Origin of the sequence: Streptomyces beigongshangae (assembly GCF_019710745.1) — a bacterium.
Taxonomy (GTDB): Bacteria; Actinomycetota; Actinomycetes; order Streptomycetales; family Streptomycetaceae; genus Streptomyces; species Streptomyces beigongshangae.
Genome location: NZ_JAHKJW010000014.1, coordinates 1 through 186,770, shown reverse-complemented (window position 1 = coordinate 186,770; position 186,770 = coordinate 1). Strand labels below are relative to the sequence as shown.

Genomic DNA, 186,770 nt, shown 5'->3' with positions numbered 1-186,770 from the left:
GGCCGACCCCGATCGCGCAGAGCACCAGCCCCGCGACGGCCGCGAGGGCGGGGACGCAGGCGAGCACGAGGCGCAGGGGACGGGGTGTGCGGGCCGGGAGCGGCGGACGCGCCGCGTGCCGCCGACGGCGCAGCGGTGCCCGCGCCCCGCGCGGTACGCCCCGGGCGGGACGGGGCGGCGGGGACCGGTGGGCACACATGGGACCCACTGTCCGGGAGACCGCGGGCGCCCGCGACGTGTGCTGTGCCACCCGGTGGAACCAACGCCCCGGTCCGGGACGTTTCTACAGGTCCAGGCAGGTGGGCGGAACAGCCGGTTCCCGCACGCGTGCCTGATCACTGGGCCCGTCCGGCACGTGGGGAGGGGCCCGAGAGAAAGGGAGCTCCGTGGACCTGCTCGACATCCTGCTGCTGCTGGTGATCCTCGCGTACGCGGCGTCCGGCTACCGGCGCGGACTGGTCGCGGGCTGTGTCTCGCTGGCCGGCTTCGTCGGCGGTGCCGTCGTCGGCGTATGGGTGCTGCCCTGGGTGATGGACCTGGTGGAGCCGGGGACCACGGCCGCGACGGTCACGGCGGTGCTCACGGTGCTGCTGCCCGCCGCGGTGGGCCACGAGCTGGCCGGGCGGCTGGCGCTGAAGCTGCGCCGCGAGCTGGACCAGGGCTCCCTGCGCGTGGTCGACGGTGTGGGCGGCGCCGCGGCGAACGCGGTGGCCGTGCTGCTCGTGGCATGGGTGGCCGCGAGCGTCCTGGGCGCCTCCGCCTCACCCGTCGTCACCTCGTCGATCCGCGACTCCGCGCTGCTCGGCGCGGTCCAGGACGCGATGCCGGAGACGACCCCGGCCTGGTTCTCGCGGGCCACCTCGGCGCTCACGCAGGCCGGCTTCCCGCAGGTCTTCAACCCGTTCGAGAACGAGCCGGCGGCCGAGGTCGCCGAGCCCTCCGGGGACAGCGTGACCCCGGCCGCCACGCGGGCCGCGCAGCGCTCCACGGTGAAGGTCGAGGGCGCCGTCGGCACGCAGGGCCGCGAGGGAAGCGGGTTCGTGTACGCGCCGGAGCACGTGATGACCAACGCCCACGTGGTCGCGGGCATCGACGACCCGACCGTGCGCGTCGGCGGCACGGGACGGGCGTACGAGGCGAAGGTCGTCCTCTTCGACCCGCGGAAGGACGTGGCCGTGCTCGACGTGCCGGGGCTGGAGGCCCCCGTGCTGCCCTTCGACACCGGTGCGGCCCGCGGCGACGCGGCCGTGGTCGCGGGCTACCCGCAGGACGGCGGCCTCGACCTCCAGGCGGCCACGGTCGCGAACAGGATGAACGCCCAGGGCCAGAACATCTACGGCTCCGACCCGGTCACCCGCGAGATCTACGCGATCCGCTCCACGGTCCGGCCCGGCAACTCGGGCGGTCCCCTGCTGACCACCGACGGCAAGGTCTTCGGTGTCGTCTTCGCGCGCTCCACCAGCGACGCCGAGACGGGGTACGTGCTCACCGCCGACGAGGTCGCGGACGACGCCGCGCGTGCGGCGAGGTCCTCGTCCCCGGTGGACACGGGCGACCTCGTGAAGTCCTGAACGCCCCGCCCGGCCGGCGGGGGCACCGGCCTCCCGGAGGTCCGCCCCGCCGTCAGATCCTGCGTCCCATGAGCACGTCGTCCACGTACGCGCCGTCCAGCAGGAACTCCTCCGGCTGGACCCCCTCGACCACGAAGCCCTCCGACTCGTACAGCGCGCGGGCGGGTGCGTTGTGGCCGAGGACGCGCAGGGTGATCCGGCGCGCGCCCTGGCGGCGGGCCTCCTCGACGGCGGCGCGGACCAGCGCCCGGCCCACACCGCTGCCGCGGGCCCCGTCCGCGACGGCGAGGCCCTGGATCTGCCGTACGTGCGCGTTGGAGGCGAGCGGGGTGGGGAACCCGAGCCGTACGTAGCCGACGACACGCCCGTCCAGCTCGGCGACCAGGTGGTCGCGCGGCCTGAAGCGGTCGTTGAAGAACGGGTCGTAGGGCGGCTGGTCCGGGGGCGTGACGGCGTGCCGGTGGGACCAGACCTCGCGGTCGAGACGGCCCAGCGCCTCGTCGTCGTCGGGCACTGCGGTGCGTATGTACGGCTCGGGCATGGGAGCACTGTAGATCCGGGGGTCCGGGTCCACTCCGGGCCGGGCGGGCCCGCTCCGGGCCGGACGCGCCCGCTCCCGCCCCGCGCGGTGCTCCTGGCGGGGCGGGCGCAGGATGGGGGCATGGAAGCTTCGCGAATCGCCGTGGCCGGCGCGTCCGGTCTCATCGGCACGGCTCTGGTGCGCTCACTGACCGCGGACGGGCACGAGGTGGTGCGGCTGGTGCGCCGTACGCCGCGGGCGGACGACGAGGTCGAGTGGGATCCCGGGCGGCAGTACGTGGACGCGGTGGGACTCGCCGGCTGTGACGCCGTGGTGAACCTGGCGGGCGCCGGGATCGGCGACCGCCGCTGGAGCGACGCGTACAAGCGGACGATCCGGGAGAGCCGGGTGCTGGGCACCACCGCGCTCGCGGAGGCCGTCGCGGCCATGGACCGGCCGCCGCGGGTCTTCCTGAACGGCAGTGCCCTGGGCTTCTACGGGGACACCGGCGAACGGGCCGTGGACGAGGACTCGCCCCCCGGGGACGGGTTCCTGCCCTCGCTGTGCGTGGAGTGGGAGGCGGCGACGGCACCCGCGCGGGAGGCGGGCGTACGGACCGTCCTCGCCCGCACCGGACTGGTGGTGGCCGCGGAGGGCGGCGCCTGGGGACGGCTCTTCCCGCTGTTCAGGGCGGGGCTCGGCGGGAGGATGGGCGACGGGCGGCAGTACTGGAGCTACATCGCGCTGCACGACCACGTGGCCGCGCTGCGGCACCTGCTCGACTCCGGGTCGCTGTCCGGGCCCTTCAACCTGACGGCCCCCGAGCCGCTCACCAACCGCGAGATCACCGCCGCCATGGGGCGCATCCTGCACCGGCCCACGCTCCTCGCGGTGCCCGCGCCCGTGCTGAGGGCCGTGCTCGGCGAGATGGCCCAGGAGGTGCTGGGCAGCCAGCGCGTACTCCCGGCCCGGCTGCTGGAGTCCGGCTTCACGTTCGCCTTCCCGGGCATCGAGGAGGCGATCCGGGCGACGAGGACGTAGCCGTCCGCCCCGGCGGATCCGCGCCGGGGTGACCCGGTCCGTCGTCGGCCGCGGACCCGTCGTGGCCGGTCGCGCAGTTCCCCGCGCCCCTGGGTGCCCAGGGGCGCGGGGAACTGCGCGGCCGTCCGGGGGCGCGGTCCTCCGCCGGCGGCCCCGTCCCCATGCGACCGCCGTGCGACCGTGCCCTGCCGATGCGCGACTTCCTCCGGCCGCCCGCGGCCCTACTGTCGGCTCCGACCCGGTTGTTCCGGCCCGCCGCCGGGGGCATGGCGCCCCCCGTGGCCGCGCGACCCCAGGAGGGGCATGTGCATGAGCCCGCTTGTCAGGCGGACGTCGTCGTCGTGGGGGCCGGAGCCGCGGGGCTCGCGGCCGCCCACCGGCTGAACAGCGCAGGTGTGACGGCCGTCGTCCTGGAAGCCGCCCCCCATGTCGGCGGGCGCATGACGACCGAGAAGGTCGACGGCTTCCGGCTCGACCGCGTCGGCCGGCTCCTCTCCACGTCGTACCCCGAACTGCGGCTGACCCCCGGTCTGGACGCCCTCGCCCTGTGCCCGTTCGACCCCGGTGTCCTCGTCCACGCCGAGGGGCGGCTGCACCGTGCGGGTGAGCCCGCGAGCGCCGGGGGCGCAAGGGGCGCACTCGATGCGGCACGCGCCTTCGTGGGCCCTCCGCGCAGGGTCCGGCAGGTGCGCACGGCCGCCGTCCCGCCCGTGGCGCGGGCGTTCCCCCCGCTGGGGGGCGCGCTCGACCAGGCCCGGCTGGCCGCGGCCCTCGGCCGGATCGCGACGGTCCCCGTGGAGCGGCTCCTGGCCCGGTCCGAGCGGTCCGCCGGGCGGGCGCTCGCGGCCCGCGGCATGCCCGCCCGTACGGTCGAGGGGTTCCTGCGCCCGCTCCTCGCGGCGCTGCTCTGCGATCCGGAGCTGGCGACGTCCAGCCGGTGCGCCGACCTCGCGCTGCGGGCCTTCGCCTCGGGGCGGCTGTGCGTCCCCGAGGGCGGCGCCGAGGCCCTGCCCGGGCTGCTCGCGGCCACCCTGCCGGCGGGGACGGTCCGCACCGGGGTACGGGTCACCTCCGTCTCGACCACCTCGGTGACGACGGCCGACCACGGCGGGCTGCGGTGCCGGGCCGTCCTGGTGGCGACCGGCGCCCGCGCCGCGGCCGAGCTGCTGCCGGGCCTGCGGGTGCCGTCGTTCCACCCGGTGACGGTGGTGCACCACACGGCGGACGAGCCGCCCGCGACCGGCGCGGCACTGCTCCTGGACGCCGACCGGCGGGGCCCGGTGGCCCACACCGCGGTCCTCAGCCGGGTCGACCCGTCCCGCGCCCCCGCGGGCCGCGCGCTGATCTCGTCGACGATCCTGGGCGCCCCGCCCGCGGACGCGGACCGGACGGTCCGCGCGCAGCTGGCCGCTCTCTACGGCACGGCCACGCACCGCTGGGAGCTGCTCGCGGTCCACCACACACCCGACGCCGTCCCGGCGATGCCGCCGCCGCACGACCTGCGGCGCCCGGTCCGCCTGCTGGCGGGCCTGTACGTCTGCGGCGACCACCGNGCACGACCTGCGGCGCCCGGTCCGCCTGCTGGCGGGCCTGTACGTCTGCGGCGACCACCGCGACACCGGTACGGTCCAGGGCGCCCTGCACTCGGGCCACCGGGCGGCCACGGCCCTCCTGAAGGACCTGGGCCCCGTCGCACCGCCCGGGGCGACCCCCCTGCCGACCCCCACGGCCGCGTAGCCGGCGGAGCCGGGCTGGAGGCCCCGACGCGGGGCGGGACCTCCAGCCCCCGCCCCGGAGGGGCGCGGGGAACGGCGCGCCAGGCCACGACGGCGCCGCACTCCGGACACGGCGTCCCCGTGGTTCCCGGCCACGGCCCTTCCCCGGCCCTCGGCCACAGCCCCTGCGTGCTCCTCAGCCGAGAGCCGCGACCCGGTCGCGGTACCCCCGCACCGGCGCCGCGTCCCGGTACGGCTCCAGCCGCCGCTCGAAGTCGCGTACGTACTCCAGCGCCCGGACCGACCGCATCTCCGCCGCCTGCGCCGCCGCCTCCGCCCCCAGCTGGCACGCCTGGTCGAGCTCCCCGAGCCCGAGCCGGGCCGAGGCCAGGACCACCCGGCAGAAGAGCCGGCTGCGCGCGTACCCGGGGGCGCGCAGCTGCAGCGAGCGCTCGGCGTGCTGCGCGGCCGCCCGGTACTGCTGCAGGTCGCGGTGGCAGTGCCCGAACTCGTCCGCGAGCTGCGCCTCGTCGAAGAACCGCGCCCAGTAGGGGACCTCGTCACCGGGCCGGGCGGTCTCCAGCGCCCGCTCGGCCCGCACCAGCGAGGACGTGGCCGCGCGCACCTCGCCGAGCACCCCGTGGCCCCGGGCCTCGACGGCGTACAGCAGCGCCTGGACGACGGGCGGCGCGGAGGACCCCACGCCCTGCTGGGCGACGCGCGCGAGCTGCACCGCCTCGCGGCCGTGGCCGAGGTAGACGGCCTGCCGGCTCATCGTCACGAGCACGTAGGAGCCGTACGCCCGGTCCGCCGCCGCCTGCGACAGCCGCAGGGCCTGCACGAAGTACCGCTGCGCCAGTCCGTGCGCGGCGATGTCGTACGAGGTCCAGCCCGCGAGCCGGGTCAGGTCGGAGGCCGCGGCGAACAGCCGGCGCCCCGTCTGCTCGCCGTACGTGCCGCGCAGCATCGGTTCCAGCTCGTGCTCCAGGTACCGCACGAGGGCCTGCCGGGCGTGCCCTCCGCCGTACGTGTTGTCGAGCGTGCGGAAGAGTTCGCCGACCGAGCGCAGGGCCGCGATGTCGCCCGCGCTCACCCGCTGGCCGGGGCCGCGTTCGGCGCCCGGGCGCTGTCTGGCCGGGTGCCGCCCCTGTTCGGGCACGGCCGGCAGCCGTACGGACGGCGGGCGGGGCTGTACGGGGATGCGCGCGGCACCGGGGTCGGCCCGGCCCACCCGGTCGTCGGCCCGGCCGATCAGCCAGTCCCGGCTGGGCACGACGAGGCCCGCCGGGGTGAACGCGATCTTGCGCAGTTCGGCGTGGCTCCCCGAGTCCTTGCGCCACAGCCCGCCGACGATGTCGACGGCCTCCTCGGGGGTGGCGGCGAACTCCAGGCCCGCGTAGACGGGCGCGCAGGCGTCGAGTCCGAGGTCCTGGGCGCTGAGCCGGCGACCGAGGCGGCGGGTGAACACCTCGGCGATCAGTGCCGGTGTGGTGCCCCGGGGCTGCTGTCCCCGCAGCCAGCGGGTCACCGATGTCTTGTCGTATCTCAGGTCCAGGCCGTGTTCGAGGCCGAGCTGGTCCACTCGACGGGCGAGCCCCGCGTTGGAGAACCCCGCTTCTGCGATGAGCGCGGCGAGCTGACGGTTGGGGGTGCGCTGAGCGGGTCGTTCCGTCATCTGCGGTGCGGACTCCTGCCTTCCGGGCTGGGGGCCTGTACGGGCAGGCCCGGACGAGGTGACCGCCGTGCGGTGGGCGGCCTTGTTTTAGCCTCGTGAACGGCGCGAATGTAGCCGTCCGCAAGGAGCCGATCGCACACTTCCGCACGCATTCATCCGATCGTGTGAGGATTGCCCCGAGGGCTGACGCGCACCGGTCGGACGTACAGTTGCTTGGGGCTGCCATGAGCCTTACCGGGCCGTCGGAGGCCCGGCAACTCTTGCAAGGAGGCGCTTGCCGTGAGTGAGCTGCGGTTCGTCCGCATGGGTTTCGGCGCGGACGCGGTCGAGTACCAGGAGGCCTGGGACGAGCAGCGCCGCGTCCACGCGGCCCGCTTCCAGGACGAGATCCCCGACACCTGCCTGCTCCTGGAGCACCCGCCGGTCTACACGGCGGGCCGGCGCACGGCGGACAGCGAGCGGCCCCTCGACGGCACGCCCGTCGTCGACGTGGACCGGGGCGGGAAGATCACCTGGCACGGTCCGGGGCAGCTGGTCGGCTACCCGATCCAGAAGCTGCCGCGCCCGGTGGACGTCGTCGCCCATCTGCGGCGGCTGGAGGACGCGATGATCCGCGTCTGCGCGGACTTCGGCGTCCGCACCAGCCGGGTGGAGGGGCGGGCCGGCGTCTGGGTCCTGGGCGACCCGGTGGAGCAGCGGCCGGCGCTCGGCGGGCTCTCCCTCGACTTCGACCCCCGGCTGGCCGACGAGGAGTTCGACCCCCGGCTGAACGGGCCCGAGTACGCGCCCTCCAACGCGGGGCAGCGACGGGAGGACCGGAAGATCTGCGCCATGGGGATCCGGGTGGCCAAGGGGGTCACGATGCACGGGTTCGCACTGAACGTGAACCCCGACACCTCCAGCTTCGACAAGATCATCCCGTGCGGGATCCGGGACGCGGGGGTCACCTCGCTCGCGCACGAGCTGGGACGCGACCTGACGATCGCGGAGGTCCTGCCGGTCGCCGAGCGGCACCTGGCGGACGTGCTGGGCAACGCGGAGCCGAAGCCGCGCGAGGTGGAGCGGGCCGGGGTGTAGGGGCTTTTCGCCGGGCCCGGGAATGCACCCCCGTTCCCGAAGGTTGCCCACCTCGGGGGCCGAGAACCGTACGGGCGTACCCTGGTGGACGCCGAAGAATCGAAGCTACAGGGAGCCGATGTGTCCGCAGTCGCACCCGACGGACGCAAGATGCTGCGCCTGGAGGTCCGGAACGCCCAGACCCCCATCGAGCGCAAGCCCGAGTGGATCAAGACTCGGGCGAAAATGGGCCCCGAGTACACGAAGATGCAGAACCTCGTGAAGAGCGAGGGCCTGCACACGGTCTGCCAGGAGGCGGGCTGTCCCAACATCTACGAGTGCTGGGAGGACCGCGAGGCCACGTTCCTCATCGGCGGCGACCAGTGCACGAGGCGCTGCGACTTCTGCCAGATCGACACCGGCAGGCCCGAGGCGCTGGACCGCGACGAGCCCCGCCGCGTGGGCGAGTCCGTGGTCACCATGGACCTCAACTACGCGACGATCACCGGTGTCGCCCGCGACGACCTGGCGGACGGCGGTGCCTGGCTCTACGCGGAGACGGTCCGCCAGATCCACCGGCAGACCGCGGACCGCGCCGAGGGCCCGACCAAGGTCGAGCTGCTCGCCCCGGACTTCAACGCCGAGCCGGCCCAGCTCGCCGAGGTCTTCTCCTCCCGCCCGGAGGTCTTCGCGCACAACGTGGAGACGGTTCCCCGCATCTTCAAGCGCATCCGCCCCGGCTTCCGCTACGAGCGCTCGCTGAAGGTCATCACCGAGGCCCGCGACTACGGCCTGGTGACGAAGTCAAACCTGATCCTCGGCATGGGCGAGACCCGCGAGGAGGTCGGCGAGGCCCTGCGCCAGCTGCACGAGGCGGGCTGCGAGCTGGTCACCATCACGCAGTACCTGCGCCCGTCCGTGCGCCACCACCCCGTGGAGCGCTGGGTGAAGCCGCACGAGTTCGTGGAACTGAAGGAGGAGGCCGAGCAGATCGGCTTCTCCGGGGTCATGTCGGGCCCGCTGGTCCGTTCCTCGTACCGGGCCGGCCGCCTGTACCGGATGGCCGTCGAGAAGCGGGGCGCGTACACCGCCTCGCAGGCCGTCTGAGGCACACCGGGCCCGCTGCGGCCGGCACGCGGTGCCGGGTTCGCGTGTGAATCCGGGCACAAGAAGCTACTCGCACGTAATGACCAGGGCGACGCGGCCCCGGGCGCCCTCGCAGATGAGGACCGTTCCGGGGCCGCGCCGGGGTCCGGAGCCTCCGATTACGGGCTTCACCCGCGTTTGACCGGCCGGTCACGTCCTGGTAACACCATTCAGAGACCCTGGTTCCAGATTCCGCTCCCGGACCTCGGTCCCATCGCACCCAGAGCCCCGGCCAGAGCCGCCGTCCCGAGGGGAAACCTCCATCATGCAGGCCGCGCCCGTCCGCGCCACAGCGATCCCGTCGCTCACCGACGCACTCCGTGCCGTCGAGTCCGTGCTCCTGAGCGGCGGCCAGCGCACCGCCCGCCGCAACGCCTGGACCTCCGTCCTGGAGGACCGCCGCCGCGCCAAGGACCGGGTCGAGGCGCAGCTCGTCCTGGAGCAGTCCTTCGAGCAGTCCTTCCTCGCGCAGCGCTGAGCCGGGCACCGCCGTCGTCGGCGCTTCCCCCGGCACGTAGACTTCTGAGCATGGCGAGGAAGGAACCCGCAGCGGACGCTGCGAACCCCGGGCGGCTCAAGCAGATCGCCCTGACTTACAAGATGACCCGCAAGGCCGACAAAAAGATCGGTCTTGTACTCGCGGCTGTCGGAATCGTCACCCTTGGTGTCTTCCTCGCGATCGGCTTCTGGATCGGTCACCCGATCTACCTCGGCATCCTCGGACTCCTGCTCGCCTTCCTCGCGACGGCGATCGTCTTCGGGCGCCGGGCCGAGCGTGCGGCCTTCGGGCAGATGGAGGGCCAGCCGGGCGCGGCGGCGGCGGTGCTCGACAACGTCGGGCGCGGCTGGTCGACCACCCCGGCCGTGGCGATGAACCGCAACCAGGACGTGGTCCACCGGGCCGTCGGCAAGGCCGGGATCGTGCTGGTGGCCGAGGGCAACCCGAACCGGGTGAAGAGCCTGCTGGCAGCCGAGAAGCGGAAGATGGCCCGCATCGTCGCGGACGTGCCGGTGCACGACATCCTCGTCGGCACGGGTGAGGGCCAGGTCGAGCTGAAGAAGCTCCGCACGACGATGGTCAAGCTCCCGCGGGTGCTGACCGGCCCGCAGGTCACCGCGACCAACGACCGGCTGCGCGCCCTCGGCGACCTGATGAGCAACATGCCGCTCCCCAAGGGCCCGATGCCCAAGGGCATGCGGATGCCGCGCGGCGGGAAGATGCGCTAGCGCCGCTCCCGGGATCCACTGGTACGGGGCGTTCCGGAATCACCGACGGTTCCGGGGCGCCCCGTCCTCGTGCCCGTGTGCCGTACCCGCGGGTACGTGGTGGCCGCGGGCCGTGCCGTCAGATCCTGACCTCGACCGTGCGGGCCAGGCGGTCGTGCAGCCCGCGTCCGTCGCGGTCCCAGATCAGGGCCGGCAGGGCCAGGCACAGCAGGGCCGTGCGCAGGAGGCCGCGCAGCGGGCTGACCGTACCGGTGTCCAGGGCGAGGACCCGCAGGCCGAACAGGCGCTTGCCCGGGGTGAAGCCGACCGTGCCGACGGTCAGGACACCCACGACGAAGAAGACGAGCAGCGTCCAGTTGCCGGTCGCCTGGCCGTAGCCGTCGGTGATCAGGCCGTATGCGATCAGCGTGCACAGACCCCAGTCGACGGCGAGGGCGCCCAGGCGCCTGCCGGGGCGGGCGATCGAGCCGGGGCCCGTCTCGGGCAGGCCCAGTTGCTCCCCGCGGTACCCGAAGTCGGCGCCGGCGTCCTCCGCGGCCGCGCGGGGTCCGGAGAGCCAGGATCCGATTGCTTGCCTGTTGTCCACCTCACCACGGTACTGCGGCCGTTTTGGCATGCGGGCAGGCGGGGTACACCGGATCGGGTCCGGTTAACTTGGGCGAAACAAATGGGTCACGCTGGAGAAATCACCCGTCCTTAGAGTCGGGCCAGCGTGTGCCACCGCACTGGCTGCACGAACGAACTACCACCCCGGTCCGAAGTGGGCGGGAGTAGGAGGAGCTGGATGTTCCAGAACGCCGACGAGGCCAAGCAGTTCATCGCGGACGAGGACGTCAAGTTCGTCGACGTCCGCTTCTGCGACCTTCCGGGGGTGATGCAGCACTTCACGATCCCGGCGGAGGCCTTCGACCCGGCCGAGGAGCTGGCGTTCGACGGGTCCTCGATCCGCGGCTTCCAGGCCATCCACGAGTCCGACATGGCGCTGCGCGCCGACCTGACCACCGCGCGGGTCGACCCCTTCCGCCGCGACAAGACGGTCAACATCAACTTCTTCATCCACGACCCGATCACGGGCGAGCAGTACTCCCGTGACCCGCGGAACGTGGCCAAGAAGGCCGAGGCGTACCTCGCGTCGACCGGTATCGCCGACACCGCGTTCTTCGGCCCCGAGGCCGAGTTCTACGTGTTCGACAGCGTGCGCTTCGACACCAAGTCGAACGAGTCGTTCTACCACATCGACTCCGAGGCGGGCGCCTGGAACACCGGCTCCTCCGACGACAACCGCGGTTACAAGGTCCGCTACAAGGGCGGCTACTTCCCGACCCCGCCGGTCGACCACTTCGCCGACCTGCGGGCCGAGATCTCCCTGGAGCTGGCCGCGTCCGGCCTCCAGGTCGAGCGCCAGCACCACGAGGTGGGCACCGCCGGCCAGGCCGAGATCAACTACAAGTTCAACACGCTGCTCGCCGCGGCCGACGACCTCCAGCTCTTCAAGTACATCGTGAAGAACGTCGCCTGGCGCAACGGCAAGACCGCGACCTTCATGCCGAAGCCGATCTTCGGCGACAACGGCTCGGGCATGCACATCCACTCGTCGCTGTGGTCCAACGGTGACCCGCTGTTCTACGACGAGGCCGGTTACGCGGGCCTGTCGGACATGGCCCGCTTCTACATCGGCGGCATCCTCAAGCACGCCCCGTCGCTGCTGGCCTTCACCAACCCGACGGTGAACTCGTACCACCGCCTGGTGCCCGGCTTCGAGGCCCCGGTCAACCTGGTGTACTCGCAGCGCAACCGCTCCGCGGCCATGCGCATCCCGATCACCGGCTCGAACCCGAAGGCCAAGCGCGTCGAGTTCCGCGCGCCCGACTCCTCCGGCAACCCGTACCTGGCCTTCTCGGCGCTGCTCCTCGCGGGCCTCGACGGCATCAAGAACAAGATCGAGCCGGCCGAGCCGATCGACAAGGACCTCTACGAGCTGGCCCCCGAGGAGCACGCGGGCGTCGCGCAGGTCCCGACCTCGCTCCCGGCCGTCCTCGACCGCCTGGAGGCCGACCACGAGTTCCTGCTCGCGGGCGACGTGTTCACGTCCGACCTGATCGAGACGTGGATCGACTACAAGCGCACGAACGAGATCGCGCCGCTCCAGCTGCGCCCGCACCCGCACGAGTTCGAGCTGTACTACGACGTGTGATCGGCGCGTAGCGCCCCGCGGATTCTCCGGAGCCCCGCCACCGCCCCCGGGCGGGGCGGGGCTCCGGCGCGTTCACTTGCGGGTGTTCCAGGGGCGTTCGCGGCGGTAGCGGCGCTCCCACCGGGCCATCTGGTCACGGCGCCGGCGGTACGCCTGGTAGTTGCTGTCGCGCATCGAGGAGCTCGAACCACCGCCGCCACCGGGCCCTCCCGCGCCGCCGCCGGACGGCGACGAGCCGGGGGACCCCTGACCGGGCCGGACGTAGCGGACGTGGAGGTAGAGCAGGGCGGCCGTCGCGAGCCACCAGACGGGGCGGTCGAACCCCAGGACGACCGAGACGAGGGTCGCCGAAATGATCAAGGTACCCATGACGGGTCTCCTTGTGCGTGAGTGGTGGGGCGTCCAGGTGCTGCCCGACGCGGCGGCGGGTGCGCCGGTCCGTCGGTGACGTCGAGGGTAGCCCTCAGAATGCCGTCGGATCCCCGTCCGACGGAAACGAATAACGGCCGGGTCCGCTTACAGGCAGTCACATTCGACCGCGAGGTCAAAAGAAATCGTCACAGAGGAGAGCAATAGGGGTGCTCCGTACTGAGCGAATCTGCGTCCGGCGCGCTGTCCGGAAATGGGCGGCGCGCCGGACACGGGCTCAGCGGGCGTACCTCATCAGGGCCCGGACCATGCGGCAGGTCGTGTCCGACGGCGGATGCACGCCGATGAGTTCGGCCATGCCGCGGATCCTCTCGTCGTGCGCCTGCCGGGGCGTGTAGACACCGGAGTCGAGGAGGGCGATGGCGAGCCGCATCGCCTTCAGGCGGCGGTTGTGCGTGATGTACCACTCGCGGGGGCGCCCCGCCGGCAGCGGTCGCTTCTCGACGGGCCGGTACGGCAGGTCGAGCACGACCGCCCTCTTGGACGTGGACTGGGTGGGCAGCGGAAACAGGGCGGCAGCGGGCACAGGCATCCTCCTGTCGCGGTCGGGGCACCGGTACGGCGTATCCGGCGGCACCCTCGAACACTGCTTCTATTCTACTGCCGCCCACTGACAATCGCCCCTGGCCAGAGGGGTTTTGAGGGTGCTGTGACGACTGAGCGGCACGGGTTCCCAGGTCCCTTGTTCCGCGCGTCCGCGCGTCATCCGGCGGCCCCTCGTCCACCCCGTGCACCGGCCCCCGTGTGATCCACGTTACTCAGGTGACTTGAGCCGATGGATGAGCAAGTCCGTTCGACATCTCGTACCTAGCGGCGGACGGTCGCCGCCAGGGGCGGCCGGGGAACAGGAGCCGTTCATGTCGCGCAGGAGAACTCCCGGCCCGAAGAAGAAGATCGCCCTGCTGGTGAGCGCCGCCGCGGTGGCCGGCGGCGGGGCCTTCGCCCTGGCCGCCACGTCGAACGCGGCGCCCGGCGCGCCCGCGGTCCAGAACGCGCAGTCCTCGGTGGTCTGCTCCGGGCTGGCCACGGCGCTCGGCAACAACGAGAGGTTCATCGAGGGACAGCGCAGCAACCCGGACGCGCAGTCGCAGGCGCGGATCGCCAACCGGGAGGCGGTCATCGCCCAGATCAAGGTGCAGCAGAAGGCGTCCGGTTGCGAGGTCGGCGAGTCCGACGCGACCGTGGGAGAGGGCGCCGGGGCAGGAGCGGGAGCAGGCGCCGGAGCGGGGGCGGGAGCGGGAGCAGGGGCGGAGGCGCCCGCCGGGTCCGCACCCGCCCAGCAGCCGTCGCAGGAGGCGTCCGCGCCCGCCGCCGGGGGCGGTGGCGCCGCGGCCGGCCGGCAGGTCTGCAACGGGTCCACGATCACGCTCTCCGGCGAGGCGGGCGCCCCGGCGGCGTCCAGCAACCAGTTCCCCGCCGGTACGAAGCTCAAGGTCACCAACCTGGACAACGACAAGTCCACCACCGTGGAGGTCACCTCGGTCTCCGGCAGCTGCGCGCTCCTGAACAACGCGGCGTTCGAGCAGGTCCGCGAGCCCGGGAAGTTCCTGATCCGCCGGGCCCTCATCGAGAAGGTCGGCTGACCGGCCCCGGGACGACGGTCCCGCGGAGAGGACGGCGAACGGGGCCGCCCGTCCTCTCCGCGGACGCCCACCGTCCCCCTCGCGGGCGCCCGCCGTCCTCTCCGCGGGCGCCCGCGGCACGGGGGCGCCGGGTAACACCGGGTTCATCTCCGGGCAACGGCCGGGAAACCGCCCGTTGACAGGCTTCGGGCATCCTCCGCGGCGCCCCGGTGCCGCAGCGCCGCGGCACCCGCACCGCGCTCAGAGACCCACCCCGAAGGATGTGGCCCGTGACCTTCAAGGCTGAGTACATCTGGATCGACGGCACCGAGCCGACGGCCAAGCTCCGTTCGAAGACCAAGATCCTCGCCGATGACGCGAAGGGCGCGGAGCTGCCGGTATGGGGCTTCGACGGGTCCTCCACGAACCAGGCCGAGGGCCACGCCTCGGACCGCGTGCTCAAGCCGGTCGCCACCTTCCCCGACCCGATCCGCGGCGGTGACGACGTCCTCGTCCTGTGCGAGGTCCTGAACATCGACATGACACCGCACGAGTCCAACACCCGTGCCGCGCTCAGGGAGGTCGCCGAGAGGTTCGGCGCGCAGGAGCCGGTCTTCGGCATCGAGCAGGAGTACACCTTCTTCGACGGCGAGCGCCCGCTCGGCTTCCCGGTGGGCGGCTTCCCGGCCCCGCAGGGCGGCTACTACTGCGGCGTCGGCGCCGACGAGATCTTCGGCCGCAGGGTCGTCGAGGCCCACCTGGACAACTGCCTCAGGGCCGGTCTCGCCATCTCCGGCATCAACGCCGAGGTCATGCCCGGCCAGTGGGAGTTCCAGGTCGGCCCCGTCCCCCCGCTGGAGGTCTCCGACCACCTGTGGGTGGCCCGCTGGCTGCTCTACCGCACCGCCGAGGACTTCGACGTCTCCGCGACGCTGGACCCCAAGCCCGTGAAGGGCGACTGGAACGGCGCCGGCGCGCACACCAACTTCTCCACGAGGGCGATGCGCGAGGGGTACGACGCGATCATCACCGCGTGCGAGTCGCTGGGCGAGGGCTCGAAGCCGCTCGACCACGTCAAGAACTACGGCGCGGGCATCGACGACCGGCTGACGGGACTGCACGAGACCGCGCCGTGGAACGAGTACTCGTACGGGGTGTCCGACCGCGGTGCCTCGGTCCGCATCCCGTGGCAGGTCGAGAAGGACGGCAAGGGGTACATCGAGGACCGGCGGCCCAACGCCAACGTCGACCCCTACGTGGTGACGCGGCTGATCGTGGACACGTGCTGTTCCGCCCTGGAGAAGGCCGGGCAGGTCTGAGAGCGCTGTTGCCGGAAGGGCGTCGGGGACGTGCGCGGCCCGGTGGGGTCCGATCGCGCGGTTCCCCGCGCCCCCGGAGGGGCCGCGGTGTCCGCAGCGTGAGAGGAGGCTGCTCTCAGCGGCCCCGGTCTGCTTCAATGGGGGCATGGCCAGCCTCCGGAAGCGCGTCGTCACGGGTCGTCACGACCTGGAGCCCTTCTGGCCTTCCCGTCAGCACCACGACTTCGACCGGGTGTGTTGTCGCGCGACGAACGCGCCGGCCCTCTAAAGCCGTACCACGGCCTTCGGCCCGCGCGCACGTGTACGTCCTCCGACGGCCTCTCGCGCGAAAAGAGCTGACCCCCATGGCGAACACCCGCCCCTTCTCCTCCGTGGCCACCGCCTCCTCCCCCGCCCCGTCCACCGGTCCGGCCCGCCACCGGCTGCGCGCCGTCGACCGGGACGAGGTGGTCGACGTCGCCGGCCTCCTCCCGCCGGGCGCCACCTGGCTGCCCGCTCCCCCGCACACCCTGCCCGCGCTGCCGGGCCGGCCGCCGATGATCGGGTACCTGGTCCTCGTGCCGGCCGACCAGCCGTCCCTGCTGCCGCTCCTCCCCGTACCGGAGACGGACCCGGCGGAGTCCGGACCGGCCGGCGCGGAAGACGAGTCCGGCGCGTCCGGCGAATCCGGCGATCACCCCGTGCGGATCGACCCGGTCCGGCGGACCGCCTCGGTCGACGGGCGGCCGCTCGACCTCACGTACCTGGAGTTCGAGCTGCTCTCGCACCTGGTGGCGCACCCCCACCGGGTGCACACCCGCGACCAGTTGGTCACCACCGTGTGGGGCTACGGGCACGTGGGCGACGGGCGGACCGTGGACGTCCACGTCGCCCGGCTGCGCCGCAAGCTCGGCGCCGAGCACCGGAACACCATCCGCACGGTGCGCCGCGTCGGCTACACGTACGCGCCGCCGACGGGAGGCTGACCCGCGGCGGCCCGCCCGTGACTCGCCGGCGACTCGCCTGTGGGCAGAACTCCGTTCCGCCGCACGGCCGGCCGGGGCAGAGTCTCCGCCATGAGGCTTCTGACGCTGGGCGGTACGGAGTTCGTGGGGCGCGCGGTCGTGGAGGCGGCGCTCGGCCGCGGCTGGGAGGTGACCGTCTTCCACCGCGGCCGGCACGCCCCGCCCCCGGGAGTGCGCGTCCTGCACGGCGACCGCACCGCGCCCGGCGGGCTCGCGGCCCTCGCGCGGGGCGGGTGGGACGTGGTGGTCGACACCTGGTCGGCCGCCCCCGGCGCGGTGCGGGACACCGCGCGGCTGCTTCGGGACCGCGTCGGGCGGTACGTGTACGTGTCGAGCTGCTCCGTGTACGCGTGGCCCCAGCCGGCCGGCTACGACGAGAGCAGCCCGCTGGTGGCGGACGCCTCCCCCGGCGCCGCGCAGAGCGACTACGCGCGCGACAAGCGCGGCGGCGAGCTGGCCGTGCTGGACGCCTTCGGCGGGAACCGGTCACTGCTGGCGCGGGCCGGACTGATCCTCGGCCCGTACGAGAACATCGGACGCCTGCCGTGGTGGCTGGGCCGTACGGCCCGCGGCGGCCCCGTGCTCGCGCCGGGCCCGCGGGAACTGCCGCTCCAGTACATCGACGTGCGCGACCTCGCCGAGTGGGTCCTCGGGGCCGCGCGGGACGGGGCGAGCGGGGCGTACAACCTGATCGGTCCCCCGGGGCACGCCACCATGGGGACGCTGCTCGACGCGTGCGCACGGGTCACGGGCGGCCGGGCCGAACTGCGGTGGACCGCTCCCGGGGCGATCCTGGCGGCCGGCATCGAGCCCTGGCTCCAGCTCCCCGTGTGGGTGCCGCCGGACTCCGAGCTGCACCACACGCTGCACGGGGCCGACGTGTCGAAGGCGCTGCGGGACGGCCTGCGGTGCCGTCCCGTCTCCGAGACGGTGGCCGACACCTGGAACTGGCTCCAGGACATCGGCGGCAGCGCGCCGCAGCGCCCCGACCGCCCCGTCCCCGGACTCGACCCCGCCCTGGAGGAGAAGGTCCTGCGCGGCTGAGCGAAGGGCCCGCGCGGCCGGACCCACCCGGTGGGGGGTGGTGCCGGCACCACCCCCCACCGGGTGGGTCGGCCCCCTGACTACGGCGGCCGACTGGGCGAGACTGGGACCATGAACAGCAACGGGGACAGCGGGCACGGCAGGACGGGCGGCAGACTGCGCAACGCGGTACGCGTCGGGGCGCAGGCCCTCTTCCTGACCGTCGTGTCGCTGGCCGGGTCGGTCCTCCTCTTCGTGCTGTCCGTCGTGTCCCTCGTCCTCGTGCCCCTGGGCATAGGCATCGTCACGACACCGTGGGTGCTGGCTGCCGTACGCGGCTTCGCGGACCGGCGGCGTCTGTGGGCCGCGCAGTGGGGCGGGGTGCGGATCCCGTCCTCGTACCGGCCGGTCCCGGAGGGCGCCAACCCGTGGAAGCGGTGCCTCCACCTGCTCGGCGACCCGGCGGTCCGGCGCGATCTGCTGTGGCTCCCCGTCGACATGACGGCCGGCTTCTTCATCGCGCTGCTGTCGGCCGCGCTGCTCGTCTACCCCCTCGAAGGGCTCGCCCTCGCCGCCGGTCTGTGGCGGGCCTTCACCGACGGTACGAGCATCGGGTGGTGGTACGGCTTCGTGCCGATCGAAGGGCAGCTCAGCGCCCTCGGCGCGGGCGCCCTGGGCACGGTCCTGCTCATCGGCGGCGTCTACGCCTCCCCCGTTCTCCTGCGCGCCCACTTCCTGCTGGTCCGGTCCGTCCTCTCGTCCGGCCAGGGCGAACTCGCCGAGCGGGTCCGCGTCCTGACCGCGACACGGCGTGACGCGGTCGACACCTCGGCGGCCGAACTGCGCCGGATCGAGCGGGACCTGCACGACGGCGCCCAGGCCCGGCTGGTCGCGATGGGCATGGACCTCGGCACCATCGAGGCCCTGGTGGAGAAGGACCCGGCGAAGGCCAGGGAGCTGATCGCGCAGGCCCGCAGGTCCTCCGCCGAGGCGCTGACCGAGCTGCGCGACCTGGTGCGCGGCATCCATCCCCCGGTGCTGGCGGAGCGCGGACTCGCGGACGCCGTACGGGCGCTGGCCCTGCGGATGCCGCTCCCCGTCGAGTTCGACGTGACGCTGACCGGCCGGCTCGGGGCGCCGCTGGAGTCCGCGGCCTACTTCGCCGTCAGCGAGGTCCTCACCAACGCGGTGAAGCACTCGGGTGCCGGGCGCGTCTGGATCGACCTGCACCACACCGCGGAGCCCGGCGGCGTGCTGCGGATCGCCGTCATCGACGACGGCTGCGGAGGCGCCGTCGTCGGCGCGGGGACGGGACTCTCAGGCGTCGCACGGAGACTCGGTACATTCGACGGCGTCCTGGCCGTCGACAGCCCCGTGGGCGGCCCCACCATGGTGACCATGGAGATTCCTTGCGAGTTGTTCTAGCCGAAGACCTGTTCCTGCTGCGTGACGGCCTGGTCCGGATGCTGGAGGCGTTCGGCTTCGAGATAGCCGCCGCCGTCGAGACCGGTCCCGAACTGACCCGGGCGCTGGCCGAGGAGGCGCCGGACGTCGCCGTGGTGGACGTACGCCTGCCGCCCTCGCACACCGACGAGGGGCTGCAGTGCGCGCTGGAGGCCCGCCGGGCCAGGCCCGGGCTGCCGGTGCTCGTGCTGTCGCAGCACGTCGAGCAGTTGTACGCGCGGGAGCTGCTCGCCGACGGGGTCGGCGGAATCGGATATCTGCTCAAGGACCGGGTGTTCGACGCCGAGCAGTTCATCGACGCGGTGCGCCGGGTGGCGGCGGGCGGCACGGTGATGGATCCGCAGGTCATCCAGCAGTTGCTGTCGCGACGGCAGGCCGACGACCGGCCACTGGGCCGGCTGACCCCCCGCGAACTGGAGGTTTTGGAACTGATGGCGCAGGGCAGATCGAATGCGGCGATCGCGGGCCAGCTCGTGGTCACGGAGCGGGCGATCGCCAAGCACACGTCCAACATCTTCGCGAAGCTCACCCTGGACGTCTCGGACGACGACAACCGTCGCGTCCTGGCCGTTCTCGCCTATTTGGACCACGGCCGCTGAAAGGCCCCGAAAGCACTCCGCCCCCGCCGACCGCAATTCGACAACCACATCTCTACTGCCGTTGTTCTAGGGGCTTCTGATCCCCTTGCGCCGGGATTGCGCCATGGAACTCCTGTTAATTTCCGGGGCTTCTGAACGCCCCGGGAACCTCCTCCGTACTGAACGGAGCCGCTTCACCTCCTGTCGGGCGCCTCGATGCCCCCGCAAGGAAGCCAGAGGAGTTCCATGGGACGCACGAACCGAAAACGCCGCTCCACGCTCGCCAACCGGGCGATAGCCGCATCGGCGGCTCTCGCGCTGGGTGGCGGCGGTCTGCTGGCGGCCAACATCTACGCTTCTGCGGGCGAGGGCAAGACCTCGACGCGGAACGCGCAGACGACGGCCGCCTCGGTGGCCACGATCAAATGCCCGGACGTCGGCCAGAAGCTGACCTCCGTGCCCAGGCGCGCACGCGCCGGTGTCGACAGGGAGCTGGCCACGCTGGACCAGCAGGTCACGGAGGCGTACAAGCGCCTCGCGGAGACCCGCCGGGCCCAGGCGGGAGACCCTTCTTACGTCAACAACGCCATCCTCGGTCCGCTGAAGTCCAAGCGCGTGGCCACGATCGAGCGCATCAGCATCAACATCAAGCGGGCGGGCGGCAAGGGTCCGAAGCGTCCCGGCAATCTCGCCGGATGCCAGGGCGTGCCGGCCAACCCGCCCGCCGGAGGGGGCCAGGGCAACAACGGCGGCCAAGGCGGGAACAACGGCGGCCAGGGCAACAACGGCGGGAACAACGGCGGCCAGGGCGGCAACGGCGGCCAGGGCGGCGACGGAGGCAACGGCGGCCAGGCCCAGAACGGGCCCGTGGCAGCCGACTTCCAGGACATCACCACCGTCCAGCCGAACGGCGGCGCCAAGGGCGTGGGGGCCAACGGGCTCCCGGCGAACGGCGACACCGGTTCCACCGGCACCTTCACCACGAGCTGCGGCACCAACGAGAACGAGAACCGCAACTCGGACAACGTGATCGTCGCCCCGGGCGTCAGCAACGGCGCGCAGCACCAGCACGACTACGTCGGCAACCAGGACAACGACGCGTTCGCGAGCGACGAGGCCCTGGCGGCGGCGGACACCACCTGCGAGAACCAGGGTGACAAGTCGTCGTACTTCTGGCCGGTGCTGCGCGTGCAGGACGGCTCGGACGACATCGACGCGAACGCCGCCGGTGGCGGCCAGGACGGCAACGTCGGCAAGATCCTCCAGGTCAGCGAGGCCCAGCTGAAGTTCGTCGGCAACAAGACGAGCGATGTCGTCGCGATGCCGACCGCCCTGCGCATCATCACCGGTGACGCCAAGTCCTTCGTGAACGGCCTCAACAACGCCAACACGAACTGGAGCTGCACCGGCTTCGAGGACCGCCAGCTGACGGACAAGTACCCGATCTGCCCCGAGGGCAGCTCCGTGGTGCGGACGGCCAACTTCCAGAGCTGCTGGGACGGCCAGAACATCGACAGCGCCAACCACCGCACGCACGTGGCGTTCGTCCAGGCGGACGGCACCTGCGCCAACGGCTTCCAGGCCATCCCGCAGCTCCAGGTCCGCCTGGTCTACGACGTCGACGCCCCGCAGATCCAGAACGGGCAGGTCCGGAACGCCTTCGCGGTGGACTCCTTCCCGGACCAGCTGCACAAGCCGATCACCGACCACAACGACTTCATCAACTTCTTCGACGAGAACACGATGAACGAGATGGTGGACTGCATCAACAGCGGTCAGGACTGCCAGTAGTAGCCAGTAGTACCGGTAAGGCACAAGAAGCCGGCGGTGGGAATTCCCACCGCCGGTTTCCGTTTCCCCGGTTCCGTTCTCTCTGTTCCGTCCCCCGGTCCCGCCCTCTCGGTTCCGTTCTCCCGGGTCAGCCGTCGTGGCCGCCGCCCCCGCCGTGCGTGCCGTTGTTGTGGCTGCCGCCGGGGTTCATGTGCTCGGAGCCCTCCTCCATGGTCCCGCCGAGCCGGCCGCGCAGCGCCGTGACCGTCTTCTTCTCACCGACGGCCACCCACTTGCGGCCGACGAGGTAGTAGCCGCCGTAGTCCTTCGCCCCGGTCAGCCACTCGGCCTGGCCCCGGTCGGTGGCGAACGTCGCGAGGACGTACCTGCCGCCGGAGCTCTTGCAGATGGCCTGGCGGATCGTGTCCGCGTCCGTCTGCATGTCCGGGTCGCAGCCCGCCTCGCTCGCGATGTGCTCCAGGCTCCCGGTCGCGGTCTCGGGGACCTTCTCCCCCTCGTCCCCGGAGCCGCAGCCGGTCACCGCCAGGAGTGCCACGGCAGCCCCGGCCGTGGCGGCCGCGAGCCTCTTGCGCGTCCAACTCATTACGTTCGTACCTCCGGGTCCGTTCCGGCGACGTGCCTCGCCGGCTCCGTGCGTACCGACCGGCACCGAAGGCCGCCCTCCCGGGACGGCCGGGTCCCGGCCCGCGCCGCTGGAAGCCCCCGCGGGGGCCCCGGTGTTCGATACGGCTCCCGCGCGCTCCGCGCTCAACGGAAGACGGCACGGGTGACAGCACGGGTGTCAGCACGGATGACGGGTTCCGTCATACAGGCACCACCGGACGCACCACAGTGACCCGCGCCACATCCGGGCCGCCGGTGCGGGCGGACCGCCGACGGGCGCCCCTGTGCGAGGGTGTGCCCGTGACGACAGACGGCGGGGCGACGGACAGCAGGACGACGGACGAGGGCACAGCCGACTGGGAGGAGCGCGTGGCGGCCGCGTGGGCCGGCTTCGAGGCCCACCCGCAGGCGGACCCGACGGACGCGACGGATCCAACCAACCCGACGGAAGCGGCGCGGTTTCGCGCGCGGATCGACGCGCTGGTGGCGGAGTTGCCGGACGGCAGCCCGGTCGGCCCCTTCGAACGGGCCTGCGCCTGGGACTCGACGGGCCACCCCGACCGGGCCGTGCCGCAGTACCAGGAGGCCCTGGCGCTCGGCCTCGACGGCTACCGGGGCAGGCGCGCGAAGATCCAGCTGTCCAGCTCGCTGCGCAACCTCGGGCAGCCCGCCGAGGGCGTCAGGCTCCTGTCGCCCGAACTCGTGAGCGCTTCCGACGAGTTGGACGACGCCGTACGGGCGACCCTCGCGCTGTGCCTGGCGGACCTGGGCCGCGAGCGGGAGGGGCTCTCGCTCGCCCTGGGCGCCCTCGCCCCCCATCTGCCGCGCTACCGGCGCTCCATGGCGAACTACGCGCGTCTGCTGGTGGAACCGGAGGCACAGCCCCCGGCGTGATCGCGGCAGGCCAGGTGACCATCGGCCGATTCGCTCGTTCTGCTGAACGTGCAGTCACAGGATGTCGCCCCGCGCCCCCGTCCCGCATCAGCCGCCGTCCCCGGACCGGCGGTCGGCGTCGCGCAGGCCGAGGCCGCGCTCGTCGAGCACTACCCGCGGCTCGTCCGGCTCGCCTACCTGGTGCTGCCGTCACGCCTCGGCCGCAGCCGCCGGGTCCTCACCGCCCACGCGCTCGTCCAGCGCGGCCTGCCCCGCGGCCGGACCTCCGGCGGCGCCCCCGTCCTCCCGGCCCGGCAGCGGGCCGGCGGGGACCGCGACGGTGATCCCGGCTACGCGTACCTGCGGGTACGCGTCCTGCGGCTGGCGCTGACGGCCGCCCGCCCGCTGACCTTCCGGTCCTGGCCCACCCGGACGCAGCTGCCGCCGCTCCTCCCCCGGGTGTGGGGCCTGCGGCTCTTCCCTCGCTCGGGAGGCGCCGACGAGCTCGCCCTGGACCAGCGGCTCTCGGCCCTGTCCGCCCCGGCCCGCGCCGTCCACGTCCTGCGCGCCCTGGAAGGGCTGGCCGACGCGGACGTACGCGAGGTGCTGGCCGCGGCCGGCGCCGAGGACCCGGACGACGCCCTCGCCGAGGCGGCCGACGAACCCGGCGGGGAGTACGCGCTGCTGGCCTCCCCCGAGTTCGACCCGTGCTCCCTCCAGGCCCGGCCCACCGATCTGATGCGCCGCCGCCAGCACACCAGGGCGGCGCTCGCGGCGGTCGCCGCGGTGGCGGTGTGCGGGGCGCTCCTCGGGACGCCCGGTGACGGCTGGGGCCCCGACGGCGCGGCCGCGCCCCCGTACGCGCGCAACCCCGCGGCGCAGGCCGCCCTGGAGCCCGGCCGGCTGACGCTGGTCCCGGCGGGGGCGTGGGAGTCGTCGGCGCGCACCGACTTCTCCGTGTGGCCCGCGCGGGGCGGACTCACCGGCGACAAGGCCCTGCTGCGCCGCGCGCTCGCCGTCTGGGCGCGGCCCGGCGAGACCGTGCAGGTCTCGGCCACCCCGGGCACCGCGGCGGGCGCCCCGCCGGGACCGCCCCAGCTGCTGTACGCGGGCGAGGTCGACCGGAGCCGGGTCGTGCTGCTCTTCGACGGACTGCGCATCGCGCGCTACGCCGAGCCGGAGGACGGCACCCGGGGCGCGGCCCTCGACTTCGCGCGGGTCGACGGTGCCACGGGGGCCGAGGCGAGCGCGGTGGTCCTGGGCCGCGCCGACGGCAACGTCCGCTATCTGACGGCCCCCTGGGTGCGTACCGCCGCCGTGCGCGACCTGCTGAAGCCCGCCGCCGGGTCGGCCGCCCCGGACGGGAGCGCCGGCAGGACCCGGCTGGCGCGCTCGGCGGAGGGGGTGACCGCGCCGTTCGCGAGCCCCGCCCTGCAGACGGCCGGGTGCCGTTCCTGGAACGTGCTGGAGCTGACGGACCGCACGGGCACCCGGCTGCTGACCGACCTCGGGGAGCTGACGCCCGCCAGGCTCACCTCGGGGCGTCCCGGACGGGCGCGCGACGCCTCGGCGGCGGCCTGGTCGCCGCTCGCCTGCTCCCTCGCGGCCGTCCGCGGCCAGGGGGTGCGCTCGGTGAACTCCTGGCCGTACGCCCGCCAGCCGCTCCCCGGCGCGAGCGGCACCGCGCAGTGGCTGTGCACCCGGGCGGACACCTGGCGCGGCGGCGGCCCGCTGGTGCTCGCCCAGTTCCACGCGCCGGGACAGCCGTACGGCGCGGTCGCGGCGAAGGCGGAGAACGCGTCCGCCTGCGGCGCGAAGGACCCCCACGTCCTGGCGGGCGTGCTGTGGAAGTCCGCCGGGGGCCACTGGTACCTCCTCGCGGCCGGCGGCGAGGACACGGCGTCGATCCGGGCGACCGGCGCCGTCATCGGGTCGGCCCGCGGGAACCTCCTCGCCGTGCGGACCGAGCAGGGCGCGCGGGCCGGCCTGGAGGGGACCCTGGCCGGCGGACGGGAGATCACCGGCCTCGGCTGAACGGCCCGGCGGTCCGCCCGCGTTCGGGGCCTGTTCCGATCGGGCCGCTCGGTAGGGTGTTCGTATGACTACCGGCGTACGGCGCAGGATGGCTGTCGAGGAACGGCGGCAGCAGCTGATCGGTGTCGCCCTCGACCTGTTCAGCCGGCGCTCGCCGGACGACGTGTCGATCGACGAGATAGCCTCCGCCGCGGGCATCTCGCGCCCGCTGGTCTACCACTACTTCCCCGGCAAACTCAGCCTGTACGAGGCCGCGTTGAAGCGTGCCTCCGACGACCTGGCGGAACGTTTCGTGGAGCCGCGGGAAGGCCCGCTCGGCGCGCGGCTGCTGCGCGTGATGCGCCGCTTCTTCGACTTCGTCGACGAGCACGGGCCCGGTTTCTCGGCCCTGATGCGCGGGGGCCCGGCGGTCGGCTCCACCACCACGAACGCCCTGGTCGACGGGGTGCGCCAGGCCGCGTACGCGCAGATCGTGTCCCATCTGCGCGTCGAACGGCCGCCCGCCCGGCTCGAACTGGTCGTCCGCTCGTGGATCGCCCTGGCCGAGGCGACCGCCCTGCTCTGGCTGGACGGCCGCCGCATCCCGCGCGGCGAGCTGGAGGTCCAGCTGGTCCACGACTTCGCGGCCCTCGCCGCGGTGAGCGCGGCGTCCGACCCGGAGGTGGCCGCGCTCCTGCGCCGGGCCCTGTCGGACGAGCCCCCGGCGGACAGCCCGTTCATCACTTTGGTCAACCGCCTGGTCGACCTGGCGTCCGAGCCCCTTTAGGGGCGCGGGGAACCGCGCGCCGACGGACTTCAGTCCACGAACTTCTGGTACGACGCCTCCAGGTCGCGCACCTCCGCGGACGCGTGCAGCACGAGTCCGTCCACCGGCTTCACATGCGCCCGCACCAGCTCCAGCGCCCGCGAGGTCAGCGCGGACTTCACCTCGTCGGTCCGTCCCGGCAGCAGCGCCAGCGCGACGTGCACCAGCGCGTGCCCCGTCCCCCGCGCCCCGACGACCACGTCGTCGACGGCCCGGAACCGCGACTTGCACGCCTCGCTCTTCGCCGCGGCCGTCTCCACCACCACGGCGTGCAGCGCGACGGCGAACCCCTGCCGGTCGAAGGCTTCGGCGAGCGGTGCGGAGTAGTCGACGGTGATCTGCGGCATGGGGACTCCCGTTCTAGGCGACGGAACTCACCCTAGCCCCGGCGATCGCCCGACCTCGGCGGCCGGCCGGTCTCAGTCCTCGCCCAGTCGCAGCGCGAGCAGCGCGATGTCGTCCTCCCGGTCGTGCCCGAAGCAGTCCAGCAGGGTGTCGCAGAGGGCGTCGAGCCCGGGCAGCGCGCCCGCGGAGGCCGCGCGCAGGTGCTCCATCGAGACCGCGAGGTCCGTGCCCCGCGTCTCGATCAGACCGTCGGTGACCATGAGGAGCCGGTCGCCCGCTTCGAGGAGCAGTTCGGTCGGCGGCGGGTGCGGCAGCCCCACGCCGAGCAGCGGTCCGGCCGCCTTGACGTAGTCGGCGCCGCCGTCCTCGCGGATGACGAGCGGCGGGATGTGGCCCGCGTTCGCGATGCGCGTACGCCCGGTGGCGGGGTCGATCAGGGCCAGGCAGACGGTCGCGGTGAGCGCGGGGTGGTAGTGCTGGAGCATCCGGTCGAGGCGCTCGGCGAGCACGGCGGGGTCGCTCTCGTCGACGCAGTAGGCGCGCAGCGCGTGCCGGATCTCGACCATGAGGGTGGCCGCGTCCAGCGAGTGCCCGACGACGTCGCCCACCGCGGCCAGCACGCCGTCGCGGGTGCGCAGCGCGGCGTAGAAGTCGCCCCCGATCTCGGTCTGCTGCGAGGCCGGCACGTAGCGGACCGCGACGTCCAGGCCCGGCAGTTCGGGCAGTTTGTGCGGCTGGGGCAGGAAGCTGTGCTGGAGGGTGAGGGCGACGTGCCGTTCGACCTGGTACATGAGCAGCGGTTCGGCGGCGAGCGCGGTGGCCTGGGCGAGCCGGGCGACCAGGGTCTCCTCCTCCGGGTTCGGCCTGCGCGTCCCGCGGGTGGGCGTGGCCAGGCACACGGATGCCTTGCCGTCCTGGGTGAGGATCAGTACCAGCCGGGCGTCGTGCTGCACGCCGGGCCGGAAGAACCCGGCGGGCCACAGCGGCGCGGGCACCGTGGTGATCTGCACGCCCGACTGCCCGCGGGTGAGCCGGCGCAGCAGGCCGGCCACGGTCCGGTGGGCGCCCTCGTCGGGCAGGGCCAGCGAGGTGCGGTGCCGGGAGGTGCCGCGGTACAGCTCGTCGTCCGGGCCGAGGAAGAAGACGGCGGCGGGTCCGCCGGTGAGCCGCGCGGTGCCGTTGGCGGCGGCGTCGGCGAGCTCGGGCAGGGAGCGCGCCGCCTGGATGGTGACGATCGTCTCCGACAGCAGCGTCAGCCGCCGGGCCAGCGCCTGGTCCTCGGCCCGCAGCCGCGCGGCGCGCACCGCGGCCCGGACCACCGCCTCGATCTCCTCGGGCTCGGCGGGGATCGTCAGGTACGCCTCCCCGCCCGCGTCCAGCCCCCGGCAGCGGTCGCCCGGGGCCACGGCGGAGGCGGAGAAGTGCACGACGGGCAGGTTGGCCATGTGCGGCCGGGCCTTGATCCGGCGGCAGAGCTCGAAGCCGCTCATGTCCGGCAGGTCCACGTCGACCAGGGCCATGTCGGGCATGGTCCCCCTGCGCAGCCGTGCGTCGAGTTCGACGAGCGCCTCCTGGCCGGTGGCGGCCGGGACGACCTGGTGACCGGCGCGGCGCAGCAGGGCGCCCATGGCGTACCGGCCGGCCGCCGCGTCGTCCACGAGCAGCACGGTGGCGTCTGTCCGCTTGCCGTTGACGTCCATCTGCCGCCCTGGAAGACGCTGGTGGGGCGGTCCGGGATCCCGGACCGCCCCACCAAGGTAGTGCCCTGTCAGGGGGTACGGGAGAATACGGCCACGGTCCGCCCGGGAACGGCGAAGGTACCCGATTCCGTCTCGTACGCGGCGGACCTGACGGTGGTGTCCGCGCCGTTCGCCTGCACGGGGTGCAGTGCGTAGGACGTCCCCGCCAGCTCCGGCACCCGCTGCTCCCGCGTCCCGGGCGTGGCGTTGAGGACGACGACGAGGTCGCCGAGCTCCATCGTGATCACCCCGGGTGTCTCGTCCTCGCCGGACAGCGGGAACGACAGCTCCGTCTGCACTTCCTCCGCGGTGCCGAGCCCGAAGACGCTCTCGGTGCCGCGGATCCGCAGCAGGTCCCGGTACGCGGCGGAGGCGCCCTCGATCTGCGCGCAGCCCACGGCGACGGACGTCAGCAGGGGTTTGGCGTACGGCCACTTGGGTTCGTTGTCCGCGGCCGGCGGCAGCCCGCGTCCGAAGCCGTTGCCGTCCCGGCAGTCCCAGTGGACGGCGTTGAACCAGTCGCCGCTGTCGTAGGAGTTGCGGTCCAGGGACTTCGAGCGCAGCAGGTCGGTGCCCGCCTGGGAGAGCGCCGGGCCCTGCGACAGGGTGGCCGTGGCCATGGCGAGGACCTGCATCCGGGCCCGGTCGGCCGCCGGGGTGTCCTCGGGCAGCTTGAACGCCAGCGCGTCGAACAGTGATTCGTTGTCGTGCGCGTCCACGTACGCGAGGGCGTCACCGGGGGCGTCCGCGTATCCGGCGGGCGCCCCGTTGTAGTCGACCTCGGAGCCCTTGACCTCCTTGCCCGCGGTGTCGGTGAACGTGTATCCGGCGAGGTTGCCGGACAGCCCCACCTTGATCAGGTCCTGGTAGTGCAGCAGGCGGGCCTTCTGCTCGGCCGGGGTGCCGTTCCCGGCGGCGGGGTTGGGGTCGGTGTAGAGGCCGGAGGCGAAGCCCTGGACGCCCGGGTCCTCGTCGAACGGCCCGCCGCCGCGCACCGCGTCCCGGGCCCGGTCGGAGAAGGTGGCGATGCCGGTGCCGGCCATGTTCTCCTGGGTGGCCTGGACGAAGCGGGCGTCGTCCGCGACCTCGCCGAAGTTCCAGCCCTCGCCGTACAGGACGATCTTCCTGCCGTCGACGCCGTCCTCGGCGGGGGTGAGCGCGTCGAGGGCCTTCCTGACGGCCAGGATGTTGGCCTTCGGGTGGTGGCCCATCAGGTCGAAGCGGAACCCGTCGACCTTGTACTCCCTGGCCCAGGTGACGACCGAGTCGACGACCAGCTTGCCCATCATGGCGTTCTCGGGCGCCGTGTTCGCGCAGCAGGTGGAGGTGGCGACCGTGCCGTCGGCGAGGAGGCGCTGGTAGTAGCCGGGAACCAGCTTGTCGAGGACGCTCGTGGCGGCCTGGCCGCTCGCCGGGGTGTGGTTGTAGACCACGTCCATGACGACCCGCAGGCCGTCCTCGTTCAGCGACTTCACCATCTGCCGGAACTCGACCGTGCGGCGCGTCCCGTCGGGGTCACTGGCGTACGAGCCCTCGGGCACCGTGTAGTGGTACGGGTCGTAGCCCCAGTTGTACGCGTCCTTCGCGGCGCTCCTCGCCACGCACGCCTGCTGCTCGCCGGAGTCGGCGGCGTGGGAGGCGAGGTCGCAGTCGGGCGCCGTCTGCTCGGACCTGCGCTCCGGGATGGTGGCGATGTCGAAGGCGGGCAGCAGGTGGACGTACGAGGTCCCGGCCTCCGCCAGCCTCCCGAGGTGCCGGGAGCCGGCGCTGTCCTCGTCGGAGAAGGCGCGGTAGGTGCCCTTGTCCTCCGCCGGTACGGTCCGGTCGCCGACGGAGAAGTCGCGGATGTGCAGTTCCTGGATCTGCGCGTCCTTCAGGGGCACGGCCTCCGGCTTCTCGAACTTCGCCCAGCCGGCCGGGGCCAGGGACCGGTCGGCCAGGTCGACGACGAGGCTGCGTTCGGAGTTCGCGGTGAGGGCGACCGAGTAGGGGTCGGTGACCTTGTTGGTGACGACCTGGCGGACGCTGGGCGCCCACACCTTCACCACGTACCGGTAGGGCTTGTTCTTCCAGGACGCGGGTCCGGTGACCGACCAGACCCCGGTGGCGGAGTCCCGCTCCATGGGAACGGCCTTGCCGCCGATCTCCAGGGAGACCTCCTGCGCGGTCGGCGCCCAGACGGCCAGGGTGGGCCGGCCGCCGCGGAACGTCGGGCCGAGGCCGGCCTTCGTCGCGGCCTTGCCGTGGACGTCGTCGAGCACGCCCGCGAGCTGCACGCCCGTCGCCGCCAGCACGGCACCGCTGGCGGCCCGCTGCGAGGCGACCAGCTGGCCGCGCAGCGCCTCGCGCACCCGGTCGCGGTCGCGCGGGTCGACGGACCAGGCGGTGTACCGCGCGAGGTGCGGGAACGCGGCCTTCTGGGCGTCGGTGAGCGTGGCCTTCCGCAGGCGCAGCCACCGCTCGTCCTCGCTGGTGAGCGTTCCGCCCCCGGCCTTGATCGTCCCCTTGCGGGAGTACAGCAGCTGGGTGGACGCGGCGGTCTCGGCGCCGTTCCAGGCCACGGTGTCCCGGTCGATCCACACCGCCCTGGAGGTGGTCAGGTCGAGCGCGGCGGCGCTGCCCGCGGGCTGCGGCAGGAGGTGTTTCTCCTGGCCGCTCAGGAGCCACACCTCGTGGCCGTCCGCGACGAGGTCGAGCGACCGGTCGGTGGGGAGGTCCTTCTCGTCGCCCCTGTGGAGGATGTAGCTCAGGCTCGTCGCGCCTTCGGCGAGCGGCACCTCGTAGACGGCCCCGTACGCGTCGGTGCGCACCGGCTCCAGGGGCCTGGACCAGTCCGTCGGGTTCGCGGCGCCGGTCCAGGTGTGCAGGCCCCAGCCGTCGTACTTCCCGTCGGCGCGGTGGTGGTGCAGGACGGCCTTGGACTTGTCCGGGGCCGGGTAGTCGGCGGCCGGCTTCTCGGTGCGTACGGCCTCCTTGCCCTGCTCGACCCAGACTTCACCCGTTCTGGTGACGTCGATCGTGCGGTCGACGGAGACGTCCTTGGTGCCGTCCTCGTCGACGACGAGGAAGTTCACGTTCGAGGCGCCCGGCTTGAGCTTGACGTACGCGAAGGCGCCGTAGGCGTCGCGGCCCGTGAAGTCGTGGCCCGCCGGCCAGGGGGTCTCCTCGCCCTCGGCGAGGTCGCCCCAGGCGTGGAGCCGCCAGTCGGTGTAGTCCCCGTCCGCGCGCTTGTAGTGGACGATCGCGTGGTCGCGCGAGCCGGCGACCGGGACCTCCTCGGCGGGCGGGGTGCCGGTGGTGGAGGCGGCCGTCGCGCTCGCGGTGCGGCCGGCCGCGTCGACGACGACGGCCTTGTAGCGCAGGGCGGTCCCGGCGGGCACGTCCTCGCCGATGACCTGTGTGACCTTGTAGGGGGCGTGGTCGGCGGAGCCGAGCGTCCTCCACCCGCCGTTGCCGACCTGGGCGGCGAAGACGACCCGGTCGAGCTGTCCGCCGCCGGTACCGGCGGAGATCTCGACGGTGCCGGTGGCGCCCGCGGCGGGGGCCCTCAGGGTGACGGCCGGCTCGGCGGCGGGGGCGGGAAGCCTCCCCGCGGCCCTGAACACGACCGAGGAACCGGCCGGGACGGTCACGGTGACCTTCTTGTCGGAGCCGCTCCTCAGTGTGGTGTCGGTGCCGTACAGGCCGCGGAACGTCATGCCCGCCGAACCGGTGGCGAAGGTCGCGCTCCTCGCCCCGTCCGCGTTGTTCACGGCGACCACGTACTCGATCCCGGACTTCGGGTCGGTGCGGGAGAAGGCGTAGACGCCCGCGCCGTCGGCCGCGTACCGCTGCGTCTGCACGCCGTCCGCGAGAGCGGGGTGGGCCTTGCGGAGCTTCGCGAGGGCGCTGATCCGCCGGTGGAGCGGCGCGCCCGTGTCGTAGGCGTCCTCGGCGTGCGTGCGGTCGGTGCCCAGTTGGTCGTCGTCCAGGTAGTCGGCCGTCTTCGACGCGAACATGGTCTGGCGGGCGTCCTTGTCGCCGCCCGCGCCGGTGAAGCCCTGCTCGTCGCCGTAGTAGACGACCGGGTTGCCGCGGCTGAGGAACATCAGCTCGTTCGCCAGCCCGTCCTTCTTCACCAGCTCGGCGTCGGAGGCGTCCGGGTCGTCCTGCCGGAGGAAGGTCCCGAAGCGGCCCATGTCGTGGTTGCCGAGGAAGGTGACCTGCTCGTACGCGTTGGCCTTGTCCGTCGTGTACTTGTGGTCGTCGCCGAAGACCGCGGCCAGGCGCTGCGCGCTGCCGCCCTGGGAGACGTACGCCCGTGCCGCGTCCTGGAAGGGGAAGTCCAGCGTGGAGTCGAGGCGGCCCTCGGTGACGTACGGGGAGGTGACCGACGTGTCCGCCGAGTAGACCTCGCCGAACATGAAGAAGTCGTCACGGCCCCGCCGCGCCGCGTAGGCGTCGAGGGCGGTGGCCCACTGCGTCCAGAACTCCATGTCGACGTGCTTCACCGTGTCGATGCGGAACCCGTCGATGTCGAAGTCCCGCACCCAGCGCCGGTAGATCTCCGCCATGCCGGTGACGACCTCGGGACGCTCGGTCCACAGGTCGTCGAGGCCGGAGAAGTCCCCGTGGGTGGAGCTCTCACCGGCGAAGGTCGAGTCGCCGCGGTTGTGGTACATGGTCGGGTCGTTGAGCCAGGACGGCACCTTGGCGTTCTTCTTCGCGGCGGGCACGACGGGCGTGCGCGGGAAGGAGTCGCGGTCGACGGAGGGGAACGCGCGGTCGGCGTCGGCGTGGTCGGCGTCGGCAGTGTCGTCGAAGGGGGCGCCGTCCTTCGTCAGGTACGGGAAGGCGCCTTTGGAGAGGTACGAGTAGGACTTCTCCTCGTGGTCGACGACGTCGGCCGTGTGGTTGGTGATGACGTCGAAGAAGACCTTCATTCCCTTGCCGTGGGCCTTGTCGATCAGCCGCTCCAGGTCGGCGTTCGTCCCGAAGTGCGGGTCGACCTGGGTGAAGTCGGTGATCCAGTAGCCGTGGTAACCGGCGGAGGCGTCCTTGCCGGTGCCCTGCACGGGCTGGTTCTTGAAGATCGGCGCCAGCCAGATGGCGGTGGTGCCGAGGTCCTTGATGTAGTCGAGCCTCTTCGTCAGGCCCTTGAGGTCGCCGCCCTGGTAGAAGCCCTTGTCGGTGGGGTCGTGGCCCGTCTCCAGCCGGGAGCCGGTGAGTCCTCCCCTGTCGTTCGCCGTGTCGCCGTTGGCGAACCGGTCCGGCAGGACGAAGTAGAACTGCTCGCGCGTCAGGTCGTTGCGGGCGGGCGTCCCGGCCAGCGCCGCGTCCGACGGGGGCGCGGGCGGGGCCGCCGCCCGGGCGGCCAGGGGCTGCACGAGCGCTGCGGCGAGGGCGGCCACGGTCATGGCCGCGACCCGTCTGTGGGTCGGCCGTTTCGGTTTCAGGGCCACGGTGATGCCTTTCAGCAAGAACTGCGCAAGGAGGAGAAAGAAATTTCAGCGGATGTCAGGGACCGCGCGGTTCCCCGCGCCCCCGTCGGGGGCGCGGGACCGTGACATGTGCGGCTCCGCCGCGGGGCGCGATCAGCCCCCACCGACCCGCGGCCGGATCAGCAGCCGGACTTGCCCGCGTACACCGCGAGCGCGGTGTTCGCGCCGAGCGTCGCCGTGAGCTGCCCCGAGCCGTTCACCGTCACGGTCGTGCCCGCCTGCACGTTGCAGTACGTGCCCGCCGCCAGCGAGGTCTGGTAGGTGCGGGTCAGCGGGGACGACTCGTGGTTGATGGCCACGAAGCCCTTGCCGCCCCGGCCGAAGGCGATCGCGTCGCCCCCGTTGTCCCACCAGTTGGTGAGGGACTGCCCCCGCACGGCGTTGCGGAAGGCGACCATCGACTGGATCTCCGGCCAGGCGTGCTGGCACTTCCAGCCGTTCTGCCAGCAGGCGCCGACGGCGCCGCCGCTGGGCGGACCGGCGTCGGTGGAGGAGAACTCGTAGCCGGAGTTGACGTCGGGCGCACCGTACGGGTACGCCAGCATGAAGACGTTGGCCAGGGTGTAGGTGGCGCCGTCCTTGTAGCTGAGCGTGGAGCCGTTGCGCTCGGTGTCGTGGTTGTCGACGAAGACGCCCGAGACGCCGCTGCCCATGTAGCCCCAGCCCTCGCCGAAGTTCTTCAGGTAGGCGAGGTTCTCGTTGTTGAAGACCCGCTTGAGGTCGAAGGCGTACCGGAACTCCTGGACGTCGCCGGTGCCCGTGTACTCGCTCGGCTGGACGGCCTCGCCGGCGCCGTGGATGGCCTCCTGCTTCCAGTAGACCGACGGGTTGCTCAGCCGGCCCTTGATGTTGGCGAGGTCGGCGGCCGGCATGTGCTTGGCCGCGTCGATCCGGAAGCCGTCGACGCCGAGGGAGAGCAGGTCGTTCAGGTACCTGGCGACGGCCGAGCGGACGTACTCCTCGCCGGTGTCCAGGTCGGCGAGTCCGACGAGTTCGCAGTTCTGGACGTTGCCGCGGTCCTGGTAGTTGCTGATCTGGGAGGTGCAGTTGTCGAAGTCGGGCGCGGAGTACAGGCCGGGGTAGGTGTACTTGGTGTAGGACGAGCCGCCCGTACCGGTACCGTTGCCTGCCGACATGTGGTTGACCACGGCGTCGGCGACGACCTTCACACCGGCCGCGTGACACGTGTTCACCATGTTCCGGAAGGCCGCGCGGTCGCCGAGGCGGCCCGCGATCTTGTAGCTGACGGGCTGGTACGAGGTCCACCACTGCGAGCCCTGTATGTGCTCGGCGGGCGGTGAGACCTGGACGTACCCGTACCCGGCCGGGCCCAGCCGGCTGGTGCACTCCTTGGCCACGGAGGCGAAGTTCCATTCGAAGAGGACGGCGGTGACGTCCTTGGTGCCGGGTGGGGCGGCGTGGGCGGGGCCGGCGGCACCCGCGGGGACGACGAGGGCGGCGGCCGCCAGGGCGAGCGCACAGGAGAGAGCTCTCTTGGCCATGTGGGGGTCCCTTCTCCGTTGAAGGTTCTTGCTGTTGAAGTTTCTTGCTGCAAAATTCAACAGCCGTGCGTGCCGCAGATCGTAGAAGCCCGCCTCCCAAAGGGGAAGACGGGCTTCTGAAAATTCCTGAAAGTTCTTACAGGGACGGTCAGTCCGTGGTCCACCACACGGTGGCGTCGGCGGGCAGCAGCACCTCGCCGCCGTCCGTCACGGCCACCTCGGCGCTCGCGAGCAGCACCCTCCCGTGCGCGGGGACGGTCACCGTCTCGCCGCGGGTGTTGGTGGTGCACGTGAACGCCCCGCGGCGGAAGGCGAGGACGCCCTCGGGCGCCCTCAGCCACTCGACGCGGTCGCCCGCGCCGAGGTCGGCCCGTTCACCGCGCACGGCGAGCGCGGACCGGTACAGCTCCAGCGTGGAGCCGGCCACTCCGGTCTGCGCCTCGACGCTCAGCCCGCCCCACCCGGGCGGCTGCGGGAGCCAGCTGCCCCCGCTGCCGAAGCCGTACGACGAGCCCGTACGGCTCCACGGGATCGGCACGCGGCAGCCGTCGCGGAACCCGTCCTGCCCGGCGCCGCGGAAGTACGCGGGGTCCTGGCGCACCTCGTCCGGCAGGTCGACGACGTCCGGCAGACCCAGCTCCTCGCCCTGGTACAGGTAGGCGGACCCGGGCAGCGCGAGCATCAGCAGGGTCGCCGCGCGCGCCCGGCGCAGGCCCAGTTCGCGGTCCCCGGCCACGCGGAGCTGGGTGCCCAGGCCCGCCGGGTTGGCGAACCGGGTGGCGTGCCGGGTCACGTCGTGGTTGGAGAGCACCCAGGTGGCGGGGGCACCCACGGGACGCATCGCGTCGAGGGTGCGGTCGATGCAGGCGTGCAGGTCCTCGGCGTCCCAGTGGGTGCTCAGGTACTGGAAGTTGAACGCCTGGTGCAGCTCGTCGGGGCGCACGTAGTCGGCGGTGCGCTCGACGGTCGGCGTCCACGCCTCCGCCACGAAGATGCGGTCGCCGGAGTACTCGTCCAGCACGGTCCGCCACTCGCGGTAGATCTCGTGCACACCGTCCTGGTCGAAGAACGGCGTGGCATCGTTGCCCAGGAGCTTCAGCTGCTCGTGGGATCCCAGGTCCGGCAGTCCTTCCGCCTTCACCAGGCCGTGTGCCACGTCGATCCGGAAGCCGTCCACGCCCATGTCGAGCCAGAACCGCAGGACCGAGCGGAACTCGTCGCCGACGGCCGGGTGGTTCCAGTCGAAGTCGGGCTGTTCGGGCGCGAAGAGGTGGAGGTACCACTCCCCCGGGGTGCCGTCCGGCTCGGTGACCCGGGTCCAGGCGGGACCGCCGAAGACGGACTCCCAGTCGTTGGGCGGCAGTTCGCCGTCCGCCCCCTTGCCGGGGCGGAAGTGGTAGCGCTCCCGCAGCGGGGAGCCCGGCCCCTCGGCGAGGGCCCGCTTGAACCACTCGTGCTGGTCGGAGGAGTGGTTGGGGACGAGGTCGACGATGATCCTGAGGCCGAGTCCGTGGGCCTCGCGGATCAGCGCGTCCGCGTCGAGCAGGTTCCCGAACATGGGGTCCACGGCCCGGTAGTCCGCCACGTCGTAGCCGGCGTCGGCCTGCGGCGAGGCGTAGAAGGGGCTGAGCCACACGGCGTCCACGCCGAGGTCGCGCAGGTACGGGAGTCGGGAACGTACGCCCGCCAGGTCGCCCATCCCGTCGCCGTTGCTGTCGGCGAAGCTTCGCGGATAGACCTGGTAGATCACCGCGTCACGCCACCAGTCGCGGCGGTCGGCGACGGTGGCGACGGCGGAGTTCGGTGCCGGGTCGGCGGAGTGCTGCTGGCTCATGGCTTCCTTGATACGTGACGGAGGTAGCGCCCCGAGGGGGCGCGGGGCTGTTTCGATGTGCGGCTGCCGCCGCGTGGGCGCGACCGGCCACGACGCGGCCGCGGACGGCCATCGCTCCCGCAGCCCGCCGCGTACGGCTAGCCCTTGGTGCCACCCGCGGTCAGCCCGGTGACCAGGTTCTTCTGCACGAGGTAGAAGAACGCCGACACCGGAATGGCCACCAGTACGGCCGTGGCGGCCATCAGGTTGCGCTGCGCGTCGTGCTCGCTCACGAAGCTCTGCAGACCGACCGCGAACGTGTACTTCGTGTCGGACAGCATGAACGTCGAGGCGAACGCGACCTCGCCGAACGCGGTGATGAAGCTGTAGAAGGCGGCGACGGCCAGCCCCGGCTTGGCGAGCGGCAGGATCAGCCGGAAGAACGTGCCGAAGGGCGAGAGCCCGTCGACGCGTCCCGCCTCGTCGATCTCGAAGGGGATGGTGTCGAAGTACCCCTTGAGCAGCCACGCGCAGTACGGCACGGCGGTCGAGCAGTAGACGAGGATCAGGCCGAAGTAGTTGTCGATGAGCTGGAGTTCGCCGAGGATCTCGTACATCGGGACCATAAGGACGGCGACCGGGAACATCTGGGTCACCAGCAGCACCCACATGAACTTACGGTAGCCGGGGAAGCGCATGCGCGAGACCGCGTAGCCGGTGGTGGCGGCGACCAGGACGCCGATGGCGGTCGTCCCGAGCGACACGACGAGCGTGCTCTTCAGCCAGTCGAAGAACGGCGTGTGCTGGAGCACGAACGTGTAGTTGTCGAGCGTCATCTTCCCGAGGATGTCCTCGGGGTGCAGGTAGTCGTCCTTGTCCGGGCCGAGCGACAGGTAGACCAGCCAGGCGATCGGGAAGAGCGCGATCAGGCTCGCGACGGTGAGGACGCCGTGCGAGGTCAGGGTCACGGCGAGGCTGTTCTCGCCGCGCCGCCGGGGCCTGCGCGTCCGGGTGGTGCCCGCGGGGGCCCCGTCGGCCGGGGCGGGGTTCGTGACGGTCGTGGTGCTCATGGGGACTCCTGCCTCAGCTCGCGAGCTGCTGCTCGTCGCGGGCCAGCCAGCGGCGGTAGACGGAGGTGAAGACGATCAGGATGGACAGCAGCAGGACTCCGTACGCGGCGGACTGCGCGTAGTCGCGCGGCTGCTGGCCGAAGCCCAGCTGGTAGGCCCAGGTGACGAGGATCTGCGCGTCCGGCGCGGTGTTGCCGAACAGCAGGAAGATGATCGCGAACTGGTTGAACGTCCAGATGATGCCGAGCAGCACGACGGTGGAGCTGACGGACCTGAGGCCCGGCAGGGCCACGTGCCGGAAGCGCTGCCAGGCACTGGCGCCGTCCATCTCGGCCGCCTCGTACAGGACGCCGTCGATGGACTGGAGTCCGCCGAGCAGCGAGACCATCATGAACGGCACACCGCACCAGGTGTTGACCATGATCGCGGCGAACCGCTGCCAGAAGGTGTCCTCCAGCCACAGCGGCGACGGCAGGTGCACCGCGTCCAGCACGGAGTTGATGACGCCGGCGTCGGCGAGCATGAAGCGCCAGCCGAAGACGGTGACGAAGGTCGGCACGGCCCAGGGCAGGACGAGTATCAGCCGGTAGAGGGTGCGGCCCCGCAGCTTCTGGTTGAGCAGCAGCGCGAGCCCGAGCCCGATGGCGTAGTGGAGCAGGACGCACAGCGCCGTCCACACGATCGTCCAGATGAAGTGCGACCAGAAGCGGTCGTACGCGGTGGGACCCCAGAGGATGTCGGCGTAGTTGTCCAGGCCGATGAACTCGTAGGTGGCGTCGATGTGGTTGGCGCCGATCGTGCGCGCCGAGTTGAGGCTGGTGGCGTCGGTGAACGTCAGGTAGACGCCGCGCACCAGCGGATAGAGCACCAGCACGCCGAGCACGACGACCACCGGGGCGGTCATCGCGTACGCGTACCAGTACTTCTGGTACGCGTGCTTCAGGCGCTGGAGCGGACCGGGGCGCGGCGCCCGGTCACCGCGGCGCTTGCCGGTCGCGCGGTCGATGACGACTGTCATGGTTCGACACCTTCTGGAAAATCAGGGGTGGGGCGCACGTTCTGGACGGTCGCGGGGCCGGTCGGAGGCGGACCGGTCGGGAGGCGGACCGGTCGGGAGCGGGGCCGGTGGCCGCCGGGCCCGTCCGCGGCGGGACGGGTCCGGCGGCCGCCGCGCTCACTTGCCGAAGTCCGGGACCAGCTTGGCGATCGCGGTCTCCGCGTTGCCCAGGCCCTTGTCGAGCGACACCTTGCCGCCGGCGATCTTCGGCAGTTCGTCGTCGAGCGGACCCCACAGGGAGCTGTACTCGGGCAGCGCCGGGCGCGGCTGGGCGGCGGCGAGCACGCCCTGGTAGCCGGCGATGCCCGGGTCCGACTTGACCTCGGTGGTGTAGGCGTCGTCGCGGGTCGGCAGCGTGGAGTTCTTGAGGGCGACCGTCTCCTGGGACTTCGCCGAGGTCATGAATTTCAGGAACTTCAGCGAGGCCTCCTGGCGGGCCTTGTCCGAACCCGCGTACACGGAGAGGTTGTGGCCGCCGGTCGGGGCGCCCGCCTTGCCGCCGCCGCCGGCCGGGACGGTGGCGATGCCGAGGTTGTTCCTGTCCTTGAAGGCCGAACCCTTGTAGAAGTTGGTGATCTCCCACGGGCCCTGGATGATCGAGGCGACCTTGCCGTTGACGAACGCGTCCTGGATGTGGGCGTAGGCGTCGGCGGTGGTGTCGGCCTTGTGCAGGCCCTTGCCGTCGAACAGGCCCTGCCAGGTCCGGTAGCCCTTGACCGCCGCGGGCGACCTGACCGTGATCTTCTTGCCCTCGGCGTCGACGGTGTCGGTGCCCTCGCCGTACAGGAACGGCTGCGCGTAGTAGGCCTGGGTGGAGCCCCAGTAGCCGTCGACGCCCGTCTTGTCCTTGATGGTGGCGGCGTCCGTCTTGAGGTCGGCCCAGGTGGTGGGCGCCCCGTCGATGCCGGCCTTCTCGAAGAGCTGCTTGTTGTAGACCAGCGCGAGGGTGTCGGTGACCAGCGGCACCCCGTACGTCTTGCCCTCGTACGTGGCCTGCTCGATCAGGCTGGGCTGGAACTCGTCCTGCTCCGCGAGGGCCTCCGTGCCGTCGAGCGGCAGGAAGAAGCCCTTCTTGGCGAAGGCGGGGGTCCAGCCGACCTCGGAACGCAGGACGTCCGGGGCGCCCTTGGCACCGGCGGCGGTGTCGAACTTGTTCTGCGCCTGGTCGAAGGGCACGTTGACGTACTTGACCCTGATGTCCGGGTTGGCCTTCTCGAATTCCTTCACGAGGGCCTTGTAGGTCGGCGCCTCGTTGGTGGCGTTGGACGTGTCCCACCAGGTGAGGGTGGTCGGGCCGTCCGCCTCGCCACTGTCGTCGCCGTCTCCGCCGCAGGCCGTCGCCGCGAGGGCGAGGGACGCCACCAGTGCGGTGGCCGCTATGCCACGCCGCATGAGTTCTCCTTGAGGGTGAAAGCCCGTGTGCCGGAGGGAACGGCCCCGTCCGCCGTCCCCGCCTGTGCGCCGACCGCACCGTTGCCGCCGTCGGGCGACGTGAACGTAACAGCGATGCAAGCGGCGCGAAAGACCTTGCAGCAAAAAAGTGCAAGAGAGATGGGCGGTTACCCCGCCGCAATCTCTTCCGGAGCGCTCCGATCCCTTGCCACAGGGGCGTTCACCGGGTGCGGGGCCGCCGTGCAAGACTCTGCAAGCTCTTGCCATACCCGTCCGTGCCGGGGATCATCGGCCCGTCGGCGTCTTGCAGGGCACACCGTCCGCACGGGCGCACACGGCGGACGGCCACCGCCGTGCCGGCCACCACGACGACCAGAATCACGAGGGAACGCGATGACGCAGCAGCCCGGAACGGGCCGTCCGAGTGCCCGCGCACGGCGGTCGTTCGGTGGGCAACGCGATTCCCGGCCGGTACAGTCCAATCCCGTGACCACACGGCTTGCCGACATCGCAGCGCAGGCGGGGGTGAGCGAGGCGACCGTCAGCCGCGTCCTGAACGGGAAGCCGGGCGTCGCCGCCACCACGCGCCAGTCCGTTCTGGCCGCCCTCGACGTGCTCGGCTACGAGCGGCCGGTCCGTCTGCGCCAGCGCAGCGAAGGGCTCGTCGGACTGATAACCCCGGAGCTGGAGAACCCGATATTCCCGGCCCTGGCCCAGGTCATAGGCCAGGCGCTGACGCGGCAGGGCTACACACCGGTCCTCGCCACCCAGACCCCGGGCGGCTCCACCGAGGACGAGCTGACCGAGATGCTGGTCGACCGGGGGGTCGCCGGCATCATCTTCGTCTCCGGACTGCACGCGGACACCTCCGCGGACATGCAGCGGTACGAGCAGCTGCGCGGCCAGGGCGTGCCGTTCGTCCTCATCGACGGTTTCTCGCCAAAAGTGCAGGCTCCCTTCATCTCGCCGGACGACCGGGCGGCGATGGCGCTCGCGGTCACCCACCTCGTCTCGCTCGGCCACACCCGGATCGGTCTCGCCCTCGGCCCCAAGCGGTTCGTTCCGGTGCAGCGCAAGATCGAGGGCTTCGTCCGCACCATGCAGGACCTGCTGGGGCTGGCCACGGACGACATCGAACAGCGCCTGGTCCAGCATTCGCTGTACACGCTGGAGGGTGGCCAGGCGGCCACGGCCGCACTCATCGACCGGGACTGCACGGCGATCGTCTGCGCGAGCGACATGATGGCGCTGGGCGCCATACGGACGGCCCGCCAGCGCGGTCTGGAGGTCCCGGACGACATCTCCGTCGTCGGGTTCGACGACTCCCCGCTCATCGCCTTCACGGACCCGCCCCTCACCACGGTCCGCAAGCCGGTCCCCGCCATGGGCCAGGCCGCGGTGCGCACGCTGCTGGAGGAGATCGGCGGGACCCCGGCGCCCCACAGCGAGTTCGTGTTCATGCCGGAACTGGTGGTGCGGGGCTCGACGGCGTCGGCCCCCGGGGACAGGACTCGCGCGTAGCTCATACGCAGGAAGTAGTGGACCCCCTACCCCAGGTGGAGAACGTGCGGCCGGGACCCACCCGAGGGATGATCGGTGGGAAAGACTCGTCTGGCAGACTCTGTCCTTATGGGTGAAAGCACCGTGACGACACTGGAAGGCCGGGAGCAGGCCCCTCCACAGCCCGTCGCGGACGAGGCGGCGCACGACCGCAGGGGACACCGTCTCCTGCGGCGCATGCGCGCGCCCCGGCGCCCCCGGCTCTGGTTCGAGATCCTGCTCATCGCGGTGAGTTACTGGACGTACTCGCTGATCCGCAACGCCGTTCCCGAGCAGCGGGCCCAGGCGCTGGAGAACGCCGACTGGATCTGGGAGGTGGAGCGGAGCCTCGGCGTCGCCGTGGAGGAATCCGTCAACCACGCCGTGAACTCGGTGACGTGGCTGATCGTCGGCATGAACTACTACTACGCGACCCTGCACTTCGTGGTGACCATCGGCGTCCTCGTGTGGCTCTACCGCAGCCATCCGGGACGGTACGCGGCGACGCGCACGGTCGTCTTCGCCACCACGGGCGTGGCCCTGGTCGGTTACTACCTGTATCCGCTGGCCCCGCCGCGCCTGATGAACGGCAACGACTTCATCGACACGGTCCTGGTCCACCAGACGTGGGGGTCCATGGCCTCCGGCGACCTGAAGAACATGTCGAACCAGTACGCGGCGATGCCGTCCATGCACATCGGCTGGTCGCTGTGGTGCGGCGTCACGGTCTTCGCGCTGGCCTCGGTCCCGTGGGTGCGGGTCCTGGGCCTGCTCTACCCCACCGCGACACTGGTGGTCATCGTCGCCACGGCCAACCACTTCTGGCTGGACGCGGTGGGCGGGATGGCCTGCCTGGCCTTCGGCTACGGGGTGGCCCGGCTCTGGTACGGCAGACTCCCGCACCACCTCCCCCGCCTGGTCCCGCCCGAGCCACCTCCGGCCAGGACCTGACCGGGCCCAGCCCTTTCCGGGGCGCGGGGCCCTGTCCGTGTGCGGCTCCGCCGCGTGGGCGCGACCGGCCCCCACCGGACCCGCGGCCGAGTCTCTTCCGAGAGGTGATCCCCCCGGGGCGGAAGCCCTGGGGGCGTCACCCGGCGTAGAACAGCTCGTCCACCACCGCCCGGGCCCGCCGTGTGGTCCGCCGGTAGTCGTCCAGCATGTCCCCCACGTGCCCGGGCCCGTACCCCAGGTAGCGGCCCACCGCCGCCAGCTCACGCCCGTCGGACGGGAACGTGTCGCCCGCCCGCCCCCGCACCAGCATCACCGCGTTGCGCACCCGGCTCGCCAGCACCCACGCCTCGTCCAGCGTCGAGGCGTCCTCCTGCGACATCAGCCCCGCCTCGCACGCCGCCGCCAGCGCCTCCCGGGTACGGGTGGTCCGCAGCCCCGGCTCCCGCGCCCCGTGCCGCAGCTGGAGCAGCTGCACGGTCCACTCCACGTCGGACAGTCCGCCCCGGCCCAGCTTGGCGTGCAGCGTGGGGTCGGCCCCGCGGGGCATCCGCTCGGCCTCCATCCGCGCCTTCAGGCGCCGGATCTCCCGTACGGCGTCCTCCCCGAGCCCGTCCTCGGGGTACCGCATCGGATCGGCTATCCCGAGGAACAGCCGGCCCAGCTCCGGGTCCCCGGCGACGAACTCGGCCCGCAGCAGCGCCTGCGACTCCCAGCCGAGCGACCAGCGCCGGTAGTAGGCCTCGTACGACTTCAGCGTCCGTACGAGCGGTCCGGACTTGCCCTCGGGCCGCAGGTCGGCGTCGATCAGCAGCGGCGGGTCGGCGCTGGGGATCTGCAGCAGCCTGCGCATCTCGGAGACGACGGCGCCCGCGGTGCGGGCCGCCTCCTCCTCGGCCACCCCGGCCCGGGGCTGGTGCACGAAGAGCACGTCCGCGTCGGACCCGTAGCCCAGCTCGTGGCCGCCGAAGCGCCCCATGCCGATGATCGCGAAGCGTGTGGGCAGCGTCTCGCCCCAGCCGTCCCGGACGACGGCCCGCAGGGTGCCGGAGAGGGTCGCCGCGGTCAGGTCCGAGATGGCGCCGCCGACGAGGTCCACCAGCGCGCCCTGGTCGGCGTTGGCCGGCGTCTCCTCGGTGCCGTACGAGCCGACGATGTCGATGGCGGCCGTACGGAACAGTTCCCGGCGCCGTACGCCGCGGGCGGCGGTCACCGCGGCCTCGCCCGTGCCGGCCCGTCCCACCGCGGAGAGGATCTCCTGCTCCAGGTGGGCCCGGGCGCGGGGGCGCAGCCCTCCGCTGTGCCCGTTCCCGAGCAGGGCCACGGCCTCCGGCGCCCGCATCAGCAGGTCGGGGGCGAGCCGTCCGGCGGACAGGACCCGGGCGAGGTTCTCGGCGGCGGCCCCCTCGTCCCGCAGCAGCCGCAGGTACCAGGGCGTCTTGCCGAGCGCGTCCGAGACCTTGCGGAAGTTGAGCAGTCCGGCGTCGGGGTCGGCGGAGTCGGCGAACCAGCCCAGCAGGACGGGCAGCAGGGTCCGCTGGATGGCGGCCTTGCGGGAGACGCCGGAGGCCAGCGCCTCCAGGTGGCGCAGCGCGGCGGCGGGGTCCGCGTAGCCGAGGGCCACCAGCCGCTCCCGCGCCGCGACCGGGCTCAGCCGGACCTCTCCGGGCGCCAGTTGGGCGACCGCGTCGAGCAGCGGCCGGTAGAAGAGCTTCTCGTGCAGCCGCCGCACCACCCCGGCGTGCCGCTTCCACTCGCGGTTCAGCGTGCTGACGGGGTCGGTGCGCAGCCCGAGCGAGCGCCCCAGGCGGCGCAGATCGGTGTCGTCCTCGGGCACCAGGTGCGTGCGCCGCAGCCGGAAGAGCTGTATGCGGTGCTCCATGGACCGCAGGAACCGGTAGGCCGCGTCGAACTGCGCGGCGTCGGCGCGTCCCACGTACCCGCCCGCGGCCAGTGCCTCCAGGGCGTCCAGCGTCGTCCCGCTGCGCAGCGACGTGTCGACGCGGCCGTGCACCAACTGGAGCATCTGGACGGCGAACTCGACGTCCCGCAGCCCGCCGGGCCCGAGCTTCAGCTCCCGCTCGATCTCGGCGGGCGGGATGTTCTCGACGACGCGGCGCCGCATCTTCTGCACGTCGGTGACGAAGTTCTCCCGCTCGACGACCTGCCAGACGAGCGGGGACAGCGTGGCGACGTACTCCTGTCCCAGCGCGACGTCCCCCGCGACCGGCCGCGCCTTCAGCAGGGCCTGGAACTCCCAGGTCTTGGCCCAGCGCCGGTAGTAGGCGAGGTGGCTGCTGAGCGTCCGCACGAGCGGCCCGTTGCGTCCCTCGGGCCGCAGGTTCGCGTCGACGGGCCAGATGGACCCCTCGACGGTGCTCTCCGAGCAGATCCGCATCAGGTGGGCGGCGAGCCGGGTGGCGGCCCGCAGCGCCTTGTCCTCGTCGGCCCCGTTCGCCCCCTCCACCGCCTCCCCGACGAAGATGACGTCGACGTCGGACACGTAGTTCAGCTCGTGGCCGCCGCACTTGCCCATCGCGATCACCGCGAGCCGGCACATCGCGGCGTCCTCGGGCGCGGCGGCCCGGGCGAGGGCGAGCGCGGCCCGCAGCGTGGCGGTCGCCAGGTCGGCGAGCTCCGCGGCGACCTGGGTGACGTCGGTGGTCCCGCACACGTCACGGGCCGCGATGGACAGCAGGCAGCGCCGGTAGGCGACCCGCAGCGACACGGGGTCGGACGCCTCGGCGAGCCCGCGCTCGAACTCGGCCACGCCCGGGTGCAGGTCCTGCGGCTCGTACGTCACGAGGGCCCGCCAGTCGTGCGGGTGGCGGGCCAGGTGGTCGCCGAGCGCGGCGGACGCGCCGAGCACCCCGAGCAGCCGGTCGCGCAGCGGCTTCGCCGCGATGAGCGTGTCGAGCAGCTCGCGCCGCCCCGCGTCGTCCTCCTGCGCCTCCACGATCCGGACGAGCCCGAGGAGCGCCAGGTCCGGGTCGGCGGTGGCGGCGAGCGCGTCCAGCAGCACCGGGTCGTTCGTCACGGCCGCCAGCTCCGGCCCGTCCAGCAGCCGCTCGGCGGCCGACGGATCGGTGAAACCGTGCCGCAGCAGCCGCGAGAAGGTACTGCTCCTGCGCCCCGGCACCGTCATCCCAGGCCTCCGTCATCCCATGCGGTCGATCAAGGTCGTACGGCTCCGAGCCTAACCGGAGAGGACGGCGGAAGCGTCTGGACGCGGAGGCGGGGTTTCGCCGTCATGGTGGCGCCGGGCCCCGTTTTCGGCTTCGGTGGGGGAAGCCACCGGATCGCGCATCTCATCGCACGGATCGCACGCATCGCACACGACGAAGGAGTCGTTCCATGGACATGGCCCTTGAAGTGATCACGCTGCCGGTCGCGGACATCGACCGGGCGAAGGTCTTCTACCGGGACAAGGTGGGCTTCCACGTCGACCTCGACACGGAGGTGATGCCGGGCGCGCGGGTGGTCCAGCTCACGCCGCCGGGCTCCGGCTGCTCGATCGCGCTCGCCCAGGGCATACCCAGCCCGACGGGGACACCGCGGCCGGGCACGTACCACGGCATGCAACTGGTCGTCGCGGACGCCAAGGCGGCGTACGAGGAGCTGACCGCGCGGGGCCTGGAGATCAGCGGGCCCGTCCAGTACGCCCCGCAGGACGGCGGCACGTTCATGCACTTCACCGACCCGGACGGCAACGGCTGGGCCGTCCAGGAGTACCGCGAGCGGGCCGCGAAGCCGCTGCACCGGCTGCTGGCGGAGCAGGCGGAGCAGCCGTAGCCGCGGTCACCGGGCCGCGTGGTGGCCGGGGGGCGGGCCGCTCAGGACGGTGGGGGCGGTGACCCGGCGGGCCGGCCGGGCCACCGGGTGAAGCGCCGCAGTCCCCGCCGCGTGGGCTTGAGGGGCTTGTCCTCGGGGGCGAGCGACCCGTGACCGGAGGCCGGGCCGGCAGCCGCGGCGGGGGCCGCGGTCAGGGCCCGTGCCGAGGTCCGCGCCGGGGCCGGTACGGACCGCCGGCCCTGGGCGAGCCGGCTGCGGACGGTCTGCGCCATGGTCTGGTGGGACGGTTCGAGGAGCAGGCCCTGCGCGGACAGCCGTTCCCACATGTGCAGCAGCTCCTGCCCCCGGGTGAGCACCTGCTCCTCGTCCGCCAGCCGCTGCCACGCCGCGGTGGCGCGGGCCACGTCGGGGGCCGCCCGGTTCAGGTCGGTGCGGCAGCGGATGCGCGCCACGGTGAGCGCGAGGGTGATGGAGAGCGTGTGGTCGCCGCGCAGATAGGCGAGGTACGCCTCGATCGCCCGTGCCTCCAGGGAGAGTTCGTCCTCCGCCCCCCTGCGCAGCGTGAGGTGTTCCCGCAACGCGCCGGCCAGGACGAACGCGGCGTGCAGCTCCTCGCGCCTGGCGTGCTGGATGATGCGCTCCACGCGGGCGAGCGGAGGGAACGCCTCCTCCTCCGCGGCGGTGCGCTCGGGCCCGGGCGGCAGGTCGTCCTCGTCGGCGATGGTCCGGCTGGAGCCGTCGGGGTACACCCGCAGGCGTGCCACCTGCATCACGGTGCGGTCGATGACGGTGGCCGCCACCGGGGCCCCCAGGGTGCGGGCGAACATGGCGACGGCGTCGAGGATCGCCTCGTTGGGCGGCCGTCCGCCGCCCATCTCCAGCACATGGCCGTTGACCACCGTCGACCCGTCCTCGGCCACGTAGGCGTCGAGGCGGATCAGCGGCTGGGCGTTGAGCGCGGGGAGGTTGCGGTGCTCGTCACGGGGTGTCAGCGAGTGGGACATCGGCTCAGGCTCCGGGCCGGACGACGCCGAGGATGTACATGGAGGCGGCCGGCGCGGTCGTGACCGTGCGTCCGGGGCGCGGGGCGTGGACCATCTGCCCGCCGCCGATGTACATGCCCACGTGCGTGGCGTCCCTGTGGTAGATGATCAGGTCCCCGGGCCTCGCGGACGACAGGCTGACACGGGTCAGTCCCTGCCACTGCGCCTGCGAGGTACGGGGTATGGGGCGCCCGGCCGCCGCCCAGGCCGTGGAGGTGAGTCCCGAGCAGTCGTACGAGGAGGGGCCGACGGCGCCCCACACGTACGGCTTGCCGATCTGGGCCATCGCGAAGCCGACCGCCTTCGCGGCCGCTCCACTGACCGGCGTCCCGCCGCCGGAACCGCCCCCGGACGGGCCGGATCCCGCCGAACCGGAGCCGGCCGGGTTGGAGCCGCCACCCGTACTGCCGCTGCCCGCACCGCTGTTCGTACCGCCGCCCGCGCCACCGCCCGTACCGCCACCGCCCGTACCGCCGGCGTCCGCGCCGATGTCCGCCCACCGGGCCTCGGCCTCCTCCGCCTTCTCCCGCTCCAACCGGGCGAGCCTGCGGGCCTCTTCCTTCTTCAGCCCCTCCTCGATCTCCTCCGCCTCGGAGATCCTCCCCTCGATCTTCTTCTTCGCCCCGGCCTTGTCCGCGCGGCTGCTCTCCAGCTTCCGCAGTTCCTTCTCGGCGTCCTCGGTCCGCCGGCCCAGGTCCGCGCGGGCGGTCTTCTGGCGCTCGGCCACGTTGGTGAGGCTGCGCAGGGCCTGGCGGGCCTGGGACGCCTCGTTCAGCGCCTGGTCGGGGTGGTCGCCGAGCAGCAACTGGATGCCCGTGGCGGCGAGATCGCCCCCGCGGTACTGGGTCCGGGCGGCCGCGCCCGACAGGTCCTGCAGCTCGTCCACCCGCTTCTCGGCGCGGGCGAGGCCCTTGCGGAGGGTGGTGAGCCGCTTCTCCTGCTCCTTCGCCTTCTCGTTCGCGGCGTTGTACGCCTCGGTGGCCACCTCCGCCTTGCGGTAGAGGCCCTCCAGCTCGGCGTGGACCTCCTCGATCGACCGCCCGCCCCGCGGGTCGGGGTCGCCCGGGGCCGCGTGACTGGGAGCGGCGGTGAAGGCGATCGCAAGGACAAGGGTCACTGTGGTGGCCCGGCCCCACAGCCGCCCGCCGCCGGTGGACACGTTCATCGGCTTCACTTTCAGAGGTCGTGTGCAGGCGGCCCGGACGAGCGGTCCGCCTGTTCCGGCCGCCACCGCGGTTCCCGCGACGGGCCGTTCAAGCCTCAACCACACTACCTTCCCCCGTACCACCGCCCCCGGCGTACCCGCGTGTGTCAACATGCCCGCGCACAACGTTCCCACACCCGTATCACGCCTGTAGGACGCCCGACATCGACGACCGGTTGCGTACGCCGGGAAGCCGGCCCATGCGCGCGGGGACACGGCGGGCCGGGGCCCGCGCCGCGCCTCGGAGTCACGGACGCGGACGGCACCGGGGCGGCCGGCGACCTGCCCCACCGCTCCCACCTGGTGATCGAAGTGGTGTCCCGGTCGAATCCGGACAATGACTACGAGGGCAAACTGCGGGACTATCCGGCCATGGGCGTCCCGCACTATCTGATCGTCGATCCACGCGACGGAACGGCCGTGCACCACTGGTCACCGACAACACGCACCGGCACGCCCGCCTACGACAACCGGCAGCATTACCGGTCCGGGGAGACCGTCACAGTGGGCGACTGGAAGATCGACACGGACCACCTCCCCCTGTACGGCACCAGGACCGGCCAGTGACGGACACGGCCGACCTGGTGCGCTCCTGGCGCCTGCGGCGCGGCCTGTCACAGGCTTGTCTGGCCGAACTGGCGGGCACGGGACAGGCGGCGATCTCGCGCATCGAGTCCGGCCGCGACCTGCCCACCCTGGCCGTACTGGAACGGATCGCCCTGGCACTGGACTGCCGTGTGGCCATTTCATTCACCCAGAATCAAAAGGGTGCCACATCAAGAGAATGAGACAGTAGGTCAAAAGTAGTTACTTGACCCTTCAACATCTGCTTGGTAAATTCCCGTCCCGCTTCACTCGCCTGCGCCAAGATGGGAAAAACCATGCGTTTACGCCCCCTCGCCCTTGGACTCGCCTCCGTCGCCTTCGTAGGTGCGACGATCTCCGCACCCGGTGCCGCAGCCGCCGGCGGCGCGGCGTCCGACGAGGCATGGCCCCCCGGCAACTGCCCCCAGGACAAGGTCTGCGTCTGGGCCCACTGGGCCCACCCCGAGCCGGCTCCCGTGGAGACCCCCTCGGTGGCCACCGACCAGGAGTGGTCCGGCGACACCCCGGCGCTCACCTACTACAACCGCACGTCCCGCGACGCGGACCTGACGTACTACTACGTCTGGCCGGACGGGTCGAAGTCGACGTACACCCTGTGCGCCCCCAAGAAGTCAGGGAGCATCTTCTACCTGCCCGTGAACGTCACCGCGGTGACGTGGCACGACGGCTCCTGCTGACCTCAAGAAGCCCGGAAGGCGGGCCCAGGAGGTAAGGAGATACGACAGGGCCGACGGCCGATGGCCGTCGGCCCCACGTGTCGTCCGGCGGAGACCCCGCCGCGCCCCTACAGCACCGGCAGGTTCTTCCGCAGCTCGAAGGCGGTCACCTCGGAGCGGTACTCCTCCCACTCCGACTTCTTGTTGCGCAGGAAGAATTCGAAGACGTGCTCGCCGAGCGTCTCGGCGACCAGTTCGCTGCGCTCCATCAGGGTCAGGGACTCGCCCAGGTTCTGGGGCAGCGGCTCGATGCCCAGCGCGCGGCGCTCCGCGTCGCGCAGGGCCCAGACGTCGTCGTCCGCGCCCGGCGGCAGCTCGTAGCCCTCCTCGATGCCCTTGAGGCCGGCCGCCAGCAGGACCGCGTACGACAGGTAGGGGTTCGTGCCCGAGTCGAGCGAGCGGACCTCCACCCGCGCCGAGCCCGTCTTGCCGGGCTTGTACATCGGGACGCGGACCAGCGCCGAGCGGTTGTTGTGGCCCCAGCAGATGTACGAGGGGGCCTCGCCGCCGGCTCCCGCGGTGCGCTCGGAGCCGCCCCAGATGCGCTTGTAGGAGTTGACCCACTGGTTGGTGATCGCGGCGATCTCCGCCGAGTGCTTCAGCAGGCCCGCGATGAAGGAACGGCCGACCTTGGAGAGCTGGTACTCGGCGCCCGACTCGTAGAACGCGTTGCGGTCGCCCTCGAAGAGGGACAGGTGCGTGTGCATGCCCGAGCCCGGGTGCTCGCTGAACGGCTTCGGCATGAACGTCGCCTGGACGCCCTGCTCCAGCGCGACCTGCTTCATGATCAGACGGAACGTCATGATGTTGTCGGCCGTGGAGAGCGCGTCCGCGTACCGCAGGTCGATCTCCTGCTGGCCGGGCGCGCCCTCGTGGTGCGAGAACTCGACCGAGATGCCCATCGACTCCAGCATGGTGATCGCCTGGCGGCGGAAGTCCATGCCGACGTTCTGCGGGGTGTGGTCGAAGTAGCCGGAGTAGTCCGCCGGGGTCGGACGCGAGCCGTCCGTCGGCTTGTCCTTCAGCAGGAAGAACTCGATCTCCGGGTGCGTGTAGAAGGTGAAGCCCTGGTCGGACGCCTTGGCCAGCGCCCGCTTCAGCACGTACCGCGGGTCCGCGAAGGACGGCGAGCCGTCCGGCATCAGGATGTCGCAGAACATCCGGGCGGTACCGGGGGCCTCCGCGCGCCACGGCAGGACCTGGAAGGTCGAGGGGTCCGGCTTGGCGATCATGTCGGACTCGTAGACCCGGGCGAAGCCCTCGATGGCCGAGCCGTCGAAGCCGATGCCCTCGTCGAATGCCTGTTCCAGCTCGGCCGGGGCCACGGCCACGGACTTGAGGAAGCCCAGCACGTCCGTGAACCACAGGCGTACGAACCGGATGTCGCGCTCCTCCAACGTACGGAGCACGAACTCCTGCTGCTTGTCCATCTTCCGCTTCCACCCAATCCTTGCCGGTCAGGCCGCCTGCTCCCGTCCCAGGAACGCGGTCGGGCACCTGAGCATCCCACCACAACAGCATTTCATGCGCGTTGCGCGTCCGGATCGGCCGGCCGACCTGCGCCCGAACGCCTCACGTACGGCAGGTGGCCTGCCCGTACCTCCGTCCTGCCCGCCGGGCTCCATCCTGCCCGCCGGGCGCCGCACACGCGACGACCGGCCGACGACATCCCGCCGTCCTCGTTTCCCGCACGCCCTATAACTTGCATTTCAGATGCAAGTTTTCATACGGTGCGGGCAGTCGAGCCTGAGGAGCCGCGATGCTGTCCGAGCAGTCCGCCGCCGTCGTCCGCGCCACCCTTCCCGCCGTCGGCGGGGCCCTGGGGGAGATCAGCGACCGCTTCTACGCGGGCCTGTTCGCGGCCCGCCCCGAGCTGCTGCGCGATCTCTTCAACCGCGGCAACCAGTCCTCCGGCACCCAGCGCCAGGCCCTGGCGGGCGCCTTCGCCGCCTTCGCCGCCCAGCTCGTCGAGCGGCCCGACGTACGGCCCGACGCGATGCTGGACCGCATCGCCCACAAGCACGCCTCCCTGGGCATAGCCCCCGAGCAGTACCCGGTCGTCCACCGGTACCTCTTCGCCGCCGTCGCCGACGTGCTCGGGGAGGCGATCACCCCGCGGGTGGCCGCCGCCTGGACGGAGGTGTACTGGCTGATGGCGAACGCGCTGATCGCCATCGAGAAGCGGCTGTACGCGGCGAGCGAGGCGGAGGGCTCCGGCGGCCGGCGCACCTGGGAGGTCGTCGAGCGCGTCGAGGAGACGGCGGACGTGGCGACCTTCCTCCTCCGCCCGGCCGACGGCGCCCCCGCGCCCGGGTTCAGGCCCGGCCAGTACGTCTCCGTACGCGTCGAACTGCCGGACGGCGCCCGCCAGTCGCGCCAGTACAGCCTCGTCGGCGCACCCGGCTCCGCCCTGCGCCGGATCGGCGTGAAGCGCGTGCACGGTGACGGAGCACCCGACGGGGAGGTCTCGAACCACCTCCACGCGCACGCGAGGGTGGGCAGCACGCTCGAACTGTCCGCCCCGTACGGCGATCTCGTGCTCGACACCGACGCCGGGACCCCGGTGCTCCTCGCCTCCGCCGGCATCGGCGTGACGCCGATGATCGCCATGCTGGAGCAGCTCGTGGCGGGCGGGCACCGCGCCCCGGTGACCGTGGTGCACGCGGACCGCTCCCCCGCCGAGCACGCCCTGCGCGAGGAGCACGCGGCGTACGCGGCCAGACTCGGGGACGCGACGGCGCACTTCTGGTACGAGCGGCCGGAGCCGGGCCACCCGGCCGACCGCACGGGGCTGGTCGACCTCGCGTCGGTGGCGGTGGCGCCGGGCACACGCGCGTACCTGTGCGGCCCGCCGCCCTTCATGCGGGCGGTGCGCGGCCAGCTGATCGGGAAGGGCGTCGCGCCCGCCGACATCCACTACGAGGTGTTCGGCCCCGACCTCTGGCTGGCCGATCCCCGGGACTGACACGGGCCCGGTGGCGCCACGTCGGGGGCGCGGGGCCGGTTCACGCGTCACGCCCACGCCGACCGGCAGCGCCCCGTCGGGGGCGCGGGGAGCTGCGTGCCCGGCCCCCACCGGCCGGCAGCCGAAAGCCGGGCCTCAGCCCTTCGGCAAAGCCCCGCGGAGCGTCACCTCATCGTGATGCCCAGCAGCAGCGGCCCCGTGGGCGCGGCGACCATGTCCGTGACGGTCAGCGGGTCCAGGGAGACGTAGAAGGCCTCCTGGGCCCGGCGCAGGGCGGCCCGCAGCCGGCACCCCGGACTCAGCGGGCAGGGCGCGGCCCCCTCGCAGTCGACGACGTCCCCCTCGCCCTCGAAGGCCCGCACGACCGCGCCGACCGACGCCGTACGCCCCTTCTCGGTGAGCGCGAGACCGCCGCCCCGGCCGCGGCGGGCGTCGAGGAGCCCCAGGTGCCGGAGCTCGGCGACCACCTTCGCGGCGTGCGTGTACGGCACCTCCATGGCGGCCGCGACGTCGCGGGTCGTCGGCTTCGTCCCCTCGGCCACCGCGAGGCGCATCAGGACACGCAGGGCCAGGTCGGTCGATCGCAACAGCCGCATGCGGGCAGCGTAGATAATTCGTATACGTCGTTCAAATTATCTGCCCGGACTCGGGCCATTCGGCCAATCCTGCGGGCTCCCCGCCTGCGGCCCCTTCTCTCCCACTACGATCAGCTGACCACTCGACTGCCCCTTTCCCCCAGAAGGACCACCCCATGGGTTCCGCGAAGAAGACAGACAGCACGTCGCGCAAGGCGCGGATAGAGGAGATGCGGCGCGCCGAGCAGTCCCGCGAGCGCCGCAACCGGATTCTCACGATCACCGCCAGCGTGCTCGTCGTCGCCGGTCTCGTCGCCGGCGGCGCGTTCCTGATCAACTCGCAGTCCGACTCCGACGGGGACAGCGCCGCGAGCGACTCCAAGGCGGCTTCGGGGAAGTTCGTCACGGGCAAGGACGGCGTGAAGAAGTGGAGCACGAAGCTCACGCAGAACCACGTCGCCAAGGACGTGAAGTACCCGATGGTGCCCCCGGTGGGCGGTGACCACAACCAGGTCTGGATGAACTGCAACGGCGACGTCTACGACAAGGCGATCAAGAACGAGAACGCCGTGCACTCGCTGGAGCACGGCGCGGTCTGGGTGACGTACACCGGCAAGGCGTCGGACGCCGACGTGAAGGCGCTCGCCGAGAAGGTCAGGAAGACCCCGTACTCGCTGATGAGTCCCGTCGAGGAGCAGACGGACCCGATCATGCTCTCCGCGTGGGGCCACCAGCGGACCGTGACGGCCGCGGACGACCCGGCCGTGGCGGCGTTCTTCGAGACGTACGTCCAGGGCAAGCAGACCCCCGAGCCGGGCGCCGCCTGCACCAACGGCCTGTCCCAGTGAGGAACACCCATGAGGAACGCTCGTGAGGAACACCCGGTGAGGAACGCCACGTGAGGAAGACGAAGTCCGCCGGCTGGATCGCCGGGGCCGCCGCGGCCGTCCTCGTGGCGGCCGGGGCGATCACGTACGCGGTCGCCGACGGCGACGACTCCGGGATGAGGCCGCCCGCGGCGGACTCGGCGGACGCGGGCTTCGCCCGGGACATGGCCGTGCACCACCAGCAGGCCGTCGAGATGTCGTACATCGTGCGCGACCGCACCGACGACGACGAGGTGCGCCGCCTCGCGTACGACATCGCGCAGACCCAGGCCAACCAGCGCGGCATGATGCTGGGCTGGCTGGACCTGTGGGAGCTGCCCAAGGTGTCCGCCGACGCGCCCATGGAGTGGATGGGCATGACCGGTACGGCGGCCGGCGAGGACGGCGCGCTGATGCCGGGCATGGCGACCGACACGGAGATGGAGTCGCTGCGCAAGCTGGACGGCAAGGCGGCCGAGGTCCGCTATCTGCAGCTCATGTACGCGCACCACGTGGGCGGTGTGCACATGGCCGAGGGGTGCGCGGAGCGCTGCCGGGTCGGCGTGGAGCGGCGGCTCGCACAGGGCATGGTCCAGGCCCAGGAGTCCGAGATGAAGCTGATGTCGGACCTGCTGGAGAAGCGCGGCGCGAAGCCGTCGCACTGACGGGCCGCCCCCGCCGGGGCGGCCCTGGCGGGGCGTCCCCCCAGTCCATCGTGTCGCTCTGACGATTACACTGGCCGTGTGCCTCAACTACGCCTCGCTCTGAATCAGATCGACTCGACCGTCGGCGATCTCTCCGGGAACGCCGAGGCGATCGTCCGCTGGACCCGGCACTCCGCCGAGCAGGGGGCGCACCTCGTGACGTTCCCCGAGATGGTGCTGACCGGATACCCCGTCGAGGACCTGGCCCTGCGGTCGTCCTTCGTGGAAGCGTCCCGCTCGGCGCTGTACGCGCTCGCCGCCCGGCTCGCCGACGAGGGGTTCGGCGAGCTGCCGGTCGTCGTCGGCTTCCTGGACCGCGCCGAGAAGGCCCAGCCGAAGTACGGTCAGCCGGCCGGTGCCCCGCGCAACGCGGCGGCGGTGCTGCACCGCGGTGGGGTGGTCCTCACCTTCGCCAAGCACCATCTGCCGAACTACGGCGTCTTCGACGAGTTCCGCTACTTCATGCCCGGCGACACCCTGCCGGTCGTCCGTGTGCACGGCATCGACGTCGCGCTCGCCATCTGCGAGGACCTCTGGCAGGACGGCGGCCGCGTCCCGGCCGCCCGTTCCGCCGGGGCCGGGCTGCTGCTCTCGATCAACGCCTCGCCGTACGAGCGCGACAAGGACGACACCCGGCTCGACCTGGTGCGCAAGCGCGCGCAGGAGGCCGGCTGCACGACCGCGTACCTGGCCATGATCGGCGGCCAGGACGAGCTGGTCTTCGACGGCGACTCGATCGTCGTCGACCGGCACGGCGAGGTCGTCGCACGGGCGCCCCAGTTCGCCGAGGGGTGCGTCGTCCTCGACCTCGACCTGCCGGCCGCCGCCGCCGAGGCGCCCTCCGGCGTCGTGGACGACGGTCTGCGCATCGAGCACGTCGTCATCTCCGAGGAACCGCTGCCCGCGTACGAGGCGGAGCTCTCCGGCGGGTACGCCGAGCGGCTCGACGACGACGAGGAGGTGTACTCCGCGCTCGTGGTGGGGCTGCGCGCGTACGTGGCGAAGAACGGTTTCCGCTCCGTGCTGATCGGGCTCTCGGGCGGTATCGACTCCGCCCTCGTCGCCGCGATCGCCTGCGACGCGCTCGGCGCGCAGAACGTGTACGGCGTGTCGATGCCGTCCAAGTACTCCTCGGACCACTCCAAGGGCGACGCGGCCGAGCTGGCCCGGCGGACCGGACTCAACTACCGGACCGTGGCCATCGAGCCGATGTTCGACGCGTACATGGGGTCGCTGCACCTCGACGGTCTGGCCGAGGAGAACCTCCAGTCGCGGCTGCGCGGCACCATGCTGATGGCCCTCTCCAACCAGGAGGGGCACATCGTGCTGGCGCCGGGCAACAAGTCCGAGCTGGCGGTGGGGTACTCGACGCTGTACGGCGACTCGGTGGGCGCGTACGGGCCGATCAAGGACGTGTACAAGACGTCGGTCTTCCGGCTCGCGAAGTGGCGCAACCGGGCCGCGGCCGAGCGGGGGCAGACGCCGCCGATCCCGGAGAACTCCATCTCCAAGCCGCCGAGTGCCGAGCTGGCGCCCGGGCAGGTCGACACGGACTCGCTGCCGGACTATCCCGTGCTGGACGCGATCCTGGAGCTGTACGTCGACCGGGACACCGGGGCCGAGGAGATCGTGGCCGCGGGGTACGACCGGGAGCTCGTCACCAAGACGCTCCGCATGGTCGACACGGCGGAGTACAAGCGGCGGCAGTACCCGCCGGGGACGAAGATCTCTGCGAAGGGGTTCGGGAAGGACCGGCGGCTGCCCACGACCAATCAGTGGCGCGAGCGGTTGTGAGGGTCTGCGGGTGAAGGGGCGTCCGGTGTTTGCCGGGCGCCCCTTCTTGTTGCCTGTTGCCTGGCGGCGGCTTGTTGCCTGGCGGCGGCTTGTTGCCTGGCGGCGGCTTGTTGGCTGGCAGCGGCTTGTTCTTCGGGTGCGGGGCGGTGAGGGCTGGGCGCGCGGTTCCCCGCGTCCCTGAGAGGCGCCTCCGGCTGCCCCTTCCTGCGCCGCGGGGCGGTGGGGGCTTGTCGCGCGGTTCCCCGCGTCCCTGAGGGGCGCCCCTGGCGGGCGCGTGCCTAGCGGGTACTTCCGTCGGCCGGGGTCATGTCCTTGGACGGGTGGGGGGTGTGGGTGGCCACTATGCGGCCGGGGACGGGGGTGGAGCGGCGGTCCACCGTGTAGGCCAGGGTCGCCACCGCCAGGCCCAGGACCGCCAGGGCCGCGCCCGCCAGGGCCGGGGAGGTGACGCCGAAGCCCGCCGCCAGGGCCAGGCCGCCGATCCAGGCGCCGCCCGCGTTCGCGAGGTTGAAGGCGGCCTGGTTGGCGGAGGAGGCCAGGGACGGGGCCGAGGACGCCTTCTCCATGACCATCAGCAGCAGCGGGGAGCTGGTGACGAACGCCGCCGCGCCGAGCAGTACGACGGCGAGGGGCGCGCTCCAGGCCGTACCCATCATGAGCGGGAAGAGGGCCAGGACCGCCACGAGCGAGAGCAGACCGCCGAAGAGCGTGCCGCGCATCGAACGGTCGGCCAGGCGCCCGCCGAGCAGGTTGCCCGCCGTCGCGCCGACGCCGAACAGCGCGAGCAGCAGGGTCACGCTGGAGTCGGCGTACCCGGCGGAGTCCGTCAGCATCGGCGTGATGTAGCTGTACGCGGAGAAGAGCGCGCCGAAGCCGGCGACGGTCGTGCCGAGGGCCAGCCAGACGGGGAGCGACCCCAGCGCGGCCAGTTCGCCGCGCAGCCCGGTGGCGGTGGAGTCGTGCTCGGTGGTGCGGGGCAGGAGCAGCACCAGGGAGACGATGGCCGCGAGGCCGATCACGCTGACGCCGAGGAAGGTGGCGCGCCAGCCGAGCTGCTGGCCCATGAGGGTCGCGGCGGGGACGCCGGCGATGTTCGCGACGGTCAGTCCGAGGAACATCAGCGAGACCGCGCGGGCCTTGCGCTCGGCGGCGACCATGCCGGTGGCGACGACGGCGCCCACGCCGAAGAAGGCACCGTGGGGCAGACCGCTCAGGAAGCGGGCGGCGAGCAGCGAGTGGTGGCCGGGGGCGAGCGCCGAGAGCGCGTTGCCCGCGACGAACAGCACCATCAGCCCGATCAGGACCTTGCGGCGGGACATCCGCGCGGTCACCGCGGCGAGCAGCGGGGCGCCGACGACGACACCGATCGCGTACGCGGAGACGAGATGGCCCGCGGTGGGGATCGAGACGCCCAGGTCGTCCGCGACGTCGGGCAGCAGTCCCATCATCACGAACTCGGTGGTGCCGATGCCGAAGGCGCCCACGGCGAGGGCGAGCAGGGCCAGGGGCATGAGGGGCCTTTCACAGGGGTGGGCGGTGTTCCGTACCGGTTAAGTTCAAGTACGGAACAAAGTGTCGCAGCCCCAGTATTCCCCCGGGTTACGAGCCGGTTGCCGACAGCTTCACACGGGCGGCGACCGGGAGGTGGTCACTGCCCGTCTCCGGAAGGGTCCAGGAGGTGACCGGCTCGACGCCCTTGACCATGATCTGGTCGATCCGGGCCATCGGGAACGACGCCGGCCAGCTGAACCCGAAGCCGCTGCCCGCCGCGCCCTGCGTGGAGCGCATCTGGGAGGTGACGGCGTTCAGCGCGCGGTCGTTCATCGTGCCGTTCAGGTCGCCGAGGAGCGCGACGTCCGGCAGTCGCTCCCCGGAGATGGCCTCGCCGAGCGCGTCGGCGCTCTTGTCGCGCTGCCGCGCGGTGAACCCGGCCTTCATCTTCACCCGTACGGAGGGCAGGTGGGCCACGTACACCGCGAGCTTCCCCCCGGGCGCGGTGACCGTCGCCCGCATCGCGCGGGTCCAGCCGAGCTTGATGTCGACGGGGGCGGCCCCGCTCAGCGGGTACTTGCTCCACAGGCCGACCGTGCCCTGCACGGAGTGGTACCTGTACGTCGAGGCGAGGGCCTTCTCGTAGACCGGGACCGCCGAGGCCGTCAGCTCCTCCAGGGCCACCACGTCCGCGCCGGAGGCCGCCACGTCGCGGGCCGTGCCGGACGGGTCCGGGTTGTCCGCGTTGACGTTGTGCGTGGCGACGGTCAGGTCCCCGCCGGCGCCCGTCCGGTCGACGAGCAGCCCGCCGAAGAGGCTCGTCCAGACGATCGCGGGCAGCAGGACGGCGATCAGCGCCGTCGCGGACCTGCGGAACAGGGCCAGCGCGAGCAGCACCGGGACGAGCAGGCCCAGCCAGGGCAGGAACGTCTCCAGGAGGCTGCCGAGGTTGCCGAACCTGTTCGGGATCTGCGCGTGCCCCGCCATCACCAGGGCGAGCACGAGGGCGAACGCCGCGAGGACGATCCCACGGCGCCACAGACCCCGGTCGGCACGGAGCCGGGTGAACAGGCGGCGAATCCGGGTTCCTCTGCGGTCGGGCCCCTGGCCGCCGCTGCCCGTCTCCGTCATGTACGCCTGCGCCATACCGTCGCCTCACCAACTGCCGTTCACATCGTCCCCGCACCCAAGACCCTAGGGGATGATCGCGATCTGTCCCGCCGTCACATGACAGCCGTACGGCGACGAGGACGGCCGGGAGGGCGTGCGGAGTTCCGGCGGCGGACCAGGTGGGGTGGTCTGTGACAGAACGCGCACATTGTTCCCGGAGGTGACGGAGTGGCGGCCGTGTCAGCCGGAGCGGCCGCCGTCCCGGTCCCGGGGGGCGGCGGGCCCCAGACCGGCCAGGACGGTGTCGACGATCCGTTCCGGGAGTCCCTCCTCCAGTCCCGCGTCCGGACGGACGACGGCGCGCACGAGCATGGGGCCCACGAAGAGGTCGTTGGCCAGCTCGACGTCGACGTCCGCGCGGATCTCGCCGTTCGCCTGGCCGCGCCGCAGTACGCCGAGCGTCTTCAGCCGGCGCGGTTCGATGACGGCCGTGTGGTACACCTTCCACAGCTTGGGGCTGCTCTTCATCTGCGCGTACACGTTGTGCATGATCACCGACGAGCGGTTGGCCAGACCGCGCTGCCGCAGCGACTCCAGCAGTACGACCAGGTCGTCGCGCATGGACGTGCCCGGCAGCTCCGGGTCGGGCGGCTCGGCGGTGCGCAGCACGTCGCAGAAGAGCTCCTCGCGGCCGCTCCAGCGCCGGTAGATGGTGGCCTTGCCCACACCGGCGATGCGCGCGACCCGCTCTATGGAGATCTCCGCGAGCGGAACGCCCTCCTCCAGCAGTTTCATGACGCCCTCGACGATCGAGCGCTCCACCGCCTCGCTGCGCGGGCGGCCCCGGGCGGGCCCGCCCCGCCCGGCCGCGCCTGCCGTCTGCTCCGCCCCGCCCACGTGTTCGCTCCGCTCTCTCGTGTGCCGCCGCGCGTCCCGCCGGGGTTCCGTCGCTCCGCCGGCCCCTCGCCCGTCCCCGCCGGGTCGATTGTGCCCGGCGGGAGGCCGGTGGGTCGTCCACGGGTGCCTCGTGGCCGATCGCGCGGTTCCCCGCGCCCTTTCAGGCGCGCCCTCGGGGGGAGCCTCAGTGGTCGGCGCCTGCCAGTTCGGGCTCCTTCTCGGCCGGGGCCCGGGTGCGGCCCGGCAGGAACAGGCCCACCACCAGCGCGCCCACCAGGGCCACGCCCGCGCCGCACAGGGCCGTGACGTGCATCGCGTGCAGGAAGGCGTCGTTGGCCGGGCCGACCAGCGCGTCGCCCTCCGGGCCGAGCTTCGCGGCGAAGCCGAGGGTCGCCTCGATGGACTCGCCCGCGGTGTGCCGGGCGGCCGGGGGCAGCTCGTCCTCGATGCCCGAGCGGTAGGCGGCGGACAGGACCGAGCCGAGCACGGCGATGCCCAGGGCGCCGCCGACCTGGCGGAACGTGTTGCTCAGCGCGGAGGCGGAGCCCGCCTTCTCCCGGGGCAGGGCCTGCATGATCACGACGCTGGTCGGCGTCATGATGTGCGCCATCCCGGTGCCCATCAGGAAGAAGACGACCTCCAGGATCCAGATGGGCGTGTCGGCCTCCAGCGTGGCGAACGCGGCCAGCGTGGCGGCGATGACGAGCATGCCGCCGGTCGTGGTGGCCCTGTTGCCGAAGCGGTTCACGGCCAGCCGGGCGCGCGGCGCGAAGACGAGCTGCGCGACGGCCAGCGGCAGCATCAGCAGACCGGTCTCCAGGGGCGAGTAACCGCGCACGCTCTGGGTGTAGAAGACGGCGAAGAAGGTCACGCCCATCAGCGCGAAGAACACGAGCGCGATGGCGGAGATCGCCGCGGAGAAGACCTTGTTCCTGAAATGACCGATGTCGATGGAGGGGTGGTCGCTGCGCTTCTCGTGCACGACGAAGCCGACGAGTACGGCCAGTCCGGCGCCGATGGTCGCGAGGACCTCGGCGTCCGTGAAGTCGGCGAGCTGCCCTCCCTCGATGATGCCGTACACCAGCAGGACGAGCCCGACGACGGACAGCACCACGCCCACCGGGTCGATCCGGCCGGGCTTCGGGTCGCGGGAGTCGGGGACGAGCCAGACCATCAGGCCCAGGGCCACGAGCACGATGGGCACGTTGACCAGGAAGACGGACCCCCACCAGAAGTGGTCGAGCAGGACCCCTCCGGTGATCGGGCCGACGGCGATGGCCAGACCGACCCCGCCCGCCCAGATGCCGATGGCCTTGGGCTGCTCGTCGCGCTCGAAGACGTTCATGAGGACGGCGAGGGTGGCCGGCATCACGAAGGCGGCGCCGAGTCCCATCACCGCGCGGAACGCGACGAGTTCGGCCGGGGAGCCGGAGGAGGCGGCCAGCGCCGAACCGATGCCGAAGACGAGGAGGCCGCCGAGCAGGACCTTCTTGCGCCCGAGCCGGTCGCCCAGGAGACCGGCGGAGAAGAGCAGGCCCGCGAAGACCAGGGTGTAGGAGTTGATGGCCCATTCCAGCTGGCTCTGGGTGGCTCCCAGGCCGGTCGGGGCGGGCGTCGAGATGGTCTTGACGGCGACGTTCAGGATCGAGTTGTCGAGGACGACGATCAGCAGGCTCAGCATCAGGACGCCGAGGATCGCCCAGCGTCGCCGGTGCACGGCTTCCGGTATGCGGGGGGCGGGGGCGGCGGAAGGTGTCATGCCCACGAGGCTAGAGCGTTCCGATACGAGACCGTCTCGTATTGGAATTCCTTTGCCGAGCTCTTACGGCCCTCTTACGGACGCCCGGGGCCCGGTGTCCGGTACGAGGGGCGGCCCCCTAGCCGTCCGGTGGCACGAGGTGCCACCATGGAGGTGATCCGGGGACACCGTCAGGGTGCCTCGAGATGACAGAAGGAGCCGCTGGCCATGACGCAGATCCCGGCTGCCCGCAAGACCGCCGACAGCGGCGACAGGGCGCTGTACGGAGGCAAGGGCACACGCCGCATCACCGTCCGCGACATCACCGCCGCCAAGGAGCGCGGCGAGAAGTGGCCGATGCTCACCGCGTACGACGCGATGACCGCCTCCGTCTTCGACGGGGCCGGCATCCCGGTCATGCTCGTCGGTGACTCGGCGGGCAACTGCCACCTCGGTTACGAGACGACCGTGCCCGTCACGCTCGACGAGATGACCATGCTGTCCGCCGCCGTCGTACGGGGCACCTCGCGCGCCCTCATCGTCGGCGACCTGCCCTTCGGGTCGTACCAGGAGGGCCCGGTGCAGGCTCTGCGGTCGGCGACCCGGCTGGTGAAGGAGGCCGGGGTCGGGGCGGTCAAGCTGGAGGGCGGCGAGCGGTCGCACGGCCAGATCCGGCTGCTCGTGGAGTCGGGCATCCCGGTGATGGCGCACATCGGCCTCACCCCGCAGTCCGTGAACTCCATGGGCTACCGGGTCCAGGGACGCGGCGAGGAGGCCGCCCAGCAGCTGCTGCGCGACGCGAAGGCCGTGCAGGACGCGGGGGCGTTCGCGGTCGTGCTGGAGCTCGTGCCGGCCGAGCTGGCCGCCGAGGTGACGCGGGTGCTGCACATACCCACGGTCGGGATCGGGGCGGGGGCCGAGACGGACGCGCAGGTCCTGGTGTGGACCGACATGCTGGGGCTCACCGGCGGGAAGATGCCGCGGTTCGTGAAGCAGTACGCGGATCTGCGGCAGGTCATGGGGGACGCGGCGAAGGCGTTCGCCGACGATGTCGTGGGCGGAACGTTCCCTCAGGAGGAGCACTCCGTTCACTGAGCCCCTCCGGCCCACCGTGGCACCACCGCGGCCCGGTCACCGACTCGGGGGCCCCGCCCCCGGGCCCCCGTCGCGCGGTTCCCCGCGCCCCTGAAGGGGCGCGGGGAACCGCGCGGTCCTTTGGGTCCGCCCCCACCGGACCCGGGGACGGACACGAACGCGACCGGCGGAGCGTGTCGGCGGACTGTCGGTGGTTTGTCGGTGGAGGGTGGGAGCTTGGGGGCATGACGCGAATCGACGACAAGCCCCGGCGGAAGGGGGACGGCACCGGCCGTCCCGACGCCGTCACCGTGCGGGGACTGGTCAAGCACTACGGCGAGACCAAGGCACTGGACGGCGTGGACCTGGACGTGCGCGAAGGTACGGTCCGCGGCGTGCTCGGCCCGAACGGCGCGGGCAAGACGACCCTCGTCCGCATCCTCTCCACCCTGCTCGTCCCGGACGCCGGGCGGGCGACGGTCGCCGGCTTCGACGTCGTGCGCCAGCCCCGCCGGCTCCGCCGGGTGATAGGCCTCACCGGTCAGTACGCCTCCGTGGACGAGAAGCTCTCCGGACGCGAGAACCTCTACCTGATCGGCCGGCTCCTCGACCTGTCCCGCAGGGACGCCCGCACCCGCGCGGACGAGCTCCTGGAGCGCTTCTCGCTCACCGACGCCGCCAAGCGGCCCGCGAGCACGTACTCCGGAGGCATGCGCCGCCGCCTCGACCTGGCGGCCTCCATGATCGGCAGCCCGACCGTCCTCTTCCTGGACGAGCCGACGACCGGCCTGGACCCCCGTACGCGGAACGAGGTGTGGAACGAGGTCGAGCGCATGGTCGGGGACGGCGTGACCGTCCTGCTCACCACCCAGTACATGGAGGAGGCCGAGCAGCTCGCGAACGAACTCACGGTCATCGACCGCGGCAAGGTCATCGCCAACGGCGGCATCGAGGAGCTGAAGGCGAAGGTCGGCGGCCGCACCCTGCGCATCCGCCCGGCCGACCCGCTGGAGCTGCGCCCGACGGCCGCCGCGCTCGACGAGTTCGGCCTCACGGGTCCGGGCGGCTCGACGGTGGACGCCGCCACCGGCACGGTCCTCGTGCCGATCCTCAGCGACGAGCAGCTGACCGCGGTGGTCGGCGGGCTCACCGCCCGCGGCATCACCCTCGCCGGCCTCTCCACCGAACTGCCCAGCCTGGACGAGGTGTTCCTCTCCCTCACCGGCCACCGGGCCACCGGTTCGGCCGGTCCCGGCGATCCGGACGACCCGGACGGCCCGCGGGACACCCCGGCCGGCCGCTCCTACGAGGAGGCCGCCGTATGAGCGCCGCCGTCATCGAGTCCCCCGCCGCGTCCGGCACCGACGACGCCCCCCGCATCGGCCTGCGCGCCCACCTGCGGCACATCAGCGCCCTGGCCCGCCGCAACGTGCTGTGGATCCGCCAGGACCCGGAGTCGATGTTCGACGTCGTCCTGATGCCGATCGTGTTCACGCTGCTCTTCGTGTTCGTCTTCGGCGGCGCGATAGCCGGCCAGGGCAACCAGGACGAGTACGTCAACTACGTCGTGCCGGGTCTCATGGCGATGATGGGCATGAACATCGCCATGGGTGTGGGCACCGGGTTCAACCAGGACTTCCAGACGGGGGTGATGGACCGCTTCCGGTCCCTGCCGATCTCCCGTGCCTCGGTCCTGATCGCCAAGATCGCGGTCGAGATCGGCCGGCTCCTCCTCGCCACGGCGATCCTGCTCTCGGTCGGTTTCCTGCTCGGCCTGTCCGTGTCGAACGTCCCCGGTCTGCTCGCCGCCATCGGCCTGGCCCTGGTCTTCGGCTCCTCCATCATGTGGATCTTCCTGACCATGGGCGTGGTGATGAAGAATGCCCAGGCCATCCAGGGAATGGGATTCCTCGTGCTGATGCCCCTGCAGTTCGGGTCGTCGATCTTCTCGCCGCCGTCCACCATGCCGGGCTGGCTGCGGACGTTCACCGACTACAACCCGCTGTCGTCCCTCGCGGACGCGGCCCGGGGCCTGATGAACGGCGGGCAGCCGGTCGCCCACGACATCATGATCACCCTGGTGTGGTCGGTCGTCATCACCGTGGCGATGGCCCCGGTCGCGATCCACAAGTACCGCACCAAGACCTGACCGCGGCGGAGCGGGGCGGGGCGGGACGGACCACCGTGCCTGCCCCACCGCGTCAGACCAGGGCGGCGGCCTCCTCGAAGGAGAGGCCGCCGCCCTCCGCGTACGCGGCCTCGTACGCCGTGCCGCCGAGGGCCTCCCGTGCCCGTGCCTCCGCCTGCTCCCGCATCTCGCGCTCGGCGACGGACCGGATGTGCCCGGGCGGGAGCAGTCCGTCGGCGGCGCCGAGGCACCGGGCGGCGTCCCCGGCACGCGAGCCGCCCCCGGCCAGCGCGAGGGCGGCGGTGCCCAGGTTGATGGAGAACAGGTGCGGCGCGATCATCCGGGTCAGCGGGTCCTTCGCCTGCTCCAGCGCTTCCCGCACCTTCCGCAGCGCCTCGTCGTGCCGGCCCTCCAGCGAGTCCAGCCATGCCTCCACGCCCAGGACGAACCCGTCGAAGACCACGAACTGGACGGCGTTGAAGTCGTCGCGCAACCGGTCCATCTGGGCGCGCGCCTCGGTGACCCGGCCGCTGCGGGCGAGCCACATCGCGAGGAAGAGCCGGGCCCCGGGCACCGCCTCGTTGAGGGTGCCGTCGCCCTGCTCCAGCACCTCGCGCAGCAGCCGCTCGCCCCGCTCGGTGTCGCCCGAGTCGACGAGCACGCTGCCGAGGCGGGTGCCGAGGACGGCCGTCTGGGTGCGGGCGCCCAGACGTTCGGCGTGGGCGATGGCCGACTCGTAGTCGGCGGCGGCGAGCTCGTACGCGCCCCGGCGCTCATGGGCCTCGCCGCGCGCGGAGAGGGCCTCGGCGGCGCCCCAGGCGTCCTCCAGGCGGCTGAAGAGCTCCAGGGACTCGTTGGCGTCACGGGTCGCGTCGCCCGCCCAGTCGGCGCGGTTGGCGAGGATGTTGGCGCGCATCTGCAGGGCGACGGCCAGCTCCCAGTCGTAGCCGAGCTCCCGGCAGGTCTCGACGCTCGCGTCGATGACCCGGCGCAGCCGGTCCATGTCGCCGGTCAGCAGCACGGCGAAGAACCAGAGGTAGCCGGGGTTGCGGCAGACCTGGGGGAAACCCGGCTCGTACGCCTCCGTGATGGCGCGCAGCTTGGCCTCGGCCTCCGGGGTCTGCCAGGTCTCCAGCTCCAGGTCCATGCAGGCGAGATGGAGGAGGTGGACGCCGCGCCGGGCCTCGGCGAGGACCTCCGGGCGCAGGGGCGGCGGGGTCGCGGTGCAGGACTCGTACAGCGGGACGGCCCGTTCGGCCGACGGCGCGAACGGGTCGGGGCCCAGGGCGATGGCCTCCCGCGTCCAGTTGCGGGTGGCGGTGCGCAGGTCGCGGATCTGCCAGTACCAGGCCAGGGAGAGGACGAGGCAGAGCGCCTCCTGCTCGTCGCGCTCGGCGACGGCGTACTGGAGTGCGGCGCGGGTGTTCTCGCCTTCGAGCTGGAGCAGTTCGATGGCCGCGCGCTGGCCGGGGCCGCGCAGCAGCGGGTCGGTGGTGCGGGCGAGTTCGCGGTAGTGGGTGAGGTGGGCGCGCTCGGCCGCGGCGCGCTCGCCGCTCGCGTCGAGCCGTTGCCCGGCGTACTCGGCGACGGTCTCCAGGAGCCGGTAGCGCATCTCGCCCTCGGTGCCCGAAGGCGCGGCCACGACCAGGGACTTGTCGACGAGCGAGCCGAGGGCCTCCAGCGCCGCGGGCCCGCAGACGGCCTCGGCGGCGGCCAGGTCGCAGCCGCCGGCGAAGACGGACAGCCGCCGCAGCACCTCGCGTTCGTCCTCGTCCAGCAGGTCCCAGGACCAGTCGACGACGGCCCGCAGGGTCTGCTGGCGCGGCAGAACCGTACGACTGCCCGAGGTGAGGAGGCGGAAACGGTTGTCCAGGCGGTCGGCGATCTGGCGCGGGGTGAGCATCCGCAGCCGGGCGGCGGCGAGTTCGATGGCGAGCGGCAGCCCGTCGAGGCGCCGGCAGATCTCGGCGGCGGCCTCCGGATCGTCCTCGATCCGGAACCCCGGCCGGGCGGCGGCGCCCCGGTCGGCGAGCAGTCTCAGCGCGTACGGCTCGGGCAGCGGCTCGACCGGCCGCAGCAACTCCCCGGGTACGCCGAGGGGTTCGCGGCTGGTGGCCAGTACGGTCAGCCCGGGGCAGCGTTCGAGCAGTTGCCCGACGAGCCGGGCCGCGGCGTCCACGACGTGCTCGCAGTTGTCGAGGACGATCATCATGCGGCGTTTGGCGCAGTGCTCGGTGAGGCGCACGAGCGGGTCGCTGTGCCGTTCGGTGACGACCCGCAGCTCCTCGGCCCCTGCGCTGCGCAGCACGGTCTCCCGCGCCCCGACCGCGGTGAGGACGGCCTCGGGGACGGCCTCCGGATCGTCCACGGGCGCGAGTTCGGCCAGCCACACCCCGTCGGGCAGGGTCCCGGCGACGCTCTCCGCCGCCTCCTGCGACAGCCGTGTCTTGCCGGCGCCGCCCGGCCCGAGAAGGGTGACGAGCCGGGCCGACGCGAGGTCCCCGCGGATGGTCACCAGGTCGGTGTCGCGGCCGACGAAGGAGGTGAGCCGGGCCCGGAGGTTGCCGAGCGGCGCGGGGCGCCCGCGCGACGCGGGACCGGCACCGGAATCGGCACCGGGACCCTGTTCGGCGGGGGCACCCCGCAGCAGTTCCCCGTGCAGTGCCCGCAGTTCCGGTCCAGGGTCCGCGCCCAGGCGGTCGGCCAGGAGCCGGCGTACGGCCTCGTAGGCGGCCAGGGCCTCCGCCGCGCGGCCCGCGTCGCGCAGGGCGCGCAGCCGCAGCAGCTGGAGCGGTTCGTCGAGGGGGTGGGCGTCGCAGAGCGCGGTGAGGTCGGGCAGGGACTGCTCGGCGTGACCGAGGGCGAGGGCGGCGGTGAGGCGGGCGCGCCGGGCGTCGAGGCGGCGGGTCTCCCAGCGGGCCGACTCGGCCGTACGGTCCGGGAGGTCGGCGAGCGCGGGGCCCTGCCAGAGGGCGAGCGCGTCGTCGAGGAGGACGGCCGCCTTGCCGGGGTCGCCGTCGGCCAGCGCTCGGGAGCCCTCGCCCGCGAGCCGCTCGAAACGGTGCAGGTCGACGTCGTCGGCCGCCGCGCGCAGCCGGTAGCCGCCCTCGGCCGAACCGATCGCGTCCGCGCCGAGGGCCCGGCGCAGCCGGCCCACCAGGGCCTGCAGCGCTCCCGTGGCGTCGGCCGGGGGGTCGGCGCCCCACACCTCGTCGACCAGCGCGGCCGTGGGCACGGTCCGGCCGGGACGCAGGGCGAGCACGGTCAGCAGGGCGCGCAGCCGCGCTCCGCCGACCGGTACGGGGGTGCCGTCGGTACGGAGTGCCTGGGTGGTGCCGAGGATGCGATAGCGCACGTGGACCATTGTCCCTGCTGACTCCCCGGACCCACCCCGCATTTCGGACCGGCCTGTTCCGAGGCGGCCTGGGACGGAGCGGGGCGGCCGAGCGCGGGGCCGACGAAGCGGGGGCGGCCGCAGGAATCCGCGACCCCGCGCGGGACGTCCACCCCGCACCACCGGTACGGTCGACCCGCCACGACCGGACCGTCCGAGCACGCCAGGGAGCCCCACCCCATGACCACCGCCACCAACCGGCACAGCGACCGCGGGATCAGTCCCGTGTTCCTAGGGATCGTGGCCGTCGCCGCGGTGACCGGCTGGGCCACCTGGACGGGCTTCGCCGAGCAGCCGGGCGTCGCCGTCTTCCTCTTCGTGACGGCGGCGTGGATCGTCTCGCTCTGCCTGCACGAGTACGCGCACGCGCGCACGGCCCTGCACAGCGGCGACATCTCGATCGGCGCGAAGGGCTATCTGACCCTGAACCCGCTGAAGTACACGCACGCGCTGCTCAGCATCGTGCTGCCGGTGCTCTTCGTGATCATGGGCGGCATCGGCCTGCCCGGCGGCGCGGTGTTCATCGAGCGCGACCGCATCCGGGGCCGCTGGAAGCACAGCCTGATCTCGGCGGCGGGCCCGCTGACGAACGTCCTGTTCGCGGTGGTCTGCACGGCCCCGTTCTGGCTGGACGCGCTGGACGGCGTGCCGGCGGACTTCCAGTTCGCCCTGGCGTTCCTGGCGCTGCTCCAGGTCACGGCCGCGCTGCTGAACTTCCTGCCGGTCCCGGGCCTGGACGGCTACGGCGTGATCGAGCCCTGGCTGTCGTACAGGATCCGGCGCCAGGTGGAGCCGTTCGCCCCGTTCGGACTGCTCCTCGTCTTCGCGATCCTGTGGATCCCCGAGGTGAACGGCCAGTTCTTCGACGCGATCGACGCGCTGCTGCGGACCCTGGACATCGACGAGGTCCGTACGTACTGCGGGCAGAACCTCTACCGGTTCTGGACGGAGAGCGACCAGTTCTGCTCGGTCGGCCGGTGACGGCCGGGCCGTCCGGTCAGCCGGTGGCGGAGGGCGTCCCGCGCCGCGCCCGGTCCCGGCGCAGGTAGTACCAGGTCATGTTGGACGACAGGCCCGCGAGCAGTACCCACACGATCCCCAGCCAGCTGCCCTGGACGAAGGAGACGACGGCTGCCGCGGTGGCGAGGACGCAGACCACGAGGGCGTAGAGGGCGAGGCGGGACATGGGGTCGGCTCCTGTCGGGGAACTCCGCGGCCCGGCGCGACCGGGACCCGGAGGGGGACACTGCTCCGTTCCAGTGTCCCCCATGCCCCGGGTACGCCCGCACGCCCCTTCCCGGACGCACTGCGGCGGGTACTCCCGTAGGCGGCGCTCCTTACACGTCGGTCAGGCGCAGGCCCGCGTGGGCCTTGTAGCGCCGGTTCACCGAGATCAGGTTCGCCACCAGCGACTCGACCTGGTGGGCGTTGCGCAGCCGCCCGGAGAAGATGCCGCGCATGCCGGGGATGCGGCCGGCCAGCGCCTGGACGAGCTCGACGTCCGCCCGCTCCTCGCCGAGCACCATCACGTCGGTGTCGATCTCCTCGATCTGCGGATCCTGGAGCAGCACGGCCGACAGGTGGTGGAAGGCGGCGGTGACGCGGGAGTCCGGCAGCAGGGCGGCGGCCTGCTCGGCCGCGCTGCCCTCCTCGGGCTTCAGCGCGTACGCGCCCTTCTTGTCGAAGCCGAGCGGGTTGACGCAGTCGACGACGAGCTTGCCGGCCAGGTCCTCGCGCAGCGACCGCAGGGTCTCGCCGTGCCCGTCCCACGGCACGGCGACGATCACGATGTCGCTGCGGCGGGCGGTCTCGGCGTTGTCGGCGCCCTCGACCCCGTGCCCGAGTTCGTCGGCGGCCGCCCGCGCCCGCTCCGCGGCCCGCGATCCGATGATCACTTTCTGTCCGGCCCGGGCCAGCCGGTAGGCGAGACCCTTGCCCTGCGGCCCGGTGCCGCCGAGCACGCCGACCACGAGCCCGGAGACGTCGGGCAGGTCCCAGGGGTCCTTGGCGGGGGCCTTCTGTGCACTGTCAGTAGAGGTCATGGGCCGACCTTACGTGCGGGGACCCCGCCCCCGCCGCTCAGGTGAGGGCGGCCACGGGGACGCGGCGGAAGGTGATCGTCTCGTACGCGCCGAAGTCGCCCGTCTCGTAGAGGAGCCCGAGCGTGTCGTCGTCGGCGCGCACGAGGTCGGAGTACNCCTTCTGTGCACTGTCAGTAGAGGTCATGGGCCGACCTTACGTGCGGGGACCCCGCCCTCACCTGAGCGGCGGGCAGCCCGTCCACGGTGTGCGCCGTCCGCCAGGTGACGCCGTCGTCGGTGCTGGCGCGGACCGTCATCAGGGCGCGGAAGCCGGGGTCGGCGGGCCCCGAGTAGAGGAGCACGTCGGGGTCGCGGAGCTGGAGCACGCTGCCCTCGACGACGGGGCCGGTGAGGCCTGCCTGCGGGCGGAAGGGCTTGTCCAGGGTCCGGCCGCCGTCGGACGAGCAGGCGTCGGCGCGGGTGCCGGGGGCCGCGGAGTCGGTGCGGGTGTTGAAGTAGACGCGTCCGTCGGGGAGTTCGGCGGCGGTGGTCTCGTTCACGTTGACGTAGTTGTCGGGTCTGTCGTCGACGTACCCGATCCTCCAGGTCTCGCCGCGGTCGTCGCTGAGCAGGCAGTGCCCGCCGTTGTACGTGCCCTCGGTGCCGGTGTCGGTGCCGGCCGGGGGCAGGGAGTGGTTGGCGGGGACGAGGACCCGTCCGGTGCCGAGCTGGAGGGCGTGTCCCGGGGTGGTCGCGTACCAGCGCCAGGCCGTCTTCTTCGTCTGCTTGGTGATCTCCCTGGGACTCGACCAGGTGAGCCCGTCGTCGTCGCTGTGGCAGACCCACACGCGGCGCCCGTCGGCGGCGCTCACCTTGCCGCGGCGGATGGCGTCCTCGGTCGCGAGGGCGGCGTTGCGGATGTGGACGAGCAGGATCCTGCCGGTGTCGAGGACGACGGGGGCGGGGTTGCCCGCGAGTGCCTCGCCGTTCCTGGCGGCCACCTGAAGCGGTCCCCAGGTCAGTCCGCCGTCCGTGGACCGCTTCAGCACGATGTCGATGTTGCCGAAGTCGTCGCGGGAGCCGACCCTGCCCTCGCAGAACGCGAGCAGGGTGCCCGCCGCGGTGGCGACGACGGCCGGAATGCGGAAACTGGCGTAACCCTCCTGTCCGGCCCGGAACGGCACGGACACCTCAACTCTGGTCATGGAACCCTCTCCTCGTCGGTCGGGTGAGGGGACACTTTGCCGAGTCCGGGCGAATTCACGGTGAACTTCGTCTGACGAGTCCGGATCCGGTGGCCGGCCGCCGCCCCCTGGTCGAAAAAGCGTTTGTCCGTGGCGGGCCGGCCACGGACCATGTCCCGTCGTGACGAAACCGACCGGACCCGAATCCGATACCGATACCGATACCTCCGACGCCTATGCCTCGGACGCCGACGCCGACGCCTCCGATGCCGATACCGGGACCGGTGGCGGGACCGGCACCGGGACCGGTGGCGGTGGCTCGTGGCTGCGCGCGCTGCTGCCCGATCTCGCGCCGTGGCGGACCTCGCCCGACTTCCGGCGGCTGTGGGTGGCCGGACTCGTCACCACTTTCGGCAGCTTCCTGACGTTCGTCGCGCTGCCGGTGCAGATGAAGGAGCTGACCGGCAGCGCGGTGGCCGTCGGGGCGATCGGTGCCGTGCAACTCCTGCCGCTGATCGTGTTCGGGCTGTACGGCGGGGCGCTCGCCGACGCCCTGGACAAGCGGAAGCTGATCCTGTGGACGGAGGCGGGACAGGGACTCCTCTCGGCCGTGCTGCTGGCCAACGCGCTGCTGCCGGAGCCCTTGGTGTGGCCGCTGTACGCCGTCGCCGCGTTCTCCTCCGCGCTCGTCGCGGTCCAGCGGCCGGCGCTCGACGCGCTGACCCCGCGCATCGTCCGGCACGAGCACCTGCCGGCGGCCGCCGCGCTGAACTCGTTGCGCTGGACGGTCGGCGGGGTCGCCGGACCGGCCGTCGCGGGACTGGTCGTGGCGTACGCGGGGCTCGGCTGGGCCTATGCCGCGGACCTCGCCACCTTCGTGGTCTCCCTCGCCCTGGCCGTGGGGCTCGCCTCGTCGCCCGCCGCGCACGAGGCGGCCAAGCCGTCGCTGCGGGCGATCGCGGAGGGGGCCCGGTACGCGTGGAGCCGCAAGGAGCTGCTGGGTACGTACGCGATCGACCTGGCGGCCATGTTCTTCGCCTTCCCGCTCGCCGTGCTGCCGTTCCTGGCGGACGAGCTGGACGCCGAGTGGTCGCTGGGGCTGATGTACGCGGCCCTGCCGGCCGGGTCGCTGCTGGTGAGCCTCACCAGCGGGTGGACCTCGCGGGTCCACCGGCACGGGCGGGCGGTGGTGCTGGCGGCGGCCTGCTGGGGGGTGGCGATGGTGGCCGCGGGCGCGGTGCGCGACGTGTGGCTGGTGCTGCTGTTCCTGACGCTCGCCGGCTGCTGCGACATGGTCAGCGGGATCTTCCGGGCGGCCATGTGGAACCAGACGATCCCGGACGAGCTGCGGGGGCGGCTGGCGGGGATAGAGCTGCTGTCGTACTCGGTGGGGCCGCAGCTGGGGCAGGTCCGCGCGGGCGGGATGGCCGCGCTCCTCTCGGTGCGGGCGTCCGTGTGGACCGGGGGTGTGATGTGTGTGGCCGCGGTGGGGGCGCTGGCGTTGTGCCTGCCGAAGCTCATGGCGTACGACGTGCGGACGAACGAGCACGCGGTGCGGATGAAGTCCTTGCGGGGAGGGGTGGCCGGGGAGCGTTGAGGGCCGCCGGCCGGTGAGGGCCGGGCGCGCGGTTCCCCGGGCGCCCGGGAGCGCGGGGAACCGTGCGGCCGACCCCCGCCGGTGCGCAGACGGCGGTCGGGCTCTAGTTGTCCTCCGCGGAGCGGGTTGCGGGATCGTGCCACCTGGGGTCCGTCTCCCAGTCGAGGTTGCGTTCGCGGGCGGTGTCCATCGCCCGCTGGGCCTCCGTGCGGGACGCGTAGGGACCGAAGCGGTCCTTCGCGGGGCACTCGGGGCCCTCCTCGACCTTCTTGTGCTCCAGGCAGTAGTACCACTCGCCCGGTTTACCGACCGTACGCTTCTTGAACAGGGCCATGACCAGCTCCTCTCGCCACCGACATGTTCCCCCGTCCGCGCTGGTTAGACTCCCTGGCATGTCTGGCCAGTCGCTGCTCGTTCCAGGGGAGCTCTCCCCCACCCGTTCCGTGCCCGGGAACATCCGCCGCCCCGAGTACGTCGGCAAGCCCGCGCCGACCCCGTACACCGGTCCCGAGGTGCAGACGCCCGAGACGGTCGAGGCGATGCGTGTCGCCGGCCGGATCGCCGCGCGGGCGATGGCGGAGGCCGCGAAGCTCATCGCGCCCGGTGTCACCACGGACGAGCTGGACCGCGTCGCGCACGAGTACATGTGCGACCACGGCGCCTACCCCTCGACGCTCGGTTACCGCGGCTTCCCGAAGTCCCTGTGCACCTCCGTGAACGAGGTCATCTGCCACGGCATCCCGGACTCCACGGTCCTGCGGGACGGCGACATCATCAACCTCGACGTGACGGCGTACATCGGGGGCGTGCACGGCGACAACAACGCCACGTACCTCGTCGGCGACGTGGACGAGGAGTCGCGGCTGCTGGTCGAGCGGACCCGTGAGTCGCTGGAGCGGGCCGTCAAGGCGGTCAAGCCCGGCCGGCAGCTCAACATCATCGGCCGGGTCATCGAGTCGTACGCGAAGCGCTTCGGGTACGGGGTCGTGCGGGACTTCACCGGGCACGGCATCAACTCCTCGTTCCACTCCGGGCTGATCGTCCCGCACTACGACAGTCCGCACGCCACGACCGTGATCCGGCCGGGGATGACGTTCACGATCGAGCCGATGCTGACGCTGGGGACGTACGAGTACGAGATGTGGGACGACGGGTGGACGGTCGTCACGAAGGACCGGCGGCGGACCGCGCAGTTCGAGCACACGCTGGTCGTCACGGACAGCGGGGCCGAGATCCTCACGCTGCCGTAGCCGTTCCCCGGGTTCGTCACACCGCCGTCCGCTCGTCCCGAGCGGACGGCTCCTTCATGTGGAGGCGGGGGAGATTCCGGGTACGGTCTTACCGACAGCGCGTCGGAAACCCATTGACTTAGGTAAGCCTAACCATGGAGGATCGGTTCGGCTCTCGTCTCCCCGTTCGCCCCCGGAGGTCCCATGAACGCGTCGGGCACACCCTTCTCCACGCTCATCCGCACCGCGTCCCACGAACAGCACGTGGAGGCGGAGACCTCGACGTTCATGAGCGACCTGCTCGGCGGCAGGCTCGGGGTGGACGCGTACGCGCGCTACACCGAGCAGCTGTGGTTCGTCTACGCCGCGCTGGAGTCGGCGGCCCCCGAACTGTCCGGCGATCCGGTGGCGGGCCCGTTCGTCCGGCCCGAGCTGATGCGGCTCGCCTCGCTGGAGCGGGACCTCGCGCACCTGCGGGGTGCGGGGTGGCGCGAGGGGCTCGCCGCACTGCCCGCGACGCGGGAGTACGCCGACCGGATCGCCGAGTGCGCCCTGACGTGGCCCGGCGGGTACGTCGCGCACCACTACACGCGCTATCTCGGCGATCTCTCCGGCGGGCAGATCATCCGCGGCAGGGCGGAGAAGACGTGGGGGTTCGCGCGCAAGGGCGACGGGGTGCGGTTCTACGTCTTCGAGGAGATCGGGAACCCGGCGGCGTTCAAGCGGGAGTACCGGGAGCTGCTCGACGGGGTGGCCGCGGACGATCTGGAGAAGCAGCGGATCGTCGCCGAGTGCCGGCGGGCGTTCGCGTTGAACACGGGGGTGTTCCGGGCGTTGGGGGAAGAGTTCCGCATCAGCGCGTGAGCGTTACACCGGGTCGTGCGGGGAGGTTGTGCGGGGAGGGGGGAGGCGGGGGTGGGTGCGGATTCGTTCTCGGGTGCGGACGACTTCCGTTGTGCTCAACCGGCCTGTTCCGGGACGATCGTCCACGCCGGATGGAGGGCCTGCCGGAGTGCCCGGAGTGCCTGGAGTGCCGGCGCGAGGTGCAGCTGGTGCCGATCGGGAAGTCGAGCACCCAGGAGCGCCCGGGTGCGCCTCCAGGGCGTCGGCCGGGCGCACGGCCTCTTCGTCCACGGCGGACAGCGGGCTCTCGGCACGGTCGGTGGGCGGGTGAGCCGAAGCACGGCAGTTGTCACCGACGAGGCACAGGGCTTGTCACAACTGCTCATTCAGCAGCCTTGCTGTCACCAGTCCCGCGACCAGCTGCTGGAGGGGTGTGCGGCCGTAGACGTTCTCCCTGAGGCCCGAACATGATCAGGTACTCGGCCGGTCCGTCGGATCCGGCGTTCGCGACTCCGTGGGGGATGCCGGTGTCGAACTCGACGACGTCCCCGGCAGTCAGGACGAGGTCCTGGCTGCCGAGTGCGAGCCACAACCGCCCGTACAGGACGCACAGCCACTCGTAGCCCTCGTGGGACACCTGTCGGGGCCGCCCAGGCGGCTTCTCGAGGGCAGGCAGGACATGCTTGTGGGCGTGCAGGCCGCCGACGTACCGGGTCAGCGGCACTACCGCCTTGTCGTCGCCGAAGCTGTGCGGCGCCGTGCTGCGGGGCTTGGCCGCAGGGGCGGGGGCGGTGCCGGCCAGCTCGTCGAGGGAGACTTCGTATTCCTTTGCCAGCTGCAGCACCACCTCCAGGGTGGGCTTGCGCCGGCCGGTCTCGGTCCGCGACAGCGTGCTGGGCGAGATGCCGGTCGCGCGGCTGACATCGGTGAGCGTGATGCCACGGCGCTCGCGCACGGCCCGCAGCCGGGGCCCCATCGCCGCCAGCGTCTGGGCCACGTCGTCCTCTGCCACCGTCGCTGTTCCTTTCCGCCGTGCCGTTTCATCATCCTGCCTGCAAGTTTGCCAGGATGGCAACGCTGATCGCGTCGAGTGGCCACCGCGCCGCATGATCGAGGGGTAGCCGCCGACCGTCCGCGAGCCGAGGAGAAGTTCCCATGCAATCCGAGCCGACCGCCATACTTCGCCACCGCACCGTCGAGGCCCCTGCCGGACGCCTGCACCTGGTCGAGCAGGGCACCGGTCCGCTGGTCCTGCTCGTGCACGGCTTTCCCGAGTCCTGGTACTCCTGGCGTCACCAGCTTCCGGCCCTCGCCGCGGCCGGTTACCGGGCAGTGGCGATCGACGTACGCGGCTACGGCCGCTCCTCCGAGCCCGCCGTGACCGATGCCTACCGGATGCTCGACCTGGTGGAGGACAACGTCGCCGTCGTGCGTGCCCTCGGCGAGGAGAACGCGGTGGTCGTCGGCCACGACTGGGGCTCCAATATCGCCGCCGCCTCCGCCCTGCTCCGTCCCGAGGTCTTCCGGGCCGTCGGCCTGCTGAGCGTTCCGTACGCGCCACCCGGCGGCCCCCGTCCCACCGACGTCTTCGGCCAGATCGGCGGCCCCGAGCAGGAGTTCTACGTCTCCTACTTCCAGGAGCCCGGCCGCGCCGAGAGGGAGATCGAGCCCGACGTGCGGGGCTGGCTCGCGGGCTTCTACGCAGCCCTGTCCGCCGACACCATGCCGGCCGAGGGCGAGCCCGACCCGCACTTCGTCGCCCACGGCGGCCAGCTGCGCGACCGTTTCCCCGTCGGCTCCCTCCCGGCCTGGTTGAGCGAGAAGGACCTCGACGTCTATGCCGGCGAGTTCGAGCGCACCGGCCTGACCGGCGCCCTGAACCGCTACCGCAACATGGACCGCGACTGGGAAGACCTCGCCCCCTACCGCGGAGCCCCCGTCGAACAACCCGCCTTGTTCGTCGGCGGTGCACTGGACGCCTCCACCACCTGGATGGCCGACGCCATCGACGCCCACCCCACCACCCTCCCCGCCCTGTCCGCCTCCCACCTCCTGGACGGCTGCGGCCACTGGATCCAGCAGGAACGTCCCGACGAGGTCAACAAGCTGCTGACCGGCTGGCTCGCCTCCATCCAGGGCTGACCCGGGCGGGCTAGCAGGGCAGCCCGGCGGGGCGTTTCGGGCAGACCACCTTCGTCAGGCGGACCATCCGTTTCCCTCGCCCCTCGGGGGCGGGGGTCAGTGTTCCAGGAACACTCTTCCGGCCAGTTCCACCCAGCCCTCCGGTTGGGGGGCCGTGAGGAGTTGGGAGCCCTTGCCCTGGGTGACGTTCAGGGCGCGGCCCAGCAGGGCCGTCAGGTGCAGGGCCGCGGCGCCCGTCGCCTCGTCCTCCTCCGCGCCCTCCCCCCGGCCGGGGAAGCTCCGGGCGCGGACGCGGCCCGCCGCCTCGTCCTCCCACGCCCAGGCGTACCACTCCTCCCCCGGAGGGGGTACGGGCAGTGCGTCGACCTCCGCGGCCGTGGCGTACCGGTGCAGGGTGCGCGGCGCGGCCCACTCCGGGCGGGCCTCGATCCAGGTGAACTCGCCGTCGAGCCGGGTGCCCACCACGCCCGCGGGCGTGACGAGTTCGGGCACGTCCAGCAGCCAGGCCACGCCCACGCAGGGGTAACCGGCGAAGGGCAGCCGCGCGTCGGGGGCGTAGAGGTCGACGACACCGCGCTCGGGGTCGTCCACGAACACGGTGGCGCCGAAGCCGAGTTTGGCGGCGAACGCCTGCCGCTCGTCCCGCCCGGGCAGTACGGAGCCCTCCCGCACGACCCCGAGTTCGTTGCCGTACTCGCCGCGGGGCCCGCAGAAGACCCGCAGCACGTCGTAATCAGTCACGCGGGCATTCAAGCACCATGGCGCCGGTGCTTCCGCACACGTACCCGGCCGCCGGCCCCACCAAGGGCCGGCGGCCGGGTGCGCGCGGCCCGCGGGTCAGATCTGCGGGTCACATCTGGGCGGCGTCCGTGTCCCGGCGGCGGCGTACGGCGAACACCACGCCCGCGCCCGCCGCGACGGCGACCGCGGCGGCCGCTCCGAGCGCGCCGACGGGCACGTCGGAACCGGTGGAGGCGAGACCACCGGTCAGCTCGCCCGTGGTCCCGCCGGTCGTGCCCACGCCGCCGGTCGTACCCGCGCCACCGGTGGTCCCGCCGGTCGTGCCGCCCGTGGTGCCCCCGGTGGTGCCGGTTCCGCCGTCGCCCGGGGTCGGGTCGGCGTCCGGGAGTTCGGCGTCCTCGGTCAGGGCCACCGCGAGGTCGACCGGGTCGAGTTCGGCGCCGGCCTGGTAGAAGCCGCCGAATGCCTCCGCCCCTGCCGTGGTGAGCGTCGCGGTGACGTCGGCGAGGGTGATGACGTCGCCCTCGGCCGTCAGGTCGGCCGACCCCGGCTCCAGCTCGGCGAGGGTCACGTCGCCGGACTTCTCACCGAGGCTGTCCACGTCGGCCGTCAGCGTGCCGGAACCGCCGTCGATCTCCGCCTTCAGGTCGCTGAGGGTGAGGTCGAGACCGCGACTGCCGCCGTCCTCGTGGCCCTTGAAGTTGACCGAGCCCTTGAAACCCGCGCACCGGTGGGGTCGTGGTGGCCCCGGTCAGGGACTCCTGACCGGCCGGTACGTGATCCCGCCGTCCGCGCGCCCGCCGGTCCCGATAGGGTTCGGCTCCGGGAAGGGAAAGGGAAAGGGGAAGGTGAAGGCACCTGATGAGCAGGGATCGTGGCCCTCGTAGGACTCGCAGGACCCGCAGGCTCGGCCGGGGTGCGCTGGCGGCGGTCTCGGTGACCGCGCTGTCGGTGACGGCGAGCGGGTGCGTGGTGGTGCACGGGGAACGGGAGATCCTCCCCGGAGCCACCAGGACCGAGGCCGCGCGCGCCCTGGCGGATTTCACCGACGCCTACAACGAGGCCAACGCCGCCAACGACCCCTCCCTGGACGCGGACCGGGTGACCGGCGCCCTCGGGGACATCGACGGGGCGAAGCTGAAGGCCGGCGGCAGGAACCAGCCGGGCGGCAACCCGGACTACGTACCCCTGAAGCTGACCGACACCCGGTTCACCATTCCCGAGAAGGCGGGCTGGCCGCGCTGGTTCGTCACCGACTCGAAGGCCAACAAGGGCCGTGGCGAGGACCGCTGGCTGCTGGTGTTCACCCGCGGCGACGCGAACGAGGTGTGGCAGGTCTCGTACCTGACGATCGCCTCCGCCGAGGAGATCCCGGAGTTCGAGAAGGACGAGGACGGCTGGGCCCGGCCGGTCGCGGCGGACGCGGCGGACCTGGCGGTGGCGCCGGGGAAGCTCCCCCAGCGCTACGCGGCGTACCTCAAGGACGGCGGCGGCACCTTCGCCGACGGCGCCCACACCAGCAAGTGGCGCTCGGACCGGGCGAAGAACGCGGCCCGCCCCGGTCTGGCCCAGCAGTACATCGACGAACCGCTCACCTCCGGCGACTACGCCCCGGTGGGTCTGCGCACCGCGGACGGCGGCGCGCTCGTCTTCTTCACCACCCGCCATTACCAGAAGCAGACGGCGGCGCGGGGTTACCCGATCGACGTCACCGACGCCGACGTCGAGGCCCTGATGACCGGCGATCCCGAACGGTCCCTCACCCTGGAGTCGATCTCCAACCAGGCGGCCCTGACCCCTCCGCGGTCCGCAACGGACCAGAAGGTCACCTTCCTGAGCAGAATCCAGGGCCTGACCGCCGCGAAAGGCGAGTAGCACACCCGCCCGCGCCCTCCCGGGGAACGGGGAACGGGGAACGGGGAACGGGGCAGTCTTTCGCTTTCCAGCGGCGCGGGGAACGGCGCAATCTTTTAGGGGCGCGGGGAACGGCGCGACCAGCCCTCGGCCACCCGCACCCGCACCCGAGGAGCCCACCCGCGGACCGGGAACCGCCCCCGCCGGAGTCACCCCCGCAACGGCCAGGCCGCAGCCTGCTCCCGCTCTCCCCCCGCGTACCGCGCGCATTCGTCCGTGAGCACTTCGAGCAGCGACAACGGATCCGGCAGGGCGAACTCGGGCCCCCGCACCCACTCCACCACCAGGTCCCCCGGCAACCGTGCCGGCGGCACCAGCACGTAGGACCCCCGGCAGTGCCACCGCAGCCCCGGGTGCTCGTCCATCGTCTCGGGATGGCAGTCCAGCTCGCACGGCCACCACTCGTCCTCGTCCTCGGGCGTACCCCGCGTGGCGGTGAAGAAGAGCATCCGGTCGTTCCCGGACAGGGCGACGGGTCCGACCTCGATCCCGGAGGCCAGCAGCCGGTCCAGCGCCTCCTGGCCCGCCTCCACCGGCACGTCCAGCACGTCGTGCACCATGCCGGTCGCGGTGATGAAGTTGGCCAGCGGCTGGTGCCGGGCCCACCGCTCGATCTGCGACCGGTCGGTCGTGGACTGCGTCTGCCAGGCGAAGGAGACGGGGTGGCGCGCGGGGGTGGGACACCCGACGCGGTCGCAGGAGCACCGGTAGGCGGAGGGATGGGCGGCGGGCGCGAGCGGCAGCCCGGCTCCCGCGGCGGCCAGCAGCAGCTCCTCACGGCTCGCGGAGTCGTCCGCGGCGTCCGGCCGCGGGCGTCTGCCGCGCAGCCACTGGGAGATCCTGCCCTGCCCACCGGAGCGGCGACCCGTCTCTGCGCTCATCGATCCCCTTGTCTGACTCGTGCGGACAGCTCGTGCGGACAGCATGGCCCATGGTCCCGACGACTCATGGTCCCACCATCCTGCGCCCCGTGGGACCGGAGCCCACATCCGGGGTACGCGGGGCGATGCCCGTCCGGAACACCGATCGGCTGCCATCATCCGCTTTGCCGTGATGTGTCCGTCCACGGTGTCACCTTGGTCACACGCCGGGTGGTCGCACGCCGGTCGGTCACGTGCCGGCCGGTCACGTGCCGGTCGGGTCAGCGGGGGGCGATGCCGTGGAGGGCGTACTCGACGAGCCTGTCCGCGTAGGTGTGGTCGAGCGGTCCGGTGCGTTGCAGCCAGCGCTGGGCGAGGGGCGAGACGAACAGGTCGCGTGCGATGTACGGGTCCACCTCCGCGCGCACCTGGCCCGCGTCCTGGGCGGCGCGCAGGCGCTTCACGTACAGCTCCAGGGACGGCATGAGCAGCGTGGCGACGAACTCCTCGGCGAAGGCGGGGTTGCCCACGCCCTCGGCGGCGAGCGCGCGGGCCGGGGCCTCGTAGCGGGGGTCGTTGAGCTCGTCGACGGTGGCCCGCAGCACCGCCTTGAGATCGGCCTCCAGGTCACCGGTGTCGGGGATGCCGTCCCCGCCGGCCCCGTCTCCGTGGGCCGCGTCCCCGTCGGCCGCGCCCCCGGCCGCCTCCGCCGCCTGGGCGCTCAGGTCGACGAATGCCTCCATGAGGACCTCGGCCTTCGACGACCACCAGCGGTAGATCGTCTGCTTGCCGACGCCGGCGCGGGCCGCGATGCCCTCGATGGTCGTCTTCGGGTAGCCGACCTCGCCCACGAGGGCGAGGGCGGCGTCGTAGATCGCGCGGCGGGACTTCGCGCTGCGGCGGGTGGAGTCGGGAGCCATGCGCCGACGCTATCAGGCCGACAAGACGATACGTCTCGCCGGACGGAGGGCGGCGCCTGCTCCGGGGGCGGGGGCGGCGCCTACTCCGAGGGCGGGGGCGGAGGCCACGCGTCACCCCAGGACGCGTCCCGGGCCGCCCGGTACAGGGCCCCGTGCCGCTTGGTCACCGTCGAGCGGTCCAGCCGCTCCCCCGTCCCGCACAGGTCGAGGAGCACCTGCCCCTTGCGGATCTGCGGCCGCCGTACGACCCGCGACGCCACCGGCGCGACCGGGAACCGCGTCGCCGCGACGTAGCTGAACTTCTCGTCCTCGTACGCCAGTGAACCCCCCTTGACCTGCCGGTGCAGGGAGGAGCGGCTCACCCTCGCCGAGAAGTGGCACCAGTCCTCGCCGGGGACGAGGGGGCAGGCGGCGCTGTGCGGACAGGGCGCGGCGACGTGGAAGCCGGCGCCGATGAGCCGGTCGCGGGCGCCGATGACGCGGGCGTACCCGTCGGGCGTACCGGGTTCGACGATCACGACCGTCCGTGCGGCGGCAGCGGCGGCGTCCACGACCGCGGCACGGTCCGCCCCGGTCAGCTCGCCGAGCACGTACGACACGGTGACGAGATCGGTGCTGCCGAGGGTGAGTTCCGCCCCGAAACGGGAGCGCCGCCACTCGGTGGACTCCAGCAGCGGGTTGGCCGCGGCCAGTTCGCGGCCGAGGGCGAGCGCGGGGTCGGCCCAGTCGAGGACGGTCACCGGCCGCTTCCCGGGCCAGGTGGCGTTCACGGCCCAGGTCGCCGCGCCCGTGCCGCCGCCCACGTCGACGTGGCTGTCCGGCACCCACTGCGGCACGACGTCCGCGAAGGCGTCCAGCGCGGCCCGTACGGCCTCGAAGGTGGCGGGCATCCGGTAGGCGGCGTACGCGGCCACGTCCGCGCGGTCGCGCAGGATCGGCGCGTCGGTCGGGGTGGTCCCCCGGTAGGTGGCGATCAGCCGGTCGACGGCCTGCGCGGCCGCCTTCGGCGGCAGTCCGTCGAGCAGCCCCGCGAGGGCCGCGCGCAGGGTCTCGGCTGGGGAAACGGGGGAGGTCACGCGGGAAGTCTACGAGGGCGGCGGACCCGCGGTGCCGCGCGGCGGCCTCCGGGGGAAGCCTCTGCGACGGCCTCCGGGGGGAGGTCCCGCGGCGCGGCGCCCCCGTCCACCACCGCGCTCCGCCTCCTCACGCCCTCCGGACCGCGCGGACCGCCCGGGCCAGCCGGGTGGCCGCCGCCGCCCGCGGGACGCTGTCCGGGGGGCGGCGGCGCGGGTGGACCGTGTTCGCCAGCAGCACCAGGAACGTGTCCGTCGACGGGTCCAGCACCAGCGACGTACCCGTGAAGCCCGTGTGGCCCGCGGCCCCGCCGCCGGCGAGGGCGCCCATGAACCACGGCCGGTCCAGGGCGAAGCCGAGGCCGGGCGGGGAGAGGAGGAGCGCGACGTGGTCGGGGCCGAGGATGCGGGCGGTGCCGTACGAACCGCCCGCCAGCAGGGTGCGGCAGAAGACCGCCAGGTCGCCGGCCGTGGAGAAGAGGCCCGCGTGGCCGGCGACCCCGCCGAGCGCCCACGCGTTCTCGTCGTGGACCGTGCCCCGCAGCATCCCCCGGTCCGCCTTGGCCCAGGGCCGTCGCTGGTCCTCCGTGGCGGCCGCGTCCGGGCAGGGCCCGAAGCCGGTGGCGGTCATGCCGAGCGGCCGGGTGATGCCGTCCCGGACCAGGACGTCCAGCGGGCGCCGGGTGATCCGTTCGAGGACCTGCTGGAGGAGGAGCATGTTGAGGTCCGAGTAGCCGTACGCCCGGCCCGGCGCCGTCACCGGTTTCCCGGCCCGCAGGAGCGCGAACCGCGCCCGGTCGTCGGGGCAGTCGTACAGCGGGAGCTCGGGCGGCAGCCCGGAGGTGTGGGTGAGCAGGTGCCGCACGGTGATGCCGTGCTCGGCGGCGGTGAAGCCCGGCAGGTACGCCCCCACCCGCGCGTCGATGCCCAGCGTGCCGCGCTCCAGCTGCTGGACGGCCGCGACGCTCGTGAAGAGCTTCGTGAGGGACGCCAGGTCGAAGGGCGTGCGCGTCGTCGCCGGCACCCGTTCGCCGCGCGGCAGTTCCACCCCCGTGTCCGTCTCCTCGTCGTAGGCGCGGTAGCGCACCGCCCAGCCCGCCGCCTCCTCGACGGCGATCACGGGTCCGCGCCCGGCGACCAGGACGGCGCCCGCGGCCCAGGGCTGGTCCCCGTCGGTGAGCCGGCGGAACTCCCGTACGAGGCAGTCGAGTTCCCCGGGATCGAGTCCGGCACGCTCCGGCGTGCCGGGGCGCAGTCTCGGTGCGCTCAGCTCCCCGCTCCCTTCGCCTCCGTCAACGCGTCCGTCAACACGTCCGCCTGATTCCGCCAGGGACGGCACAGTGCCGTGAAGCAGCCGGCGGCCACCAGTGAACACACGAGCTGGACGACGGCCATCGGGACGGCGGTGTGCTCCCCCGCGACACCCACCAGGGGGGTGGCGATCGCGCCGACGAGGAAGGAGGAGGTGCCGAGCAGGGCGGAGGCGGACCCCGCGGAGTGCCGGGTGCGCATGAGGGCGAGCGCGTTGGTGTTGGGCATGCACAGGCTCATCGCCGACATGAGGACGAACAGCCCGACGGCGATCGGCACCAGGCCCACCTCGCCGAACGCCCCCGCGGACATCAGGAGCAGCGCGGCCGACGCGAGGGTGATGACCGCGAGGCCGACCGCGAGCACCTTGTCCAGGCTGACCCGGCCGACGAGGACCTTGCCGTTGATCTGGCCGACGATCACCAGGCCGACGGAGTTGACGCCGAAGAGGATGCTGTACGTCTGCGGGGAGGCGCCGTAGATCTCCTGGATCACGAACGGCGAGGCGGAGATGTACGCGAAGAGCGCCGCGAACGCGAAGCCGCCCGCCAGCATGTAGCCGGTGAAGACGCGGTCGGCGAGCAGTCCGCGCATGGTGCGCAGGGCTTCGAGGGTGCCGCCGTCGTGCCGCCGCGCGGGCGGGAGCGTCTCGGGCAGGAACCGCCAGACGACGGCGGTCAGCACGATCCCGATGACGGTCAGGACGTGGAAGACGCCCCGCCAGTCGGTGATCCGCAGCACCTGCCCGCCGATGAGCGGAGCGACGATCGGCGCGACCCCGGAGATCAGCATGAGCGTGGAGAAGAACCGCGCCATGGCCACGCCGTCGTACAGGTCGCGGACGACGGCCCGTGCGATGACGATCCCGGCGGCGCCCGCGAGCCCCTGGAGCAGCCGGAAGGCGACGAGGAGCTCGATCGTGGGCGCGACGGCGCAGACCGCGGTGGCGAGGATGTAGACGAGCAGCCCGGCGATCAGCGGCCGGCGGCGGCCCCACCTGTCGCTCATCGGCCCGACGACCAGCTGCCCGAGCGCCATGCCGGCGAGGCACGCGGTCAGCGTCAGCTGCACGGTGGCCGCGGACGCGTGCAGCGCGTCGGTGACCTCCGGGAGCGCCGGGAGGTACATGTCCATGGACAGCGGCGGTACGGCGGTCAGCCCGCCCAGGATGAGCGTGACCAGGAGGCCGACGGAGCGGCGGGTCCCCGCGGGTGGCACCGGTGGTACCTGAGACAGCGGTACCTGCGATACCGGTGACACCGGTGGTATCGGCGCCGCCGCGGCGGCGATCGCGCCGTCCTGTTGCCGCACGGTGCGGCCACGCTCGGGCATGTGCCCCTCCCTGTTCCTGGAATCCGCCACCTATGCTCTCAGCTCGTACAGGTGATCCCGTACAGGCGGTCGAAGGCACGGAACACGGAACGAGGGATTCGGGATGGCTGAGGAACGTGTGCGGTGGGGCGTGCTGGCGACCGGTGGGATCGCTGCGGCGTTCACCGCGGATCTGATCGATCTGCCGGACGCCGAGGTGGTGGCGGTGGCGTCGCGCACCGCGGAGTCGGCGAAGGGGTTCGCGGAGCGGTTCGGGATTCCGCGGGCGTACGGCGACTGGGAGTCCCTCGCGGCGGACGAGGACGTGGACGTCGTGTACGTGGCGACTCCGCACTCGGCGCACCGGGCGGCGGCCGGGCTCTGCCTGGAGGCGGGGCGCAACGTGCTGTGCGAGAAGGCGTTCACGCTGAACGCGCGCGAGGCCGGGGAACTGGTCGGCCTCGCGAGGGAGCGCGGGAGCTTCCTGATGGAGGCCATGTGGATGTACTGCAACCCGCTGACCCGGCAGCTCAAGGAACTGGTCGAGGACGGGGCGATCGGCGAGGTCCGCACGGTCCAGGCCGACTTCGGCCTCTCCGGGCCGTTCCCTCCCACCCACCGGCTGCGCGATCCGGCGCAGGGCGGCGGGGCGCTCCTCGACCTGGGCGTCTACCCGGTGTCGTTCGCCCAGCTGCTGCTCGGTGAGCCCGCCGGCGTGACGGCGACGGCGGTGCTCTCCGAGGAGGGCGTCGACCTCCAGACGGGCATGCTGCTCTCCTACGGGGGCGGCGCCCTCGCCTCGCTGCACTGCTCGCTGGTGGGCGGCACGCCGACCGGCGCCTCGGTCACCGGCTCCGAGGGCCGCATCGACATCCCGCACGGCTTCTTCCACTCGGACAGCTTCGTCCTGCACCGCGACGGCCGCGATCCGCAGGAGTACACCACCAGCCCGGAGGACGGCACCCGGGCGGGCCTGCGGCACGAGGCCGTCGAGGTGATGCGCTGCCTCCGGGCCGGCGAGACGGAGTCCCCCCTGGTCCCCCTGGACGGCACGCTGGCGGTCATGCGCACGCTCGACGCGGTACGGGCCCAGGTGGGCGTCGCCTACCCCCAGGAAACTGCCTGACCCCACAGGCCCGGGTGGTCCCCAGGGGTCTTTCGGGGGCGCGGGGAACTGCGCGACCGGCCACGACGGCGCCGCACCCGACGACGCCCCCGCGCCCCCACGTCACCACCCGGGCGGAGCCCCGCACCGCAGCCCGGGCGGAGCCCTACGCCGGCTTCAGCCCCTGATCCCCCACCTCCGTCACGAACGACGCCGCGGTCGTGATCGCGGCCCCGGGCGTGGTCACGGCGGTCACCGTCTTGTAGTCCGCCCGCGCCGCCTCCCGCCCGAGCCGCACCGTCGTGTAGCCGCGCCGCCCGTCGTAGAACTTCAGATGCGGGTTGGCCCGCATGTACGTGTCCCAGTTCGCGGGCCGCTCCACCCCGTCCCGCCCGCTGGTGATGGACGTCGTCACGATCTCCGTACCGAGCGTCCGGGACCCGGGGTCGTCGAAGTCGTCCTTGATGTCGAAGGCGTACGCGACGTGGACGTCCCCGGTGAGCACCATCAGGTTGTCGACACCGGCCGACTTCGCCCCGGCCAGCACCCTCCCCCGCGAGGCCCGGTAGCCGTCCCACGCGTCCATCGACACCCTGGAGGCCGCGGCCAGGTCGAACTTCCGCTGGGAGAAGATGACCTGCTGCGGGACGACGTTCCACAGCGCCCGCGACGCACGCCAGCCGTCGATCAGCCACCGCTCCTGCCGCGCCCCGGTGATGGTGCGCGCCGGGTCGTCCGTCTCGGGGCCCGGGATGTCCGCCCCGTCGCCGTACGCCTGGTCCGAGCGGTACTGCCGGGTGTCGAGGATGTCGAACTGCGCGAGCCGGCCCCAGTGCAGCCGGCGGTACAGCCGCATCTCGTCGTCCTCGGGCCGCTGCGGGCGGCGCAGCGGCAGGTTCTCCCAGTACGCCCGGTACCCGGCGGCGCGCCGCAGCAGGAACTCCTCCGGCGGTACGTCGTTCTCGGGGATGCCGGCCGCGTAGTTGTTCTCCACCTCGTGGTCGTCCCAGGTGACCACGAAGGGGTGCGCGGCGTGCACGGCCCGCAGGTCGGGGTCGGTCTTGTAGAGGGCGTACCGCAGGCGGTAGTCCTCCAGCGTGACGGTCTCCCGGTTGAAGAGGTCGGGCAGCACGCGGTCGGTGTAGTTGCGGGCACCGCCCGCGGAGTTGACCGCGTACTCGTAGAGGTAGTCGCCGACGTGGAAGACCACGTCGACGTCGTCCTCGGCGAGATGGCCGTACGCCGTGAAGTACCCCTCGTGGTACGCCTGGCAGGACACCGCGGCCAGCTTCAGCTCGTCGACGCGCGCGCGGGACGACGGCGCGGTGCGCGTACGGCCGGTCTCGCTGACCCAGCTCCCGGCCCGGAAGCGGTAGTAGAAGACCCGGTCGGGGTCGAGGTGCCCGACCTCGACGTGCACGGAGTGGTGGAACTCGGGGTGGGCGATGGCCGCCCCCCGTCTGACGACGTGCCGGAACCGCTCGTCGCGGGCCAGCTCCCACCGTACGACGACGCGTTCCGGCGGCAGTCCGGAGTCGGCCTGGTACGGGGCGGGGGCGAGCCGGGTCCACAGCAGCACGGAGGTGGCCTGCGGGTCGCCGGAGGCGACACCGAGGGTGAAGGGGTCGTCGGTGATCCTCGCCGCGTCGAGCTCGGCGGCGCCCGCCGCACCCGCGGTCGGCAGGTTGGTGGCGAACGCGAGCGCGGCGGCCGCGGCGGTGACGGTGAAGAGGCGGCGGCGTCCGAGGCGACGGGCGGCGGCCCGGAGTTCGGGGGCGTGCTGCGACGGTTGCTGGTGGCCTGCGGGTGTCATCTGGCCCTCCCCTGACAGTTGTTGTGCAAGGCATTGGAGTGGCCAGGGTCGACGGTGGGATGTCGGGTGCACAACAGTCGGATGTCGGACGGATGAGTTCCATATGGCGGGATGGCGGACCGTCGACCCCCCTCCCGTACGCTGCGGGGCCATGGACACCGAGCGGACGAGGGTCGCGGTCGTGACAGGAGCGGGTTCGGGGATCGGCCGTGCCGTGGCCGTGGAACTGGTGCGCACCGGCTGGTCGGTGGCGCTCGCCGGGCGCCGCGCGGAGCGGCTGGAGGAGACGGCGGCGCTCGCGCGGGCGTCCCTCACCGGGGAGCCCCCGGGGAGGGACGGGGAGCCGGACGTGGAGGACGGCACGTCGTTGTGCGTGCGTACCGACGTCGCGCGGCCCGCGGACGTGGCCGCGCTCTTCGCCGCCGTGCGGGACCGCTTCGGCCGGCTGGACCTGCTCTTCAACAACGCCGGCACGTTCGGCCCCGGAGGCGTGCCGTTCGAGGAACTGCCGTACGACGCCTGGCGGCACGTGGTCGGCACGAACCTCCACGGCACGTTCCTGTGCGCCCAGGCCGCCTACCGGCAGATGAAGGAGCAGGACCCGCAGGGCGGGCGGATCATCAACAATGGCTCGATCTCGGCGCACACGCCCCGGCCGCACTCGGCGGCGTACACGGCCACCAAGCACGCGCTGACCGGCCTCACGAAGTCGCTGTCGCTGGACGGGCGCCCGTACCGGATCGCCTGCGGGCAGATCGACGTGGGGAACGCGGCGACGGACATGACCGAGCGGATGGCGACGGGAGCACTCCAGGCGAACGGGGAGACGGCGCCCGAGCCCGTGATGGACGTCGCGGACGTGGCGCGGACCGTGCGGCACATGGCGGAGTTGCCGCTGGAGGCGAACGTGCAGTTCGCGACGGTGCTCGCCAGCGGGATGCCGTACGTGGGGCGGGGGTAGTCCGGCCCGCGCCGGGGCAGGGCCGCGGCTTCAGGATCTACACAAGAGGAAGAGGTCGATCCGGTTCATTACCGGTGCAGGTCGGCCTATGCTCGACTCTCCTCCACCAGGACTTCACACGGGGAACACCGGCCTGCCGTGCCACCCCGGGGGACTTCTGCGCCACATCCAGGGGGAGGCGGCGGCCGTTCCCGGCGCACGGGCGGGGGGACCTCGCGGAGACCGCGGGACGACGGCCCGGTGCGTGGAACGGCCGCCGCCCGAACAGTCCGCCCCCTCTCGTCCGACTCGCTCCTCTCACCCGAACCCACTCCTCACTCACTCACTCCTCTCACCCGAACGGCGGCGCGAGCCAGGGCTCCGGCGGCCGTTCGGTGCGACGGTGGGCAGGCCCGTACGCGCCAGAAGGGACCGTACGGGCAGGAACCGCACAGGTGCGGACACACGAGGAGTGACGGGAACCGTGACCTCTTTCGACCGACGTGATCTGGGACTGCTGCTGCTCCGCCTCGGCACGGGCGGGGTGCTGGCGGCGCACGGGGCGCAGAAGCTCTTCGGCTGGTTCGGCGGCGGCGGGCTCTCCGGGACCGGCGAGTTCATGGAGTCCGTGGGGTACGCGCCCGGCCGGGCGAGCGCGGCCGCGGCGGGTCTGGCGGAGACGGGCGGCGGCACGCTCCTCGCGCTGGGCCTCGCCACCCCGGCGGCCGGAGCGGCCGCGGCCGGAGCGATGGCGGGAGCCTCCGCGGTCCACGCGCCGAACGGCTTCTTCGCCCAGAGCGGCGGCTACGAGCACGCGGCTTTCCTGGGCCTCACGGCGGCGGGTCTGGCCGTCGCGGGCCCCGGTCGGCTCTCCCTCGACCACGCCCTTGGCCACACGGCCGACCGGGGCTGGATGGTGCCGGTCGCCCTCGCCGGAACGGCCGCGGCGACCCTGGCGGTGCTGTGCGCGCGGTACGCACGGGTACGGCGCCCGCAGGAGGACGCGCAGGGAGGTGCGCGGGGGGACGCGTCGGAGGGCACGCAGGAGGAGTTCGCCGACGAGGTGGGCCCGGCCTACGACGCGTAGGCCACGGCAGTCCGGACGCCCTGGGCGACGACGATCCCGACGGCCGGCCGGCCCGCTCCGGCGACCGTGCCGGGTGACGGTCGCCGGGGCGCCTTCGTGACGCGGGCGCGGTCGCTCAGCCGGTCCCGCCGCGGAAGAGCCGCAGGGGCACCGCGGCGGCCAGGGTCCGGTAGCCCTCCGGGGTGAGGTGCAGCCCGTCCCCGCCGTGCAGCGTCGCCCGCAGACGCCGCGGGTCCGCCGGATCGCGGACGGCCCGGTCGAAGTCGATGACCCCGTCGAACCGCGCACTCGCACCCGTGCCGCCGGTGCCGTTCGCCCCGCCGGCGCCGCCCGTACCGCCCCCGCGGATCCAGGAGTTGACCTCCTGCCGGGACGCCTCGCGGTGCCCGGCCGGATCGTCGTACATCGTGTTGCCGCCGAACGGGGTCAGCGTGGCCCCGTACACCCGGATGCCCTGCGCGTGCGCCCGGACGACGATCTGCCGGTACGCGGCGATCAGTTCGGCCGTGACGCTCCGCTGGGCGGCGGGAGTGGCGGCGGCGGTCCCGATGTCGTTGACCCCCTCGAAGACGACGAGCCAGGAGACGCCGCTGCGCGACAGGACGTCCCGGTCGAGACGGGCGAGGACGTTGGGGCCCAGCCCGTCGTCGAGCACCCGGTTGCCGCCCGCGGCCTGGTTGAGGACGGCGACCCGGCCGGTCGCGGGGTGCCGGTGCAGCCGGTCCAGGAGGCGGTCCGGCCAGCGGTCGTTCCCGTTGGTGGTGGAGCCGCGGCCGTCGGTCAGCGAGTCGCCCAGGACGGCGACCGCCGCCGTGCCGGGAGCGGAGAGCACCTCGACGTCGCTGAGCAGGTACCAGTGGTCGACGGGGGTCGCCCGCGGAAGGTCGGCGTCCCGGGTGTGGTCGGCCTTCTGGAGGTAGGAGGTGGTGCGCGATCCGGGGTGCGAGGTGAGCGCGCCGGAGGGCTGGCCCTCGGCGAGGTAGGCGGTCACCGTCAGGTTGGAGCCCGGCCGCAGGCGGAAGTCCACCGGGTCGGAGACGACCTGGGCTCCGACGGGGACGGTGGCCGACGCGCGTCCGGCGAAGGTCACGGACCGCAGGGAGCCGGGTTCGACCGCGGCGACACCGGCCCGCCCGCCGAGCGGGAGGGCCACGGTCACCGCGGTCAGGGGCAGTGGGGTGTCGCCGAAGGCGTTGGAGAACCGCAGCCGCATGCGCCCGCCACCGGTCGAGACGCGCACGGTCTGCCGCAGGGTGGTGTCGGCCAGGACGGCGCCCTCCTCCGTGAACGGCGCGGGCGGCATGTTGCCCGGTTCGGTGAGCTGCGGCATCGCGGTCCAGGTGTTGACCCAGCGCGGCGCGGACGGCCCGGCCGGCCCGGCCGGAACTGCGGCGCCCTCCGCCACCGGCCGGGGCCTTTCCCCCACCGGCCGGGGCCCCTCGGCCAGGGCCACCACGGCGGAAACGGTCACGACGAGGGACAGGACGAGGACGACCGGGGTGACGAGACGGGTGAGGAAACGGGTGCCGGGACGGGAGCCGGAACGAGGGCCGGAGCGGGCATCGGGATTCGGACGGCTTCCCATCAGCCGACGCCGCAGACGGTGCCGTTGAGGGAGAAGCCGGTCGGTGCCGAGCTGTTCCCGGTGTGGCCTGCCTGGTAGCCGATGCTGACGCTCGCGTTCGCCGCGATCGTGCCGTTGTACGCGGCGTTGGTGGCCGTCACCGTGCCGCTCGCCGGGGCGTACGCGGCGCCCCAGCCGTTGGTGATGCTCTGCCCGGACGGCAGGGTGAAGCCCAGCTTCCAGCCCTCGATGCGGGTGGTGCCGGTGTTGGTGATCGTCACGGAGCCGGTCAGCCCCGTGCTCCAGGCGCTGGTGGTGGCGGTCACCTTGCAGGAGCCCGGCTGGGGCTCGGGTGCGGGGCCGGAACCGCCCAGACCGAAGAAGGTCAGGGCCCGGGCCGCCATGCCGTTGGCGTACAGGTTGTGACCCACCCCCTGGAGGCTGATCGCCTCGACGGGGGCCCGGTCACCGGTGGCGCCGTAACGGGTGCGGGTCCAGCCGGACTGGGGCGTGTCCGTGGCGGCCGGGGTCCGGCCGACCCCCAGCACGTCGGTCCACTGGTCGATCTGCTCCCCGAAGTTGGGGTAGCGCAGCACGTCGTCCTCGGTGCCGTGCCACACCTGCATACGGGGCCGGGGACCGGTGTAGCCGGGGTAGGCGTTGCGCACCAGGGCGCCCCACTCCTGCGGGGTGCGGAGCACGGTTCCGCCGCTGCACGCGCTGTTCCACTCGGAACCGTCGGTGGTGGCGAAGCAGCCGAACGGCACGCCGGCGAACGCGGCGCCCGCCGCGAACACGTCCGGGTAGTCGCCCAGCAGGACGTTCGTCATCATCGCGCCCGAGGAGATGCCCGTGGCGAAGACCCGGCCGGTGTCGGCGGAGTACGTGCGGATCACCCAGTCGACCATCGACTTGATGCCGACCGGGTCGCTGCCGCCGCCCCGGGTCAGCGCCTGGGGCGAGGAGACGTCGAAGCACTTGCTGGCGCGGGTGACGGACGGGTAGACGACGATGAACCCGTAGCGGTCGGCGAGCGAGGCGTACTCGGTACCGGAGTACATCGCGGGCCCGGAGCCCGTGCAGTAGTGGACGGCCACCACGACGGCGGGGTTCGCGGTGACGCTGTCCGGTACGTAGAGGTACATCTGGAGGTTGCTGGGGTTGCTGCCGAAGCCGGTGACCTCGGTGAGCGCCGCCCGGGGAACCTCCGCCCGGAGACTCGCGGTCCCGGGAACCTCTCCGGCCGCCTCGCGGGCGACGGCTCCGGGTGCCCCGAGGAGGAGCGCCGCGAGCAGGGACACGAGCACTCCGAGGAGCACTGCGAGCCCCGTACGCGTACCTGACCGTCTCGTGCACGAGGGCCTCGTCATGGTGTTGCTGCCGGTGGCGGACATGTCCGTCCCTTCGGATCACGGCTGTGGGGGTGGCGCGGTGCGGCAGCGCCGCGCGGCGGGGCCGGCCGCACGGTGCTGCATGGCATGCCCATGACTTTCGTGGAAGCGCTCCCACGAGGTGGAGACGGAAACCGGCCAGTGCGGCGGAGGGCCGGTACGGCGGATGAGGGGGTTCGGGTCCGGACCCCTTGCACGGCCGACGTCGGGCACCATAAGTTACCCACAGGTAACCTAACGAAGGAGTCACCATGCCGACACTCGACCGCCAGGACGACGTCTTCGTCCTCGACCTCGGGGACGACGAGAACCGCTTCCACCCGGACTGGCTCGCCTCGGCGAACGCCGCGCTGGACGAGGTCGAGAAGGCGCAGGGACCACGCGCCCTGGTGACCACCGCCACCGGCAAGTTCTACTCCAACGGCCTGGACCTGGACTGGCTGTTCGGCCACGCCGACCAGTACGAGGACTACGCCGCCGAAGTCCACGCGCTGTTCGCGCGGACGCTCTCCCTGCCCATGGTCACCGTGGCCGCGCTGCAGGGCCACACCTTCGCGGCCGGGGCGATGTTCTCCCTGGCCCACGACTTCAGGGTGATGCGTGCCGACCGCGGTTACTGGTGCCTACCCGAGGCCGACATCGACATCCCCTTCACCCCGGGCATGTCCGCGCTGATCCAGTCCCGGCTGACCCCGCGCACGGCGCACGAGGCGATGGTCACGGCCCGCCGCTACGGGGGCGAGGACGCCCTGGCCGCCGGGCTCGTCGACCACGCGGTGGCCGAGGACGCCGTACGCACGACGGCGCTCGAACTGGCCAAGGCGCAGGCCGGCAAGGCCGGACCGACGCTCGGCACGATCAAGTCCCGCATGTACGGGCCGGTCCTGGAGACCCTGGCCGCCAGGGAGAAACCCCTCGGCTGACCGCGCGTCCGCCGGCCCCCCTCCGCGCCCCCTCCACACCTCCCTCCGCGCTCCCTTCGCACCCTCTTCGCTCCGCAAGAACTTCGAAACATTCGAAGATTGACCCTCCTCTCTTGATCTCCTCCGAACGAACATCACCAAGACTCCCCCGCCGGACCTCACAAAGACGCATCTGACCAGCCACTAAGCCATCACCGAACGTCCCACCCTCCACGAATGTTTCGTAATCATGGGCGAAACTATTGACGCTTGACGGGGCCAGGTCAAAACTGTTCGACCACACCCCGCCCGCGGAAGACGGAGGAGACCCGCACATGAACCTCACACCCGCACAGCCGAGCCGCCGGCAGGCATGCGCCCTGCTGCTGGGCGCCGGGGCCGCCCTGGCCCTGCCCGGCACGGCCCGTGCCGACACGGTCATCACCACGAACCAGACCGGCACCAACAACGGCTACTACTACTCGTTCTGGACCGACGCGCAGGGCACGGTCTCCATGAACCTGGCCTCCGGCGGCAGCTACGGCACCACCTGGAGGAACACCGGGAACTTCGTCGCGGGCAAGGGCTGGAGCAACGGCAGCCGCAGGACCGTGCGCTACTCGGGCTCCTTCAACCCGTCCGGCAACGCCTACCTGTGCCTCTACGGGTGGACGTCCAACCCGCTGGTCGAGTACTACGTCGTCGACAGCTGGGGCAGCTGGCGGCCCACCGGAACGTACAAGGGCAACGTCACCAGCGACGGCGGCACGTACGACCTCTACCAGACGACGCGGTACAACGCCCCGTCCGTCGAGGGCACGAGGACCTTCAACCAGTACTGGAGCGTCCGGCAGTCGAAGAGGACCGGCGGCACCATCACCACCGGCAACCACTTCGACGCCTGGACGCGCGCGGGGATGCCCCTCGGCGACTTCAGGTACTACATGATCCTCGCGACCGAGGGCTACCAGAGCAGCGGCAACTCCAACATCACGGTGTCGGGATGACCGACATCACCCGGACACGCCACCTGTCGCGCCGCGTGACGACGGCGCTCGCCGTCGTCGCGCTGGCCACCGCGGGCACGCTCACCGCCAACGCGGCTCCGGCACGGGCGGCCGCCTGCAACGGATACGTCGGCCTCACCTTCGACGACGGCCCCTCCGGCAGCACACCGGCCCTGCTCGACGCGCTGACCCGGAACGGACTGCGGGCCACGATGTTCAACCAGGGCCAGTACGCCGCCGCCAACCCGTCCCAGGTGCGGGCACAGGTCAACGCCGGTATGTGGGTCGGCAACCACAGCTACACGCACCCGCATCTGACCCAGCTCGGCCAGGCGCAGATCGACTCGGAGATCTCCCGGACCCAGCAGGCGATCGCGGCGGCGGGCGGCGGTACACCACAGCTGTTCCGGCCGCCGTACGGCGAGACCAACTCGACGGTGCGGGCCGTCGCGGCCAGGTACGGTCTGACCGAGATCATCTGGGACGTGGACTCCCAGGACTGGAACAACGCGAGCACGGACGCCGTCGTGCAGGCCGCCGGGCGGCTCAACAACGGCCAGACCATCCTCATGCACGACTGGTCCGCCAACTCCCGCGCGGCGATCCCACGCATAGCCCAGAACCTGTCCGCGCGGGGCCTGTGCGCCGGAAGGATCTCCCCGCAGACGGGGCGCGCGGTGGCCCCCTGATACAGGGTCCTGCGCCCCGGACGGACTCACGTCCGTCCGGGGCGCACCCCGTGTCCGGCCCTCCGGGCCGGCGGTCTACGCCGGGCCCGGGCGGGCGGGCAGGCGGGCGGGGGTGGTGGCCTCGACGAGGTCGCGGATCGCGGTCACGCCGCGGGTGACGCGGTCCTCGGACTCGCTGCCCACCGAGACCCGGATGTAGCGGTCGCACGAGTCCCCGTACCCGATACCGGGCACCACGCTGATCGCGTTCTCCTTCAGCAGCCGGCCGGCGAACCCGGTGGAGTCGAGGGTGGAATCTCCCAGGGAGGCGAAGAGGTAGAACGTCGACGTGCCGGGGAGGGTGTCGATGCCGTTGTCCGCGAACCAGGCCCCGACGCGGTTGCGCAGTGCGACGGTGCGCCGGATCTGCGGTCTGGTGATGTCCAGCAGGTCGTCGAAGTGTTCGGCGAGATAGGCGGCCAGAAGGGTCGGCGCACAGGTGACCAGGTGCTGGTTGATCTTCAGGACCTCGTCGGTGAGCCGCTGGTCGGCGATGAGGTAGCCGATCCGCCAGCCCGAGACGCCGTAGTTCTTCGACATCGAGTTGACCGTGACCGTGTGCTCCTTGTCCGGGTCGAGCGCCCCGGCCGCGAGGAACCCGGTGCCCGGCGGCATGAACTCGTTGTACGCCTCGTCGACGATCAGCAGGAGTCCGTGCCGGTCGGCCAGTTCGTGCAGGTGCTCCAGCTCGGCCCGGGTGTAGACGTGCCCGCTCGGGTTGTTGGGGTTGTTGATGATGACGGCACGGGTGCGCGCGGTGACGAACCGCTCGAAGTCGAGGACCGGCACGTCGTGGGGGACCATCACCGGCTCGCCGCGGCACATACGGATCTGCGCCGGGTAGCTCAGCCAGTACGGCTCCGGCACGATCACCTGGTCGCCGGGGTCGAGGACGGCCATGAGCGTCATGTAGATGGCGGCCTTCGATCCGGCGGTGACGATCATCTCGGTGTCCGGGTCCACCGGGAGCGCGAACTTGGTCTCGTAGTACTTGGCCAGCAGCCGCCGCAGCTCCGGCACTCCCCGGGAGTGCGAGTAGTGGTGCAGGGCTGGCGTCGTGAGCCCGCCGAACTCCGGCAGCGGCAGGTCGAAGAACGCCTCGCCGAGGGAGAGGGTGATGATGTCCTGCCCGGTGGCCTTCATGTCGTAGACGAGGTTGTTGTACTGGACCGACAGGGCCTGGCCGATGTCCTCCATCAGCAGGGAGGTGCGCGGCCGTTCCCCCCTCACAGGGTCCTCGTCTGACCGCTGCCCCACACCACGTTCTTCACGGTGGTGAGCGCGTCCAGGCCCATGGGCCCCCGTACGTGCAGCTTCTGGGTGGAGACGCCGATCTCGACGCCGTAACCGAACTCCCCGCCGTCGGAGTAGCGGGTGGAGGTGTTGACGAAGACGCTGCCGGAGTCGACCTCCCGGGTGAAGCGCCGCGCCACGTCGATGTCCTTGGCCACGATGCCCTCCGCGTTGGACGTGCCCCACCGGCGGATGTGCGCGATGGCGCCGCCGGCATCGGGAACGACCTTGACCGCGAGCACGAGCCGCAGGTACTCGGTGCCCCAGTCCTCCTCGGTCGCGGCGACCGCCTTCGGCCAGACCCGGCGCACGGTCTCGTCGCCGCGGATCTCCACGCCCGCCTCGGTCAGCAGCTCAAGGGCGCCGGGCAGCCAGGACTCCGCCAGATCCGCGTGGACCAGCAGGGTCTCCATCGCGTTGCACACGCTGGGCCGGGAGGTCTTCGCGTTGACCGTCACCGCGGTCGCGATGTCCAGGTCGGCGGTGGCGTCGATGTAGGTGTGGCAGTTGCCGGCGCCGTCGATCACCGTGGGTACGGTGGCGTTCCGCTCGACGGAGGCGATCAGCTCCGGGCCGCCCCGCGGGACCAGCAGATCGACGTACCCCTTGGCCCGCATGAGTTCCATGGCGGCTTCACGGGACGGGTCGGATATCAGCTGGACGGCCGCGGCGGGCACCTCGTCGTGCTCGGCGACGGCCTCCGCCAGGGCCGCCATGATCGCGGCGTTGGTGGCCGTGGCCATGGACGAGCCGCGCAGCACCGCGCAGTTGCCGGTCTTCAGGCAGAGCGCCGCGACCTCCGCCGTGACGTTGGGCCGCGCCTCGTAGATCACGGCGATGACGCCCAGCGGCTCCCGCACCTGCTCGACCAGCAGCCCGTTGGGGCGGGTCCAGCCCTTGACGACCTCACCGACCGGGTCCGCGAGCGAGGCCACCTTGTGGATGGCCTTCACCAGACCGGCCATTCGGCTCTCGGTGAGGGTCAGACGGTCCACGAGGGTGGGGGTGACGCCGGCCGCGCGGGCGGCCCCGACGTCCTGCTCGTTCGCCTTGGCGATCGCGTCCCGGTGGCGCTCGACGGCGGCCGCCATGTCCAGCAGGACCTGGTCCTTCCGGGCCGTGGTCAACTGCTTGACGGAGGCGGACGCCTCCGCGGCAGCGCGGCAGATCTCGGTTACCGACACAGTTACCGACACAACTGGCCTCCAGAAATCCGTACGTAGTCACAGTCGTTGAGGAATGCCGAGGCGGACCGGGCGGCGGACCCGGCCTCCGCCGAGCCGATCAGGACGCTGCCGCGGGCGATCACCCGGGAGTCCGGGCCGGCGACGTCCACGACGTCGCCGCTGCCGAACGACCCCTTGACCGCCTCGATGTTCCCGCCGAGCAGGGCCCGGCCCGATTCGATGGCCCGCTGCCCTGCGGCGTCGCAGACCACGGACCCGCTCGGGGGGTTGCGGAACGCGCGCCACAGGCGTCCGAGGCCAGGTGCGACGGAGCGGGACGTGCGCGGTGGGAAGACGGTCCCCGCCACCTCGTCGCCCCGGAAGGCCGCGGCCAGGGCCGCGGGGTCCGTCGCATCGGCCACCACGGTGCGGACCCCGGCGTGCGTGGCGATCCAGCAGGCGCTCAGTTTCACGAGCATGCCGCCGGTGCCGCCGTCCCCGGTGGAACCGCCGGCCACCGCCTCGACCTCGGAGATCGGTCCCGTCACCTCGGTGATGCGCACGGCGTCCCGACCGAGCAGCGGGTTGCCGTCGTAGAGGCCGGCCACGTTGGTGAGCAGCAGCAGCAGCCGCGCCCCGACGTACCCGCTGAGCAGAGCCGCCAGTACGTCGTTGTTGCGCACGCCCAGCGCGTCGTTCTCGTTGACCACGGGCACCGCGCCGAGCGTCCGCATCAGGTCGAGCGTTCGACGGACGCCACCACCGCGTTCCGGCGCGACGAGATCGTGCGGGGTCAGCAGGATCTGCCCGGTCTCCAGGCCGTACGCGGCGAACCGGGCCTGGAGCGCGGCGTACAGCACTCCCTGGCCGAGCGCCGCCGCGGTCTGTGCGGCCTCCGCCGTGTCCTGTGCCAGAGCGCTGTGCTTCGTCCGGCCCAGTGCGATGGCCCCCGAGGTGACGAGCACCGGTGCCAGACCGGCCTCGATCCCCTTCGACACCGTCGCGCAGAGGGCGTCGAGCTTGACGGGGTCCACCTTCCCCCGAGTGATCAGGGACGAAGTTCCGACCTTGATGACGACCCGGTTGCCGGTGCCGTCGCTGATGTCATCCCGCATGGTCTCCTCGCCTGCACCTCGGCGGTGGCCGTTTCCAAGGGGAGATGGTTGCCCGGGGTGGTGTTCTCCCGATGTGCTGCCGATTCACCACCGGTTGTCGGCTTCGCAACTCGCTGTGCCGGGACGGGTACTGGCGCATAATCGATCAGGCCCGCCGTACCGGTGCACATACTCGTCGCATGCTCAGAACTGTTCAGGACCCGTCTGCCCAGGACGTGTCCGATGTCGCGCTGCGCGTCCCGGCCACGGGGTGGACGTGGGGAGGGGAGCTCTCATGACAGGGCCCACGGTCTCCCGCTCCACGTCGCCGGGCAGGTCCCCGCAGGTACCCCCGCCCCCGGACGACACCAGCACGCGCAACACATGGGTGCTGGTGTCGTTCACCGCCGTGACCAACCTGACCGACGGCATCACCAAGGTGGCGCTCCCTCTCGTCGCCACCTCGCTGACCGACTCACCCGCCCTGGTCTCGGGCGTGCTGCTCACCCTGACCCTGCCGTGGCTGCTGGTCGCGCTGCACGTGGGCGTACTGGTCGACCGGTCCGATCGCCGCAGGCTCCTGTGGCTGGCCAACACCATGCGCATGACCGCGGCGCTCGGTCTCTTCGCCGCCGTGGCGACCGACGTGATCGACCTCCCCCTGCTCTACGGGGGCGGGCTGGTCCTCGGTGTCGCCGAGGTGATAGCCCTGACGTCCGCCGCGGCGCTGGTGCCGACCGCCGTGTCACCGGCCGGCCGCGAGCGCGCCAACACCTGGGTGACGGCGGCGGAGACACTGTGCAACGAGTTCGCCGGGCCGTTCGTCGGCGGCATCCTCGTCGCCGCGAGCGCCTCCCTCGCGCTCGGCGCGACCATCGGCGGATACGCGTTGGCCATCCTCATCCTGCCGTTCCTGGTGGGGCGGTTCCGGGTTCCACGGCAGTCCGGGCAGGGGACGCCGACCGTCCACCAGCAGATAGGCGAGGGCCTGCGGTTCCTGTGGAACCAGCGGCTGCTGCGGATGCTCTCGCTGTCGGTCACCGGACTCGTCACCTGCTGGGCCGCCTGGTTCGCCCTCATGCCGCTGGTGGCGACGGAGGAGCTGGGCCTGGGGGCGGACCGTTACGGCATGCTCGTGGGGGCGCTGGGCGTCGGCGGTGTCGTGGGCACGATGAGCGTCGGCCTCGCCAACCGGCTCCTCGGCCGGCGGTGGGTCATGTTCGGGAACGTCTTCTTCTCCGCTTCCATGGTCGCCGTCCCGGCGGTGACCAGCAACGTCTGGGCGATCGGGGCGGCGGCGTTCCTCGGTGGCATGGGGGGCACGCTGTGGGCGGTCAACTCCCGCAGCATCAGCCAGGCCCTGGTGGGTGCCGAGTTGATGGGCCGCTACAGCGCCGCCGCCCGGCTCTTCTCCTGGGGCTCCATCCCCGTCGGTGCCGCGGTGTCGGGAGCGCTCGCCCAGTGGCTGGGGTACCGGGTGACGTTCGGTCTCTTCGCCCTGGCCGCGGCAGTGGTCATCGTGCCCTTCCTCCGGGTCTTCACCCCGAAGGTGCTCACCGAGGTCGAGGCGCGGATATCGGCCCCCTGACGGCCGGGGCGGCTCGCCACGCGCGGTGCCGTCCGCCGTGACGGCCGACCGGTGGGCCCACCGGTCGGCGCACGACAACCCGCGGCGGCCCTCGTCGGCCCTCGTCGAAGGGTGGGCGCATCGGCAGCACATCGGGAGAACACCTCGGCTCGCGACAATCGCCGTCAAGGCGTCGTGAGCGCCCGCGCGGAGCCTCCACGCGGGTCACGCCCGCCGTCACCCGCTGCCCGGGCGGACCCACGCCCGGCGTACGAGCCATCGGCATGAGGTGGAGACAACGTGCTGACCACACCGCCCGACCTTGATTCGACGATCGCGCGCTATGCCACGGCCGACTTCGGTGACTCCACATCGATCCAGGAGGCCGGTCTGGAGTCGCTGTCGCTCCTGCGCCTCGCTGTCGAGGTCGCCGACGAGGACGCGGAGATCGACGCCGCGGGACTGGCCGACCTACGGACGGTCGGTGACCTCAAGGGCTGGCTCGCCGGCCTGCTCCCGAACGACACGGACACCACGAACGACACGAACGGCATGAACGGCACCGGTGCCGCATGCTGAAGAGCACCGGGACCCCCGGCACGGCGGACTCCGCGCTCCTTCCGCTCACCGATTCCCAGAAGGGCCTGCTCGTCGTCGACAGCAGGGTGCCGACCCGCGAGATCTACAACCAGATCATGCGGTTCGATCTCGATCCGCAACTCGCCGACCAGGCCGTCGACCAGGCCCTCGCGGTACTGGTGACGATCCAGCCGGCGCTGCGCCAGGTCTTCGGCCACCTGCCGAGGATGCATGCCAGGTTCACCCCCGCACCGGAGCCGGGACAGGTGCCGTTCGAGCGGGTGGACGTACCGCCGGACGAGTACGCCGCGGCTGCCGAGGGCCTGGCCGGGCGGCTCGGGCGACGCCCGTTCGACCTCGCGGCGGGGCCGGCCTACCGATTCGGACACGTACGCGCCACCGACGGCTCCGCCGCCGCCCTTCTGCTGTGCGGCCATCACCTCATCGGGGACGGCGTCTCGGCGGGGCCGCTCATCGGCGACCTGGAAGCCGCGCTGACCGGGGAACTCACCGCGGAGGACGTCGAGACGCTGCGGGAGGCACGCGAAGCGGCCTTCGTGCGGGAACTCGATGCGCAGAACCGGGCCTCCGGATCGCCGGAGACGGCCGAGCACGTCAAGGCGTGGGCCGAGCGGTTGCGTGACGTACCGCCGCTCGTGCTGAACCCCCTGCCGGGGCGGCCCGAGGAGACCGATTTCTCCGGTGCGCGTCTTTCGTGGCTGCTCAGCGAGCGGGAGACGGCCGATGTCCAGGAGACCTGCAAGCGGCTCTCCGTCACGCCCTTCGTCCTGTTGAGCGCCGTCTACGGGGCCGTGCTCGCCCGGCACGGCGGTGTGTCCACGGTCTCGATCGGCAGTCCCCTGTCGGCCAGGCGCACCGTCCGCTCGTACGAGCTGTGCGGCTTCTTCGTCAACACCCTGCCGGTCACGGTCGACGTGGACTGGTCGCGCGCGGTGGACGAGCACATCGCCGGGACCGTCCGGGAGGCCGTCGACCACTGCCGTGCCAGGGTCGCCGTCACGCTCAACCAGCTCGTGGCGGCGGTCGGGCAGGACCGCACCAGCAACCGCAATCCCCTGTTCTCCTGCATGCTCGCGATGCAGGACACCTTCGACGGGAAAACCGGCGGCGCTGTCCTCGGGGTGCGGGAACCGGGCAACGGGACGGCCAAGTTCGACCTGTGGCTCGGTGCCACGAAGGTGGCGGGCCGGTGGCTGCTGGAGCTGGAGTACGACCGGCAGCTGCTGACGGAGGCGGTCGCCGACGCGCTGCTCGCGTCGCTGCGCACGGCGCTGCGTCGCACGCTCGCCGACGGCACCCGTCCGCTGGCCGACCTGTTCACCGACTCGGTCACCGAGGACGGCCCCGCGGGCGCCGCGGCCGGGTCGGCGGAGGCCGGCCGTCAGGTACCGGCTCCGGCCCGCGGGCTCGCGGAGTGGATCGAGCGGGCCGCCCGCCGTACGCCCGACGCGATCGCCGTCGAGGAGCCGGCGCGGAACCTGAGCTACGGCGAACTCCTGGCCGCCGCCGAACGGACCGCCGAGGGACTGGCCCGGCAGGGCGTCACGCCGGGGCAGGTGGTCGGCCTGGCCCTGACCGGACTGGGCGACGCCGTGACCGCGATGCTCGCGATCCTGCGCTGCGGTGCCGCCTACCTGCCGCTGGACCCGGGGCTGCCGCCGGAACGCCTCGCCCACATGGTCGACCGGGCGGGCTGCCGCCTGGTCGTCGGCCACGGCCTCGACCTCCCCGGTACGCGCACCACCGGCCTGTCCGGACTCGCCGCCCCCGGTGACGGCCCCCGCGCCCCGGGCGGCTCGGCCGACTCGGCGGTGTACCTGATGTTCACCTCGGGATCGAGCGGCGTCCCCAAGGGGGTGGTGATGGGCCACCGGCCCCTGCTGAACCTGGCCGCGTGGCAGATCGACGCCATGGAGCACGACACGTCGACGCGCTTCCTCCAGTACGCGCCCCTCGGCTTCGACGTCTCCTTCCAGGAGATCGTCCCGACCCTCGCCTCGGGCGGCACCGTCGTCTCCCGTGGGCCGGCCGACCGGCGGGACTTCCCGGCGCTGGTCCGGCGTGTCGAGGAGACCCGGGTCAGTCATGTCTTCCTGCCGGTGGCGGCCCTCCGCCCGTTCGTCCAGGCCGCCGAGCACACCTCGACCCGCTTCCCCGCTCTGCGGCGCCTGTGCGTCTCCGGTGAACAGCTCCTCGTGGACGACGGGATCCGCCGGTTCCTCGTCAGCCACCCGGAGTGCGTGCTCGTCAATCTGTACGGCCCCACCGAGACCAACGCCGCCACGGTGCACGAGCTGCGGGGCGGCGACGCGCGGTGGCCCGCCCACGTGCCGATCGGCCGCCCGTTGCCCGGGGTGGCGGCGTACGTGGTCGACGGGACGGGCCACCTCGCACCCGTCGGCGTACCCGGTGAGCTCCTCCTCGGCGGGGTCAGCCCCGCGGAGGGCTATCTCGACGCCGGACGGACCGCGGCGAGTTTCCTGCCCGACCGGTTCTCCGGCGACGGCACCTCGCGCGTGTACCGCACGGGTGACCAGGTGGTGCGGGACGCCGACGGGACCCTGGTCTTCCTCGGCCGGCAGGACGGCCAGACGAAGATCCGCGGTCACCGGGTGGAGCTGGGCGAGATCGAGGCGGTCGCCAACGCCACGGCCGGTGTGCGGCAGTCCGTCGCGGTGGCGAGAGGACGCGGGGCCGACCGCGAACTGGTCCTCTTCCTCGTCGCGGAACCCGGCGCCGGTCCCGATCACGCGCTGCTCCGGGCCCGGATCGCCGTGGCGCTGCCGTCGTACATGGCACCGTCCTGGATCTTCGACACCGACCGCGTACCGACCTCGCGCACCGGCAAGACCGACCGGGACGCCCTGGTCGCCCTGGCGGACCGGCTCATCACCGAGCGCAGGACGGAGGCGGCCACCACCGCGGTCGAGTACGCCTGCGACCTGGAGCGCGGACTGGCCGCCGTCTGGTCGACGATCCTGAGGACCGACGGCATCGCCCGCGACCGGTCCCTGATTCACTACGGGGCCCACTCCCTGAACATCTTCACGGCCCTCGCCGGGATCGAGGAGGAGTACGGCACGACGGTCCCGGTGACCGAGTTCTTCCGGTCGCCCACCATCGCGACCCTCGCCGCCCTCGTACGGGCGAGCCTGGCCGAGGACGCCGAGGACGCCGAGGACGGGCCCGGTGCCGGCACCGCCGGAGCGGAGGCCCGGTCATGACGGCCGCGGCGGCGGCCGGCCGCCTCGTCACGATGGCCCGGGGCAGGGGCCGTCCGGGGTGCCTGATCCTGCCCGGGGCCGGCGGCGGACTCACCCCCTACCTGCGGCTGGCCTCGGAGCTCGGCAGGACCCACTCCGTGGACTTCGTACGGCCTTCGGGACTGGTCCCGGGCGAGGAGCCGGAGTCGACGGTCGCGGACATGGCCGAGTCGGTACTCGGCATGGTCGAGGCGGCGGTCCCGCGGTTGGTGATCGGCTGGTCACTCGGCGGCCTCGTGGCCTGGGAGGTCTGCGCCGGGCTGGCCGAGGACGGCCACCGGCCGGACCTCGTGATCATCGACAGCTCTCCGCTGCCCCGGGTGCCCGAACCGGGCGAGGACGAGTGGCTGAGGAGCAGGATGGTGAGCGATCTCGGCCCGGCGGCCGACGCGGAAACCGTCGGCAGGATGGAGCGTACCTTCGCGGCGCAGGCCGCCGCCCTCACCCACTACGCGACCGAGTCAAGGTACCCGGGCAGGCTGCTGCTCCTCGTGTGCTCCCCGTACGACGAGGGCGGCCGGGAGGCGGCCGTACGGCGCTGGCGGGAACTCGCGCCGGACCTGGAACTGGTCCGCCTCGACGCCGGACACTACGACGTCTTCGAGCCCGCGCACCTTCCCCGGTTGGCCCAGGCCGTCCACGCGTTCCGGAACCAGGACGGGCGGTGACAGCGGTGACAGCGGTGACAGGAACGACGGCGACGGCAGCGGAGGACCGGCCTGCGGTGGCCGTCGTCAGCGGCGGTACCCGCGGGATCGGCCTCGCCTTCAGCCGGCGTCTGGTGAAGCTGGGCTACCGGGTGAGCGCGCTGTACCGGTCCGACGAGGACGGTGCGCGCGCGGCGGTGCGGGAGCTGGGTCCCGGGCTGAACGCCGTACGGGTGGATCTGTCCGACGGGGACTCGGTGGTCGGGGTGGCGAATGCGCTGCTGGCGGAGCACGGGCCGCCGGCCGTGCTGGTCAACAACGCCGGGACGAACGCCGACCGTCCGTTCCTGCAGATGAGCCACGACGACTGGCGGCGGGTCGTCGACACCAATCTCTCCGGTGTCTTCTATCTGACCCGGGCGCTCGCCCCGGCGATGGTGGCCGCCGGCACCGACTCGACGATCGTCAACGTCGGCGCCACCACGGGCATCCGCCCCCGCCGCGACGGCGCCAACTACTGCGCGAGCAAGGCGGGACTGCTCCAGCTGACCAAATGCCTCGCTCTCGAACTGGCTCCGCGCATCCGGGTCAACTGCCTGATCCCCGGCAACACCGAGACCGAGGAACTGGTCGAACGGTTCGACCTGAACGATCCGGACGCCCGGCGCGCGATGCTCGACGAGGTACCGCAGCGGCGGATCGCCGACCCGGAGGAGATCGCGAACGCCCTCGAATTCCTCGTCGGCCCGAACAGCGCGTACATGACGGGTCAGAAACTCGTCGTGGACGGCGGGCAGTTCATGTGGTGACGGGCGCGTCCGCCCGTTCGTCCGTCCGGGCGGGAGCGGTGCCCCGCTCCTTCGGCCTCCCGCCCCTCGCCTCCTCCGGAAGGGAAGCACCATGACGACCCGCACCCTCTACGACTGGTTCCGGGCCTCCGCCGAGGCGCGACCGGGCGCCCCGGCCCTCGAAGTGCTCGACGTCACCCTCACCTACGCCGAACTGCGGTCCGCCGCCGAGTGGATGTCGGCCCGCATGGTCGAGGCGGCGGGTGGCCGGCCCGCCGCCGTGGGCCTGCTCACCTCGCGCACCGCGGTCAGCTACGTCGCCTATCTGGCGGTGCAGCGGCTCGGGGCCACCGCGGTGCCGCTGAACCCCGCCGCGCCGGCGTCGCGCAACCTCGACATCACCGCGGAGGGCGGACTCGGTCTCACGGTGTTCGACGACACCGCGGGCGAGGGCGCGGCGGAGTACCGGCACGGCGCCGGGGTGCCGCTGCTCGACATGACGGGCGAGAGGTGGCGCCCCCTGCTCTCCCCCGGTCCCTCGGACGACGTCCCGGACCAGGGCCGCCCGCCGGCGACCGGCACGGCGTACATCATCTTCACCAGCGGGACCACCGGCAGGCCCAAGGGCGTGCCCACCACGTACGCCTGCGTGGACGCCTTCCTCACGGAAGCCGTCGCCCGCTACGAGCTGGGCCCCGGCTGCCGGGTCTCGCAGAACTTCGAGATGTCCTTCGACGGCTCGGTGTCCGAGATGTTCAGCACCTGGGGGTCCGGCTCGACCCTCTGCGTGGCGCAGCACGGTGACGTGTTCACCCCGGTGCGGTTCGTCAACACCAAGCGGCTCACCCACTGGATGTCGGTGCCGTCGGTCATCTCCTTCGCCAAGCGGCTGCGCGCGCTGAGTCCAGGAAGCATGCCCACGCTGAGGCGTGGCCTGTTCGGCGGGGAGCGGCTCGGCTTCGAGCAGGCGGAGGCATGGTGCGCCGCGGCGCCGAACGCGGTCATGCACAACTGCTACGGCCCGACGGAGACCACGATCGTCGTCACCGGGTACGAGGTTCCGCGGGAGCGGGCCGACTGGCCGCAGACCAGCAACCGGTCCCTGCCCATCGGTCTCCCGCACCCGCGGCTGGACTGGCTCCTGCTGGACGAGGAGCTGCGGCCCGCCGACGACGGGGAGCTGTGTGTGCGTGGTCCGCAGCGTTTCCCCGGTTATCTGGACCCCGGGGAGAACGCCGGGCGGTTCGTCCTCATGGCACCGGACCCGGACCCCGGTCCGGAGCGCGGCCACGTCCACGACGGCCGGGAACCGCTCACACCGGAGCACTACTACCGCACCGGGGACCGGTGCCGGCTCGAAGGCGGCGAACTGGTCCACCTCGGCCGGATGGACGCCCAGGTCAAGATCCGCGGCCACCGGATCGAACTCGGTGAGATCGAGTCGGCGCTGCGGTGCCACCCCTCGATCGACGATGCCATCGTGCTCGTCGTCCCCGCCGCCGACGGCGAGGACGAACTGCGCGCCGTGTACACCGGCGAGGAGGTCGCGGCGGACGAAGTGGCGGAACTGGTCGCCTCCCTGCCCCGCTACATGCGTCCGCGCAGCTACCACCGGCGTGAGTCGATCCCGCTGACCACCGTCGGGAAGGCGGACCGCAGACGGCTGACCGACGAGCTCGCGGCCTGAGACGCGAACCGGCACCCGGCGGCATCGGCCCGGCCACGCGCCGGGCCCCGGACCGCGCCGCGGACGACGCGCGACCTGGACGAGGTCCCGGTCGTGGCCGCGGGAGCGTGTCACGTCCGCCGTGCCGTCAGTCCTCCGCGCCGTCAGTCCTCCGGCCGGGGCCGCGGGTGCGCCGGGCGGGACCCGCTCGCGCTCACCCTGCGGCCATCCTGCCGAGGGACTCGGTCAGGGTCCCGGTCCTGTCCCGGGTGACCAGGGCGTTGAGCATCGCCCGCTCCTGGCGGTACCACGCTCCGGAGGTCAGCCCCGTCTGTTCCCGCGCGGCGGTGGCGTAGTGGTCGACCACGCGTTGCACGGCCTCGGCGGCCCCGGGGTCCGGCCCCGGGATCTCCCGCGCCAGGGCCCGGACACTCTGCGGTACGCGGTACCGGTCGATCGCGAGTGATTCGACGAGCCCGGCATCGACCAGCCGTTCGGCGATCCTGTGCGCCTGCCCCTCCGCCGTGTCGAGGAGCACGGCCAGCGCCGCGACGGTGACGACGGCCAGGTCGAGCAGGCCCAGTCTCCTCAGTGCCTTCACCGCGGTCACCGCCGCCCCGGCGGGCCCGCCGGGTTCCTCGGGCGTCTCGGGTTCCTCGGGTTCCTCGGGCAGGAGGTGGAGGCTCGCCAGCAGTGAGTCGCGCAGGCTGACGTCGCCGCACGCCAGGAAGTCGAGCCGCTGGTGCGGCTCGGCCACGTGGCGGGCGAGGTCCGCGACCGTCCAGTCGGGCCGGGTGGCGAGCCGGTCGGCGGCGAGACGCAGCGCGAACGGCAGGTGGTCGCAGGATCTGATCAGGTCGGAGGTGGCGGCGGGTTCCGCGTCGACGCGGGGCCGGCCGACGCTGCGCCGGAGCAGGTCGGCCGAGGCGGCCACGGTCAGCCGTCCCAGCCGCAGGTGCCCGAGGCCGTCCATGCCCCCCATGGGCGATCGGCTCGTGATGAGGAGCGAGCAGCCGGGCGGCGCGGGGAGGAACGCCTGGACCTGGTCCGCGTCGCGGACGTTGTCGAGCACGATCAGCGCCCGGCGTCCGCCCGCGCCGGCCCAGGTGTGCGGGGCCGGCGCGTCGTCGCCCTCGGGTGCTGTCCCGAACGCCCGCAGGATCAGCCGCATCGCCTGGTCGGGCCGCAGGGCGGGACCGCCTCTCGTGCCCCGCATGTCCACGTGGACCCGTCCGCCGGGGAAGTCGCCGGCCATCGCGTGCGCGGCCTCGACCGCCAAGGTGCTCTTGCCCGAACCCGCCAGCCCGTGGATCGCGACCGCGGAACGCCCTCCGGCCAGGAGCCTGACCAGCGCGGCCAGTTCCCGCGTCCGGCCGACCAGCGGCGCGGGCCGGTGCGGGAGCAGGGACGGTGCCGCCGCCGGGGACTCGGCGGGCTCCCGGGGGCCGGACGCCGTCGCGACCTGCCGGGCGCCCCCGTCGTCGAGACGCGGGTCCTCTTCCAGGATGCGCTGCTGCAGCTCGCGCAGGGGCCGGCTCGGGTCGATGCCCAGTTCGTCGGCGAGCAGGTGGTGCAGGTCCCGGTACGTACCCAGCGCCTCGGCCTGCTGACCGGCCCGGTACAGCGCCGTCATCAGGTGTTCGTGGAGCCGCTCGCGCAACGGGTGCTGGGCCACCAGGAGTTTGAGTTCGGGCAGGACGTCCTCGTGCTGCCCCAGGGCGATCCGTACGCCGAGGTTGGCCTCCGTCACCGCCAGCCGGGACTCCTCCAGCCGCGCGGACTCGGCCATGATCGAGGGGGTGAGGGCGACGTCGGCGAGGGGGGCGCCACGCCAGAGTCCGAGTGCGGCGCCGAAGGACTCCACGGCCCCGGCCGGGTTCCCCGCGGCGCGCTGCGCGCGGCCGGCGGCGACGAGTGACTCGTACCGGTGGAGGTCGATCGCCTCGGGTGGCACGGCCAGTTGGTATCCGGCGGGCCTGGTGAGGAGTGTCCGGCCGGCGGAGTCACCGAGCGCGGCGCGCAGCCGCCACACACAGCCGGCCAGCAGGCCGCCCACGTGGTTGGACGGTCCGTCGCTCCACAGTTCCGCGTGCAACTGCTGGGCGGACACCAGGTGGTTCGCGTTCAGGAGCAGCAGCGCCAGGAGCGTGCGCTGTTTGGCGGCCTTGACGGGGACCCAGTTCTCTCCGTCGTGGTACTCGACCGGCCCCAGGACGCGGAACTTGACAGTTGATCGGTACACCCCGTTCACCTCTCTGCCGGTGGGGCCCGGGCCCCCGGGCCCCCGGGCCCGGCGCCGCCCGGAGACGGCGGCGCCCGGAGACGGCGGCGCACGAAGACGGCGGCGCACGGTGGGCCGGGCCGACTGCGTCAGCTCAGTTCGACAGCACCAGCCGGGGGTTGTGGATCTCCAGCCAGGTCGCCAGGTCGAGCCAGCGTTCCAGGCCGGTACGTGCCGTGCCGTCGACGTCGGCGGCGGCCCGGGCCACCGTCTGCTGCACCCACTCCTGGTCGGTGAGGGCGTGCACGGCGTGGTTCCGGTCGGCGAGCACCTCCTTGGCGTGCTGCTGGAGCGCGGTCGTGTAGAACGGGTCGCGGGTGGACGGGTAGGGGGCCTTGCGGCGCTCCACCACCGAACGCGGCAGCAGATCGGCGGTGGCCGCCCGCAGCAGGCTCTTCTCGCGGCCGTCGAAGGTCTTCATCGACCACGGCGTGTTGAACACGTACTCGACCAGCCGGTGGTCGCAGAACGGCACCCGGACCTCCAGGCCCACGGCCATGCTGAGCCGGTCCTTGCGGTCCAGCAGGATGCGCAGGTACCGGGTCAGGTGCAGGTAGCACACCAGCCGCATCCGCGCCTCGAACGGGTCCTCGCCGACCTGCCGGGGCGCTTCCGCGACCGCCTCCGCGTACCGCTGGCGGAGGTAACCGGGCAGGTCGAGGTCGGCCAGCAGGCCCTTGTCGTACACCCCGGTACCGGTGTGCGGGCTGGTCACGTGCGTGTGGTCGACCCAGGGGAACATACCGGCCTGTTGGGCCTCGGGCTGGTGCATCCACTTGTAGCCGCCGAACACCTCGTCGGCGGACTCCCCGGACAGGGCGACGGTGGAACGCTCCCGGACGGCCTTGAACAGCAGGTAGAGGGAGTTGTCGGCATCGCCGAACCCGGCGGGGAGGTCCTTCGCGGCCACCACCGCGCGCCGGACGGCAGGATCGGCCATGCCCTGGGCGTCGAACACCAGGTTCTCGTGCGCGGTGCCGCAGTGCGCGGCGGTCTCCTTGGCGAAGGGGGCGTCGGCGTCCGCCCGGAACGGGTCGGCGGCGAAGTTCTCCTCGTGCCGGGCGAAGTCGACGGAGAAGCTGCGGATCTGCTCGCTGTCGCCGAGTTCCCGCTGGGCCAGCGCGGTGATGGCGCTGGAGTCGAGGCCGCCGGAGAGCAGGGTGCAGCGCGGCACGTCGGTGACCAGCTGGCGGCCCACGATGTCGGTGAGCAGCTCCCGCACCCGGGCGACGGAGGCGGCCCGGTCGTCGGTGTGCTCGGTGGCCTCCAGCTTCCAGTAGGTGCGCACGCGTTCACCGTCGCGGTCGACGGTGACCACGGTGCCCGGCCGGACCTCCCGCATGCCGCGCCACACGGCGTGCCCGGGGGTGCGGACCCAGGAGAGCGCCTCCCGCAGCCCGTCGAGGTCGACGGCCTTCTCCGCGAGGGGGTTGGCGAGGACGGCCTTGGGCTCGGAGCCGAAGAGCACCCCGTCCCGGGTCGGGTGGTAATACAGCGGCTTGACGCCCAGGCGGTCCCGGACGAGCAGCAGCCGCTCGGTCCGGCCGTCCCAGACGACGAAGGCGTACATACCGTTCAGCCGCTCGGCCAGCGCCTCGCCCCACTCCAGGTAGGCATGCAGCACGACCTCGGTGTCACTGCGGGTGCGGAAGGCGTGCCCGCGGCGGCGCAGTTCGTCGCGCAGCTCGACGAAGTTGTAGATCTCGCCGGTGTAGGCGAGGGCCACCTCGCCGCCGCCGGTGTCGTAGGACATCGGCTGGCGGCCGCCCTCGACGTCGATGACGGCGAGCCGGCGGTGGCCGAGTGCCACGTGCGGCCGGACCCAGACACCGGAGTCGTCCGGGCCGCGGCAGGCCATGGTCGCGGTCATGGCGGCGACCGTCTCCCGCTCCCTTCGCAGGTCCCGTCCGTAGGAGACCCAACCGCTCAGACCGCACATGGCGTTTCGCCTTCCGTGTGTCGTCGTACTACGTCTCGGATCGTCGTACTAGATCGTCGTACTACGTCTCGGACCCCGGGCGGGGTCCTCAGTCGAGGTGGTGGGGCAGCGCGATGCCCGGTGCGAGCGCGGGATCGGGCACCGGGGCACCCCGTTCTAGGCGCACGGGGACGACACCCGCCCACAGGCCGAGTGCGGCGTCGGGGCTGTCGCCGTCGTCCGGCGGTCCGGTGCGCACCTTGACCGACGCCTCCTCCAGGCTCAGGGCCAGCAGCGTCGTCGCGGCCAGTTCCTTGCGGCTGGGACGGCGGGCGTAGTCCCACTGGCCGGGCTGGGCCTGCTCGGTGATCAGGCGCAGTCCGGTCAGGGTCTCCTCCGGGTCGGTGACCTGGCGGGGGACGCCGTAGATCATGGCGCTGCGGTAGTTGATGCTGTGCTCGAAGAGCGAGCGGGCCAGCACGATCCCGTCGACGTGGGTGACGGTCACGCAGACGGTCCGGTCGGGGGCCGAGGCCAGGCTGCGTGCGGCGACGGAGCCGTGGAGGTAGAGGGTGTCCGCGGCGGCGCCGTACACGGTGGGTACGACCACGGGGGTGCCGTCGACGACGACGCCCAGGTGGCAGATGAACCCGGCGGCGAGGACGGCGTCCAGGTCCGCGCGGGCGGTGCGCCCCTTCTCCTTCATGCGGCGCAGCCGCGTCCGGTCCGTGGCCGGGAGTTCGGCGCCGAGGGGGTGGCGCGGGGAAGTGCTCAAGGTGTCACCTTCGCTGTGTGCCGGGGGCGGAGCCGTCACGACGTGGGGCCCTGCCACTGCAGCAGGCACCGCACGGCGGCCGCCGCCTCTTCGGCGGCGCCCGGCGCCGTCTTGAATCCGGCTCCGGACCAGCATGCGGCCACCACGACCGGGGGCTCACCGGGGAGAAGGCCCAGGAAAGGCCCGTCTGGATGGTACAGGTCGGCCCCGAACCGGCCTCCCTGGTAAGGGGCTTGGGAGATCCAGGGCCAGCGGTGGGCGACTCCGGCACGGATGTGGGCGACCTGCTCGTCGGTGAGGACGTCGCCGTGGCCGGCCGGCACGTCCCACTCCTCGACCGGCCGACCGGTCAGCTGGCCGCCGGCGAATTCCCCGTCCAGCTGCGGGCGGCCCCAGATGCCGCAGGTCAGGTCGCTGACCGCGGGCAGGTGGCCGGGGCCGCGGAAGTAGGCGTACCGGATGCGTCTGGTGCGCGGGGCCGGGCCGCCGGGGCGGGGCGGCAGCCGGTCACCGAGCAGCGCCGGGGTCCCACCGCCCGCCGCCACCACCGCGCAGCGGGCGGTCAGCTCGCCCGCCGGGGTGGACACGCGCACCCCGCCCCGGTGCGGCTCCAGGGTGTGCGCCGGTCCCGGGGGCAGCAGGACGGCCCCGTGCCGCAGGGCCCGGGCGAGGTACAGCGCGGCGGTGCCGGCCGGATCGGCGTAGCCGCCGCCCGGTTCCCACACCGCGGCGGCGACGCCGTCCGCCGTCAGGCCGGGCCAGCGCGCGGTCAGTTCGCGGGGTGTGAGCAGGTCGGCCTTGATGTCGGCCGCGGCCAGCTCGGCGATGCCGCGTTCGGCCTCGGTGACGTCGTCGGGGCCGAGCAGCACCACCGAGCCGGTGCGGCGGAGGCCGGCCGACCGGGGCGGGGCGGCGGTGCCCCACAGCAGCTGGTGGCTGCGCACGGCCAGGGCGCGTACGACGGGTTGCGGTTCGTACGCCCGGATCAGGCCCCCGGAGACGTGGGTGGCCGACCCGGCGTCGGGGCCGAGGCCGGCGACCGCCACGGTGAGGCCCGCCGCGGCCAGTTCCGCCGCGGTGGCGGCGCCCACCACGCCGGCGCCGATGACCACGACGTCGTACCAGGTGGCCGGGGTGCCCGTCGGGCGTGGTGCCGGGGTGCCCGTCGGGCGTGGTGCCCGGGTGGCCGCGAGCCGGTCGACCGGGACGACCTCCCAGCCGGCGTCGTCGTCCGCGTCGACGGGATCGCCGTCGGCGTCGAAGACGGGGCCGGCGACCGCGCGGACGGCTGTGAGGAACCGGTCACCGGTGGCGGCCGGGTCCGAGCGCAGGGCCCGCAGGAGCGCCGCGAAGGCCGCCTCGACCTGGAGGTACGGGCCGCCGCGCAGCCGTACGACCCGGGCGTCGCCCGCCGCGTCGCCGAGCAGGTCGGTGAATTCGGGTACGGCGCAGTCGTCGGTGAAGAACAGCGGTCCGTCGTGCCCGTCCGCGCGCAGGCGCCGGGCGGTGTCCGCCGCGCCGTGGTGGGTGCCGCAGACGACCAGCGCCCGGCCCGTCGCGGCCGGGTCAGGGACCGGGTCCGGGGACAGCCCGGCGAACCGCTCGGCGAGCCGGCGCCCGTAGGGGCTGCCGTCGTCGACGGCGGTCAGGGGGCCGACGCCGAGGTCCTGGGCGGCCCGGCGGATCGCGGCGCACTGGCCCAGGTCGTGCGGGCACCAGCGCAGCGCTCCGCCGCCGCCCGCGGCGAGCAGGTCCGGGTCGGTGGCGAGCGGCAGCAGCACCGGGAGACCGGCCTGCCGGTAGTGCGGCAGGGCCTGTGCGGCACCCAGGCTGTTGAAGTGACCGATGACGGCTCGCACGGCGGGTCCGGGATCCGCCGTGAGGGCACGCGCGACGCGTTCGGCGGTGTCGGCGTCGCCCCGGTCGTCGTGGAACTCCCAGCCGACGCCCGCGCCGCGGTGGGCGGCGGCGGCCCGGGTGAGCAGTTCGCCCCAGGCCGCCCGCGGGCCGCTGAAGGGTCCGACGACGGCGACGCGCACCTCGGTGTCGTCCTGTCGTGCCATGGTCTCAGTCACCGAAGACCGGACGGCCGGGCACGGTCAGCGGCCGACCCGCCGGGGGCGGGGTCAGCGTGGTGGCGTCGACCGCGCGGCCGGCGTCCTCGCCCAGCAGCGCGGCGAGCCGTGCCGCGCCGGCCGGCATGACGGGCGCGGCCCACGCCGACAGGGCGCCGGCGACGGCCAGTTGGGCGGTCAGGGCGGCCCGGTGGGCGGCGGGCGAGCGGTCCCGCTCGTACGCGTGGACGTACCCGAAGTCGCTCGCGCCGGCGACGGTCTCGTCGAGGAGGGCGACGGCTCGGCGCGGGTCGAAGCCCTCGACGCCGTAGGACTCGCGCAGCTCCGCCACGGTGCGCTCCAGCCGGGCCCGCAGCCGCTGCCAGGCGGGCCCCTCGGGCCGCTCCGCGGGGACCCGGCCGTCGCTGTCACGGGCCACCGCCGCGAACAGCCGCTCCAGCCAGCCGTTCCACTGGGTGGTCAGCAGGGTCCTGGTGCGTTCCAGGTCCGCGCGGGTGAAGCTGGTCTGGCGGCCGTTGGGCCGGTCGGCGAGCACATGGTGGCGCAGGATGTCGGAGCCGGCCTCGGCGAGCGCCTCGTGCGCCCAGACGGCGTGCCGTCGGCTGGTCGAGAACTTCAGCCCGTCCAGCCGGTAGAACTCGTTGACCACGAAGGCCCGCGGCAGGGCGGCCCGGGGATGCAGGGCGGCGTACAGGGCGGGGAACAGCACGGCGTGGAAGTAGCCGTTGTCGAAGCCGAAGAACTGCACGGGAGCGGGCCAGTCACCCTTCTCCCGCTGCTGCTCGGGCAGTTCCCACAGGTAGCCGGGAGCCATCTCGAACCACACGTAGGCCCGCTGGTCCTCGAAGCCGGGCACGGTCACCGGCACGCCCCACTCGCCGGGGTGACTCACGGCGATCTCCGGCAGCCCGTCGGCCACCATCTGATCGCACAGGAGCCGCAGGTGGGGCGGCATGTCGGCCGTTGCCCAGAACGCCTTCAGCCGGTCGGTGAACGGCGCCAGCGGGAAGTACAGCCGGGTGGTGTCGCGGATCTCGGCCGGGGTGCCGCAGACGGTGCAGCGCGGCTCGCCCAGGTCGGCGCAGTCGTTGGGCCGGCCGCACGGCTCGCAGGCGTTGCCGTTGGACGAGGAACCGCAGTGCGGGCACTTGCCCGTCAGGTACGCCTCGTACAGCCAGCGCTCGCACGGGGTGCAGTACGGCAGCGGCCGGGTACGGGCGACGACGTGCCCGGCGTCGTGGAGGCGGAGCAGGAAGTCCTGGACGTGGGCGAGGTAGCCGTCCTCCTCGCGTGGGCGCACCACCCGGTCGAAGGCGACCTCGGCCTGCTGCCAGACCCGGGTGATGGACGCGCCGTAACCGTCGGCGACCTCCTCGCCGGTACGTCCGCCGTCCTTCAGACCGCGCACCGGGACGTAGCTCTGGTGGTCGTCCAGGCCGGTGGTGTAGCGGACCTCGACCCCGTCGGTGGCGAGGAAGCGGCGCAGTACGTCACCGGCGACGTAGGGCCCGGCCAGGTGACCGACGTGCAGGTCGCCGTTGGGAGTGGGCGGAGTGGCGGTGATCCAGACCGGAGCGCTCACTCGGTCACCCCCGGGCCCTCGGTCCGTTTCCGCTCGTGCAGCGGCCAGTAGACCGAGAGCCAGGTCAGGGTCTCGGGGCCCGGATTGTGCACGACGTGCTCCTGGTTGCGGGGCAGGACGACCACGTCCGAGGCGGTGAACTCGGTCCTGTCGCCGGCGAGGTCGAGGCTGCCGGAGCCCGAGAGGATCACCATGACCTCGTCCTGGTCGTGGCAGTCGGGTTCCGAGGAGGCGCCGGCCGGCAGGAAGCAGGCCATGCCGCCGAACGGCGGCTCCTCCCGGCTCTCCTGCGCCTGCCAGGGAATGAGCCGCTGACACGCCATGCCGAACTCGCTGACAGCGGCGCCTTCATGTATCCGAAATTTGGTGATCATGCTTTATCCATATCCCGTTAAAGGATCGCTCGGCCGGTGGGACAGGGGCTTTTCCATGCCTTTTCCCGTCCTGGTCAACTGTGCGCGGCGAACTCGGCGTCAGGACAGCGGACCCGGCCGACCTTGCAGGAAAGTGTCACCGCCAAAGCAGGTGTTAAACGGGCATACGGCGCCAGTTGGCGGAGGGTGCCGCGTGCCGGGTGGCAGTTCACTGCCACGCTCCGCCACCGGGCCGTCACCCGGCCGGAATTCGGGATAGCTTCTGACTCGCCTCGGGCAATGGCATATCGAACCAACCGCCCGACGGGAAGGGAAATGTCTTGATGGGAAATCCGCGCGACAATTTCTCGCCGGTTTACGACGTTGTGGGAATCGGTTTCGGACCGGCCAACCTGGCCCTGGCCATCGCCCTTGAGGAACACAACGAGAGCGCTCCGCGCGATCAGGCGGTCACCGCACTCTTCCTGGAGCGGCAGCCCGGCTTCGGATGGCACCGGGGGATGCTCATCGACGGCGCCACGATGCAGGTGTCGTTCCTGAAGGATCTGGCCACCCTGCGCAACCCGACCAGCCGTTTCGGGTTCGTCCCCTACCTGCACGCACGCGGCAGGCTGGTGGACTTCATCAACCACAAGATCCTGTACCCCACTCGCGAGGAGTTCCACGACTACCTCGAGTGGGCGGCGGCCGGGGTCGATCACATGGTCTCCTACTCCAGCGAGGTGACCGAGGTCCGCGCGGTCGACGACCTGCTGGAGGTGGTCGTCACGGGCCCCGGCGGCAGCACCGTGCACCGGGCGCGCAACGTGGTCGTCGCCTGTGGCCTGCGGCCCCGGATGCCGCAGGGCGTGCGGGCCGGCGCGCACGTCTGGCACAGCAGCGAGTTGCTGACCCGGCTCGCCGGGTGGACCTCGGACGTGCGCCGGTTCGTGGTGGTCGGCGCCGGACAGAGTGCCGCCGAGGCGGCCGAGTACCTGCACCGCGCCTACCCGCGGGCCGAGGTGGAGGCGGTGTTCGCCCGCTACGGCTACAGCCCGGCCGACGACAGCCCGTACGCCAACCGGGTCTTCGACCCCGAGGCCGTCGACGTGTACTACGACGCCGACGAGGCCGCCAAGAACCGGCTGATGGCCTACCACCGCAACACCAACTACGCGGTCGTGGACCTCGATCTGATCGAGGAGCTGTACCGGCGGGCGTACCAGGAGAAGGTACGCGGCCACGCCCGCCTGCGGGTCCGGGGCGTCAGCGAGGTCACCGCCGTCCAGGACGGGGGCACCGGCGTCACCGTCCGCGTCCGCTCGCAGGCCACCGGGGCGGAGGAGGAGGTCGCCGCCGACGCGGCCGTCTTCGCCACCGGTTACGACGAGCAGGACCCGCTGCCGCTGCTCGGCGCCCTGGGTCCGAACTGCGCCCGGGACGCCGCCGGACGGCTGCGGGTGGGCCGCGACTACCGGCTGACCGTGGACGGCCTCAGGAACGCCGGAATCTACGTCCAGGGCGGCACCGAGCACACGCACGGCATCACGTCCTCGTTGCTGTCGATGGTCGCGGTCCGCTCCGGCGAGATCCTCCGCTCCGTACTGGAGCACCGGGAGACGGCCGTCCACGGCGACGACGAACCGCTCGCCCTGGAAGGCGCGGGGCATGACTGATCCCGTCCACCGGGCGGACGTGGTCGTGGTCGGCGCCGGGGTGGTCGGTACGGCCGTCTTCCACGAACTGGCCGCCCGCGGCGCCCGCGTGGTCCTGGCCGAGCGGGACCGTGCCGGGCTGGGCACGACGGCCTGGAGCGGCGGCATCGTCCGCTGCCACCACGACGACCCGGTCCTCTCCGACCGGGCGGCGGCCGGCTGGCGGTACTTCCGCCGCTTCGCCGAGCACACCGGGGAACCGGCCGCCTTCCACACCAGCGGGTTCCTGTACCTGCCGGCCCCGGACCGGGTGGCCGGCGCCCGCGCGGAGGCGGCCCGGCTCGGCGCCCGGTCGCCCGTGACCTGGCTGGCGGCCGAGGAGGTCACCGAGCGCTTCGGCCACCTGCTGGCCGGGCCGGCCGGCCACGGGGCGGTGTGGGAGCCGGAGTCCGGCTGGCTGGACCCGGCCGAGGTGACCCGCGGCTTCCTGCGCGCCGGCCGGCGCCGGGGCGGCACGGTCCTCGAAGGGGTCGCCGTGCACAGCCTGACGCGGGCGGGCGGCGGCCGGATCACCGGGGTGCGCACGAGCGCCGGAGCGGTCCGTGCCGACCGGGTGGTACTGGCCACCGGCGCCGCCACCGCGCACCTGCTGACCACGTGGGGCCTGGCGCACGACCTGTGGGCCCAGGCCGTACAGGTCGAGCTGTACCGACCCGACGCACCGGTGTCCGGCCAACCCGCCTACACCGACGACGAGTTCGACGTCAACGGCCGGCCCGACCCGGAGAGCGGCGGGGTCTACGTCGGACACCCCACGCACCACCGGCTGCCCTCGCCACCCGGCCGGGAACAGCTGGACGCGGCCCAGTCCCGGCTGGCCGCCGCGGCGGGCGCCCGGCGCTGGGGATGGCTCTCCGGCAGCCGCCACCTCGGTGGGCTGCGCGCGGCGGAGTGCTGGGCCCCGGACGGCCGCGGCCGGGTCACGGCGCACCCGGACGCCCCCGCACTGCTGCTGGCCACCGGCTTCAACGGGGGCGGATTCAAGATGGCGCCCTGGGCCGCCGCCGAGATCGCACGCCTGGCCGGTTCGGCATGACCGCGACCACGCCGCAAGGGCGGCACGAGATGAAGGGAGAGCAGCGATGAGTCAGCAACCGCCCGACGGGACCAGGGAGATCAAGGGGGTGCTGCCGGTCGTCATCATGCCGTTCACCGACGGCGGCGCCCTCGACGAGGAGGACTTCCTCGCCCAGACGGAGCACATGTTCGACGTCGGCTGCGACGGGTTCGTGGTCGGCCAGGTCTCCGAGGTGCTGCGGCTGACGCACACCGAGCGGCTGCGCGTCGCCGAGCTGAGCGCGAAGGCCGCCGCCGGACGCGGTGTGTCGGTGATGAGCACCGGCGCCGAGACACCCGAGGCGGCGATCGAGTACAGCCGGCACGCCGAGTCCGCCGGGGTGGACGCCCTGCTGGTCATGCACCCGGCCACGATCCCGCTGGACGAGAACGGGATGGTGGAGTACTTCACCCGGGTCGTGGAGTCGGTCCGGATCCCCGTGATCGTCCACCACGCCAAGAGCCTGGCCAAGCAGCCCCTGACCATCGCCGCCCAGGCCCGGATGCTGGAGCGGTACGGCCCCGACCGGGTGCTGTTCAAGCCCGAGGCCCAGCCCTCGCCGCCCAGGGTCAGCGAGCTGCGCGACGCCACCGGCGGCCGGGCCCGCATCTTCGAGGGCGACGGCGGCATGATGCTCCTCGACTGTCACCGGCGGGGTCTGACCGGGACGATCCCCGCCACCGAGATCGCCGAGATCGTGGTGACCCTGTGGCGGCTGCTGGAGGCCGGCGAGCGGGAGAAGGCCGAACGGATCGGCTACCCGCTGTCGTACCTCATGTGCCACATGATGAACAGCACCGACTACTACCTGTCGATCGCCAAGCGTTTCCTGAAGGAACGCGGCCTGATCAAGACCACCCATGTCCGTGGTCCGAGCCGCCACGTCCTCGACGACGAGTCCTGGACCGAGGTTCACCGCACGTACCAGCACCTCCTCACCCTTGCCAAGGAGCTCGCGCCATGAAGAACCACGCCTTCACCATCCGCCTCCGGGACGAGGCCGCCGCGGAGAAGTACATCGCGCTCCACCGGGAGGTGTGGCCCGAGGTCGTCGGACCGGGCGGCGCCCTGGAGACGATCGGCGTCCGCAAGCTGCAGATCTTCTACATCGACCCGCTCACGCTCTTCATGTACGTCGAGGCCGAGGACCACTTCGAGCCCGTCCACGACTTCCTGCGCGCCAACGACCTGCACCCCCGGGTCCAGGAGTGGGACGACATGATGCACGACGGCGAGGGCAGCCTCCTGGTCCGGCACCCGGGCAACGACGGCCGCCTCAACTGGGCGCCGATGCAGCGCATCCACCACGTCGACTTCACCGACACCCTGCCCGACCTGGAGGACAAGTGAGCACGGTGGACCGCACCGACGTCACCGTCCTGGACTGCACGCTGCGGGACGGCGGTTACTACACGAACTGGGAGTTCGAGGAACCCCTCGTCGAGGAGTACCTCAGGGCCTGCGCGGCGACCGGCGTGGACATCGTCGAGCTGGGCTACACCCGGTTCGCCCCGAGCGACCACGGCCCGTACGGCAGGTTCCCCTCGGGTGTCACGCCCGCGCTGCGCGACGCCCTGCCCGACGGCCACCGGCTGCGCTTCGCCGTCATGGTGGACGCGACCGCGCTGGCCGGGGTACCGGCGGCCGAGGCCGGCCCGCGGCTGCGCGGGCTGCTGGCCGACGGACCGTTCCCGGTCGACCTGGTCCGCGTGGCCGTCCACCACAACAGGACGGCCGACGTCGCCGAGAGCGTCGCCTCCCTGCGCGAGGCCGGCTTCGGGGTCTGTCTGAACCTGATGCAGGTGGACCTGGCGAGCGACGCCGAAGTGGCGGACCTGGTCCGCCTGGTGGCCGGCCTGGGCCCGCTGGAGTCGGTGTACGTCGCCGACTCCCTGGGTTCCCTGCACGCCGGCCGGATCACCGAACTGGTCGACCGGTTCAGGACCGGCCAGGGCGCCCCCGTGGGCCTGCACGGCCACGACAACCAGGGCTTCGCGCTGCACAACACCCTCGCCGCCGCCCAGGCGGGCGCCACCTGGCTGGACGCCACCGTCCTCGGCATGGGCCGGGGCGCCGGCAACACCAGGACCGAACAGCTCCTGGCGGCGCTCGGCACGGACCAGCGGACGCTGCAGCCGATGCTGGACCTGGTGGCCCGGCGCTTCGAACCGCTGATGCACAAGCACCGCTGGGGCGCCAGCGCGCTCTACGCGATCGCGGGCATGCGCCGGATCCACCCGACCTACGTCCAGCGTCTGGAGGAGGGTTCGGAGCGCGACATCGAGGTCAAACTGCGCGCGCTGGACTTCCTCGCCCAGCACCGCAGGACGTCGTTCGCCGCGACGTCACTGGAGGACGCGCTCCGCCATGCCGCTGCCTGACCACACCGGCGCACGCCTCGAACAGACGCTCGCCACTCACCGTCTCGTCGTGTTCGACCTCGACGGTGTGCTCGTGGATTCCAACGAGCTGAAGGTGGAGTGCCTGGAGGAGGCGCTGGCGGAGTTCGGACCGGAACTCGTGGACCCCTGCCTCCACGAGTTCCGCCGGACCTTCGGCCGTTCCCGCCGTGAGCACTTCCTCGCCTTCCACCGGGACCACCTGGGTGGAGAACGCGCCACGGGGATGGACTTTGAGACGTTCTACCAGCTCCACGCGGGCGCGTACGCCGAGCTGCTCGCCGAGCGCTACCCCAAGGCTCCGCTGTGTCCCGGCGCCGACCGGCTGGTGCGCGGCCTGGCCGCGCGCGGCCTGCCGCTGTACGTGGCCACCGGCACCCTGACCGCCGAGGCGGAACGGGTCCTGGAGGGACACGGGCTGGCCGGGGAGTTCCGGGCCGTGCTCGGCGGCGAGGAACCGAAGGCACGTCGGTTGTCCACGGCGCTCGCGGTCGTGGGCGCCGCCCCCGGCGAGGCGGTCCTGCTCGGCGACTCGCGCCAGGACCTCCTCGCCGCCCGGGCGGTCGGCATGGACTTCGTGCTCGTCACCGGGCACGGGTTCTTCCCGCCCGCCCAGGTGCTCGACGGCGCCGACACCCGAAGCTGCCTGGTCGCGGCCGGATTGGACCCCCACGGTTTGCTGACCTCGGCCGGGACGTACGAGGGTCTGCCGGGTGCCGGCCCCAGCCCCGTGCACCCCTGAACCGACCGCGAACACGGAAAGCCCCACCATGACACTCCAGAACGGCAACCAGGCCGCCCCGGCGGGCCACGAGCCCCGTGCCCGGCGCGTGGTCATCACCGGAGCCGCCCGGGACTTCGGCCGGACACTCGCCCTCTTCTTCGCCCGGCGCGGTGACGAGGTCCTGCTCTCGGCCCGGAACCTGGCGGCGGTCGAGCACGTCGCCGCCGAGATCCGCGGCCTCGGGTTCGACAAGGTGCACGCCCTGCGTTGCGACCTGGCGGACCCGGCGTCGGTACGCGCCTTCGCCGACGGGATCGCCACGGTGACCGACCACATCGACGTGCTGGTCAACAACGGGGCGAGCTGGCTGCCCGGCGAGGACCTCGCCTCCGCCGCCGACGAGGACATCGCCGCCACGGTCGCCTCGACCGTGACCGGCACCGTCCTCGTCACCAAGCACCTGCTGCCACTGCTGCTCAAGTCCGACCGGCCCGACGTGGTCAACCTGATCTCGTCGGCCGGGCTCACCGGCAACCACCGTACCCAGGCCCACGCCGCGTTCTACGCGGCCAAGCACGGGCAGGCCGGCCTCGCCGACCTCCTCTCCCCGCAGCTGCGACCGCAGGGCGTGCGCGTCATCTCGCTGTACCCGCCCGACTTCAGCAACCCCGACCCCCTGGGCCCGGAGTGGGACACGGCACCCCGCGGGGCGGGTGACCAGCTCACCGCCCACTCCCTCGTGGAGTGCGTCATGTTCGCCGTCGACCAGCCACGGGACTGCTTCATCAAGGCGTTCCACTTCGAGCAGACCAGCTGAGAGAGCACCATGGGAACCATCGACACCTCCGCGCCCGTCGTGGTCTCCGGCGTGAGCCGGGGCCTCGGCGCCGCACTGGCCCGGCGCTTCGCCGCACTGGGCCACCCCGTCGCCGGCTGCGGCCGCGACCGCGAGGCCCTGGACCGGCTCCGCGCCGACCTCGGCGAGCGCCACCTGATCACCGCCACCGACGTCACCGACGCCGACGCCGTGGAGCGGTGGGCCGACCAGACCGTGACGCGTCTCGGCGCGCCCGCCCTGGTCGTCGCCAACGCCGGGTACATCAGTCCCCAGGCCCCGGTGTGGGAGGTCGGCCCGGCCGACTTCCGCGCCACCCTCGACGTCAACGTCCTCGGTGTCTACACCCTGGCCCGCTCCTTCCTGCCCCGCATGGCGACCGGCGGCACCTTCGTCGCCGTCTCCTCGGGCTGGGGCCGCAACCCGCGCGGCGGGCTGGCCGCCTACACCGCGAGCAAGTTCGCCGTGGAGGGCTTCACCCGGGCCGTCGCCCAGGAGGCCGCGGAGCTGCTGCCGGGCGTCACCGCCGTCGCCGTCGACCCGGGCGGCGGCGTGGACACCGCCATGCTCGCCACCTGTCTGCCGGACGAGCACACCGAGTACCCGGACCCGGACACCTGGGCCCGGGTGGCGGCCGACTATCTGCTGCACCAGGCACCGAAGGAGCCCAACGGGGCTTCGCTGACCGTCCCTTCGCCGTAGGGCCGACCGCGGCCCGGCAGGCGATCCGCACGAGGACCAACCCGAAGGAGACGACCGTGTCCGAAGCCGGCACCGTGGCGGCCAACCGGTGGGCCAGCAAGTCGCGTCAGCACGAGGCCGTCGCGGCGGCCGACCCGGAACTCGCCTTCGACCTGCGTGTCCTCACCGGCCCGGCGGAGCTGGCCGCCCACCTGGCGGCCCGCCGGGACCGTACGGTCGTCCTGCGGCCGGAGGTCTCCGACGACACCGGCTCCGCCGTGCTGGTCCGGCCCGGTGCCGCACCGCCGGAGACCGAGATCCGGCGGCTGTGGGACCGGTGCGGCCGGATCGTCGCCCACGACCATGTGCCCGGCACACCGTGCTTCGTCAACGGAGTCGTCCTCGACGGCGTGCTCCACCTCACCGACGTCTGGCGGTGCTTCTCGCTGGAGGAAGGCCCCAGGTCGCTGCTGACCAGCGTGGTGAACCTCGCACCCGGCTCACCGCGGCAGCGGGAACTGGCACGGCGGCTGTCGCCCGTGGTGAAGGGCGTGGGCCTGACCTCGGGGCCCGTCACGTTCGAGGTGGTCACGGACGCCGGCGGGACGGTGAAGGTGGTCAAGTTCGCGGCCCGGGCCGCGGGCCACCCCCTGCCGCACCTCTGCTCCCTGCTCGGCCTGCCCGACCAGGCGGCCGTGCTCGCCGACGGCTCCCGGGCACTGGCCGCACGGCCCGGTGAGCCGGGCTTCGTCGCCGACTACGCCTTCATCGCGCGCGAGGGCGGCCGGCTGGTCCGCTTCGAACGGCTGGACGAGATCCGGGCGTTGCGCTCCTACGCCGGTGACATCTTCCTGCCAACTCCGGGCGAGACGATCGCTCCGACCACCGGTGAGGGCGGCGCGGGCGCCATCCTGTTGAGGCACCAGGACGAGGACATCCTCCTCGCCGACGTCGAGTTCTGCCAGAAACGCAACCGGGAGGGCGTCTTCTCCGTCACCGCCGACGCCCTGCCACCCCTCACCCGGTGACCTCCCGCCCCCTCGTCCGACGAGCATGTCCCTTCACGTATTCGACAGGAACGCCCAGATGTCAGCACGCCGCAGAGTCGCCATAGTCGACGCCTACTCCTCCGGGCGCCGGCTCGCCCCCCTGTTCCGGGAACGCGGCTTCGCCTGCGTCCACATCCGCAGCACACCGGTGGTGCCCGCGGTGTACGCGCCGTCCTTCGTCCCCGGCGACTTCGACGCCGAGATCGTCCACGACGGTGACCCGGAGAAGACCGCGGCCCGCGTCGCCGAGCACGAGCCGGTGGCGCTGATAGCCGGCATCGAGAGCGGGGTGGAACTGGCCGACACCCTGAGCGAGACCTGCGGTCTGCGGACCAACGGCTCACGGCTCAGCTCGGCCCGCCGGGACAAGCACCGCATGATGGAGACGGTCCGCGAGGCCGGACTGCGGGCGGCCCGCCAGTTCCTCACCGCCGACGAGGACGCCCTGCTCGCCTGGTACGACACCACGATCCGGGCCGCGGCGGGTGACGGCCGGCCCGCCCGGGTGGTGCTCAAGCCGGTCAAGAGCGCCGGCAACGACGGGGTGTTCTTCTGCGACGACGCGGACGAGCTGCGCTCGGCGTTCCGCTCCCTGCTCGGCACCGACAGCGCGCTCGCCATCCGCAACGACGAAGTCCTGGCCCAGGAGTACCTGTTCGGCGGCGAGTACTACGTCAACACCGTCAGCCTCGACGGCGTGCACCAGGTCTGCGACATCTGGAAGACCAGCCACATCAACGCCAACGGCGTGCGCGACCTGCTCGACGGTGCCTGGCTGCTGGACCGGCACGGGCCGCTCCAGGAGAAGCTGACCCGGTACGCGTTCTCCGTCCTGGACGTCCTCGGCATCCGGCACGGTCCCGCGCACACCGAGCTGAAGCTGACCCCCGACGGGCCCTGTCTGATCGAGACCGGCGCCCGGCTGTGCGGCGGCGACCTGCCCTGGCTGGTGCGCAAGGCGGTCGGGGAGAGCCAGCTGGACTGGACGGCCGACGCCTACACCGACCCGGAGCGGTTCCGGGCCCGGGCCGGCGAACCGTACGCCGTCCGCGAGTACGTCTCCTCGATGTCGCTGATCGCGCCGCGCTCCGGCACCCTGCTCGGCTACCCCAGGCTGGAGGAGGTCAAGGCGCTGGAGAGCTTCCACGAGGCGAAGGTCTCCGTGAACGCGGGCCAGGAGATCCGGCGCAGCGTGACCGATTTCACCGTGCCGATGCTGGTCGACCTGGCGCACCCGGTGCAGGACGTGGTGCTGCGCGACTACGCGACCGTGCGCTACCTGGACGGGGAAGGGTTCTATGACATCGCCTGACCCGGCCGGGCGGGCCCGGCGGATCGGCGCGCTCGCCGGACCGCTGCTGGTGCTCAGCTACTGCGTGGCCAACGCGGCCAAGTCCGTGGTCGAGGGCCGGCTGGTACAGGACATCAGCCCCGAGTTCTACGCGTTCAACGCCTTCTGCGTGACCCAGGTGCTCTGTCTGGCGCTGTGCCGGGACCACCGGGCGCTGCTGGAGTCCGTCCGCCGCTGCCTGCCGGACGTCCTCGCGTACAACGTGACGACGACCCTGAGCTGGGTGGCGGTGCTCTACGCGTTGCGCGTGTTCGAGCCGGCGGTGACCAACTCCCTGATCGTGGGCATGGTGCCGGTCCTGACCATCGTGATCGGCGGCCGGCTCCGTCCGCAGTCCCGTCCCTCCCGGACGGAGGTGCTGTCCTCGCTGGGTGTGCTGGCCGCCATGGGCTACCTCGCCGTCATGACGTTCGGGGGTTCCTCGGGCACCGGTTCCGTCTCCTCCGGCGGGTTCGCGCTCGGCGTGGTGAGCTGTGCGGTGACGGCGGCGGCGGTGGCGGGCAACACCTTCTACACCAAGCGCCTGGGCGAGGCGGGGATGGCGCCGGGGCAGATGATGGCCTGCCGGTTCCCGCTGCTGCTCGTCTCCACCCTCGTGCTCTTCCTGGTCCGCGACAGTGCCGCCGCCTACTCCCCCGCCCACGTCGCCCTGTTCGCGGCGCTCGGCCTGGGCGTGGCCGGCACCCTGCTGCTGCTCCAGGTGGGCATCACCCGCACCGAGCCGATGACGGTGTCCCTGCTGTTCGGCAGCAACCTGATCCTGACGTTCGGCATCCAGTTCTTCGACCCGCGCATCGACCAGTCCGCGCACAGCCTGGTCGGGGTGCTGCTGCTGACCGGTTTCATCCTCTGGGGCAGCCTCGCCGGGGTCCGCCGGGCCGCCTCGGCGGACCGGGCACCCCGGGCGCCGGCGGCCCTCCCCGACAGCTCCCCGCACCGCGGCTGACCCGGGGCCACCGCCGCCCCGCGCCGACCGCCCTCCGCACGAGCGGACCACCGCTCGCGATCTGAAAGGCATCACCGCAATGGAGAACCTCCGCGTCGTCATCACCGGTGCCGCCCGGGACTTCGGGCGCACCCTGGCCATCGTCTTCGCCCGGCAGGGCGCCGAGGTGTTCCTCTCCGCACGCAGCCTGGAGGGCGCCCGCCGCACCGAGCGGGAGATCCGTGATCTCGGCCACGACCGGGTGCACGCCTTCGCCTGCGACATCACCGACCCGGCGTCCGTACGCGCCTTCGCGGACGGCGTCCGGGAGAAGGCCGGCGCTGTCGACGTGCTCCTCAACAACGGGGCCAACTGGCTGGAGAGCGAGGACCTGACCACCGCGGACGACGCCGACATCCTCGCCACCACCGCGTCCGCCGGCGGCACCGTCCTGATGGTCAAGCACTTCCTGCCGCTGCTGCGCGCCTCGCAGCGGCCCGACATCGTCACCCTGGTGTCGGCCGCCGCGACGCCGAACTACACCGGCTGCGTGGGCCACGAGGCGTTCTACGCGGCCAAGGGCGGCCAGGCCGCGTTCACCGGCATCCTGTCCAAGCGGCTGCGCGCGGAGGGCATCCGTGTCATCTCCCTGTTCCCGCCGGACTTCGACAACACCGACCCGCTGTCGCCCGCCTGGGAAAGCGCCTCGCGCACCCCGAAGGACGCCCTGACCGCGCAGTCCCTCGCGGACTGCGTCACCTTCGCCGTCAACCAGCCCCGGGACTGCTTCCTCAGCCAGCTGCACTTCGAGCCCGGCCACTGACCCGGACGTCCGCCGTACGTCCGCACCCCCGAAAGGCGACTCCCATGACACTGCTCCAGGTCCTGCCCTCCACGGGCGAGGCCGAGCCGCTGCTCAGCACCCAGGACCCCGACCGGATCGCGGCCCTGCTCGGGGCGCACGGCGCCCGGTTCGAACGGTGGCCCCTCAAGGAGCTGCCGGCCGGCTTCGGCGACGACGACGTGCTCGGCCTGTACCGGGCGGAGGCGGACCGGTTCTCCGCCGAGACCGGCCTGGGGCACGTCGAGGTGGTCCGGATGGCGCCGGACGACTCCGACCCGCGGTGGGCCGCCGAGGCCCGCGCCTCCCGTGACCGCTACTTCAACGAGCACACCCACGGCTCGGACGAGGTCTGGTTCTTCGCCCGGGGCCGGTGCGGCTTCTACCTGCGGCTGGCCGGCGACGACACCGTCCACGTGCTGGTCGCCGAGGCGGGCGACCTGGTGTGCACGCCCTCCGGCGTACGGCACTGGTTCGACATGGGGCAGACGCCCGACTTCGCCGCCCTGCACGTCTACGCCGCCGAGACCGACTGGGACGAGGCCTTCACCGGCGACCCGATCGCGTCCCGGTTCCCGCACATGGAGGCGCTGCTGGCCACGGCTCGCTGACCCGCGAGCGCCGCGCCCCGGCTCCCTCCCCCTCTCGCCGGGGTGCCCGGCACCACCGTGCCGCGCACCCCGGGTCAGTCCTGTTCACCCCGAATCTGGAGCGACATGACGCCCATCACCGCGCCCACCACCTCCGAGCGCGTCTTCCGTCCCCGCCGTTACCTCATGTGCCGACCCGTCCACTTCGAGGTGTCGTACTCCATCAACCCCTGGATGGACCCCGCCAAACCGGTCGACGCCGAGCTGGCCGTCGCCCAGTGGGAGCGGCTGTACGCCCTGTACCGCGAACTCGGCCACACCGTCGACCTGATCGACCCGCTGCCGGGGCTGCCCGACATGGTCTACGCGGCCAACGGCGCCACCGTGGTGGACGGCAAGGTCCTCGGCGCCCGGTTCCGCAACGCGGAGCGAGCCGCCGAGGGCCCGGCCTATCTGGAGTGGTTCCGGTCCCACGGCTTCACCGAGACCCACGACCCGGAGCACATCAACGAGGGCGAGGGCGACTTCCTCGTCACCGACAGCTGGATACTGGCCGGCCGCGGCTTCCGCAGCACCGCCGAGGGCCATCAGGAGGCGCAGGAGTTCTTCGGCCGCCCGGTCATCGGACTGGAGCTGACCGACCCGCGCTACTACCATCTCGACACCGCGCTGACCGTGCTGGACGGCGACGAGATCATGTACAACCCCGAGGCGTTCGCCCCGGGCAGCCGGGAGGTGCTGCGCCGGCTGTTCCCGGACGCCGTGCCGGTCGGGCCCGGGGAAGCCGCGGTCTTCGGTCTCAACGCCGTCAGCGACGGCCTGCACGTGGTGCTGCCCGAGGCCGCCCAGCGGCTGAGCGATCAGCTCCGGGAGCGGGGTTTCGAGCCCATCGGCATCGACCTGTCCGAGCTGCTCAAGGGCGGCGGCAGCGTCAAGTGCTGCACGCTGGAGATACGCGGCTGACGATGTCCGCGGGGACGGGTCTGTCCGCTACGCGCGTCAACCGCCGTGGCAGCAGGCCCGTCTCGATCGCCCGGGCGCCGGCCTGGAACCGGGAGCTGGTGCCCAGCAGCGCCATGACGTCGGCGACGTAGCGCCGGTAGGTGCGCACGGACATGGAGAGCTTGCGGGCCGCGACGTCGTCGATGAGCCCTTCCTGGAGACAGCCGAGGACCCGGCTCAACTCCTCGGCCAGGGCGTGTTCCCTGAAGCGCAGATGCGGGTCCAGTACCGTCGCGGTCGGCCAGATGGTGTCGAAGAGCGCGCGCAGGTTCGTCGCCACGGGCGTGCTGTGGATGAGTGCCGGGTCGCCCGGGGAGTTCGACACCAGTGTCGACCGCGTGTCGGCGACGACCGCGGTGAGTCCCGGGAGTGCGGCGAGCCGCACCTCGACCCCGTCCGGGAACAGCGCGTCGACCGCGCACCGGGTCCGGGTGACCGGTGGGACGAGCGCCCGCACGGTGACGTCCGCGGGCAGCGTCGGGGCGACCCGGCCGAAGGCGGCGACGACGGCGGTGGTCACCTCGGAATGTTCGCCGATTATCAGGCGGAGGGAATCGGAAGCCTGGGACATTATGTTTTCGACTGCCTCTCCCAGGGCTTCCCGGTTTAAGGGAAGCTGGGTGACGAGCGAATCGTTCGTCGTCTGGCTACGCCGTTGTTCGGCCAATGATTCCACCAGACCTCGGACCTCGAGCAGATCTTGCTCAAGGATTTTTGTGGTCGGCATCACGTTTATTCCTTTCACAGCACGTCGAACATCTGCATCTCGGCCGCTCGGGTGCCACCGGAAAAACGCGAACCGACCCCCAGCGACTCCAGGATTCTGGCGACGTGCCGACGGTACGTGCGTAAGGACAGGCCCAGTTCACGGGCCGCGACCGCGTCCGTGGAGCCGGCGTACAGCCGGGCCAGCACCTCGCGCGCGGTGTCGGTGGTGAGGTAGGCGTCCAGCAGGAGGTGGTCGCGCCAGGGCAGCGAGGCATCCCAGGCCCCCATGAAGAGCGAGGCCAGCACGCGGACCGCGGCCCGGTCGCGGACCAGCAGCCCGCCCGTGCTGTCGCCCGGCGCGTGGACCAGCGCCTCCGCGACGTCCCTCACCAGGGACTCGGCGAGCGGGCGGCCGGTCACCCGCAGTTCCGCGAGTTCGGCCGCCCCGGAGCCGGCCGACAGCTCCCGCAGCGCCGAGGCGGACCCGAGCACGCGGACGGTGATCCGGCCCGGACCGGTCCTGGTCCGGGTCTCCAGGTCGCCCAGCACGGTGCGTACGGCCGCCAGCTGCCCGCTCCGGCCGGACAGCGAGATCAGCACGGTACGCCGGGCCCGGGCCACCAGGTCCGTCAGGGTGGCGCCGGTCGCCTCCTGCCGCCGGTCGGCGGACAACTGAACGAAACGCGGCGCGGGAAGAGAACGGAATTCCAGAAGGGCGGAATCAATGAGGTTCCGCGCTTCCAGCAGTGCGTGTTCCACGGGGTCGCGAGTGAATTGTGTACTGCCTGTTTCGGTCTGATCCCGATTGATGTCGACCTCCAGGTTCTCCCTGCTTGAAAATTTACCCACCCGAGGCAGACCCAGCAAGGGATCCTTAAGTGCGAAGCGCGCCGTTTGACCAGACGTGAATCCTTATGTCCATCACTCTTTGTCGTCGCTTGATCATTGAGTGTCTCATTCTGATCGATCGGTGGCGCAACGTGGACGCTGGGTGATCTGCTCGATTTTCGCGCCTTATGTATGCAGAGAACCGCGAAATGGGCCACCGGGTGACCGGGAAGCGAATTCAAACATCCGGAGCCGAATCCGCCCGGCGGACTGCCGTCACATCCCGGGGCCGGACGGGGCGTCCGGCCGGCCGGGGCGGCGCGGGCCACTGGCGGTCATCGGCCGACATCCGGGGATGCAGCCGGTTCCGGGGACCGAGGCGGTGTTCGCGGCGGTGGGCGACGGGCCCGATCCGCTCCGGTGGCGGCGACCGTGGGTACCCGCGGATGGCGGCAGACGAGTCGGGCTGTACGCCGGGTTCTGTCGCCCGGCTGCCTCGCGGCGGCCGGGGAGACGGCCATCCATCTAGGGCCGGCGTTGCCGCCGGCCTCGTGCGGTCCACCCGCGGACTCGGGCGGGCAGCCCTCGAACGTCCGCGCAGAGCACGTTTTACGGCGCTCCTTTTGACCTTGCTCCGGGTGGGGTTTACCTAGCTGCCCAGGTCACCCTGGGCACTGGTGGTCTCTTACACCACCGTTTCACCCTTACCCGGGACCGAGGTCCCGGGCGGTCTGTTTTCTGTGGCACTGTCCCGCGGGTCACCCCGGGTGGCCGTTAGCCACCACCCTGCCCTGTGGAGCCCGGACGTTCCTCGGGAAGCACCCCGAAGGGGCTCCACGCGGCCGTCCGCCCGGCTCGTCTGCCGTGCCGACCATGCTACCGGGCGTCGGGCCCACGGAGTGGCAGGGGTGGCACGAGGCGGCCCCGTAGGCTGGCGGGTGCTCTTCGTGCGTACGTGCCGAGGGCCCCGTACCGAAAGCTCCAGGGAGAACCGCCGTGCTCGTGTTGCTGCCGCCGTCCGAAGGAAAGGCTCCCTCCGGGCGGGGCGTGCCGCTGAAGCCGGAGTCGCTGTCGCTGCCGGGGCTCGCCGGGGCGCGGCAGGCGGTCCTGGACGAGCTGGTCGAGCTGTGCGCGGCCGACGAGGAGAAGGCGCGCGAGGTGCTGGGCCTGAGCGAGGGGCTGCGCGGCGAGGTCGCCAAGAACACGGAGCTGCGGACCGCGGGGGCACGGCCCGCCGGGGAGATCTACACGGGTGTGCTGTACGACGCCCTGGACCTGGCCTCGCTCGACACCGCGGGCAAGCGGCGGGCGGCGCGGTCGCTGCTCGTCTTCTCCGGGCTCTGGGGCGCGGTCCGGGTGACGGACCGGATTCCCTCGTACCGCTGCTCGATGGGTGTGAAGTTGCCGGGCCTCGGGGCGCTGGGCTCGCACTGGCGGGCCCCGATGGCCGCCGTGCTGCCCGAGGCGGCGGGGAGCGGGCTCGTACTGGACCTGCGCTCCTCGGCGTACGCGGCCGCGTGGAGGCCGAAGGGGGAGGTCGCGGGGCGGACGGCGAGCGTACGGGTGCTGCACGCGCCGACCCGGAAGGTCGTCAGCCACTTCAACAAGGCGACCAAGGGGCGGATCGTGCGCAGCCTCCTGGAGTCCGGGGCCGCGCCTGCGGGTCCGGCCGAACTGGTGGAGGCGCTGCGGGACCTGGGGTACGCGGTGGAGGCGGCGCCGGGCGGGGCGGGCAGGGTGTGGATGCTGGACGTGCTCGTGGACGAGGTGCACTGAGTGGTTCGCCTGCGGCGCCGGACAGCTCATTACGTTGCAGTGTGCGCAACGGCCTTTGCGCAGGGTGTGTGGTGCGTGCAGGATGAGCGCATGGTCCCGTCCTCGTCCTCCTCGCCGCTGCCCTCCTCCGTGCTCGAACTCGCGCCCGTCGTGCCCGTGGTCGTCGTCGAGGACGTCTCCGATGCCGTTCCGCTGGCGCGGGCGCTCGTCGCGGGCGGGCTGCCCGCGATCGAGGTGACCCTGCGGACACCGGCCGCGCTCGACGCGATACGGGCGATCGCGGACGAGGTGCCGGAAGCGGTGGTCGGGGCGGGCACGGTCATCTCGGCCGGCCAGGTGGCGGACTCCGTGGCCGCCGGGGCGCGTTTCCTCGTCAGTCCCGGATGGACGGACGCGCTGCTCGACGCGATGAAGGGGTCCGGGGTGCCGTTCCTGCCCGGGGTGTCGACGACGTCGGAGGTCGTGGCGCTGCTGGAGCGGGGCGTCACCGACATGAAGTTCTTCCCGGCGGAGGCGGCCGGCGGCACGGCGTACCTGAAGTCGCTGGGCGGGCCGCTGCCGCAGGCCCGTTTCTGCCCGACGGGGGGTATCGGTCCCGCCGCCGCGCCGGAGTACCTGGCGCTGCCCAACGTGCTCTGCGTGGGCGGGAGTTGGATGCTGCCCGCGGACGCGATCCGGGAACACGACTGGGCGCGGGTGGAGAAGCTTGCACGCGAGGCGGCAGGGCTGGCCCCCTGAAAAGGGGCGCGGGGAACTGCGCGACCGGCCCTCACCGGCCCGCGGCCGACGACACAGCTCAGCGCAGTTCAGTCCAGCTCGGCTAGCGCAGCCCAGCGCAGCGCGGACGTGTCGTTCAGGAGCCGCACGCTCGCGTTCCCGTCCCCGTAGTACGCCACCTCCGACAGCGACGCCGCCGACAGTTCCATGCGGAACAGGGACTCGGGCGGGGCGCCCAGGGCCAGCCGTACGAGGGTCTTGATCGGCGTGACGTGCGAGACGACGAGCACGGTCCGGGCCGGGTGGGCCGCGAGCAGACCGTCGCGGGCCGCGGCCACGCGGCGGGCGACCGCGGCGAAGCTCTCGCCACCGCCGGTGGGCTGCGCGTCGGGTGACGCCAGCCAGGCGTTCATGTCGGCCGGGTGGCGTTCGCGGACCTCGGCGAAGGTGAGGCCCTCCCAGGCGCCGAAGTCCGTCTCGCGGAGGCCGTCCTCCGTCCGCACGGCCAGTCCCAGTCGGGCGGCCACGATGCCGGCGGTCTCACGGCAGCGGGCCAGGGGGGAGGAGACCACGGCCTGTACGCTCCCGCGCGCGGCCAGTGCGTGGGCGACGCGCTCGGCCTGGTGGCGGCCGGTGTCCGACAGGCTGGGGTCGCGGCCGTCGTGTCCGCCGCTTCCCGAGAACCGCTTCTGCGGGGTCAGGGGGGTCTCGCCGTGCCGGAGGAGGACGAAGGTGGTGGGGGTGCCCAGATCGGGGGGTGGCTCGGTCATGTGGTGGGCTGCCCGGGGGTGGAGGTCGTAGGTCGGCCGACTGCCCGTCGTGGCCGGGCGCGCAGTTCCCCGCGCCCTTTGCGGGGCCCGGGGCCCGGGTCGGCCCGGGCCCCGGAGGACTACAGGCCCGAGTCCGACGTGCGGATCAGGATGCGGCGGCAGTTCTCGCAGCGCAGGACCGCGTCCGGGGCCGCCGCCTTCACGTCGTTGATCTCGGTGATGTTGAGCTCCAGGCGGCAGCCCTCGCAGCGGCGCTGGTAGAGGCGGGCCGCGCCGACGCCGCCCTGCTGCTCGCGGAGCTTCTCGTAGAGCTTCAGGAGGTCGGCGGGCACCGAGCCCGCGACGACCTCGCGCTCCTTGGCCAGCGTCGCGCTCTCGCCGTCGAAGGACTCGAACGCCGCGTCCCGGCGGGACGTCGCGTCGTCGATCTTCGACTGGACGGAGGAGACCCGGCCGGTCAGCTCGGCGACCCGCTCCTGCGCGGACTCGCGGCGCTCCATGATCTCCAGGACGACGTCCTCCAGGTCGCCCTGCCGCTTGGCCAGCGAGGTGATCTCGCGCTGGAGGTTCTCCAGGTCCTTGGGGGACGTGACGGCCCCGGAGTCCAGCCGCTGCTGGTCGCGGGAGGCGCGCTGGCGCACCTGGTCGACGTCCTGCTCCGCCTTGGTCTGCTCGCGGGAGCAGTCGCTCTCCTCCGTCTGCGCGGCGACGAGCAGGTCCCGCAGCTGCGTGAGGTCCTTGGTCAGCGACTCGATCTCGGCGTGCTCCGGCAGCGACCGCCGCTTGTGCGCGAGCTGCTGGAGGCGGGCGTCGAGGGACTGGACGTCGAGGAGTCGGATCTGGTCGGCGGGCGCGGCGTTCAGTTGGGGGCTCCAGGTGAAGGGGCGTGGGAGTTCCACGGGTCGGTGACCGTCCTCGAGACGTGGACCCGCAGGCCCCAGCCGTGACGGTCGGAGATCTCGTCGAGCTGGGCTGCGGCCAGCTCGCACCAGGGCCACTCGGTGGCCCAGTGCGCCGCGTCGAGCAGCGCGAGGGGGCTCTGGGCGCGGGCTTCCGACACCGGGTGGTGGCGCAGGTCCGCGGTGAGGAAGGCGTCCACGCCGGCGGCGCGTACGTCGGCGAAGAGGCTGTCGCCGGAGCCGCCGCTGACCGCGACGGTCCGCACGAGCGCCTCGGGGTCGCCCGCGACGCGGATGCCCTGCGCGGTGGCGGGCAGCCGCTCGGCGGCGCGGGCGGCGAACTCGCGGACGGTCAGCGGGTGGTCCGGTTCACAGACACGGCCGAGGCCGCGACGGCCCTCGGGGTCGGCGGGATCCGGCACGAGGGGCCGCAGGACCCGCAGGTCCAGCGCGCCCGCGAGGGCGTCACTCACCCCCGGATCGGCGCGGTCCGCGTTCGTGTGGGCGACGTGCAGGGCGATGTCGTTCCTGATGAGCGTGTGCACGACGCGGCCCTTGAAGGTCGAGGCCGCCACCGTCGTCGTACCGCGCAGGTAGAGCGGGTGGTGGGTGACCAGCAGGTCCGCGCCCAGCTTCACCGCCTCGTCCACGATCTCCTGGACCGGGTCGACGGCGAACAGGACACGGGTGACCTCCTGGTCGGGGTCTCCGCAGACCGTCCCGACCGCGTCCCATGCCTCCGCGCTCCCGGGGGGCCAGAGGGCGTCGAGCGCGGCGATTGCTTCAGACAGACGGGGCACGCACAAAAGGCTACCTGCCTCGGGGGTCCGTCCGACCGGCCGCTCCGGTGATCACCTGGCCGGGCGTCCCTCCTCGCCCTTCCCCGTCCCGCTCAGCACATCCGCCTCCGTTCCCTCAGGCGAACCGGGAAGTGGCCACTCTTATGTGTGAAGGGGCTAGCTGCGGGTCCCACGTCTGTGCGTGCGAAAACTACTTTCGACGCCGGAGGTGACCGAACCATGGCGGCCTGTGCGATCGAGTCCGCGGCGGCGTCCGGAAACGGGGACAGGAAGACAAGGGACAGGAAGACAAGGGACAGGGAGAGGGAGGGGAACGGGGTCGGAAGCGGGGACGGGAGCGGGTCCGTCGCACGGGCAGGGTGCGTGATCAGCTTCGACGGGTCCTACGCGGCCCGGCTGGCCCGCGGCGGCGCGTCCTGGTTCCCGGAACGCTGGACGCTGGACGGCCCCGAGCCCTACGCCGTGCCGCTGCCCGGCAGCCAGCCCGAAGAACCCGGCACGGAGGTGCTGCCGATGGCGGACGGGCGGGTGCTCGTCCACCGGCTCGCCGACGGTCGGCACATGTTCTCGCTGCTGTATCCGACGGGACATCCGACGGGGCCCGGGACGGGCGAGGTACCGCTCGGCGCGGTCGAATGCCCCGATCCCGGAACGGAGCTGTGGCTGCTGCCGCCCGCTCCTGGCGGCACGCGCGCGTACGCCCTCGCCGTGGGACCCGGTTCGACGGCCGTGTGGCTGGTGGCGGGCGGTGCCTTCGGGCCCGAGCACCTCGCGGAGGTGCCGGGCCGCTGCTCGGGCGGGGTGTGGCTGGGCGGCGGGGACCGGCTGCTCGCACTGGACCGGAAGGTGCCACGGGGCAGGACCAAGACGGTGGTGGTCGATCTGGAACGCGGGGGCGAGGTGTCGCCGCTGCTGCAGATCGCCGAGGACAGCGACGACCGGCTGCTGCTGGCCGACGCCGACAGCGGGCTGCTCCTGGTCCGCTCGGACGCGCCCTCACCGGGGCGGGAGCGGCTCGGCTGGGGCGTGCTGGGGAGCACGCTTCCGGTCCGGTTCCCGGAGTGCCTCCAGCCGGCCGGCTGCACGGTCACTCCGTTCGCGATCCAGCCGGGGCTGGTGCTGACGCCGGAGAGCTGCGCGGTCGCTCTGCGGATCGACGGTGCCTCGGGCAGCTGGCTCGGGATGTGGCGTCCGGCGGAACGCCGGCTCCATCAGCTTCGCGCCCCGGAGGGGTGGTTGACCGGTTCCGGCCGGTGGACCAGGGACGGGGTCCTTCGACTGCCGTACGCGACGGAGGCGGTGCCGTGCGGCATGGCACTGGTCGAGGCACCCGTGAGGACGGACACGGAGGTCAAGGGTGCGGAGGTGGGAAGCGCGGAGGTGACGGGCACGGGGGTAATGGGTGCGGGGGTGGTGGACGCGGGAGCGGTGGACGCGGACCCCGGGGGTCCGGATCGTACGGTCGAGGTGTCGGGGGACATGTCGCGGAGGCCGTCCGCGGCAGGTCCTCAGGACCCGGCGTCGCCCGGTCCCGTGCCGCTCCAACAGGCCCCGCTCCGGCAGGCCCCGCCCTGTCCGGACCCGCTCCAACGGGCCCCGGCCCACCTGGTTCCGCCTCGCCGGAGTCCGCTGACGAGCCGGATGGTCGCGAGCGCCTTCGCGGGGCGGCGGGCAGCGCAGTCGACGATGGGGCGAGGGCTGGAGCAGGGGCAGGGACGAGGGCGAGGGCTCGGGGAGGGGACGGAGGGGAGTCCCTCCCCGGGCCCGGAGGAGAACCCTTCGTCAGGCACGGAAAAGCGTCCCCCTCCGGGCGGGAACGCCTTCCAGGACGGAGGGTCGGGGAACCTGCCGCCGACGGCCCCAGACCCGGGCGGGGGTTCGGTCGAGGGCCGGGCCGACGTAAGCCCGCCACCCCCTCGCCCTCCTTACCCTCCTTCCCCCACCGCCCCCGAACCCGCCCGGCCGTTGCGTGTCGAGCAGGTCAGTGACCGGGCTCCGGCGGGCTTTCGTGCGTTGCGGGTGGGTGCCGGAGGCGCCCCTCCCGCACCCCCCTCGAAGTGACCGCCGAGTAGCCCCGCCCACCCCTCCGGACGGTCATGGCCGACCGTTAGAATCTCCGGCGCTGTATCGAAGGATCTTGTGACGGGGTGGATTGCAGATGAGTGACACGAACACCATGGAGATGACGGCCACCGAAGTGCGGGGGGCGTCGGCGCAGGTCGGCGACGACGGTGGCCACGGCCGGCACCGGGGGCCCGTCTCCGCCCAGGAGGACGGGGCGATCCCCCGCGGGCGGCACCGCAGGCCGGCCGAGCAGGGCGACATGACGGCCTGACCACAGCTCGGGCCCGCGACACGGCACGGCCCCGCCCGGTACTCCTCGGGCGGGGCCGTTTCCCTGACCGGGCGAGGCTGGTTCCCGGGTTCCCCCTAAGCGGGGAACCCGTGCGTGAGACCCAGCACCTCCGTCGCCGCGAACGTCTCCCCCGCGGGCCGATCCACGTAGTGGGGCGTGAGCAGCGCGTCCAGTTCGTCGTACGTGAAGGCTTCCTGCTTCGTGTCGAACTTCGCCGCCACCCGCGGCCGCTCGACGATCGCGACCATCCCGCCGTGCACGACGAGGAGCTGGCCGTTGACGCGTCCGGCCGCCGGGGACGCCAGGTAACCGACCAGCGGGGCGACATGCTCGGGGGCGAGCGGGTCGAGCCGCCCCCCGGCCGCCCCCGCCCTCCGGCCACGCGGTCCCTGGAACCCCGCGAACACGTCCGCCGTCATACGGGTCCTGGCACGCGGGCAGATCACGTTCGCCGTGACGCCGTACTTCGCGAGCGCCAGCGCCGTCGAGGTGGTCAGCCCGACGATGCCGCCCTTCGCGGCGGCGTAGTTGGGCTGGCCCGCGGAGCCCGCGAGGAACGCCTCCGAGGAGGTGTTCACGATCCGCCCGTACACCGGCGCGTCCGCCGCCTTGGACCGCGCCCGCCAGTACGCGGACGCGAAGCGCGTGGTGTTGAAGTGGCCCTTCAGATGGACCCGGACCACGGAGTCCCACTCGTCCTCGGTCATGGAGAAGACCATCCGGTCGCGCAGGATGCCCGCGTTGTTGACCAGGATGTCCAGCCGTCCGAACTCCGCGACCGCCGACTCGACGAGTTCGCGGGCCTGTTCGTGGTCGGCCACGTCGCCGGTGTGCGCGACCGCACGGCCGCCCGCCGCCCGGATCTCGGCGACGACCTCCTCGGCGGGTACGGCCGACGCCTCGCCGGAGCCGTCCCGGCCGGGCTGCCCGAAGTCGTTGACGACGACGGCGGCACCGAGCCGGGCGAGTTCCAGCGCCTCCGCCCGGCCGAGACCGCGGCCCGCGCCCGTGACGACCGCGGTACGCCCCTCAAGTGGCAGCGACATCGTGCCCCTTCCTGCTGACTCGACTGTGGCCCGTGTGGCCCGTGTGGCCCGTGTGGCCCGTGTGGCCCGTGTGGCCCGTGTGGCCCGTGTGGCCCGTGTGGCCCGTGTGGCCCGTGTGGCTCAGGGTCGGAACCTCAGATCTCGATGCACGTCCGCAGCGCCACACCCGTACGCATCTGGTCGAGCGCCTCGTTGACGTCCGCCAGCGGCACCCGGTGCGTGATCAGGCCCTCCAGGTCGATGCGCCCGGCGCGCCACAGGGCGATGGCCCGCTCGTAGGACCGCAGGGCGTCCCCTCCGCCGTACATGGACGGCAGGATCCGCTTCTCGTCGAAGAACAGCTCGAACATGCTGAGCTGGAGGAAGTCGTCCACGGCGCCCGCGCCGACGACGACCAGCGTGCCGCCGCGGCGGGTGTTCTCGTACGCCGTGCGGGCGGTGGCGGAGCGGCCGACGACCTCGAAGACGTAGTCGAAGCCCTCGTCCGCGGTCAGCGACCGCTTGGCGTCCGCGAGTTCCTCGGGTGCGACGGCCCGGGTGGCGCCGAACCTCAGCGCGGCCTCGCGGCGCGGCAGGACGGGGTCGACCGCGACGATCTCCGCGGCGCCCTTCAGCCGGGCACCCTGGATCGCGGAGATGCCGACGCCTCCGCAGCCGATGACGGCGACCGACGAACCGGCCGCCACGTCGGCGGTGTTGAGGGCGGCGCCGAGTCCCGTGGTGACCCCGCAGCCGATGAGCGCGGCGACGTCGAAGGGCACGTCGTCCGGGATCGGCACGGCGCAGCCCGCGTCCACGACGACCTCCTCCGTGAAGGTCCCGGTGCCCGCGAAGCCGAACACGTCCGCGCCCGCGGAACCTCCGCCCAGGCGCTTGAAGTTGGGCGTGCCGGCGTTCATGAACCCGGCGAGACACAGTTGGGTCTGGCCGCGCTTGCAGGCGGCGCACGCTCCGCACGCGGGCAGCCAGCAGATGACGACCCGGTCGCCGGGCCCGACGCCGGTGACGCCCTCGCCGACCTCCACGACCTCGCCGGCGCCCTCGTGTCCGGGGACGAACGGCGCGGGCTGCGGCAGCACCCCGGCCATCGCCGAGAGGTCCGAGTGGCACAGGCCGGTGGCCCGTACCCGGATCCGTACCCGGCCGGGGCCGAAGCCCGTCGCCTCGACGTCGTCGAATATCTCCAGCTTGTCCTGGCCGATCTCGTGCAGTACGGCTGCGCGCATGGTGCGGCTCCCCTCGGAGACCTGCGTACGACACGTGGGTACGTGGGTACGTGGCGTGGCTACGCAGGTACGTAACTACGTAGGTACGACACTCGCGGGTACGGCACCCGTGGGTACAGCACGCGTACCCGCCGACTCAGGCGTGCTCCACGACGGCGTCGGTGAGGACCGGTGCGTCGTCCCGCTCCGCCGCGCCCACCGTCACCCGGACCCGGCCGTCCTCCCGCCACATCCGGACGCGCAGGGTCTCGCCCGGGTACACCACCCCGGCGAAGCGCGTGGCGCAGGAGCGGACCCGGCCCACGTCGCCGTCCAGCACCGTGTCCACGACCGCCTTCAGCGTCATCCCGTACGTGCACAGCCCGTGCAGGATCGGCCGGTCGAAGCCGGCGAGCTTGGCGAACTCGGGGTCGGCGTGCAGCGGGTTCCGGTCGCCGGAGAGCCGGTACAGGAGCGCCTGGTCCTCGCGGACCGGGCGCTCGACCGTCCTGTCCGGCGGGCCCTGCGGCGGGGCGGGGCGGGCGGAGGGGCCGCGGTCGCCGCCGAAGCCGCCCTCGCCGCGTACGAAGATCTGGGCGTCGTTGGTCCACAGCGGGCCCCGCTCGTCGGCGGCCTCGGTGCGTACGACGAGGACGGCGGCCTCGACCTTGTCGTACACGGCCGCGATGCGTGCGGCGGCGACCGCCCGGCCCGCTGCCGGGATCGGCCGGTGCAGCGTGAGGCTCTGGCCGCCGTGCAGGACACGGGCCAGGTCGACGTCGATGCCCGGCAGGGAGAGGCCGCTGATCACGCCCGGGGAGCCGGCGCCGGCGACGGTCGCGAAGCTCGGCAGGACGTGCAGCCTGGACTCCAGGGTGTAGCGCAGTTCGCCGGGGTCGGTCGCCGGTACGCCGGCTCCGAGGCCGAGGTGGTAGAGCTGGACGTCCTTGTGGTCCCAGGTGATCTCGGCGGACCGGGGCCCGGCCGCGAGGGCCCGGGCGACGTCGATGGGCATGGGACTCCTGACTGCCGGCGGGAAGACCCCGGTGCGGCCGTCCGCACCGTCGGCCGCACCGGGGTCGTCTGGGCCGGGGAACCCGCCCGTTCTAGAACGCGTTCCAGTCCGGCGACCCCCTGTATAGCCGAGCCCCGGACACATGGGAAGTCTCCTGACGTCATGTCAGATACGGACGGGCCGCCGACGACCGCCGGCAGCACCCCCGGCGAAGGCCACGTTCAGCCGCGGTCGGCGGCCTTCCGCGGCAGCCACACCCACATCAGCGCCGCACCCGCGAGCAGCACCCCGCACCCCGTGCGGAACACCAGCGCGTACCCCTCCGTGAGCGCCGCGGGCGACTCCTCGCCCCCCGCCCCCGTCCGCGCGGCCGCGATCGTCGCCATCACCGACAGTCCGAGCGAACCCCCCATCGTCCGCGAGGTGTTGATCAGCCCCGACACCAGCCCCGCGTCCTGCGCGTCCGCCTCCGACGTGGCGAGCGCGGCGAGCGGTGTCGCCGCGAGCCCCGCACCGAGCATCATGAGGATGCCGGGGAACATGATCGCGGTGAGGTACGACCCGTCCGCGCCCATCGTGGACTGCCAGCCGAACCCGGCCGCCGCCACCAGCGTCCCGATCACCGCGACGTTGCGCGCCCCCACGGCCGGCAGGAACCTCGGCGCGGCCTTCGACCCCAGGATCACCGCCAGCGAGCTGGGCACGAGCGCGAGCCCGGCCTCCAGGGGCGTGTAGCCGAGCACGTTCTGCGCGTACAGCGTCATGAAGAACCACATGCAGAACATCGCCGAGCCGCACAGGAACATCGCCACGTTCGCCGAGGACACGGAGCGCAGCCGGAACAGCTCCAGCGGCATCAGCGGCGCCTTCGTCCGCGCCTCCACGAGCAGGAAGAGCCCGATCAGGACGGCGCCGCCGGACAGCGGGACCAGGGTCGCGGCCGACCCCCACCCCTCGGCCTCGGTCTGCACGATCCCGTACGCGAGGACCGCGAGGCCCGACGTCACCAGTACGGCACCCGGCAGGTCGAGCCGCCGCCCGCCGCCCACCCGGCTCTCCGCGAGCCGGCACAACGCCCCGGCCAGCACCACGGCACCGACGGGCACGTTGATGAGCAGGACCCACCGCCAGTTCAGCCCGTCGACCAGGAGGCCGCCGACGAGCCCGCCCGCCGCGCCGCCGCCCCCGCCGACCGCGGTCCAGGTCGCTATGGCACGGGCGCGTGCGGGCCCCTCCGGCACGGCGGACGTCAGGATCGTCAGCGTGGAGGGGGCGAGCACGGCCGCGCCGAGCCCCTGCACGGCCCGCGCGGCCAGCAACTGCCACTCCTCCTGCGCGAGTCCGCCCGCGAGGGAGGCGAGCGTGAAGAGCGCCAGCCCGACCAGGAACATCCGCTTGCGTCCGTACAGGTCGCCGGCCCGTCCGCCGAGCAGCATGAACCCGGCGAAGGCGATGGTGTACGCGTTCACGACCCACTGGAGTCCTGGCGCGCTCAGCCCCAGGTCGGACCGCATCGACGGCAACGCCACGTTGACGACGGACACGTCCAGGACGACGAGGAACTGGCCCGCGCAGGCCAGGGCGACCACCACCCAGGTGGGCGGTGCGGGACGACGGGACACGGGTATCTCTTCGGGAGCTCTGAGCGAGGGCATGGGGGTCATGCTCGCAGGGCCCCTCTGCCCCGTACATCGGAATTCGGTTGCACCCCCGTACACCTCCGCCGTACACCCCCCGCGCACCGCGGGACCCGGACGCGGTTGGGCCGGATGTAATGGGAAGGTCAAGATTTCGTTAGCGTCCCGAAGCAACGGAATAGTTGCCTTGGGGCACGGGGTTCACCCTGCACCCACCTGTCCCGATCACGTAATCCGATCGCATACCCCGATCACGCCCCAGGAGGCCGCACGCAATGACCCCGACCACGGCGGACCCGCGCACACCGAGGCGGGGCGGCAGCGGAATCGTCCCGGTACTGGCCTTCGCCGGCATCGTCGTCGCGGTCATGCAGACCCTCCTCGTACCGGTCATCAAGGACCTGCCGGAGCTGCTGGACACCTCCCCCGGCAACGCCACCTGGGTCATGACCTCGACCCTGCTCGCCGGCGCCGTGTCCACACCGATCATGGGCCGCCTCGGTGACCTCTACGGCAAGCGGCGCATGCTGATCGCCAGCCTCGCGGTGATGGTCGTGGGCTCGCTCGTCGCCGGATTCACCAGCGACCTGCTCGTGATGATCGTCGGCCGCGCCCTCCAGGGCTTCGCGATGGGCGCCATACCGCTCGGCATCGGGCTGATGCGCGACGGGCTGCCGCCGGAGAAGCTCGGCTCGGCGATGGCCCTGATGAGTTCCTCGATCGGCGTCGGCGGCGGACTCGCGCTGCCGGTCGCGGCGCTGGTGGCGCAGCACGCGGACTGGCACGCGCTGTTCTTCGCCTCGGCGGGCCTCGGTGTCCTCGCCATCCTGCTCACCCTCGCCCTCGTGCCCGAGTCCCCGATGCGGGCGCCGGGCACCTTCGACGTCCTCGGGGCGCTCGGGCTGTCCGCCGGTCTCCTCCTCTTCCTCCTGCCGATCACCAAGGGCGGCGACTGGGGCTGGACGTCCGGTACGACCCTCGGTCTGTTCGGCTCGGCGGCGGCCGTCCTCCTCCTGTGGGGCGTGATGGAGCTGCGCGTCAAGGCGCCGCTGGTCGACCTGCGCACCACGGCCCGGCCCGCGGTGCTCTTCACCAACCTCGCCTCGATCATGGTCGGCGTCGCCTTCTACGCCGTCTCCCTGGTCCTGCCCCAGCTGCTCCAGCTGCCCGCGTCGACCGGTCACGGCCTCGGCCAGTCCATGGTCGTGGCGGGGCTGTGCGTGGCGCCGCTCGGTCTGACGATGATGTTCACCGCGCCGGTGTACGCCCGGCTGTCCGCCAGGTACGGCCCCAAGGTCACCCTGATGACCGGCATGCTGATCATCGCGGTCGGGTACGGCGCCGGGCTCGGCCTGATGAACGCCGCCTGGCAGACCGTCGTCATCGCGGTGGTCCTGGGCGCGGGGATCGGTCTCGCGTACTCCTCGCTGCCCGCGCTGATCATCGGTGCCGTGCCGGCGTCCGAGACCGGGGCGGCCAACGGGCTCAACACACTGATGCGGTCGATCGGCACGTCCGTGTCCAGCGCGGTGATCGGCATGGTGCTGGCGAACACGGCCGACCAGGTGGGCGGGGTGGCGGTGCCCACGATGTACGGGTTCCGGGTGTCGTTCCTGATCGCCACGGGGGCGGTGCTGCTGGGGCTGGTGTTCGCGGCGTTCCTGCCGGGACGGCGGGCGGCCACGGGTACGGGTGCCGGTGCGGAGGAGCTCCGCCTGGTGGCGTCCAGTGCGGACGGTCCCGTGGACCGGGCCGGGTTCAGCGGGCGGGTGCTCGACGCCGGCGGTGTTCCGGTGGCGCGGGCCAAGGTGACGTTGATCGACCGGCGCGGGCGGCAGGCGGGGGCGACGCTGTCCTCCCCGGACGGCGCGTACGCCCTGGCCGTGCCCGGCGAGGGGGCGTACGTGCTGGCCGTCACGGCGGACGGGCACGGACCCCTCGCGTCCGGGGCGAGTCACCCCGGCGGGACGCGGGTCGTCCGGACGGACCTCGCGCTGCCCGGGGCCACGGTCCCCGCGTAGCGCTCGGCACGCGCCCGGCCACGCGGTCGCGCGGTCGCCCGGACGTGCGGTCGCCCGGGCACGCGGCCCTCAGCAGGGCGTCGGGGTGCATGCATGCGGCACCATGGCGCCCACACGCGTGCATGTATTACACGTACTACCTGGAGGAATCCCATGCCCACGGCACCCGAGCCGGAGATCCTTGCCGCTTTCGAGGAGGCCAAGGGGTTCATGCCCGTGGGGGAGGGGCTCGCCCTGTACGCGGCCGCCGTCGAGGCGGGGCGGCTGGGGCTGCCCTTGCTGGAGGTGGGCACCTACTGCGGGCGGTCCACCGTCCTGCTCGCCGGCGCGGCGCGGGCGGCCGGGGTCACGGCCGTCACCGTCGACCACCACCGGGGCAGCGAGGAGCAGCAGCCCGGGTGGGAGTACCACGACCCCTCGACGGTCGATCCGGAACTCGGCCGCATGGACACCCTGCCGACCTTCCGCCGTACGCTCCACCGGGCCGGCCTGGAGGACCACGTGGTCGCGGTCGTCGGCCGCTCACCGCAGGTCGCGGCCTTCTGGAACTCCCCCCTCGGCCTCGTCTTCATCGACGGCGGCCACACCGACGAGCACGCGACCGGCGACTACGAGGGCTGGGCGCCCCATGTCGCCGAGGGCGGCCTGCTGCTCATCCACGACGTGTTCCCGGACCCGGTCGACGAGTTCACCGGGCAGGCGCCCTACCGGGTGTACCTCCGGGCACTGGGGTCCGGCGCGTTCACCGAGGTCTCGGCGACCGACTCCCTGCGGGTGCTGCGGCGCACGGGCGACGGGATCTGAGCGGTACGCGCCCGTAACAGGTGCATGTACAGGTACGTATACACAGGTACGTATACAGGTGCGTACGGACGCGCACGGACGCGTACGGGCACCCTCCTTCCCGGCCCGTGGTCCGGCCGACCCGTAAAGTGGCAGCCGTGTCATACGTAGGCCCGGACTTCGAACCCCCTCGTCCCCCGCGCCGCCCCCTGCGCCGACCCCTGACCGTCGCCGTCGCCACGCTCGTGCCGGGCGCCCTGGTGGGCTGGCTGGTGTGGCAGGCGGTGGGGGACGACGACGGGAACGGCTCCGCCGCGCGGGCGTCGGCGTCGGCCCCGGCCGGCCGTTCCGCCCCGTCGGGCGATCCGGACGACGGCAAGGAACGGCCCGACGGCGGAACCGGCCGGTCCGGCGGCGGCGAGGAGCCCCGTACGTCACCGTCCGCCGAGGCGTCCGGCCCTGCCGCCTCCGGGCCCCTCAAGGGCAAGGTCGTCGTCGTCGACCCCGGGCACAATCCCGGCAACTTCCGGCACCCGTCCGACATCAACCGCACGGTGGACATCGGGACGAACCGGAAGGAGTGCGACACCACCGGCACCGCCTCCAACAGCGGTTACACGGAGGCCGAGTTCACCCTCGACGTCTCGCGGCGGCTGCGCACCGCCCTGGAGAAGGAGGGTGCCACGGTGAAGTTCACCCAGGACGGCGACCGCCCCTGGGGCCCCTGTATCGACGAGCGGGCCGAGATCGGCAACAAGGCGCGGGCGGACGCCGTCGTGTCGGTCCACGCGGACGGTTCGGCGGCCGGCAACCGCGGCTTCCACGTGATCCTGCCGGGCCCGGTGCACTCCGGCGCCGCCGACACCCGTCCCATCGTGGCCGCGTCCCGCGTCCTGGGCGAGCGCGTCGCCGGCGGCTTCCTGCGCGCCACCGGGACCCCGCCCTCCAACTACGTCGGCGGCGGCACCGGCATCGACGTGCGCGAAGACCTCGGCGGTCTCAATCTGTCAACGGTTCCGAAAGTGTTCATCGAGTGCGGGAACATGCGTGACAGCGAGGACTCCGCACGGCTGACCAGCGGCACCTGGCGGCAGAAGGCGGCGCAGGGGATCTCCGAGGGAATCGTGAGTTTCCTGCGCGGGTAGCGGGCAGGGGGTTCACCGGGGCGGACACCCGTACGGGGCGGACGATAGTGTCGTCCCTACGATGAGGGGCCATCCCCGCGCCTCGCACCGCGGCCTTCCGGGGACATCTTCCGGGGACATGGTGACAGCGACGCCTCCACCGACGACGAGACGACTGACGAAGGACCTGAAGTGAATATCCGCTCCCTCACTCGAGGCGACGGCGTGGTGATCGGAGCAGCGGTACTGCTGTTGATCGCGTCGTTCCTCGACATCTACTCGATCGAGAACGCCCCCGACAGCGCCGACATCCCGAACGCCTGGGGCAGCGGCCCCGTCCTCATGAGCGTCACGCTGGCCGGCATCATCGGCGCCGCGCTGATCGTCGTCGCCCGCGGTCTGCCGCAGGCGCCGAAGGTCGCCGGTCTCGACCTGGGCCAGGTCGGCGTCGCCTTCACGGTGTTCGCCGCCTGGAGCGCGCTCGGGAACATCTTCGACCCGGCCGGCGGCTTCGACAACAACGGCGGGCTCGACACCATCGGTGCCGGCACCGGTCTCATCCTCAGCCTCGTCGCCACCCTGCTCCTCGCCGGTGCCGCGGTCGCCACCCCGCTCGTCCCGGCCCTCAAGGGCGCGCTCGTCCCCGCCCCCAAGCCCGCCGCCCCCCAGCCCTACGGCGGTCAGCCGCAGGGCGGTTACGGCTACCCCGGTGCCCAGGGCGCCCAGCAGCCCGGTCCGTCCTTCGGCGGGCAGGTCCAGCAGGGCCAGCCGTTCGGCGCCCAGCCCGGCCAGCCGCAGTCCGGTCAGCCCGGTCAGCCGCAGGCTCCGCAGCAGGCGCAGGCCCCGCAGCCGCAGCCGCCCGCCGGGGACTTCTCCCCGTTCTGGTTCGCGGTGCCGGTGACGCGTCCGCTGTTCGCGGAGGACGGTTCGCCGACGCCGATCGCCGAACTGGCGCCCGGCACCTGGTACCTGGCCGTCGAGCAGCGCGGCCCGAGCCTGGTGGCCCAGACGCAGGACGGCCGCCGCGGCGTGCTGCAGGACACCTCGGGAATCCAGCGCGGCTGACCCCGCCACCGGTTCCGCCGACGGCTCCGTCACCGGTTCCGCCGGTCTTGGCGCCGGTCCCGTCACGGCCCCCCGCCCCGAGAGATCTTCGGATCTCTTCCGGGCGGGGGGCCGTTCCCGTACAGTCGGCCCGGCAGCGCATTGTCTGACGTACCGTCAGGAGTGGTGTATGCGGCTCGGACTCGCCCTCGGTTACTGGGGTCGCGGCCCCTCCGCGGACCACGTGTCCCTGGCCCGGGAGGCGGAACGGCTCGGCTACGACTCCGTGTGGACCGCCGAGGCATGGGGATCCGACGCCTTCACCCCGCTCACCTGGATCGCCGCGCGGACATCGAGGATCAAGCTCGGCACGGCGGTCGCCCAGATGGCGGCCCGCTCCCCCACCACGACCGCGATGCACGCGCTCACCCTCGACCACCTCTCCGGCGGGCGGGTGCTGCTCGGCCTCGGGCTGTCGGGTCCGCAGGTCGTCGAGGGCTGGTACGGGCGCCCGTTCCCGAAGTCACCGCTCACCGCGACACGGGAGTACGTCGACGTCGTACGCCAGGTCCTGCGGCGGGAGGGACCGGTCGAGCTGGACGGACGCTTCCACCCGCATCCCTACCGGGGGGCGGACGGCACGGGGCTCGGCAAGGCCCTCAAACCCATCACGCATCCGCTGCGGTCCGGACTGCCCGTCCTGCTGGGGGCCGAGGGGCCGAGGAACATCGCGCAGACGACCCGGATCGCCGACGGATGGCTGCCGTTGTACTGGTCGCCGACCCGGACCGGGGTGTACGGGGCATCGCTCGGCGGGGCGCCCGAGGGGTTCCTCGTCGCGCCCATGGTCCGGGCGGCGGTCTGCGACGACGTCTCCGAGGGGCTCCTGCCCGTCAAGGCGATGCTCGGCTTCTACATCGGGGGCATGGGGCACGCGGCACGCAACTTCCACGCCGACCTGATGGGACGGATGGGGTTCGAGGACGAGGCCCGGCGGATCCAGGAGCTGTTCCTGGCGGGGCGGCGGGAGGAGGCCGTGCGGGCCGTGCCCGACGCGTTCGCCGACGAGATCTCCCTCGTCGGGCCGCGCGCGCGGATCGCGGAGCGGCTGGAGCTGTGGCGGAAGGGGCCGGTGACCGATCTGCTGGTGCTGTCACCGGACCCGCACACACTGCGGACGCTGGCCGACCTGAACTGAACCGAACGCCCCGCCGTCAGCCCTCAGCCCTCAGCCCTCAGCGGAAGACCGCTATCGCCTCCAGCGTGACCTCGCGGGTGTCCTCCCGCCAGCCGGTCATCTTCCCGAGGCAGCGGGCCTGGAACGTGCCACTGTTGATGCGCTCGTTGCGCAGGCCGTCGGCGGCGCAGGTGACGCGGACGTGGGCGGGGCGCTCCGGGTCGCCGTACGGCGCGCGCAGCACGATCTCCCGCGTGGTCTCCGTCTCCACCAGGAAGCGTCCGCGCACCGAGACGAACTCCTCGATGTCGCTGAGCGCGACCCCGCCCTGGGCGGCGCCCGGGCCGAGCGCGTCGGCGAGGGCCCGGTTCGGGACGACGTCCCCGGAGCGCAGGTCCGCGTGGACGATGACGTCGGCCTGCTCGAATGCCTCCATGAGCACCCCGATCACGGAGATCGGCTCGCTCTTCTGCACATAGCTGCTGAACTTCTCCTGCGTGACGTCCCGGTTGGCCCTGACGCCCCAGCGGAGCAGCCTGCCCCACAGTCCCACGCTGGTGTTGACGTTGGTCCGGTGCTCGACGGCCTGTTCCAGGGCCACGCTGTAGTTGCCCATCCGGTACAGGTCCATCACCGCCTTCTCGTCCAGGTAGAAGCAGACGCTGTACGCGGACCGCTGCCCGCCGGTCCGGCGTCCGCGCGCGCGGACGTGCCGCGCCAGTACGGCGCCGAGCGTCACGAACCCGGCGGCGGTGACCAGCCACACCGTCATCCACGGCCACCACACGCCCCACCACTGTGCGTCAACGACACCCACGGATCTCCTTGAATGCCTCGGAAAGGGACGATTCCCGCGCGTCCACCATGCGTCCGCCGGTCTTCGCGGCGGCGCGCCGCAGGGCTCCGGCGTCGGCGTCGCCGAAGTGCACGGGGTAGGTGCGGACCGCGGTGCGGGTCCCGGCGGACCGTGCCTCGTAGCGGCGTACGAACTCCTCGTACGCGATGCCCGCGTTGTTCTCGCCGTCCGTCATCAGCACGATGGCCACGTCCCGCCGGGGGTCGTCGGCCACCGCGGACGAGGCCGTGCGGTAGCCGTGGTCGAGGGCCGTCCAGAGAGCGGTCGCGTCCCCGTAGCCGCCCCGCGCGACGACGTCGGCGAGGTTCCGCAGGTCCTCCTGTCCCCGGACGGTGACGGTCCGCTCCTCCAGGACCCGCCCGCCGAACCGTACGACGGTCAGCCGCTCGCCCTGGTGGAACCGCGCGAAGGCGCCCGTCGTCGAGGGGTCCGCGCCGCTGAGGTCGGCGAAGGCCTTCCGCAGGTCCGCCATACGCCTGCCGCGCATCGAACCGGAGAAGTCGAGCAGGAAGATCACCTGGTCGGCGACCCGGTGGCGGGGGTCGCCGTAGTCGTCCAGCAGCCGTTCCAGGACGCCGGGGCGGTCGGGGAAGTAGAGCGCGTTGCCGACCGGTGCGCGCAGGGATCCCTCGCGGGCGACCGCGGGGTTCACCGGGCGCCGCTGCGCCGTCCGCATGATCTCCCGCTGCACGGAGTCCTTGCGGAGCCACCGCACGACCTCGTCGTACGCGGCCCGCCGGTCCGGGTCGAGGAGGAGCAGGGGGAAGTCGGCGAGGACCGTGCCGTCCTCCGGGCGCACGATCTCCAGCTCCTCCTCCAACCGGCCGCCGGAGTTGAGGGCGAGCAGGTCGGACTCGTAGGTGATGAGCGCGTTCGCCGTGCCGGGGCGGGCGACGAAGTCGTCGAGCAGGTCGCGGGTGGAGGCGGCGGTGAGGCGCTGCCCGGAGCGGAAACCGCGCAGGCGGTCGCAGGAGACGTCGTCCTCGCGCAGGGCCCCGCCGGTGCCGGCCGCGGCGGTGGCGACCCCGACGAGCGCGGCGAGGCCGGTGCCCGTCCGCCGGGGGTCGGCCATGCCGAAGCGTACGGTGCCGGTGGCGGCGGCGTCCGCGACGTCGGCCCAGCTGAGGCGGGTGGTGCCCGACTCGGCGCGCAGGGCGCGGGCCGTCTGCGGGCGCAGGCCGACGACGACCGGCGAGAGCATGGTCGGAGTGCGTGGCATCCCCCGCGCGGCGTCCTGGTGGCGCAGCCGGAAGGAGCGGTCGGTGGAGAGCCAGGCCAGGTCGTAGCCGTCACTGTTCCGCCCGCCGCCGTTCCGTCCGCCGCCGTTCCGCTCGGCGCGGCTCCGCCCGGCGGTGTTCCCTTCCGCGTTTCCCTCCTCGTTCCCCTCCGCGTTCCCTTCCTCGTCGGCCAGCCCCTCTCCGGTGTCGGCGTCGGCCCGGTAGTCCATGGCGAGTTCGACACCGGTCTCGGATCTCAGCTCGTCCAGGAGCGGCTCCAGTACGGCGAGGTCGGGGCCGGCCAGGACGCGCAGGGTGGTCCGGTCCCCGTCGCCGGAACAGCCGGCGGTCACGGTCGCGGTCACGGCCATGGTCAAGGTGAGACCGAGGCACAGCGCCAGGACGCCCGAGGGGCGCCTCACCGGGCGTCCTGCTGCGCCGGCGGGCACTCGCCGACCGTCTGGATCATCCGTTCCAGGAGGGGCAGGCGCGGAAGGACGGCCTTGGTGTCGTCGGCCGAGGTGACCGGCACCTGGATACCGCGCTCCGCCAGGAAGGCGGCCAGCCGGTCGCTGGTCGAGTCACTGGTGGCGTCCCGCACGCGAAAGCCCAGTTCCATCGCCCGGTGCTGGAGTTCGGGGTCCTCCGTGACCAGTTCGCCGAGCCGTTCGCCGTCGTCGGTGAGGGCGACGAGCTGGGGTTCGGTGACGAACCGGGTCGAGGGGTAGAGCAGGACGCGCCCGTGGTCCGGCTTGCCGTGCGTGGCCTGGTACCGGATCTGGTGGGCCAGGAACTGGTGCTCGTAGATCACCGAGATGGGGGCGATGCCCTTGCCGTCCACGGACAGGTAGGTCTCGGCGCGCTCGGAGCCCGGCAGCCCCTGCTCGTTGAGCAGGTCCTTGATGTCGCGGGCGTGCGCGTCGGCCTCCTGCAGGCCACGCGGTGCGTTGTTGCGGTGCCACACGAAGGAGACGAGTCCGAGGTAGGTGCCGCCGGAGTTGGACTCGCAGACGTCGGAGGTCTGGGCGAGGACCTTGTTGCCGTTCCGCACCCCGTGGCGCTCGATGCGGAGGTCGTCCCACCGCTTTCCCTCGCTGGTCTGCCGCAGGAACTTCTCCATGTCGAGCCGGTAGTAGAGCGGACCGGAGGCACCACCGGAGGTTCCGCCGGAGGTCCCACCGGGCTGCGCGCGGGCGATCTCCGCGTCCCTCAGCGTCTCGGCGTACTCCCGGTAGGTGGCGAGGACGATGGGGCTGACGAAGGGGCGGTAGGTGAGGACGGGGTGCCCGGCCTTCGCACGGTCGCGGGTGATCAGGTCCGCGGCGGGCTGTCCCGAGGGGAAGACGACGTCGTACCCGGCGACGTCCTGGGTGGCGATGTCGCGCGAGCCCATGCGGGTGATGTTCAGCCGGAAGCCGTGCTCCATGAGGATGCGCCGGACCTCCGGGTCCTCGAAGAAGTCCCGTTTGGAGGCCATCTTCGCCTCGATGGTGACGACCCGGTCGAGCGGCAGCGCCAGGTGCCCGGAGAAGAGCAGCAGGACGAGGCCGATGACGGGGACGGGCAGCGCGAGGGCCAGCGTGCGGCGCAGCCGGCTCCGTACGGGCCCGCCGACCACCAGCCGGGGCTCCTCCTCAGGACTCTCGGATCCGGCGGGTCTGGCGGGTCTTTCGGGTCTTTCGGCTCTGTTCGCAGGCACCGGCGCCCCCCCTACCGTGGGGCAGGATCATCGGCCATCACCCTTACGGCCGAACCAACGCAAGGCGAACGGGAGTTGAATCCGGGATTGCGGAGCGCCGGAGGCGCCGTGCGCGGATCCGCGGTCGGGGTCCGGTCAAGTGACATGTTTCATACGGGGTTCAAGGGTCATCCGCATGACATGTCCCCTCGATCTCGCAGCGGTTCGAATCAAGCCGGCACGGTCGTCGCGGTCGTCGCCGACATCATGGCCTTCATCCTGGGCCTCTGGATCCTCATGTACCTGCTGGACGCCAACCAGGGCAACTCATTCGTCCAGTTCGTCCATGACGCCGCCCGCTGGCTCGCCGGCTGGTCGCACGACCTGTTCACGTTCGACGAGCAGTGGGCACGGGTCGTCGCCGGTTACGGTCTCGCGGCGGTCGTCTACCTCTTCGTCGGACACGCGATCGCCAATCGCGTACAGCGCCACTGACCCGCCGGCCCACCCGTCCCACACCAGCGCGACCACTCCCACGCACAGCAGCACGACCGAGCCCCTACTGGCAGCAGTCGGGGTCCAGGCCCAGCGGCAGGCGGTCGCCGCCGAAGACCGCGCAGGTCGCCTCGTCGCCGCCGAGCGCGGCGACGGCGAGGAGCAGGGAGCCCGCTGTCCAGGAAGTGAGCTCCTCCGGCCAGAGCGCCCCGGAGTCGAAGACGTAACCGGTCCAGTACAGGCCCGTCGACGGGTCGCGCAGGTGCTGGATGGACTGCAGGACCTCCAGGGCGCGGTCGGACTCGCCCACGGCCCACAGCGCCAGGGCGAGTTCGGCCGATTCGCCGCCCGTCACCCAGGGGTTGGGCACCACGCACCGCACGCCGAGCCCCGGGACCACGAACCGGTCCCAGTCCCGCTCGATGCGCTCCTTCGCCTCGACGCCGGTCAGGGCGCCGCCGAGCACCGGGTAGTACCAGTCCATCGAGTAGCGGTCCTTGTCGAGGAACCGCTCGGGGTGCCGGCGGATCGCGTGGCGCAGCGCGCCCACCGCCAGCTCCCAGTCCGGCTGCGGCTCCTCGCGTTCCTCGGCGATGGCGAGCGCGCACCGCAGCGCGTGGTGGACGGAGGAGCTCCCCGTCAGCAGCGCGTCCTCGACGGCCGTCCCGTCGTCCTCGCGCTTCCAGCCGATCTGGCCGCCCGGCCGCTGGAGTTCCAGCACGAACTCGACGGCGGCGACCACGGACGGCCACATCCGGTCCAGGAAGGCGTCGTCGCCGGTGGCCAGGTAGTGGTGCCACACGCCGACGGCTATGTACGCGCAGAAGTTGGTCTCGCGCCCGCGGTCGGTGACGTCGGCCGCGTCCCCGTCGGCGTAGGCCGCGTACCAGGAGCCGTCCTGGTTCTGGTGCCGGGCCAGCCACGCGTACGCCCGGGCGGCGGCCTCGTGCTCGCCGGCCGCGTCCAGGGCCATGGCCGCCTCGGTGTGGTCCCACGGGTCGAGGTGGTGCCCGCGGAACCACGGGATGGCGCCGTCCGCACGCTGTACGGCCAGGATGCCGCGCACGGTCTGGGCGGCCTCCTCCGCCGTGAGCACCCCCGCCAGGACGAGGTGTTCGGTACGCGGTGTCGTCACGAAGCGTCCGTCTGGGCGGCCCGGGCGGTGTCGCCGAGGGCGGCGGCGGGCAGATGGGGCTTGGTCGCGTACGCCACGAAGCTCTTGCCCATCAGCGGGTTCAGCGCCTGCTCGGCGACCCGGGTCGCGAGGGGCTTCTTCATGATGTCCCAGACGAGGAGCTTGTGGTACGCCCGCACCGGCAGCGCCTTGTCGTTGTCGACGCCGAACGCGCACTTCAGCCACCAGTAGGGGCTGTGCAGCGCATGGGCGTGGTGCGTGCCGTACGGCCGCAGGCCGGCCTCGCGGATCCTGCCGAGCAGTTCGTCCGCCTTATAGATGCGGATGTGCCCGCCCTCGACCTCGTGGTACGCGTCCGACAGCGACCAGCAGACCTTCTCGGGCCCGTAGCGCGGCACGGTGATCGCTATGCGCCCGCCCGGCCTGAGCACGCGCACCATCTCGGCGAGCACACCCTTGTCGTCCGGTATGTGCTCCATCACCTCGGAGATGATGACGACGTCGAACGACTCGTCGGGGAAGGGCAGGCGGAGCGCGTCGCCCTCCATCGCGGTGGCGGTGGCGCCCTCCGGGGCCTCGCCCGCCTCCTTCATCGCGGCGAACCACTTGGCGACCTCGCGGATCTCCTCGCCGTTCCGGTCCAGCGCGACGACCTGCGCGCCGCGCCGGTAGCACTCGAAGGCGTGGCGTCCCGCCCCGCACCCGAGATCCAGCACACGGTCCCCCGGGGCGAGCGGGAACCGGGAGAAGTCGACGGTCAGCACGTGGTCCTGCTTTCACGGTGAGGGGAGTCCGCGGAGGCGGGGGCGGCGGGGACGGAGGCGGGGGCGGCGGGGGCCGCCTCCCGGGTGGCCGCGGAGCGGCTGCCGGCTGCCGCCGGGGGTTCGGTGGTGATGCTTCCGGCCCGGGAACGGTGGGCGTCCGCGATCGCCTCGCGGTAGCGGGCCACCGTGCCCTCGGCCGCGCGGGCCCAGGTGAACTTCTCCAGCACACGCGCGCGCCCGGCCGCGCCGAGCCGCGCGCGCAGGCCGGGGTCGTCCAGCAGCCGCCTCAGGGCCGCGGCCAGCGCCCCCGCGTCGCCGGGCGGGACCGCCAGGCAGGTCCCGCCGTCGGGACCCGCCACCTCGGGGATGGCCCCGCCGGTGGTGGCCACCAGCGGCGTACCGGTCGCCATCGCCTCCGCGGCGGGCAGGGAGAAGCCCTCGTACAGGGAGGGCACGCAGGCGACCTCCGCGGACCGGACCAGGTCGACCAGCTCCGCGTCCGGGATGCCCTTGACGAACTCGACGGCACCCTCCAGCCCGTACCGCTCGATGAGCTGGGCGACCGGGCCGTCCTCGGCGCGCCGGCCGACGACGACGAGGTGCGCCGCGGGGTGCTCGGTACGGAGCTTGGCGAGCGCCTCCACGAGGAAGACGAGGCCCTTGAGGGGGACGTCCGCGCTGGACGTCGTGACGATCCGGCCCGGCACCTTCGGCACGGACGGATCGGGGGAGAAGAGGTCGGCGTCGGCGCCGATGTGCACGACGTGGATCCGCTCGTCCCGTACGCCGAGGTGGTCGACGATCTCCTGGCGGGACGTGCCCGAGACGGTCAGGACGGACGGCAGCCGGCGCGCGACCCGCTTCTGCATGCGGGTGAACCCGTACCAGCGGTGGAGGGACAGCCGTTTGCGCAGGCTTTCCGCCGCGTCCAGCTCCAGCTGCCGGTCCACGGTGATGGGGTGGTGGATGGTGGTGACCAGCGGGGCGCCCACGTCACCCAGCAGTCCGTACCCCAGCGTCTGGTTGTCGTGCACGACATCGAAGTCGCCGCGCCGGCCGCGCAGATGGCGGCGGGCGCGCAGCGAGAACGTCAGCGGCTCGGGGAAGCCCCCGGTCCACATCGTGCCCACCTCGACGGCGTCGATCCAGTCGCGGAACTCGTCGCGCCCCGGGGTGCGGAAGGGGTCCGGCTGCCGGTACAGGTCCAGGCTCGGCAGCTCGGTGAGGGAGAGCCCTGCGAGCCCCTCGCCCTCGTCGAGCACGGGGTACGGCTGGGAGCCGATGACCTCGACCTGGTGGCCCAGGCGGACGAGCTCGCGCGAGAGGTGCCGTACGTAGACGCCCTGGCCGCCGCAGAACGGGTTCCCCTTGTAGGTGAGGAGCGCGATGCGCAGCGGTCGGCCGGCGTCGGCGGCCGAGCCCGCGTGGAGGCCTGCCTCCTTGGCCTCATGGGTCACTCCCGGCCCCCTTCTTCCAGCACGTTCCCGCGAGATTACTTCGGGACGGTAATCTAGAACAAGTTTCAGACTTGATCGTTCAGGGAGCACTGAATCTACCGGCAGGTAGTCCTCCTGTGAGCGGTGGATCGGGTGATTCGCACCACGACCGGGCCCTATTCTGCTGTCGCCCCATCCACCCCACCACCCCCTACCGCCCTCTGCTGTACGAACGTCACGGAACGGGATCCATGCCTGCGGAAGCCAAGACTGCGGCAAAGGCCGCGCAGCCGCCCGTACGGACCGCGCAGCCGGTCACTCCCCCGCTCACCGAGCGCCAGGAGGCACGTCGCCGGCGCATCCTGCACGCGAGCGCGCAGCTGGCGAGCCGGGGCGGCTTCGACGCGGTCCAGATGCGGGAGGTGGCCGAGTCCTCGCAGGTCGCGCTCGGCACGCTCTACCGCTACTTCCCGTCCAAGGTGCATCTGCTGGTCGCGACCATGCAGGACCAGCTGGCCCGCATGCACGGGACGCTCCGCAAGAGGCCGCCGGCGGGCGACACGGCGGCCGAGCGGGTGGCGGAGACCCTGATGCGGGCCTTCCGGGCGCTCCAGCGCGAGCCGCACCTCGCCGACGCGATGGTCCGCGCGCTCACGTTCGCCGACCGCAGCGTCAGCCCGGAGGTCGACCAGGTCTCCCGTCAGACCACGGTGATCATCCTGGACGCGATGGGGCTGGCCGATCCCACCCCCGCCCAGCTCTCCGCCGTCCGCGTCATCGAGCACACCTGGCACTCGGCCCTGATCACCTGGCTCTCGGGCCGCGCCTCGATCGCCCAGGTCAAGATCGACATCGAGACGGTCTGCCGCCTGATCGACCTGACATCACCGAACGACTGACCCCGGCCCCGCAAGGGGCACGGAGAACCGCGCGCCACGAAAGGGGCGCTGGGAATCGCGCGCCCAGCCCTCACCGCCCGGCACCCGTACCCACCCGCACCCCCCACCTCACTCCTCCGGAGGAAACACCGCCTCCCCGCTCCCCAGCAGGGTGATCGCGATCGCCTCCACCGGACACCCCTCCGCCGCGCCGAGGATCTCCTCGTCGGCGTCCGTCTCGGGCTCGACGGCGTGGGACTGCACGGCGGAGTCGAGACGGAAGGCACCCGGGGCGAGGTGGACGCACTGGGCCGACCCGATGCAGACGGAGCGGTCGACCTCGACGTGCCAGCGGTCGCCCATCCCTCACGCCTCCCAGCCGGCCGGCAGGTGGATCATCTTGTGCTCCAGGAACTCGCCGTACCCCTCCGGCCCGAACTCGCGGCCGAGACCGGAGTTCTTGTAGCCGCCGAATGGGCCGAGCATGTCGAGGCTGAAGGTGTTGACGGAGTACGTGCCGGTGCGGACCCGCCGGGCCACGTCGAGGCCGCGGGCCACGTCGGCCGTCCAGACGCTGCCGCTCAGGCCGTACTCGGAGTCGTTGGCGATCTTGACCGCCTCCTCCTCGTCGCCGTACGGGAGCAGGCAGACCACCGGACCGAAGATCTCCTCGCGGGCGATCCGCATGGAGTTGTCGACGCCGCCGAAGAGCGTCGGCTCGACGTACCAGCCGCGGTCCCGGGCGGCAGGCCGGCCACCGCCCGCGAGGATCTTGGCGCCCTCCTCCTGCCCGATGCGGATGTAGTCGAGACTGCGCTGCTGCTGCCGCTGCGCGACCAGCGGGCCGACCTGGGTCGCGGGGTCCAGCGGGTCGCCGACCACCAGCGCGTCCGCCGCCGCGGCGAACGCCTCCGCGAACTCGTCGTAGCGCGAGCGCGGCAGCAGGATGCGGGTCTGGGCGACGCACGCCTGGCCGTTGTTCATCCAGGCCGTCGGGACGATGCCCGACACGGCGGTCTCCAGGTCCGCGTCCGGCAGGACGACGGCCGCCGACTTCCCGCCCAGTTCCAGCGTCACGCGCGTGAGGTTGCGCGACGCGACCTCCATGACGCGCCGGCCGGCCGCGACCGACCCGGTGAAGGAGACCTTGTCGATCCCGGGGTGCCCGACGAGGTACTCGCCCACCTCGCGGTCCGCCGGCAGGATCGACAGGACCCCCTCCGGCAGCCCGGCCTCCCGCGCGATCTCGCCGAGGATGTACGAGTCCAGCGGCGACTCGGGCGACGGCTTGAGCACCACCGCGCAGCCGGCGAGCAGCGCGGGCGCGATCTTGGCCGCCGCCACGAACTGCGGCGCGTTCCACGGGACGACGGCCGCCACGACCCCCACCGGTTCACGCCGGACGAGGATGCGCCCGAGCACCCCGTCGCGCGTCTCCTCGTAGCGGAAGTCCCGTGCGACCGTGATCGTCGCGTCCCACACCATCATCGCGGCGAGCGCCTGCGCGAGGACGCTCCAGGAGTACGGGGAGCCGCTCTGGGAGGAGATGACGCGGGCGATCTCCTCGTGCCGTACGGCGATCGCGTCCTTGATCCGGGTGACCGCCGCGATGCGCTCGTCCAGGGGCGTACGCGGCCAGGGCCCCTCGTCGAAGGCGGTGCGCGCCGCCGCGACGGCCCGGTCGACGTCCTCCCGCGAGGCGTGCGGCACCCGGCCGATGACCTCCTCGGTGTGCGGGGAGACCACCTCGATGACGTCCTGTCCCCGGGGAGCGGTCAGCTCCCCGCCGATGAACAGCTGTCCGTGTTCCACGAGCTCGGTCATGGCCGACCGCCTCTCCGGGGACTGTTCCCGTTCCCGATTTCCTGACGATGCATCAGACGATGGACAAGGGAACTGATACCAGTTCCACTTGGAGGAGTCCACGGAGCGCACAGCACTCGGCCACGACACGGACTGCCGGACACGGACTGCCACAGGAACCCGTTCTAGTTATAGTGACGGGAGCCGGCGACAGGGGAGCCCATGCCACAGGTGACCGACCACGGCGGCGGCATACGGTCCGTCGGGGTCCCCATCCCGGACAACCCCCTCGGCAACACGCTCGTGTACGTCGTGGACACCGACCGCGGACCGGTGCTGATCGACACCGGCTGGGACGACCCGGCCTCCTGGGAGGCGCTCGCCGACGGCCTGGTGGCGTGCGGGACGGCCGTCACGGAGATCCACGGCGTGGTGATCACGCACCACCACCCGGACCACCACGGCCTGTCGGGCAGGGTGCGCGAGGCGTCGGGCGCCTGGGTGGCCATGCACGCCGCCGACATCTCCGTCGTACGGCGCACCCGGGAGACGCGGCCCGAGCGCTGGCTGGCGTACATGGCGGACCGGCTGACCGCCGCCGGCGCCCCCGAGGAACACGTGGCGCCGCTGCGCACCGCCCGCTCGCGCTTCCCCGGCTTCTCCCCCGCGCTCCCCGACCGGGAGATCGTCCCCGGCGAACTCCTCGGCCTCGCCGGCCGGCGCCTGCGCGCGATCTGGACCCCGGGCCACACCCCCGGCCATGTCTGCCTCCACCTGGAGGAGGACCACCCCGCGCGACTGCCGGGCCGCGGACGCCTGTTCTCCGGGGACCACCTGCTGCCGAGGATCACCCCGCACATCGGGCTGTACGAGGACCCGGACGACGACACCGTCCCCGACCCGCTCGGCGACTACCTCGACTCCCTGGAGCGGGTCGGCGGCCTCGGACCGGCCGAGGTGCTCCCGGCCCACCTGCACCCCTTCACCGACGCCCCGTCCCGGGTGCGGGAGCTGCTCGATCATCACGAGGACCGCCTCACCGGTCTCCTCTCCCTCCTCGGCACCCCGCGCACCGTGTGGCAGGTCGCCGAGCGCATGGAGTGGAACCGCCCCTGGGCCGACATCCCGTACGGCTCCAGGAACATCGCGGTCTCGGAGGCGGAGGCGCACCTGCGCCGGCTGGTGAAACTGGGCCGCGCGGAGACGGTACCGGGAAGCGATCCGGTGAGGTACACGGCTGTGTGACGGGCCACCGGGGGTTTTGCCCTGTGGGCCGGGGGGTCCTGCGGACTGTGAGGGCCCTGCGTGCTGGGGGGGTGGCTTACGCGTCCGGGCGTCAGGGGCCGAGGGTGCCGGGGCGTCAGGGACCGGAGGGCCGGGGCGTCAGGGACCGGGGGTGCCGGGGAGCGGTGGGTCATCCCCCACCGCGTAGGCGATGCCCCGCTCGTACGACATGGCCAGACCCTGCGCGTACGCCCTCGTGTAGGCCTCGTGGCCGATCTTCCCGCGGACCAGGTGCGCACGGGCTCGGCGGGCTGACAGCAGGTCCGGCGACCGCATGTGGAGGCGGCCGACGCGTTCCCAGAGGCGCTGGCCGACGGCGAGCAGACGGGCCGCCCGGAGCCCGTCCCCGCTCGCGACGACCGCCGAGGCCAGTACGTCGAGGGTGAGGGCGACCCCGATGGTGCTGTTCAGCAGCGAGTGCCCGGCGATGGCCGTACGGGCACCGCGCATCGCCGCCCGGAGGTCGCCCGCGTCCAGGTCGGCCTGGGCGACGAAGCAGTCGGCGAAGGCGCCCGCCCAGCGCTCGCCGCGCCGCGCGCTCTCCTCGCGGACCTCCTCGGCGACCGCCCTGGCCCGCACGAAGTCTCCGCTCAGCACATAGCTGAAGGAGAGCGCCAGCCGCACCTGGAGCTGCGCGGACCCCAGCCAGTCGTCGCGGACCGGCAGCGGGTCGGCCTCCCGCAGCACCACCTCCGCCTCGTCGAGCCGGCCGAGGAGGAGCAGGTGCGAGCCGGTGAGGTACGCGGTGGCGGCGACCGCCACGGGGTCGTCCTGCTCCACGGACGCCACCGAGCAGACCGCCGCCCAGCGGCCGGCGCCGTCCAGGTCGCCCTGGAACAGGGCGACCGCACCCCTCGCCCACAGCGCCCGTACGAGGTCGGGGCCGGGCTCCGGATCGGCGGTGAGCACCCGGTCGAGGCAGTACCGCGCGTCCCGCAGATAGCCGCAGTGGCGCCACAGGAACCCCATGTCGGCCGCCGTGCGCAGGGCGGTGGGGGCGTCGCGCTCGGACAGCGCGCAGTCCATGGCGGTACGGAGGTTGGCGTGTTCGGTGATCACGCGCTCGCACCACAGCACCTGGCGGCCGGTGTTCCACTCCGCGCAGCCACTGCGGGCGAGGCGCCCGTAGTGGCCGAGGTGACGCAGCCGCAGGGCCCGCTCCTCGCCCAGCGCGCGCAGCCAGTCGCCGCCGAACTCCCGGACGCTGTCCAGGAGGTGGAAGCGGCTGCCGTCCGTGCGGTGGCGCAGCACGATCGACTGCTCGACGAGCCGTTCGAGCAGTGCCGTGATCCGACCGGTGGGCAGCGGGCCGCCGGCGCAGACGTCCTCGGCCGCGGGCAGGTCGAAGCCGCCGCTGAACACCGAGAGCCTCGCCCACAGCAGCCTCTCCAGGGGTGCGCACAGTTCATGGCTCCAGCCGATGGCCGTCCGCAGCGTACGGTGCCGCAGAGGTCCCCCGCCGGGTCCCTCACCGGGTTCCCCGCCCGGCCCCTCGCCCAACTCCTCGTCCGGTTCCGCCGCGAGCAGGTCGAGCGGGGACGGCAGCCGTTCGCCGAGCCGCTCGTCGAGTTCGGCGAGGGAGAGGTCGCGGAGGCGGGCCGCGGCCAGTTCGATGGCCAGCGGGATCCCGTCGAGCCTGCGGCAGACGGCGGCGGCCCTGTCGGCCGAGGCCCCGTCCAGGACGAAGCCGGAGCGTGCCTCGCGGGCCCGCTGGGCGAACAGGTCGAGGGCGTCACCGCGGTCCCGGCTCCACGCGGGCCGCGCCGCCGCTTCCGGCGGGTTCACCGGTAACGGGGAGACCTCCACCCGGAGTTCGGACGGATGGCCCAGGGGTTCCCGCGTGGTGGTCAGGAAGCGCAGGCCGGGCGCGGCGGGGAGCAGCGCGCGAACGAGTCCGGCGCAGTCGGGGAGTACGTGTTCGCAGGAGTCGAGGACGATCAGTGCCTCCTTGTCCGCCAGCCATTCGGCGAGCACCTCGGTCACCGGGGACGTCGACTGGTCGGCGAGCCGCAGCGCCTCCACGACGGCGAAACCCACCGGGCCCCGGGCCCGCAACGGCGAGAGCTCGACGAACCAGACGCCGTCCGGGTACTGCGGGGAGGAGCGGCGGGCGGCCCGCAGGGCGAGCCGGGTCTTCCCGACGCCGCCGGTCCCGACGAGCGTCACCAGGGGCTCGTGCCCCCCGGCCGGGTCCAGGAGCCGCGCGAGCCGGGCCAGCTCCCGCGACCTGCCGACGAAACTCCGCGTCTCCGCCGGCAGATTCCCCGGCCATCCGTCGACCGCCCTGTTCTCCGGCACGGCTTCGCCCCTCTCACACGGCACAAGAGCGAGTCCGGAGGGGATCCCGCAGCGGCCAGTGTGACCCCCTCGGCCGACTCCCCCCGACCGCTCCGGCAAGACGGACACGAAGTCGGTCCGATGCCGTCACGCACGGACACATTCCGACGAGATGTGATCAATACCCCGTCGGTACGGGTGCGGAGCGACATATTCGGAGACTGTCGTGCGCAGACGGGCGGAGGGCATGGGAACGGGAACGGGTGCGGGTGCGGCAGGTACGGAAGTCGGAGCAGGAACGAGGGCGCCCGCGGGTGCGGATGCCAGGACCGGGATCCGAGTCGGGTTCGAGGCCGGGACCGGGGCTGGGACTGGGGCTGGGGCTGGGGCTGATGCGAGTGTGGACGCGGATCTCGCCGTGGAGGCGACCCGGCGGTCGGCGAGGGCTCCGCGGACACGATGACCCTCACCGGTCCGGGGCGAAGGGCACGGCGGACGGGACCGCCGCGACCGACGGAGCCGGCGCGGCGGGCGTCACCGGTACGACGGGCGCCACAGGCGGGACCGGTCCGTCCGACGGGTTCGGTCCGTCCGGTGAGGCCCGCCCGAACCCGTCGGACGGGCTCAGCGCGACCGGCAGGTTCGGCGCGGTCACCGGCCCCCGCCCGTTCTCCGAGGGACGCCTCCTCGCGCCCTCGGCGGTCTGCGTGCTGATCGCCGCGCCCGCGCTGCTGCTGGACCGGGTCCCGCCCGCCGTCACGCTGGCGCAGCTGCTGATCGGCTGCGCGCTCACCGCGCACACCGTGCGGCAGCGGGACCGGCTCCTCGCGCAGCTCGCCGAGGTGCGCGAGGTGGCCCGGATCACCCAGGAAGCCGTCGTACGGCCGATCTCCCGCAGCTTCGCCGGTACGCACATCTCCACGCGCTACCACTGCGCCGTGCCCGGATCGGCGCTCGGCGGGGACCTGTACGACGTCGCGGTGACACCGTTCGGCCTGCGGGTCCTCATCGGCGACGTGCGCGGACACGGGCTCGAAGCCGTCCGGCTGACCGCCGAGGCGGTGGCCGGCTTCCGCGAACTCGCCCACACGGTCCCCGACCTGCCCGCCGTCGCCACCGGCCTGGACGAACGCCTCGCGCCCGGTCTGGGTCCGGAGGACTTCGTCACCGCGCTCCTCGCCGAGTTCGCACCGGGCGAGGTCCGTCTCGTCAACTGCGGTCACCCCGCGCCCCTGCGCCACGGCCACCGCACCGAACTCCTCGAACCGGGCGTCACCACGCTCCCGCTGGGCCTGTGCCCCGACCCGCGCCAGTACCGCGTACGCCTCCAGCCGGGCGACCGGCTCCTCCTCTACACCGACGGCCTCACCGAGGCCCGCGCTCCCGACGGCACCTTCTTCCCCTTCCTCACCGAGGCGGCCCGCGCCCTGCGCGACCCCCTGCCCGACGAGGCCCTCGACCTCCTCCACGCCCGGCTCCTCGCCCACACGGGCACCGCACCCACCGACGACGTGGCCCTCGTCCTCTGCCAGCCCGCGCCACCCACGCAGCCCACGGCCGCCGCACCGCCCCCGACCCGGCGGAGCCTCTAGACGCCCGCCCGGTTCGTCCGGCCGGCCCCTGGGGGTATCGCTACGGGCCGGTACAGTGAGCGGGTCGTCATCACACTCGTACGGGGGGAAGCCGGTGCAAATCCGGCGCTGACCCGCAGCCGTGTGCCGTCCCGGTCCCCACGGGCGGCGAGCCGGAATGCCCCGTACGGACCGTGACCGGCTCGCGTCACCGGGACCGCCGGTGACCGGCACCGTCGAGGCATACGGAGCCGAGCCGCCCGGGGCTCCGGGCTGCCCGGCCCCCCGCAGGGAGAGCCGAAGGGGCGCACCGGTGAGAGGCTTCGAACGCGCGCAGGCCCGAGGGGCCGGGCGCGGTCGCCGTCCCGTGACCGGCCGTGGCACCCCGTCGGCGATCCGATGAGTACAGAGAGGCATCCGCCGATCATGTTTGTCCGCCGCAGCGCAGCGGTACTGGCCGCCACCGCCGTGATCGGCACGGCGTTCGCGCCGGCCGCCCTCGCCGACGAGTCGCCCTCCCCCTCCCCGGCGCTCCCTTCGGGCCTGTACGGCAGCACCGATCCGACGTACGACGGTGTCTGGCGGCAGTCGCTCGCGCTGCTCGCCCAGCACACCGTGGGGGTGGAGCCCGCGGCGGAGGCCGTCGACTGGCTCACCGGGCAGCAGTGCGCGAACGGGGCCTTTCCGGCCTACCGCCCCGACCCGGCCACGAAGTGCGCCACCAGGACGCGGGGCGCCCAGGGTGCACAGGGCGCGCAGGACGCACAGATCCCGCAAGCCGACACGAACAGCACCGCCGCCGCCCTCCAGGCCCTGGAGGCGCTCGACGCGGAGGACGCCGTGACCGGCGCGGCCGTGAAGTGGCTGAAGACCGTGCAGAACGGGGACGGCGGCTGGGGCTACCTGCCCGGCGGGGCCAGCGACACCAACTCGACGTCACTCGTGATCGGGGCCCTGGAGGCCGCGGACACCGACACGCGGGACCTGCGGTCCAAGGACGACCGGACGCCGTACGACGCCCTGCGCGGCCTCTCCGTGCCCTGCGACCAGGACGGCGGGGGCGCCTTCGCCTTCCAGCCCGACAAGAAGGGCGGGCTCGCGGCGAACGCCGACGCCACGGCGGCGGGCGTGCTCGGGGCGCTCGGTGCGGGCCTGGTGACGGACCCCGAGGAGACCGGGGGCACCGGGGGCGACGACGCGAAGGACACGACATGCGCGGGCGGCGACTCGCCGACCCCGGAGCAGGCGGCGGGCAACGGCGCCGCGTACCTGGCCGGCGCGGTCGCCGGGACCGGCCACCTGGAGTCCGCGCTCGCGGGCGCCGAGGACCGGCCCGACCACGGCAACACCGCCGACGCGGTCGTCGCGCTCGCCGCGGCGGGCCGGACGGCCGACGCACGGAAGCCGCTGGCCTGGCTGAAGAAGAACTCCGGCGCCTGGGCGGCGAAGAGCGGCCCGGCCGCGTACGCGCAACTGATCTTCGCGGCGCACGCCACCGGGGCGGACCCGCGCGACTTCGGCGGCGCCGACCTCGTGAAGCAGCTCGGTGCGACCGGCCCGGCGGCCCGGACCGCCGACCGCTCCGACGCCCCCGCCGACGGCAAGGACGGCAAGGACGACCAGCAGAACCGGCAGGACGGGGAGGGGGACGGGAACGGGGAGGACAGCGGGGCCGGTGTCTGGTGGATCGTCGGGGCCGGTCTGGTCGGCGGCATCGGCATCGGCTTCCTCCTCAGCGGCCGCAACAAGAAGCAGCGACCGTGACCCGCCACCGCCCGACCCTCCTGGTCCTGGGCCTCCTGCTCGCCGTACTCGGCACGGCGGGCCAGGCCCAGGCGGTCGGCTACCGCTACTGGTCCTTCTGGGACCGCGCCTCCGACGGCAGCGACGGCAGTGGCAGCGGCGGCGGCAAGTGGGTGTACGCGACGCAGGGCCCGTCGACGGCGCGCCCTTCCGACGGAGACGTCCAGGGTTTCCGCTTCTCGGTGAGCGGGGACTCCGAGGACGCGGCGCGGCCCCGCGGGGCGGCCGACTTCACCACGATCTGCGCGAGGACGCCCGCGCGGGAGGGGGCCAAGCGGATCGCCCTGGTCCTCGACTTCGGTACGGCCGCGGACGCGCCGGCCGGCTCGACACCGCCGGACCCGAACCCGGACACCGCCTGCGCCCGCGTCGGGGAGGACGCGACGACCGCGGACGCCCTCGCCGCCGTCGCCGGGCCGCTGCGTTACGACACGAACGCCCTGCTGTGCGCCATCGCGGGCTACCCCCGGACCGGGTGCGGCGAGGCCGTGTCGGGCGACCGGCCGAAGTCCTCCACCTCGCCTGACACGCGGAGCGAGTCCGGGCCCGGATCCGGGGACGGCGGACCGTCGGTGGGTCTGGTGGCCGGGATCGCCGCCGTGGCCGTACTGGGCGCCGCCGCGCTCCGGCAGGCACGCCGGCGACGCGGCTGACGGGACGTACACGATGATCGCCGCCAAAGGCCGGCCGCGACCACGGCCAAGACCACGGCTGCGGCTGCGGCTGCGGCTGCGCGCGCCGCGTGCGACCCGTACCAACGCCCTGCATCCCGGCGCCTGGTGGATCTGGGCCCTGGGACTGGGCACCGCCGCGTCCCGCACCACGAACCCCCTCCTGCTCGCGCTGCTCGTCGCCGTCGCCGGCTACGTGGTGGCGGCGCGCCGGACGGAGGCCCCCTGGGCCCGCTCCTACGGGGCCTTCGTCAAGCTCGCCCTCGCCGTACTCGGCATCCGGCTGGCCTTCGCCGTCCTCCTCGGCTCCCCCGTCCCGGGCACGCACGTGCTCGTCACCCTCCCCGAACTCCCTCTCCCCGACTGGGCCGAGGGCATCCGCGTCGGCGGCCGGGTCACCGCGGAGGGCCTGGTCTTCGCCCTGTACGACGGCCTGAAACTCGCCGCACTCCTCATCTGCGTCGGCGCCGCGAACGCCCTCGCGAACCCGGCCCGCCTCCTCAAGTCACTGCCGGGTGCCCTGTACGAGGCGGGCGTGGCCGTCGTGGTCGCCCTCACCTTCGCCCCGAACCTGATCGCGGACGTCCAGCGGCTGCGTGCGGCCCGGCGGCTGCGCGGTCGGCCCGACCGCGGCCTGCGCGGCCTGCTCCACGTCGGACTGCCGGTGCTGGAGGGTGCGCTGGAGCGTTCGGTGGCCCTCGCCGCGGCGATGGACGCGCGGGGCTACGGCCGCTCCGCCGAGGTGCCGCCCGGCGTGCGCCGCACCACCGCCGTGCTCACCCTGGGCGGTCTGGTCGGGGTCTGCGCGGGAACGTACGGCCTGCTCACCGCGGAGGGCGGCGGCTACGGCCTGCCCGTCCTGCTCGCCGGGCTCGGCGCCGCCCTCGGCGGTCTGTGGCTCGGGGGCCGCCGCTCGCTGCGCACCCGGTACCGGCCGGACGCGTGGGGTGTGCGGGCCTGGCTCGTCGCCGGGTCCGGGGCGGCCGTCGCGGCGCTGCTGATCCTGTACGCGGCACACGACGTGTACGCCGCGGCGGCCCTGCACCCCGGTGTCGTCCCGCTGACGGCGCCGACACTTCCGCTGTGGCCCGCGGCGGCCGTCCTGCTCGGACTGCTCCCCGCCTTCGCGGCCCCCTCCCCCACAGACACCCGTACCGCCACCGCCACCGCCACAGCCACCGGCAAGGAGCCCTCATGATCCGCTTCGAGGACGTCACGGTGACGTACGACGGGGCGACGCGACCCACCGTCCAGGGCATCGGACTATCGGTCCAGGAGGGCGAGTTGATGCTCCTCGTCGGCCCCTCCGGGGTCGGCAAGTCGACGCTCCTCGGCGCGGTGAGCGGACTGGTCCCGCACTTCACGGGCGGCACGCTGCGCGGGCGCGTGACGGTCGCGGGCCGCGACACCCGCACGCACAAGCCCCGCGAACTGGCCGACGTGGTGGGCACGGTGGGCCAGGACCCGCTCGCGCACTTCGTGACGGACACGGTCGAGGACGAACTCGCGTACGGCATGGAGTCGCTGGGGCTGGCGCCGGACGTGATGCGCCGCCGCGTCGAGGAGACCCTGGACCTGCTCGGCCTCGCCGGCCTGCGCGACCGCCCGGTCTCCACGCTCTCCGGCGGACAGCAACAGCGGGTCGCGATCGGCTCGGTCCTCACCCCGCACCCACGGGTCCTGGTGCTCGACGAGCCGACCTCGGCCCTCGACCCGGCCGCCGCCGAGGAGGTCCTCGCCGTCCTCCAGCGCCTCGTCCACGACCTCGGCACGACGGTCCTCATGGCCGAGCACCGCCTGGAACGCGTCGTGCAGTACGCCGACCGCGTCGCCCTCCTCCCGTCACCGGGCGCCCCGCTGACGGTGGGCCCGCCCGCCGAGGTGATGGCCGTGTCCCCGGTGTACCCGCCGGTGGTGGCCCTGGGCCGGCTCGGCGGGTGGTCCCCCCTGCCCCTGACGGTCCGGGACGCCCGGCGGCGGGCGGAGGCCCTGCGGGAACGCCTGGCGGGCATCCCGTACGAGAGCCCTCACGAGAGCCCGTACGAGGATGCGGGCACGGCCGGTCCCGTGCCCGCGAGGGGCGGCGGTACGTCGCCCTCCCGTCGCACCCCCCGGCTCTTCCGCAGACGCACGCCCCAGACCTCCGGCACCCGCGACACCGGCGCCACCCGCACCCCCGTCACGCACCGCCCGGCGGTGGTCGAGGGACTGTCCGTCCGCCGTGGCCGCGCCGAGGTGTTGCACGACGTCGGCCTGACCGTCGCCCCCGGGGAGACCGTCGCCCTCATGGGCCGCAACGGCGCAGGCAAGTCGACGCTGCTCTCCGCCCTCGTCGGCCTGGTCCCGCCCGCGGCCGGATCCGTACGCGTGGGCGGGCTCCGGCCCGACCGCACGGCACCCGCGGACCTCATCCGCCGCGTCGGCCTCGTACCGCAGGAACCGCGCGACCTGCTGTACGCGGACACGGTGGCCGGTGAGTGCGCGGCGGCGGACGGCGACGCGGGGGCCGAGCCGGGCACCTGCCGGGCCCTGGTGTCCGAGCTGCTCCCGGACATCGCGGACGGCACGCATCCGCGGGACCTGTCGGAGGGCCAGCGGCTGACCCTCGCCCTGGCCGTCGTCCTGACGGCCAGGCCGCCCCTGGTCCTCCTCGACGAGCCGACCCGCGGCCTCGACTACGCGGCCAAGTCCCGCCTGGTCACCCTGTTGCGGGGCCTCGCGGCCGAGGGTCACGCCATCGTGCTGGCCACCCACGACGTCGAGCTGGCCGCCGAGCTCTCCCACCGGATCGTGATCCTGGCCGACGGCGAACCCGTCGCGGACGGCCCGACGGCCGAGGTGGTCGTCGCCTCCCCGCCCTTCGCCCCGCAGGTCACCAAGGTCCTGGCCCCGCAGAAGTGGCTGACCGTGTCCCAGGTGCGCGAGGCCCTGCGCGCGTCCGGCGGGCCGACGGGAGATCCCCGTTGACGAGCCCCCGACTCCAGCTCCGGCGTGCTCCCCGGCCCCAGGCCCGTGCGATCCGGCTGGGTCCCCGTTCCGTCGCCGTCCTCGTCCTGGTCGGCGCCATCGGTCTCGCCGCGTTCACCTGGCCCTTCCTCAGCGGGCCGACCTCACAGGTCGGCGCCCACTCGAAGGACGCGCCCTGGCTGTTCGCCGGGCTGCTCGTACTGCTGGTCGCAGTCGTCGCGGCGACGATCTCCGAGTCGGGACTGGGTCCCAAGGCCGTGGCCATGCTGGGGGTGCTGGCCGCGACCGGGGCGGCGTTGCGGCCGATCGGTGCCGGTACGGCGGGCATCGAGCCGATGTTCTTCCTGATGGTGCTGAGTGGGCGGGTGCTGGGACCGGGGTTCGGCTTCGTGCTCGGGGCGGTCACGATGTTCGCGTCGGCGCTGCTCACGGGCGGGGTCGGGCCCTGGATGCCGTTCCAGATGCTCTCCATGGGCTGGTTCACGATGGGGGCGGGACTGCTTCCGGGCCCCGACCGGCTGCGGGGCAGGGGCGAGCTGGCGCTGCTGGCCGCGTACGGCTTCCTGGCGGCCTTCGCGTACGGCACGCTCATGAACCTGGCCGGCTGGCCCTTCATGGACGCGTTGTCGTCGAGCGTGGCCTTCGACCCGCACGACGCCGTGGACACCAATCTGGCCCGCTTCGTCGCGTACTGCCTGGCCACGTCCCTCGGCTGGGACCTGGGCCGGGCCACGGTGACCGTCGTGCTGACGCTCACCCTGGGCGCGACGCTCCTCAAGGCGCTGCGCCGGGCCACGCGGAGGGCGGCTTTCGAGACGCCGGTCACATTCGAGGACCCGGCCGGTGCGGCACCCGTCACACCGTCCGGCCGCACAGAGTGAGGGCAGCGACTGTTTTGCGTCATGCGTACAGTGTTCGCCGCGTGAAGCGGCCCACAGGACCTTGGTCCTCCACTAAGCACGGCCGTAGCTTGCCCTACTTGTCATGCCCGCGTACTCACCCCCTCTGACCTGGGCATTGAGAGCCACGCCACAGAGGGACGTTCCGCGGTTCGTACGATCACCACTAGCAAAAGGGGGCATTGCGGACACCGGGTCCCGCCTGTTTCTCTGGAGCAGTCGCAAGGCGCCGACGGACCCTCAGGGCCTCGGCGCCGGCGCACGTCAAGGACGTACGAGCGACCCCCCGTCCCCGTAGAAAAGGTTCTCCGTGCCCTTCTCCACCCGCATCCGCCGCATCGCCACCCCGAAGAAGGCCCTCACCGGCGCCGCCGTGGCAGCCGCCACCACCGGCATGGTCCTCGCGGCGGGCCCGGCCCAGGCCGCGGCCCCCACGGCTGCCACCTCCGTCCCGGCCGCCTCGGCGGCGAAGGCGACCGCGCAGAAGATGATCCACGACGACGCCCAGTACAGCGCGTTCGCCAGGATCGTCGAGCACGAGAGCGGCTGGGACGTCGACGCGACGAACGCCTCCTCCGGCGCGTACGGCCTGATGCAGGCACTGCCGGGCTCGAAGATGGCCGCCGCGGGCCCCGACTGGAAGACGAACCCGAAGACCCAGATCAAGTGGGGCCTCGACTACATGAACTCCCGCTACGGCAGCCCGGTCGGCGCGTGGAACTTCTGGCAGTCCAACGGCTGGTACTGAGCCGCCCCCCGATCCGCCCTCCCCCATCTCGAAGCGGACGTTTTCTGTGCGGGGGAACGCTTCTGAGGCTTGATCAGCCCTTTGGCGCATTCTGGGGGGTATAGAAAACCTGTTTGAGGGAACGTCCGACCGCTTGATGCCTGTGTGGTGAATGCTGCGTACACCCAGTGACCGGAGGGGTCACTGGGTCTACTTTTCCCTGGGGGGGAAATGCCGCATTCGCATGCGCACAAACATGCCCATTTCCGTGCGAGACACGGTCTCGTGGCGACCGTGGCGGCGCTGTCGCTGGCCGCGGGCGCCGTACCGGCCCTGGCGGCACCGGCCGCCGATCCGGCGGACCCCAAGCCGGCCTCCGCATGGGGCAAGGACAACCCCAAGGCCGCCGTGCCGGCGGTCAAGGTCGGCGAGACGAAGCCGGCCGAGCCGGTGGCCGAGGCACCCCTGTCACCGGAGCGGGATGCCTGGCGCAAGGCACAGAAGGAGCGCGCGACCTCGGCCACCGGCAAGGGCGCGCGCTCCGGCGCGGCGGGCGACACCGCCCGGGCCGCTGCCGCGTCCTATGTGCCCGAGGGCCAGGGCGACGTCCCCTGGCACCAGATCACGGACATCCGTGTCACCGACTCGCTGGTGGCGCGGATCGACTACTCCACCGGCAATCTGATGCTGGCCGGCACCGACTTCGACGTCGCGGGCGTCGGGCAGAAGCTCCAGCTCGCCCGTACCTACAACTCGCTGGATGCCCCCTGGGGCAAGGTCTCCCAGCGCTGGTGGCAGACGTACGAGCGTTACGCGCAGGTCAGCGACACGGAGTTCGTGCACTACGACTCCACCGGCGCGTCGTGGACGTTCACCGAGAACGCCGACGGAACGTACAAGACGCCCACCGGGTACTCCAAGGACCTGAAGGCGAACGCGGACGGCACCTTCACCCTGACCGACCGCAAGTCGGGGTCGAAGGACACGTACGACGAGCACGGGACACTGACGAAGGTCACGGACAAGAACAAGGGCGTCATCACCGTCGACCAGCACGACGAGGGCACCGAGCACAAGGGCTTCGAGCTCACCGAGACCCGCTCCGGCCGCTCCGTCGACCTGCTGAAGACGGACGCCTCGCAGTGGCAGGCCAAGGACCACACCGGCCGCACCGCCGTCTTCGACCTCAACCCCGCCGGCGACCTCGCCAGGACGACCGACACCGAGGGCAAGACCACCGTCTTCGACTACGACTCCTCCCGGCGCCTGACGAAGATCACGACACCCGAGGGCCGGGTCACCGCCTTCACCTACGACGCGGCCAACCGCGTCACCAGCATGCTGCGCGCCACCGAGTTCAACGGCTCCGGCCACACCGGCCCCACCTACCGCTACTCCTACACCGCCACCGACCCGTTCGCGGCGGGCACCACCACGGCGACCGACCCCGAGAACCACGCCACGAAGTACGAGCACGACGCCAAGGGCAGGGTCTCCAAGGTCACCGACGCGCTGGGACACTCCCGCCCGCGGACCTACGACGCGAACAACAACATCGACACGGCCACCGACGCCATGGGCGTGAACGGTGTGGGCGGCAACGTCACCAAGTACGGGTGGGACGCGCGCAACAACCCCACCGGCGCCACGCTGCCCACCGGCGCCTCCTCGTCGGTCACCGGCTACCAGACGATCGCCGGTTCCGACCTGCCCGGCAGCATGACCACGGCCGACGGCGAGAAGTCGGACTACAAGTACGACACGGCCGGCAACACCATGTCGGTGGCGGTGACCGGAACGGGCGGCGGCACGCGGTCCTTCACCTACAACCCGGCCACCCCCACCTGCGGCGGCTTCGAGGGCCAGCGCTGCACGGCCAAGGACGCGCGCTCCAAGGTGACGTCGTTCGAGTACGACGCCAAGGGCAACCTCAAGAAGGTCACCCCGCCCGCGCCGCTGAACACCACCCCCACCGTCTACACCTACGACGCGCTGGGGCGCACGGAGACGGCCGTCGACGGCCGCGGCATCAAGAGCGTCTATACCTACGACCACCGCGACCGCGTCAAGGAAGTCTCCACGACCAACACGACCGTCACCTACTCCTACGACGGTGACGGGAACCTGAAGACCCGTACCGACGACATCGGCACGATGGAGTACGACTTCGACCCGCTCTCCCGCGAGACGGTCCGCACCCTCCAGGACGGCTCCCAGACCGTCCTGACCTACACCCCGGCCGGCAACGTCGACACCTACACCGACCCCCAGGGCACGGTCGACTACACCTGGGACGAGGCCAACCGCCTGAAGTCCCTCAAGGACCCCCAGGGCCGTCTGACGACGTACAAGCACAACGAGAACGACGCGCGCACCGAGACCGCCTACCCCGGCGGCACCGTGCAGACGGTCAAGCCCGACAAGTCCGGCCGCCCCGAGACCATCAGGACCACTTCGTCCAAGGGCACCCTGGTCAGCCTGGCCTACACGTACGCCTACACCGACGCCAACGGCAGGACCGCGGACGGATCGAAGATCCGCACCAGCACGGACGCGGTCTCGGGGATGAAGACGACCTACAGCTACGACACCGCGGGCCGCTTCTCCTACGCCAAGGAGGAGAAGGGCACCACGCTCAACGCGTCCTGGCAGTACTGCTACGACGCCGCCGGGAACCTCACCTCCCAGGGCGTGGAGCCCGGCTGCCCCCGCGGCACCACCTACACCTACGACGACGCCTCGCAGCTGACGAGCAAGAACGGCTCCACGGCGAACTGGTCCTACGACAAGGCCGGCAACGAGACCGCGGGCGCCTCCACCCCGGAGGAGACCCGCACGGCCGAGACGTGGTCGGACTTCTCCCAGCTCACCTCCCTCACCGTGGGCGGCAAGACCTACCCCGGTGAGTACGGCTCCACCGACTCCAGCGAGCGCCACCGCCTGGGCGACACCTACTTCCACCCCGGTCCCATCGGCCTGGCGGCCGAGACAACTGCCGGTGTGGACACGGGATTTGTTCGCGAGCCCGGGGGCACGCTGAATTCCATGACCCGTGACGGCAAGGCGTACTACTACCTCACCGACGCCCTCGGCTCCGTCGTCGCGCTCACCGACGAGTCCGGCGCGAAGGTGAACACGTACGCCTACAGCCCCCGCGGCGTCACCCGCTCCACCACCACCGAGAAGGCCGGAGTCTCCCAGCCGTACCGCTTCGCCGGCGGCCACCAGGACCCCACCGGCATGTACCACCTCGGCGCCCGCTACTACGACCCCAACATCGGCTGCTTCACCCAGCCCGACCCCTCCGGCCAGGAGAAGAACCCCTACCTCTACGCCGAAGGCGACCCGGTCAACCGCATCGACCCCACCGGCCTGTTTTCTCTCATGGACGCCGCCGAGGCCCTCACCCCTCTGGGGGACATAAAGACGGCTGTTGAGTTCGGCCAGGCCGTCGGTGACGGTGAGTGGGGACAGGCTGCCTCAATCGGATTTGGTGCCGCGTTCGGCGCTGCCGTTGGGACGGCGTGCATCGCCGGAGCAACCATGACGTTTGGCCCTGTAGGGGGTGCCGCGGCATCCCCGGCATGTGCTGTCGGAGCTGATGCAGCCGGCAATTTTGCCGAGGACCAGACAACGAAGGCATGGTCCTAGGAAAGTAGTTGTGCGGGGGAGGGTAACGCCTCCCCCGCAGAGCCCTGAACATGAGGAGTGCACATGATCAAAATGGCCGAGAACGTCGGGAAAGGATCCTGGATTCCAGAAGGAATGGAAATTCCAATCTTTATTGGATCTATTGTTGCAGTTGTCATCCTGGGGCTCATTGGAAAGTTCATTGGGAATCGGATGAAAAAATAGAATACGGGTCGATCAACCCAATCCGATAGGAAGCAATATGGATCGCCAGTCTGCGCAGATTGTAAAAATTCTCGGCGCGGTGGTGCTATTTTTCACCTTGGTGATGGCGGCGTTGGTCATGGCAATGCTGATCAGCGGGGCGCGGTTCATCCCCATCATGTTCGCGCCAGTAGTTTTTTTGATTGTAGGCATTTTCATTTATTCGAGAGGGAGGCGAAACGCTGGGTGAAGCCGTCGTCGCATTCGCCGACGAGTCCGGCACGAAGGTGAACACGTACGCCTACAGCCCTTGCGGCGTCACCCGCTCCACCACCACCGAAAAGCCGGCCTCTCCCAGCCGTACCGCTTCACCCAGCAGGCCCCGTCGGGCCTGGAGAAGAACCCCTACCTGTACGCCCTGTACGCCGCAGTCGATCCCGTCGGCCGCCCCGCCCCCAACGGGTTGTGGGACTGGGACAGGTTCGCCAGCAAAGCCCTTGGCGTAGGCGTAGGCGGTGGAGCCGGAGGTTGCGCGGCGGGCGCTCTCGGATCCATATGGGCGGGTCCGGTGCCGTGGCCGGATGCGGAATCGGTGCCGTCACAGGTGGCGCGGGTGGTCTGGTGACAGTGCTGTCGACTACACCCGATCAGAAAGCTTCGGCTGACATCGCACCATGTCGAACGGAGTTCGAAAATGGATCCCATTTGGATTGTCGGCCTTGTCGTGGGGGCGGTGATCGGTGGACTCAGCGTCGTTCTCATGGGAAGGCGGCGGTAAATCCACAGGAGAGCTCAGCGGAAGAGCTCACCCAACAGAGAGGAGTAGGCAACCGGCTGTTCGCTCCGCGGAAAGCTCCCGAGGCGCCCGTGTGCGCCAACCAACCATAACTCGCAAAAAGAGGAACCCCATGGAGTCGTACGAGACATTTGCTCGCGGAGCCTCGACGCCTGGGATGCCGACCTGGCTGCTCATCATCATTGCTGTCGCAGGCATCGCACTGGTGACCGGAACTCTGATGCGCAAACGGAACGGCGGCGGTAGCTGACTTCCCGGTACTTGGGATCTCGCCAGGGTCGCGGAACGGAGAGGGCGAATTCTGCGTAATTTCAGTTTCCCCATCCTTCCACGACACCCGTCCAGGACGTCAAGCGCGAGAGAGGGAGACAAGTGGAATCGACGAGTACCCAACTGATAGCCAATGAGGGACGCGCGATGCCCGAGGGCACCGCAGGGCTGGTAATCCTTGCCATAGCCATTGCCGCCCTTATAGGAATGATTATCTACGGAAGGATCACCCGTAAGCGCGGCCGTTGAGATTGAAATCCTGAAACAACTATCAAGAAAACTTGGTAACAGAAGGGCCATGGAAATATTCGGAGCGGAACTGGCGGCACCCGGAGGAGGGCCCGACGGTCCTCCGCGGCCTGGGATCATCTTCGGTGTGGTGGTCATGGCGGGCGCGATCTTCTTCGCGGTCGGCCTGCTGCGCAACCGCGTAAAGTAGAGCGCTGAACGGAGAGGGACAGCGTCGGTGGCTCCTGGTGACGAGCCGAGGTCTCCCGATGGAACAGTCCAGGCGCTGCACCACCGGGATGCCTCATGGATCAGAGCCGCGCGAACCACCGGCTGCCCGGACGGCCCTGCGCGATGGCCCTGTCCTCGAATGAGGCCCTCATGTCGTCCTCTCGATCAGATTCGCCGGACGATCCCTACGGTTGAGAGAACCGCTTCCTGTCCACCTGTTCGTGCTCCGACCACATTCCGTGGGGGTATCCCAGCCGTGGCGCGCTCACCTCGTCCAGCCATTCGAGCTGACGCACTGGGATGTCCAGATCGCCGGCCGCGAGGTTTGACGTGAGCTGATCCACGTTCCTCGGTCCGAGGATGGGGAGCACCCCCTTCGACATCAACCACTTGAGGGCCACTCGCTCCGGAGTCGTATCGAGGTCCCGGGCGACGCTCTCGACAGCATCCAGGATTTTCGCCTTGACGGGGTCGTCCTCCCTGTGGAGGAACTGGCTGATCGAGCTCTGGGCGCGACCCGTTGCGCCCCGCCGGTACTTGCCCGTCAGAAGACCACCGCCGAGAGGCGAAAACCCGAGGACGCCCAGGCCAGAGGCTTCTGCCATCGGCACCAGCTCCCGGTCGGCGTCACGCTGGACGAGACTGTACTCGGTCTGGATTGCCACGAGAGGGGCCCAGCCCTGCTGCTGCGCCATGGTGACTCCCGTCGCCACACGCCAGGCGGGAAAATTGGAGAGACCGGCATACAGAATCTTGCCGGCGCGCGTCAGATCGTCGAAGGTCCGCAGTATTTCTTCGATGGGCGTGGAATCGTCGGCCACATGGGCCCAGAACACGTCCACCCGGTCGGTGCCCAGTCGACGCAAGCTCTGCTCCAGCGACTGGACCATCGCCTTTCGGCTGTTCCCGGTCAGCTGGAGGCCACTGCTCGCTGAAGTCCCCATGGTGTACTTCGTCGACAGAACTATGTCCTCGCGATCCGAGGAGATAATATCCGAGAGGTACTCCTCGGCCTCCCCCGCCTGATAGTTGGAAGCGGTATCGATGAAGTTTCCTCCCGCTTCTCTGTAGGTGTCGTACATCGCCTTGGCCTCGGGCGCATGCGCCCCGTGCCCCCAGCGCATGCCGAAATTACCTGTCCCCAGCGACAGTTCCGACACCCGCAGCCCCGACCTTCCGAGAAATCGGTATCGCATACGTCTCTTTGCTCCTCGCGTCGATCCGGCATGAGTGGACTCCTCACGCCTGGCGGCTCTCGCTGCCAGGCACCCATCGTTGCCGTCGCGGAGCGTATTTTCCATAACGTGGAGTCCAGCAATGTTTATCGATCGTCCAACACCGGAGGCGCTTTCGATGCATATGACCCGTCCGGGATCCCCTGGCGCCGGCTCGGACGGGCCACTCCGCACGGAATGACTGCCCATAGGTTGCCGTCCACCACGGCGGCCGCGCCCGGCCTGGTTCCGGGGACACCTGCCGGTGTGGACACGGGATTCGTTCGCGAACCTGAGGGCACGCTGAACTCCATGAACCGTGACCGAAAAAGCCGGCCTCTCCCATATCCGACCCTGAGGAGGAGTGATGACTGAAGCTATCGGCATCGGCTTCCAGGGTAATCCCGCGGCGACGTGGATTTTGGGCGGAATCGTCTTGGTTGTTGGATTCGCACTGAGATACTGGCGGTACAAGAAGGAGAAGAAGTAGCTTGCAGGCACTGACTAAAGCGGAAATCTGTATCAACACACAGAAGGGAAAGTAATCTGATGCACGAAAGCGACGACTGGAGCGATCTGGCCTACAAGGGACTCGGCGGACTGCCCATTGGGGTCGTCATAGCACTACTTGTGCTCGGACTGGTGTACGCCGCTGTCGCTGCTTCCAGGAGGAACAGGAAGAGAGCCTGACCGTGCGAAGGGCGTCGGTGGGACGCTCCGGTTGGTCACCTTGGTCATCAGCACGAGGTTTGGCGGTCTTCTGCGCTGCCGCCGGCGGCAGCGGCCGATCGAGCACGCCGTGTTCGGCAACATCCGGCGTGGTCAGTAGGCATGGAAACACTCCGACGTACGACTGTTCGAGCGAACGTCGGACAGAGGGGCGCGGCGGCCGATACCTTGCTGCCGTTCACCCGCAGCGGTACCACCCGCCCCGTCGGAGAGAGCCGAGTCGATGACCGTCCCCGCCCCCGCGCCGCCTCCTCCCGCCCATCCGCCGGCCTCCGCGGCAGACAGCCGTCCTGCCTCCCGATGGAGAGTGCCGCTTATCGCTGCGGTCGTGGCCTGTGGCGCAGGCGTTGGTCTCGGCTGGTTGCTCTGGGCCGATGGGGGCAGCCCGGCGTCCAGCACCGATCCGGACGACGCCCGCGCCGACGCGGTGGGTGCCTGTCAGGCGTTCCGCCGGGTTCCGGAACTGAGCACCGTCTTCAGCGACTTCAAGAACACTTCTCAGTCCCGCTACGAACGGGTGGAGGCCGCCGCCGCACTGGCCCAGTCCGCGGCCGCGCTGGACGACCGCTACGAGGACCTGGACAAGGCGCTGCAGAACGTGCGGCAACACGTGGTGACCTACAACGTGAAGGGCGCGGAGGCGAAGTCCGCCCATGAGAAGGTGCGCAGCCTCTGCGCGCCGTACGGCGACTGAAAGCCGATGACACTGCCGGTGTGCACACGGGATTTGTTCGCGAAACCGGGGGCACACTCAATTCCATGCGCTGAAGAAGCGGAGGGACCAGCGGTGAACGAACTGGCTGCGCTGACCGGATTCGCCCCCAAAGGCTACGAGTGGCTTGCCTTTTCCGTGTTTCTAGGGTGCATCGCATTGGTGTTCTACGTCGCTACCAAAAATAGGCGTTGACGATTCAGGAAGTTGCGTCATTCTGCGGACAGATGACATCAGCAATCCAGGGAGACAGCTGAAGACGCCTGAGGAAGGATCGAATGAATTTGTTGAGCGCGGCCGTGACTGACAATCCGCCAGTAACTATCGCGATGCTGGTGATCGGCCTTTCCATCGGAATCTTCGTCACACTCAGAGGCCGAAACAAATAGCGACACCTGATGTGCAGTGCAGGGCGCGGTGCTCACAAGCCACCACCTGGGGCTGGTCGTCAGCCGTCAGCCGGCGGCTGACGGCTGACGGCTGACGGCTGACGTCCCGAGCCGGTCCTACTTGAGATGGCGGTCCAGGAACCGGCACCCGTCCTCCAACTCGAACCGTGGGGTGCCGGTGTGGCCTCCCACGTTGGCGTGCAGTGTCTTCTCCTCGCTGCCGAAGGCGTCGAACAGGTCCAGGGCCCGTTGCCGGGGGTTGCCCTCGTCGTCCCACTGCAACAGGAACAGCAGCGGGACGGTGACCTGCCGGGCCTCCTCCCGCTGGGCGCGGGGCACGTACCCCCCGGCGAAGAAGCCCGCGGCCGCGACGCGCGGCTCGGTCACCGCCAGCCGGATACCGAGGGCGGTCCAGCCACCGGAGTAACCGACCGGGCCACGGATCCCGGGCAGATCGAGGAGGGCGTCCAGCGTCGTCCGCCACTCCGGGACCGCGTTCTCGACCAGCGGGCCGATGAAGGACTCGAAGATCTCGTCGACCGGCTCGCCGGCCCGCATCGCCCGCCGGAGGTCGTCGCGGACCTGCTCGTCGGCGGCGGAGCGGGGACGGTCACCGCATCCGGCGGCGTCGATGGTGGCCACCGCGTAGCCGCGCGCCGTGGTGTACCGGGCCCGTGCCACCAGCCGGGGATCCGCCTTGGGCAGGCCGTTGTTGTGGGCCATCAGGACCAGCGGGGCCGGTGCGGCGGATGCGGGCGTCCACAGGGTGCCGGGGATCTCGCCGAGGGTGAACTCGCGTTCCAGGACGCCGTCGTCGAGGTGCTGTTCGGAGGTGAAGCGCACGGTCGTGCCTTTCGGGAGGGCTCAGGGCGGCGCTCCCGGACGACCTATCGCCCGACCGTGACCCCGGAGGGGAGCACCCATGTCGATACTGCGTTCACGGGGACCACCTCCTTGTTCTCTCGCACGGCCTCCGGGAGGTTAACAACGGTCTCCGTGGTCCGCCAACGGGTTTTCGCGGCGGCGGCGTGGGCGGATGCGGCGGTTGCGTGGGCGGACGCGGCAACAAGGAGCGACCTGCGGCCGACACCCAGGTGAACCGCAAAGTCATACAAAACACCCTTTTGCCACAGCCGTGTAACGCGGACCGTAGGGATACAACTCCCGCCCGTCCGTGCCGGTCGAACCCGGTGTGCCGCGCGGCGCGACTCCTCACATACCGATCGACTCCAGTCCCGATCGACTCCAGTCCCGATCGATTGTCGATTGCGGTCCCGGCCAACCTTCGGAGTTGCCCCATGCCCAGGAAGTCCCTGCCCACGCGGCTCGCCGCCACCCTCGCGTTCCTGCTCGCCGCAGGAGTCCTGTCGTCCGCACCCGCCGCGTCGGCGAAGCCCTCGGACGCCTCGCCCGGTGACGCCTACGTGCTGACCGTCACCACCGACCCGGCCGGCACCGACTACGACAACCGCCGGGTCGACGTCACCGGCACCGTCACCAAGGCCGACGGCACCCCGGCGCCCAACATCCCCGTCACCCTCCAGGAGGTCGTCCGCTTCACCACCTGGAATCCGTGGGGCGACCCGATCGACCCCAACTACTACGAGACGCGCGATCTGGGCGAGCCGGTCTCCGACGCCAACGGCGAGTTCACCGTCCCGGACGTCACCATCGACCACGAGGGCGACAGCAGCCTGCTCAACGTCCGTCACGAGGTGCAGATCACGGCCTTCTACGACGAGGACGGCGACCTCAACACCCCGCAGGACGGCTACTACGCGGACACCACCGTGACCGTCGACGCCAAGTCCAGCTCCGTCGGCTACACGGTCAACAAGAGGAGGGTGAAGACGGGCGACCACCTCATCGTCCAGGGCAGGGTGACCCTTCCCGAGGGGGTCGAGCCCGGTGGCACCGAGGTCTTCCTGCAGACCCACTGGGAGAACCAGTACGCGGCGAAGACGACCGCCAACGACGACGGCTCCTTCATGCTGACCACCCGCATCAGGGACTACGACGACACCTTCAGGCTGAGTACGGCCCCGAGGGATCTCTACGTGGCCGGCGCGTACGAGTTCCTCCCGGTCACCAACATCTCGCGCGCCCGCCCGTAGTACCGGAGGGTCACCCCCGCACGTGCGGGGGTGACCCTCAGCACCGCCTTCCTCCAAGCGAACCGTGAGCGCTACTTGCGTACCGTCTTCATGGACACCTTGAAGTCCGCTGGCACACACGTGTTTGATGCGCCTTCCGCGCAGGCCGCAACGATTCGGGCCCGCTCCGCCACACGAGCTGGGACGTGCCGCACAAGGCCGCCGTACCCCATGTGTGATGAACTGTGACCCTGTTTCGAGACGTTGGTCTCGTCTCGAACAAGAAAGTGGGAGGGACCGTGGACCTTGGTGGGGGGACGTGGCAGCGGCTGACCGCCGTGGCGCTCGTCATGGCGGTGGCGGCCGGGTGTACGGGGCAAGGCGCGGGCGCGGGCGGCGGAAACGACGAAGACCTGCTGCGGAACCACGACTGGACGCAGATGCCGGGCACCACCGTGCGGAACGACATCCTGCGGGTCAGCGCATCGGATCGGCACATCGTGGAACAGGACTCCTCCGGCGGCCAGCCCAACCCCCCGCTGAACCTGGCCGGCCCGCATCTCAGGTCCGATGGCGACTTCACCGTCACCGCGCGCATGTCCGGTGTGGGTGACGATGACGGCGGCTCATGGCTGCGGCTGTACGGACGGGTACCGGTCATCTACGACGAGTGGCGGCAGGAGCGGCCCTCACTCCGCGTCGGCGTGACCGCCGACGGACACGTGAAGGTACAGATATGGGACGGTGCGGGCGATGAGCCGGCCATCTCCGAGGGTTTCGACTGCGGCTGCTCCGGGACGGTGACGCTCGCCGTGTCGAGCATCGGCGACACCTTCCGCGTGAAAGCCGACGGGCGGCGGCTGGGAACCGTGCGGGACCCGGGGGTGTTCGCCGAGGGCACTGTCTGGTTCGGTCTGGAGGCGGACGCGGGCGAAGACGAGCGCCGCGAGGGATGGCGTCTGACGCAGCTGACCGCGCGGGCGGAGAGCGGTGACTCGCTCCGCGTGATCAAGGCGCCGCAGCTACGCCAGGAGCAGTCCGACGACTCGCTGCGTGCGCGGGCCGCAGAGGTGGGGCGGCCGTTCGACGTCGGCACCGCCCTGGCCGAGAACCCGCTGCTCACCGACTCACGCTACCGGGCGCTCGCGGGGAGCCAGTTCTCCATGCTCACTCCGGAGAACGCGTTCAAGCCACAGTTCCTCCACCCACGCCGGGGCGTCTACGACTTCCGCGACGCGGACCTGCTCGTACGCTTCGCCCGCGCGAACGACATGAAGGTGCACGCGCACACCCTCGTCTGGCACGAGGCTCTGCCCAACTGGATGCGGGAGAACGACGACCCCGAGGAGGTGCGCCGGACCATGCTCCGGCACATCGCCGTGGTCGCCGGGCACTTCAAGGGAAAGGTCGCGGAATGGGATGTGGTCAACGAGCCCATGTCCGACGACGAGGAGAGCTACACCAACGGGGATCTCGGTCTGCGCTCCGAGCAGAGCCCGTGGTTCGAGGCCATGGGCGAGGAGTACATCGACGAGGCGTTCAGGGCCGCCCACCGGGCCGATCCGAAGGCACGGCTGTTCCTCAACGAGTACGGGGTCGAGGAGGAAGGCGAGCGGTGGGACGCCCTCTACGATCTGGTCAAGCGGCTCAAGGAGCGCGGCGTACCGATCGACGGCGTGGGTTTCCAGAACCATGAGTACGCACCCGGCGACCGCACCGACCCGGAGACCTTCCGCAGCCATGTGCGGGATCTGGCGGAGCTCGGGGTTCAGGCGCGGGTGTCGGAGATGGACGTCCCCGTAGGTGAGGACGAGGAGGACGGGCGGCAGACCCAGGCTGACGAGATGGCGGGCAAGCTGCGGGTCTGCCTGGAGGAGCCGAACTGCACATCGTTCTCCACATGGGGATTCACCGACCGGTACGGTTCCACCGCCGACACCGAGATCTATCCTCCGCGCACGGCCGATTCCCTGCCGTGGGACGCGGCCTTGCGGCCGAAGCCGGCGTACGAGCGCCTGCTCGAGACCTTTGACGAGGCGTGAGGAACCAAGGTGCGATCTCTCGGTTTGGTGTCGGTGGTGGTGAGGGTCGGTAGTGCTGGTTCGGGCCTGTGGTCTTGAGTCCGTAGCGCTCGTGGAAGTGGACCGCTCGCTCGTCGTATTCGGCGACCCACAGGCGTATAGGCGCATAGGCGCATAGGCGCATAGGCGCATAGGCGAGCTTCCCGCCCAGGTGAAGAACTCGTTCATCATCCGGCCCCCGACACCCCGGCCCTGGGCTTCGTTCAGCAGCGGCGCGACCCGGGCCCGGCGGAGACCGCCGTCCTCGACCACCTCCACCGGCCTTACGCGCCCGCCTCCTCCTCCGGTACGGCGTACCCCGGCACCGAAGGCCACCGCACGGTCGGCACCAGGAGCGCCGTACGCACCTCGCCCTCCACCCAGCGGGCCCGCCGCTCGCCCCGACGGCCCTGCGGGTGATGTCCGGCGCCGGGGTCATGCCGTCGAAGCCACGCAGACCGGAAATCCGGTCACGGTCCGCGTGCCCGGATTTCCTCGCATGTTTTCCGGCAGTCTTCACAGGAAATATATGAAGCTTTCAGCTCACCGTTCGAATATCAGAGTGCAAATGTCGGGGATCGGATGATGCCGACCCAAACAAGGACGGGGAACACGGCGGACGCAACGGCCCGCTACCGTCCGGCCCCGTGTGCTCCGGCGCTGCACCCGCGTATTCACAGGCCCCCGAGCGCCGGGCAGCCCGAAGCGGCCACCGGCTACCAGAATTCGACAGAACCTCCAGTTCAGCGCCTACGAAGGCAGAGAACCGGAAGATGCCGGACGGTCTCCGATTCTTCGCGAGCCGGGCCGGCGGATCCGGCCAAACACTTGACGCGGTTGGATTTGCGTACCGCAGACAGATGAGCCTTCCCCCGGGTAAATCCCCCTCAATACCAAACTCTTCATTCGATTACAAATATTAAGAAATACGTGTTCTGTGGAAGCAGTCGAACCATCGCCGACTGCCCGACGGCAGGAGGCCGTGCTCCATCCGAGTCAGAGGAAAACCCGTCATGAACAGGAAACAGACCACCATCCTTCTCGCCGTCCCCGCTCTCTTCGCGAGCACCGCACTCTTCCTCGGCTCTCCGGCCGGAGCCTCCGCCCTCGCCTGCACCGCCGGCACCGCCGGCGTCGCGGGTGCCGACGGCAACGCCGGCCACCCCAACGGCTATCCCGGCACCGCGGGCGGCCCCGCGACCGGAACGGGGGACTGCGCCGGCGGCGCGGGCGGCCCCGGCGGCAACGGGGTCCTGGGCGGGGCCGGCGGCAAGGGCGGCAACGGCGGCACCGGTCTCGGCAGCGGCTCCGGCGG

At 72.3% G+C, this 186,770-nt stretch carries 154 protein-coding genes, 1 other RNA gene, 8 pseudogenes and 1 riboswitch; of the genes and pseudogenes, 93 read left to right on the top strand and 70 right to left on the bottom strand.

Annotated elements, in window-relative coordinates:
* Nucleotides 1–199 (bottom strand): annotated as a pseudogene (locus tag KM933_RS13975) (N-acetylmuramoyl-L-alanine amidase); the annotation flags it as partial.
* 187 nt (nt 200–386) lie between these two features.
* On the opposite strand from KM933_RS13975, the gene KM933_RS13970 reads away from it, so the two are divergent.
* Entirely contained in the window at nt 387–1,571 is a 1,185-nt protein-coding gene (locus KM933_RS13970) for a MarP family serine protease (protein ID WP_221351872.1), read from the top strand.
* Between the two features lie 52 nt (nt 1,572–1,623).
* On the opposite strand, the gene KM933_RS13965 is transcribed toward KM933_RS13970, so the two are convergent.
* On the bottom strand, nt 1,624–2,112 hold the full coding sequence (locus tag KM933_RS13965) for a GNAT family N-acetyltransferase (protein WP_221351870.1): 489 nt from the start codon (nt 2,110–2,112) through the stop codon (nt 1,624–1,626).
* Nucleotides 2,113–2,232: 120 nt separating this feature from the next.
* Here KM933_RS13965 and KM933_RS13960 point away from each other — a divergent pair, with 120 nt between their 5' ends.
* A complete protein-coding gene (locus KM933_RS13960; RefSeq protein WP_221351867.1) occupies nt 2,233–3,132 on the top strand; it encodes a TIGR01777 family oxidoreductase in 900 nt (299 codons plus the stop codon).
* Between the two features lie 305 nt (nt 3,133–3,437).
* Nucleotides 3,438–4,869: pseudogene (locus KM933_RS13955) on the top strand (NAD(P)/FAD-dependent oxidoreductase).
* A 174-nt stretch (nt 4,870–5,043) separates the two neighbouring features.
* On the opposite strand, the gene KM933_RS13950 reads toward KM933_RS13955, so the two are convergent.
* The gene (locus tag KM933_RS13950) at nt 5,044–6,522 is read right to left on the bottom strand and encodes an NsdA family TPR-like regulatory protein (RefSeq protein WP_221351866.1); all 1,479 of its coding nucleotides are present in this window, start codon (nt 6,520–6,522) and stop codon (nt 5,044–5,046) included.
* A gap of 279 nt (nt 6,523–6,801) precedes the next feature.
* On the opposite strand from KM933_RS13950, the gene lipB reads away from it, so the two are divergent.
* The 4 genes from lipB (at nt 6,802) to KM933_RS13930 (ending at nt 9,951) form a co-directional block, all read left to right on the top strand.
* Nucleotides 6,802–7,599, top strand: coding sequence for a lipoyl(octanoyl) transferase LipB (gene lipB, locus KM933_RS13945; RefSeq protein ID WP_221351864.1), 798 nt, complete (start codon nt 6,802–6,804; stop codon nt 7,597–7,599).
* Between the two features lie 120 nt (nt 7,600–7,719).
* The gene (lipA, locus tag KM933_RS13940; RefSeq protein ID WP_221351862.1) at nt 7,720–8,685 is read left to right on the top strand and encodes a lipoyl synthase; all 966 of its coding nucleotides are present in this window, start codon (nt 7,720–7,722) and stop codon (nt 8,683–8,685) included.
* Between the two features lie 304 nt (nt 8,686–8,989).
* Entirely contained in the window at nt 8,990–9,202 is a 213-nt protein-coding gene (locus KM933_RS13935) for an SCO2195 family GlnR-regulated protein (protein ID WP_221351860.1), read from the top strand.
* 50 nt (nt 9,203–9,252) lie between these two features.
* Nucleotides 9,253–9,951 (top strand): DUF4191 domain-containing protein, encoded by a 699-nt coding sequence (locus KM933_RS13930; RefSeq protein ID WP_221351858.1) that lies wholly within the window; start codon nt 9,253–9,255, stop codon nt 9,949–9,951.
* A 118-nt stretch (nt 9,952–10,069) separates the two neighbouring features.
* Here KM933_RS13930 and KM933_RS13925 read toward each other — a convergent pair whose 3' ends face one another.
* Entirely contained in the window at nt 10,070–10,537 is a 468-nt protein-coding gene (locus tag KM933_RS13925) for an RDD family protein (protein WP_221351856.1), read from the bottom strand.
* Between the two features lie 198 nt (nt 10,538–10,735).
* Between KM933_RS13925 and glnA the strand changes: the two genes are divergently transcribed.
* Nucleotides 10,736–12,145: a type I glutamate--ammonia ligase gene (gene glnA / locus KM933_RS13920; protein WP_221351854.1), complete on the top strand. Its 1,410-nt coding sequence runs from the start codon at nt 10,736–10,738 to the stop codon at nt 12,143–12,145.
* Between the two features lie 72 nt (nt 12,146–12,217).
* On the opposite strand, the gene KM933_RS13915 is transcribed toward glnA, so the two are convergent.
* Complete coding sequence (locus KM933_RS13915; RefSeq protein WP_221351852.1) at nt 12,218–12,514, bottom strand: hypothetical protein; 297 nt, start codon at nt 12,512–12,514, stop codon at nt 12,218–12,220.
* A 277-nt stretch (nt 12,515–12,791) separates the two neighbouring features.
* Nucleotides 12,792–13,100, bottom strand: a complete 309-nt coding sequence (locus KM933_RS13910; RefSeq protein ID WP_221351851.1) for a hypothetical protein — start codon at nt 13,098–13,100, stop codon at nt 12,792–12,794.
* A 331-nt stretch (nt 13,101–13,431) separates the two neighbouring features.
* Here KM933_RS13910 and KM933_RS13905 point away from each other — a divergent pair, with 331 nt between their 5' ends.
* The 7 genes from KM933_RS13905 to KM933_RS13875 all read left to right on the top strand — a co-directional run bounded on the left by KM933_RS13905 (nt 13,432) and on the right by KM933_RS13875 (nt 21,315).
* A complete protein-coding gene (locus KM933_RS13905; RefSeq protein WP_221351849.1) occupies nt 13,432–14,157 on the top strand; it encodes a septal ring lytic transglycosylase RlpA family protein in 726 nt (241 codons plus the stop codon).
* 269 nt (nt 14,158–14,426) lie between these two features.
* Nucleotides 14,427–15,455 carry a glutamine synthetase gene (gene glnII / locus KM933_RS13900; RefSeq protein WP_221351847.1) on the top strand — a complete coding sequence of 343 codons (1,029 nt, stop codon included), beginning with the start codon at nt 14,427–14,429 and terminating at the stop codon, nt 15,453–15,455.
* Between the two features lie 344 nt (nt 15,456–15,799).
* Nucleotides 15,800–16,420 (top strand): winged helix-turn-helix domain-containing protein, encoded by a 621-nt coding sequence (locus KM933_RS13895; RefSeq protein WP_221351845.1) that lies wholly within the window; start codon nt 15,800–15,802, stop codon nt 16,418–16,420.
* Between the two features lie 90 nt (nt 16,421–16,510).
* Entirely contained in the window at nt 16,511–17,503 is a 993-nt protein-coding gene (locus KM933_RS13890; protein WP_221351843.1) for an SDR family oxidoreductase, read from the top strand.
* A gap of 111 nt (nt 17,504–17,614) precedes the next feature.
* The gene (locus tag KM933_RS13885; protein ID WP_221351841.1) at nt 17,615–18,907 is read left to right on the top strand and encodes a sensor histidine kinase; all 1,293 of its coding nucleotides are present in this window, start codon (nt 17,615–17,617) and stop codon (nt 18,905–18,907) included.
* A complete protein-coding gene (locus tag KM933_RS13880) occupies nt 18,892–19,545 on the top strand; it encodes a LuxR C-terminal-related transcriptional regulator (RefSeq protein ID WP_221351839.1) in 654 nt (217 codons plus the stop codon). The genes KM933_RS13885 and KM933_RS13880 overlap by 16 nt, the downstream gene beginning before the upstream one ends.
* Nucleotides 19,546–19,770: 225 nt before the next feature.
* Nucleotides 19,771–21,315, top strand: coding sequence for a DUF1996 domain-containing protein (locus KM933_RS13875; RefSeq protein ID WP_221351838.1), 1,545 nt, complete (start codon nt 19,771–19,773; stop codon nt 21,313–21,315).
* A 127-nt stretch (nt 21,316–21,442) separates the two neighbouring features.
* Here KM933_RS13875 and KM933_RS13870 read toward each other — a convergent pair whose 3' ends face one another.
* A complete protein-coding gene (locus KM933_RS13870) occupies nt 21,443–21,898 on the bottom strand; it encodes a hypothetical protein (RefSeq protein ID WP_221351836.1) in 456 nt (151 codons plus the stop codon).
* A gap of 320 nt (nt 21,899–22,218) precedes the next feature.
* Between KM933_RS13870 and KM933_RS13865 the strand changes: the two genes are divergently transcribed.
* The 3 genes from KM933_RS13865 to KM933_RS13855 all read left to right on the top strand — a co-directional run bounded on the left by KM933_RS13865 (nt 22,219) and on the right by KM933_RS13855 (nt 25,591).
* Complete coding sequence (locus KM933_RS13865; protein WP_221351834.1) at nt 22,219–22,812, top strand: tetratricopeptide repeat protein; 594 nt, start codon at nt 22,219–22,221, stop codon at nt 22,810–22,812.
* A 48-nt stretch (nt 22,813–22,860) separates the two neighbouring features.
* Nucleotides 22,861–24,825, top strand: coding sequence for a SigE family RNA polymerase sigma factor (locus tag KM933_RS13860; protein WP_221351832.1), 1,965 nt, complete (start codon nt 22,861–22,863; stop codon nt 24,823–24,825).
* Between the two features lie 64 nt (nt 24,826–24,889).
* Nucleotides 24,890–25,591: a TetR/AcrR family transcriptional regulator gene (locus KM933_RS13855; RefSeq protein WP_221351830.1), complete on the top strand. Its 702-nt coding sequence runs from the start codon at nt 24,890–24,892 to the stop codon at nt 25,589–25,591.
* Between the two features lie 29 nt (nt 25,592–25,620).
* Here KM933_RS13855 and KM933_RS13850 read toward each other — a convergent pair whose 3' ends face one another.
* From KM933_RS13850 to KM933_RS13815, 8 genes are all read right to left on the bottom strand, one after another.
* Complete coding sequence (locus tag KM933_RS13850; protein ID WP_221351828.1) at nt 25,621–25,977, bottom strand: 5-carboxymethyl-2-hydroxymuconate Delta-isomerase; 357 nt, start codon at nt 25,975–25,977, stop codon at nt 25,621–25,623.
* Between the two features lie 72 nt (nt 25,978–26,049).
* On the bottom strand, nt 26,050–27,675 hold the full coding sequence (locus KM933_RS13845; protein ID WP_221351826.1) for a fused response regulator/phosphatase: 1,626 nt from the start codon (nt 27,673–27,675) through the stop codon (nt 26,050–26,052).
* 68 nt (nt 27,676–27,743) lie between these two features.
* Nucleotides 27,744–33,110, bottom strand: coding sequence for a pullulanase-type alpha-1,6-glucosidase (gene pulA, locus KM933_RS13840; RefSeq protein WP_221351824.1), 5,367 nt, complete (start codon nt 33,108–33,110; stop codon nt 27,744–27,746).
* A 203-nt stretch (nt 33,111–33,313) separates the two neighbouring features.
* Nucleotides 33,314–34,696, bottom strand: coding sequence for an alpha-amylase (locus KM933_RS13835; RefSeq protein ID WP_221351822.1), 1,383 nt, complete (start codon nt 34,694–34,696; stop codon nt 33,314–33,316).
* 148 nt (nt 34,697–34,844) lie between these two features.
* Nucleotides 34,845–36,530 (bottom strand): glycoside hydrolase family 13 protein, encoded by a 1,686-nt coding sequence (locus KM933_RS13830; RefSeq protein WP_221351820.1) that lies wholly within the window; start codon nt 36,528–36,530, stop codon nt 34,845–34,847.
* Between the two features lie 137 nt (nt 36,531–36,667).
* Nucleotides 36,668–37,579: a sugar ABC transporter permease gene (locus tag KM933_RS13825; RefSeq protein ID WP_221351818.1), complete on the bottom strand. Its 912-nt coding sequence runs from the start codon at nt 37,577–37,579 to the stop codon at nt 36,668–36,670.
* A gap of 13 nt (nt 37,580–37,592) precedes the next feature.
* Entirely contained in the window at nt 37,593–38,597 is a 1,005-nt protein-coding gene (locus KM933_RS13820) for a carbohydrate ABC transporter permease (protein ID WP_221351816.1), read from the bottom strand.
* Between the two features lie 156 nt (nt 38,598–38,753).
* Nucleotides 38,754–40,028: an extracellular solute-binding protein gene (locus KM933_RS13815; protein WP_221351814.1), complete on the bottom strand. Its 1,275-nt coding sequence runs from the start codon at nt 40,026–40,028 to the stop codon at nt 38,754–38,756.
* 486 nt (nt 40,029–40,514) lie between these two features.
* Between KM933_RS13815 and KM933_RS13810 the strand changes: the two genes are divergently transcribed.
* Both KM933_RS13810 and KM933_RS13805 read left to right on the top strand, forming a co-directional pair.
* Nucleotides 40,515–41,549: a LacI family DNA-binding transcriptional regulator gene (locus KM933_RS13810; RefSeq protein ID WP_308013377.1), complete on the top strand. Its 1,035-nt coding sequence runs from the start codon at nt 40,515–40,517 to the stop codon at nt 41,547–41,549.
* A gap of 108 nt (nt 41,550–41,657) precedes the next feature.
* Complete coding sequence (locus KM933_RS13805) at nt 41,658–42,518, top strand: phosphatase PAP2 family protein (protein ID WP_221351810.1); 861 nt, start codon at nt 41,658–41,660, stop codon at nt 42,516–42,518.
* 136 nt (nt 42,519–42,654) lie between these two features.
* Here the strand turns inward: KM933_RS13805 and KM933_RS13800 are convergent, their stop codons facing one another.
* Nucleotides 42,655–45,660, bottom strand: coding sequence for a bifunctional [glutamine synthetase] adenylyltransferase/[glutamine synthetase]-adenylyl-L-tyrosine phosphorylase (locus KM933_RS13800; RefSeq protein ID WP_221351809.1), 3,006 nt, complete (start codon nt 45,658–45,660; stop codon nt 42,655–42,657).
* 209 nt (nt 45,661–45,869) lie between these two features.
* Between KM933_RS13800 and KM933_RS13795 the strand changes: the two genes are divergently transcribed.
* On the top strand, nt 45,870–46,307 hold the full coding sequence (locus tag KM933_RS13795) for a VOC family protein (protein WP_221351807.1): 438 nt from the start codon (nt 45,870–45,872) through the stop codon (nt 46,305–46,307).
* Nucleotides 46,308–46,348: 41 nt separating this feature from the next.
* Here KM933_RS13795 and KM933_RS13790 read toward each other — a convergent pair whose 3' ends face one another.
* Nucleotides 46,349–47,311: a hypothetical protein gene (locus tag KM933_RS13790; protein WP_221351805.1), complete on the bottom strand. Its 963-nt coding sequence runs from the start codon at nt 47,309–47,311 to the stop codon at nt 46,349–46,351.
* A 4-nt stretch (nt 47,312–47,315) separates the two neighbouring features.
* Nucleotides 47,316–48,515 carry a C40 family peptidase gene (locus KM933_RS13785; RefSeq protein WP_260333491.1) on the bottom strand — a complete coding sequence of 400 codons (1,200 nt, stop codon included), beginning with the start codon at nt 48,513–48,515 and terminating at the stop codon, nt 47,316–47,318.
* A 342-nt stretch (nt 48,516–48,857) separates the two neighbouring features.
* On the opposite strand from KM933_RS13785, the gene KM933_RS13780 reads away from it, so the two are divergent.
* The 3 genes from KM933_RS13780 (at nt 48,858) to KM933_RS13770 (ending at nt 49,837) form a co-directional block, all read left to right on the top strand.
* Entirely contained in the window at nt 48,858–49,121 is a 264-nt protein-coding gene (locus KM933_RS13780) for a Uma2 family endonuclease (protein ID WP_308013376.1), read from the top strand.
* Nucleotides 49,118–49,342 (top strand): helix-turn-helix domain-containing protein, encoded by a 225-nt coding sequence (locus KM933_RS13775; protein ID WP_221351801.1) that lies wholly within the window; start codon nt 49,118–49,120, stop codon nt 49,340–49,342. Before KM933_RS13780 ends, KM933_RS13775 begins: the two co-directional genes overlap by 4 nt.
* A gap of 93 nt (nt 49,343–49,435) precedes the next feature.
* Nucleotides 49,436–49,837, top strand: a complete 402-nt coding sequence (locus tag KM933_RS13770) for a hypothetical protein (RefSeq protein ID WP_221351799.1) — start codon at nt 49,436–49,438, stop codon at nt 49,835–49,837.
* 107 nt (nt 49,838–49,944) lie between these two features.
* Here KM933_RS13770 and KM933_RS13765 read toward each other — a convergent pair whose 3' ends face one another.
* Nucleotides 49,945–51,306: a glutamine synthetase family protein gene (locus KM933_RS13765; RefSeq protein ID WP_221351797.1), complete on the bottom strand. Its 1,362-nt coding sequence runs from the start codon at nt 51,304–51,306 to the stop codon at nt 49,945–49,947.
* A gap of 329 nt (nt 51,307–51,635) precedes the next feature.
* On the opposite strand from KM933_RS13765, the gene KM933_RS13760 reads away from it, so the two are divergent.
* Nucleotides 51,636–52,841 carry a globin domain-containing protein gene (locus tag KM933_RS13760; RefSeq protein WP_221351796.1) on the top strand — a complete coding sequence of 402 codons (1,206 nt, stop codon included), beginning with the start codon at nt 51,636–51,638 and terminating at the stop codon, nt 52,839–52,841.
* A gap of 164 nt (nt 52,842–53,005) precedes the next feature.
* Here KM933_RS13760 and KM933_RS13755 read toward each other — a convergent pair whose 3' ends face one another.
* The gene (locus KM933_RS13755) at nt 53,006–53,437 is read right to left on the bottom strand and encodes an RrF2 family transcriptional regulator (RefSeq protein ID WP_221351794.1); all 432 of its coding nucleotides are present in this window, start codon (nt 53,435–53,437) and stop codon (nt 53,006–53,008) included.
* A 155-nt stretch (nt 53,438–53,592) separates the two neighbouring features.
* On the opposite strand from KM933_RS13755, the gene KM933_RS13750 reads away from it, so the two are divergent.
* The 3 genes from KM933_RS13750 to KM933_RS13740 all read left to right on the top strand — a co-directional run bounded on the left by KM933_RS13750 (nt 53,593) and on the right by KM933_RS13740 (nt 56,780).
* The gene (locus KM933_RS13750) at nt 53,593–54,264 is read left to right on the top strand and encodes a thioredoxin-like domain-containing protein (RefSeq protein ID WP_221351792.1); all 672 of its coding nucleotides are present in this window, start codon (nt 53,593–53,595) and stop codon (nt 54,262–54,264) included.
* A gap of 50 nt (nt 54,265–54,314) precedes the next feature.
* The gene (locus tag KM933_RS13745) at nt 54,315–54,947 is read left to right on the top strand and encodes a DUF305 domain-containing protein (protein ID WP_308013375.1); all 633 of its coding nucleotides are present in this window, start codon (nt 54,315–54,317) and stop codon (nt 54,945–54,947) included.
* Nucleotides 54,948–55,025: 78 nt separating this feature from the next.
* Nucleotides 55,026–56,780, top strand: a complete 1,755-nt coding sequence (locus tag KM933_RS13740) for an NAD+ synthase (RefSeq protein WP_221351789.1) — start codon at nt 55,026–55,028, stop codon at nt 56,778–56,780.
* 278 nt (nt 56,781–57,058) lie between these two features.
* On the opposite strand, the gene KM933_RS13735 is transcribed toward KM933_RS13740, so the two are convergent.
* From KM933_RS13735 to KM933_RS13720, 4 genes are all read right to left on the bottom strand, one after another.
* Nucleotides 57,059–58,291 carry an MFS transporter gene (locus tag KM933_RS13735; RefSeq protein ID WP_221351787.1) on the bottom strand — a complete coding sequence of 411 codons (1,233 nt, stop codon included), beginning with the start codon at nt 58,289–58,291 and terminating at the stop codon, nt 57,059–57,061.
* A gap of 88 nt (nt 58,292–58,379) precedes the next feature.
* Entirely contained in the window at nt 58,380–59,342 is a 963-nt protein-coding gene (locus tag KM933_RS13730) for an endonuclease/exonuclease/phosphatase family protein (RefSeq protein ID WP_430727310.1), read from the bottom strand.
* A 279-nt stretch (nt 59,343–59,621) separates the two neighbouring features.
* Nucleotides 59,622–60,278 (bottom strand): TetR/AcrR family transcriptional regulator, encoded by a 657-nt coding sequence (locus KM933_RS13725; RefSeq protein ID WP_308013374.1) that lies wholly within the window; start codon nt 60,276–60,278, stop codon nt 59,622–59,624.
* Between the two features lie 184 nt (nt 60,279–60,462).
* The gene (locus tag KM933_RS13720) at nt 60,463–62,037 is read right to left on the bottom strand and encodes an MFS transporter (protein ID WP_221351783.1); all 1,575 of its coding nucleotides are present in this window, start codon (nt 62,035–62,037) and stop codon (nt 60,463–60,465) included.
* 207 nt (nt 62,038–62,244) lie between these two features.
* Here KM933_RS13720 and panB point away from each other — a divergent pair, with 207 nt between their 5' ends.
* The 3 genes from panB (at nt 62,245) to KM933_RS13705 (ending at nt 65,239) form a co-directional block, all read left to right on the top strand.
* Nucleotides 62,245–63,111: a 3-methyl-2-oxobutanoate hydroxymethyltransferase gene (gene panB, locus KM933_RS13715; RefSeq protein ID WP_221351781.1), complete on the top strand. Its 867-nt coding sequence runs from the start codon at nt 62,245–62,247 to the stop codon at nt 63,109–63,111.
* A gap of 224 nt (nt 63,112–63,335) precedes the next feature.
* Nucleotides 63,336–64,415 (top strand): ATP-binding cassette domain-containing protein, encoded by a 1,080-nt coding sequence (locus KM933_RS13710; protein ID WP_221351779.1) that lies wholly within the window; start codon nt 63,336–63,338, stop codon nt 64,413–64,415.
* On the top strand, nt 64,412–65,239 hold the full coding sequence (locus KM933_RS13705; protein WP_221351777.1) for an ABC transporter permease: 828 nt from the start codon (nt 64,412–64,414) through the stop codon (nt 65,237–65,239). The genes KM933_RS13710 and KM933_RS13705 overlap by 4 nt, the downstream gene beginning before the upstream one ends.
* A gap of 52 nt (nt 65,240–65,291) precedes the next feature.
* Here the strand turns inward: KM933_RS13705 and KM933_RS13700 are convergent, their stop codons facing one another.
* Entirely contained in the window at nt 65,292–68,582 is a 3,291-nt protein-coding gene (locus tag KM933_RS13700; protein ID WP_221351775.1) for an AfsR/SARP family transcriptional regulator, read from the bottom strand.
* A gap of 210 nt (nt 68,583–68,792) precedes the next feature.
* Between KM933_RS13700 and KM933_RS13695 the strand changes: the two genes are divergently transcribed.
* The gene (locus KM933_RS13695) at nt 68,793–69,593 is read left to right on the top strand and encodes a site-2 protease family protein (protein WP_221351774.1); all 801 of its coding nucleotides are present in this window, start codon (nt 68,793–68,795) and stop codon (nt 69,591–69,593) included.
* Between the two features lie 16 nt (nt 69,594–69,609).
* Here KM933_RS13695 and KM933_RS13690 read toward each other — a convergent pair whose 3' ends face one another.
* The 3 genes and pseudogenes from KM933_RS13690 to KM933_RS13680 form a co-directional block, all read right to left on the bottom strand.
* Nucleotides 69,610–69,798, bottom strand: coding sequence for a hypothetical protein (locus KM933_RS13690; protein WP_221351772.1), 189 nt, complete (start codon nt 69,796–69,798; stop codon nt 69,610–69,612).
* A 151-nt stretch (nt 69,799–69,949) separates the two neighbouring features.
* Nucleotides 69,950–70,654, bottom strand: a complete 705-nt coding sequence (gene npdG / locus KM933_RS13685) for an NADPH-dependent F420 reductase (protein ID WP_221351770.1) — start codon at nt 70,652–70,654, stop codon at nt 69,950–69,952.
* A 37-nt stretch (nt 70,655–70,691) separates the two neighbouring features.
* Nucleotides 70,692–71,838: pseudogene (locus KM933_RS13680) on the bottom strand (sialidase family protein).
* Nucleotides 71,839–72,142: 304 nt separating this feature from the next.
* Between KM933_RS13680 and KM933_RS13675 the strand changes: the two are divergent.
* Nucleotides 72,143–73,414, top strand: coding sequence for an MFS transporter (locus tag KM933_RS13675; protein WP_221351896.1), 1,272 nt, complete (start codon nt 72,143–72,145; stop codon nt 73,412–73,414).
* A gap of 103 nt (nt 73,415–73,517) precedes the next feature.
* Here KM933_RS13675 and KM933_RS13670 read toward each other — a convergent pair whose 3' ends face one another.
* A complete protein-coding gene (locus KM933_RS13670) occupies nt 73,518–73,748 on the bottom strand; it encodes a hypothetical protein (protein ID WP_221351768.1) in 231 nt (76 codons plus the stop codon).
* Between the two features lie 58 nt (nt 73,749–73,806).
* Here KM933_RS13670 and map point away from each other — a divergent pair, with 58 nt between their 5' ends.
* Both map and KM933_RS13660 read left to right on the top strand, forming a co-directional pair.
* On the top strand, nt 73,807–74,664 hold the full coding sequence (map, locus tag KM933_RS13665) for a type I methionyl aminopeptidase (protein WP_221351766.1): 858 nt from the start codon (nt 73,807–73,809) through the stop codon (nt 74,662–74,664).
* 183 nt (nt 74,665–74,847) lie between these two features.
* Nucleotides 74,848–75,507, top strand: a complete 660-nt coding sequence (locus tag KM933_RS13660) for a biliverdin-producing heme oxygenase (RefSeq protein ID WP_221351764.1) — start codon at nt 74,848–74,850, stop codon at nt 75,505–75,507.
* Between the two features lie 361 nt (nt 75,508–75,868).
* Here KM933_RS13660 and KM933_RS13655 read toward each other — a convergent pair whose 3' ends face one another.
* Nucleotides 75,869–76,498 (bottom strand): helix-turn-helix domain-containing protein, encoded by a 630-nt coding sequence (locus KM933_RS13655; protein ID WP_221351761.1) that lies wholly within the window; start codon nt 76,496–76,498, stop codon nt 75,869–75,871.
* A 143-nt stretch (nt 76,499–76,641) separates the two neighbouring features.
* Between KM933_RS13655 and KM933_RS13650 the strand changes: the two genes are divergently transcribed.
* Nucleotides 76,642–77,628 carry an alpha/beta fold hydrolase gene (locus KM933_RS13650; RefSeq protein ID WP_221351759.1) on the top strand — a complete coding sequence of 329 codons (987 nt, stop codon included), beginning with the start codon at nt 76,642–76,644 and terminating at the stop codon, nt 77,626–77,628.
* A gap of 96 nt (nt 77,629–77,724) precedes the next feature.
* On the opposite strand, the gene KM933_RS13645 is transcribed toward KM933_RS13650, so the two are convergent.
* A complete protein-coding gene (locus KM933_RS13645; RefSeq protein WP_221351757.1) occupies nt 77,725–78,369 on the bottom strand; it encodes a PhzF family phenazine biosynthesis protein in 645 nt (214 codons plus the stop codon).
* A gap of 109 nt (nt 78,370–78,478) precedes the next feature.
* Nucleotides 78,479–79,078: pseudogene (locus tag KM933_RS13640) on the bottom strand (HtaA domain-containing protein); the annotation flags it as partial.
* Nucleotides 79,079–79,230: 152 nt separating this feature from the next.
* On the opposite strand from KM933_RS13640, the gene KM933_RS13635 reads away from it, so the two are divergent.
* Entirely contained in the window at nt 79,231–80,244 is a 1,014-nt protein-coding gene (locus KM933_RS13635; RefSeq protein WP_221351755.1) for an SCO2278 family lipoprotein, read from the top strand.
* A gap of 188 nt (nt 80,245–80,432) precedes the next feature.
* Here KM933_RS13635 and KM933_RS13630 read toward each other — a convergent pair whose 3' ends face one another.
* The 5 genes from KM933_RS13630 to KM933_RS13610 form a co-directional block, all read right to left on the bottom strand.
* Nucleotides 80,433–81,164: a bifunctional DNA primase/polymerase gene (locus KM933_RS13630; protein ID WP_221351753.1), complete on the bottom strand. Its 732-nt coding sequence runs from the start codon at nt 81,162–81,164 to the stop codon at nt 80,433–80,435.
* A 260-nt stretch (nt 81,165–81,424) separates the two neighbouring features.
* Entirely contained in the window at nt 81,425–82,063 is a 639-nt protein-coding gene (locus KM933_RS13625; protein ID WP_221351751.1) for a TetR/AcrR family transcriptional regulator, read from the bottom strand.
* Between the two features lie 80 nt (nt 82,064–82,143).
* Nucleotides 82,144–83,139 (bottom strand): small ribosomal subunit Rsm22 family protein, encoded by a 996-nt coding sequence (locus KM933_RS13620; RefSeq protein WP_221351749.1) that lies wholly within the window; start codon nt 83,137–83,139, stop codon nt 82,144–82,146.
* 127 nt (nt 83,140–83,266) lie between these two features.
* Nucleotides 83,267–84,475: a serine hydrolase domain-containing protein gene (locus KM933_RS13615; RefSeq protein WP_430727309.1), complete on the bottom strand. Its 1,209-nt coding sequence runs from the start codon at nt 84,473–84,475 to the stop codon at nt 83,267–83,269.
* On the bottom strand, nt 84,403–85,779 hold the full coding sequence (locus tag KM933_RS13610; protein ID WP_221351747.1) for a Bcr/CflA family multidrug efflux MFS transporter: 1,377 nt from the start codon (nt 85,777–85,779) through the stop codon (nt 84,403–84,405). The genes KM933_RS13615 and KM933_RS13610 overlap by 73 nt, the downstream gene beginning before the upstream one ends.
* Before the next feature lie 103 nt (nt 85,780–85,882).
* Between KM933_RS13610 and KM933_RS13605 the strand changes: the two genes are divergently transcribed.
* Nucleotides 85,883–86,884 carry a Gfo/Idh/MocA family protein gene (locus tag KM933_RS13605; protein ID WP_221351745.1) on the top strand — a complete coding sequence of 334 codons (1,002 nt, stop codon included), beginning with the start codon at nt 85,883–85,885 and terminating at the stop codon, nt 86,882–86,884.
* A 145-nt stretch (nt 86,885–87,029) separates the two neighbouring features.
* On the opposite strand, the gene KM933_RS13600 is transcribed toward KM933_RS13605, so the two are convergent.
* Nucleotides 87,030–88,676, bottom strand: coding sequence for an alkaline phosphatase D family protein (locus KM933_RS13600; protein WP_221351743.1), 1,647 nt, complete (start codon nt 88,674–88,676; stop codon nt 87,030–87,032).
* A gap of 151 nt (nt 88,677–88,827) precedes the next feature.
* Here KM933_RS13600 and KM933_RS13595 point away from each other — a divergent pair, with 151 nt between their 5' ends.
* The gene (locus KM933_RS13595) at nt 88,828–89,637 is read left to right on the top strand and encodes an SDR family oxidoreductase (protein ID WP_221351742.1); all 810 of its coding nucleotides are present in this window, start codon (nt 88,828–88,830) and stop codon (nt 89,635–89,637) included.
* A 463-nt stretch (nt 89,638–90,100) separates the two neighbouring features.
* Nucleotides 90,101–90,703: a DoxX family protein gene (locus tag KM933_RS13590; protein ID WP_221351740.1), complete on the top strand. Its 603-nt coding sequence runs from the start codon at nt 90,101–90,103 to the stop codon at nt 90,701–90,703.
* Between the two features lie 115 nt (nt 90,704–90,818).
* Here the strand turns inward: KM933_RS13590 and KM933_RS13585 are convergent, their stop codons facing one another.
* Nucleotides 90,819–92,288, bottom strand: coding sequence for an SGNH/GDSL hydrolase family protein (locus KM933_RS13585; protein ID WP_221351738.1), 1,470 nt, complete (start codon nt 92,286–92,288; stop codon nt 90,819–90,821).
* Nucleotides 92,288–93,637, bottom strand: coding sequence for an extracellular catalytic domain type 1 short-chain-length polyhydroxyalkanoate depolymerase (locus KM933_RS13580; protein ID WP_221351892.1), 1,350 nt, complete (start codon nt 93,635–93,637; stop codon nt 92,288–92,290). Before KM933_RS13580 ends, KM933_RS13585 begins: the two co-directional genes overlap by 1 nt.
* Nucleotides 93,638–93,909: 272 nt before the next feature.
* Between KM933_RS13580 and KM933_RS13575 the strand changes: the two genes are divergently transcribed.
* From KM933_RS13575 to KM933_RS13565, 3 genes and pseudogenes are all read left to right on the top strand, one after another.
* Nucleotides 93,910–94,581: an enoyl-CoA hydratase-related protein gene (locus KM933_RS13575; RefSeq protein ID WP_221351736.1), complete on the top strand. Its 672-nt coding sequence runs from the start codon at nt 93,910–93,912 to the stop codon at nt 94,579–94,581.
* A 314-nt stretch (nt 94,582–94,895) separates the two neighbouring features.
* The gene (locus KM933_RS13570) at nt 94,896–95,567 is read left to right on the top strand and encodes a glycoside hydrolase family 11 protein (protein ID WP_260333488.1); all 672 of its coding nucleotides are present in this window, start codon (nt 94,896–94,898) and stop codon (nt 95,565–95,567) included.
* A pseudogene (locus KM933_RS13565) lies at nt 95,564–96,253 on the top strand (polysaccharide deacetylase family protein); the annotation flags it as partial. The gene KM933_RS13570 and the pseudogene KM933_RS13565, both read left to right, overlap by 4 nt.
* A 78-nt stretch (nt 96,254–96,331) precedes the next feature.
* On the opposite strand, the gene KM933_RS13560 reads toward KM933_RS13565, so the two are convergent.
* From KM933_RS13560 to proB, 3 genes are read right to left on the bottom strand one after another with little or no spacing between them, the layout of a single operon-like run.
* A complete protein-coding gene (locus tag KM933_RS13560) occupies nt 96,332–97,525 on the bottom strand; it encodes a pyridoxal phosphate-dependent aminotransferase (RefSeq protein WP_221351714.1) in 1,194 nt (397 codons plus the stop codon).
* A complete protein-coding gene (locus tag KM933_RS13555) occupies nt 97,522–98,784 on the bottom strand; it encodes a glutamate-5-semialdehyde dehydrogenase (RefSeq protein WP_308013373.1) in 1,263 nt (420 codons plus the stop codon). The genes KM933_RS13560 and KM933_RS13555 overlap by 4 nt, the downstream gene beginning before the upstream one ends.
* The gene (gene proB / locus KM933_RS13550; RefSeq protein ID WP_221351712.1) at nt 98,775–99,869 is read right to left on the bottom strand and encodes a glutamate 5-kinase; all 1,095 of its coding nucleotides are present in this window, start codon (nt 99,867–99,869) and stop codon (nt 98,775–98,777) included. Before proB ends, KM933_RS13555 begins: the two co-directional genes overlap by 10 nt.
* Before the next feature lie 274 nt (nt 99,870–100,143).
* Here proB and KM933_RS13545 point away from each other — a divergent pair, with 274 nt between their 5' ends.
* From KM933_RS13545 to KM933_RS13520, 6 genes are all read left to right on the top strand, one after another.
* Nucleotides 100,144–101,436 (top strand): MFS transporter, encoded by a 1,293-nt coding sequence (locus KM933_RS13545; protein WP_221351710.1) that lies wholly within the window; start codon nt 100,144–100,146, stop codon nt 101,434–101,436.
* Between the two features lie 279 nt (nt 101,437–101,715).
* Nucleotides 101,716–101,994, top strand: a complete 279-nt coding sequence (locus KM933_RS13540) for a phosphopantetheine-binding protein (protein ID WP_221351708.1) — start codon at nt 101,716–101,718, stop codon at nt 101,992–101,994.
* Nucleotides 101,988–105,239: a non-ribosomal peptide synthetase gene (locus tag KM933_RS13535; protein WP_221351706.1), complete on the top strand. Its 3,252-nt coding sequence runs from the start codon at nt 101,988–101,990 to the stop codon at nt 105,237–105,239. Before KM933_RS13540 ends, KM933_RS13535 begins: the two co-directional genes overlap by 7 nt.
* On the top strand, nt 105,236–105,946 hold the full coding sequence (locus tag KM933_RS13530; protein WP_221351704.1) for an alpha/beta fold hydrolase: 711 nt from the start codon (nt 105,236–105,238) through the stop codon (nt 105,944–105,946). The genes KM933_RS13535 and KM933_RS13530 overlap by 4 nt, the downstream gene beginning before the upstream one ends.
* Nucleotides 105,943–106,734, top strand: coding sequence for an SDR family NAD(P)-dependent oxidoreductase (locus tag KM933_RS13525; protein ID WP_308013372.1), 792 nt, complete (start codon nt 105,943–105,945; stop codon nt 106,732–106,734). The genes KM933_RS13530 and KM933_RS13525 overlap by 4 nt, the downstream gene beginning before the upstream one ends.
* A 91-nt stretch (nt 106,735–106,825) precedes the next feature.
* Nucleotides 106,826–108,400 carry an AMP-binding protein gene (locus tag KM933_RS13520; protein WP_221351702.1) on the top strand — a complete coding sequence of 525 codons (1,575 nt, stop codon included), beginning with the start codon at nt 106,826–106,828 and terminating at the stop codon, nt 108,398–108,400.
* 193 nt (nt 108,401–108,593) lie between these two features.
* On the opposite strand, the gene KM933_RS13515 is transcribed toward KM933_RS13520, so the two are convergent.
* The 6 genes from KM933_RS13515 to KM933_RS13490 form a co-directional block, all read right to left on the bottom strand.
* A complete protein-coding gene (locus tag KM933_RS13515) occupies nt 108,594–110,621 on the bottom strand; it encodes an AfsR/SARP family transcriptional regulator (RefSeq protein WP_221351700.1) in 2,028 nt (675 codons plus the stop codon).
* A 133-nt stretch (nt 110,622–110,754) separates the two neighbouring features.
* Nucleotides 110,755–112,599 carry an asparagine synthase (glutamine-hydrolyzing) gene (gene asnB / locus KM933_RS13510; protein WP_221351698.1) on the bottom strand — a complete coding sequence of 615 codons (1,845 nt, stop codon included), beginning with the start codon at nt 112,597–112,599 and terminating at the stop codon, nt 110,755–110,757.
* A gap of 88 nt (nt 112,600–112,687) precedes the next feature.
* Nucleotides 112,688–113,284: a pyridoxamine 5'-phosphate oxidase family protein gene (locus KM933_RS13505; RefSeq protein WP_221351884.1), complete on the bottom strand. Its 597-nt coding sequence runs from the start codon at nt 113,282–113,284 to the stop codon at nt 112,688–112,690.
* 104 nt (nt 113,285–113,388) lie between these two features.
* Nucleotides 113,389–115,416 carry an FAD-dependent oxidoreductase gene (locus tag KM933_RS13500; RefSeq protein ID WP_221351696.1) on the bottom strand — a complete coding sequence of 676 codons (2,028 nt, stop codon included), beginning with the start codon at nt 115,414–115,416 and terminating at the stop codon, nt 113,389–113,391.
* A gap of 4 nt (nt 115,417–115,420) precedes the next feature.
* The gene (locus KM933_RS13495; RefSeq protein ID WP_221351694.1) at nt 115,421–117,010 is read right to left on the bottom strand and encodes a methionine--tRNA ligase; all 1,590 of its coding nucleotides are present in this window, start codon (nt 117,008–117,010) and stop codon (nt 115,421–115,423) included.
* Nucleotides 117,007–117,384 carry a cupin domain-containing protein gene (locus KM933_RS13490; protein WP_221351692.1) on the bottom strand — a complete coding sequence of 126 codons (378 nt, stop codon included), beginning with the start codon at nt 117,382–117,384 and terminating at the stop codon, nt 117,007–117,009. The genes KM933_RS13495 and KM933_RS13490 overlap by 4 nt, the downstream gene beginning before the upstream one ends.
* Before the next feature lie 323 nt (nt 117,385–117,707).
* Between KM933_RS13490 and KM933_RS13485 the strand changes: the two genes are divergently transcribed.
* From KM933_RS13485 to ddaH, 14 genes are all read left to right on the top strand, one after another.
* Entirely contained in the window at nt 117,708–119,039 is a 1,332-nt protein-coding gene (locus tag KM933_RS13485) for a lysine N(6)-hydroxylase/L-ornithine N(5)-oxygenase family protein (protein ID WP_221351690.1), read from the top strand.
* A complete protein-coding gene (locus KM933_RS13480; protein WP_221351688.1) occupies nt 119,032–120,114 on the top strand; it encodes an NAD(P)/FAD-dependent oxidoreductase in 1,083 nt (360 codons plus the stop codon). Before KM933_RS13485 ends, KM933_RS13480 begins: the two co-directional genes overlap by 8 nt.
* A 46-nt stretch (nt 120,115–120,160) precedes the next feature.
* Entirely contained in the window at nt 120,161–121,099 is a 939-nt protein-coding gene (locus KM933_RS13475) for a dihydrodipicolinate synthase family protein (RefSeq protein ID WP_221351687.1), read from the top strand.
* On the top strand, nt 121,096–121,485 hold the full coding sequence (locus tag KM933_RS13470; protein WP_221351685.1) for an L-rhamnose mutarotase: 390 nt from the start codon (nt 121,096–121,098) through the stop codon (nt 121,483–121,485). Before KM933_RS13475 ends, KM933_RS13470 begins: the two co-directional genes overlap by 4 nt.
* Nucleotides 121,482–122,516, top strand: coding sequence for a beta/alpha barrel domain-containing protein (locus KM933_RS40260; RefSeq protein WP_221351683.1), 1,035 nt, complete (start codon nt 121,482–121,484; stop codon nt 122,514–122,516). The genes KM933_RS13470 and KM933_RS40260 overlap by 4 nt, the downstream gene beginning before the upstream one ends.
* Nucleotides 122,503–123,276, top strand: a complete 774-nt coding sequence (locus KM933_RS13460; protein ID WP_221351680.1) for an HAD family hydrolase — start codon at nt 122,503–122,505, stop codon at nt 123,274–123,276. Before KM933_RS40260 ends, KM933_RS13460 begins: the two co-directional genes overlap by 14 nt.
* Before the next feature lie 28 nt (nt 123,277–123,304).
* The gene (locus KM933_RS13455; RefSeq protein WP_221351678.1) at nt 123,305–124,075 is read left to right on the top strand and encodes an SDR family oxidoreductase; all 771 of its coding nucleotides are present in this window, start codon (nt 123,305–123,307) and stop codon (nt 124,073–124,075) included.
* Nucleotides 124,076–124,084: 9 nt separating this feature from the next.
* The gene (locus KM933_RS13450) at nt 124,085–124,795 is read left to right on the top strand and encodes an SDR family oxidoreductase (protein ID WP_221351676.1); all 711 of its coding nucleotides are present in this window, start codon (nt 124,085–124,087) and stop codon (nt 124,793–124,795) included.
* A gap of 56 nt (nt 124,796–124,851) precedes the next feature.
* Nucleotides 124,852–125,802 (top strand): hypothetical protein, encoded by a 951-nt coding sequence (locus KM933_RS13445; RefSeq protein ID WP_221351674.1) that lies wholly within the window; start codon nt 124,852–124,854, stop codon nt 125,800–125,802.
* A gap of 58 nt (nt 125,803–125,860) precedes the next feature.
* Nucleotides 125,861–127,135, top strand: a complete 1,275-nt coding sequence (locus KM933_RS13440) for an ATP-grasp domain-containing protein (RefSeq protein ID WP_221351672.1) — start codon at nt 125,861–125,863, stop codon at nt 127,133–127,135.
* Nucleotides 127,122–128,120 (top strand): EamA/RhaT family transporter, encoded by a 999-nt coding sequence (locus tag KM933_RS13435; RefSeq protein WP_221351670.1) that lies wholly within the window; start codon nt 127,122–127,124, stop codon nt 128,118–128,120. Before KM933_RS13440 ends, KM933_RS13435 begins: the two co-directional genes overlap by 14 nt.
* A gap of 79 nt (nt 128,121–128,199) precedes the next feature.
* Nucleotides 128,200–128,922, top strand: coding sequence for an SDR family oxidoreductase (locus KM933_RS13430; protein ID WP_221351669.1), 723 nt, complete (start codon nt 128,200–128,202; stop codon nt 128,920–128,922).
* A gap of 44 nt (nt 128,923–128,966) precedes the next feature.
* Nucleotides 128,967–129,551: a cupin gene (locus KM933_RS13425; protein WP_221351667.1), complete on the top strand. Its 585-nt coding sequence runs from the start codon at nt 128,967–128,969 to the stop codon at nt 129,549–129,551.
* Nucleotides 129,552–129,656: 105 nt separating this feature from the next.
* A complete protein-coding gene (gene ddaH, locus KM933_RS13420; protein ID WP_221351665.1) occupies nt 129,657–130,493 on the top strand; it encodes a dimethylargininase in 837 nt (278 codons plus the stop codon).
* Here ddaH and KM933_RS13415 read toward each other — a convergent pair.
* The 3 genes from KM933_RS13415 to rnpB all read right to left on the bottom strand — a co-directional run bounded on the left by KM933_RS13415 (nt 130,462) and on the right by rnpB (nt 132,926).
* On the bottom strand, nt 130,462–131,052 hold the full coding sequence (locus KM933_RS13415; protein WP_221351663.1) for a helix-turn-helix domain-containing protein: 591 nt from the start codon (nt 131,050–131,052) through the stop codon (nt 130,462–130,464). The two genes, ddaH and KM933_RS13415, sit on opposite strands and share 32 nt — an antisense overlap.
* A 221-nt stretch (nt 131,053–131,273) precedes the next feature.
* Nucleotides 131,274–131,912 (bottom strand): helix-turn-helix transcriptional regulator, encoded by a 639-nt coding sequence (locus KM933_RS13410; protein ID WP_221351661.1) that lies wholly within the window; start codon nt 131,910–131,912, stop codon nt 131,274–131,276.
* A gap of 609 nt (nt 131,913–132,521) precedes the next feature.
* An RNA gene (gene rnpB, locus KM933_RS13405) (RNase P RNA component class A) lies at nt 132,522–132,926 on the bottom strand.
* Between the two features lie 138 nt (nt 132,927–133,064).
* Between rnpB and yaaA the strand changes: the two genes are divergently transcribed.
* Entirely contained in the window at nt 133,065–133,844 is a 780-nt protein-coding gene (gene yaaA / locus KM933_RS13400; protein WP_221351659.1) for a peroxide stress protein YaaA, read from the top strand.
* 90 nt (nt 133,845–133,934) lie between these two features.
* Nucleotides 133,935–134,582 carry a bifunctional 4-hydroxy-2-oxoglutarate aldolase/2-dehydro-3-deoxy-phosphogluconate aldolase gene (eda, locus tag KM933_RS13395; RefSeq protein WP_221351882.1) on the top strand — a complete coding sequence of 216 codons (648 nt, stop codon included), beginning with the start codon at nt 133,935–133,937 and terminating at the stop codon, nt 134,580–134,582.
* Between the two features lie 68 nt (nt 134,583–134,650).
* On the opposite strand, the pseudogene KM933_RS13390 reads toward eda, so the two are convergent.
* From KM933_RS13390 to KM933_RS13380, 3 genes and pseudogenes are all read right to left on the bottom strand, one after another.
* A pseudogene (locus tag KM933_RS13390) lies at nt 134,651–135,319 on the bottom strand (histidine phosphatase family protein); the annotation flags it as partial.
* Between the two features lie 131 nt (nt 135,320–135,450).
* Complete coding sequence (locus KM933_RS13385) at nt 135,451–136,194, bottom strand: zinc ribbon domain-containing protein (RefSeq protein ID WP_221351880.1); 744 nt, start codon at nt 136,192–136,194, stop codon at nt 135,451–135,453.
* Complete coding sequence (locus KM933_RS13380) at nt 136,191–137,030, bottom strand: Nif3-like dinuclear metal center hexameric protein (protein WP_221351657.1); 840 nt, start codon at nt 137,028–137,030, stop codon at nt 136,191–136,193. Before KM933_RS13380 ends, KM933_RS13385 begins: the two co-directional genes overlap by 4 nt.
* Nucleotides 137,031–137,249: 219 nt before the next feature.
* On the opposite strand from KM933_RS13380, the pseudogene KM933_RS13375 reads away from it, so the two are divergent.
* Nucleotides 137,250–138,587, top strand: a pseudogene (locus tag KM933_RS13375) (hypothetical protein); the annotation flags it as partial.
* Between the two features lie 601 nt (nt 138,588–139,188).
* Nucleotides 139,189–139,365 carry a hypothetical protein gene (locus tag KM933_RS13370; RefSeq protein ID WP_221351902.1) on the top strand — a complete coding sequence of 59 codons (177 nt, stop codon included), beginning with the start codon at nt 139,189–139,191 and terminating at the stop codon, nt 139,363–139,365.
* Between the two features lie 95 nt (nt 139,366–139,460).
* Here the strand turns inward: KM933_RS13370 and KM933_RS13365 are convergent, their stop codons facing one another.
* From KM933_RS13365 to KM933_RS13350, 4 genes are all read right to left on the bottom strand, one after another.
* The gene (locus tag KM933_RS13365) at nt 139,461–140,432 is read right to left on the bottom strand and encodes a 3-oxoacyl-ACP reductase (RefSeq protein ID WP_221351655.1); all 972 of its coding nucleotides are present in this window, start codon (nt 140,430–140,432) and stop codon (nt 139,461–139,463) included.
* 134 nt (nt 140,433–140,566) lie between these two features.
* Nucleotides 140,567–141,658, bottom strand: a complete 1,092-nt coding sequence (locus KM933_RS13360; RefSeq protein WP_221351653.1) for an alcohol dehydrogenase catalytic domain-containing protein — start codon at nt 141,656–141,658, stop codon at nt 140,567–140,569.
* A 136-nt stretch (nt 141,659–141,794) separates the two neighbouring features.
* Nucleotides 141,795–142,652 (bottom strand): MaoC/PaaZ C-terminal domain-containing protein, encoded by an 858-nt coding sequence (locus tag KM933_RS13355; RefSeq protein ID WP_221351650.1) that lies wholly within the window; start codon nt 142,650–142,652, stop codon nt 141,795–141,797.
* A 221-nt stretch (nt 142,653–142,873) separates the two neighbouring features.
* Complete coding sequence (locus tag KM933_RS13350) at nt 142,874–144,316, bottom strand: MFS transporter (RefSeq protein WP_430727308.1); 1,443 nt, start codon at nt 144,314–144,316, stop codon at nt 142,874–142,876.
* 248 nt (nt 144,317–144,564) lie between these two features.
* On the opposite strand from KM933_RS13350, the gene KM933_RS13345 reads away from it, so the two are divergent.
* The 5 genes from KM933_RS13345 (at nt 144,565) to KM933_RS13325 (ending at nt 150,459) form a co-directional block, all read left to right on the top strand.
* Complete coding sequence (locus KM933_RS13345; RefSeq protein WP_221351646.1) at nt 144,565–146,310, top strand: MFS transporter; 1,746 nt, start codon at nt 144,565–144,567, stop codon at nt 146,308–146,310.
* Nucleotides 146,311–146,463: 153 nt separating this feature from the next.
* Nucleotides 146,464–147,114, top strand: a complete 651-nt coding sequence (locus tag KM933_RS13340; RefSeq protein WP_221351644.1) for a class I SAM-dependent methyltransferase — start codon at nt 146,464–146,466, stop codon at nt 147,112–147,114.
* Nucleotides 147,115–147,251: 137 nt separating this feature from the next.
* Entirely contained in the window at nt 147,252–148,238 is a 987-nt protein-coding gene (locus KM933_RS13335; RefSeq protein ID WP_221351642.1) for an N-acetylmuramoyl-L-alanine amidase, read from the top strand.
* A 171-nt stretch (nt 148,239–148,409) separates the two neighbouring features.
* Complete coding sequence (locus tag KM933_RS13330; protein ID WP_221351640.1) at nt 148,410–149,282, top strand: DUF5336 domain-containing protein; 873 nt, start codon at nt 148,410–148,412, stop codon at nt 149,280–149,282.
* 169 nt (nt 149,283–149,451) lie between these two features.
* Complete coding sequence (locus tag KM933_RS13325; RefSeq protein WP_221351638.1) at nt 149,452–150,459, top strand: LLM class F420-dependent oxidoreductase; 1,008 nt, start codon at nt 149,452–149,454, stop codon at nt 150,457–150,459.
* 37 nt (nt 150,460–150,496) lie between these two features.
* Here the strand turns inward: KM933_RS13325 and KM933_RS13320 are convergent, their stop codons facing one another.
* The 3 genes from KM933_RS13320 to KM933_RS13310 are packed head-to-tail and all read right to left on the bottom strand — an operon-like array spanning nt 150,497 to nt 154,129.
* Nucleotides 150,497–151,255 (bottom strand): hypothetical protein, encoded by a 759-nt coding sequence (locus KM933_RS13320; protein WP_221351636.1) that lies wholly within the window; start codon nt 151,253–151,255, stop codon nt 150,497–150,499.
* Nucleotides 151,242–152,933 (bottom strand): VWA domain-containing protein, encoded by a 1,692-nt coding sequence (locus KM933_RS13315; RefSeq protein WP_308013371.1) that lies wholly within the window; start codon nt 152,931–152,933, stop codon nt 151,242–151,244. The genes KM933_RS13320 and KM933_RS13315 overlap by 14 nt, the downstream gene beginning before the upstream one ends.
* Complete coding sequence (locus KM933_RS13310) at nt 152,930–154,129, bottom strand: hypothetical protein (protein WP_308013370.1); 1,200 nt, start codon at nt 154,127–154,129, stop codon at nt 152,930–152,932. Before KM933_RS13310 ends, KM933_RS13315 begins: the two co-directional genes overlap by 4 nt.
* 261 nt (nt 154,130–154,390) lie before the next feature.
* Here KM933_RS13310 and KM933_RS13305 point away from each other — a divergent pair, with 261 nt between their 5' ends.
* A complete protein-coding gene (locus tag KM933_RS13305) occupies nt 154,391–154,684 on the top strand; it encodes a hypothetical protein (RefSeq protein WP_221351633.1) in 294 nt (97 codons plus the stop codon).
* Nucleotides 154,685–154,748: 64 nt separating this feature from the next.
* On the opposite strand, the gene KM933_RS13300 is transcribed toward KM933_RS13305, so the two are convergent.
* From KM933_RS13300 to KM933_RS13290, 3 genes are read right to left on the bottom strand one after another with little or no spacing between them, the layout of a single operon-like run.
* Nucleotides 154,749–155,819: a glucosidase family protein gene (locus KM933_RS13300; protein WP_221351632.1), complete on the bottom strand. Its 1,071-nt coding sequence runs from the start codon at nt 155,817–155,819 to the stop codon at nt 154,749–154,751.
* Nucleotides 155,816–156,583 (bottom strand): class I SAM-dependent methyltransferase, encoded by a 768-nt coding sequence (locus KM933_RS13295; protein WP_221351630.1) that lies wholly within the window; start codon nt 156,581–156,583, stop codon nt 155,816–155,818. Before KM933_RS13295 ends, KM933_RS13300 begins: the two co-directional genes overlap by 4 nt.
* Nucleotides 156,577–158,040: a glycosyltransferase family 4 protein gene (locus tag KM933_RS13290; RefSeq protein WP_221351628.1), complete on the bottom strand. Its 1,464-nt coding sequence runs from the start codon at nt 158,038–158,040 to the stop codon at nt 156,577–156,579. The genes KM933_RS13295 and KM933_RS13290 overlap by 7 nt, the downstream gene beginning before the upstream one ends.
* Before the next feature lie 230 nt (nt 158,041–158,270).
* Between KM933_RS13290 and KM933_RS13285 the strand changes: the two genes are divergently transcribed.
* Entirely contained in the window at nt 158,271–158,918 is a 648-nt protein-coding gene (locus KM933_RS13285; protein WP_221351626.1) for a TetR family transcriptional regulator, read from the top strand.
* Nucleotides 158,919–159,026: 108 nt separating this feature from the next.
* On the opposite strand, the gene KM933_RS13280 is transcribed toward KM933_RS13285, so the two are convergent.
* Nucleotides 159,027–159,260: a ferredoxin gene (locus KM933_RS13280; protein WP_221351624.1), complete on the bottom strand. Its 234-nt coding sequence runs from the start codon at nt 159,258–159,260 to the stop codon at nt 159,027–159,029.
* A 3-nt stretch (nt 159,261–159,263) separates the two neighbouring features.
* Nucleotides 159,264–160,721, bottom strand: a complete 1,458-nt coding sequence (locus KM933_RS13275; protein WP_221351622.1) for an aldehyde dehydrogenase — start codon at nt 160,719–160,721, stop codon at nt 159,264–159,266.
* A gap of 201 nt (nt 160,722–160,922) precedes the next feature.
* Between KM933_RS13275 and KM933_RS13270 the strand changes: the two genes are divergently transcribed.
* Nucleotides 160,923–161,945 carry a Strvi_7410 family MBL fold metallo-hydrolase gene (locus tag KM933_RS13270; RefSeq protein WP_221351620.1) on the top strand — a complete coding sequence of 341 codons (1,023 nt, stop codon included), beginning with the start codon at nt 160,923–160,925 and terminating at the stop codon, nt 161,943–161,945.
* A gap of 138 nt (nt 161,946–162,083) precedes the next feature.
* On the opposite strand, the gene KM933_RS13265 is transcribed toward KM933_RS13270, so the two are convergent.
* Nucleotides 162,084–164,282, bottom strand: a complete 2,199-nt coding sequence (locus tag KM933_RS13265; RefSeq protein ID WP_221351618.1) for an ATP-binding protein — start codon at nt 164,280–164,282, stop codon at nt 162,084–162,086.
* A gap of 371 nt (nt 164,283–164,653) precedes the next feature.
* Here KM933_RS13265 and KM933_RS13260 point away from each other — a divergent pair, with 371 nt between their 5' ends.
* From KM933_RS13260 to KM933_RS13205, 12 genes are all read left to right on the top strand, one after another.
* Nucleotides 164,654–165,853 carry a PP2C family protein-serine/threonine phosphatase gene (locus KM933_RS13260; protein WP_221351616.1) on the top strand — a complete coding sequence of 400 codons (1,200 nt, stop codon included), beginning with the start codon at nt 164,654–164,656 and terminating at the stop codon, nt 165,851–165,853.
* An 84-nt stretch (nt 165,854–165,937) separates the two neighbouring features.
* Nucleotides 165,938–166,016, top strand: a riboswitch (cobalamin riboswitch).
* A gap of 242 nt (nt 166,017–166,258) precedes the next feature.
* Nucleotides 166,259–167,596, top strand: coding sequence for an SCO2321 family membrane protein (locus KM933_RS13255; protein WP_221351614.1), 1,338 nt, complete (start codon nt 166,259–166,261; stop codon nt 167,594–167,596).
* A complete protein-coding gene (locus KM933_RS13250; protein ID WP_221351612.1) occupies nt 167,593–168,288 on the top strand; it encodes an SCO2322 family protein in 696 nt (231 codons plus the stop codon). Before KM933_RS13255 ends, KM933_RS13250 begins: the two co-directional genes overlap by 4 nt.
* A 13-nt stretch (nt 168,289–168,301) precedes the next feature.
* On the top strand, nt 168,302–169,504 hold the full coding sequence (locus KM933_RS13245; RefSeq protein WP_221351610.1) for a CbiQ family ECF transporter T component: 1,203 nt from the start codon (nt 168,302–168,304) through the stop codon (nt 169,502–169,504).
* The gene (locus KM933_RS13240) at nt 169,501–171,273 is read left to right on the top strand and encodes an ABC transporter ATP-binding protein (RefSeq protein ID WP_221351608.1); all 1,773 of its coding nucleotides are present in this window, start codon (nt 169,501–169,503) and stop codon (nt 171,271–171,273) included. The genes KM933_RS13245 and KM933_RS13240 overlap by 4 nt, the downstream gene beginning before the upstream one ends.
* Entirely contained in the window at nt 171,270–172,154 is an 885-nt protein-coding gene (locus tag KM933_RS13235) for an ECF transporter S component (RefSeq protein ID WP_221351606.1), read from the top strand. Before KM933_RS13240 ends, KM933_RS13235 begins: the two co-directional genes overlap by 4 nt.
* 328 nt (nt 172,155–172,482) lie before the next feature.
* On the top strand, nt 172,483–172,920 hold the full coding sequence (locus KM933_RS13230) for an aggregation-promoting factor C-terminal-like domain-containing protein (RefSeq protein ID WP_308013368.1): 438 nt from the start codon (nt 172,483–172,485) through the stop codon (nt 172,918–172,920).
* A 264-nt stretch (nt 172,921–173,184) separates the two neighbouring features.
* Complete coding sequence (locus tag KM933_RS13225; RefSeq protein WP_308013367.1) at nt 173,185–176,550, top strand: RHS repeat-associated core domain-containing protein; 3,366 nt, start codon at nt 173,185–173,187, stop codon at nt 176,548–176,550.
* Nucleotides 176,551–176,613: 63 nt separating this feature from the next.
* On the top strand, nt 176,614–176,754 hold the full coding sequence (locus KM933_RS13220) for a hypothetical protein (protein ID WP_221351602.1): 141 nt from the start codon (nt 176,614–176,616) through the stop codon (nt 176,752–176,754).
* Nucleotides 176,755–176,791: 37 nt separating this feature from the next.
* The gene (locus tag KM933_RS13215; protein ID WP_221351600.1) at nt 176,792–176,983 is read left to right on the top strand and encodes a hypothetical protein; all 192 of its coding nucleotides are present in this window, start codon (nt 176,792–176,794) and stop codon (nt 176,981–176,983) included.
* A 658-nt stretch (nt 176,984–177,641) separates the two neighbouring features.
* On the top strand, nt 177,642–177,779 hold the full coding sequence (locus tag KM933_RS13210) for a hypothetical protein (RefSeq protein WP_221351598.1): 138 nt from the start codon (nt 177,642–177,644) through the stop codon (nt 177,777–177,779).
* 318 nt (nt 177,780–178,097) lie between these two features.
* Entirely contained in the window at nt 178,098–178,238 is a 141-nt protein-coding gene (locus tag KM933_RS13205; RefSeq protein ID WP_221351596.1) for a hypothetical protein, read from the top strand.
* A 205-nt stretch (nt 178,239–178,443) separates the two neighbouring features.
* On the opposite strand, the gene KM933_RS13200 is transcribed toward KM933_RS13205, so the two are convergent.
* Nucleotides 178,444–179,418, bottom strand: coding sequence for an aldo/keto reductase (locus KM933_RS13200; RefSeq protein ID WP_308013366.1), 975 nt, complete (start codon nt 179,416–179,418; stop codon nt 178,444–178,446).
* 421 nt (nt 179,419–179,839) lie between these two features.
* Between KM933_RS13200 and KM933_RS39285 the strand changes: the two genes are divergently transcribed.
* The 3 genes from KM933_RS39285 to KM933_RS13190 all read left to right on the top strand — a co-directional run bounded on the left by KM933_RS39285 (nt 179,840) and on the right by KM933_RS13190 (nt 180,895).
* A complete protein-coding gene (locus KM933_RS39285) occupies nt 179,840–179,962 on the top strand; it encodes a hypothetical protein (protein ID WP_260333486.1) in 123 nt (40 codons plus the stop codon).
* A gap of 59 nt (nt 179,963–180,021) precedes the next feature.
* The gene (locus KM933_RS13195; RefSeq protein WP_221351591.1) at nt 180,022–180,162 is read left to right on the top strand and encodes a hypothetical protein; all 141 of its coding nucleotides are present in this window, start codon (nt 180,022–180,024) and stop codon (nt 180,160–180,162) included.
* Nucleotides 180,163–180,562: 400 nt separating this feature from the next.
* Nucleotides 180,563–180,895, top strand: coding sequence for a hypothetical protein (locus KM933_RS13190; RefSeq protein ID WP_221351589.1), 333 nt, complete (start codon nt 180,563–180,565; stop codon nt 180,893–180,895).
* A 524-nt stretch (nt 180,896–181,419) separates the two neighbouring features.
* Here the strand turns inward: KM933_RS13190 and KM933_RS13185 are convergent.
* Nucleotides 181,420–182,145, bottom strand: a complete 726-nt coding sequence (locus KM933_RS13185) for a dienelactone hydrolase family protein (RefSeq protein WP_221351587.1) — start codon at nt 182,143–182,145, stop codon at nt 181,420–181,422.
* Nucleotides 182,146–182,600: 455 nt separating this feature from the next.
* Between KM933_RS13185 and KM933_RS13180 the strand changes: the two genes are divergently transcribed.
* The 3 genes and pseudogenes from KM933_RS13180 to KM933_RS13170 form a co-directional block, all read left to right on the top strand.
* Nucleotides 182,601–183,416 carry a transthyretin-like family protein gene (locus KM933_RS13180; RefSeq protein WP_221351585.1) on the top strand — a complete coding sequence of 272 codons (816 nt, stop codon included), beginning with the start codon at nt 182,601–182,603 and terminating at the stop codon, nt 183,414–183,416.
* 278 nt (nt 183,417–183,694) lie between these two features.
* Nucleotides 183,695–185,437, top strand: a complete 1,743-nt coding sequence (locus KM933_RS13175; RefSeq protein ID WP_221351584.1) for an endo-1,4-beta-xylanase — start codon at nt 183,695–183,697, stop codon at nt 185,435–185,437.
* 1,031 nt (nt 185,438–186,468) lie between these two features.
* Nucleotides 186,469–186,770: pseudogene (locus KM933_RS13170) on the top strand (hypothetical protein); the annotation flags it as partial.

Bases quoted from the DNA above. Each gene is read 5' to 3' on its own strand.
- KM933_RS13365 (WP_221351655.1), bottom strand. From the start codon at position 140,432: ATGTCGCTGCCACTTGAGGGGCGTACCGCGGTCGTCACGGGCGCGGGC.
- KM933_RS13435 (WP_221351670.1), top strand. From the start codon at position 127,122: ATGACATCGCCTGACCCGGCCGGGCGGGCCCGGCGGATCGGCGCGCTC.
- KM933_RS13960 (WP_221351867.1), top strand. From the start codon at position 2,233: ATGGAAGCTTCGCGAATCGCCGTGGCCGGCGCGTCCGGTCTCATCGGC.
- pulA (WP_221351824.1), bottom strand. From the start codon at position 33,110: ATGACCGTGGCCGCCCTCGCCGCAGCGCTCGTGCAGCCCCTGGCCGCC.
- KM933_RS13255 (WP_221351614.1), top strand. From the start codon at position 166,259: ATGTTTGTCCGCCGCAGCGCAGCGGTACTGGCCGCCACCGCCGTGATC.
- KM933_RS13600 (WP_221351743.1), bottom strand. From the start codon at position 88,676: ATGACACCCGCAGGCCACCAGCAACCGTCGCAGCACGCCCCCGAACTC.
- KM933_RS13325 (WP_221351638.1), top strand. From the start codon at position 149,452: ATGCGGCTCGGACTCGCCCTCGGTTACTGGGGTCGCGGCCCCTCCGCG.
- KM933_RS13350 (WP_430727308.1), bottom strand. From the start codon at position 144,316: ATGACCCCCATGCCCTCGCTCAGAGCTCCCGAAGAGATACCCGTGTCC.
- KM933_RS13695 (WP_221351774.1), top strand. From the start codon at position 68,793: ATGACCACCGCCACCAACCGGCACAGCGACCGCGGGATCAGTCCCGTG.
- KM933_RS13870 (WP_221351836.1), bottom strand. From the start codon at position 21,898: ATGAGTTGGACGCGCAAGAGGCTCGCGGCCGCCACGGCCGGGGCTGCC.
- glnA (WP_221351854.1), top strand. From the start codon at position 10,736: ATGTTCCAGAACGCCGACGAGGCCAAGCAGTTCATCGCGGACGAGGAC.
- KM933_RS13750 (WP_221351792.1), top strand. From the start codon at position 53,593: ATGGGTTCCGCGAAGAAGACAGACAGCACGTCGCGCAAGGCGCGGATA.
- KM933_RS13530 (WP_221351704.1), top strand. From the start codon at position 105,236: ATGACGGCCGCGGCGGCGGCCGGCCGCCTCGTCACGATGGCCCGGGGC.
- KM933_RS13485 (WP_221351690.1), top strand. From the start codon at position 117,708: ATGGGAAATCCGCGCGACAATTTCTCGCCGGTTTACGACGTTGTGGGA.
- KM933_RS13820 (WP_221351816.1), bottom strand. From the start codon at position 38,597: ATGACAGTCGTCATCGACCGCGCGACCGGCAAGCGCCGCGGTGACCGG.
- KM933_RS13805 (WP_221351810.1), top strand. From the start codon at position 41,658: ATGGGTGAAAGCACCGTGACGACACTGGAAGGCCGGGAGCAGGCCCCT.
- KM933_RS13180 (WP_221351585.1), top strand. From the start codon at position 182,601: ATGCCCAGGAAGTCCCTGCCCACGCGGCTCGCCGCCACCCTCGCGTTC.
- KM933_RS13585 (WP_221351738.1), bottom strand. From the start codon at position 92,288: ATGGGAAGCCGTCCGAATCCCGATGCCCGCTCCGGCCCTCGTTCCGGC.
- KM933_RS13885 (WP_221351841.1), top strand. From the start codon at position 17,615: ATGAACAGCAACGGGGACAGCGGGCACGGCAGGACGGGCGGCAGACTG.
- KM933_RS13790 (WP_221351805.1), bottom strand. From the start codon at position 47,311: ATGTCCCACTCGCTGACACCCCGTGACGAGCACCGCAACCTCCCCGCG.
- KM933_RS13470 (WP_221351685.1), top strand. From the start codon at position 121,096: ATGAAGAACCACGCCTTCACCATCCGCCTCCGGGACGAGGCCGCCGCG.
- KM933_RS13845 (WP_221351826.1), bottom strand. From the start codon at position 27,675: ATGGACGTCAACGGCAAGCGGACAGACGCCACCGTGCTGCTCGTGGAC.
- npdG (WP_221351770.1), bottom strand. From the start codon at position 70,654: ATGACCTCTACTGACAGTGCACAGAAGGCCCCCGCCAAGGACCCCTGG.
- KM933_RS13760 (WP_221351796.1), top strand. From the start codon at position 51,636: ATGCTGTCCGAGCAGTCCGCCGCCGTCGTCCGCGCCACCCTTCCCGCC.
- KM933_RS13305 (WP_221351633.1), top strand. From the start codon at position 154,391: ATGTCCCCTCGATCTCGCAGCGGTTCGAATCAAGCCGGCACGGTCGTC.
- KM933_RS13575 (WP_221351736.1), top strand. From the start codon at position 93,910: ATGCCGACACTCGACCGCCAGGACGACGTCTTCGTCCTCGACCTCGGG.
- KM933_RS13625 (WP_221351751.1), bottom strand. From the start codon at position 82,063: ATGGCTCCCGACTCCACCCGCCGCAGCGCGAAGTCCCGCCGCGCGATC.
- KM933_RS13825 (WP_221351818.1), bottom strand. From the start codon at position 37,579: ATGAGCACCACGACCGTCACGAACCCCGCCCCGGCCGACGGGGCCCCC.
- KM933_RS13875 (WP_221351838.1), top strand. From the start codon at position 19,771: ATGGGACGCACGAACCGAAAACGCCGCTCCACGCTCGCCAACCGGGCG.
- KM933_RS13580 (WP_221351892.1), bottom strand. From the start codon at position 93,637: ATGACGAGGCCCTCGTGCACGAGACGGTCAGGTACGCGTACGGGGCTC.
- KM933_RS13460 (WP_221351680.1), top strand. From the start codon at position 122,503: ATGCCGCTGCCTGACCACACCGGCGCACGCCTCGAACAGACGCTCGCC.
- KM933_RS13285 (WP_221351626.1), top strand. From the start codon at position 158,271: ATGCCTGCGGAAGCCAAGACTGCGGCAAAGGCCGCGCAGCCGCCCGTA.
- KM933_RS13850 (WP_221351828.1), bottom strand. From the start codon at position 25,977: ATGCCGCAGATCACCGTCGACTACTCCGCACCGCTCGCCGAAGCCTTC.
- KM933_RS13475 (WP_221351687.1), top strand. From the start codon at position 120,161: ATGAGTCAGCAACCGCCCGACGGGACCAGGGAGATCAAGGGGGTGCTG.
- KM933_RS13505 (WP_221351884.1), bottom strand. From the start codon at position 113,284: ATGAAGGAGAAGGGGCGCACCGCCCGCGCGGACCTGGACGCCGTCCTC.
- KM933_RS13195 (WP_221351591.1), top strand. From the start codon at position 180,022: ATGCACGAAAGCGACGACTGGAGCGATCTGGCCTACAAGGGACTCGGC.
- KM933_RS13890 (WP_221351843.1), top strand. From the start codon at position 16,511: ATGAGGCTTCTGACGCTGGGCGGTACGGAGTTCGTGGGGCGCGCGGTC.
- KM933_RS13855 (WP_221351830.1), top strand. From the start codon at position 24,890: ATGACTACCGGCGTACGGCGCAGGATGGCTGTCGAGGAACGGCGGCAG.
- panB (WP_221351781.1), top strand. From the start codon at position 62,245: ATGACGCAGATCCCGGCTGCCCGCAAGACCGCCGACAGCGGCGACAGG.
- KM933_RS13340 (WP_221351644.1), top strand. From the start codon at position 146,464: ATGCCCACGGCACCCGAGCCGGAGATCCTTGCCGCTTTCGAGGAGGCC.
- KM933_RS13915 (WP_221351852.1), bottom strand. From the start codon at position 12,514: ATGGGTACCTTGATCATTTCGGCGACCCTCGTCTCGGTCGTCCTGGGG.
- KM933_RS13635 (WP_221351755.1), top strand. From the start codon at position 79,231: ATGAGCAGGGATCGTGGCCCTCGTAGGACTCGCAGGACCCGCAGGCTC.
- KM933_RS13710 (WP_221351779.1), top strand. From the start codon at position 63,336: ATGACGCGAATCGACGACAAGCCCCGGCGGAAGGGGGACGGCACCGGC.
- KM933_RS13660 (WP_221351764.1), top strand. From the start codon at position 74,848: ATGAACGCGTCGGGCACACCCTTCTCCACGCTCATCCGCACCGCGTCC.
- KM933_RS13895 (WP_221351845.1), top strand. From the start codon at position 15,800: ATGGCGAACACCCGCCCCTTCTCCTCCGTGGCCACCGCCTCCTCCCCC.
- KM933_RS13220 (WP_221351602.1), top strand. From the start codon at position 176,614: ATGATCAAAATGGCCGAGAACGTCGGGAAAGGATCCTGGATTCCAGAA.
- KM933_RS13450 (WP_221351676.1), top strand. From the start codon at position 124,085: ATGGGAACCATCGACACCTCCGCGCCCGTCGTGGTCTCCGGCGTGAGC.
- KM933_RS13785 (WP_260333491.1), bottom strand. From the start codon at position 48,515: ATGAACGTGTCCACCGGCGGCGGGCGGCTGTGGGGCCGGGCCACCACA.
- KM933_RS13500 (WP_221351696.1), bottom strand. From the start codon at position 115,416: ATGGCACGACAGGACGACACCGAGGTGCGCGTCGCCGTCGTCGGACCC.
- KM933_RS13605 (WP_221351745.1), top strand. From the start codon at position 85,883: ATGGCTGAGGAACGTGTGCGGTGGGGCGTGCTGGCGACCGGTGGGATC.
- KM933_RS13215 (WP_221351600.1), top strand. From the start codon at position 176,792: ATGGATCGCCAGTCTGCGCAGATTGTAAAAATTCTCGGCGCGGTGGTG.
- KM933_RS13430 (WP_221351669.1), top strand. From the start codon at position 128,200: ATGGAGAACCTCCGCGTCGTCATCACCGGTGCCGCCCGGGACTTCGGG.
- KM933_RS13930 (WP_221351858.1), top strand. From the start codon at position 9,253: ATGGCGAGGAAGGAACCCGCAGCGGACGCTGCGAACCCCGGGCGGCTC.
- KM933_RS13610 (WP_221351747.1), bottom strand. From the start codon at position 85,779: ATGCCCGAGCGTGGCCGCACCGTGCGGCAACAGGACGGCGCGATCGCC.
- KM933_RS13370 (WP_221351902.1), top strand. From the start codon at position 139,189: ATGAGTGACACGAACACCATGGAGATGACGGCCACCGAAGTGCGGGGG.
- KM933_RS13520 (WP_221351702.1), top strand. From the start codon at position 106,826: ATGACGACCCGCACCCTCTACGACTGGTTCCGGGCCTCCGCCGAGGCG.
- KM933_RS13700 (WP_221351775.1), bottom strand. From the start codon at position 68,582: ATGGTCCACGTGCGCTATCGCATCCTCGGCACCACCCAGGCACTCCGT.
- KM933_RS13650 (WP_221351759.1), top strand. From the start codon at position 76,642: ATGCAATCCGAGCCGACCGCCATACTTCGCCACCGCACCGTCGAGGCC.
- KM933_RS13355 (WP_221351650.1), bottom strand. From the start codon at position 142,652: ATGCCCATCGACGTCGCCCGGGCCCTCGCGGCCGGGCCCCGGTCCGCC.
- KM933_RS13765 (WP_221351797.1), bottom strand. From the start codon at position 51,306: ATGGACAAGCAGCAGGAGTTCGTGCTCCGTACGTTGGAGGAGCGCGAC.
- KM933_RS13480 (WP_221351688.1), top strand. From the start codon at position 119,032: ATGACTGATCCCGTCCACCGGGCGGACGTGGTCGTGGTCGGCGCCGGG.
- KM933_RS13205 (WP_221351596.1), top strand. From the start codon at position 178,098: ATGGAAATATTCGGAGCGGAACTGGCGGCACCCGGAGGAGGGCCCGAC.
- KM933_RS13800 (WP_221351809.1), bottom strand. From the start codon at position 45,660: ATGACGGTGCCGGGGCGCAGGAGCAGTACCTTCTCGCGGCTGCTGCGG.
- KM933_RS13690 (WP_221351772.1), bottom strand. From the start codon at position 69,798: ATGTCCCGCCTCGCCCTCTACGCCCTCGTGGTCTGCGTCCTCGCCACC.
- KM933_RS13935 (WP_221351860.1), top strand. From the start codon at position 8,990: ATGCAGGCCGCGCCCGTCCGCGCCACAGCGATCCCGTCGCTCACCGAC.
- KM933_RS13545 (WP_221351710.1), top strand. From the start codon at position 100,144: ATGACAGGGCCCACGGTCTCCCGCTCCACGTCGCCGGGCAGGTCCCCG.
- KM933_RS13795 (WP_221351807.1), top strand. From the start codon at position 45,870: ATGGACATGGCCCTTGAAGTGATCACGCTGCCGGTCGCGGACATCGAC.
- KM933_RS39285 (WP_260333486.1), top strand. From the start codon at position 179,840: ATGACTGAAGCTATCGGCATCGGCTTCCAGGGTAATCCCGCGGCGACG.
- KM933_RS13570 (WP_260333488.1), top strand. From the start codon at position 94,896: ATGAACCTCACACCCGCACAGCCGAGCCGCCGGCAGGCATGCGCCCTG.
- KM933_RS13345 (WP_221351646.1), top strand. From the start codon at position 144,565: ATGACCCCGACCACGGCGGACCCGCGCACACCGAGGCGGGGCGGCAGC.
- KM933_RS13815 (WP_221351814.1), bottom strand. From the start codon at position 40,028: ATGCGGCGTGGCATAGCGGCCACCGCACTGGTGGCGTCCCTCGCCCTC.
- KM933_RS13210 (WP_221351598.1), top strand. From the start codon at position 177,642: ATGGAGTCGTACGAGACATTTGCTCGCGGAGCCTCGACGCCTGGGATG.
- KM933_RS13755 (WP_221351794.1), bottom strand. From the start codon at position 53,437: ATGCGGCTGTTGCGATCGACCGACCTGGCCCTGCGTGTCCTGATGCGC.
- KM933_RS13455 (WP_221351678.1), top strand. From the start codon at position 123,305: ATGACACTCCAGAACGGCAACCAGGCCGCCCCGGCGGGCCACGAGCCC.
- KM933_RS13275 (WP_221351622.1), bottom strand. From the start codon at position 160,721: ATGACCGAGCTCGTGGAACACGGACAGCTGTTCATCGGCGGGGAGCTG.
- KM933_RS13670 (WP_221351768.1), bottom strand. From the start codon at position 73,748: ATGGCCCTGTTCAAGAAGCGTACGGTCGGTAAACCGGGCGAGTGGTAC.
- KM933_RS13830 (WP_221351820.1), bottom strand. From the start codon at position 36,530: ATGAGCCAGCAGCACTCCGCCGACCCGGCACCGAACTCCGCCGTCGCC.
- proB (WP_221351712.1), bottom strand. From the start codon at position 99,869: ATGCGGGATGACATCAGCGACGGCACCGGCAACCGGGTCGTCATCAAG.
- KM933_RS13705 (WP_221351777.1), top strand. From the start codon at position 64,412: ATGAGCGCCGCCGTCATCGAGTCCCCCGCCGCGTCCGGCACCGACGAC.
- KM933_RS13260 (WP_221351616.1), top strand. From the start codon at position 164,654: ATGCGAGTGTGGACGCGGATCTCGCCGTGGAGGCGACCCGGCGGTCGG.
- KM933_RS13720 (WP_221351783.1), bottom strand. From the start codon at position 62,037: ATGACACCTTCCGCCGCCCCCGCCCCCCGCATACCGGAAGCCGTGCAC.
- ddaH (WP_221351665.1), top strand. From the start codon at position 129,657: ATGACGCCCATCACCGCGCCCACCACCTCCGAGCGCGTCTTCCGTCCC.
- KM933_RS13360 (WP_221351653.1), bottom strand. From the start codon at position 141,658: ATGCGCGCAGCCGTACTGCACGAGATCGGCCAGGACAAGCTGGAGATA.
- KM933_RS13245 (WP_221351610.1), top strand. From the start codon at position 168,302: ATGATCGCCGCCAAAGGCCGGCCGCGACCACGGCCAAGACCACGGCTG.
- KM933_RS13735 (WP_221351787.1), bottom strand. From the start codon at position 58,291: ATGCCCCTGGCCCTGCTCGCCCTCGCCGTGGGCGCCTTCGGCATCGGC.
- map (WP_221351766.1), top strand. From the start codon at position 73,807: ATGTCTGGCCAGTCGCTGCTCGTTCCAGGGGAGCTCTCCCCCACCCGT.
- KM933_RS13595 (WP_221351742.1), top strand. From the start codon at position 88,828: ATGGACACCGAGCGGACGAGGGTCGCGGTCGTGACAGGAGCGGGTTCG.
- KM933_RS13770 (WP_221351799.1), top strand. From the start codon at position 49,436: ATGCGTTTACGCCCCCTCGCCCTTGGACTCGCCTCCGTCGCCTTCGTA.
- KM933_RS13835 (WP_221351822.1), bottom strand. From the start codon at position 34,696: ATGGCCAAGAGAGCTCTCTCCTGTGCGCTCGCCCTGGCGGCCGCCGCC.
- KM933_RS13965 (WP_221351870.1), bottom strand. From the start codon at position 2,112: ATGCCCGAGCCGTACATACGCACCGCAGTGCCCGACGACGACGAGGCG.
- KM933_RS13270 (WP_221351620.1), top strand. From the start codon at position 160,923: ATGCCACAGGTGACCGACCACGGCGGCGGCATACGGTCCGTCGGGGTC.
- KM933_RS13425 (WP_221351667.1), top strand. From the start codon at position 128,967: ATGACACTGCTCCAGGTCCTGCCCTCCACGGGCGAGGCCGAGCCGCTG.
- KM933_RS13535 (WP_221351706.1), top strand. From the start codon at position 101,988: ATGCTGAAGAGCACCGGGACCCCCGGCACGGCGGACTCCGCGCTCCTT.
- asnB (WP_221351698.1), bottom strand. From the start codon at position 112,599: ATGTGCGGTCTGAGCGGTTGGGTCTCCTACGGACGGGACCTGCGAAGG.
- eda (WP_221351882.1), top strand. From the start codon at position 133,935: ATGGTCCCGTCCTCGTCCTCCTCGCCGCTGCCCTCCTCCGTGCTCGAA.
- KM933_RS13905 (WP_221351849.1), top strand. From the start codon at position 13,432: ATGTCGCGCAGGAGAACTCCCGGCCCGAAGAAGAAGATCGCCCTGCTG.
- KM933_RS13950 (WP_221351866.1), bottom strand. From the start codon at position 6,522: ATGACGGAACGACCCGCTCAGCGCACCCCCAACCGTCAGCTCGCCGCG.
- KM933_RS13240 (WP_221351608.1), top strand. From the start codon at position 169,501: ATGATCCGCTTCGAGGACGTCACGGTGACGTACGACGGGGCGACGCGA.
- KM933_RS13490 (WP_221351692.1), bottom strand. From the start codon at position 117,384: ATGATCACCAAATTTCGGATACATGAAGGCGCCGCTGTCAGCGAGTTC.
- KM933_RS13440 (WP_221351672.1), top strand. From the start codon at position 125,861: ATGTCAGCACGCCGCAGAGTCGCCATAGTCGACGCCTACTCCTCCGGG.
- KM933_RS13630 (WP_221351753.1), bottom strand. From the start codon at position 81,164: ATGAGCGCAGAGACGGGTCGCCGCTCCGGTGGGCAGGGCAGGATCTCC.
- KM933_RS13280 (WP_221351624.1), bottom strand. From the start codon at position 159,260: ATGGGCGACCGCTGGCACGTCGAGGTCGACCGCTCCGTCTGCATCGGG.